This window comes from Vibrio sp. K4, assembly GCF_051122595.1.
In the GTDB taxonomy this organism is placed as follows: Bacteria; Pseudomonadota; Gammaproteobacteria; order Enterobacterales; family Vibrionaceae; genus Vibrio; species Vibrio owensii.
This window is the reverse complement of record NZ_CP178577.1, coordinates 3,113,338-3,344,023: the sequence shown is the minus strand read 5'-3', so window position 1 is coordinate 3,344,023 and position 230,686 is coordinate 3,113,338. Positions and strand designations below refer to the sequence as shown.

Below are 230,686 nucleotides of genomic sequence, written 5' to 3'. Positions count from 1 at the left end.
AGATTAGTAGAAACGTCATCACCGCTCGCTAGTGAAAAGCTGATCTCTGAAAAAGCTTTTACAACAACATCATGATCATTTTGAGCTTTAGTTGTATATTCAGCATTAAACTTAGGTGTCACCGAGCTATCAGTGAGCCTCTGAAAGTGTTCGATTATATTTTGATCTTGGCCCTGATCTTCCAATACCCATTTGGTAAATACATTTGGATGGATTTTTAACTTTCGATTTTCATCTCCCGCTAAGTCATTATCCCAATAGAACAAATCTTCAGTGAACGCGTTGTAGTAGAGGATATTCTTGTTAGATAGCTCTGATGCTTCTTTATCACCATCCCCCTCTGGCAGGATAGTTGTCACTGTTAAAAATTAACCAGTTAGGGCGTAAGTAGAATTCATTTGTCTCGTTATTCTCCAGAAAGAAAAGAAGCCATACTCAAGAAATTGTTGCCGCCATATCCTCGCTCCATTTCGGAAGTGGCAAAAGAAGAAGGCATCCCTGAAGCGACACTGTACAATTGGCGTAAAGCATTGAGAGAAAAAGGGGCCGCAGTGCCTAGTAAGAAAACATCGCCAGAACAATGGTCAGCACAAACGAAGCTCGCTGTCGTTGCTGAAACTTACACGATGACCGAGCATGAACTCAGTACGTACTGCCGTTCAAAGGGGCTCTACCCAGAGCAGATTCACACTTGGCGTGAAGAGTGTTTACACGGTTTTAGGTCATCGAAGGAAAAAGACGCTGAAGCGAAACAGCAGTCTCGAGCGGACAAACTGGAGATCAAAGCTCTGAAAAAAGAGCTTCGATACAAAGAGAAAGCCTTAGCCGAAACCAGTGCGCTATTAGTTCTGCGAAAAAAGCTGAGAGCCTTTTACGGGGAAGAGGACGAGGCCGATTAACGCCAACCAGTGAAAGGCAAGAACTGATAAGTCTTATACATGAAGCGGTCGACAACGGCAGTCGTCTGCCGAATGCATGCTTGGAAACGGAAATCGACCTAAGAACTTATCGAAGGTGGTATCGAGGCGGAGAAATCCAACAAGATCTGCGCCCACTGGTCGTTCGCCCAGAGCCGGCTAACAAGTTAACGGAGAAAGAAAGGTCAGCCATATTGGACGTATGCAACGCGCCTGAATACGCCGCCCTTCCTCCAACACAAATCGTCCCTACGTTACTTGATAAGGGAGTTTATTTAGGCTCAGAGTCTACGTTTTATCGAACCTTAAGACTGGCAGGTCAGGTTGAGCACCGAGGGCGTCAACGTGCTCGCAAGAAAGTGGCCAAGCCGAGCAGCTATACAGCGACGGCACCGAAACAGGTGCTGACGTGGGATATCACTTACTTGCCAGCAGCGGTTAGAGGCCAGCACTACTATCTGTACCTTATTGAAGACATCTACAGTCGAAAAATCGTGGGCTATGAAGTCTATGAGCAAGAGAGTGGTGAGAAAGCGTCTCAGCTCTTGCAGCGAACGCTCATGCGAGAGCAATGCTTTAATCAGGCGCTTGTGCTTCATTCGGATAACGGGAGTGCGATGAAGTCTTCAACAATGAAAGCCAAGATGGAAGAACTTGGTGTGACACCGTCTTACAGTCGCCCACGAGTAAGCGATGATAACCCCTATGTAGAATCGTTGTTCAGGACGTTAAAATACGTCCCGAACTGGCCGTCGAAAGGCTTTGCAAGCTTAGAAGAGAGCAGAGCTTGGGTAGACAGGTTCGTAGAGTGGTACAACAATGAGCATAAACATCGAGGCCTGAACTACGTGACGCCATCAGAAAGACATGCGGGTAAAGATAGTGAGATCTTACAAAAAAGAGCAGCAGTCCTAGAGGTACGCCGAGAGCAAAATCCTGAACGTTGGTCAGGAGAAATCAGGAACTGCAAACCAGTTGGTAACGTTCATCTAAATCCAGAAAAAGAGGTTGCTTAATTAACAAGCAACTAGTGACAACTATCTTGAAAAACGCCGCCATCGACTTCAGTGTTGATATCTGTTGCTAGTAGGTTTTTAAATTCTCTGGAAAGGCGAGTTTTGCCTGTACCATTGAAGGCATAGAGCAACTGTATTTTCTTGGTCGAAGCTTTGAGGTCTTGTGCTATCTCAGTTAATGATTTGCTCATACTACACTGCCTCTGTTATGTCTGGTTTTGGAAAGCTAAATAGCAAGTCACGGTAATACTCATGCTGTTTTCGGCGAAGTTCAATCTCTTTAGGAAGACCTCCTTTAATTGAAGTTGTCAATGTATCGAACTTATCTAAAATTGAAACTATTCTCTCCTGCTCAAATAGTGGGATAACAGGTATAGGGAATTTTATAAACATTGGTCTACGAAGAGATGTGACCGAAGAACTCACAGAAACTTTTTGGATATAGTCATAAAAGAATGCAGAGATATAATGGTATAAAAATCGTGGATGTAATGTTTCATCGGGTACTATACGATAAGCTCTTTGATGTAAAGCATACTTTCCTTGAGCATAGTGATACACTTTACCCACTCCAGCCCCATCTCCAGCGGTAATTATTGCTGTTTCATCAAAGTTAAAGGTATCTAGCTTTAATGGGACTTTACCTCTAGCATAAAATATATACTCACCGCCATCGATAGCATCTCTAGTATCGTGCTTACCAGTACCAATCACTGCGACATCACCTAACGTCTTCCACTCTACGTTCTCGTCACCAAAACTCAGCAATTTATCACGATAGTAGTTGTATTGTTTCTTACGAGCAGTAAGCTCGTTGGTAAGCGAGGTAAATGTATCTAAAATTCGTACAATCTCTGCTTGAATTTTCAGCGATTTTTCTGGATTGTCAGGACATGGAATTGGAAATTGAAATTTTTTAAAACCATCCATATCAACTGATGCAAAGCTAGATTTAGTTGTGTTTTTTTTACACCAATCTGCCAAAATATAGCAATAGTAAAAAATGAACTTATTATTCAATACGCCTTGATAATCAGGTTTTAAGCTTAAATTCGTAAACCTCTGATTCGCCAAGAAAGGGACATTAACTAAAGCGTGTTCTCCAATAGTGGCAGATGTTGCAATAATTATTGAGCCTGCGGGGAACAGTTTTCCCCCTTTAACTGCACTCTCTGATACTTTTTGCAGGGCCTCATTTAGAATATTTCCACGCTCTCGAATATCATCCATCCTAAACCAAGGTACAGTTCCACTCTCCCAAAACTCTTTCTTTGACTTAGACGGCGTATAACCATTTTTCAATTGAAAAATATCTGTTAATGATTTCCACTCAATGTCAACACCATCCAACAATTTTTCCATGAAACCTAAATTACTCATGCCTCAATCTCCGCAATAATCGCATCGATATTTGTGCGTAGCTGGTCGATTTTAGCTACAGTCACTGCTATCTCAGCGTTGAGTTCTGTTATGTTTACTTTCTCACGAGTATCTTTACCCGTCACATAACTGCTTACGGATAGGTTGTAATCGGCTTCAACGACCTTTTTAAAAGGCACCGACTGAGCTAAGTGCTCAATGTTCTCTTTGCTGTCAAACAACCGAATGATGTCTTTGATGTGTTCATCAGTAAGAACATTGTTGTTCGTTTGCTTTGTGAATAGACCGCTCGCATCAATAAATTGCGTATTGGTGTCTGTTTTACTTTTTGACAGAACCAAAATGTTTACCGCGATAGTGGTGCCGAAGAACAAATTTGGTGCCAGTGATATCACGGTTTCTACATAGTTGTTGTCAACAAGATATTTGCGGATTTTTTGCTCGGCCCCGCCACGGTAGAAAATACCAGGGAAGCAGACAATGGCAGCTCGCCCTTTGCTGGACAGATAATTGAGGGCGTGTAAGACAAATGCAAAATCCGCTTTTGATTTGGGAGCAAGAACCCCAGCTGGCGCAAAGCGTTCATCATTGATTAAAGTCGGATCTTCAGAGCCAATCCATTTCACTGAGTAAGGTGGATTTGAAACAATGGCATCAAATGGTTTGTCGTCACCAAAATGTGGATTGGTTAGCGTGTTACCCAACTGAATATTGAACTTGTCGTAGTTGATGTTATGCAAGAACATATTCATACGAGCCAAGTTGTAAGTGGTGTGGTTGATTTCTTGCCCCCAAAAGCCTTCTTCGATGATATGGGCATCAAAGTGTTTTTTCGCTTGAAGAAGCAGAGAGCCAGAGCCCGCCGCAGGGTCGTATATTTTGTTAACGCTGGTTTGCTTGTGCATCGCTAATTGTGCGATTAATTTAGATACGTGCTGAGGGGTAAAAAACTCACCACCAGATTTACCTGCGTTAGCCGCATAGTTAGAGATAAGGTATTCGTAGGCATCACCAAACAAATCAATTTGGCTGTCTTCAAAATCACCAAAATCTAGCTCTGCCACACCTTTAAGTACTGCTGCTAAACGAGAGTTTTTGTCTTTGACGGTATTGCCTAGACGGTTGCTGGTGGTGTCAAAGTCTGCAAATAGCCCTTTGATATCGTTTTCTGATGGGTAGTCACTAGCTGAGGACTCAATTGCTTTGAATATATCCGCCAAATCGGAATTTAAGTGTTCGTTAGTGTTTGCATCCGCCACGACGTTAGCAAAGAGCTCGCTTGGGTAGATGAAATAGCCTTTTGTTTTGATTGCGTCATCTTTGATTTCATTAGTAATCACATTGTCTGGTAATTTTGCATAATCAACGCTGTCATCTCCGCCTTCAATGTAATTCGCAAAATTTTCACTGATAAAGCGGTAAAATAGGGTGCCGAGTATGTATTGTTTAAAATCCCAGCCATCAACGGCTCCACGGACATCATTCGCAATTTGCCAGATTTGGCGTTGCAGAGCGGCACGTTGTTGGGTACTTGTCATGTTTATTCCTGTAAAATTCATTAATGGTGCAATTGATGGGTATTATAACTGCCTACCTAGCTTGAATCTAACGCTTGTTGAGGTTTGAGATGCTTGTTAGGATGTCCTCTGTAGAAAAGAACTAGAGCAACGTAAAACTCCAAGCAGTGTCTCCAATTTCTTCATGGTGAGTGCACTTTGCGTCAAGCTCAAAACCATATTGACCAGAATATTTTTCAACCATACTTTGAAGATCATTTTGGGAGGTGGTTGGATGAATACCTAGACACCACATACTTCGAAGGTCGTCTTCAGAGGACTTCATCAGCCATACCTTATCAACATCTTTGAACATATTGTGAATGCACTGAGTTGTATTGAGGTTTTGTTTTACTTCTAAAGCAATGTACTTGTCTTTGCTGGTGCGCTTGCGGCGAAATGCGAAATCAATTGCCATACATTGACGAGTCTTAGTGCGCCGTCTATCTACTGTGTATTGCCACTCTCGATACCATTCATCAATCTCCTCATGTTCATCAATAAAACAAGCAAACTCAACTTGGAACCAAATTTCCCATCCAGTAATGTTACGTTGGGTAATGAGTTGTAAGCGCTGCTGTATTTTAGGCTGCTTAAAGAAGTCTTGAACGAGATCAAGCGTAAATTGAAAATCAGTTTTTGTGGCCAAAGTTCGAACCTCGTGCTATTTCGGGTTTGTTAACCTTTTCATTATTCTGCGAGCTGGTGGACATGATTGTAATAGAGGCCAGCGACCTTGCTAGCCAAAATACGTCTTATGAAGTCTTCACACTGTTTGGACTGTACGCTTGCCGAGTACTAAGTGCGCTTCATCATCTTGGTAGAATCGTTGATGATGCTCTAGTGCGGATTTTTGATAATGCTGTAAACGTTGCAGATATTGAGAGTCATAATAATCAAAATAGACCTCAGGAAGACTCGGTGCCCACTGCATCGGGTCAAGCCTTTCTCTCAGACTTACCCATTGGTCCCCATTTTTGAATTTGAGTGCAGGGTTTAGCACATAGTGACCGCGTTTAATGCGGTAGAAGAGTTTTTTATTGTACTGACCTTCTTTTGTACACTCGTTGCTGGATAAGTAACGGCTGATGTAGGTTTGTTTTTTCTTCATTGGCGATAAGACATTGTCTGGAATTGTGTCCAGCATTTCTTTTAAATCCGCTGCCGTGAACGCGCTTGAGCGGTTGACTAAAAGGTTTGGTAGGTAGTCGTACCATAAGCTAATAAAAACATTGAGTAAAAAACCATACATGCTGTGCTCATCGAGTTTTTCTAATTTGCCGTCGACTTGGATAGAGACAGACGATGGAGCGAGGAGCGGGTGAAGCAGGCTGATTTCTTGGGGCGATGGTGTTTGTTGTTGCAAGTATGCCCCTAGATACATTTGCCAAGCGTTAAGACCATTGTTTGCCCATAGCGTATTATCTGCGCCCATTTCAGCTAGAGCGTGAATTTGTGGCAGATTAACCTTTGTGGTCACCATCATGAGGGGCGTAAAATTAAAGCGGGTTCGGTGATTGATACCATACTTGTTTATTTCGCGCTCTAACCCTTTTACATGCTTAAAGTCGTAAATGACGCCGTGCTTTTTATAGATGAGAGGCAGTGTCTTGGACGGCTGCTTCTGAGCTTGTGTTGCCGCTTTGAATCCAGCACTCGATAGCTGTTCAATTGTGGCGTGACACTGATTCATTACGCTATATTCCAGTAACAGAAGTTGCGCTTTCTTATTGCTTTCTTCCAGTGCTTGGTGGCGTAATGTACTTAAAGCCTCTCCTGTCAGTGGTGTCCATGGGACGGCTTGTTCACTTAAGATAGTGTGGCGAATATTTTGTGCTTGTTCTAATTTGCCTTGTTGCTCAAGTCTGACGGCTTCTTTTTGCCACTCCTCGACCGATGAGGCTTGTTTTTCTATCTCGATATCCCCACTGAATCGCTCTAAATCCAATAATGCTAGAAGAGGGTGGTGATGATTGCCTTCTACCACATAAAGGTTGGTGGTTGCTCGTGTGACGGCGACATAGAGAGCGTTGATGTAAAACTTATACGTCTCTAGCGACTTGTCTGACTTATCTTTTGCTCGTGAGTAAGCTAACGAGTCTACGTCTAAATCGCTTTGCTTGACGCCTTGGCTGATTTGTTTGAACGCACTACTTTCATCATTCACAAAGTTATAAAGGACAATATTCTCATACTCGAGTCCTTTGGCCTCATCAACCGAAAACACCAAAGGCGTAGCAAACAGACGTGAAGCTTGGGCTTTCTGCTCAGTATGCATGACCAAGACGGCAAATTTAGTTGACCTCGCCGTGCTTGCATTCAATGTTTCTTTGGTGATGTTGTCATCTTTGAGAAGCTGAATTTTACCCGTGTGCTCACCGACACAATCAACCAGAAAATTACTTTCTCTGTCAATACTGCCAAATCGTGCATGTTTCAGTTTCAAGATGCGGTTTGCCACGTTCGTCACAAGAGACGAATTTCGATAGTTCGCTTGAAGAATGTTTAACGCTTGCTGGCCTTCTTGGTATGAAGCTTCATTAAAGAAGAGGGATTTGAGCTTTGCCCATGAGAAGAAGTTTGGATGAACAATTTGATTGGCGTCTCCGCACAACAAAAAATCCGTTGGGCAATACAGTGATTTTAAAATCAGCATCAGTTGTGTGTTGGTCAAATCTTGTACTTCGTCAATAACGACGAAATCGTATTTAGGAGAGACTTTTTGCAAATACTGCTGGCTGATGATGTTGACATCAAACAGCTTAGATTCATGTAGAAAGCGTAAGTATTTTTCAAACAGGCTATAAACACGCTCTCGCTCTTGATGTTCAAATAAGGATTGTTTGATGCCAAGCTCAAGGTAATCAGCCTTATCTAGCCAAGGGTAATGTATCGAAGGACCAGTAAGGACGCCTTTAAATTCTTCATAGACTTTTTGAGCGATAAGTTTTTTATCCCCCACTCTTTGATACCAAGCTTGAAAGTCTTGACGAGTGACTTCTCTACCTTCTGGCATTTGGATGGTTTCTAGGTATTCAGTGAATGAAAGAAAGTCGACCTGCTCTTGTTGGTCGTTGTGGTAATTGTCACTGTAGTATTGTTCACGTGCATTTTGTACTAAGTAAGGCGAGTGACTGACGTACAGAACATGACCGACAGCCAGTTTCATTTTTTCAAGCAACAAGGCGGTCTTACCACTGCCAGCCGAGCCAACAATGACCAAAGGCGAAGGGGTGTCATAGATAGCCTGCTGATGTTCGTCAAATGACAGCGCTTTATTGAGATAATAGAACTGAGGGTGGTTGTGATTGATGTAAGTAATAGGCTCTGGCGAGATGTCTTGCTCAGAGGTTAATGTTGGTATTTTACTTTCATCAATTTGGCTGCCAGCCAGAAAACGTGACTTTTCATATTCATGGTTGGGTAGATATTCCAAGACTAAACAATAACGAGTGCCCTCGTATTGATAAAATGAGCAAATAAGCCGAGCGGCACGACCTAGCTTGGCACGATAAAGATTATTCCCAACCTTTTTGAACTCTGCTTGAGTGAAGTCTTCCTTTTCCATGGCTTGAGTGAATTTTGATAGCCCTGAAATAGTTTTGCCTGCTAAGTCATTGTAAATTACCACGTGCATTGTATTTGCCTGCTCTTACTTGTCCAAATGTCATGTTATCAGAAGGTGGAAGGTATTGTTGAGTGGATATTGAGCAAGAAAACTGCCCACTTCTTTTACAAAAGATGGGATGTCTTCCATCTTGCTTATGATGAGGCGGTAGATTGTTCTCATCATTTAAGACGTTGGGTGTAAATTTTCCGCAATGTGCCACGGTTAATGCCAAGCATTCGCGCTGCTTGCGCTTGGTTGCCGCGTGTGTGCAGCAAAAGCGTTTCTATAATGGTAAATTTTACTTCTGGCATTAACATGCTGAGGTCTGGTTTTGCCTGTTTCTTATCTGCAACCCCAGTCAGTTCGAGTTCTTGTTTCACGCACTGAACTACCTCATCACGAGTAAGTAAGGTTGTCATGTTTTGTTCCTCTTACTTTTTTCTTCTTGGTACACCGTATAGCGATGAGCGACTAAATGCCCTTGTTCGGACTTGTAGGACAAGCCTGAACTGCCAATGCCAATTCGCTTACGCCAACTTATCAAGGCTTCTAGTGAGTTAACCGCATTCACCTTTCGTTGTATTTTTTCAAAGTATCCTTCAAAGCTCATGAAATCGGCGTCGAGTATGAAAAATGAATAAGCTATGAGTCCGTATGCGCTGAAAAGTTCCCCAGAACTGTTGCTGGTAGGATAATTAAGCCATTATTCCTCAAGCGATTTCTTGTGCACTAACTCAGTGATTCAAGAATGGCGCCCATTTGATGGCCTCGATACTGCAAGTAGCGAACCATCTGTGCTTTTTCTTTTGCCTCTTTCGGTTTACTCGAACCAAATTTTTTTACTTTAGCCTTCAGGCAAAGCTCAAACCAGTCAACATCAAGGTCTTCAAGGGACTGTGCGATTAGCAAGCTATCGAGTCCTTTCTTTCTTAACTCTTGTTTTATACGAGCTTCACCATGAAGTTTCGCTAGCTGTTTTTGGATTTCTCGCTCAATAAGGCGCGTGTCATCAACGTAGTGGTGGGAGAGCAATCTTTCCATCACTGCATCCACATGATTATCATCGGATAGACGTGATAACTGATATTTCAAATCCCCTGACGAATAGTCGCGCTTTGATAATAAAGTTACCGCATATTCATAAAGCTCTTGTTCTGTCATGTTCCCCTCTTTGTGTTCAACAAAAGGCTATTATGAATGCAATTGGATCGACCGTAAATGTGGTAACCTTGTCTATTGAAACATCGGGAGCGTTATTCACATTGGTTGAGTGGGGGAGATGACGCAGTGCTATTGCCACTACCTAACAGCGAGTGCATAACCATTGGTCTGTCTGAGTTCAAGTGATTCAATATGCATTTGTAGGCCGAATTGAGTTGTTTTTGAGCAATCAAAAATGATTGTTTTTGGTCTATCACCAGTTCATCTTGTTTAGGCGCCACAATCAAAAAGGGCGCGTTGTGGTAATCATGTGCTGGCGATAACGACAACACTTGTTGCCAATGCTTCTGGATTTGGTGATTAAGTCGCTGGTGGCTCTCTGGGTGTGATTGCATCCAATCTAAGCTGACCAGTAACGCAAGCGTATAAACCTCAACCTTATCTGCCTGCTCTAGTTCCCACACCCCGTGTAATTGCCCTTCTTCATGAAACCCATCAGCAAAATCGTTAATGGATTGCTGTAATGTGTCCATTAATGCGTGCATCAAAGATTCACCATCGTCATTACAATAGGGATTGCAATGGGGCGGAATGACTAACTCGATAAGCAACACGGAGAGGCGTTTGTATCGCGATAGAGCAAGATTTAGAGTCTCTTGAATCCCCTTAGTTTTGGTTGAAAATTCAGTTTGACGAGAAGGATTTGGATTAGTGATATCGGTGTATTGAAATTGACTCATGTTCTGGCTCCTGAATCGTGGTGCCCACAGGAAAGAGGAGTTAAAGTCAAGCTCCTCTCCTTGTTGGAGCGATTTAACGCATTGCAGCAAAAACGGCTAATTCATCCGCTTTTTCATTTCCTTCAATGCCAGCGTGCGCTTTTACCTTTACAACTTGCACGTATTTCATGGCTCTCAATCTATCAACTTGTTGCCATAAGTCTCGGTTCATTACAGGTTTGTTGTTGGCTCTGCGCCACCCTCTGGCCTTCCAACTGTCTAACCATTCATTAAAGCCTTTCACGCAGTATTCGCTGTCGGAGTAAATGACATCACCATCGCTGGCGTATTCTAACCCTTCCACTAGAGCGATGAGTTCAAGCTCTGCATTGTCCGTCGCTCGGTTAATGGTGATGGCGTTTTGGTAAACAAGTTGGTCGTCAATATCATAGACTACAATGCCGACACCACCTTTCATGCAGCCTGCTTGGTTGTTGGGGGCAGCGCCGTCGATGTAGATAGCGCTTGGTGTTGTCATGTATTGAGCGTTCATAGTGAAAATATCCTGAGATAGAAGGCGTAAAGCCTGTTTTGAATGAATGGGTTGATGGTGGTCTTTGAAGTGACTACGTCTGTGAAAATTGATAGAGGGTTGTTTGCTATCGATTAAGCGTGGAGATTGCTTTTGCCCCAGCACCGTTGACCGGGTAATTTACCTTCCAGTTTTGCTAGGTAGCTAAGCATGTCGATAGTGTCTTCTTTGGCATTATCGTAATTTTTTCCAGCATAGGTGCAGATAGTTTTTACGTTGTTAAATTGAAACTTGCCCTTTACTTGCGCTTCATTTGAATCCATCGCGCTCATGTACGCTTCTTCAAGGCAGCGTCGAAAGCAAGGTCCCTGATACTCAAAGTTTCCCCATGAGTTGAAGTAATTACCATCGAGGAAAATAGCGAAGTGGTAATGTGGCATACGCGTTCCTTTGTCAATGTTCTGTTCTTTGCACCACAGGTAATCGAAGTCTGCAACGTGTCCATACAAGTGCTCTAACTTGGCTTTCAAAGAGCCTAGAAACTTTTTAGTAAACTCTGTGACTCGATATATCCTAGGGTTATCTTGGTCTATGTAAGGAAAGTGGACGTCAAAGCGAAACACCGCTACACGCTTGTGCTTGGCGATGGTGTAATCAACAATGTCGATAATGTCTTGAATGTGCTTGGGGTTGTAACGAGTACTTGAGTACGATTTAGGCATGATGAGTGTCCTTGCTATGAATGATTTTCATAACAAACACAACGATTGTATTTACTTAACAATCAGCGCCTAATGCACCGTTGTTACTCGCTTATCAAGGCAAAGCGATAATCCGCTAGAGCGCCCATAAGCCTCTCTCGTGAGTCGTTCTAACCAAGCGCCTAAGTTACCTGTCTTTATCTCTACAACCATCCTAGAACCAATAAGAAGGCGTCTGTCACACACGTTGCTGGTAATACGTATACCAATCTTTTACAGGATCAAACGGCATCAATCAGAATAAGGAGAAAGGTTTGTAAGCAGGTAAGCCATGATGACCAGATAACGGCATATAAGCCGCCCAAATGTCTGAACCAGTACGTTCCAAGTATTAACGGACGTCCAAATTATTTATAACGAATAACCATCTCGTTAGTGATGAAGAGAGAGACGAACTAACAACAGAGGGATCACTGCATTGTGCGTTCAATAGGAAGAGAACGGTGTCATTGACAGAACGAAGACATGACGGAAAAGCGACATCAAAGTTCGTGGTAAGTACCAAACATGATATTACCGACTCAAGAACTTATGTTCATTGACAACTCAATGTCACATCAAGCAGAAAGTGACACATCGTTACCAGTTGCCATGCTGTTGTGTCGAATAAGCAATAGTATGTCAGATAAACAATATTGAGATAGTTACCTTACCAACTAGATAGTTACTCTATTGAGTATGAATACCAATCTATAGGCATATGGAGTTACTCATTATTAGTAGTATGTAATGTATATTAGTAAGTGAGTATTATAGTGTTGATTAGGTATTGTAGTGTTGATGGATAGGTACTATTAATACATCCGAAGTCGCTCAGTAGATGAGGTATTTAGGTTCACGTGACAAAGCCTTACCCCACATTGCCTCTGCCGTGTTTTGCATTTGTCCATGAACGTAGAATCTACTCGGAAGTTAGCTTGATTATTTCTAATGGGAAAGGTGAGGCCGCTATCCCCAGAAGCAGCCATAAAGATCTTCTTTGATTGCATTGAAAGCCCATTCTAAATGCTCGTACTCGTCATATCTTTCCCACTTTCCGTTACCACGCATCCAATATAATCGCCAAACTTTTTGTGTGCGGATAAACGTAGCTTTAGCCACAGGGATGGAGAACGAGTGAGTTGGATCATCCCAACGCTGTCTTAACTCGCTTATTTCAATGCTCTGATTGAGCAGTTTTCCCTCAATCACTAGTTGGCTTTGGGCTGGCGGAAGGAAGTCTTCAATAAACTGATTCAGTATTTTGGTGTAACGTGCTTGCTCAAACTCAGAAAATGCCATAGATAATACCCGTGATAGATAAAAACGAGTGATACAGTAGATCACTCGTTTTGTATTAATGTCATGATTTCTTAAAGAATGCATATGGTTAATAGACTGCATTCTCATGATCGCTTGAGCTTCGTGTCATGGGAGTAGACGCAAATGACAATCAACGATATCGGTGCGCAAGAATGCGCGCTCCCATTGCTCGTATTCTGAATGTAGCTCTTTCTCAAATGGCAATAAGATCATTGAACGTCTTGGTGTGTTCAGTCCTTCAAATATCCGCTTGTTAAAGTCAAAGAGTCGTTGCACTTTGGGTGTATTGGTGTTGAGCCAATGCCATTGGCAAAGTCTTTCAATTTGCCACTGCTGCGCCTGCTGTTTTGTGAGAATGATGTCGGTAGCTTGATGTTGGCTTGTCCAAAATCGGATGGAGAGTTTTTCTGTGTGAGTTCGATATGGTTGAGTGGTCAACTGATAAAGCGTTTGAGTAAGCAACGATAATAGTGCGGGATTGAACGTTAAAGTGCTATTTGGTGGTACAACGAAAAGTGTCATGTGGAATGCCTTGCATTGAGCACGCCCGTATCACCTTATTAAATACCGCCCACGACAAAGCCCTCCGCAATCATTATGCAGAGTCAGTCTGTGAGCGTTTGAACTTAATCTAATAAGAGGTAATAAAATGAAACGAGCGAAATGGTTATACGAATTTTTTTTGGTGGTGCTGGTGGTCGTTGGTGCATTCAGCTTGGCGGGAATGCCTTTGTTTTAATCGTCCCGCAAATCTCTTTCTTGGATTTTTCCTGCTAGCCAACTCATCACGTCGTTATAATCCCAGCGATGCTCTCGGTGACTTAAAGCCTTTCCTTTTGGAAAGGTTTTTCTTTTTATCATCCGATTTAACGTATCTTTCTTAATGCCAAGAAGGTTAAGTACGTTTTGCCGGGTTAATAAGCGTGTGGAATCGATGAGTCTTGGTGAAAATGAATCCCCTTCTTTCCATGTTTGCTTTATCCAAGCGTGCACTTCTGGCAATAACCATGCGCTGGCATTCGTCGATATTTTTATTCGCTGAGGGAATCGTCCTTCCTGAATCATATTGTTGATTGAACTCTTATGGTAATTGATCATTTCGGTTAGCTCGTTCATTCGAATTAATCGAAGTGGAATGGTTTGCTTGATATTGTTCATTTTGATTACCTTGTAACTTCTGAGTCAAAGTAATCGACTATATTGTAGAAAAATATCATCTATGAAATTTGAATCGATACCTAAAATTGTAACCCCACATTTAGTAGTTACTATGGATTTAAAAACTTAATTAAATCTATAGTTTGTTATGGTATGATTTATGTTGGATGCAGTATGGGTGGATCGATAGGTTTGATATGAAATGCGACTTAAATTGTTGAAAATTGGTCGATTTATAATGTCTTATCTTAGCTTTTTTCTTGCTGTTTCCTGCCGTGTTTATTCGTTGGTATTAGCTTGTTTTTAACTAATTTGTATCTAAGGTTGGGTGTGATGGTTCGTGTACATAGGCCTATTTCTAATGATAGGCAAACGATATGCGATATAGTCGATGGTTTAAGTGATGTTGAATTACTTCGATTGGCTTATTTTTATGGTGTTGATGGCATTTTCAGGAGCTTTGGAAATGATGTTCAACTAAATAGACTTCGAGATAAGATTAAAGGACTTATCGATGCTGATGAATATAAATATAGGTCTTTGAAGAAAAAAGTTAATGAAAAAGACGATTCTCTTGAACGAATGAAAGGTGATTTATTATGGTTGAAAGGTGATATAAGAGCTAATGCATTTGTTTATTTTTATGTGCTATCGTTTTTAAACGGTTTCGTGGAACATTTCAGAATGAGAAACAATTCTTCGGTAAATGTTTACACTTATTTTTCTAGCGTACTAGATTCGAAGCCAATATCAGAAATAGAATATTGGCTATATTTACTATCGCATTTTTTATTTTTTGAAGCAAAGCAGTCTGAATTATCGACGCGAGACTTTCCATCTCCATTCTCATCCTGCGATAAGCTAATGACATACCTAGACCAGGCCAAACAATGCTATTCTCAAATTTATAAAAAATCCAATTATTCTTGGGTCGATGAAAGAAATAGTGAGCAATGTAAATGGTTTATTCAACATGTTATTAATAAATATGATGAGTATTCACTTGATATGCGACAGTTGCCAGAGCTGTATTTGAAAGAAGATGCAGCGATTGGTTGCTTTTATTGCATGTCTCGAATTGATGTGCATTATCAAAATCTAGATAAAGTCGAATTGATTCATAAAAAAATAAAAGAAAAATGGTCTTCACAAAAGAGTAAACTTAAAAAGAAGGAACGTAATTTAAAACCATATAACTACACAATGTCAGTTGATTTAGAGCCCAAGTTAAACCTACTGAAAAAGGAAACTGGTCTCGATAAGGAAGTTCTTGTTGAGCATGCAATTAATGCATTTTATGAGACTTATCAACAAAGGCGTAGCATTACCCTACCGCAAGGCAAAAAGTCTTACATGTATTCAATGTCGTATGGGTTTGATGGTTTACTCTCTGAAGTCCAAAATAAGTTAGGTTTTGAAGGAGACTTTGGAGAATTGATCGAAGCGGCAATTCGTTATTATGCAGAAAATTATCTTCCTGAAGTTCGCGGAATTATGGTAGGTCAAGTTAAATGATGAGTGTTCAATTGAACTTGTTGAATATTTCTGTTTCTAGCGTTTGACTTTGGGTACACGCATGGGTACACTGCTTGCAATTCGAAAGGGTATTAACCCCTAGCGAAGCCAAGTAAGGCAAAGTATTCAAGGTGTTCGGTTCGGATGACGTCCGCTCCGCCACTTATTCAGACAAAGCCCTAGCAGAAATGCTAGGGCTTTTTCGTTTGCGCTAGTATTTTGGTCTACGACCAACGAGTCCGATTGAATGCAAGCCCAGTCGTTCTGCCACTTATTCAGAAACCCAGCCTCCGGATTGGGTTTTGTCGTTTAAGAGCAAAGAGATTTTTACTTTTCAGGGAATGAGAGCCAGTTGTCCGCAAACCCGGACAACTAGGCTTCCTTACCATTCTGCTATTTATATAGAAACACAGCCTTTGGACTAGATTTTGTCGTTTCTGATATCGTCAGATCTCTGTGTCTGTTGCGGAGTTTTCTCTGTCAGATAAAGATCTTATTTCTCTTTTCTCGGTATTCATTTTCCAAATTTTCAAAATAATTAAAGGTAAGCACTTACTTAATCTGCTCGCTTTGCTAATGATGTCTTTGTTAAGTGAGTACTGACGCTAGTTCCTCTAAAGTGCAGTTCTATATTTTACCTTTGAGGTTTACCGTAAATAAAAAAAACCGTTACTTGTGTAACGGGCTTTTTATTTCATTTGAATGAGGCATGTCTACAGGGAGATATACTTACTTTCTGCGACTTCCCATAGGGCTTTCACTAATGGATTTTCTAGTTGGCTCTTGATGCAACAGACCCCGAGCTCGAATGGTTTTATAGGTAGAACCTTGAGTCTATTTATCTTCTCTCTTACAGGGCTGTTGTTGATTACCACATCCGGTGCGATACCTACGCCACAACCTAAAGCCACCATGCTGACAATGGCTTCGTGCCCTGCCACTTGTGCGTAGATGTTTGGTTTGATCTTCATTTGCTTAAACCAAACATTCGCTCTTTCTCTTGCTGTGCCTGCCTCTGGGAGAATAAAAGGGATCGTTGACCAATCTGGGGTTTCTTTCTGTAGCTCTTCAGCGAAGCTGCTGACTCCAACTGGAGCAATAACCGATAGAGGTATCTCGCTGATTGGTTCAAAAGCAACTTTAGCGGGTAGTTGGTCCGGCTTTGCAGAGATCGCGATATCTGCTTCATCCGCCAGAATCTTATCGATAGCTTGGGCGGGATCGCCAGTAGAGAGCTTAAATTCAATAAATGGATGCTGAATGCGGAATTCAGAAATAAGCTCTGGGAGGTGGCTGTAACTTGCCGTTACCGAGCAAAATAAACGTATCTCCCCTTTTAACTCGTCTTCCGTTCCTTTGACGTAGCTTTGGTATTGCTGCCATTCACCCAAGATCTTTAGTGCAACAGGCAACAGCTTCTTTCCTTGAACTGTTAATTCAACGCTTCGATTGTCACGCAAGAACAGTTGTTGGTGTGTTTCTTCTTCCAATTTCTGGATCTGTCGACTCAGTGCTGAAGGGCTGATATGCATTGCTGCCGCTGTCTTAGCGAAGCTTTTACTATCACATAGGTGAATGAATAGTTGCAGGCTTTTGATGTTCATTAAATCTTCACTTCCATGTTGCATTAATTGCAATAAGTAATTGTGAATATATCACTTTCAGCAACAGAATGTCTGTTTTAGTATGAACTCATTCGGTAACACAAATACCGACCTCTATGGAAGAATGTTAAGGAGCACCCAGATGGCTAACTATTTCAATACCCTAAACTTGCGTGAGCAATTGGACCAACTTGGTCGTTGTCGCTTTATGGACCGCGAAGAATTCGCATCAGAAGCAGATTACCTAAAAGGTAAGAAAGTGGTCATCGTAGGTTGTGGTGCTCAAGGCCTTAACCAAGGTCTGAACATGCGTGACTCTGGTCTAGATGTTGCTTACGCTCTACGCCAAGCTGCGATCGACGAGCAACGTCAATCGTTCAAAAACGCAAAAGATAATGGCTTTGAAGTAGGCAGCTACGAAACGCTAATCCCAGAAGCTGACCTAGTAATCAACCTAACACCAGACAAGCAACACACGAACGTTGTTGAAACGGTAATGCCGTTAATGAAAGAAGGCGCAGCACTGGGCTACTCACACGGTTTCAACGTTGTTGAAGAAGGCATGCAAATCCGTAAAGACCTAACGGTTGTGATGGTTGCGCCTAAGTGTCCAGGTACAGAAGTGCGCGAAGAGTACAAGCGTGGTTTCGGTGTACCAACACTAATCGCGGTTCACCCAGAGAATGATCCAAAAGGTGAAGGTTGGGATATCGCGAAAGCTTGGGCTGCAGGTACAGGTGGCCACCGCGCAGGTTGTCTAGAGTCTTCATTCGTAGCAGAAGTTAAATCTGACCTAATGGGTGAGCAAACTATCCTATGTGGCATGCTACAAGCTGGTTCTATCGTTTCTTACGAGAAGATGGTTGCTGACGGCATCGACCCAAGCTACGCAGGTAAACTTCTACAATATGGTTGGGAAACCATCACTGAAGCACTTAAGTTTGGTGGTATCACCCACATGATGGACCGTCTATCAAACCCAGCAAAAGTAAAAGCATTTGAGCTTTCTGAAGAGCTAAAAGAGCTAATGCGTCCGCTATACAACAAGCACATGGATGACATCATCACAGGTGAATTCTCAAGCACTATGATGGCGGACTGGGCAAACGACGATGCAAACCTACTAGGCTGGCGTGAAGAAACGGGCGAAACTGCTTTCGAAAACTACCCAGCAGGCGATATCGAAATCTCTGAGCAAGAGTACTTCGACAACGGCATTCTATTGGTAGCTATGGTTCGTGCCGGTGTTGAGCTAGCGTTCGAAGCAATGACAGCATCAGGCATCATCGATGAATCTGCATACTACGAGTCACTACACGAGCTACCGCTAATCGCAAACACAGTTGCCCGTAAGCGTCTATACGAAATGAACGTGGTAATTTCAGATACAGCGGAGTACGGTAACTACCTATTCGCTAACGTAGCAACACCGTTACTACGTGAGAAGTTCATGCCATCAGTAAGCACAGACGTAATCGGTAAAGGTCTAGGCGAGTCGTCTAACCAAGTAGATAACGCTACGCTAATCGCAGTAAACGAAGCGATTCGTAACCACCCAGTAGAGTACATCGGTGAAGAGCTACGTGGTTACATGACTGATATGAAGAACATCGCAGTAGGCGGCTAATTTCTATCTAAGTCAGTAAAGAACTCCAGATAGACTGGGGTCAATAAATACAACATAAAACACAACATCTAATTAAAAGGCTTGGTCGCCGTTGACCAAGCCTTTTTGTTTTTATGAAAATGGACTTTTTCCTTCGAACCGTGGGAGTGCTTCGCTGTTATAATCGGAAGTGTCCGTTGGGATAGAATTGAAAGAAGTTGAGGTGCAGTAAGTGTTGACGGACTTTGCCCTTAAGAAGACAAAATTGAGGCGAATCCCGAATCCCGAATCCCGAATCCCGAATCCCGAATCCCGAATCCCGAATCCCGAATCCCGAATCCCGAATCCCGAATCCCGAATCCCGAATCCCGAATCCCGAAAAACAAAAAGGGTTGACGTGCATACGCCAACCCTTAAATATTTTCTCGCTTCTCGCTTCTCGCTTCTCGCTTCTCGCTTCTCGCTTCTCGCTTCTCGCTTCTCGCTTCTCGCTTCTCGCTTCTCGCTTCTCGCTTCTCGCTTCTCGCTTCTCGCTTCTCGCTTCTCGCTTCTCGCTTATTTATCAGCTAGCTTTTCTTCAAGCTCAGCCAATTTCTTTTCCATCTCTGTCAGCTTTTGACGTGTACGCAGTAGAACTTGAGTTTGTACGTCGAATTCTTCACGGCTAACAACGTCTAGCTTGTTTAGCTGACCTTGGATTACTTGGCGAACTTTTTGATCAACATCCGCGCCTAGCTCTTTTACTGGCTGTGGCATTGATTCGTGAATTTGTTTAGCGATTTGCTCTAATTTCTTTGGGTCAAACATAGTGGCTAAAACTCCTTTTGATTTGCCCACATTCTATGTAAATGATACGGGAAAGTCGCCATTTAGATGGCAAAAAAGAGAGCAGCAATAAAAAAGGTCACCGAAGTGACCTTTTTCTTAGTGCTTTATGCTTACTTGTTATCTGCTAATTCGCGGTGAGCAGCTTTCGCTTCATCCACTCGAGCTAGCTTTTCCAAGTCTTTGTCTTCAACAAACACTGGCAGTGGCTTGTGTTTTTCAGCTAGGTAGCTGTAAATCACAGGCAGTACGAATAGCGTAAACAACGTACCGATCGCAAGACCAGCAACGATTACGATACCGATACTAAAGCGCTGTTCAGCACCTGCACCTGTTGCGTACATCAGTGGGATAAGACCTGCAATCATCGCTGCCGTCGTCATCAGGATTGGACGAAGACGAACTTTCGCCGCTTCCATTACTGCATCGATACGAGACAGTTTGTTATGTAACTGCTCTTCTTTCGCTACCTCACAGATCAAGATACCGTGTTTGGTAATCAGACCAACCAGGGTAATCAAACCAACCTGCGAGTAGATGTTCATCGATGCCGTACCCCACGCCAGAGCAATCAATGCACCACATACCGCTAGCGGTACCGATACCATGATTACAATTGGATCGCGGATAGATTCAAACTGAATCGCCAGTACTAGGAAGATGATCGCCAGTGCCAAACCGAATGTTGCGTATAGTGCGCTACCTTCCGTTACAAACTGACGTGCTTCACCCATGTAGTCGTGGTTGTAGCCTGATGGCAGTTTGTTTTGTGCCACGTCTTCAAACCAGTTGATTGCGTCACCCATTGCTACACCAGGTGCTGGTACTGCACCAACCGTAGCTGAGTTTAGCTGGTTGAAGTGAGGCAGTGAGCGAGGCTCTGCGACAACATCAATCGTGATCAAGCTGCCAAGTGGCACTGCTTTACCGTCAACTGAGCGTACGTAGTAGTTCTTCATCGACTCTGGGTTTAGACGCCACTTACGTTCTACTTGAGGGATAACCTCATATGAACGTCCATTTAGGTCGATACGGTTTACGTAACCATCCGCCATCATGGTACTTAGCGTTACACCAATGTCTTGCATGGTCACGCCGTATGCGCCTGCTTTGTCTTTGTCGATGCTGATCTTCATCGTTGCTGAATCGTAGTTCAGATCCAGATCCGAGTAGACGAACATTGGACTCTTCGATACGTCAGTCAAGATATCACTAGCGATAGTAAACAGGCTTTCGAAGCTGTTTGGTGTAGTGATAACGAACTGAATCGGTAGACCTGAACCTGCACCAGGAAGTTCTGGCATTTGGAACGCAGTTACTGACATACCAGGTACATGAGAAACAAGGTCACCTACACGTTTAGTGATGTCAGCTTGGCTTGCTTCACGCTCACTCCAAGGTTTCAGAGTTGCTAGACCGAATGCTTGGTTTGAGTTTGGTACACCGTTAAACACCTGAGCGTATTCTACTTCTGGTTGGTCAGATAGAATCTTGTTTACGTCGTTCATGGTGTTTTGGATGTAGTCCAAGTTCGCGTTTGACGGTGCTGTACCCATTAGTACAACTACACCTTTATCTTCCGAAGGTGCCAGTTCACTTGGAATGAACTTGAACAGAATCGGCAGACTTGCGAATACAATGATCGCAAACGCGATGATCACAGGACGGTGTGCCATCACTGATGTCAGCATTTTCTCGTAACGGTTGGTCATGCCATCCAATACGTGATGTACTTTCTGCTCAAATTTGCTTGGCTCTTCATTTGCCTTAAGCATCTTCGAACACATCATCGGTGATAGAGTCAATGCGATAATACCGGATACAAATACCGCACCCGCTAGGGTTAACGCGAACTCTTTAAATAGCGAGCCTGTAATACCACCCATCAACGCGATTGGCGCATATACCGCACCAAGGGTTAGGGTCATTGCAATTACTGGTACCGCAATTTCACGCGTACCGATGATGGCTGCGCGGAACGGGGATTCGCCTTCTTTAATGTGACGGTCGACGTTTTCAAGAACAACGATCGCGTCATCCACCACCAGACCGATGGCGAGTACCATTGCCAGAAGTGTCATCAAGTTCCACGAGAAGCCCATTGCCTGCATCACCATAGCTACACCAATCAGTGATAGCGGGATGGTAACGATAGGAATCACAACCGCACGGAATGAACCTAGGAATAGGGTGATAACCACAAGTACGATCACCGCTGCTTCAAGAATGGTTTTCACAACTTCGTGAATTGATTCGTTGATAGCGATGGTTGAGTCATACATCACGTTCATTTTGATGTTACTTGGCAAGTTGCGCTCTAACTGAGGCAATAGCGCAAGAACATCAGCTGCGATGTTAATTGGGTTAGCACTCGGTGCTGCGTTGATTGCTGCAACTACTGCTTCCTGACCGTTCGCACTCGCACGGTAGATATCGTGGCTCTTCTCTAGCGTTACTTTCGCTATATCGCCAAGACGAATCACATCACCGTCGCCAGTTTTAACAACCAGAGCTTCGAGCTCAGCAACGTTGGATACCTGAGTATCTGCGCTACCGTTGTAAAGAACGAATTCACCTGTTGCCTGACCAGTTGCAGATTGGTAGTTGTTGGCATTCAACACGCCCATCACATCTGTCGCTGTCAGCTTAAGTGCACCCATTTTTGCTGGATCTAGCCATACGCGCAGTGCGTATTTCATACCACCGTATAGGTCAACTTTCGATACACCGTTTACCGTAAATAGCTGCGGGTTGATTACACGCTCAAGGTAGTCGGTGATCTGGCTCGAAGACAGTTCGTCACTGGTGAAACCAATGTACAGTACCGCGGTTGTCGAACCAGTCGACATGGTTACTGTCGGGTCTTCTGCTTCTTTTGGAAGCTGTGAACGAACCGAGTTGGTTTTCGCCAGAATGTCAGACAGCGCCGCATTCGGGTCGGTGTTCAACTTCATGTTTACGGTAATGGTAGACGTACCTAGAACCGAGGATGAAGTCATATAGTCGATATTATCGGCCTGCGCGACGGCTTGCTCCAAAGGCTGAGTAATAAAGCCTTGGATCAAGTCAGCACTTGCACCGTAATAACTGGTGGTTACGGTAACCACCGTGTTTGTCATTTCAGGGTATTCTCGAACCTGCATCTTGAATACAGCTTGTAAACCAAGCAACGCAATCAAAAAGCTGATCGATACCGCTAAAACTGGACGTTTAATAAAAACATCAGTAAAGCGCATGATGCCTCCAATTAAAGCATTGGTGTTTCAGCAGGTGGTGTCAGTGCCGAATCTTCAACGATGGTCACTTTCGCGTGGTTACTTAGACGGATTTGACCCGACGTTACCACTACATCACCTGGTTTCACGCCTTCTAGAATATGCGCGATGTCTTTAGTACGCTCGCCCACTTTTACCACGTGTTGCTTAACGCGTTTTTCACCGTCTTCTTCAGTTACGATGTACACGTTGTCGCCATATAGGGTAAAGGTGATAGCTGTTTGTGGCAGTGTTACTTGGTTCTCTAACTTCGGTAGAATGATGTTTGCACGAGCGAACATACCGCTACGAAGTTTGCCATCGCTGTTTGGAATGTCAGCTTGAACTTGGATCAGACCACTTTGAACGTTAACCGCAGGCTCGATAGCAGAGATAGAACCTTTGAATGGCTTATCAGGGTAAGCATCAACAAAGATGTCTACTTCTTGGTCTAGCTTGATGCGAGAGATGTCTGTTTGAGGTACGGTGAAACGCAGGCGCATTACTGATGTGTCTTCAAGACGCACGATGTCAGTACCTGCTTGTAGGTATTGACCAAGATAAACGTTACGAATACCAACTACACCAGCGAAAGGCGCTTTGATTTCACGGCGGTCGATGGTCGCTTTAAGACTTTCGATATCCGCTTTCAGTGAGAAGTAGTTTGCTTCTGCTTCGTCATACGCTTCTTTAGAGATAGAACCTTTCTTGAAAAGGCCTTGGTAGCGTTTGTACTTAGCTTGAGCCGCTGGCAGTTTAGCTTGAGAACTCTTAAGGTTTGCGATTTCTACTTCAGAGTCTAGAAGAACCAAAGGCTGGCCCTCTTCAACTTGAGTACCAGAGTCGAAAGAAATCTTATCGATCACACCGCTGGTTTCGTTCGCAACAGTGACACCTTGGTTAGGCTCAATGAAGCCGATCGCCTCGATAACAGGAACCCAATCAACCGCTTGTACTTCTGTTACGGTTACTGGGAATTCTGGTTCTGGACGATTCGCCATGTATTCAGCAATTTTCTGTTGCTTGAATAAGTTGAAACCTATCACGCTTCCGAACAGAAGAATCGCGATAAGTAACATAAAGAAAGTCCACTTTTTCATTCTATTAAGAACTCCAAGTTAGTGTTTAATAATTGCATCCCAGCTGGCTTCAACGGCTGCTTCCAACGCGTCTTCATCCAACTGATAAAATCCCAAAGCATGTTTTCTAGCAAGCGCAACACTAGCTTCGAAACTTAACCCTGAAAGAATTTCGTTATCGAGAGGTTTAAATACCCCTTCCACTTTGCCTTGATTAAAAAGACGATCTACTTGGGCAAACATTTGCCTTTCAAGTTCCCGAGTACTTTTACGATTTCCACAAGGCAGTGATTCATATTGGACACGATTACTTAAGGTGTCTAAATTTGATCCAGCAAGGTGCCAAATATTGAGCCACATAGTGCGGTAACGCTCTTTCAGGGGCATATCGTCATGAACATCCGCTTGAACGGCCTCCGCGATACGTTTGGTAACGGTAAGGCGGACTTCTTCTAAAAGATGTTCTTTATCTGAGAAATATCGATAAATCGTGCCTGCTGCGACACCTGCTTCAGTTGCGAGTTTTTGCATGGATAGACCATGAAAACCCGATTCAGCAATTAAGCGTTCGGCAGCTGCGATGATTTGCTCGTATTTATCTCCAGTAGTGTTATAGGTCATAACCACACCACCCAATGAATGAACGTTCATTCATTATAGCGCAAAGACTGGTCAGTTATGCAACAAAATGTTGCAACTCTCTGTGTAAAAATTACGTGAAAATGACCGTAGCTTTCACACACTCACCCCTTTATCATAGGCGCCACTATTTCCACCCGCAGAGAATTTTTATGAAGCTGAACCCCAGACAAGACGAAGCCGTTAAGTACGTATCAGGCCCATGCTTGGTGCTAGCGGGCGCTGGTTCGGGTAAAACTCGTGTTATTACCAATAAAATCGCTTATTTGGTTCAGCAATGTGGCTACAAGGCACGTAATATTGCTGCGGTAACCTTTACCAACAAGGCGGCACGCGAGATGAAAGAGCGTGTTGGCCAAACGTTAGGTAAATCTGAATCGAAAGGCCTGATGGTCTCGACGTTTCACACGTTAGGGCTGAACATTATCAAGCGTGAGTACAAGCATCTTGGCTTGAAAGCGGGCTTCTCCTTGTTTGATGACCAAGACCAGCTTGCGCTACTCAAAGAGCTAACAGAGAAGCAGCTTGATGGTGACAAAGACTTGTTGCGCCAACTTTTGAGTTCAATCTCGAACTGGAAGAACGACATGCTGACACCGGAGCAAGCCAAGGCGCTGGCTCAAGGTGAGCAACAACAGCTGTTTGCGTTCTGCTTCGAGATGTACCAAAAGCAGATGAAGGCGTACAACGCGCTTGATTTTGACGACTTGATTTCCCTACCCGTGCAACTGCTGCGTAATAACGAAGAAGTGCGCCAACGCTGGCAAAACCGCATTCGTTACTTATTGGTGGATGAATATCAAGATACCAACACCAGCCAATACGATTTGGTGAAGCTCATCGTTGGCGAGCGCGGTCGTTTAACTGTTGTAGGCGACGATGACCAATCTATCTATTCATGGCGTGGCGCTAAACCGCAAAACTTGGTGTTGCTTGGTGAAGACTATCCAAATTTGCGCTTGATTAAGTTGGAGCAAAATTACCGTTCGACTAGCCGTATCCTGCGTGCAGCTAACATCTTGATTGCGAATAACCCACATGTGTATGAGAAATCGTTGTTCTCAGAAATTCCTGACGGTGAAAAGCTCAAAGTGTTACTGGCTAAAAATGAAGAGCACGAAGCGGAGCGCGTAACGGGTGAATTGATTGCGCACAAGTTCCTCAACCGCACCGAATATAAAGACTATGCGATTTTGTATCGTGGTAACCACCAATCACGTTTGATTGAAAAGTCACTAATGCAAAACCGTGTGCCATACAAACTGTCTGGCGGCACGTCTTTCTTCGCTCGAGCAGAGATCAAAGACATCATGGCTTACCTACGTGTATTGGTGAACCCAGATGATGACAACGCGTTCCTACGTATTGTGAATACGCCGCGTCGTGAAATTGGTCCCGTGACTCTAGAGAAGCTGGGTAGCTACGCCAACATGCGTGGTAAGAGCTTGTTTGAAGTCAGCTTTGAAATGGGATTGGAACAGCACCTAACCGGCCGTGGCCTAGAGAACCTACGCCGTTTCACGCAATGGTTGGTAGCTATTGCTGATCAAGCTGAGCGAGGCGATACGGTTGAAGCGGTGCGTTCACTTGTACGTGATATTCATTACGAAGATTGGCTATACGAAACGTCAGCAAGCCCGAAAGCGGCTGAAATGCGTATGAAGAACGTTTCTGACCTTTATTCTTGGATTGTGGCCGATCTAGAAGGCGACAACTACGACCAAGAAGAGAAGACGCTAAAAGAGGTGGTTCAACGTCTTACCCTACGCGACATGATGGAACGTGGTGAAGAAGATGAAGACAGCGATGCGGTTCAATTGATGACACTGCACGCTTCGAAAGGCCTCGAGTTCCCGTTCGTGTACTTGATTGGTTCGGAAGAGGGTATTCTGCCGCACCAAACCAGTATTGATGAAGACAACGTTGAAGAAGAACGCCGCCTAATGTACGTGGGTATTACCCGTGCGCAGCGCGAGCTGACTTTTACCATGTGTAAGGAACGTCGACAGTTTGGTGAATTGATCAAGCCGACGCAAAGCCGCTTCTTAGATGAGCTGCCATTTGATGACGTTGAATGGGAAGTAAACAAAAAGCCAGTATCGGCAGAAGAGCGTATGGCAAAAGGCCAAGCACACATCGCCAATATTCGAGCAATGTTTAAGAAGTAGTGCAGCGTTGTTACGACTAACTAAAAACAAAAAGGCTTGCCATATGGTAAGCCTTTTTCGTTGATGTCTTTATTATAGACCTTCAATCATGTGGTCGATGGCTGCGATGATTTCGTCATCAGAACAGTCCATACACGTACCTTTAGCAGGCATCGCGTTGAAGCCTTGGATTGCATGGTTAGTCAGCACGTCTTTGCCTTGTGCAATACGTGGTGCCCAATCTGCAGCATCACCAGTTTTCGGCGCGCCGTTCACGCCAGATGCGTGACAAGCAATACAGAAAGTACCGTAAACTGACGCACCATCACGTGGACCAGTTGGCTCTGCTTTTACTGGTTCTGCTCCTGCAAGATAAACATCACCGACAGGTTTGATGCGTTCTGCGATCGCATCGTATTCAGTTTGGCTGATGTCAGAAGCTAAAGCTGCCGTAGAGAAAGTTAAGGCAGCGAACAAAACGCTAATCATTCGTCGAGACATATCCATTAAACCCACTTCACATTCCCGAGGTAAGTGACTTACCTATTTATATAGTTAGAGTATTTAGAGCCGTTGGAGAAAGTTTTACGCGATTGCTTCTATAGTGAGCAGAAAACCTTATCTAACGGTCTAGAGTGATTAAACAACCAAGTTGCAGCTGTTAAATCAATGTAAATAATGGGTGATTATATCCCGATAACTTGTTGCAATAAACAACAAGTTATCCATGACAGGGCGTGAATCACATCAAAAATTCTCTTTAAAGGCAGATAACTGTCGAAAAAGAGACCAAACGAGAAAAAAAGTAAAAAAAGTACTAGACGGCATAGTGTGATATCCGTATTATTCCTCTCCGCCGATGGGGCATGCGCCCGTAGCTCAGTTGGATAGAGCGTTGGCCTCCGGAGCCAAAGGTCGAAGGTTCGAATCCTTTCGGGCGTGCCATTCCGGAATACAAATCAAAGGCACGAACATAGTGGTGGCTATAGCTCAGTTGGTAGAGCCCTGGATTGTGATTCCGGTGGTCGCGAGTTCGAATCTCGTTAGCCACCCCATTATTTCGGTAACTCATTAAGTTAATGAAGTTTCCAGTTTTGATTCAGATATCCCAAGAGTCGAAACAAAATTCGTCGGTGAATAGCGCAGCTTGGTAGCGCATCTGGTTTGGGACCAGAGGGTCGGGGGTTCGAATCCCTCTTCACCGACCACTATTTAGTTTATGGCTATAATAGAGCGGTAAACAGCAAAAATTGATGGTGGCTATAGCTCAGTTGGTAGAGCCCTGGATTGTGATTCCGGTGGTCGCGAGTTCGAATCTCGTTAGCCACCCCATTAATTAAGGTGACTTCTTAGTTGAAGTATCCTGTCTGATTTGAGAGAATCAGTAAATACAGTTCGGTGAATAGCGCAGCTTGGTAGCGCATCTGGTTTGGGACCAGAGGGTCGGGGGTTCGAATCCCTCTTCACCGACCACTATTAGAAAGCCTGCTTCTTAGCAGGCTTTCGTCGTTTTAGAGCTAGTGATATCGCTTGGACTAGATGAGTCGGCAATATTTCAATGGATTTGAACCCAAGAGGGGGTTCGCCTGAAGTTAGAATATGGCTCTTCACCGACCACCATTAGAAAGCCTGCTTTTTAGCAGGCTTTCGTCGTTTTAGAGCTTATGATCTTGCTTGGACTAGATGAGTCGGCAGTATTTTAATGGGTTTGAACCCAAGTGGGGTTCGCCTGAAGTTAGAATATGGCTCTTCAGCGACCATTAGTTGAAGCCTCAGTCGAAAGACTGGGGCTTTTTCCATTTCTTATTCTCAAAAATCTTCACTCTATTTTTAATTCTGCCAAAAATGTACAGCTCTGGGAGCTTTTGACCACCCATGATCCAAATGCTGTTCGAGCTGATAAAAGAAACCCCAGCACGATAGCTAGGGCTTTGTATTTCTTGAGTTGAGTGCTTTATTGAGCGAGCGTTTTTAGAATTTCATTCAGTTCAACCGTCTCCTTCACTTCATAGCTTGGTTTGATATCGGTTGGATTCGCTGCGCCTGCTTCGTTAACCCACACACTCAGAATACCCATGTTGTTGGCACCCGCAATATCGGCTGGTAGAGAATCACCAATATGAATCGCTTCTTCTGGTTTTGCGTCAACAAGGTTGAGTGCTTTATGGAAGATACTTGCAGCAGGCTTCTCTTCGGGCTCTTCGCCACCAACGATAATGTGATCAACCCATTCGCTCATTTGTGTTGCTTTGAGTTTTGGATGTTGGGAGAAGATAGGACCGTTAGTGATTACCACCAATTTGTAGTGTTGGCGTAGCTCAGTCAGCATTTCCTTCACGCCTGGGAAGAAGGTAAAAGCACCCATTCGAGCTGAATCGAAGAAGCTTTGTGCCTGCTGCGCTTGTTCTGCATCGATCTCGATACCTTGTTCTGCCAAGATGGTTTGGATTAAACCGCAGCGGAACGCATTTTCATCTGGCAGTAGAGCAATAAGCTGAGGGAATTCGTCGTTTAGCTTCTTATACACACCTTGTAAGTAGCGTTGCACGAAGGCTGTGGAGTCAGCGACCTGAGGGTAAGTTTGAGCAATCCAGTCGGCAAACTCTTGTCCTGCTACTTTATCGGCTTGAGATGTGCCACATAAAGTCTCGTCCATATCAAAAAATATCGCTTTAAGCACAGGGGCTCCTTCATTCACTACTCGACGTTAGAGTTTGATTATCTCTTATCTCACTCAAAATGACAGTGGAAAGCGCAAAACTGATGGCTGATCTTCTCTTTTCCCCCACCAAAGCCCCCAGTTCAAAGAGCGTTTTCAATCCATAGAAAATTAGCTTAATCACAAAATCGCATAACTGACGCATAACCTCGGTTAGGTGACAGATTTCATTTGTTTTGCAGATCTGCTCACGTTTTCACCTCTATGTGTGTAGGGGAATTTTGGCTTTTTATGTATGCAGACTATTTTGTTAGTAACATTTTATGTCGAAAAATCCCAATAAGAACGGAATATTGTTTGGCAAATGTTAATAATGACGTGTGAATAATAGGGATACTATCAATAGTGAGTTTATGCGTAAATTTAGAGCATTTTTCTGTTTTTATTGGTGCGTAACGCACAAAAATGGTGTGCTATGAAAATGGTTAAATACTTGTTAATGCATTTCTATTCGCTCATTGTGCGTGTAAATAATGTTTTTTAGGCGGAATATACTTTAATTGTTGCTTTTTTGTGTAATTTTTGCCAAATTGTCTCCGCATTAAGATTTCAGAGTATTATTCTGAATTTGAACGGATTCATTCAGGTGATGAATGGCGCTTTCATTGCGCGATTCGATACCACAGACAAGGCAGTAGAGGTCTGAAATGTCACTATTAGAGGTGAAAAACCTTCGTATTGAATATCCATCCCGTCACGGTGTCCATGCGGCCGTGAAATCGCTTTCTTTTCATATCGATCGTGGCGAAATTGTGGGTGTTGTTGGCGAATCAGGTGCGGGTAAATCCACCGTTGGTAACGCCGTTATTGATTTGCTTAGTCCTCCGGGTCGTGTTGCCAGCGGCGATGTGTACCTTGATGGGGAGAAAATTTCTGGTTTGACGCCAGAAGCGATGCGTAAGGTTCGCGGCTCTAAGATTGGCTTTATCTTTCAAGACCCAATGACCTCGCTTAACCCTCTATTTACGGTTGAGCAGCAATTGAAAGAGACCATCCACGCTAACATGAAGGTGTCGGATGAAGAGGCGTATCAACGCGCGCTTTCTCTTATGCAGCAGGTTGGCATCCCGCAACCTGAAAACCGTCTTAAACAGTACCCACACCAATTCTCTGGCGGTATGCGTCAGCGTGTGGTTATTGCTATCGCACTGGCTGGTGAGCCAGATCTGATCATTGCCGATGAGCCAACTACGGCACTCGACGTATCAATCCAAGACCAAATCCTAAACCTTATCCGTGAACTGTGTATCAAGAACAACGTAGGTTGTATGTTGGTGACGCACGACATGGGTGTGGTTTCAAACGTGACTGACCGCGTTGCGGTAATGTATCGTGGTGATTTGGTTGAATTTGGCCCAACCGCTAAGGTATTGGGCGATCCTGACCACCCATACACACGCAGCTTGATTTCTGCGGTTCCTCGTTCTGACATTAAACTCGATCGCTTCCCACTAGTGAGCTACATCGAAGAAGCAACAGAGCTACAAGAACTGGACATCAAGAACCACTGGCTAGGTCAAAGCCAAGACCAACGCGACTACGCCGGCCCTCTATTGGATGTGAAGAACGTAAACCTACGCTTCGTGACCAAAGATTCGTTGTTTGAAAGCCGCCGCGAATACGTGCAGGCCTCGAACAATGTCAGCTTTGAAGTACACGAAGGCGAGACGTTTGGCTTGGTGGGGGAATCTGGCTCAGGTAAATCGACCATCGCACGTGTGATTGCAGGTTTGTATGAACCAAACTCAGGCCAAGTAAGTTTTGAGGGCATTGACTTAACGGCACTGAAATCAGAAAAAGCGCGTCGTCCACTGCGTCGTCAAATGCAGATGGTCTTCCAAAACCCATACACTTCAATGAACCCGCGTATGAAGATTTTCGACATCATCGCGGAGCCAATTCGTTTCCATAAGCTCACTAAGAATGAAGCGGAAACGCGTCAGATTGTGAATGACCTGCTTGATCACGTAGGTTTGGGCAAAATGGCGGGCGTGAAATACCCTCATGAATTCTCCGGTGGTCAGCGTCAGCGTATTTCTATTGCGCGTGCACTGGCGACCCGTCCTCGACTACTGATTTGTGACGAACCGACATCAGCGTTGGATGTATCGGTACAGGCACAAATTCTGAACTTGCTAAAAGATCTGCAAAGTGAGCTCAACCTCACCATGCTGTTTATCAGCCACGACTTACCGGTTATTCGCCAAATGTGTGACCGAGTGGGCGTGATGCAGATGGGTACGCTACTGGAAGTGGCGCCAACTGAGCAGTTATTTACCGCTCCTCAGCACGAATACAGCAAGAAACTGATTTCTCTGATGCCTGAATTCACGGGTTTGAGAGAAGAAATCAAAACGGCATAAACCAAGTTTTTCGCTTGGCTGACTATCAAGGTCAACAAACCTTAGTCATAACAAAGACGCAAACACAACAAGGGATTCGAATTCCCGCATGAAGGAGTTATGCAAATGAAAACCATGAAAAGCAAATTAGCAGTGGCGCTAATGGCAGCGGGCCTAAGCTTTAACGCAATGGCAGCAGATATCAAAGTTGGCTACGCCGCTGACCCAGTATCGCTAGACCCGCATGAGCAGCTATCAGGTGGTACGCTGCAAATGTCACACATGGTATTTGATCCACTAGTTCGTTTCACACAAGACATGGACTTTGAACCTCGTCTAGCAGAAAGCTGGGAACGTGTGAACGATACAACGGTACGTTTCAAGCTACGCCAAGGTGTTAAGTTCCACTCAGGTAATGACATGACGGCGGACGACGTAGTATGGACTTTCGAACGTCTACAAAGCTCTCCAGATTTCAAAGCTATCTTCGACCCGTACGAAAAAATCGTGAAGGTTGACGACTACACAGTGGATCTAGTGACTAAAGGTCCTTACCCACTTGTGCTACAAACGGCGACTTACATCTTCCCAATGGACAGCAAGTTCTACTCTGGTAAGACAGAAGACGGCAAAGACAAGTCTGAGCTAGTGAAGCACGGTAACTCATTTGCATCGACTAACGTATCTGGCACGGGCCCATTCATTGTGACTTCTCGTGAGCAGGGCGTAAAAGTGGAATTCGAACGCTTTAAAGACTACTGGGACAAAGAGTCGAAAGGTAACGTTGATAAGCTAACGCTTGTACCAATTAAAGAAGACGCGACTCGCGTAGCAGCGCTACTTTCTGGCGGCGTTGACATGATTCACCCTGTTGCGCCAAACGATCACAAACGTGTGAAAGATGCAGACGGCATCGATCTAGTAACGCTACCTGGTACTCGTATCATCACGTTCCAACTAAACCAAAACAGCAACGAAGCACTGAAAGACGTTCGCGTTCGCCAAGCGATTGTTCACGCAATCAATAACGAAGGCATCGTGAAGAAAATCATGAAAGGCTTCGCAACGGCAGCTGGTCAGCAAAGCCCGGCAGGTTACGTAGGTCACGATGACAAACTGGTTCCTCGCTACGATCTGAAGAAAGCGAAAGAACTGATGAAAGAAGCGGGCTACGAAGATGGCCTAACGCTAACGATGATCGCGCCAAACAACCGTTACGTGAACGATGCGAAAGTCGCGCAAGCAGCGGCGGCAATGCTGTCTAAGATCGGCATCAAGGTTGATCTGAAGACGATGCCAAAAGCGCAATACTGGCCAGAGTTCGACAAGTGTGCGGCAGACATGCTGATGATCGGTTGGCACTCAGATACGGAAGATTCAGCGAACTTCAACGAGTTCCTAACCATGACTCGTAACGAAGAAACGGGCCGTGGTCAGTACAACTGTGGTTACTACTCAAACCCAGAAATGGACAAAGTGGTTGAAGCTGCGAACGTAGAAACGGATCCTGCGAAACGTGCAGAAATGCTGAAAGGTGTAGAAGCAACACTATACAACGACGCAGCATTCGTACCGCTACACTGGCAAAGTGAAGCGTGGGGTGCGAAGTCTAACGTGAAAGCGGCAGACATCGTTAACCCAATGGTAATGCCTTACTTCGGTGACCTAGTGGTTGAATAATCACGGTTAGTCGATTTTGAGGAGGGATGGATGTCCCTCCTCAACTTAAAGCACTCGACTCAGTTTTGTTTCAGTCGGACTGAGTTGGTTTTACAGACTGAATTTTCTCTCTGAATAGAGATCTATGGATAGTTAAGGGGCAAGGAATGTTTTCGTTTCTGGTCAAGCGCCTGTTTCAGGCACTGATAGTGATGTTTGTGATCAGTTTGGTGGCGTTTGCCATTCAGGATAACCTGGGTGACCCGCTGCGTGAGCTTGTAGGTCAGTCGGTTTCAGAAGCGGAGCGTCAAGCGCTACGTGACGAACTGGGCCTGAACGATCCCTTTATCACAAAGTACACTCGCTTTGTGGGCAATGCGCTACAAGGTGATTTAGGTACATCTTACTTCTTCAAGCGACCTGCGGTTGAGGTGATTCTCGATAAGCTGGTGGCAACGCTAGAGCTCGTGTTTGGTGCGACGCTCATCATTATTGTTTTCTCTATACCACTTGGGGTGTATTCCGCGATCCACCCGAAGAGTATCTTTACTAAATTCGTTATGGCGATGAGTAGTGTTGGTATCTCGATTCCGGTGTTCTTAACCGCAATCATGCTGATGTACGTCTTCTCCATAGAACTCGGTTGGCTCCCTTCCTACGGACGGGGCGAGACCGCTAATGTGCTCGGTTGGGAATCTGGCTTCTTTACCATTGATGGTATCAAGCACCTTATCCTGCCGTGTATTGCGCTAGCGTCTATCATGCTGCCGTTGTTCATCCGTCTGGTACGTTCAGAAATGCTGGAAGTACTGAGCTCGGAATACATTAAGTTCGCCAAAGCAAAAGGCCTGAACTTACAAAAGATTTATTACCAACATGCACTTAAGAACACCATGCTACCTGTATTGACGGTCGGTGGTGTGCAGATTGGTACTATGGTGGCTTACACCATTCTTACTGAAACCGTGTTCCAATGGCCGGGTACAGGCTTCCTTTTCCTAGAGGCAATCAACCGTGTAGATACACCGCTGATCACTGCCTACGTTATCTTTGTTGGTCTGATCTTCGTGGTAACCAATACCATCGTTGACTTGTTGTACGGCATCATCAACCCAACTGTGAACCTAACTGGAAAAGGAGCTTAATCATGAGCCAATCAAATGTAACACCAGCTCCTGCAGCCGCACCGTCAGCGTGGCAGCGTTTTAAAGAGTCAGATTTTCTGTATTACTTCAAGCGCGACAAAGTTGCGATGGCAAGTTTTACCGTCTTTATGATGTTCTTAGTGTTGGCATTGGCTGCACCAATTCTGGCTCCGACAGACCCGTACGATCTGACGTCCATCGACATCATGGATTCTGAGTTGCCACCGTCTTGGATGGAAGATGGCGATGAGCGCTTTGTGTTAGGTACCGATGAGCAAGGCCGCGATATTTTATCGACCATTCTTTACGGCTCTCGCTTGTCTCTGACTATCGGCTTTCTTGCGGTGGGTCTTCAGTTGGTTCTGGGCATCATCATTGGCTTGTCTGCAGGTTACTTCGGCGGTCGTATCGATAGCTTCTTGATGCGTTTTGCAGACGTACAGTTGTCGTTCTCTACCATGATGGTGGCGATCATCGTCTCGGCAATCTTCAAAGCCAGCTTTGGCAGTGATTTTTACAGTCAATATGCAGTGGTCATGCTAGTGGTGATTATCGGCGTGGCAGAATGGCCGCAATACGCGCGTACCATTCGCGCCTCGGTATTGGCAGAGAAGAAGAAAGAATACGTCGAGGCGGCGCGTGTGATGGGCTTTAAAGCACCTCGCATTATGTTCCGTCATATTCTGCCGAACTGTCTATCGCCAATCTTGGTTATCTCGACAGTACAGGTAGCGAACGCAATCATGTCGGAAGCGGCACTGTCATTCCTTGGTCTGGGTCTACCAGTCGACCAGCCGTCACTGGGTGCCTTGATCAGCATCGGCTTTAACTACATCTTCTCTGGTGCATGGTGGATTACTGCCTTCCCAGGTATCGTGCTAGTAACGCTGGTATTGGTTATCAACCTATTAGGTGACTGGTTACGTGACGTGTTCAACCCGAAAATCTACAAGGGTTAATCACTAAAATACGCACCTATACGTTGCCTATTTCATAAAATTCTTTCTAAACTGAGAGCCGGATGCAATTCCGGCTCTTTTTTTGCTTATCACTTTTTATTCATGTTTTATTGACGCTTTGTCGCGATAATTTCATCACCTACTGTTCAGAGTGAAGCGTATGGAAATGAAGAAGGCACAACACTCCTCTCGTATCGTCCAATCCGGCTTGAGCCTTGGATTGCTGTTGGCGTGCGCCCAATTTTCGACACCGGTATTCGCGGAGGATTTTCTTTGCCAAGCTTCTCAAGCGAGTAACAAAGAACTGCCAGTACTTGAGCAATCTTGTCCGATCGGGAAAGGGTTATGGGGAAAGAAAGTGCCGCAGGGAGGCAATGATTTCTTCTGGATCCAATGTGGTCTATTGCCAAAACCGATGTCTTTGGCCAAAGCCAAGCCGATTTACGGCAAAATCACCACGGATGTTTGGATGAAGCCGGAGCAAAAAAGCTACCGATGTCTTATTGGTCCTTATACTGAATTTGCCAAAGCCTCGCAGGACTTACAGCGAGTCAAAACCTTGTCGACATACAAAGAAGCCTTTATTCGTGTGGTTGGCAAAGGTACGACAGAGCCAGTGAAGCAAACTAAGCCGATGCCGAAACCTGCTGCGAAGGCAAAGCCTGTGACACCTGTTGCTCCAGTAGCCGCTACTCGTGCGAATACGGACGCATTTAAGACAAAAGAGGCACCTGCGAAAGTCGCGTCCAAGTCAAAGCAACCAGAACCAGTAGCCGCTAAGTCAGCTAAGATGACCAAGCCTGTTCAACCAACTATCAAGAACGACAACGTTGAAGTGCGTTTGAAAACGGTATTGAAGGGCAAGACATTTGTGGTGCCGTATTTAATCGAGAACAACAACCAGTTCTACATGGAACATGGAAAGCCTTGGAACCGCTTAAACTATGCGAGCTCGAAAAAGGTCTGTCAGCAACTGAGTATGGACTTGGCGAGTGTCTCGGACTTCAAAACACTGCGTGCATCAGGGGTGATGGAGAAAAACAATTGGCCGCTGCAGTTGCCTTACTGGGGTAAAGATAAGAAGGGCTTGTTTGCCGACCGAGAACCGAATCAGCTCACGGGTACATCCTTACTCAATGTGATTTGTGTGAAGTAATTAAACAGATACAAAAGAGCCCCGCTTGAGCGGGGCTTTTTTGCGGCCTCAAATAGAGGAGCTATTTGAGTTGGGTTTCCTTGTGGCAGTTAGCGCAACAGTATACTTCTTTGATGCCTTTGCACTTTTCCCAGAAGGTTCTGCGTCGGCGATGCAGATGAATCTGGCTACAACAAGGTTTCGATAGTATTTGTTTGTCTTTACTCATTAGTCTTCAATTAAAGGTAGTGATTCCATCACTTTTTCCATTGCTTCTTGAGAGTGTGAGTACAGACCGAACTCTGGGGCTGATACCCAACCGTTTTGTTCAACGCTTGAGTTGATGCCGATGTAGAAGTCACCAAACTCACGGTTCACGTTACGGTGGCGGGTCTTGTAATCAGAATCTGCCCCTGTTTCTTCTAGAATCAGAGTTTCACGATTTGTTTCGCTATCTAGAGAGATAGTCCAGTTACCTGGAGTGTAGAATCCTTCTGGTTTGATAGACTCGTACTCGTAAGCACCGTTTGCGTACTCAAACTTACCTGCTGCATAAAATAGCTCAGTCTCGTCTTGAGCAACGGTCTCGCTTTCTACCGTCATATCAAATTCAACCTTACCGTTCGCAACCTTTTCGCTCACTGGTAGTGCTTGTGCGAAAGGTGTATCGGTTGAATCAAACCAGAACAACTCATCACCATCGATTTTCACAAGGATTTGGTAGTCGCCTTGTGTGGTTTTGTTTTGGTATAGCATTTCATACTCAGAACCTTCATCGTCGTACAATTTGCCGTCTTTGATCTCTACGTCCCAACAATCTTTGTCTTGGTAAGCCGCGTAGTTTGGTAGCTTGTCCAGTTTTGCCAAAATCGCGTATGGGTCGTACTCTGATTCCCAAGAGTTGCTTAGGTTATCACTGATGTTTGCCGAGTATTCTTCGCCTTGCTCATCATCGTTTGAGCCCCAACACCATAGTAGGCCTTCGGCATCTTTCATAAGAATCGCATGGCCGATTTCGCCATCGTTGCGCGCGAAGCTGCCCATTTTTGCCGCTTTGCCGTTAAAGTGGTCGATAGTGAAGCCTAGAGTAGGTACGACTGGCGGCGGTGTAGCGCCTTCTTTCACTTCTGGCAGTTTAAAGGTGACGCGAGTTTTACCATCTTCGTTATCTTCTACGCCAACGGTAAAAGTTTGGCCTGCAGCGTAAGCTTTTTCTGGTGTGCCTTCGATTGTGATGATTGCGTTGTCGTCTTCATCGATAGACAAGCCAGCGATAGAGATCGATTCAGCAGAATATTCTTCTAGTTGGCCATCTTCGTCTTTGAAAAGACCTGAAATGTCTAGAGTTTGCTCAAAAGCTTCACCTTGCTGTAGTTGCCAGTCATCAATGATGCTTTGCAGACGTTTTTGTTCTGCTTCAATGATGGTCGGCGCTTGGTTCGCGGTTTCGATGTCCAGCTCAAATACTGTACTTACAGTAGCAAGTGTTTTGCCTGTAGAGTCTTTATCTTCAGCCGTTAGGATGATTTCAAACTCACCGGCTTTGGTGACTTCAGCCGCTGGTGAAAGAACCAATTGGTTGCCTTCGATGCGAGCTTCGATACCTGTACCAGCAAGGTTATGAGTCAATTTAGGTGTGACAAGGTTTTGGTCTTTGTCTTTGAATAGACCTTCAATGTTAAGCTCTACACCATCGAAACCTGCGCCTTTAACGATCTCAGGTAGGTTCTCTAGCTTATCTTCTGCCGCTTCTTCAACGTCTTCGTTAACCACAAGCTTGTTGTTGTATACCGGAACCGGAGACAGCTCGTTGCTGTTTGGCGTTGAGTCTTCAATCACTGGTTTGTTGTTCACATCCGTGATTTGCTCTTGCGTCATTTCGCCTACGATAGCATCCGCTTCTTTAGCGAATTCAGTTGCTTTCTTCTCGTAGTTTGCTGGGTTTTGCGCTTTTGATTCAGTCAGAATCTGAGCGGTTTTATGTAGCTCGGCGCTTTTATCTACACCCGAAACGAAGTCACTGTACAGATCGATAGGAGCTTCTTCTGTACCACCAAGTGCTTGGCTTACTTTTGCTGCCGCTTCTTCTTCTGTTAGCGAGCTGTTGTTTGCCATCTCAATCGCGACAAGGTCTGTGATTGGTGAGATAACGTTAGACGAGTTTGGTGCGCGGAAAACCAGTTCGTGAGCCATCGCTTGGCTTGGGTGATCCATATCTACAGTGTAAGTGCCTGCGTAAGTCGGATCTAAAGCGATAAGCTGTTTCTGTTTCACACCGTTCGGTGTGATGGTTTGTAGAGCCAGAGTTGTCTCTGGTTTTGCTTTGATTTTAAGCTGACCTTTCTCATCGGTTAGACCAAGGAATGTATCATTGGTGTCCCATTGGCCATTGTTGTTCAGATCTTCAAACACAACTGCATTTTTGAAGTAGCCATCAAAGCCTGTGATCACTACGCCAGCATTACCGCCGTTTGAGCCACCATCTGAACCACCACAACCTGTTAGCGCGATAGCCACTGACGCTGCTAGTAAACTCACCTTATTCATTGTTTTAATCCTTGTTTCGTTTCCGAATGAGAAAGTCGCTTTTTATTGTTTTATCTTCAAATCTCACTAGTGAGATTGGAAAAGCAGCGCATTTTGGATCGTTTTTGGAAGCAGCTTCAAGATACGAAAAACCGAAAAAAAACCGTAAAAAAACTTTGAATATTTTTTTGTTGATCAGATTAATTGTTTGAATTATCAATAAGAGTGCTGGTTATGGAATACAAAGACTTATTTTGAGTTTTTAGTTAATTTCTGAGTGGTTTTTGTCCCAATCGGATCGTGATAAATCATATTGATTTTAAACTCTTCAACTTCACTGGCGTATTGAGGTAGCGGGCGCAAAATGTAGCTATACGTTTCGCCGTGGAGAAATACATCATTGGGATGATAGTCATTATTAAATATGACGAATGCGTACGTAGACAGTTTAGGAGCCGTCTGACAATCGGCCTTATCGGAGTAGGAGATGATATCACTGAACATACCTTCTCCTGCGATGATAGAGACATCCCAAAATGGGCACATCTCATGACCAAATAGGTCGCTGTATGACGTCACTACGTTGAGATCCGAGTCAAAGCTGTCATACCACTCACCATCTTGAGCGAAGTTTCGGTCAAAAATGTAGTTGCTAGCGGTTGCAAGACGGTAACCTCCCGCAGTAGGGATAAGCAAATCAAATAGTGTGGTTTGATATAGCTTCTCCCCTGTATTGACGTTCAAACGTTCTTCCATTGAGCGTTTGTTCTTTTGCATGGTGTAGCTTTCGAAACGATTATCATCGAAAACGGTAATGAAATAGTTTTCGGTCTCTTTGTGCACGCGTGAGGTATAGACCTTTTTCGTGGTCCAAATTTGTTGTGAGCCGTTTGCTTGCACGATTAATGATTCATCGCTGATCTGATACTGGCCGACTTTTTTTAGTTCCTGCTCTTCAGGACAACGAGTTTTGTTGTTGGAAGCCGCATAAAAGACCTCTTCTTCGACAAATTTAAATGCCTCACAGTACACAACTTCATAGGCGTATTTCTTTCCACCAAGCAATGTTGTGGATTCAAGGCGATACACAATGCCATCGATCAGAGGGTGTTCAGTATCATTTTGTTCTTCGGTTACTGCTGGCAGTTCAAAGCGCGTGGTAACCCAAGCATGGTCTTCTGTACCATGATGGTCATCGCGCGCAGATACCGCTAAGTAAGTGGTTTGGTCGAACGCTTTTGGTGCGCCTTGCAACATGATTTGCCCTTGGTTGAGAACACTCAGTCCATTGGCGTTTTCCAACCAGATTCGGGTCGTGAGAAGGTCACCCTCGGGGTCTTCAAACAATTGCTCCAATCCCAATGAGTAGTTAATAGGGTTGTTTTGCGTCAGCTCCCAACCAAAAATGATGGTTTGTAATTGCTGCTCTACCGCAAGGTTAATGATCGGTTTGCCATTGTTAGTCGCATCATTGTTTACGTTGCTACTCACGTAGGTTTGAGTCAGGTCTCCGGAGTAATCGACCACCGATGATCCAAAAGCATCTTGAACCTGTTCAGGCTGATCTGACAAGGTCGATTCGAGTGCTTTTTCAAAGGCGAGATCGTTGTTTCTCTCTAGTACTGAGGAGGTTAAGGCTTGCTTCACTTCAATCAACGAAGTGCGTTCACCTTGGGATGTTTTTCTCTTATCTAGGCCATTTTGTGTTGGTTCTATATTGGCAGCCGCAGCGGCTGTTTGTTCATCTGAAAGCCAGTAGCTTGCCATTAAGCAGACACCCAGTGCGCCTGCAATCCAGTATTTTTTCGTCATGATGCTACGCGTGCGCCATTCTTGATTGCAGCCAACTGCGCGAGAACTTAAGGTCTTTTTCAATCAAACTGGCGCTGCATTCGAGCAGTTCACAGATCTCTTGGTTTTTCATGCCCATCAGGTACTTGAGCTTTAGTGCGTTGGATTGGCGCGGATAGCGCACACTAAAGTTGTCGAGCGCTTTGTCCATGATGATGAGTTGCTCGAAACGATCTTCTTCCTCCTTCATCAAGGTGATGTGTTGTCGCTTCTGCGCTTGATGGGCGCGTGCATTGTCAATCAGGATCTGGCGCATCACTTTGGCTGCCATTAAGAAGAAATCACGCTTGGTTTCAATCTCACTCATGTCGCAGCTAGACATTTTTAGATACGCATCATGAATGAGCGCCGTGGTGCTGTTTACGCTATCTGCCAGTACCTTGTTGTCGGTGCCGTATTTCTCTGCGTTGCGCTCACGTTCTTGCTGAGCAATCTTACGCAGTTGTAGGTAAGCGAATTGGTACAACTCACTTTCCGCTTTTTTATTGCCGGCTTGCCACTGCTGGATAATTTGCGTCAGGGTAGATTTAGAAGCCATGGCTATACGTCCTCACTTACTTTTACAAACTCAGAGATAGAATGGGTTTCAATGCGGTCAGACCCATCACGATTACGGCTGATGTCTTGTTGGTAGCGATACAAAATACCTTGCTCCCAGCTCTTGCCAGCAGGCAGATATTCCCACGTGGTGTAGTTGATCTCAGAAGGTTTTGACGACCAGCGCACCATCACGTTCATCTGTGCCAACTCAGCGCTCGCCTGATCATTGTTGACCCACCACATATCCAAATACTCGTTGGTGACATCTTGGGTGTATAGGCTGGTATCTGTCGGGCAGGTAACGGCATCAACTGGTAGGCGCAACACTTGGTTATGACGCATCAGTAGACACGATTGCTTCATCGAGTCTTGCAGGTATTGAGTTTGTTGCCACACGCCTTGGTAGGCAATTTGGCTATCGATGGAATCAGGGTAAGTGAACCACAACATTTCGGTGCGGTTGTGGTGCTTAACGTGCTCGTTTTGCCCCAAACCTTGCACTTTTTCCATCAAAAGCTGGGTACTAGGGTCGAAGTTGAGCGCGACAGAGCGATATTTCCAGTCGCCATCATCGTTGTAATCTTCTAATGAGAAGCCATTGAGATCATTACGAGTACAGCCTTTATACGCGCAGCCAACCAAGCTTTCCCATTCTGAAAACTTTTCAATCGGTTCGATAATGTCTTCTGTCACACTGTGATTGAGTGCTAAGAAGCAGCCTTGGAAGTAGTCGCCAATGCTTGGGTGCTGAATTAGGTTTTCTTCAGTAATGGTGAAATTGACCTCACCAATCGGTGGGCGGTAACGCGGGTGATGTTGGTAGCGAATATCGAACGCGCAGGCGCGACCTTGCCAGTCTTTTTTCTTGATGATGATGTTCTTAAAGCGCACGTCACGAGGCTCGAAAATGATTTCATCTGAGGCGAAGTTTTTTTCGATGTAGCGTTGGCTTTCATTTAGGTGTTCAACCGCTTCTTGTACCGAAACCCAATCCAAATTGAATTGGTGTTTAGCGTCATCTAAGAAGTTGAGGTCAAGACGTTTGAGTTGCGCTTGGAAGGCAGGGTCGGATAACACCTTATTAGCTAGCACGATTTCTTGGCGGTTTTCTGGTGTGCTGTCGAGAGAGAGCAACAAGCGGGTCATGTTGATGCTGCGGCTTGGCTTGGTGGTTGCCATAGTCGGAGTAAGCACTTCCTGGCTCGACATCGTCGTGAGCAAGTAGCCGTTATCGTCATTGCCTAGGAAGAAGCTGATGACATCACCAGGGCGATATTGAAATGCGCCTTTATCGGTGTGGCCAGATAGGTTGGAACTGGTTTTGTAATACAGACCAGTCACCGGTGAATCGATGAAGAAACCTTGCTTTATGGTAGGCGCTGTCGCTTCTGCCGACGGAGTCGTAGAAGTGGAGTTCGCCCATGCTGGTGCTATCGCTAAAGCCGATAGCCAGATCGCAACGGAACGTGTGTACATCTTAAATTTTAAGCCTTTTTCGTGTTTAGCCTTACTGTTGAGTGCGGTCCTTTGGTGCACAATTTGGCTGACAACTTATTGATTTTGTAAGGTGCTTCTCTGGCACCGGCGTCATCATCGCCAACAACATTTTCTGTTTTATGTGTTTGGGGATATCTGGGTTAGACAGAATCCGCCTACGTGTCAGCTCCATCATGGCACTGACGGACATATGCTCGACATTTTGCCCCTTGGCGTGAAAGACAAGGCGCGTGACTTCGTACATGATGTCTTCTGCAATCTTCTTCTCTTGTTGCAGTTGTATGTTCTTTTGAATCAGAGTGTTACCAAACAGCAAGCCAGATAACACTAAGATCGCGGACAACACCGATGGCAGCGGTCGACGTTGTACCAAACGAAGCGTACTGTACAGCGGCCAGTGCTTCTTTTGCTCGATTGGACGTCGTTCCAAAATACATTCAATATCTTGGCGTAGTGTTCGAACATTGAGGTAGCGTTGCTTTGCTTTCGCTCGTGTCGCGCGTCTCACCACCCAATAAATGTCTGACCACATTGGCTGTTCAGGAAACATCAACGCCAGAATCTTACCCAGTGAATACACATCACTTTGTTCGGTTAAAAACTGCCCAGCTTGTTGCTCTGGACTAGCGTATTTTTCACTGAAGGCAATCAATGCGGGAGACGAATCATCACCGCTTGATTGCACCTTTTGCGTCAGGTTGAAATCGAGCAGCTTTGGCCGTTTATTACGATCAATGAGGATGTTTTCTGGTTTGAGATCCGCATGCAGGACTTGATGCTGGTGGGCGTGTTCCATTGCCTGACAAATCTGCTTAAACAGCAATAACTTGTCATCGTCTTCCATTGGCGTGAGCAACAAATACGTGTCTAGAGTCTGACCAAAAACGCGTTCCATCACGATGTAAACCGAATCACCGTGCAAGCCGCCATCAAACACTTTGGCAATGTAAGGGTGGTTTAAGCGAGCCAGAAGCTGAGCTTCATCAAATAGGGCGCGTTTGCCTAATACATTACTGAGATTGGTTTGAATGAACTTGATCGCAAGGTCTTGCTCGAACGTCTCGTCAGCGCGCAGTGCCGCATACACGACCCCCATACCTCCACGCCCTAACTCATGGGTAAGGCGGTACTTGCTGACCACTTCGCCTGTTAGATCGACCTCTTGTGTTGTGGCCAAGCTAGCGCCGAAGCCGAGCAACTCTGTGAGGTGTTCTTCTTCGTTTTCACTGGCTAAAAGAGGGGCGACTTGGAGGTAAAGCTCAGGCTGACTCTGCTGCAATTCGTTAAGGTATTGCTGCTTCTGAGAGTCGTCCAGATCAAGCAGGTGATAGTAAATCTGGGTTTCGCTGGAGCCTAACTGCACGGTGCTTTATATCTTATTGTTTTAGGTACGCTATCTTATAAGAAACTCAATATTAATGTCATTTATTTATTCGGCTTTGAGTCACAATGTTTAGTTTGCATCTTGATGGTTATTTAAGCACTAAGGTTATGATTTTATTAATGATGTAGTGGATGGTTTTTACTAAGCTTGTCGGCGAGGAGTCTATTCGTCATAATGTTACTAGTAACATTACTGATAAATTAGATATTTATGGCTCAGCAGAATAAGAAAGCACGAACGACATTGCAGGATGTCGCAGACAAAGTTGGCGTAACAAAGATGACCGTCTCGCGTTACATGCGCAATCCAGACTCAGTGGCAGAAAAAACACGAGTGAAAATTGCCGCTGTAATTGAAGAGATGGGCTACATCGAAAACCGTGCTCCGGCGATGTTGTCGAAGTCTTCCAGTAAAGCGATTGGTATTTTACTGCCTTCACTGTCCAACCAAATTTTTGCGTCTTTTGTTCAGGGCATTGAAACGGTCACTAAAGCTAATGGCTATGAAACACTGCTTGCGCACTTTAGTTATGACGAGCTGGAAGAAGAACGCAAAATCGCGTCGCTGCTTTCTTACCAAGTTGACGGCTTAATCCTAACCGAAAGCCACCACACTCAACGCACTTTGCAGATGATCAAAAACGCAGGTGTTCCTGTGGTAGAGACCATGGAACTGCCAGAGCAGCCGATTGATATGGCGGTTGGTATGGATCACGAAGACGCTTCTTACAGCGTCGTAAAGCGCATGTTGGAGTCGGGCAAACGGACGATTGTTTACTTCGGTGCTCGCTTGGATACGCGTACTAAATTGCGTATGCAGGGTTACGATCGCGCGATGACAGAAGCAGGATTGGAGCCAAAGCACGTGCTAACGGGCGATCACTCTAGCTTTTCGTTGGCGCATGATTTATTGGAGCGCGCACTGGCAACCTACCCAGAACTTGATGGTGTATTTTGTACCAACGACGACATCGCGATTGGTACTTTGTTGAGTGCTCAACAACGCGGCATCAAAGTGCCAGATCAACTTGCGGTGGTGGGCTACAACGCATTAGATATCGGGCAAACTATTAGCCCGAAACTGACCAGTGTGGATACACCGCGTTTCGAGATTGGTGAGAAAAGTGCCGAGTTACTGATTGCACGCCTAAAGGGTGAAGAGCAAACAGAGACCAAAGTCGACATGGGCTATCAAATTACGGCAGGCGAAAGCGTCTAACTCACTCACGTTTATCTTTCATCATTCGTTTCTGATAGGGACACGGGCATGCCACATCAACTTGATGCGTTGGATCTGAATTTAATGCGCTTACTTAAAGCCGTGGTGGATAACCGCAGTATCAAGTTGGCGGCGATGCAACTTGGCATTTCGCAGCCCAGTGCTAGTCGTGGGGTGATGAAACTCAAAGACGTGTTTGATGATCCGCTGTTTGTGCGTAAAGCCCATGGGGTAGAGCCATCCCCAATGGCGATTCGCTTAGCGGCGGAGTTCGATAACATGCTGTCGCCGCTAGAAAAAGTAGTGCAGGAGTTTTCGGACTTTGACCCACTCGAATACCAAGGTCAGATTGCGATTGTGACTGACCCTTATTTGATGGACGAACAAGGTCAGCGTTTATTACGCGGTTGCCATCAAGCCTTTCCTCAAGCCTCGTTTGCTTTCTCAAGTTGGAACATTTATTCCCAAGACGAGATGCTAGAGGGCGAGCACGACTACTGTATTCTCGACCAAGAAACCGAGTTATCGAAAGACATCTACATGCGCCCGTTATTTGTTGAAAAGCGTGTGATTTTGGCGCGTAAAGACCATCCAACCTTGTCGCAAGTCAGTAATGACTGGGATACGGTGTCGGAATTGCCACTGGTCTCTTTGCCTGCACCAGCATCCTACAATCCGCTGTGTACGGTGGAATCGGAATATCGCCGAATGGGTTACGAGCCGGTCGTACTACTTAAATCCTACAACTTGCGCGTCGCTTGCCAAATGCTGCTTGAGACCGATGCCATCATGTATGCCAGCCAAAGTACTGCACATTTGATGCACGAGCTTGCCTCTTATCCAATGCCGATGGTCAACCGAGAGTTCAGCCAATTTGTTGTTTCTGGAGGTTATTTACAGACCTACCGTAACCACCCATTGCATCGCCATTTGCACCAAGTGGTGCAGCAAACCCTCAATACGCCATTAACGTGATCGGATAGGCAAACTGCCCTTTTAGATATTCAAAAATGAATATCTCAATTACCTGTCTGTTTTGCTGAAGAAGGGCTAATCTGACTACAAATAGTCAGGAGAAGCGGCTCTTTTTATCTTATCAATTCTTTGAATGTCTGATTCTTAAAGGACATTCACCATTCTCCGTTATGCAGTTTTTTAATTTCTTAGGAGGATGAATCATGCTCATTGCACGTCTATTTTTATTGCTCGCCATCGTTGCCGAAGTTGCCGGTACCAGTACGATGTCGTTTATTGGTGAAAGTAATGCGTGGGAAGGCTATCTGGTGATGTACGTACTGATCGCCATTTCCTATTACTTCTTGTCGAAAGCGGCAAAGAAAATCTCTATCGGTGTCGCGTACGCAACATGGGAAGGTTTGGGTATCGCCTTGATTACCCTAGTTTCTATCGTTTTATTTGATGCCAACTTAAGTACGCAGCAGTTGCTTGGTTTGGCGCTGGCAGTGGTCGGTATCGTGTGTGTGACGCTAGGCGAATCACACGGTCAGCCTCAACAAAAAGATGAGTTGCCAAACTCATCGAGTGCGAGGTGTTAATCATGAGCCAATTTTTTACTGTTTCATTTGGATTTGTTGTCATGGCGGCGTTGGTCGACATCATGGCGAACATGGCACTGACTCGCTCTAAAGGCTTTAAGCACAAAGGGTGGGGCATCACTGCGATTGTGTTGGTTATGGCGGCGTTTACCTTACTTGCTCAAGCGGTAAAAGAGATCGACCTTGCGATCGCCTATGCCTCTTGGGGCGCGATCGGTATCTTAGGTACCGCGATTGGTGGCGCTTTGCTGTTCAAACAAAAGCTTAAGCCGATTGGCTGGTTTGGTATCTTTGTGGTGATTGCCGCGGTTGTGGTGATGAAGACGGCTTGATGTTCTTTGCCTGAATCCTAGATATCGTCATTCTGAACAGCGAGGGACGAGCGTGATTCAGAATCTACCAACAAAAAGTGCTGTGGCAGAGGTGTTTCCTCTCGCTTCACAGCACTTTGATATTAGATTCCTGATCTCGCTTAGGCTCGTCGGAATGACGGGGTCTTTCTTCCCGTCCTAAACAATAAAGCTTGCGCCTTCTTCTGCGCTCGAAACGCTCTGACGAATCACGCTAAAGAAACCACGACCCCAAGTCTGTTGTTTCGCTTCAGTATCCATCTCTAACAATTCACGACCCGTAACATCGCTTAGGTTGTTTAGCTCGCCAGTTTGGCAATCAACGCGGATGATGTCGCCATTACGTACCAAGCCAATCGCGCCGCCACGAATTGCTTCTGGAGAAACGTGGATTGCTGATGGAATCTTACCCGATGCACCCGATAGTCGACCGTCCGTCACTAGCGCGACTTTAAAGCCCGCTTTCTGCACGTTGCCGAGAATTGGCATCAGTTTATGCAGCTCTGGCATGCCGTTCGCTGCAGGACCGTTGTGCGTCACGACCACGATGCAATCTTGGTTTAGCTCACCGCGTTTGTACGCCGCTTCCACTTCGTGTTGGCATTGGAATACGATCGCAGGCGCTTCGATGATGCGCTGATCTTCTTTCACCGCAGACACTTTCACTACCGCTTTACCCAAGTTTCCGTTGAGTACGCGAGTACCACCGGTGTTTTGGAAAGCTTGCGTTGGCGCAGCAATCACTTCGCCGTCTTGGCTGCCACCACATGGTGTCCAAGTCAGTTTGCTGTCGACTAGTGTAGGTAGCGTCATTTGGTCTTCGAATTCGCCGAATACCGGTTTCACGTCACGATGAAGCAAGCCTGACTCGTCCAAACGATGCAATAGCGCAGGTACGCCACCCGCTTCTTGGAACGCGTTCATGTCTGCTGGACCGTTCGGGTAAACGCGCGCTAATAGTGGCACGACTTCAGATAGGTCACTGATGTCTTGCCATGTCAGAATCAAACCTGCCGCACGCGCCACCGCCAACATGTGGATAGTGTGGTTGGTGCTGCCGCCCGATGCCAACAGCGCAATAATACCGTTGATCAGGCTCTTTTCTGTGACAACTTCAGATAATGGACGGAAGTTGGCTGAACCTGCATTCATTGCCGCAATTTTCAGAGCAGCGTGATCAGTCAATGCCTTGCGCAGCTCAGTATGTGGATGGATGAATGCCGAACCTGGCAGCATCAAACCCATGGCTTCAAACACAAGCTGGTTGGTGTTTGCTGTGCCGTAGAAAGTACATGTGCCCGCCGAGTGGTAAGCGCGACACTCCATATCAAGCAGTGCGTCTTTGCCAACTTCGCCCGCCGCGTATTTTTGGCGAACGTCGACTTTCTCTTCATTGCTGATGCCCGTTGCCATCAAACCTGCTGGCACAAATGCCGTTGGTAGGTGTGCGTAAGACAGCGCGCCCATCAATTGTCCCGGCGCGATCTTGTCGCAGATACCCAGAAGCAAGGTCGCATCGAATACGTTGTGGCTCAGTGAAAGCGCTGTTGATTGAGCAATTAAGTCACGAGAAAACAGTGACATGTCCATGCCCGCTTGACCTTGAGTCACGCCATCACACATTGCCGGAACACAACCAGCAACTTGCGCAGTGTGACCGTAACCAGACAGCACTTGTTTGATTTGATCAGGGTAGTGTTGGTAAGGCTGGTGGGCACTTAACATATCGTTGTAAGCACTGATCAGCGCTACATTCGAATGAGTGAAATCCAGAATGCTTTTCTTTTCTGAAGAACAAGATGCCGCAACAGCGTGAGCCAAGTTACCGCAAGACAGACCGATACGACCTTTACCTGCTTCTGCTTGGACTTCAGTGCGAGCAAGAAACGCCGCACGCGCCTCTTGGCTGCGCTCAACTAAGCGTTGGGTAACGTCTAAAATTACTTGATGAGTCATGCCATTGCCTCGTCTTGCACTAGGATTAACTCAGCGGCATTCGACACAACGTCTTCGATGGTTGCATCAATGCTGACGAAAATGGTGCGAGGCTCATCTTCTGGGCGTTCTAGAGCTTCGAACTGGCTGTTGACCATGTTCTCTTTCATAAAGTGACCTTGACGAGCACGCATACGCTCAAGGATCAGTTCTTTACTTCCGTCTAGGAAGAGGAAGGTCACGTTCTCGTTGCCTTCGCGGATTTGGTCACGATAAATCTTTTTTAGTGCCGAGCAGACAATAATGCCGTGCTCATTTTTGCTTTCTAAGCTATAAGCAGCGTCGCGGATACGTTCTAGCCAAGGTTTGCGGTCGTCGTCGTTCAGAGGTTGACCTGACGCCATCTTCTGAATGTTTGCTCGTGGGTGAAGATCATCACCATCAATGAATTTACGTCCTAGCTTTTTCGCCAAGTGCTCACCAATTGTGGTTTTGCCACTCGCACAAACGCCCATAACGACGACACTACTACCAGCCATAACTTATCCTCATAACAAATTTGCGCGTGATCTCAATTTTTGAATTCACTTTAAAATATGGGTTTATCTTATTCATGTTATCGGTAACATGTTACCGGTAACTCAAATAAATGTGAACCACAACACAAACAATAATTTTTAAAGGTGAACCCATGGAACAGCTAACCCAAGCTCCAGACCCTACGTTCCTATTAACGATTGCAGTCCTCGCGATTGCGGCGTTACTTGTATTGATTATTAAGCTAAAAGTGCACGCTTTCGCTTCCCTAACGATGGTGAGTTTAGGTACTGCGATTGCGACTGGCGTTTCTTCTGACCAAGTTGTCCCAACCATGATGAGTGGTTTCGGTGGCACGCTGGCTTCAGTTGCATTGCTGGTTGGTCTTGGCGCAATGATCGGTAAGATTTTGGAAGTAACTGGCGGTGCGCAAGTGCTGGCAGATACTTTGATTGGACGCTTCGGTAAAGAGCGCGCACCATTTGCGTTGGGTGTGGCTTCACTACTGTTCGGTTTCCCAATCTTCTTTGACGCTGGTCTAGTGGTAATGATGCCAATCATCCTAAGTGTGGCAGCACGCTTTGGTGGTTCGCCAATCAAATACGCACTACCAGCAGCGGGTGCGTTTGCAGTAATGCACGGCTTTGTTCCTCCGCACCCAGGTCCAGTTGCAGCAGCAGAATTTTTAGGCGCAAACATTGGTCTACTGCTTGTTGTTGGTATCCTAGTCGCTATCCCAACTTGGTACCTAGGCGCTTACCTATTTGGTCTGTACGCGGGCAAGAAATTCGATATCCCACTATCAAAAGCGTTCTTCAACGGTGAAACACAAGTTGACGAATCTAAACTGCCAAAATTTGGCACAGTAATGACCATCCTAGTGCTGCCTGTACTGCTAATCTGTTTAGACACAGTATTGAACACACTAGCGGTTGCGGGTGTGATTGATGGCAAAACAGCACTGGTTGAATTCCTACGTATGCTAGGTAAAACACCGGTAGCACTGCTGATTACCCTGCTAGTGTCTCTTGCGGTATTTGCGAAAGACTACGGCATGGCAAAACTTGAGAAGCTGTGTGGCGACTCATTGGCTCCGATCTGTGGCGTTATCCTAGTAACAGGTGCGGGCGGCATGTTTGGTGGCGTACTGCGTGCAAGTGGTATCGGTGATGCACTAGCAGACGTTCTGACTGACACAGGCATGCCAGTGATCGTAGCGGCGTTTGTTATCTCTACCTGTCTGCGCGTTGCTCAAGGCTCTGCAACCGTAGCGCTAACGACAACTGCAGCACTTATCGCACCAGTAGTGGCAGCATCAACTGGTTTGAGCGAGCTAGACCTATGTTTTATCGTTATCGCGATTGCAGGTGGTGCAACAGTGCTTTCTCACTTCAACGACTCTGGTTTCTGGCTTGTATCTCGTCTACTAGAGATGGATGAGAAAACAACGCTAAAAACTTGGACGGTAATGGAAACTTTACTTGGTGGTATCGCATTTATTATCGTAGCAACATTAAGCTTTATTCTTTAGAGGTTACCCATGACAACACTTGAACAACGATTAAGAGAAATCAAAATCGTCCCAGTTATCGCAATCAACGATGTAGCACACGCTCTGCCACTGGCAAAAGTGTTGGTAGAAAACGGTTTACCATGTGCGGAAGTAACATTCCGCACTGAAGCGGCGGCTGAGTCGATCCGCATCATGCGTGAAGCGTACCCAGAACTGCTGATCGGTGCTGGTACAGTCCTGACAACAGAGCAAGTGGACATCGCGATTGAAGCGGGTGTGGACTTTATCGTGAGCCCTGGTTTCAACCCAACGACAGTGAAATACTGTCAGCAACGCAACGTGACAATCGTACCGGGTGTGAACAACCCAAGCTTGGTTGAGCAAGCAATGGAAATGGGTCTACGTACCCTGAAGTTCTTCCCTGCTGAGCCTTCAGGCGGCGTAAACATGCTTAAAGCACTAACGGCAGTTTACCCAGTGGAATTCATGCCAACAGGTGGTGTAAGCCCATCTAACGTGGAAGATTACCTAGCGCTGAAATCGGTTGTAGCGTGTGGCGGTACTTGGATGGTTCCAACCGCTATGATGGACAACGGCGATTGGGAAGGTATTGCTGAATTGGTTCGCGCAGTTAAGTAAAACGCGTAAACGGCTCCGAAATACCCCCGAACGTTTTAAAACGTGAATAGAAAAAGGGTCATCAAGTAATTGATGACCCTTCTTGTTTATCTGCTTAAATCAGCAAAGTGATTCACGCGTGATTAACGCATCGTCACGAACTCTTCAGAGCCCGTTGGGTGGATAGCCACAACAGAGTCGAAGTCTGCTTTGGTTGCGCCCATCTTCATTGCTACGCCGAAGCCTTGAATCATTTCATCAACGGTGAAGCCGATGCCGTGAAGACCAACAACCGTTTCTTCTTCGCCAGCACATACTAGCTTCATCTTACATGGTTGACGGTGCTTAGTAACCGCTGTGTACATCGCAGTGAAGCCAGACGTGTAGACTTTGATGTTGTCTTTACCGTATTTCTCTTCTGCTTCTTGAGTCGTTAGACCGATAGTGCCGATTGGTGGGTGGCTAAATACCACGGTTGGTACCAAATCGTAGTCCATCTTCGCGTTTGGTTTGTTGTTGAACAGACGCTCAGAAAGTTGACGACCCGCTTTAACAGCCACTGGTGTTAGCTCGATACCACCTTCCATGATGTCACCTACACAGTAGATGCCTTTCACGTTCGTTTCTTGGTATTCGTCTACCTTGATGTAGCCACGATCGTTCGTTGCAACGCCAGTTGATGCTAGGTTGATAGCGTCAGTTGCTGGGTGACGACCGATTGCCCAGATTAGGGTATCAACGTTTTGGCTCTCACCGTTTTCTAGGTGCAGAGTTAGGCTGCCGTCTGCTTCTTTTACCACTTCTTTTGGAACAGAGTGGGTGTGCAGAGTCGGACCTTCTGCGTCCATCACTTCTACTAGCGTTTCGATGATCATTGGATCGAAGCTACGTAGAGGTGATTCTTTACGAACGAATAGGTGCGTTTCTGTGCCAAGTGCATGCAGTACGCCAGCGATTTCTACCGCGATGTAACCTGCACCGATCACTGCAACGCGTTTTGGTTGCTCAGCAAGCTCGAAGAAGCCGTTTGAATCGATGCCGTATTCTGCGCCTGGGATGTTTGGAATCGTTGGACGACCACCCACTGCGATCAGGATGTGATCTGCTGTGTAGTGTTCACCGTTTACTTCAACTGTTTTCTCGTCAACAAACTTAGCAAAGCCTTTAATCACGTTTACTTTGTTGTTGCCAAGAACGCGGTCGTAAGATTGGTGGATACGACCAATGTAAGCCTGACGACTCTCAACCAGTTTGCTCCAGTCGAAACCTTTTACATCTACATCGAAGCCGTAGTCTTCTGCGTACAGGTTCATTGCTTCTGCAACTTGCGCGCCGTGCCACATCACTTTCTTAGGCACACAACCAACGTTTACACAGGTACCGCCAAGGTCTTGAGCTTCGATAAGCGCTACTTTAGCACCGTACATTGCCGCACGGTTTGCTGATGCGATACCGCCGCTGCCGCCGCCGATACAGATATAATCAAAATGAGTCGCCATTACTTTCTCCAAGAGCTTATTAATTTTGTCTGACAATAATTACATTGGGGTGGTGGGTGATGAACTCAACAGCCCAACGGAATTGTTGTTAATTCCATGTCCCTATCATAAATCGAGTCTAGCAATTTCCTAAATGGGAAAAAGTGACATTGCTTATGACAAATAGCGATGAAAGGATAGCAAAGCGGAATAAGGCGCTATTCCGCTTGGTGTTTTAGGAGTACTTTCATCGTGTTTCGAATGCTTAGACATCACGTTTAGACATTGGAAAGAAATGTGTTCGAGAGATAAAAACGGTTAAAGACTTCCTCAAAATCTTCAGAAACTGTCTCCATTAACCAATCAAGTTTCATGATGTTCTCTTGCCAACGTTTAATGTTTGGAAAGCCACGGAACATATCGTGTCCGGTTGTTTTTTTCACCAACCATGCACGATGCAATATCGGCAACCAAGCTATATCCACTCGACTGAGTTCGTCACCAAAGAAAAACACACTTGAGCCCAATTGCTTTTCCATATTCATCAGTGCTTTTTCAAAGACTCCCCAGTGCTGTTTAAACTCTGCCTCATCAACACTACGCATGGTGCTGCACTGCGGTACATATTGTTTGGAACCGTAGTTTGCCCAAGCTTCTAATAAAGCGATGTCTTCTGCGGAGCGAGGTTGGAGTAAGCCTGAATATTGCTTATCCAAGTAGCTGACGATGGCATCAGCATCGAATAAGACGGTATTGTTTTCGGTGATCACAATGGGTGCTTTACCGTTTGGGGAAATGTCGAATAAGCAGTTATTGAAGTCGGCGTATTCGACTTCAAACGGAATGTGCTTTGCTTTAAGCATGGCGGTGACATATTGAAAAAAAGGACAAATTTTAAAACTGATGACTTTTAACATGGCAGAAACTCTAGATATTGAGAATGAATGGGGTGAGAGCTCACCCCATTGGTTTTTTACTTTCGGGCGTTGGCTTAGCCACAACAGCTTGTTGATCCACAACCGCCTTGAGCTTGAACGTCTTTGCCATCCGCAAGATAAGTGTTGGTGAGGTAGAAATCGCTAAACAGCTGCACGAAGTCTTCCGATACCGTCTTCTCTACTAATCCTGACTCTAGGATGTGCTTTTGCCATGCCTGCATTTTTGGCAGACCACAGAAGAAGTCGTAACCAGAATGCGCTTTGACGATGGCAGCGCGATGCAGAAGCGGCAGCCAAGCCATGTCTACATTACTTAGTTCATCGGATTTGAAGAACTTGGTTTCACCAGACAGCTGGTTTTCTGCTTTTTGGAACGCTTTGATCAGCTTCTCTGCTCGTTCTTCAAAGGTTGCTTGGTCTTTGCTGCTCATCGTGCCGCATTGTGCCAAGTAGTGTTTAGAACCTAGGTAGCTCCAAGCTCGGTCTAGTGCGCGTTGTTCGTTTGTCACGCCTTGCTCTAACGGACCGTATTCGTCTTCGATGTATTCGATGATTGCATCAGACTCAAATAGTGCCGTGCCAGACTCTGTCACCATCACGGGTACTTGACCGTTTGGTGAGATGTCTAGGAACCATTGTGGCTTGTCTTTTAGGTTGATGTATTCAATCTCGTAAGGGATCTGTTTTGCTTCTAGTGCCGCAGTTACGCGTTGAACAAATGGGCAAATTTTAAAACTGATAACTTTAAGCATGGTCATTTCTCTCTATGTTTTCGCTTGTTTACATCCTTAAGACGCAGGCAAAAAAGAAAAGACGAAGCGCAGGCGAAAATTTTTTAGAAAATAAATAAAAAAAAGCGCAACGAGGTCATCGTTGCGCTTTAAGTTTCTGAAATTCAGTGTTTTTTATTCTGGAACGATCCAGTCGACTTTCCAGTGACCCGTTGCTGGCGCGATCGCTTCTTGCAGGAATGGCAGAATTTCTTTCATCTGGCTTTCCAGTTTCCACGGTGGGTTAATCACGATCATGCCCGATGCCGTCATGCCGCGCTCGTTGGTGTCTGGAGATACGCCCAATTCAATTTGCAGAATTTTGCGAATGCCAAGCCCTTCCAAACCTTCAATCATGTCTTCGATGTCATGGCGGTTTACGACTGGGTACCAAATCGCGTAGATGCCCGTTGCCCAACGTTTGTGGCTTTGGTAAATCGCTTGCACGACGTCGCGATATTCTTTCGCTAGCTCGTATGGTGGGTCAATCAGCACTAAACCACGACGCTCTTGCGGTGGCAGACTGCCTTTCAGGCGCTTAAAGCCATCTTCTTTGTAGATGCTTACTTGACGATCGCGGTGGAACTCTTGCTCTAGTAGCGGGTGATCGGCTGGGTGCAGCTCAGTTAGAACCATGCGGTCTTGCGGGCGAATTTGCGCACGTGCAACACGCGGTGAACCTGGGTAGTAACGTAGATTCTCACCGTTGTTCAACGTTTTGATTGAGTCGATGTAGCTTGCGATCTCTTCAGGGATGTTTGAGTTATCCCAAATGCGCGCGATGCCTTGTTTGTATTCGCCCGTTTTCTCAGACCATTCGTGAGTCAGATCGTAACGTCCCACACCCGAGTGGGTATCGTGATAAACAAACGGCTTATCTTTCTGCTTTAGTGCATCAAGAATGAGGCTTTGAACGATGTGTTTTACCACGTCAGCATGGTTGCCAGCGTGGAAGCTGTGGCGGTAACTTAACAAATTAAACTCTCGAAACACTCTTTGACTGAGTGTGGTCTGTGATTTTCGCGATATGGCGGTATTATACTCAAGTAACTTGAAGAAGTAGAACTTCGATTCAAATCAGTATCACTGATAGGGATTCGCTATTGAAATTTCTTTAAGTCACCCATACTTAGTATGAGTAAACAAATTGAACCTAAGTGGGATTGTGCCGCTCCAATAGAGTGCCAAACCGAACTTAGGCATAACAAGACTCAAGGACAGAGTAAGCGCTCTTTGACCCATTCGGTCATTGCTGCATCGAGAAAGGGAACGGAAATCCCCCCATCCATGTTGTCGGCTTGCCTGTGCATTGAGTTCGCCTACTGTTTTGCAAATACCAATAGAGTCTTTGCAAATGCGAATAGGCAAATACAGAGCCAAAACACAAAAGGAATTATTCATGTCTAATCCACTTCTTACGTTTACGGATCTTCCTCCGTTTTCGCAAATCAAACCAGAACACATTAAACCTGCAGTGGAGCAGGCGATTGCGGATTGTCGTGCCAAGATTGACGAGGTACTAAAAGACAACGCAAACCCAAGCTGGACCAGTGTGATCGCGCCAATTGAAGAAGCGGATGACCGCTTGAGCCGCATTTGGTCACCAGTGGGTCACATGAACTCAGTAGTGAACAGCGAAGCGCTGCGTGAAGCTTACGAAAGCTGTCTGCCAATCCTGTCTGAGTACGGTACTTGGGTTGGTCAGCACAAAGGTCTTTACGAAGCGTACAAAGCGATCAAAGCCAGCGAAGAGTACGCGACACTGACGCGTGCACAGCAGAAGACCATTTCGGATTCACTACGCGACTTCGAGCTTTCGGGCATTGGTCTACCATCAGATGAGCAACATCGCTACGGCGAAATCAGCAAGCGCATGTCTGAGCTGAGCTCAAAATTCTCCAACAACGTGCTGGATGCAACCATGGGTTGGACTAAGCACGTTGTCGACGAAAAAGACCTAGCGGGTATGCCAGAATCTGCACTTGCAGCAGCAAAAGCGGCAGCAGAAGCCAAAGAGCTCGATGGCTACCTAATCACGCTAGATATCCCATCTTACCTACCAGTTATGACGTACTGTGATAACCAAGACCTACGTAAAGAAGTGTACGAAGCGTACGTAACGCGCGCCTCTGACCGTGGTCCAAATGCAGGCAAGTGGGACAACACAGAAATCATCACTGAGCAGCTAAAACTGCGTCATGAAATCTCTCGTATGTTGGGTTTCAACACTTACAGTGAGAAATCTCTGGCAACCAAAATGGCAGAGAACCCAGCGCAAGTTCTTGGCTTCTTGAACGATTTGGCAACCAAAGCGAAACCACAAGGTGAGCGCGAAATTGAAGAGCTACGCCAGTTTGCGAATACGGAATTTGGTGTTAGCGAGCTAAACGTGTGGGACATTGCGTACTACAGCGAAAAGCAAAAGCAGCACTTGTTCCAAATTTCGGATGAAGAACTGCGTCCTTACTTCCCTGAATCAAAAGCAGTAAGTGGTCTGTTTGAAGTACTAAACCGCGTGTTTGGTATGACAGTGACAGAGCGTGAAGGCGTGGATACTTGGCACGAATCAGTGCGTTTCTTCGATATCTTCGATGGCGAAGGCACACTGCGCGGCAGCTTCTACCTAGATCTATACGCACGCGAGCACAAACGTGGCGGTGCGTGGATGGATGATTGCCGTGGCCGTCGTGTGACGCTATCAGGCGAGCTACAAACACCGGTTGCTTACCTAACGTGTAACTTCAACCGTCCTGTGGGTGACAAGCCTGCACTGTTTACGCACGATGAAGTGGTGACTCTGTTCCACGAGTTTGGTCACGGTATCCACCACATGCTGACGCAAGTAGAAACAGGCGCGGTATCGGGCATCAACGGTGTACCTTGGGATGCGGTTGAGCTACCAAGTCAGTTCCTAGAAAACTGGTGTTGGGAAGAAGACGCGCTGGCGTTTATTTCTGGTCACTACGAGACAGGCGAACCACTACCAAAAGCGATGCTAGATAAAATGCTAGCAGCGAAGAACTTCCAGTCGGCGATGGGCATCCTACGTCAGCTAGAGTTCGGCTTGTTCGACTTCACTCTGCACACAGAATACGACCCAGAAGTGGGTGCTCGTGTGCTTGAAACCTTGGCAGAAGTGAAAGAGAAAGTGGCAGTTGTACCAGCGGTAGAGTGGGCGCGTTTCTCACACAGCTTTGGTCACATCTTCGCGGGTGGTTACAGCGCGGGTTACTACAGCTACCTATGGGCAGAAGTGCTGTCTTCAGACGCGTTCTCTCGCTTTGAAGAAGAAGGCATCTTCAACAAAGAAACCGGTCTGAGTTTCTTGAATAACATCCTAGAAATGGGTGGCAGTGAAGAACCAATGGAGCTATTTAAGCGCTTCCGTGGTCGTGAGCCAGAAATCGATGCGCTACTGCGCCATTCTGGTATCGCAGCGTAATCTCGATTGAGAATGAAAATGGGCAGCCAAGTGGCTGCCCATTTTTTTGTTCTTAGATTTAACTTTTAGTATCTGATTCAGAGCGTTATGGATTTACGCTGCGATTGATCGGGTTTTGCAGTGAAATCAGCGTCTCGGTGGATTGCACTTCATCGATTGCTTGAAGCTTATCAATTAATACAAATTGCAGCTCCTCAATCGACTTGCACATCAATTTGACGAATATGTTATACGCGCCAGTGGTGTAGTAAGCTTCTACCACTTCATCGAGGGCATTGAGCTTTTCTAGCGCTGAATGATAGTCGCGCGCGGCATTCAAGTTGATGCCGATAAAGCAACATACGTCATATCCTAGCTTTTTGGTATTGACGATTACCTCAGTACCTTCGATGATGTCTGCCGCTTTCATTTTCTCGATACGAACGTGGATGGTCGCTGGGCTGACATTAAACTGTTTTGCCATTTCCGCGTAAGGTTTACGCGCATCCGCCATCAGAGTTTTAAGAATCGCGCGATCGAGATCGTCGAGTTTAGGCAAGCTCGCATTCATACAATTATTTCCGTTGGGTATGAGGTTTAAAGTTCATTTTATACTCACAGCGGACAGGATCCACAAGGTTTACGCAGGGATAACCGCGAGGTAGCTCTGAAGTCATGGAGTTGATGTGCCATTTTTTCTGTTTTGCATAGCGATCATGTTCAGTGCTGTCGCTGCGGCGCAAGAGCAAAAAGTCCTCGTTGTTCACTCTTACCACCAAGGTTTCTTCTGGACGGATTCTATCCAGCGTGGCTTCGATCAGCAGCTTGAAGGGCATCAGCTCGATACGCGCGTTTTGTATCTCGATTCCAAGCGTAGCCAAAGCCAGCACTTCTTCAGTCAACTGGAGTCACTTTACCGTACCAAACTGAGCGAAGAGCATTTCGACGCGATCGTGGTCAGCGATAACAATGCACTTGCTTTGATGCAGCGTTTGTCTTCGGTTATCAAAGATACACCAGTGATTTTCAGTGGCATCAACAACTATCATCCTTCACTGCATCAAGGGCTGAACGCGACAGGCGTGATTGAAGACGTCGATCTGTCCGCCAACCTCGCCTTAATTGAGCGTTTACATCCGACCCACAAACAAATCCTTATTGTCAGTGACCATTCTGTTACTGGTGCCGCACTTCGTGCTCAGATCGAAGACTTTCTTGATGATAACCCAGCATATCGCGACAAAATCCTTCATTTAGTGCCGGAAACGGTCGATGACCTAAAACAACAAGTGTCGCAAATGAGCATCGACAAGGTGGTGCTGTTTTGGACTTACTACCGCGATATTCACGGTAATGTTGCGACCGATAAAGACTGGCGTGATATCAACCAAGCCTCTAACGCACCTCTGTTTATGGTGCACGATATTGGACTTGGGCACGGTGCGGTCGGTGGTGTGATTCAAACTGGCTATCGGCAAGGTTTTGAAGCTGCGAAGTTGTTGGCGCAAGTGTTGGATAACCCACAGCAACCTTTGCCTGCGATTGTACGTGCAGAATCGGACATCAAACTTGACTATCAATCGGTTGTGCGTTGGGGTTTAGGCGCAGAGCAAGAAGCCTCGTCGGTGTTCTTCAATAAGCCGGTGGAATTTACTGAGCGTTATGCCCGAGAAATTAAGCTGTTTGGCAGTGTGCTGGTGGCGATGACTATCGTGATTATGCTGCTTAGTTACTACTTGCATCGCATTCGTCGCAGCGAAAGTATTGCTCGCGAGAGCCAGACGATTTTAGAGTCGGTGTTTGACCAAAGCATGCAGTACATGGGCATTCTCGACCAACATGGTTTGCTTAAATCCGGTAACGATCGTCTGCAATCGTTACTCAATCATCAGGATATGCGTCTCGATCGTCCGCTTTGGCATCATAAAAACTGGAGCGAAGATGCACGCCAGTTACTTGCCAATTACTTCCAGTCCAGCCATCGCCAAGTCTCCACTTTTGAAACGGAGATCTGGAGTAAAGAACATGGCGCTATGGTGCTGGAAGTGTCGCTCAAACCGTTTTCTCAGCAAGTGGCAAACCAAGAGCAATACTTGTTTGAAGCGCGTGATATTACCAGCCGTAAAGCGATGGAAGATAAGCTCTACCAACGTGAATCGAGTTTGCGTAACTACTACGAGCAGCAACCGGTAATGATGGTGACGTTAGATAACAATAACCGCATTCAGGAAGTGAACCGTTTTGCCCAGCAGCTTTTGGGTTATCAACCGTTGGATATGTTGGGGCATCGCCTACGTGAGTTCTATTCAGACGAAAAAGCGCTGATCCCGCGCCAAGTGTTATTGCAACCTCAGCAAGTGATGCATGGCGTTTGGCGTCGCGAAATCGAATATCGTCATGCGGATGGTCATCGCGTTTGGGTACGTGAAAACATTCGCCCATTAAGAGATTCCGACCAACTGCTGATCGTCGGTGAAGACATCACTGAGACTAAGAAGCTCGCCAAACAGCTAGAGTATCAAGCACGTTACGATTTGCTCACTGACACCTACAACCGCAACTACTTCGAGTTAGAGCTACAAACCGCACTGCGAGAAGTAGAAAGCCACCGTCGCGTGCACGCAATGCTGTATCTCGATCTCGACCAGCTAAAAGTGCTTAACGATACCGTGGGTCACGATGCGGGTGATGCGGCTATTCAGTTCTGTGCCAGCATGTTGGAAGAGGTACTGCCATACAATGCAGTCTTGGCGCGCATGGGTGGCGATGAATTTGCTGTGTTGTTGAAAGATTGCGATGAGCACGGTGCGATTAATGTGGCGAAGCAGATTATCACGACTTTGAGTGAACAGCTTTTCCGTTGGGAAGACACGCAATTGTTTATGAGCTGCTCGGTGGGCATTCGTATTATCGACCACACCGCCGAAACGCCACAAATGGTCCACGCTCAAGCAGACTCCGCGTGTCACGTTGCCAAAGAGCAGGGACGCAATCGCTATAATCTATTCAGCTTAGATAACGAAGAGCTGCAACGTCGCCAGTTAGAAATGCAGAGCGTTAATCTGGTGCACGAGGCGCTATCGAGTAAGCGTCTTGAACTGTTTGCTCAGCGCATTGTTAACTTAAGCGGTGAAGGCTCACCATTGTGCTTTGAGATTCTGGTACGTATTCGTGATGCGCAGGGCAAATACTTGTCTCCTGGTGTTTTTATCCCAGCTTCTGAGCGCTACAACATTGCGCACTGGATTGATAAACAAGTGATTACCCAAACCCTAGAGTGGTTTGAAGCTCGCCCAGAGATTGTAGAAAAACTCGGACGCTGCGCGATCAACTTGTCCGGTCAGTCGATGGGGAATCAAGAGTTTATCGACTTCCTGTTAGAGCGTTTGCAGTCGTCTTCGATTCCTTGTGAGAAGATCTGTTTAGAAATTACTGAAACCGCAGCGATGAGCAACATCGACCAAGCACTCGGCTTCTTTACTCGCGTGCGCACGCTGGGCTGTTTGATTGCATTGGACGATTTTGGTTCTGGCTTGTCTTCTTTCGGCTACTTAAAGCAGCTTCCAGTCGATATCGTGAAAATTGATGGTCTTTTCGTGCGAGATATCAACGTAAACGAGATGGATCGCGTGATGGTGCGTTCAATCAACGACTTAGCCAAGCAGATGGGCAAAGTCACGGTGGCGGAATTTGTTGAGAATGACCAAGTCAGAGAGCTCCTGATCGAGCTTGGTGTCGACTATGGGCAAGGTTATGGCATTGGGCATCCCAAACCTTTGGCTGAGTTGGTCGACGAACTGCAGCAGCTTTAGCAATCAAGACGAGCGTCATCTAACTTCTCCCCAACCTAGCAATTAGAGGCGGGTTGGGTATACACTCAGCGCCAGTTAAACCGATTTTTACTGGAGCCTCCTTTTGCAACTGCAATTGATTTGTGAAGACCCATCTCAACAGTCTCACCTTGATGAACTCGCTGCGCGTTGGCAGCTTTCTCACACTGATGACAGTGACTTTGCCTTAGTCCTAACGACAGAGCGTTTAGAGCTGCGTAAAGTGGATGAGCCAAAGCTGGGTGCAATCTTTGTGGATTTGATTGGTGGTGCAGTAGGGCATCGTCGCAAGTTCGGTGGCGGTAAAGGTCAAGCAATCGCGAAAGCGGCGGGTTTGAACAAAGGCGCAACTCCAACCGTGCTTGATGGCACCGCGGGCTTAGGGCGTGATGCGTTCGTATTGGCATCGTTAGGCTGTAAAGTCCAAATGGTTGAGCGTCACCCAGTGGTCGCTGCATTGTTGGATGACGGTTTGGCTCGTGCGAAACACGATCCAGAGATCGGTACTTGGGTATCAGAGCGCATGTCTTTGATTCACGCTTCTAGCCATGATGCGTTGGAGCAATTGGCGCAAGATAAAGACTTCGTTCAGCCAGATGTGGTTTACCTCGACCCGATGTACCCACACCCTGAAAACAAAAAGAAATCGGCATTAGTGAAGAAAGAGATGCGCGTATTCCAATCTCTGGTTGGTGCAGATCTTGATGCAGATGGCTTGCTGGCTCCAGCTATGGCATTGGCGAGCAAGCGTGTGGTAGTCAAACGTCCTGATTACGCCAACTGGCTGGATGAGCAAAAGCCGAGCATGGCAATCGAAACCAAAAAGAACCGTTTCGATGTGTATGTGAAGGCATCAATGGCGTAATTCGACTAAACGTCTGACGACACAAAACTTCTTCTCACAGCGCCTAATTTGGCGCTGTGTTTGTATCTGGAGTTTGCTCTGCTTATTGATACTTTTCTCTTGCTAATTCGGCATACTGACTGTATATCTAACTAAGAATTATTATTATTTCACTTGTGTGATGCCGTAGAGTAAAACAGTCGAGAATTGGGAAGCTGGAGTAGTAGCATGGCGAAACGTTTATGTAAGATGAGCCGCAAACAGATTGCTGAGAGTTTGGGTGATATTCACCGCCTAGTGGTGGCACCTAAGTTTGTCTGTCGCTCTTGTGCCCGTTCTTCTGCATCGAAAAACACCTTGTGTAAGCCTGCCGCGATTCCACCTCAAAAGTGTCAAGACAAACCGCTGTCTGAGCAACAGGCTTGTGGTCTATTGGCGGAAGCACTGCCAACCCCATCTCTAACTCAAGATACCCCAATCATCATGGCACCAGAACAAAGCGTAGAGAAAGCCGCGATCGTTAAACGTGTTGTGGAACGAGTGAAAGAGAAGAAACTGGCAGCAAAAGTCGCAGCCGTAACCTCACCCACCAAGTTAGAGGCGCAAGCTATGTTTGATTTGTCAGATAAGAAAGCGCTGAAAAAGGCGAAGAAAGCGGTTAAGAAACATTACAAGCAGCAGAAGAAGTTGCTTAAGTTAGCCAAAAAGCAGCAAAAACTGCTCAAACGCCAGCGCAAGCTTGAAGCGCGAAATGCCAAACTAGAGGTGTTGCTGCCAACGCCACCAAACACGTTGATGAGCACAAGCTCGCAAGCCAAAGTGCATTAATCGAATCAAAAAAACGCTCTCCAGTTGGAGAGCGTTTTTTATTTTTAGGGACTGAATCTGGCTACTTGTTGGCGTAACTCATCTCTACGCGTTTTTTCACCCAAGTCTCGTTAATCCACAGTGATAACATGATAATCGCACCACCAATGGCAAGTCGCGTCACATCAACATCGCGGTTCCAAATCACGATATTCACAATCAAACCAGCAGGGACGAGTGCGTTGTTCATTACCGCAAGTGCACCCGCGTTGACCATGGTTGCGCCTTTGTTCCACGCAAAGTAACCAAAGCCTGATGCAATCAAACCAAGGTAAGTCAGAATGCCCCATTGCGTAGCTGTGGTTGGCATCTTGTCTAAGTTACCCATAAGAGCAAAGGCGACGGTCGCCACGCACAATGCACCCAAGTAGAAGTAACCAAATACCGTGTGCTGTGGCAGTTCAACCGATTCGGTTTCCATAATGTATTTATAACCGACCTGACCGATGGCAAAACACAGGTTCGCTCCTTGTACGACCAAAAAGCCCATCAAGAAGTTTTCATTGATGCCTGCAAACTTAATCCACGCCGCGCCCAGCACAGCAATTGCCGCCGTAACCAAATACCAAGGCGAGAATCGACCTTTCAAGAAATCATAAATCAAGGTGACGTAAATAGGGGTAAATACGGTGAACAGCAGTACTTCTGGTACAGAAAGGAGTAGGAAAGACTGGTAGTAGAAGCAATACATTAAGCCGAGTTGGAAGCCGCCCACGATCATCAATTTCGCGATCAGAGATTTGCTTACGCCACGGAATTTTAAGAAAGGAATGAAGACTAGGCTCGCCAGCGCAACGCGCATAAAAACAGAGAACCAAGAGTCAACCTGACCGGCAAGGTAAACGCCGATCAGGCTAAATGAGAATGCCCAAAGTAGGGTAACTGCGGATAGATAAGCCATGGATGAGAATCTTTATCAACAACAAATGTGCCCGCAGTCTAACCAAGTTTTGAGGTCACGCCAACGCAAATCAGTCTTTTAGCGGTACGACCAGCATATCGACAGGTGAGCAGTTAATAAGTTGACGCGTCGACGAAAGAATCTTGCTCCAGAAATCTTGGTGATGACCACAAACCACCAAATCAATGTTGTAGTCCTGAATGGTATCGCACAGCTCGTTACTCAAATCACCGCTACCGACTAACGTATGCGTGATTGGGTACTCTGCGTATTCTTCAAAATTCGCTAACTGTGTACGAGACGCTTCCATCGCTTGGTGTTGCGCCTCCGCCATGTTGATGTCGATAAGCCCGGTGTAAAGCTCGGCGTAATTCACATCGATATGAATGAAAGAGACTTTCGCATCCAGAGGTTTAGCCAGTGACACGGCTTTCTTAATCAACACTTTACTGTCGTCTGAGAGGTCGACTGCCACAAGTACGTGTTTGTAACTCATATTGCTATCTCCTTGATAAGGTCATAGTGTCAGATTAGCACTAAGTCTCAGATAATTTTGCTGAAGTGATCTCATATCAATATCGTAGGTACAAAGTGTTGCCACAGTAATCATGTTATAGTGGCGCAAAACGCATGCACATAAATAGGAGTTAACATGCTGTCTCAAACTATGGTTGAACAATTGAATGAGCAAATTAACCTAGAATTTTTCTCATCCAATCTATACTTACAAATGAGTGCTTGGTGTGAAGACAAAGGTTTTGAAGGTGCGGCTGAATTTTTACGCGCTCACGCCGTAGAAGAAATGGAGCACATGCAACGTCTTTTCACTTATGTAAGTGAAACTGGCTCAATGCCAATCCTAGGTGCGATTGAAGCACCTAAGCATGACTTTGCTAGCCTTGGCGATGTTTTCCGTGAAACCTACGAACATGAGCAAATGATCACGGAAAAGATCAACAAATTGGCGCATGTTGCATTTACAAGCCAAGACTACTCTACGTTTAACTTCCTACAGTGGTACGTGGCTGAACAGCACGAAGAAGAGAAGTTGTTTAAAGGGATTTTAGATAAGATCGAATTAGTTGGTGAAGACGGTAAAGCATTGTTCTTCATCGATAAAGATCTAGCACAAATGGCAAAAGAAGGTTCATCTTCAATTATGGGTGCTCCAGCTGCATAACGTGTTCCTGACGCGGTAAGCAGCGGGTTAAGGACGAAGCATTGGTCGTCTTTATCTCTTGAGCATCGTTGAAGATGTAGGGAGGAAAAGATGATCAGTGGAGACACAATCTTATTTGCGCTAATGGTAGTAACGGGAGTAAACATGGTCCGTTATCTCACCGCTCTTCGTTCTTTAATTTACATCATGCGTGAAGCGCATCCTTTGCTTTATCAGCAAGTGGATGGCAATGGATTTTTCACCACCCATGGTAACGTCACCAAACAGGTGCGGCTGTACCATTACATTAAGAGTAAAGAGTATCACCATCATCACGATGAGATCTTTACTGGCAAATGCGAAAGGGTGCGCGGGTTATTCATTTTATCGACCGCTTTACTTGGTGTGACCCTACTGGCTGCCTTCATTCTTTAAGCCAGCAAGCTGTGCTTGGAATTTAAGCGCTTTTCCCGCTCGACTTTTGTCGTTAGAATAGCGCCCGCAGAAAGCAAGGATGTGCATTACGCACATCCTTTTTTATTTTTGGATATACCAATCTAAATAAGTAATTGAGCGTTACCCATGAGTAAGAAATTTGATGTTGTTGTAATCGGCGCAGGTGCGGCGGGTTTGATGTGTGCAGCAGAAGCAGGCAAACGCGGACGCAGTGTGCTCGTGCTGGATCATGCGAAAAAGCCAGGACGTAAAATCCTTATCTCAGGTGGTGGTCGTTGTAACTTCACTAACTACGACGTCTCAGCGAGCAACTACTTATGCCAAAACCCACACTTTGTGAAATCGGCGTTGTCTCAGTACACCAACTGGGACTTTATCTCGATGGTCAGCAAGCATGGCATCGAGTTTGAAGAGCGCGATCACGGACAGTTGTTCTGTGTTGATGCGTTTACTGCAAAAGACATCGTTAAGATGCTACTAGCAGAATGCGATATGCCAAACATCCAACAACGCTACCAATGTGATGTACATTCGATCGAGAAAACCGATGCGGGCTTCCGTCTGCATGCTGGTACTGAAAATATCGAATGTGAATCTTTGGTGGTAGCAACGGGTGGTCTGTCGATGCCTAAACTGGGCGCGACGCCATTCGGCTACAAGATTGCTGAACAGTTCGAGATCCCGGTAATTACCACTACAGCAGGTCTGGTGCCGTTTACGCTGCACAAAGAAGACAAAGAAGATTTCGCTGAACTATCGGGCATCGCAATCCCGGCAGAAATCACCGCGCAAGACGGCACCATGTTCAAAGAAGCGTTGCTGTTTACTCACCGTGGCTTGTCGGGTCCGTCGGTACTGCAGATTTCGTCATTCTGGAAAGCGGGTCAGAAGGTGACGATTAACCTTGTACCAAACGACGACATCGCTGAACTACTAGAACGCAGCCGCGAGAAGCATCCGAACCAATCGTTGAAGAACACGCTAGCAAAAGTGCTACCAAAGCGTTTGGTTGAAGTGTTGATTGAACGTAAAGAATTAGCAGACAAACCTCTTAAGCAGTTCAACCAAAAAGAGATGGCAACTATCGTTGAGCGTCTAGAAAACTGGGCAGTTGCACCAAACGGTACGGAAGGTTACCGCACCGGGACATTCCTAACACACTAAGTTGTCAAAAAGTTAGTCAATACTACACTTTAGCTGTTGGTTTATATGCTTACTCCAACACTTTTATTTTGTTGGTTTTGATTAAATTAATGACAATAAGGTGTGATTGTGAAATATCATGTTAAAAATGGCAAACCTGGCTTTAACTACACTTGTGATCAAGGGGTAGGTCGATTTGCTTCCCTTTCAAAGTATCATCTTAACCTTCAAGACAGGGACGTGCTGTCTGGTTTATTTATTCTCTACTGTGAAGGCAAAAGGTCTAAGACTTTAGAGTCTTGGCTTAAGCGTATGAACAGTACATTATATGCAGCACTTGAATATTTATGCATAGATCATTTACCTACCGATACAAAGGGATGGCGTGAATTAGTCAAGACTGCATATTCAATTACCCTTGTATCTAATGCTAATAAAGCACTATCAACGCGTGTAGATGAGTGGAATAAGAACCTTAGACCTTTTTTAATTTTCATTAAGGAGCGTGATGTTATACCTCCAAATATCATCATTCCAAAAATGAAAAAAACTGGTGAAGTAACTAAAAACAGTAGCTTGAATGATACTTTGATAGGTGAAAAACAAGCGGTTGAAGTTGAGCACACTATTAACAATGTCCTAGTACCAGTCTCATTGTCTAGAAATGATGCTGAATATCTTGATGAGTTCGAATTTGATTTAAAGAGAACACGGGATGTATTGCATGATAGTTTGATGAAATATTGGAAGGCTATCAAAACACATTATGACTTTGCTCAATCTTTGATGGAAGACTTTCCTAAGAAACACCCTATATTGTTGGAACGCTATAAAAATGGTGATCGGTATGATTACTTTTATGACAAGAATGATCTAGGTAAAAATGGTAAACCAAAACCTCCGCGTAGAAGAAATATAGCCAATCCAACGTCATTATTTGGCTCAATGCTGTTTATGTATGTAGTTGGTTCTGAATGTAATGGCATTCTCAATATACATGATCTTCCCACAGTGAAGTTACCCAACAAGATATCTGATTCCGCAATCACAAGTGATGATGTTGTGTGTTTACCTGAGTTAGGTTTTGAATCTACCGATAATATAAGCCTATCTCACCGATTTGATTGGTGCTTCGGTTACCTGCGCAACGCAGACATTGGTTGCTTGATAGCGTTATTGATGATGCTTAATCCCAAGTTTACTTACATATCACTGCTGCAAGCTAAGGTAAAACATACAGATGGACAACCTTTACTGGAACTTGATGATTTAGGAGTATCTTTTTCTATTGAAAAATCACGTGCATCAGATATGAAAAAAGAACATCTTGATGACGTTAGCATAGATATATTTGAGTTTTTGCATGAAATTCGTGAGAAGCATCAACATCTGATAAAAAACAAGAAACAACATAACTTTCTGTTTTTGGCTTACTCCCAAAAGATAAAAGGGCTAGTAAATCCTAACTCTTGCAAGGTTAGTAAAATCATAACAGGAGTTGAAGATGCACGCTCAACTAAACGAGGGCATAGACGAATTCACCTATCAAGCCATTTTACTTCCTTACTTGATGTAGGGTTAGGCCCCGGTGCGCTAACTCACTCTAAAATTCGTGCAACTGAAGGTGTCTTAGAATGGTTTAGAACTGGTTCGATAACGTCAGCGTCTCGAGTTTTGGGAAACACTAAGAAAGTCGCACTTGAGCACTACATCCCAGCGCCTTTAATAGCCCAATACAATACAAGATTAGTTCGGCGATTTCAGAACTTGTTTATTCTCGCAGCTACATTTGAGGAGAAATACTGCCTTGAAGCTGTAGATTTTAATTCTTGGCAAGAAATCCATCGCTTCCTTATGACGACCCTTGAAGATGAAGATAATAAAAGCCCTCTTGTTGAGCATCTGCGTAAACTGTCTGTGGAAAGCATAGATGATGAGGTGAAAGGAAGTTTAGATGTTCCACTTTCTGAAAATACATTGACAGCACTTTACTTATATCGACTCGCAGCACTAAATAGTTCTGTAAGTTCAAAAGACTTGCTGAAGGTAGATGATGCTACGCAGTTATCACCACTTGCTTTTATTACACTTGCAAATCACCTCATAAATTCGCTTCCTGCGAATAAAGAGTCAAGTATAGCTGAAATGCATAAAAGAGCTACTAAGCAAGCTAGATTGTTACTTAGTAGAACAAACTGGGGTGATCTTTTTATATCAAAAGGGGAAGTGTTATGAAGCCTTTTAATTCTCTTATAGATTTAAATCGGGCACATTCAAGCGATGAAATTATAGATTTTCTTTCGGCGTTTGATGCTATAGATAGCTTTATTGAGACTGATTACAAGGCTAGGTGGTTGCTTTCGGATGTTCATGCTAAAAAGTGGATAATTCGAACACCAAAAACAGGAAAAAAGAATAAAGTAAAAAACCAACAGAGCTGTGAAAAATACAGCTATACCGTCAGCGTTAACTGGGCTAGGCAGTTACCAGATAGAACCTTTCTTACAGATGAAGTTAACCAATCGTTCTTGCACCAGTTACAAAAATGGTTCTTTCTAATAGTTGATGATCCTATAAATCAAGATACTATGGCATCAAAGTCTATCCAGGATGTGGGATCAAAAATATTAACATTTGTAAACTGGCTCTATCTTCACAAGGAAAGGTTTGAGCCCAATAAATACGGTCTTTCTAAGTTATCACAGTCAGATATAGGCTTTGTTGCGTAATTCAGACGAGAAACCAAACCTCCTAAAGTTGAGCGACTGTTATACAATATACTGAGTTTCAGGCATACCAAGCCCTGTAAGTTTGTTCAGTGCTTTGATCATGGCGTAAGTCTCGCCAACCTGAGCGTTGTAATTTCTTAGACTTAATTTCCCACCTAGCAACTGTTTTACTCGGTACATTGCGGTCTCTGACAGAGAGCGCTTATGATAGCCATACCGCTTTTTCCACTTCTTGTTGGAGCCGTAGAGCTTCTGGCAACCTACCGCTAAGTTACGAGGATGCCCTTGTTCCCAGAAGGCTGCTCCTTCTCTTGGCGGGATGAGCGGAACAGCTCGCTTGATCCGTATGGCATCATGGCAATTCCTTGTGTCATAAGCGCCATCGCCTGATATCTCAATGATTTTACGACGTGTTTGCTTGAGTAAGTTGGGGAGCACTTCGGCATCAGTTACGTTAGATAAGCTCAGCTCTGCTGCGACTATTTCGTGGGTGCTTGTATCTACCGCGATATGCAGCTTACGCCAGACTCTTCGCTTCCCATCAGTTCCATGCTTCTTGACCTTCCATTCACCTTCGCCATAAACCTTGAGGCCAGTGGCATCAATGGCCAGATGTTGTATTGCTCCTCTGGTTTTGGTTTTAAATGAAACTTCAACTTCCTTAGCTCGGCGGCTTATACAGGTGTAGTGCGGGCAAACAAGCGGGATGTTAGCCAGCTTAAATACGGAGTCTAGAAAACCTTGCAGCGCTCTCAAGGGCATAGAGAAAACGCGTTTCACCATCAGTGCGGTAGTAATGGCTAAGTCGCTGAATCGGCGAGGTCTACCACGCTTGCCTTGTTTGTTTTGCTTCCACTCAGCTATCGCTTCCTCATCAATCCAAAAGGTCAGAGAACCACGGTTGATTAAGGATTTATTGTACTGCTTCCAGTTAGTTGTTTTGTAACGAGGTTTAGGCATGAGGCTACGACGATTGATGGGCGTAGCCGCTCAGATCGTAGTTTCTTGATTTAGTTCCATCGAATTACGCAACAAAGCCGATCAAACCTGACGCCACTAGAGGAAGCTAAGCAACAAATAGACAACCTACGCCGTAATCAAGCGGTTTTGGTTAGAGCTTATAACGATCTTAATCGACTGACTCTTGATTTGATAGCTAATTCGAACGGTAATCAACTCGAATACAGCAAACATAAAAAGCTATATGCAGATTATTTTGGCTTGAAGATAAAGGTTGATAATGAAGAGTAAAAAGCAACTATACACTTTTATCCCTGATGTTGAGTTTCCTTCTGTACTTCGCTTTGATGGGAACACCGGTGAAGTTTTAACGAATAAAGATATATCTAAAGGTGTTTACTTGTTTCATTGGCCAGATGGTACAACTTGCTTTCCTATTGAAATGTATCTTGCGTATTTAGTTTCGGAAAGTGAAGTAACCATCACCAAAGAAGATGGAGGAACAGTTGGTACATATGCATCTTCACTATCTCATCTCGCTCGTTACTGTTACCAGCACAATGTTGAGTTTTGGGAATTAACAACCTCGCATATCGATGAATTGATTAGCGAATTGGTCGCTGAGAAAAAGTTTGATGGGTTAACCCGTGCTCGAAATAATGACACAATCACACGCATTATCCTTCCTAAGTGTGTCGCCTTTCTAAAGTGGTTTCAAACAGAACATTGCCCTGCTCAATATCTGATTGGCGTCGATGCGCCTAAAAAAAGATACCAAATTAAGCTTAAAGTCGTTCAAAAAAGAGGTAGAAATGGGCGGAACTTTGGGTCGTCAGAAGTGTTCCCTACGAGTTTGCCTACATCTGCAAATAAGCCCAAAGCACCAATTGCAGCTTCGGTTATTAAGAGGTTATGGGATACATTGAATGACACTCGAGAGGAAATGCAACTCAATAGTCGTTTGTCCCAGCTGTTTGATAAGGAGGATCAAAAGGAACACCTCAACTATATGTATCACAGAAGGCGCATTCAACTTGAGTTGCTTGAAGCTACAGGGCTAAGGCCAAAAGAACTGGTTCGTATTCCCTATAGTTCAAATGTAGCACACATTGAAAGTGCAAGGCTCGAAATTCCTACATACAAACGTGAAGAGGCACGATTTCGTATAATTCCCATAGAACGTAGTGTTGCGATGAGACTTGATTTATTTATGTCTGTCCATCGTGAAAATCTCATAAATAGACTGTTGAAGTACGATCTGATATCTAATGAATCTGAGGTAGATGATATCATCTATTTGGCCCCAGAAACTGGTAAGTCGGTAAAACAATCAGCAGCTTATATGGACTTTAAAAGGTTAAGTCAGCGTGCAAATATTGAGGTAAAAAACTGTCAAAGCATGTTTAGGCATCGCTTTGCTACCAATATGGTTAAGCTACACCTAATTTCTTTTATGGACAAGAATCCCTTAAAAAACCTACATAATTTTAATGACAAAGATTATGAAACAATTCTTAAAAAAGTAGCCACTTTCACGGATCACAAAGATCCTAAAAGCTTGAATGAATACATTGATTTGGCATGGGAAGAGCTTGATGTTTTTGAATATGCTTATGAAGTGAAAAATTTACATAGTCGTTTCAATGCCATTACCAAGCTAGTGAGTGACATGAGAAAGCAGATTAAACAACTAAAGTTGAATGAGGGTGTTTTAGAATCAACATTGTGTACGCTGGAGGCGATTGAACGAGAAGCTAACCTTTTCGTTGATAAAAATTAGTAAGAGCGTTATCAACCAAAACATCTTCGTATCTAGACAAGATAAATAAATTTGATTAAGAGAGTAACTCTCTAACAAACACGGTAGAATCCTTCTTTTAAATCTATCTTGAATTTACTGTGAGTGTGCAAAAAAGTCTATGGTACAGCATGATGTTATTGTGATTGGTGCAGGCGCTGCTGGTTTAATGTGTGCCTCTAGCGCAGGACAACGTGGGCGCTCTGTCCTTGTTCTTGACCATGGTAAACGTCCAGGTCGAAAAATTCTTATTGCCGGCGGTGGGCGTTGTAACTTTACTAATTATGATGTGACTGCCAAAAACTATCTAAGCCAAAACCCTCACTTTGTTAAATCAGCATTGGCTCAATATACTAATTGGGACTTCATTTCGATGATCTACAAGCATGGGATTGAGTTTGAAGAACGCGACCACGGTCAGTTATTCTGTGTTAATGAGCATGATTCGAAAGATATCGTAAAAATGTTAATTGATGAGTGTGATGAAACCGGTAATGTTAGTTACAAGTATCAGTGCGAAGTTACTAAAATTGAGCGTATAGTAGATAATTATTTTGTAGTTGAGACCACCAACGGAATCTTTAAGTGTAAGTCTTTAGTTGTTGCAACAGGTGGACTTTCAATGCCACGTTTAGGCGCGACTCCTTTTGGGTGGAAAGTCGCAGAGCAGTTTGGTTTGGGAGTAATAGCCCCACAACCGGCCTTGGTTCCATTTACTCTAGATGGCCGAGAAAAGGGTTTAACAGAGTTAACTGGAACAGCCCTACCAGTGCGTATTAGTTGTAATAACCACGAATTTTTAGAAGCTCTATTGTTCACCCACCGAGGTATTTCCGGTCCGTCAGTTTTACAAATATCTTCATATTGGAATCAAGGTGATATAGTTAAAGTTGACTGGTTGCCTAGCTTGAATATCCTTGACTTGCTTGAGAAAGCAGTAATAAATAATCCTGCTCAAGAGATTAAAACAACGCTGTCCAAAGTGTTACCTCGACGCTTAGTCGAGTACTTTATCGAGCTGAGTGTGTTTGAAAACAAACCACTTCGTCAGTTGAGCAGACGGGATATGGAGAGTATAAGTGCTGTTCTTCACTCTTGGGAAATAAAACCAAATGGGACAGAAGGTTATAGGACAGCTGAAGCAACCACTGGGGGGGTCGATACGGATTATTTATCCTCTAAAACAATGGAAGCGAAGAATGTTTCTGGGCTTTATTTTGTTGGAGAATGTGTTGATGTAACAGGCCACCTTGGAGGCTTTAACTTCCAATGGGCTTGGTCTTCTGGTTGGGTCGCAGGGCAAAACGTATAGAGCTTATTTCTTTTCAAAGTCTAGAAGGTTAGTATGTATCAGGTTGATAAGGTTTTGCTTATCAGCCTTACTCATCTTTGCAATTAAACAATCCAGCAGTGCTGGTATCCTCACAAAAAATAGTTTAAAGGCACATTAAGTTCATCTGCATTTTTCTTAATGTGCTTATATCAGGGGTGTGTCTTCCCTTCTCATACTGATTCATTCGCGCACTCGCCGAACTTTCATAAATATCAATACGTATCCTCAGCTCTTTCTGGGAGAACGTTGTTTTTTTGGTGATAATGTTACAGCAAATAAATATAGAAATTTCGAAGAGTTTGTACAATCACAATTTTCTGAGAATAGGGAGTTGTGTATATATCAGTCTCTTACGTTAAGTTTGTTGAGACTCACATATAAACCTGGCAGATTTGAAAGGAGATATCTTAGCTTTTCTAACATCCAGATACGACAAGAGCCACTAGAAGTGGCTCTATTAAGCGCTACCTGCGGTCAATACTCGATGAGAGGAAGAGAACAGGGCTATTTGAATTCATATATCTACGAGTGGAGCTGAAGCCGCGTTTCTCATAGTAAGCATCAGTAGTATATGCTTGTAACCTGTCGAGTTCAAATCTAGCTGAACATGCAGGCATTGCTCAAGCTTATGCCCCATTGTGTGCCAACGTCAATTGAGCCGTTCCATGTTGCTCTACCTCATGGCTTAGTTTTACTAATATGTTTGACGTGTCTAAATAAGAAAGATACTTCGCTGAGTAACAATCAAAGTACAATGACTTTGTTATTTGGTACGGGCTAACATCCAAATAATAATTAATCTTATCAGCGACAGGAGTTCACAATGAAAATTTATGGACAAAAAACGATAGAAGTCGTTGTTGAACGATATTGTGAGATCTGTGGTACTAGCGGCGATGGTCGATTCAAATGGCGTACAGTTAGAAGAGGCTAGTGAACTGACTGCTAACTGGGGATTTTGGTCAAAAATGGACGGTATTAGTCACCATCTTGATATGTGTGAAAGTTGTTTTCAAGTTGCATTATCTCCTCTAAAGGAGTATCGTCGAAGTGTTGTAATTTTCGATGATAATCAAGACCTTCCAGATGAAAAAATTGGTCAACAACCTGTTGGCTAAAATCAGACTCGATTGTTAGTGAAACAAGCCGTTTCCCAATTGTGCAGCAGCCTGTTGCACAAGTCAGTCAAAATCAAAAAATACCCCAACCCAAGCTTCAGTGCCTTCTAAGAACTATAAAAAAACTTATTCGATTACCAGCGAGGGGAGAGTTTTGATAAACTAGTCCCTTTCATCTTTCCGATCCAAAAATCTTTTATCCCGACTATGAGAACTATCTTAGGTGTTCCCCCTTTGAGGTGTGTTGACCATGATGACCTATCTTGTTGCGATGGTTGAGGGAAGTCCTCGGGGTGAGTATGCCACTCTCCGATATAATTAACCGTTCCCCCAGACAATTGGAAACAATTATCGACTTTCTGTTGATGGTGCTTGCCTCGCCTATCCACTAGGTTTCTCTGTCTAAGATCACCAAATCCGGGCTCAGACAGATCAGTAATAACTATATGCTGGCCTCTTTCTTCGCCAAGTAGCACACCTGCTGCTTCATTATCCTGCATTTCAGTTTGTTTATATTTTTCTAGAACGGCTAAAACATGTTCAGTAATTACGACGAGGTGTCCATTGCTATCTTGATACGTAAGCTCTCTGTCAAACTTCATTGCATACCACGCATTGCTTTTGAGGCAGCAGTACCTTTCTCTTTCCGGTGCGATGGCGAGGGTCTAAGATAAACTCACTGTAAGTCCAAGGCGTGCTTACATTAAGCGTATTTAATACAGCCTCCAACGCCATAGCAGCAGAAATCTGGCTTACTCCAGCGTCATAAACTGTATAAGTATTTCCACAGCTGACTTTTTTTTCTTTAGACAGATCTAGGTCTTTAAAGCGCATGTCGATATGGTCTTGATGGATGCTCTTATCAACCGTCATACACCCATAGCAACTCAGATTGTCATCAACTAAAACCTTAGCTGCTCTGCCATTACCATCATTGAACACATGAACGATAGTAGGCCGTTTGACGGACATCTGACGAACAACAAATGCTAGCCTCTTTGATACAGGGGGGCGACCAGTTGCATCAATAACAATATCGTACTTACTAAGCGTTCCTTCATTGATAGGAAAATTACTATCAAATCCAGAAATACTTTTAGCTAAGTGTGTTGAATTATTAAGCTTTTTAGCTAAAGCTGAGGCTTTATTGCTCCCAAAGTCTGATACAGAAAGTGTATGCCGGGAAAAGTTATGAGGCTTTAGAGTATCTCTATCGTAGAGATGTAAGCATTTCGCACCTAAGCCAGCTCCGTTTCGAACGAGCAACTCTGCTAAATATCCCCCTATTGTACCGCACCCAATTAGAGCAATGCTTTTTGAGCTTAATTCAAACTCCCTCTGTTGATTACGGCTTAATAAGGCGGATTTATCCGCTCTAGTAATTGATAACCGAGCGAACTTGGAGCAAAAACCTTTTCTAGACAAAATTCCGATCAGATTTTTGAAAGACGTTTGCTTCCTCTTTCTTCGGGTTTTCCGCGAACTAAACTGGCACTCAATACTATTTACATCTATCTCTAGATAAAGGGAAACCGGATCTTGCTTCTCAATATCAAGCACAACAATATTTCTTTTTGCTTTTGAGTTAGATAGGCATCGAACAAGATGATCTCTTGCGCTGAAATCAACTAGCTCAAGCCAAGATAGCACCTCTTTAAGATCTTGAGGCGGCCACTCTACACCGGATAACCGACTTGGACGAACCCAGACATAATGAGTTTTTATCGCGGGGCTCTCAGGACGAACCAACTCTAAGTCCCTTTGATTTAGCCAGCTTTGTAAGTACTGATTGGTCCGTAAGTCATGCTCTTTTTTGTCAACCTCTACGGTAATATACTCGCTTGACCGTAGCTTTTCTTTACCTGTCGCTCTTGCTAAAACGGATGTGTAAGTGGAGTGTCTTTGAAGTTCGCTGAGTGAATATAATTCGGCAGTGGAAGACCAGTAAGATACAAATTCATTATCAAGCTCCTCGTCTCCTTTGACTTCATTGTCCATAGCATTTACTGCAATATCCAATGTTGTCTTTATCTGAAGATCTACAGTTTTGTATAGTTCAACTAAGTTATTCGGATTCCAGTCAGCTTCCATTTGTTCGACGTAACAAAGGTAGCCTTCATGAGATATATGAGGGATTAGCCGCCCTTGGAGAGCTAGCGGCATATCAATTACAAAGACAGTTGGAAGCTCAATATGCGGGTCACTCGCTTGTATCATTGCAACTTCAAACGCACCATACTTTGTATCGTGTCTTTTTATATAAACCCCACCTAAAATGAAGTATCTCTGTAAAAAGGACTCTTTTTTTAAACGGTTTATAGGTCTGTAACTATAACCAAGCTTAAGTAGAGCCTGATGAGTAATACTCACTATGCTTATCCACTCACCATTGAAGAACTGATTTGTGTAGAAGAGTTTGCTTTGGTTGGTTCCTGACTAAATGCAGGAGCGGCAGCCTTATGCTTAATAAGTTCTGGGTCAAAAACTCGCTCTCCGAAAACTAAAGACAACTTAGATAGAGCATCACTTTTTGATTCAGCTCTTTCTGCTTCTCGTAGTTGTTCGGGTAATAACCTCAACTTGCCAACAATGTCCCGTTCTCTATTAGTATGCTGACTTTCTGGCGGAAACAATGGTCTTTCATCAGTGCTATCTGGACTTTCAACCCCTTTAAGAAACTCTTGGTATAAGTTGTCAGCAACAACCTTCATTGTCTCTCCCATATCTTGAGCGTCAACAAAGTGTTGCTGCAAGACTTCAACCGTTGCAGCCATCAAACTGATGGATGATGGACCACCTACTTGCCACTGTGCATCACGCCAAGCTTTCATATACCTACATACTTTTCGCAAATGTTTACCTATACGGCGACACTCGCCTTCAAACCAATCTTCAACAATCTTCGGGTCGCTATTCATCCACTTAGCGCTACCAGGTTCTCCATCTCTAAGAGCAAGGTTTACATTTTCAGAGTCTAGCTTTTCATACTCGAGATCATCTGCCGAATCTTGTATGGAGCCATATGCTTCCGTCCCTACTGACTCATACATTCCGCGACGATTAAAAGCCTTAAGTACAGCGGTTTCTTTTTCCAAGAACTGTTCTTTTGGGATGGCATACATTGGAACATCAATGTGTGTACGTTCTTGAGGGATTTTTATACGGGCACAAGTTCGTTTGCTATCGAACTCCCAGCCAACATTTTCTTCCACTAATGACATAAGGGACGCGTCAACTAGCAGAGTTAAAAGTTGGTGACCAATCTTTGGCTCTGACTCAAAGAAAGTCATTGGAAGGTAAGTTCCATCATCAATATCCATTTCTTGGCCTGGGTGAAAAGGGCGGTTTAAAGTTCTGTATTTGAAGCTACCCTGAGTCCAAAATCTAGGCTTTAAGGCGGAAAGTTCCTTTAAAGTATCTTTGTCCATTTGACTCAACAAACTACTTGCTTCAGTGATTTGTTGATTAGTAAGATATCGAAGCTTTGTGTTTTGTAGACGTAAGTACAGATATTCACTTTTTTGGCTAAATGCAGCCTGATCTTTGGCGACAGCCCCAATCTCCTCAAAGACATTTGTAATACGCTTCCGGATAGTATTACGAAGATACAAGAGCTTTTCATCATCTTCTTTACTGAGAAGAAGTTTACCCATTAAGCCGTCTGTTCGATTAGTGTAGTAGTGGTGTAGATTCCAATTCATGCTAAAGATCCCTTTTCATTGAGGTATCAGATGTCACTTTAGATTTAAATGGCTCTGCTGGTCTAGAAAAGATCAGCTTCAGTCGCTTATCTTTTGCAAACTCTTCATTTGCCAACTGCTGGCCTCTAGAAGCTAGGTTGTCTAGTGCTTCAATAGTAGAGTTATCAAGTGTAATATCTCCTGCAGCTTCATTTGGGACCCTACTATCTAAGTTAATATAGTTGCCGACGGCACCATGTACATTCAACTCTCTTTTTAGCATAAACTGATGTAAAATTTGATTAGCAGTCATAGTGGTAAGAACTAATCGCTCTCCTAATCCCCACATTCCTAGGTAGCCCTTTTTAGCTCTCAATACCTTCGGACTAAGTGCATAATCTTCCCCCATAGTCCCAACATTGAGAACATGAATATCTGAGTATGAAGCATCTGGAAAATCAGTTTTCATATCACCAAAAACCTCATGTAAACCTACAAAGCTAGGATTGTTCGCTACTAATCCTCCATCAGCAAAGTATGCTTTAAGGTCTTCGCAAAAATATGGTTCGAAATAAGTAGGTGCCGCAGATGTGGCTAGAGCAGCATCCACTAACTTCAAAGGCCCATCACGAGTGAAATTTGGGTTATGTGGCGTCTTAAAAAACTGAGGACGACCCGTTGATAAGTTGACAGTAGGGATCATCACTCGCCTATTAAGATCGTTAAATGTTGTGTTTTCACCAATCATTTCAATAATGGTTTCTTTTAATGGTTCCGTTTTATAAGTGGCACCAAATGCTTTCTTGATTTTTTTCAGTGAATTATTGAACCATTTATGCCGAGGGAATATCTTATCGCCCTTGCTATAAAAAACATCCTTTAGCTCTCGTGCAGATTTTCCCTCGGCCAATCCTAAAGCGAGAAGTCCTCCAATGGATGTACCTGTGATCAGATCAAAATAGTCACCAATCTTAATCGTCCTCTCGTTTGAAGACTCTTCAAGGATCCGCTCTAATTCAGCTAACACGCTAATAGTAAACAGGCCTCGGACGCCCCCGCCATTGAGGCTTAAGACTCGGATTGCATTTGAGGGAAGGAGGTTGTCGCTCATTTCTTTTCCTTAAATTTGATGTTACTGGAGCGCTTGATAAATGCAATCTGCATTTATAGTATTCATTCCATATATTGATGCCTAAATAGTAACTAAGCACAAGATATGGGTATATAAAGCATTTTTCAATAGCTTGAAAAGGATAAAATGAACGATAATTTCAAAGAGGGATCTTTCTTGTTAGTATCTGCTAACCCTAGGCCGTAGGAAATGCGTTCTGTTGATATATACAGTGAGCATATTTGTGCATTAATTATCTGGGAATAATTTTGTATTAAATTTATACAGGACGCAGATGGACCTCATGGATCATCAGGCTTGGTTAGAATTGTATAGACACGATTGTGTGCTTTTCGATACCAAAAGTTATCCGCACTGCTCTAATTTAGCAAATTCTCTAACACAAAGATGTTCGTGCGACGTGACGTCGCATGAAGCGCTGTTCACCGCGATAAGAGTGAACCGTTTGTATCACCAGACGACCCTAAGGCTCTGAATAAAGAAGCGAGCCTGACAATGTAACGAAGTTTGGCATAGTGCTAAACGGGAGCGAAACCGTGAGGGGATGCTCCTCCTGATAACCACGAATTGGGTGAGTGCTAGGGAATCAGTATGATGAACGAAAGTGAATCCATGTAAGGTGCGTTATGTGATGAAGCCGCGGAAGTGGTTAATACGCTGTGGCCAAACGGCGATGGGAGTAGGAAAGGGGTTGGACATTACTCTTTCGTGATCGACAGGCTCCCCGCACTATAGTGGGCATCTAACCTGATATTGCGTGACATGCGAAACACGGTAAGCCAGTATTGTTCCTTAGGGAAAGCTGTCTGTGAAGAGAGCCGATAGCGGTGCTGGTAAAGGATGTTGGAAAAAGCGAATGCTGCATTGTAATGATGCAGATACAGACGGATGTCTGACACGAAAGTGTGCCCACTTCCAACTGGTCTCCCATTGCAAGATGATTTGGAAAACTTTATTTAAGAAGGAGCGCAGATAATCTCTTCTCATGAAGTGAGTGCCCCTCTGGCAGCGCCCATTGGCAATCCATCGACTGGAAAGCGGTTGAGCGCCATGTGTTAAGGCTCCAGATGCGCATTGCAAAAGCAACCAGAGAAGGTTAACACGGTAAGGCGAAAGCACTACAGTGGATACTGACTCACTCGAAAGCAGCAAAACTTCTCGCTGTTCGTCGAGTATCACAAAACAAAGGCAGTCAAACGCCAGGAATTGACGGCGACATCTGGAACACCGATGCACGTCGAATGGCGGCAGTCAGTTTACTGAGCAGAAAAGGCTATCGAGCCAAACCGCTCAGAAGAATCTATATCCCAAAGAAAAACGGCAAGCTTAGACCATTAGGTATCCCGTGTATGATAGACCGAGCGCAACAAGCGTTACACCTTCTCGCACTAGAACCTATATCTGAAACAATTGCCGACCCTAACAGCTATGGGTTTAGACCCAATCGAAGCGCAGCCGATGCAATACAGCAGTACTTCAAATGCCTATGCAAAAAGGGGCAGCACAATGGGTTCTTGAGGGGGATATCAAAGCTTGTTTCGACAAGATAGGTCACCAATGGCTACTTGATAATATCCCGACAGACAAAAGGATGCTCAAGCAATGGCTGGGATGTGGCTATATAGACAAAGGGCTGTTCTACAAAACGGCAGAGGGAACACAACAAGGCGGGATAATTTCACCCACCCTGATGTTACTTACTCTTATCGAACTAGAAAAGTTAACTAAGTCTATCGCTCGCAAAACAGGCAGCAGAGTCAACTTTATAGGTTATGCTGACGACTTTGTTATCACTGGGTCTTCAAAGGAAGTTCTTGTGAATGACATTAAGCCGCAACTGATGACTTTCTTACAAGAAAGAGGTTTAACACTTTCTGAAGAGAAAACGCATGTTACTCATATCAATGATGGTTTTGACTTTCTTGGCTTTAACGCCAGGAAGTACAAAGGGAAACTGCTCATTAAACCGAGCAAGTCCAACGTATTATCATTCTTACGAAACATACGTGATCTCATTAGAAAACACGTAACAATTCCAGTAGCCGACCTCATCAAGATGATGAATCCAAAACTACGAGGATGGGCGAATTACTATTGCCATTGTGTTGCTAAACAAACCTTCGGCTATGTTGGCCATCAGATGTTTCTAGCGTTATGGCGATGGTCAGTCAGACGTCACCCAAATAAGGGGCGTAAATGGATCGCACACAAGTACTTTCTAAACTATCAAGGGCAATGGATTTTCCATGGCTGGTTTAAAAAGGATGGACTGTATGGCGTGATCCGACTGTTTCAAATCGGTCAGGTGCCAATTAAGCGACATGTAAAAATCATGAGTCAAGCGAACCCGTTCGATCCTTTTTGGGAAGGTTTTCTCAATGAGCGTAAGGTGAAAAACACAGGTCGTAACTCATGGTTTGACCCTGTCGCCACTGCTTTGTGAGTCGCTGGGTTACACTAACGCCTTAGTGGAGGCTTGAGCCGTATGCAGTGAAAGTTGCACGCACGGTTCTCAGGAGGGCGGCATCTGGTAACAGGTGTCGCCTATCCGACAAGAGTGTGCGGCGTTTTAATGGCAAACCTTGTCTTGATTCATTCTTCGAGCTAAAAAACTTATCACGCAGGTTGCGTGATGCAACTTGCGTGATGAGTTTGCTTTTATTTGTGGAAAAGACCAAGTAATAAATAAGTAAAGATATCGTTCCAATCAATCAGGTTTATATTGTCTTTTTCTCTATTAGGTGCTTCCTCTAGACTAAAGCGCCTCCAACACTTTAGGTGCTAACAGGTTCCTGCATGTACAAAATTGATACAAATTGTTGAAGGGATATTGCATCCTGAATTTTCTACATGCGATACCAAAACTTATGCATATTTTTGGTATATGTACTAAATTCAACGTTACTTTTGGTATTTGCGCTCAAATACACGACCAGAAAAGTGTGAAATACCAAAACTAGAGTTAAATTTTGGTATTGGTTTTAAACAGTAGTTCCTTTGGGAACACCTCAATTAAGATGTATGTACGCTAGACGTGTTGCCTCCTGGCGCTGATAATTAACACCATTAAAATTGATTCAAATATGTATTTGGACGTTAGACCACAAGGAGCGCCTCAATGCGTGACCCTAAACGAATAGAAACTACGCTTTTACTTTTGAAGGAGCTTTGGGGCAACAATGCTGACCTTCGGTTCAATCAGTTGATGTATAACCTTCAACGAGAGTTTTCACTCGAGAACGATGGTAAAGGGCAAATCACGGAAATCTCGCAAGAGGGTATTCAGCATGTTGGTTATGATCTGTTTTACATAGAAGATGACATTTTCATTCAATTTCTAGAGAGAAAGCTAACGCAACAACAGCGCTAGCTTTTGGTTAGATAACAAAACATCGTTGAAAGTTGTGAAAGAATTACTAGTGGTTGCTACTCTGCATGAACTGCCTTGGTAAATGCAACGCACATCTGTTGTATAACATTACGGTGGACTTTCTGGATATTGCGGGCACGACCCTCACTCACAATAACTCTACTCATCAAGCGAGTAACTGCTTCACGACGCTGTTGGTCGGAAAGGCGAATTCTTTTAGTTTGTTGTGTCATGTCGTATATCTTAGATGGCTAGCCGCGGATTTCATTCGGTAACGATTAGACATTAATATAGCTTTGACCTTGTATCGCGTCTACACTCACCTAAACAGGTTCAATAGATTGGGCTAATTCTTGCCCTTTTATCTGTAAGGGTATGAACCCCTGTTACCGTAAAGAGAGTTGCATCCTGAATGCTCTTATGAATATCTGTGTTAGAGGGCTCTTTAAAGGGGAGGTCTGGCAGTTCCACCGCAAATTTCCAGTACCAGTAAATGGCACACATATCAAACGTCCAATTAGGACGATATTTTCTAAGTCTCTTATCGCTGGTGACAATCAGCCTCTTTCCTAAAATAGGAACACAGTCGTTATAACTAGTCATACAGTGCCTTTGAAACTGTTCTCACCTTTTATTTTTGCGTAAAATATGCTCATAAAGTAAAAGGAATACCAAATGAAAAACAGATGGTTAGGTATGGCTTGTGTGCTTCCTTTATTGGTTGCGTGCAATAGCAAAAGTTCACCAATTAAGGTGTCTAGCGAGACCGTTTCACAAAAGCAAATCGATACGATTGTGTCGAACATCAATAAGTTCTACCCAGAGGCAACCCAAGAGCAAAAGCAGAAAGCGGCAGAAGTGGTGGTACGAGCTATCGAGAACATGGTGTTCGTCGAAGGCGGAAGCTTCGATATGGGTGATTTCAAGATGGATTGTGATTTCCCAACAAAAACTGAAAACCGCTTAGATTGGTCTCCAGACGCGCAGTGTTTTAACTTTGCTACTAATCTATCTGGAGCCCAACATTTACATAAAGTTACTCTCGATTCTTATTCGATTTCTAAATATGAAACTAGCTTTTTAGATATGGAATGGATGCGTCAAATAAATGGATTACCGGTAGCCCTCACTAACTTCATTAGTGTAATTCCTTTGAAGACAAAGCGTATGGAGCGGACAGATGAAAAATATAAGAAAGCTATTGAATACAATTTGAAAAACAATGAGGCTGCATATACAAAATCTTGGCAAGAGGCAAAGGATTACTGTCAGTGGTTGGGCAAAGTTTCCACTTTAGAATTTGATATTCCGACAGAAGCGCAATGGGAGTTTGCGGCAAGGAGTCGCGGACAGCATTACTACTATGCAACCAATGATGGTTATCGTTCCCTAACTGAAGGACAATATTTTGATCCAGATATGGGTAAATATATAGATATACTCCCTTCAGAAGTAAATAGTAGTACGAGTAGTGAAGAATATATTGGTCAATGGCCAGCAAATCCTCTGGGGATATATGGGATGAGTAATGGTATTCAGGAGTGGGTTAATGATTGGTATGCAAAAGAGTATTACCTAAACTCACCTGAACACAACCCGCAAGGACCGGAAAATGGTATTCAAAAGGTTGTTCGAGATGGTGGCGGAGTAAAAACCTTTGACCGTTTTGGTAAAGATCCTGTTCTTGACGCTTACTCCCCAACCCACAGCTTCCGTTGTACGATTCACGATTCAAAACCGATTTCCAAATAATATTGGCCCGAAAGGGCCAATATTTAAACGTATTGGTTAGGCGTAGACCCACCGTAGATTGATGCATATTGCTGATTTACATGAGCTAGCTTGCGTGCAAAGGCTTTACCTTTGTAAGGAGCAAATGGGGCATTTGCTACCTCTTTACTTAAGTTCTTCTCAGCTAGTGATGCCACCCACCTATTAAACTCTCGTTGTTGAGACCCATCAAGAATGGCATTTAGACGTTGGATGTTATCAAAAAGAGTATCCTCCCCACGTTCTTTTTCTCCCTTTTCATTCATTCTCGCTAAGATCTCTTCAAACTTGTGCCAACTGTAAGTACTTTGTGACAACAAAGTGCAAATAGCGTCTTCTTGCTTTTCTTCCCAATTTAGAAGAAACGTTCGAGTAAGAGTATCTAGCATTCTGCCTATTGCTTCCGGCGGAAGCTGATCAAACGGTACACCGCTACGTGTCGATGTGTTTAAAATTCTATCGGAAAGAACGGCCGCCTCTTTTTCTAGAGCTAGGTATTTTTTTCTCTCAGCCTTTATAAAATCAATACTAGCTTTCCCAGCAGTAACTGCCATTTTAAGGGCATCATCTGGCGATTTGATAATATCAGCGGCAGCAAATGCAAAATAAGCAGCATCAACCAAGTATTCATACGCTTGGTTATTGATGTTCTTCAGCATCCGGTAATCTACATACTGAAGTCCTTGCCAGATTACTTTCGCTAAATTCCAAATTTCTTGTGCATTGATAGCAACCGCAAAACCGCCGCCACCGCCTGCCCCCCAAACCAACTTCGCAGATAGTTTTAAAAAAAATTGCCCCCCACGAAGGTAAAGCTCGAAATCTGCGTTATAACCACCACCAACGGAAACATTACCTTCGGTCTGAATTTCAGCCAAAGAGTTAAAGTTTGTGATTTGATCTATTTCTGGCGCTTTCCATTGAACGCCACCTGCAAACTCACCACTTAACTGGCCACCACCAAAAACACTGGCCTTGATGCCTATTTGACCGCCTCCTGCGTTGCCCATGCTCACATGAGGGTCAAACAATATCCCTACATCATCACCAGTTTCCGGTCTTCTGTTACTGATACCTGCTTTTGCTTGAGCAACTACGCCCACAAAACAACCCACTTTCATTTTGGCATTAAAGCGAAAACTGCCAAAGGAGTGTAAGGCTGGCTGACCATTCGCATCGGTGTAATTTAGGCATGGCGTATAACCCGCATCGCTAGGTAAGAAGACTTCTGCCGTAATGGCCGCTTCAAAAGCAGAAAAGCCCGCAGAAGCACCTACACCTAAATCTACGTTTCCTTTCGCATTACCGTGCTCATCCTTCTCAAATGGGTTTAACTCAGCATCGACAGCCGCTTGCATGCCCCAGCGACCAAGTTGCGCCTCAGAACTCACCGCAAACATTGTATTGCCTTCATCGTCGCGTAAGAGTGTATCCGTCGATTTCCATTCAGCAATTTTTCCACCGGGCGCCTGCCACTTCGCAAGGTTAGCTTTAATATCAGGAGCAAGCTTTTTCTGCTCAAGGTCGCTGGTGATATCGTCAGCGATAGCTTTACCAAATTCTTTGATATTTCCCGTACGTAATGCTCGGTTTGCGTTGTTGGTATTAGAGGTGTTTCGCCAACTATTACGAACGGTAGTTTCCTCTTGAAAGAATGCTTCTCGAACATAGGTGTAAACGCCGCGATTAATCGAGTACAACTCTCTAACCCCAGTATTTGTTACAATGCCATCCAATGCTCTCTCTTTTACCGCCATTTTTTTAGCATCAACAGGCTTGCCAGAAGAGCTCTCTTTGGTTGGTGGGACTTTGGCCATCTTTTCCCACGTCGCAAGCTCTTTCTTAAGGTTTGGTACGACTGTCGCAGTCAAACGCTCTTTTAGCTCAATGGCTGAATCTTCGGAGCCAAACCAATTTGAGTATTCCTCAATGTAGCGGATACGCTTTTTCAACTCGGTTACTTTAGCGTTAGCCATTCGCTGGTTTTCTAAAGCTTTTTCTCTCTCAGCCTTTTCTTTTCGAGACTGTTCTGCTTTGACACTTGCTGGATTCTTACGGCTGGGATCTGGCAATATGCCTGCGTATATCAGGTCGGCGCATAGGGCTTCTCGCTTTTGCGTATGCTTTTCCAACTCAGCCCATGTTTCTTTGCCCGTTGGAGCTTGATGAACTAGGTCACTGTAGCATTGAAATAACTTCGTCGTTTCTTCGATTTCCTTATCAAGCTTTTCCACCGATTCTTTCGTTAGGCAATAGAATCGGTTCGCTGATTCACCCGTGGCAAAAATGATATCTTCAATTTCCTTTGGTTCACACAAAGGCGGCGCAACAATTGTCCCTTTCTCTTTTGGACACATTTTGGCGATTGGCTCTACCGGAAACTCGACAGGGATAGGCTCTTCCTCTTCCTGACTAGGAAGGATTAACGTATCGCCAACTTGGATTAAATCAGGATTTGGTTGGTACTTGGGGTTTAGTTCTAACAAGATGTTGAAGTTAACACTTTGCTCGATACCGATGCCAATAAGGGTGTCACCGGGTTTAATTACGTAGGTTTTGTTACTCATGAAACGCGTCCATTACCATTGCTGCGCAATGTTTTGCATTGTGCTCAGTTGTTCTTGCGAGAGTGTCCAAGGTTGAATTGACGTAGTAGCCTTATTAGCGTGGAATAAGTTAATACTTAGCCATTGTTTGCTATGCCAATGCAGAGATGAGAGTAAAGGAAACATTTGTCGTCGCTCCTCATCACTTAATGCTGCCATTAAAGGTACTAGAGTTCTGGGCTCATAAAATCGAAACAATGCTTCTCCTTGATTGCGCGATACAAAGAGACGCTGACGCAATGAGGTTGCGACCTCCGAAGAAGAGTAAGATGGCGAACTCCAAACCAAACAACCACAAGGGGTCTGGCTCATCTTAGCTACGCATGCCTGAAGAGCCTCTTCTGATGATCCGATAGAAACTAAGACAGGCCCCTCATTGAGGTGTGATAGACGAGTACCAGCCATCAACGGGATAACCTCGAATGACTCAAGATGCGCCTCCAATTTCTTTTTCCATTCAGGCCAAAGAAGAGGTTCGATAATCGCGTACGCTTGTTGATTCGTAATTAGGTTCGGTTGGGCATTACCTTGAATTCGCCAGTTTGGATTTAGCTGTGTATTTGACATGTTTTACCGCTCCCACAATCACACAGTTCTTGCATTAAGCCACCATCTTCAACAAACCCTTTATAAGCGGCCGGAGACATAACAGGTGGTGTTTTCTTCGCTATAGATAATCCTTTAGGACGCCTTGTAGAAACGCTGCTGTTGCCATTTGCCGCGCCGCCAGGATTGATGTCTACTTTTCCACCCGTTGCAGTAACGTTGCTCGCACCATCAATCGTAATGGAGGTGCCGTTTAAATGAATATTACCGCTGCTCTTTAGCACTAAGCTGGATGCGCCGACGAGGACCTTGATTTCATCCGCAGAGACCACCGCGGTTTCGCCATCAGAGCGGATAGAGGTGTTACCGTTCACTTCGACACTGAGGTTATTGCCGATGCTATGTGTGTCGTCAGCCCCTACATCAATAGAGCGCGATGCCATGATTACCGTGTTTTGGTCTTGCCCTACATCCAGAGAATCGTCTTTACCAATCAAAGTTTGACGATTTTCGTCGATGTACAAATCTCGGTTGTTGGCTATTTTCTCGGATTCATTCGCGTTGTAAGTAACGTGAACATCTTCCTCAACTTGCTCCATAAAGGTTTGCTTAGTGATGGAGGTTTTATGCCCATCAATCACTTCTTTACGGTCACCTAAGATATTATTTTCTTGATTGTTGCCGACTTTTAACTCTTCATCATTACCGATATCTCGATAACGGTTATTGAGCACTTTGGTCTTCATGTCTTTCTGAGCACGGAAATGCACCTCTTCTTGGTCACTCTCATCCTCAAAGTACATTTCATTGTAACCTTCGGCCTTGTGGCTTTGGGTTCTAAACACGGTACGCGTTTTGTTCTCTGGTAATGGGTATGGCGGCGTGTGTAAACCGTTGTACACTGCGCCCGTCACTAACGGGCGGTCTGGGTCACCCTCTAGGAAGGTCACAATCACTTCATGCCCAATACGAGGTAGATAGACAGCTCCCCAGTTCGGGGCTGCCATTGATTGACTAACACGTAGCCAGCATGAACTATGCTCATCACTTTGCGCATAGCGGTCCCAATGGAACTGAACTTTGATGCGTCCATATTCATCGGTGTAGATTTCTTCACCCGCAGGACCAACTACAACCGCGGTTTGAGGACCATCAACGACAGGTGACGCCATTTTAGGTGCACGGAATGTTACGTTTCGTGGTAAGCAGACAAACTGATTGTGATAAGTCGTAGGCTCATCGCTCGATTCTTCTTCGTGTACACGAGGGTTAAAGCCTGTGTGCATCACCGTCAACATGAGGTAATCACGGTTGATGTTGGAACGAGGATGTTGGCTGATATCGAAGCTGTAACCTGCGGTGAGACGCATGATATCGCTCGCGGCCTCAATCTGATGGCTATCCACCGTGTATTCGGACATCCACTCTGTTGCACGCTGCTGACCTAATTCTGGCGTTGTGTAACGACCAAGATAGTCGTAGCGCTGCAAATCAAAGTTTGGGCCTTCATCGGCGCTTTTTCCTTGCGGAATTTTTGGCGTGAGATAGTTGTAATCGCCGTAGCTCACTAACCCAGTACGAGTTCGATGGATTTGCTCAAGGTCGAAAATATGTTCTCGGTCTGGCGTACCACCACCTTGGGCATGATAAATCACAGGTCCTAGGTAAGAAGCATTAGTGGGTGAACTGATGAGCTCTGGTATCGCATCGTTGCTATCGACGATGACCATAGTATGCCCAGCGTCACTGTGTTCGAAATAATACCAAAGCCCATGCTCTGCCATTAATCGCTGCACAAAGTGTTGGTCATTCTCACGGTATTGGAGAACGTACTCTTTCGCTTCATATTGCGCTGACAGCTCAAAGCGGTAATCGCTCATGCCTGCATCATCAAAAACCTGACGAATGATGTCGGGAGCCGCTTGCATCTGGAAGATACGACAATCTTGACGCTGAGTGAGAAACCAAAGGTGTGGAGCCAAGGTAATATGATAGCGCGAGAAGCGGCGACCAGAACCTAAATAGCGAAGCTCAGAGATACTGCCGTTAAACTGACGAGCCGCTCCCACACCTTGACCAAACAAGCTTAGGACACCCATTTTTCGACTTAAGGCATCAAACGTGATGGCATCATCGTCAGACAATACCGTTAGATTCATTTCAAAGGGGGAAGAGACTGTCTCTGTTATTCGAAAGCTTTCGACTTTAAATGCACCGGAGAAACCAGAAACATTAAAGGTGAAGTTTACATCATTAACCATACCATTCGGCTCTTATGACAACGAGGAAATAAGCGGAAAAGGGTTCACCGCCATACGCTAAATAGTCGAACTGTATCAAGCTCTAGAGCACTCATCACCGTGGTGATTTGACGGAAAATGTGAGCATTCAATAGTGTATTCGATTGAGTAGGTAGAGAGATAGGATGTTCCAATCTGAAAGTTCACACTTTGTATAGTGATATGAGCGGATTAAGGCCATCTCTAACAGTTCAGTTTTGTGATATTGGTAAGCAAAAATATTTGAGAGTGACACGATACTTTAAAGAAGTTGCCCTAGAAGAAGATAAAAATTTGAGCTCGTAACGAATTGTTTTATGGATTAATACTCATCATGATTTGCCTGCCAGTCAAACTGTGATTAAATGCGCTTTGGTGCATATTTAAGGGAAGATTAATGGCAAGGAAAAGTGATGGCATCATCTGGCATTTGATGGATGCACCGTGGTGGTTAAGTGTGATTTTATCGATAGGTGTGTATGTCGCCCTTTCATACGTATTACCAGAGCTTGCTGCCAGCAGTAACAACTTTGTTTTTAATGCTGTCGCCCCAAATCTTTCCATGTTCGCACCGTATTTTGCGTTGTTGTTTTTCATTCCCGCGCCGATTGCTTTTTTTAAACAATTTCAGAGAAGGCAGAGGTATCGGGCGACCACCTCACATATTCGCTCGAAACAAGCAACCACGCCATTCCACCAATTAAGCTGGCTAGAGTTTGAATCCTATGTCGGCGAGTACTTTAAGCATCAAGGTTATACCGTGAAGCAGTCTTTTTCACAAAAGCCTGACGGCGGCATTGATATTTGGTTGACGAAAGATGGTGAATTGAGCCTAGTACAATGTAAACACTGGAAGGCCAAGAAAGTTGGCATTCAGGTACTTCGAGAAATGTACGGTGTCATGATAGAGCACCACGCAAGCAAAATGATTATCGTCACGTCAGGAGACTTTACTTCGGAAGCCATTGCTTACGCGCAAGATAAACGCCTGTGGTTGGTCAATGGCTCAGAGCTGGTTCATATGATTGAGGATGGACGGAGCTTTGAAAATAAACCACCAAAGCCAACGAGCGACGTGAAACCGGTATCGAAAGTGTGCCCAAACTGTCAGTCTGTCCTTGTAAAACGAGTGGCGAAACGAGGAGTAAATAAAGGGAAGGCATTTTATGGTTGCACTTCGTTTCCAACGTGTCGATACACGATTGATTATTCAAAGCCTAATTAGCGATGCTGCTCCTAAAAGGCGTCTGATTAATGAGCGGTAATTGGCGTGTTTTGCTCAAAAACAAAAAAGGATAAAGACAGGCTGTGGGCGGCTTTTCACATCCTTGTACGTCCCTATAGCTGTACTCAATGCTCTCACTTTAACCCACAGCTCGAAAAGCCGCATCGCTAGTTTAAGAGGCTTCTAAAGCACCAACAAGTGGGGATTGTCATCATACTTTGAAGTTATAGCGAGTCTCCCAAAATAGAGATAGGCTACTGATAATTCGAGGGATAACATTTGTTATCTTGGTTTGGCTATCTTGTTACTTTCGGTGGTTTGCCGCAATACATTGCCAAATGTCGGGTAAGCGGTGACCTAGCCTTTGTAACGTCATCACAATTTGAGATTGGTGATGTTCATCCGTTGGTGCGCCATGACCAAAGCGCAACTCTTTACAGCGTTGAGCTTGTGCTAGATGGTCAAAATCAGCCGTCAACTCTAACAAGGCTTTTTCTACTTGCCGGTAGTTAAAGCAACCTATCGACAAGGTTTGCGCGATGATGCTCAGCCCTAAGTGCATCGACATCATTTTTTGCAGCTCGCGCTGAATATCGGCACTATCATCAATGCGGTACTGCTCGTAGAAGGGCACTAAGAGCGGATATATGTGTGATGGCTTTAGGTTTGACATTAGACGCTGGCGCACGACTAAGGACGAGGCGTTAGGATGGCGTTCTAAAATATGTTCGATGCGACGCTGTAATTGTGCATCATTGAGTCTTCCCATCTCTTCTCAACGTTCAGCATTCAGATAACGTCATTTTGCCATATTGCGTCTCAAGCTTGACCAAGTATTTTGAGAGTTGTGTCGTATAATGGGAGCATTCATCGTCATAACACAGCAATACCATCATGCCTTGTAAACCTATTGATAATAAACTCTTTCTAGAGCACCTCAATGCGCTTCTTTCACACACTCGTGATAGTCGAACCGCTACGCCGGATGTGTCCGCTCTTTTGCCATTTGTTCGAGATGTTGTGCTTGAGGAAGTCGTCATCCACTGTCGAGGCAATCAAGCGAAAGCCTCAAGAATACTAGGATTGAATCGAGGTACGCTACGCACCCACGTGCGTCGAATAAACAAACAAAACAACTATGGCGCTCAATGACGGCGCTTGAGTACCTCTACTGACCGCAGAACTAAACCACTCTTTGATTTTGAATTGGAATGCTTTATTGGGCAAACGGCACAGCTATTTTTTTTCGCTCTCTCAGATACGACAAAGCCACAGGCAGGACCTGTGGCTTTGTATAACAGCGACAGAATGTTTTTCATTCAATTTGAAGAGGGAACGCATTCTGTGTGCAGCGCTGGGCGTTTTATCACCACAATAGGGAGGGAAAACACCTAAGCTTATCAGATGTCCTCGGTGGGCTGCTTTGCAATTATGCCAAGTTCAAATCGATACCATTACTTCTGGCCAGATAGTAAATAGTAACTCAAAGAAAAAGCAGGAATACCCGAGGCTCTCGAGCATAGTCTAAAATTGAGCGTTGAAAATCGCAAGTTTACCAGATGTCAAAATGAAGATAGTTGACGGTATTTTCCCTAAAAGAGTCCTGAAATGAACTTCTAGCAGCAAGTCATCATAAGAATAAATTGTCCAACAGGTTGTTGGACAAATTCTCGTTCCCAATTATGCAAGAGGCTCTTGCATAATTACGAAACAAGTTGTTTCGTAAGTCACTTTTGCCCCAAAGAATGTTAGCAAAGTTGAAAGTACGAGTACTTGTTAAATGTTATTTCAACACATGGGTAAATGGACAGGCAAATCACAGAGCAATCCTGTAGGTAAGAATAGAGCCCTCACGTGAGGGCTCTTCAGTTATTTTACACTATAAGATTTAGTGTAATTATCGACCAAATCTTGACCGCGCAGCTTATATGCAGTCAATTTATCTCGTATAGCAGCAATATTATTGAATTCATCATTTGATGATATCGACTCAAAGAAACTTCTTGCGTTATTTCGCAACTCTTCCAGTTTTTCTTCGTCGATGATCCTAATTTCTGGTTTTGGGGATGATGCATATTCGAATGATGTAGAAGGGTGGATCATTATTGGTGTATGTGTGCTTGTAAAATCATAATTATCAAGAAACCATTGTGAAGATCCATTTAGCTGGTTGCAGTACCCTTTACTTATGTTTTCAGAGGTCGCCTCGTTTTTGCATTCGATAACTAGGTAGTGTTGTCTACCAATAGACCATAGATTGTCAGGTCCTTTATTATAAGAGACCTCAGGTCTTTGACTATTGAAACCTAACATTTTTGCTAAATCATCTATTGCTGCTTCGAATCTGTTCGCAGAATTAGGTTTGAAATGTAGATCTTCAATTATGGCGTTCGCAGCAACAATCATCTTGCTTTTTATAAGGAATTTACTTTGAAGATAACTAGAACACTGCTCTGCTTGTTCATGTGTTAAATTGTTGACTTTCTTGTAATCTAGTCCTGCTAGCGGTTTCAACAGCCTTTGATTTAAAGCATTTGCTGAAAGGAGTATTCTTTGAGCTGCTGATTCATCGTGAATATTTGTATATTCTGCGAGTATTTGCTTCAGATATCCTTGTAGAGCTGAATCTGTACACCCGTTAGCTGCTTGCTCAATAGTCTCACAAGCTTTTAGGGTATTTCCTCGTACTGCGTATAAATATGCTTCATACAGTGATAATTTTATGCTTTTTACACCAACTCTTTCTTCGTATGTCAGTGAAGCAAGTTGCCCTTTGCTTACTCCGACCCAGCTTGAATTTTGCAAAAAGCAATAATCCATCAATTGTTCAAGCTCTGTTGCAGGCTTACCTTTAACTTGTTCGGCAATTTTCTCTGAAAGCTCCATTTGTGATCTTGTTGCCGGTGAAAAATTCTCTATAGCATTTTCTGTGTAAATTGTACTCGTTAATCGCTTTCCAGTAAGCATGACTACGCAGTAGTCGTCGTTTGAACGAACGCCTCGACCCATACCTTGTTCAATCCGCTGGATTTTCTCAACATTGTCATAATTGCTAGACATCAACGCAGATTGCTTTACACGATCAATCAAATGTCTTGCGTCAGGCAAACCGTCAATGACCAAAAGCCTACAAGCATTTTGAGGTAAATCTATACCATCATATCTATTTGTTAAGACAACTAGCCCTACGTGCTGAGTCTTTAGACGTGATACTCCTTCACTTATGTTGCTAGAAGTCAAAGTTAGATCTGCGATGTTAGACCACTGCTGTGCTCGATATATGGACGGAGTAATTACAACGACATTGTGTTTTTTCGATACGCGACTGCATAGGTCTTTAATATCTTGGTCAGTTATTTGAGGATTAATTACTTGAGGTAGCAAGATCATACGGTCACCGACATCACCAGCAATGTCAGGTGTAATCGGATTGGATAGCTCATTGGGCATCACTCCGAAATGTGTTGATAGGATACTGTCATCTGCTAGCGTTGCTGTCATAAAGATCTTTCTTGATGCCTTTTCTAATGCAGGTATCACGGAAATAGGTATAAAGTGAGGGGATATCTCTATTCGACTAGAACTAAATACGCAGTTTGATAACAATAGGTGACTCTTAAGGAGTGGGTAAGAGAATTCGATACTTCGATCACTTTTTCCTTTTACTAGTATTTCAGTCACAGCAGATTGGTGTTTTTGCCAGCTCCAAAAAGGGACTTGCAAGAATGCACTTGGGTCGCCATTTATTATTTCATTGTACTTTGCTGTATTTTGGGAACTCAATGCACTAGCAAATGTACTTAGTAACTCGGTATAAATAGGAGATGATTGTGGTATAGACATCGTAAATTGTTGATCTACCGTGTCTAAGCATGCATGAGCATCATCTATGATGATACTTCCAATAGGTATTTTGATACCGTCGTCATCCACTCCAAAGACAGAACGCCCATTTACTAACTTGTGGATGTTAACTATAAGTATACTTTTTCCTGAAAGGTACCTCGGATCGTGTGGGTCTTCTGTTATTTCAATTCCTATTTCTCTGGCTTCTGAAACAACTTGTGCAACGAGGTAGTTATCAGGAACGACGTAAACAGCAGGCCCCTTTTTTTCGTTTAAACAACTTTTTAAAATGAGAAGCCCTACTGCCGTTTTTCCACCACCAGTATTCATTTTGACTACTAAATTATTAGTATCCTTCCTCTCGTACCATTTAGCCCAAACTTGACTCTGAACATCTCTTGGGTATTGGAATTTGCCGCTAATCTTAGGCAAGGCTTGGAAGATTTCTCTTGGAATGTAGGAGCTATCGACAGGGTTAGTGCCCCCTAATTGGCTAAAATCTAACATGTTATGTCCTTAGTATTATTCAATCTGTGATTAAGCAACATAATACATAACGGTTCTCTTTTTTTCTTGCCCTAGTTCACGAGGGGCGGTAATTTGTGTTATAGAATTCCAATAAGTTAGGCATGTGAGCGTTCTTATCCAACGGAAAGTAGTTGTCTTACGTTATCACTGTTCTAATGGATTATATGTTTGACAATTTTTGGACTGTGTTAGGAATACTGCAGAAGTGACCCTAGGCGGCGTAGATACCGATCACTTGTCTTCAAAAACCATGGAATGTAAGAACATCAAAGGCTTGTACTTCATCGGTGAAGTGATGGACGTAACCGGCTGGTTAGGTGGCTATAACTTCCAATGGTGCTGGTCGAGCGGCTTTGTTGCAGGTCAGTGGGTGTAACTTGCTAAGTAAAAGAATTGAAAAAGACCGAGCCAGTGCTCGGTCTTTTTTTATTTAAATAACTTCTCGGCGCGAACTGGGGCGCTAAAGCGGAAGCCTTGTCCGTAGATACAGCCGCGCTCGAATAGGTATTGAGCTTGCTCGTCGGTTTCGATGCCTTCGGCAACTACTTTCAATGACAGGGTTTGTCCCATGGCTATGATGGCGTTCACGATCGCATTGCTGTCGGTGTTGCTTGGAACATCGCTGACGAAAGAGCGGTCGATCTTCAACTTATTGATTGGCAGACCTTTGAGGTAAGACAGTGACGAGTAGCCGGTACCAAAGTCATCAAGGGAAATCTCAATGCCGAGCTCGCGCAGCAAGTTGAGTGATGCGATGGCTTGTTGTGGGTCGATCAGTAGGAAGCTTTCGGTGATTTCCAGCTCTAGACGGTGCGCCGGGAATCCGGTCTCTTTGAGAATCACCCCAAGTTTGCTGATGAAGTCCGATTGTTGTAGCTGAAGAGCCGATACGTTCACCGCGAGCTTGCCAAATTCAATGCCGTTATCCAGCCATGCGCGACCTTGCAAGCAAGCTTGCTCCAAGACCCATTTACCAATGCTTTGAATCAAGCCAGTTTTCTCTGCAATCGGGATAAAGTCCGCTGGAGAAATTATTCCAAGATCAGGGTGTTGCCAGCGTAGCAGGGCTTCTACGCCCACCAGTTCATTGGCGTTTAAGTTGTATTGCGGTTGGTAAGCTAAATGAAGTTGGTTCTTCTCAATCGCTTCATGCAGAGCAGACTGCATACGCACGTGAGACACGGATTTATCGGTCAAATCCGGTGAGTAGAACGCATAGCCGTTGCGACCATTTTTCTTCGCCAAGTACATGGCAGTATCGGCATTCTTGAGCAGGGTTTCGCTGTCTTGTCCGTCTTGAGGATAGCGTGCCACGCCCACGCTGGTGGAAATACGTAAAGATTCGTTCTTGCTGACTTCAAAAGGACGGTTGAACAGGCTGAGTATGTCTTCAATGGTGTCGATTAGCTGCGAATCCGATTCGATATTCGGCAATATGATGACAAACTCATCGCCGCCAATGCGTGCCACATGAGCACGTAAATGCAACACATCTTGCAGACGTTCAGCGAGTTTAGTCAGCAGTTGGTCACCACAGAAGTGTCCCATGCTGTCGTTGATGTGCTTGAAGTGGTCGATATCGAGGAACAGAGTCGCAAACGCGTGTTGATGCTTCTGACCGTTCTCAATGTGCTGTTCTAGCAAGCTGATCAAATGAGTACGGTTAGGAAGGTTGGTCAATGGATCGTAAAACGCCATGCGTTGCAGCTTTTCTTCGTGCGCTTTACGTACCGAGATGTCTTCGAACACACAGATGTAGTTGATCAGGTGGTTCTTATCGTCCATTACCGCACTGATGGTGGCGAGCTGCGGGTAAATGCTGCCATCTTTTTTGCGGTTGATGAATTCGCCTTTCCACTGACCTTTGCTTTCTAGCTGACGCCACAACTGCTGATAAAACTCGTGGTCGTGATGCCCAGAACGCAAGATATTTGGGTTCTTACCGATCACTTCTTCTGCTGCGTAACCAGTGATGTGGGTGAAGGCGCTGTTTACGTCAAGAATGTTGGCTTTGCGGTCGGTGATCACCATCCCTTCATGGGAGTTATCGAAGATTTTGGACGCCAATGACAACTGAGTCTCCACCATTTTTCGGCGAGTGACGTTGCGTGTCATACCCAAAATACCAATCAGCTCTCCGGTTTGATTGCGGATTGGCGATTTGATGGTTTCCAGCCAAGTCGGATTGTTGTTGTCATCAATGAGAGTGCACTCTTCAACCGTATTTTGGCTGCCCGTAGCGATTACCAACTGGTCGGTATCAATGAACTTCTTCGCTCGACGGCTGCTGAATAACTCGAAATCATTCTTGCCGACAATTTCACTGCCCGTCATTTGCCAAGAGTCTTCAACGCTGCGGTTGGTCATCGCGTAGCGACCATCGGTGCTTTTTATCCACGTGTGGTCTTCTAAGCAATCAATGAATTCTTGCAGGGATGGCAGTAAGTCGGGCAATTGAACATCGTGACGCTGCTGCTCTTTATGGTAAGTCTGAGCAACATCAAAGCCGACGCGTCCTGCCAACGCGCTTAACCATCCAGAAATGACAGTATCTTGCTCGGTTGGATGAACCAATGCGAATGCAGCAAACAGCTCACCGCTCGGCAACCATATCGGGCAGTAACTCAAGGTTTGGTTTTGAAAGGGCGTTTGTTCAACAACAAGCTGAGGGTAGATAAAGTGTTCAGTGGCGGGTTCGAGAATCGCGACGACTTCACGATGATGTTGCGGCGATGTCGCCACCTCACTCAAGCGCCATTGGCGAGTGTAGCTGAAAGTATAAAGCTGACCGTGCGCCTGTGTGGCATCACAGCATTGTTGAAGAGCCTGTTTCCAGTCTGTCATCAATGCAGGGGAGATAGCGAAGCGAAACATAATTAATAAAGCATCCTGAAACGCCCTTGGAATAGTATGGTGAACATCTGACTCAGCGTTCATATCGGGCTTTGGCTATATCGTATCCAAAGCCCGAACAAATCCAAGCAAGGAACACTTCATTAATCGAGTAAACTGTTAGCTAGCTCTCTTTTTTATAAATCGTGTCTCATTTTTGCAATAGTTTCGGACATTATTATTGAGCGGTATTCGTCTGTTTTTGTTTTTTGCCGAACTTCACTTGTTGAATCACCAAGCCGCTGATGATCAGCACTAAGCCAATCAAAGTGGATGGGTGAATCTCTTCACCAATGATGGTCGCAAGCAGCATGAGGGAGATGAATGGTGAAGCGAAAATCAGGTTGCTGATGCGTGCGGTGTTCTCGGTGAGTTTGAGTGCCGTTAGCCACAACACGAAGGTTACGCCCATCTCAAACAGGCCAACATAAGTCACTGCCGCCCAACCTTTCACGGTGATTTGGCTCCAGTCTGCGCCTTCATAAATGCTTAGGCCAATCGCAAACGGAATCGCAACCAGAAAGCCCAATAGCACGCCCACCACAGGATCGGCTTTGTTTTTGGTGTTGAGAATCCAGTAGCTTGCCCAAAGTAATGTTGAAAGTAGTGCTAATCCCACACCAAGCGGACTTTCGAATTCCATTCCTAACACGTTACCTTTGGTGGCAATCACGATGACGCCCAAATAACTAAAACCACAAGCAATCCAGTCTTTATTGCGGATCTTCTGACCCAAGAAAACAGCCGCCATCAAGGTGAGCGTGATCGCCCAACTGTAGTTGATCGCCTGCGCTTGGGAGGCCGGCAATAAGTCGTATGCTTTAAACAAGATGAGGTAGTACGCCAGTGGGTTAATCAATCCGAGCAGCAAGTAGTACCAAGGATTGGCAAGAAACGTTGAGCTGAGCTGATTCAGCTTGCCCTGCACGCCACATACCACGATAAGTGCTATGGCCGAGACAATACTCGCCATGGTCAGCATCTGAATCGGTGAGAATTCCGCCAAAGTCAATTTAAATGCGGTCGCTACTGTTGACCAAAGTAATACCGCTGATAGCCCAAATCCTAGGGCGCGACGCTCGTTCATGATGCCTCTGTGTGATGATGTACCGCTCATCGCTGTTGGTTTGAGCAGGTGTGAGTATGTTGTACGGAGCGCCTAGTGTATGCGAGGATTTTTCATCCAACAAACTGGACATTTATCCAGTATGTAAATACCATTATTAAAGATAAAAAACACAGGCTAACTCGCTATTATGCAATGGATTCTTGAGCATCAATCTCTCATTCTGTCTTCTCTTTTTACCGCGACCATCAGCGGTGTTGCAGTGGGTTGGTGGGTTAAACAATGCTTTGCCACGCAAACTCAATTGCTCGAACAACAGCTCTCCTCTGAAAAACAGCTTCATCAACAACAACTTGAACAAGTTAAGCAAAGCCTCGCCGAAGCACGGCAAGAATTGGATGAGCTTGATGACGAGCGCGATAAAGCGGCATTCGAGGTGCGCCAAACTCACGGTAAATTGATGGCGGCGATGGAAAAACTGCGCTATTTCGAAGCAGTGAAGCAAGAGCGTCAGCAGTATTTTGATGAGCTAGGGCAGATGCGAGAGCACAAATCGCGTCTTGAAACCCAACTTGGTGAGCAACAAGCACGCCACGAGCAAATCAATCAAGCTAATGCCGAAAAGCTGCAAATTCTTGAGCAAGCAGAAGTGCGTTTGAAGCAGCAATTTGAACACCTAGCGAATCAATTGTTTGAAGAGAAAACCGCCAAAGTCGATATGCAAAACCGTCAGAGCTTGGAAGGTTTGCTGTCTCCACTTAAAGAGCAGCTGGAAGGGTTCAAAAAACAAGTTAACGACAGTTTTAGCCAAGAAGCCAAAGAGCGTCACACCTTGGTGCATGAGTTGAAGAACCTGCAACGCTTGAACGAGCACATGACCCGAGAAGCGGTCAATCTGACTCAAGCTTTGAAAGGTGACAACAAGCAACAGGGCAACTGGGGTGAAGTGGTGCTGGCTCGTGTATTGGCAGAATCTGGTTTGCGTGAAGGGCACGAGTACCAAACTCAGGTGAGCTTGCAAAACGAAGCGGGCAAACGCTATCAACCTGATGTGATTGTTCACTTACCGCAAAACAAGCAAGTGGTGGTCGATTCGAAAATGGCGCTGGTGGCTTACGAGCGCTACTTCAACGCAGAGAACGACATTCAACGAGAGCAGGCGCTGAGCGATCACCTAGCCGCGCTGCGCGCCCACATCAAAGGCTTGAGCCTTAAGGATTACCACCAGTTAAAAGGCATCCAGAGCTTAGATTATGTGTTGATGTTTATTCCGGTGGAGCCTGCATTCCAAGTTGCGATTCAAGCCGACCCAAGCTTGGTTAAAGATGCGATGGAACAAAACATTATTTTGGTCAGCCCTACCACTTTGCTGGTGGCGCTACGTACGATAGATAATTTGTGGCGTAACGAGCGTCAAAACGAAAACGCCCAATTGATCGCGGAACGTGCGGCGAAGCTGTACGACAAACTACGCTTGTTCATTGATGACATGGAAGGGCTGGGCGGCGCATTAGATAAAGCCAACCAAACGTACCAAGGGGCGATGAATAAACTGGCAACAGGGCGTGGCAACGTGATTCGTCAGGCGGAAAGCTTCAAGCAACTAGGAGTGGAAGTAAAACGTCCAATCTCGCCAGATCTCGCCCAGTTGGCGCAGACAGAGTCATTTTCGGAAAATGCTTCTTTAGTAGAAAGACATCCGGCTGAGGATAAAGTAAACTAATCGCCCGCAGTACAGTGGGCGACCCTATTTGTTATCAACCGCCCCGTAGTGAGAAAGTGCTGCCCAAGAGGAATCAGAATGACGGACACAAGTGTGCAATCAAATACAGCGTTAGATAACGACACTACCCACTTTGGTTTTACCACAGTGGCAAAAGACGAAAAAGTGACCAAAGTTGCCGAAGTTTTCCACTCAGTGGCAGCAAAATACGACATCATGAATGACTTGATGTCAGGTGGCGTTCATCGCCTTTGGAAGCGTTTTACTATTGATTGCAGTGGCGCTCGTCCGGGACAACGTGTTCTTGACCTAGGTGGTGGTACTGGCGACCTGACGGCGAAGTTTTCGCGCATTGTTGGCGACCAAGGTCACGTGATCCTAGCGGACATCAACAACTCAATGCTAAATGTCGGTCGTGACAAACTGCGCGACAACGGCATTGTGGGTAACGTGCATTACGTTCAAGCGAACGCAGAAGAACTGCCATTCCCAGATGATTACTTCGACGTGATCACGATTAGCTTCTGTCTACGTAACGTCACCGATAAAGACAAAGCGCTGCGCTCTATGTTCCGCGTATTGAAGCCAGGTGGTCGTTTGTTGGTGCTTGAGTTCTCAAAACCAATCCTAGACCCACTATCAAGAGTGTACGACGCGTACTCATTCCACCTATTGCCAAAAATGGGTGAACTAGTGGCGAATGACGCAGACAGCTACCGTTACCTAGCAGAATCTATCCGCATGCACCCAGATCAAGACACGCTGGAAGGCATGATGAAAGAAGCGGGCTTCGAAAACACCAAATACTACAACCTAACGGGCGGTATTGTGGCGCTGCACCGCGGCTACAAATTCTAAGGATAAGCGGTATGCCATTTGAACCTCTTATCACTGCCGTTATTGAAACGACACTAAATACGCTGATTAAAGACGATCCTGAATTGGGTCGTCGTTTGTCACGTCTTAAAGGTCAGGTGATTCAAATTCATCTGAAAGAAATCAATAAGACACTGACGTTCATCTTCAGCCAGCAAATCGATGTTTTGGGCAACTACGAAGGTCAGCCAGATTGTTATCTGTCACTGAATCTAAGCGTCCTGCCTGAGTTGCGCGATCAAGCCAACATCACTCGCCTTATCAAGCAAGACAAACTTGAGCTTGAAGGTGACATTCAATTGGCACAGAAATTCTCTCAATTGATGGTGGATTGCAAACCTGATATCGAAGAGTGGCTGTCTCGCGTGACGGGTGATGTTGTGGCACATACTTTTGTGCAAGGCACCAAAAACGTCGGCGGTTTCTTTGCTTCTCAAGCAGAAAAACACCAGCGCCATCTTGCTCAAGTGGTAACAGAAGAGTGGAAACTGGCGCCAGCACCGCTAGAAATTGCCCACTTCTGTGACCAAGTGGATGACGTTCGTAGCCAAGCCTCTCGCGTTGAAGCGCGCCTAAACGCATTACTAAACAAATTCGACTCGGATAAGCCTGCGCTGGAGAACTCATGACGCCAGCAGAAATAAAGCGCTTATACCACATCATTAAAGTTCAGCTGGAATACGGCTTGGATGAGTTGTTGCCCGATCATCAACTGACCAAAGCGCCGCTTTTGATGCGCAAAAGCCTATTCTGGATGAAGAACAAGCACCCAGAAAAACCGCTGGGTGAACGCCTTCGTCTCGCTCTACAAGAACTTGGTCCAGTTTGGATTAAGTTCGGTCAGATGATGTCGACTCGCCGTGACCTTTTCCCACCGCATATCGCTGATCCTCTTGCACTTTTGCAAGACCAAGTTGCGCCATTTGATGGGCAGTTAGCGAAAGAACAAATGGAACTCGCTCTGGGCGGTCCATTAGAAAACTGGTTTACTGAATTTGATATCAAACCGTTAGCGTCTGCGTCGATTGCTCAGGTGCATACGGCGCGATTAAAAGACACTAACCAAGAAGTGGTATTAAAGGTCATCCGTCCAGATATTCGTCCGGTCATTGATTCAGATCTAAAACTGATGCACCGAATGGCGCGTATAGTCGCCGGAGCGATGCCTGAAGCACGTCGTTTGAAACCAGTTGAAGTAGTTCGCGAGTACGAAAAAACCTTACTTGATGAACTCGATTTGCGTCGTGAAGCGGCGAATGCGATTCAACTGCGTCGCAACTTCGAAGGCAGTGAAGAGCTTTACGTACCAGAAGTTTTTCCTGACTTTAGTAATGAAACTGTCATGGTTTCTGAGCGAATATATGGCATCCAAGTCTCTGATATTGAAGGCTTGGAAGCGAATGGCACCAATATGAAATTGCTCGCGGAACGCGGTGTGAGTGTGTTCTTCACTCAGGTGTTCCGAGACAGCTTTTTCCATGCCGACATGCACCCGGGCAACGTGTTCGTTAAACCGGAGCATCCAGAGAATCCGATGTGGATTGGGCTGGATTGCGGGATCGTTGGTACACTTAATAGTGAAGACAAACGCTATCTGGCGGAAAACTTCCTCGCTTTCTTCAATCGTGACTACCGCCGCGTAGCGGAATTGCACGTTGATTCGGGGTGGGTACCTGCCGATACCAATGTCGATGAATTTGAATTTGCGATTCGCATTGTGTGTGAGCCAATCTTTGCTAAACCACTGTGTGAAATCTCTTTTGGCCACGTATTGTTGAACCTGTTCAACACTGCGCGTCGATTCAATATGGAAGTGCAGCCGCAGCTTGTATTGCTACAAAAAACGCTGTTGTACGTCGAAGGACTGGGTCGCCAGTTGTACCCGCAACTTGATTTGTGGGAGACCGCGAAACCGTTCCTTGAAGAATGGATGATGAACCAAGTCGGTCCACAAGCTTTAGTGAATGCCATTAAAGACCGTGCGCCGTTTTGGGCAGAGAAGTTACCGGAACTGCCGGAGCTGCTTTACGATAGCCTTAAACAAGGTAAAGCCATGAATCAACGCATGGATCAGCTTTATCAAGGTTACCGTCACAGCAAGCGTCAGCAGGCGACAGGAAAGTTTTTATTTGGCGTTGGAGCCACTTTAGTCGTATGCTCGGCAATATTGGTGGATAACGCTTATGAGCAGCTATCGATCGCTAGCGGTATCGCAGGGGTCACATTTTGGTTGCTTAGTTGGCGAGCTTATCGTCGATAGACGTTAAACTCTTGAAATAATTTTGTTTAAAGACCCGAGGTAAAAAGAATGGGTGGTATCAGTGTTTGGCAACTTCTAATCATTGCTGTAATTGTTGTATTGCTATTCGGAACTAAGAAACTACGCGGTATCGGTGGCGATCTGGGTGGTGCCGTTAAGGGCTTCAAAAAAGCAATGAGCGAAGATGAGCCTGCGAAGAAAGACGACAAAGACGCAGACTTCGAGCCAAAAAGCCTAGAAGAGCAGCAAAAGAAAGAAGCAGCTCCTGAATCGAAAAAAGACAAAGAGCAGGCGTAAAACGTGTTTGATATCGGTTTTTGGGAACTGGTATTAATATCTGTTGTTGGTCTGGTTGTTCTTGGTCCAGAGCGTTTGCCACATGCCATCCGCAGTGTCTCTCGTTTTGTCGGAGCAGCGAAGAGTATGGCAAATAGCGTCAAAGACGAGTTGTCACACGAGCTGAAAGTTCAAGAACTGCAAGAAAACTTGCGCAAAGCTGAGCAAATGGGGATGGATGATCTGTCTCCTGAGCTGAAGTCTTCGGTCGAAGAGTTGAAGAAAGCGGCGCAATCTGTAAACCGCCCTTACGCGGAACCAACCAAATCAGAAGCGGAGCCTAAACAAGAGGCACCTGCGACTGAAACCGTTGAGAAAGCGGAAGAGATTAAGGTTACAGCGGCAGATAAGAAAGCCGAATAGTCTCATTAGGAGGAGCTACTAGTGATTGGTAGCTCCTTTTTGATCAGGTTTTAAAAAAGAGGTTTGCCATGTCTACCGTCGAGCAGACACAACCTTTAATTAGTCATTTATTAGAACTTCGCAACCGACTGCTTAAAGCCATTGCTGCAGTATTGGTGGTGTTTGTTGGACTAATTTACTTCTCTAACCACATTTATGAGTTTGTTTCAGCGCCTTTGGTAGAACGCCTACCTGAAGGTGCAACGATGATCGCAACTGATGTGGCTTCACCGTTTTTCACGCCTTTGAAGCTAACCTTGATTGCTTCGGTGTTTATTGCGGTGCCGTTTATCTTGTACCAAGTATGGGCCTTTGTAGCGCCAGGTTTGTATAAGCATGAACGTCGATTGATCATGCCATTGCTGTTCTCTAGCTCATTGTTGTTCTACTGCGGTGTGGCGTTTGCTTACTTCGTGGTATTCCCACTGGTGTTTGGCTTCTTTACCGCTATCTCTCTTGGTGGGGTAGAGTTCGCAACCGACATCTCAAGTTACCTCGACTTTGTACTGGCGCTGTTTATGGCGTTTGGTATTGCGTTTGAAGTACCTGTGGCGATCATCTTGCTATGTTGGACCGGCGCGACCACACCACAAGATCTGAAAGAGAAGCGTCCATACATCATCGTGTGTGCGTTTATTGTCGGTATGTTACTCACGCCGCCGGATATGATCTCGCAAACTCTACTGGCAATCCCGATGTGTTTGCTGTTTGAGGTGGGTTTGTTCTTCGCTCGTTTCTACACACGTAAAGATGAAGAAGAAGAGACGGAAGCTGAAGAGTAACCTTTGCTTCGTACTATAGAAAAGCGGCTTTGTTGTAGCCGCTTTTTTTGTATTTTCAAAACCTAGCCAAGTTATCTCACGCGCTTTATGTATCCGCATCGTGAGCAAACATACACCTCTTTAATCCTCAATAATTTCTCCCAAAGCCTGCGTTGACGACGTTGTAAGTAACCCCCATGTTTGCACATACATATCCCTATTTTTATTGTTGTTTATTTGGGAAACTTTATGTGATGTTAGTTCCAATGTTAAATGGGGCTTCTATATGCGATTCAGTAGGTTATCTACCAAATCAATACGGTCACATTTAACAGAATAAAGTTCCAATTAGTTGGGGTGGAAGTGTGGTGCACGTTTTAAACGAGTTTAAAGGTTGTTAGGTGGAGTGAGTTTGACTGTGTAACGACTTGTAATTATTGAAGGTGTGAGATAGCGGGAAAGGCGACCCATGAAGAGCCGCCTTATTGCGGTTGGATTGGACTGAGCCAATTATCTCAGCTTAAGGACATGCCCACATTTAGAGCAGACATATACTTCCTTAATGCCTAAGATTTTTTCTAGAAAAGTTCGTTGCCGACGTTTTAGGTAGATTCCATGTTCACACATTATATGACTTCCATATTCATTTTTATGAGTATGCGTGAGCAAGTATAGGTAAAGATTTTGTCTTGTTTACGAGACTGAGGAATTTGTTAAGACTCTCTCTTAACGTATGCGATATTCATTATATTTTTGTGTAAGTGTCTTGTTTGTCACTAATTTACATAACAATTCTGAACCATTGTCTCGTTGTTACTTCACTTTAATGATATATCCGCATTTAGTGCACACGTAGAGCTCTTTGATGCCCATAAGCTTTTGCAGTAGGGTGCGTTTTTGACGTTTTAAGTAAATACCATGTTGGCAAGTATTCATTGATTGCCCACCTTGTCGAATGTGTGGGCAATATTTTAAGAAGGGCAGGAGTTACATCTCAATAGCACGTTATTTATACTTTCAAATATAATGCTATGAAATATAAGAGAATGTTTGATTGTAACTTATATAAGTGCAGATCTTAGTCTAAGTTAAACAGCGCTTCTGCGTTTTTGGTCGTCAGAGCGTCAATCGCTTCAAGGCTTTCCTCGCGCAGTTCGGCCACTCGCGCCGCCACTAGAGAAGTGTAAGCTGGTTCGTTACGTTTCCCACGATGCGGTACTGGCGCAAGGTAAGGGCAATCTGTTTCTAGAATCACCCAATTCATGTCCAGATGTGGGATAACCTTATCCATACCACCATTTTTAAATGTTGATACGCCGCCTAGGCCTAAGTGGAAGCCTAGCTCATTGATTGCTTGTGCTTCTTCTACGCTGCCACCAAAACAGTGGAATACACCACGCAAGTTGCCGTCTTGTTCTTGACGAAGTAAAGTCAGCGTTTCTTCAATTGAGTCACGTGTGTGGATAACGACAGGTAAATTCATCTCTTTCGCCCAGTTTAACTGAGTCACAAACGCCATCTCTTGTTCTGCGCGGAAAGTTTTATCCCAGTACAGATCGATACCGATTTCACCCACTGCAATGAAGTTATGCTTTTCAAACCAGCCGCGGATGATTTCCAGTGTTTGCTCGACATTGCCATCGACATAACACGGATGCAGACCCATCATCGAACGACAAACCTCAGGATAAGCCGCCTCGGTTTTTAGCATCGGCTCAATAGACTCAAGAGCGATGTTCGGCAGCAGGATTCTATCAATGCCTTGTTCTAAAGCGCGCTTCACTACCTCGTCGCGGTCATTATCAAATTCGCTAGCGTAAATATGAGCGTGAGTATCGATCATGGTTGGTCTCTATGGTTCATCGGTGTATGGAATTAGTGAGAAGTATACTTGAGTGTGAGTGCGGGGTCATTTTCGGTTTTTTTCATGCCGTTTTTCCATATTGCTGCTCGCAAGGTGCATCAAGAGTGATATGATTTTGCCACCAGATGATTTGATCATCGTAACCTTCCAGACAAGGAGAAAGTGGTGTCTGTATCAATTCAAGGTCCATTCCCTGCACGCCGTATGCGTCGTATGCGTAAGCACGATTTTAGTCGTCGTCTGATGGCTGAAAACCAAGTTTCAGTAAACGATTTGATTTACCCAATGTTCATTCTGATGGGTAAAGATCGTCGTGAAAGTGTTGAATCGATGCCGGGTGTAGAACGTTTGTCGATTGATTTAATGCTAGAAGAAGCACAATACCTAGCAAACCTAGGCGTACCAGCAATCGCGCTTTTCCCTGTCGTAAACCAAGACGCTAAAAGCTTATGTGCTGCTGAAGCATACAACCCAGAAGGTTTGGTTCAGCGCGCAGTGCGTGCATTAAAAGAGCACGTGCCTCAAATCGGTGTGATCACAGATGTGGCACTCGACCCGTTCACTACTCACGGCCAAGACGGCATCATCGATGAAGATGGCTACGTGATGAATGATGAGACAACCGAAGTTCTCGTAAAACAAGCGCTTTCTCACGCAGAAGCAGGCGCTGACGTGGTTGCACCATCAGACATGATGGATGGTCGTATCGGTAAAATCCGTGAAGCACTAGAAGAAGCGGGTCACATCCATACTCAAATCATGGCTTACTCTGCGAAGTACGCATCAAACTACTACGGTCCATTCCGTGATGCAGTTGGTTCATCAGCGAACCTAAAAGGTGGCAACAAGAAAAACTACCAAATGGACCCTGCGAACACGGATGAAGCGCTACATGAAGTGGCTCTTGATATCAATGAAGGCGCGGACATGGTGATGGTTAAACCAGGTATGCCTTACCTTGATGTGGTTCGCCGTGTTAAGACTGAGCTTCAAGTTCCAACGTTCGCTTACCAAGTTTCTGGTGAGTACGCGATGCATAAAGCAGCCATCATGAATGGTTGGCTAAAAGAGCGCGAGACCGTGATGGAATCTCTGCTTTGCTTCAAACGTGCAGGCGCGGATGGCATCCTGACTTACTTCGCGAAAGATGTCGCAGAGTGGTTAGCGGAAGAAAACGCACAAGCTGCAGAGCACCTAGTAAAGACTCAAGAAGCGACAGACGAGTAATTATCGCTTAATGAGAAAAGCCAGACCGACAATTGTTGTCGGTCTGAATATACCCAAGTAACCTCAAGACGGAATACACACGGCTTGAAGTTACTTGGGTATATTTATTTCTGGAGAGTAAGACAATGACAATGCTGATTCGTGAAGGCACGCTGGAAGAAGCGATCCAAGTGGTGGCTCGTGTTACTGAGTTTGCACGTGGTGAGACGGTTGAATCGATGGCGGAGCGCCTTGGAGAGAATAAGAGTCTAATCTTAGTGGCTGAGAAAGCTGGGGCGATCCTTGGTTTTAAAATTGGCTACGAATTAGATGATTACACCTTCTACAGCTGGTTTGGTGGCGTGGCCCCAGAAGCGCGCAATGAAGGTGTGGCGCAGATGTTATTGGAAGCACAAGAAGATTGGGTCGCTGAGCAAGGCTACAAAACGTTAAAAGTGAAATCTCGTAACCAATTTCCAGCCATGCTTCGCTTGTTGCTAAGAAATGAGTACATCATTGAAAAATTTGAAGAAAAACCGAACCTACGTGAGTCTCGTGTGCACTTCATTAAGGCACTATAAAAAATAAATGAGATTTTTTCTCATTTAGGTGTTGACTGTTAAATGAGAATCATTATTATTAAACCCGTCTTAGGGAATGAGGAAAGTTCACAAGGACGTTGAATTGCTAATTAACTGCGGTTTATTAACTGAGTGTTGAGAAGGTAATGAAACATTTTCCCCAGAACTTGCACGAATTCTTTTTGACACGACATTGCTCACATTGCTTCCAGTGTAATTTATAGCTTCTTGGTAAAGCTGCCATACAAATGGAAATAGCTTCACCACTTCTGCTAGGCGACCCAATTGGGTCGCTTTTTTCTTTTCTGAGATTTCTAATTGACGCCTCTCTTGGCAACTTTTCCACATGTCATGATCATTTCAGGATCGTTGATCTTCTCACCTGTTGGTATTTATTTTCTTTAGTAACAGTATCTTATGTTTGTTGTTTGAAGGTTTTATTTCCGTTGGATAACCAGTGGATAATTTCTATAAACAGAGTTATCCACAAGAAGGTAAAAATTTCGTGAATAACATCGGAAAATTTCCGCGACCTCGATCGAGCGAACAAGATAGATTCGGATCAGCAGTCATGGCATTCTAAGCAGATCTATTAAGTACTGATTTGGATACAGACAATTATGGCAAGTATTCCTGAAAATCCGTTGATTCTGATCGACGGCTCTTCTTACCTATATCGCGCTTTTCACGCTTACCCAGGCACGATGAGTAACGGTGAAATTCCAACTAACGCAGTTTACGGTGTAGTGAACATGTTACGCAGCATGATGCGTCAGTTTGCTTCTGATCGTATCGCAGTGGTTTTCGATGCGAAGGGTAAAACCTTCCGTGACGATATGTACCCGGAATACAAAGCGAATCGTCCACCAATGCCGGACGATCTTCGTTGCCAGATTGAACCTCTGCATAACGTTATTCGTGCGATGGGTCTGCCATTGATCTGTATTCCAGGCGTAGAAGCTGATGACGTGATTGGTACTCTGGCTTATCAAGCATCGCAACAAGGCATGCCTGTTTTGATCAGTACTGGCGATAAAGATATGGCGCAGTTGGTGGATGATAACGTTACGTTGATCAACACCATGACCAACGTCGTGATGGATCGTGAAGGTGTGGTTGAGAAGTTTGGTATCCCACCAGAATTGATCATCGACTACCTAGCGTTGATGGGCGATAAAGTCGATAACATTCCTGGCGTTCCGGGTGTGGGTGATAAAACGGCAACGGCTTTGCTACAAGGCATTGGCGGCCTGACAAAGCTGTATGAAAACCTCGACGATATCGCAGCGCTTGGCTTCCGTGGTTCAAAAACCATGGCTAAGAAGCTAGTCGACAACAAAGACAACGCAATGCTGTCTTACGAGCTAGCGACCATCAAGCTGGATGTGGAACTGGAAGAGACGCCAGAGTCATTGCTAAAAGCAGAACCAAGCACAGATGAGCTGATCAAACTGTACGGTCAGTTGACGTTTAAGTCTTGGTTGAACGAGCTATTAGAAGGCGGCACAGGTGTAGTTGAAGCGGATGAATCAACTGGCGCAGCGCGTGGAGGTTCTGCTTCATCTAAAGCAGATATGGACACCTCAGCAGTAAAAATCGACCGTAGCCAATACGAAACCATCCTAGATGAAACTTCATTTAATGCTTGGTTAGACAAACTAAAAGCGTCTGAATTATTTGCGTTTGATACCGAAACTGACAGCCTAGATTACATGGTGGCAAACTTGGTTGGTTTGTCATTTGCAACTGATGAAGGCATTGCGGCGTATGTACCAGTGGCTCATGACTACCTAGATGCGCCTCAGCAGCTGGATCGTGATTGGGTGCTAGAACAGCTTAAACCGATTCTTGAAGATGATGCTCAGGCTAAAGTCGGTCAAAACCTAAAATACGATGCGTCTGTGCTGGCTCGCTACGGTATCGAGATGAAAGGCATCAAGCACGACACCATGTTAGCGTCTTACGTGTACAACAGTGTAGGCGGCAAGCACGATATGGACAGCTTGGCACTGCGCTTCCTACAGCACAGCTGCATTTCATTCGAGCAAATCGCAGGTAAAGGTAAAAACCAACTGACCTTCAACCAAATCGAACTGGATGAAGCTTCACCATATGCTGCAGAAGATGCAGACGTGACACTTCGTCTACATAACCGTTTGTTTGCCAACATCGAACAAGATGAAAAGCTAAAAACTGTATATGAAGAAATCGAAATGCCACTTGTGCCAGTGCTGTCTCGCATTGAACGTACTGGTGTATTGATTGATGACATGAAGCTTAGCGCACAATCGGTAGAGATTGCCGCACGTCTGGACGAGCTTGAGCAGAAAGCCTATGAGATTGCAGAACAAGAGTTCAACATGAACTCACCGAAGCAACTGCAAGCGCTTCTGTTTGAAAAAATGGGTCTACCAGTTATCAAGAAGACGCCATCAGGCACACCTTCTACTAATGAAGAAGTGCTGCAAGAGCTGGCTCTGGATTACCCACTACCAAAACTGATTTTGGAATACCGTGGCCTGGCGAAGCTAAAATCAACGTACACCGACAAACTACCTAAGATGATCAACCCATCAACGGGTCGTGTGCATACTTCTTACCACCAAGCGGTGACCGCAACGGGTCGTTTATCTTCAACCGATCCTAACTTGCAGAACATCCCAATTCGTAATGAAGAAGGTCGTCGTATTCGTCAGGCATTCGTTGCCCCTACGGGTTACAAGATTCTGGCAGTCGACTACTCTCAAATTGAATTACGTATTATGGCACACCTATCAGGTGACCAAGCGCTGCTTGATGCGTTCAGAGACGGCAAAGATATCCACGCGGCAACCGCAGCAGAAATCATGGGCGTTTCTATCGAAGACGTTTCAAGTGAGCAACGTCGACGTGCGAAAGCGGTTAACTTCGGTCTAATCTACGGCATGAGTGCGTTTGGTTTGGCGAAGCAACTGGGTATTCCTCGTGGTGAAGCACAAGCCTACATGGACAAGTACTTCGAGCGCTACCCTGGCGTGATGCAGTACATGGAAGACACGCGCAGTGCGGCTTCAGAGCAAGGCTTCGTCGAGACTATCTTTGGTCGTCGTCTACATCTTCCTGAAATTCAATCTCGTAACGGCATGCGTCGTAAAGCGGCAGAGCGTGCAGCGATCAACGCACCGATGCAAGGCACCGCTGCGGACATCATCAAGAAAGCGATGTTGTTAGTTGATCAGTGGATTCAAGAAGAAGGCAACGGTCGAGTGAAACTTCTGATGCAAGTACACGATGAACTGGTGTTTGAAGTTGAAGAGTCGTCTTTATCCGAAATTGAAAGTAAAGTACAGAATTTGATGGAATCTGCAGCAGAACTGAAAGTGCCTCTAGTGGCGGAAGCGGGTCACGGTGACAACTGGGATCAAGCACACTAGTCATTTTTAAGCCAATTTAGCCTATTTAGTATGAGCCAGCGCACAAACGCTGGCTTTTTTGTGTCATTAAAAAAGCAAATCACATCTGAGATTTAATGTAGCTTAATAAAACTTTCATGAAAAAAAACTACAAAAGTTCTTTGCAAATCTGACCAATTGTTGTACATTATCTCTCGTAGGGTACAGAGGTAAGATGTTCTATCTTTCAGACCTTTTGTTTCACGTTATTGGATTAGGCTGATTCAGCCGCCCCAGTCAGTTTTTGACTGGGGCGTTTTTTATTGGGCGAAAGAAAATTTTTCTTTTGGATCAGTAAGTTAAACTAAACCCTCAAAAATCTTCTCTTTTGACCTCTCTAAGTCACTGCAAAATCTCGATTTTTCCTTCAAATTTATTGCGTTATTCATCCTGTAAATTTACGCCAGTCACACTATTATTTTTTCTTGAAAGAAACTAAGTTACTTCTTTTTGATGCCTTATTTAACTTAACTATCTGAATATTAAAACTATTGAGAGATGTGGGAGTAACTATTTGTCGGCGGGCAGGAAATAAGATTGCTTTTTAACCTATTGAAATCGAATCTCAGTTCAGTAATGCTTCGCCACATAACAATAATTACCAATTTTTCTCTCCCGTTATCCCTGCCAGGAAGGTGGGGATTTTTATTGCCTGAAATTCACGGTTTTGGATGACGAATAAACAAAAGCCCCACCAAAAGGCAGGGCTGTGTCGAAAAAATTTAACAAATTTTGTTAATTATTCTTCGCCGCTCTCGTGAGCATCTTGCTCGTCTTCTTCAAGCAAGTGCGCAAATGCTGGTGCAAACCACGTGTCGAGTTTGGCACGTAGCTGATCTACGCCTAGGCCTTTTAGTGAAGAGAACACATCAACCGATACGTCACCACCAAAAGTTTCTACTTGTTTGCGGATTTTCAGTAGCGTTTGTTTGCGAGCACCGCTTTTCAGTTTGTCTGCTTTAGTCAGAAGAACTTGAACAGGGATGCGGCTGTCGATCGCCCAGAAAATCATTTGCTGGTCGAGATCTTTCATTGGGTGACGGATATCCATCAGAACCACCAAGCCTTTTAAGCACTCGCGTTTCTGTAGGTATTCACCTAATGATTTTTGCCATTTGTTCTTCATCTCAATCGGTACTTGAGCGAAGCCGTATCCTGGCAAATCGACAATGTGACAACCTTCTTCCACTTTGAAAAGGTTGATCAATTGAGTGCGACCAGGGGTCTTTGATGTCTTCGCTAAGCTTTTTTGGTTAGTAAGACGGTTAAGTGCACTCGATTTACCAGCGTTTGAGCGTCCTGCAAACGCAATTTCGACACCTTCGTCCTCAGGTAAGTGACGAATATCGGGTGCGCTGGTGATGAAATGCGTGTTTTGGTAATGAATTTTTACGCTCACTGTTAACTCCATCTCGACTTTGTGTAGTCGATTGATTACTTTTTTGTGAAATTGTGTAAAATAACCGTGCTCGGCATAAGGTCGCCTATTGTACCATGAGTGTACGCGGTATGTTCACATTCCGTGGTACTGGAAGCTTGATAATTATAATGGAATGTCATGAAGAAATTAGCGCTAATTTTGAGTCTTTTAGCCAGTTGCTCAGTATGGGCCCAAGGTAATATTGAAGCTGGTAAAGCAAAATCACAAACTTGTGTCGCCTGTCACGGAGCGGACGGTAACAGTGCAATCGCAATGTACCCGAAACTTGCAGGCCAACACGCTAAGTATCTTGAGAAGCAGTTAAAAGATCTAAAACTAGGTATGACTAGTGGTGGTAAACAAGGTCGTTACGACCCTGTAATGAGTGGTATGGCAATGCCACTGAGCGATGAAGATATCGCTGATCTGTCTGCATACTACGCCTCTCTACCAATCTCAGAGAGCTCAACACCAGAAGACGTTGTTGAGAAAGGTAAAGTACTGTACACCGCTGGTGATGCAGAGCGCGGTCTAACCGCATGTATCGCATGTCACGGTCCTCGTGGTAACGGCACAGAGCTTTCAGGTTTCCCTAAAATTTCTGGTCAGCACTCTGACTACATCAAAGCTCAGCTAGAGAAGTTCCGTGATGGTAACCGTGGTAACGACATGAATGCCATGATGCGTGACATCGCGAAGAAAATGACAGACGAAGACATCGAAGTTCTGTCGAAATACGTTGGCGGTCTGCACTAAACCCCTACAAAGCTCGAGCACAGTTACACAACGATGCCCTAGCGTTTTCGCTAGGGCATTTTTGTTAGTGACCTTACTTAATCACGGTCTTGTTTTCTTAATACCTGTTTATTAGTGATATCAATCACACATGGTTTTTGGGTATGAAGAGATAGTTAGCTCGGTGCTTTGTGAGACATTTGCCATACTTGGTCGATACTATTTCTCTCTTTTGTTTTTAAGTTATTGATAAAAATAGTTAATTATTTTTGGAGAAAAAATCCTATCAATAATTTCTTTCAATGACTTGTTGGTTTTTATCCAATCCGTAAAGTAGAAGCTGTTCACAAGGAGTGAATCACAGGAATTTAGACCATGGATATAAGGTCTCCAAGGACGCAAACGAAGGACGTTTGGTAGTCGGAAAAGGGACTTAGATAGGCAAGGAGCCTATCAGATATGGATGGTCATCTAGTCTAACGGTTAAGACAGCGAAACGGATCAGGCTTCAGGAAGTAGCTCAGTAAACAGGAAGTGAAAGGATAGCCAAAACTCATCAGGACGATGAAGAACAACACTTTTTGGCAGGGAAAGCTCGAAAAACAAAAGGATTCTTGGTGCACCAGATGTGTGCAACACAGTTTCGCCACTTATTGGTGGCATTCAGAAAGCGACAGTCTCACTGTCGCTTTTTTTATATTCATTTTTGCCAATCAAAGTTTTTTAACAAAAACTGCTGAAAAAGTATCCAACAACACTCCAATCTGTGTTCACTTTCTGGTATGTTTCGCATCCCTGTTTGAGGAAGTCAGCATGCACACCTGTCCTTTATGCCAGAATCAGCGCACTCACCACTTTTATGAAGACAAGCGACGCGAGTATCTTCAGTGTGAGCAGTGCAGTTTGGTATTCGTCAATCCAGACCAACGTTTGGATGCGGAAACTGAAAAAGCTCACTATGATCTGCATGAGAACAATCCCGAAGATGTGGGATATCGACATTTTTTGTCGCGGATTGCTGACCCAATCGCAGAGCGAATTTCACCACAATCGAACGGAATCGACTTTGGTTGTGGTCCAGGCCCAACGCTTTCATTAATGTTAGAAGAGGCGGGGCACAACATGGCGTTGTATGATCTTTACTATCACCCTGATACATCGGTGCTAGAAAGGCAGTATGACTTCATGACAGCAACAGAGGTGATCGAACACCTCTACCACCCTGATATGGTGTGGAAGCAATGGTTGAATTTAGTTAAGCCAGGTGGCTGGATAGGCCTGATGACGAAAATGGTCATCGATGTTGAAGCCTTTCAATCATGGCACTACAAGAACGATCCAACTCATGTGGTGTTCTTTAGCCGTGAAACGTTCCAGTTCCTAGCTGAGCGGGATAAGCTCGAACTCGAATTTATTGGTAATGATGTAATTTTACTGAGGAAAGCCCAGTAATGAGCCGTAGTAAAAAATCTAGAAAGCCAGGTGCCGCTGGCGCACCTGAGTTTGTTGTAACTCGTAACCGTACAGAATCTGACGTTCAAGGCCGTCTGCGCAAGCGCGCTAAAAAGCGTAAAGGCTTGAAGACCGGTAACCGTAACTCAGAAGTAAACGAACAGAAGAAGCAATCTGCTGCACAAAATCGCGATCCGCGTTTGGGTAGTAAGAAGAAGATTCCTCTGATCGTTGAGCCTGTGAAGAAGCAAACGAAGCAAGAGCGTCGTCTATCAGCTGCACAAGAGCTAGAGATGCTAGAAAACGATGCGCAATTGAACGTGTTGTTGGATCGCATTGAAGCGGGTGAGAACCTAGGCACAGGTCTACAAAAATACGTAGATGAGAAGCTAGATCGTATCGAAAAACTGATGGACCAACTGGGTCTGCTTGAGCCTGAAGAAGAGGAAGACTTTACCGCTCTTGCTGCTAAAGGTACTCGTAACGACGATGACCTGCTAGCAGACTTCGATGACATCAACTTCGACGATTACAAAGGATAAGTAACTCATGAACGTAACCTTATTAGCGATTGCAGGTGCAGTGATCATTATCGCGCTGGCTTCTTATGCAGGTTACCTTCTGCTTCAATTGAAAAAGCAAAAGGAATTGCAGCTGAAGCACAAAAAATTGGCGATCGATAAACGTAACGCCAACATTTTTGAGAACGTGCATACCTTATGTCAGGCAGGTATCCAAGGTCAGTGTGATTTGTCTGAAATCAGTATCCGTGTTTACAACATCATGGACTATGTTCAGGGTGAAGACCGTGTTGATTTTGATAAAACATACCCTGCGATTTCTGAGCTGTATCATGTTGTGAAAGATATGGCGCGCGGTGAAGACCGTCAGAACCTTGCTAAGAAAGAGCGTATGCAACAAAACTTAGATCGCCATAAAGCGGAGCAGCGCTTGACGGATTCGATCATAGAAGAACTCAAAGTGTTGCAAAAAAACGTCCAGCCACTGAATAACCAAATCAATATTCAGATGATCTAATTCGTACCCCTGATGGTTTCCTTATCACCATTGGGGGTATCGTGATCACGCTAGCACTTCTTTGGTTTTATACTTAAAAAGCCGCCAACGGCTACCGTAGTTGCCATCGTCGTATGGCAAAATAGCGGTTTCTGAATATCGGGTGGCGATATACGTCTCCCTAGCATTTAACGGAAAGTACCACCATGTCGAATCAACATACTGAATCGAAACAGCAAATCGTCTGGGATCAAGCGGTGTTGGATAAGTACAACTACTCTGGTCCGCGCTACACGTCGTACCCGACTGCGCTGGAATTTCATGAAGCGTTTACCATCTCGGACTACGATATGGCATGCACTCATTACCCAGAACGCCCGCTATCTCTGTACGTTCACATTCCGTTCTGTCATAAGCTTTGCTACTACTGTGGCTGTAATAAAGTCATTACTCGCCATTCGCACAAAGCAGACGAATACCTAGATGTGCTTGAGCACGAGATTCGCCAACGCGCTTCGTTGTTGGGTGAGCGCACCGTGACTCAATTGCATTTTGGTGGTGGTACACCAACTTTCCTATCTGAAAAACAAATCACACGAGTGATGGACTTGCTACGCCAAGAGTTCACCTTTAGTGCGGATGCGGAAATCAGTATTGAAGTTGACCCTCGAGAAATCGAGCTCACTATGCTGGATCACCTTCGTGGTGAAGGCTTCAACCGTCTGAGCATTGGTGTGCAGGACTTCAACAAAGAAGTTCAGCAGCTTGTGAACCGTGAGCAAGATGAAGAATTTATCTTTGCCATGGTAGCTCGTGCGAAAGAGCTTGGCTTCCGCTCGACTAACCTTGATTTGATTTACGGCTTACCGAAACAAACTAAGGCGTCTTTTGCGAAAACATTAGAACAAGTGCTAGAAATGCAACCGGGTCGTTTGTCTGTTTTTAACTACGCACACATGCCGCAATTGTTCGCTGCGCAGCGTAAGATTAAAGACGATGATTTGCCAAAAGCGGAAGAGAAGATGGCGATTCTGCAAGACACCATCGCAACGCTAACAGGCGCTGGTTACCAGTTCATCGGTATGGACCACTTTGCGATGCCAGATGATGAGCTTGCTGTGGCTCAGCGTGAAGGTATTTTGCATCGCAACTTCCAAGGTTACACGACGCAAGGTGAATGTGACTTGGTTGGTTTTGGTGTCTCTGCGATTTCAATGATTGGTGATGCGTACGCGCAAAACCAAAAAGAGTTGAAGAAGTACTACGCGCAAGTGAATGAATCTCGCCATGCATTGTGGAAAGGCGTATCACTGGATGCGGATGACCTATTGCGTCGCGAAGTGATCAAACAGCTTATCTGTAACTTCAAGTTGGACAAGAAGGCCATTGAGTCTGAGTTTAGCGTGCAGTTCGATCAATACTTCAAAGAAGACTTAGGTCTACTGCAAACCTTCATCAATGATCAGTTGGTAGAAGTGGATGACAGCGAAATTCGCGTTACCCTGCGTGGCCGCCTTCTGATTCGCAACATATGTATGTGCTTCGATAAGTACCTACGTGCGAAAGCGCGTCAGCAGCAATTTTCTCGCGTTATCTAATCTCTAAACAGATTTCGAATACAAAAAATGCCAGCAGATGCTGGCATTTTTTTATGTCTTTCGCAGCAATTAAATGCGATCTTTCACTTTTTCTTTCAGCTCAGTTTTCTCTGCATCTGATAGGAAAGCGATATCTAGACCGTTGATTTGCGCTTGGCGAATCTGTTCTTGAGTAAGGCCTGCTGCTGGTGCAGCTACTTCGTATTCGTAAGGCAGTTCAATACCTTCCACTGCTGGATCGTCCGTGTTCAGACACGCAAGTACACCGTGATCTAGGAACAGCTTCAGTGGGTGGTTTGCCAATGACTCAACCGTGCTGGTTTGGAAGTTAGACGTTAGGCACGATTCAATACCAATGCGATTTTCTGCAAGGTAGTCCATCAGTTTAGGGTCGTGAATTGCTTTCACGCCGTGACCGATACGCGTCGCACCTAGCTCTTGAATCGCTTGCCACATGCTTTCTGCACCCGCAGCTTCACCTGCGTGGACAGTCACATTCAGACCTGCGTCGCGCACTTGCTTGAAGTGAGAAACAAAACGATCACCCGGTTGGCCAAGCTCATCACCAGCTAGGTCAACAGCGACTATGTGGTCTTTTTGGCTAAGGATTGCATCCAGCTCTTGTTGGCAAGCATCAGTACCGAAAGTACGGCTCATGATACCGATTAGGTTTGCTTTGATACCGAAGTCGCGCATACCCGCTTGCACGCCATCAACCACGGCTTCCACAACGCCAGCCACCGGCAGTTTATGTTTCATTGCCATGTAGTAAGGAGAGAAGCGAAGTTCGGCGTAGTCGATTTGCGCGTTCAGTGCGTCTTCTACGTTTTCGTAAGCAACGCGGCGACATGCGTCTAGATCGCCCAGTACCGCCACACCCCAATCAAGCTTAGAAAGGAAGGCTACAAGAGATGGCTCAGCTTCAACAATTTGAACGTGTGGTGTTAGCGATTCGATATCGTAAGCAGGCAGAGCAATACCAAATTGCTGACCAAGCTCAAGAATAGTCTTGGTACGAATGTTACCGTCAAGGTGACGGTGCAAATCAGTTAGGGGAAGATTCTTAGTTATCATTATGTCGATCCGGGTTGTTTGTTGTGAACAGGAACTCAGCCCAAACATTATCAATGACAATACATGGGGAAGATTTGCAGTTAAGTATAAATAACAGTTAGGTAGATTGTCAGTAGAGGATGACTAGGAATTCAACGATTTCCGTTGTTTTCTACTTCATGTTAACCAAATGTGTTGGCCACTCTTCCATCGGCATAGGGCGGCTGTAATAGAAGCCTTGCACTTGATCACATCCAAGCGAGCTGAGCAATTGTGCTTGCGCAGCGGTTTCTACCCCTTCTGCCACAACATTGGTTTTCATGCCCTTGGTAATGTTGATGATCGCAGCAACCACAGAGCTGTCTAGATTCTCTTTGGTCAGGCGATTAATAAAGGTGCGATCTATCTTCAAGCAGGTAAACGGCAACGCATGTAAGTAAGCTAACGACGAGTAACCTGTGCCGAAGTCATCAATTGCAATGCCCAGCCCCATCTCTCTTAGCTTGAGAAGGTTATCCAACGTTGTTGGTGCACTGTCGATGATGCGCGACTCGGTGATCTCTAACGTCACGTTGTTCGCTGCAAGGCCAGTTGTGTGCAGAACTTTCGCAACGGACTCGACGAAGTTAGGGCTCGACAATTGATGAACGGACACATTGACGTGCAGTTGGAAGTCATGCGGCCATTGCTTATTGTCGATGGCTTTACGAGTGTCACTACAAGCTTGGAAAAGGATTTGCTGACCAATGGTTTTGATCATGCCGCTTTCTTCTGCGATAGGGATGAAGTCGAGTGGTGAAATCATGCCAGATTCACTGTGCCAGCGAGCCAATGCCTCCGCGCCACAAATGTTACCCGTTGCAAGGTCAATGATCGGCTGATAAAAAGGCACAAACTCTCGGTTATCAATACCCGTCTGGATTTTCGCCAGCATCTGAGTTCTGAATTTAGAAGCACTCGCCATCTCAGGACTGTAATGGCAAACGCTGGTACGGGAATCCTGTTTGGCATAGCTGAGCGCAATACTGGCGTTACGCAGCCATAGCGACATAGTTTGCTCTGGTTGTGTGCGAACGACACCAACAGAAATTTTGACGACAACGGTTTCACCATCAAGCATAAATGGCGCTGCCAGCAGCTGTTGTAGGCGTCGCTCCATCAAACTGATGTCTTCATCTGAGTGTGTCGTTGGCATGAATACCGCAAATTCATCACCACCAATTCGAGCGAGTGTCGCTTCATCATGAAGTTGCTGTTTGAGTCGCTCTGCAATATGAATCAGCAGCTGATCGCCATTGTGATGGCCGATACTGTCGTTGATATCCCTAAATTTGTTGATCCCAATAAGATACAAGCTACCTTGGCTCGAATGAGTCAACGTTTCGCTCACTTCTATCAACCCTTGGCGACTGTATAAGCGGGTAAGAGAATCAAATTCAAGCTGTTCACGTAGTGCTTTAAATGAGGCTTTTAGATTTCCCTTCATTTCATTAAAGGCTTGTACCAGGACGGTAGTTTCGTACACGTAGCCCGGCTTAGGCATGGTGCTATCCCAATCCCCTTTGGCTAAATGCTGTGCGGCTGTTGCGGTGGCATTGATCGGGCGAGTAACCCGATTAAATATCAGCATGCTAATAACGATGCCAAACAAACTGACTAAAAAGCCGACTATCCAACTCTTTTGTTGGCTTTTCGGAAGCGTACCGAGTAGCTCTGTTTCTGAGATTGAAGTGCCAATAAACCAAGTTAAGCCATTGGCATCGTAGTACGGTGTGATGCGGCTAAAGGTACGTTGGCCATTAAAATCGAATTCGAATGTATAGGGTTGGTCGCTGTAAGCGAGTGATTGTCCACTTACACGTGCAGCGCTCATTTGAATAATCGGATCGATGCTTTCTTCTGCTAGTAGGCGCTGCCCTTTGTCTGAAAACTTTGTTCCCCATGAGATCACGCTGCCTTGCCCTGAATGAGCGACTAAGCGATGTGCTTGGTCCATGATGTAAACAGAGGCGTTGGTCTCTTGTTTAAGCTCTTGCAGGAACTGGTTGAAGGTATTAATGCGCACATCGGTTACCAACACACCTGCAAATTTACCCTGCTCAAAAACCGGGGTCATGGCAGATAGCGTAATGTCTTGGCGCTCATCAGCATTGGCGTAAATCGGTGACCAATGTGGCTTTTTATCTTGAGCAACAGGCTGATACCAAGGGCGAGTGCGTGGGTCATACGACGCAATAACCGTGCGAATGTCGTCACTGATTTCTTCACTGCCGTAAATCACTAAACTGCCATCGGTTCGGTGGTCTTGCACCATTAGGGTATAGGCGTCAGCTGACTCACGTCGAAAGCCGGTAAAGTCACCCGTTTCTGAGCCAAAGGCAATCACATCCAGTTGTGGCATCGAGTGGTACAGGTCTTTGAAGGCACTGAGCAGATAAGCTTGAACGTCTTTGGTGTCGTTTGGGTGGTAAAGGTTGTGATAACTGACATTATGCCCTAGAGCATTAACGGCAGTGAAAGGCTTGCGCAGGTAGTCATTGAGGTGGTCGTGAACACTCTCTGTGAGGACAGAAAGCTGTTTGTCACTGATGTCGGTGACGACTTCTTCGTAGCTCTGTTTTTGGACGTAGACAATCACACCGATAGCCAGCAAAAAAATCATCACAAATGGGATGAGAACAGCAGTGCGTAGTGTAATTTGAGTCGTCGCGTTTGACATTGCCTAGTCACATAAGGGGTGTCGTACCATAATTGTACTGACACTTAGGTTATCAAGCGAGCGAAAAAGTGTGCGCTTGATAACCATTTGTCAAACTCGTAACCATTCGAGATCAGTACAATTCTTTTAATTTCCGGGTTAGGGTATTGCGTCCCCATCCAAGTACTTTAGCGGCATCTTGCTTGTGACCTTTAGTGTGTTCTAACGCCGCTTCCAATAAAATGCGTTCAAATTCTGGCAAAGCGTAGGAAAGTAGTTCTTTATCCCCAGCTTCCAGCGCATGGCGTGCCCAATCCGCTAATTGTTCTTGCCAACTGCCGCTGGTGGCTTCGGTGACGATTTTCTTCTCTTCCAGCAGCTCTGCAGGCAAGTCACTTGGCAAGACTTCGCTACCGCTTGCCATCACAGTCAGCCAACGACAGATGTTTTCTAACTGACGTACGTTACCCGGCCAATCGAGACGGTTAAGAATTTCGACCGAAGAAGGGTGCAGTGTTTTGGTTTCGACACCGAGCTCATCAGCTGCACGAACCAAGAAGTGCTGTGTCAGCTTTTCGATGTCTTGCTTACGTTCTCTCAGTGCTGGGATCTGTACACGAATGACGTTTAAACGGTGGAATAAATCCTCACGGAAATCGCCTTCGTGAACCAGCTTTTCTAGGTTTTGGTGGGTTGCCGCCACGATGCGAACATCCACGCGAATTGGCGAGTGGCCGCCGACTCGATAGAACTGACCGTCCGCCAAAACACGCAATAAACGCGTTTGGATATCCAGCGGCATGTCACCAATTTCATCCAAAAACAGGGTGCCGCCATTGGCTTGCTCAAAACGACCTTGGCGAACGCTATTTGCACCAGTAAACGCGCCTTTCTCGTGACCAAACAGTTCCGATTCAATCAAATCTTTTGGGATCGCGGCCATATTGAGGGCAATAAAAGGTTTGTTGGCGCGCGGGCTGTGGCGGTGTAGGGCATGAGCAACCAGTTCTTTACCAGTACCGGACTCACCGTTGATCAGAACAGAGATCGAAGAACGCGATAAACGACCGATGGCGCGAAACACTTCCTGCATCGCAGGGGCTTCACCGATAATTTCAGGTGTGTCGGTTGGAATATCATCTGGTAGAAGTTGCTCGCGTTTGTTCTCTTGGCTATGGGCTATCGCACGCTCAACAAGCGTTAGCGTCTCATCAATATCAAATGGCTTTGGTAGGTATTCGAAAGCGCCTTTTTGATAAGCGTTCACCGCCGCATCCAAATCGGAATGCGCGGTCATGATGATTACGGGGAGATCGGGGTAATCACGCTGAACTTGCTTTAGCAGCTCCAAGCCATCGATACCGGGCATGCGAATGTCTGAGACCAAAACGTCTGGTACTTCACGCTCTAGCGCCATTAACACGCTTTCTCCGTCCGCATAGGTTTCGCATTTTATGTTGGCAGAGGAGAGGGTTTTCTCCATTACCCAGCGAATCGAACTGTCGTCATCTACGACCCAAACATATCCTTTACTCATGTAATAAATCCTTGCAGCAAAAGCCTAAAAACTGACGAATCGAAAAGCCATTTAATCAAGTCAGATTGGCAAATAAATTGTAAAAGTGGTGTGACCTGGCCAGCTCTCGACATCAATTTTGCCGTTGTGCTGGTCGATCAAATTTTGTGAAATAGACAAGCCAAGTCCCGTTCCGCCCTCACGGCCACTGACCATCGGGTAGAAAAGCGTGTCTTGTAGTTCTGGCGGGATACCCGGACCGTTGTCGGTGATCTCAACACGCGCCGCGAGTTTGCAACGCTGACCATGAATATTGGCTTGATGCACCGTTCTGGTGCGTATGGTTATTTTGCCATGCTCTTGGTGAGAGAGGATTTGCGCCGCATTGCTAACAATGTTGAGCATCGCCTGTTCGATTTGGTCTGCATCCATCAAAATCTCTGGCAAGCTCGGGTCATAATCGCGCTCAATCACAATCGAATGCTGAGACTCTAACTCAACCAATTGACGCACTTTTTCAAGCACTTGGTGTAGGTTCTCTTGGGTCTTTTTGCCCGGTTTTTGAGGCCCTAGCAAGCGATCGACTAATGCTCTCAAGCGGTCGGCTTGTTCAATGATGATGTGGGTGTATTCCGTCAAAGAAGGATCGGGCAGCATTTTCTCCAGTAGCTGTGCTGCACCGCGTAAACCGCCAAGTGGGTTTTTGATTTCATGTGCCAAACCACGCACCAAAAGCTTCGCCGCCTGCTGCTGAGCATGCTGATTGAGCTCTTGAGTGAGGCGGCGTTGTTGGTCAATCTTACGCATCTCAACCAACAGCATTAACTGCTTCTGCCATGTGATCGGGCTGACAGTCACTTCTAGCATCAAAGGGCGACCATCAACCACAAAGGTCACGTCACTGTCTGTGATGCTTTGTCCGCTCTGTAGAGGTTGCGTAAGTAGCGCGAGATCCAATGACGCATGCTGAATCAGCTGAGACAACGACTGCTCAACAATGCGCTTAGCACTTTGCGAGAACAAGAGTTCAGCCGCTGGGTTGGCGTAGCGCACGGCTAATCCATCATCGAGAATCAGCGTCGCTGTCACCATGTTATTGAGAATGGCACTGGAGAGACTAGTATCCACATTACGTCCTTGTTTGCGTTGTGATTGTGCGCTGCACTATATTGGTGCAATAGAACGTAAGTATGGCGAATAAACCTCAGAAGAAAAAGTGAAAAGCGCCATCAGAGTGCGGTTTTTTTCACTTAATATTCTACTTTGCCCCTTTAATGGTCGGCTTGATACTCGCTCTATGTAAATGCACCGTTATAGGGCTAGTAGATGCAATAAGCTTGCCGCTTCTTTTGGCTTGTACTGCAAGGGTGTGAGTTCCACGGTCGATGTTATTCAATTGCCATGTTAATCGGCTTTGTGGCGCCCCATATGGCTTGCCATCAAGAAAGAGTTGCAGTTGTTCACCAATGCCTAGCTTGCGGTTGGCTTCGAGTTGGATATTGATAGCGCCAGGGTTGCTGCGAATGGTTTCGTCATGCTGCGGTGTCAGCATGGATAAGGAGAGCGGAAGAGGCTTGTCTGCTTTTGGTTTCTCATCGGTTTGAGGTTCTGATGTGTTTTTGGCTTGAGGGGCGAGAGACTCGGTACTTTCTACTTTTGGTGCAGGCGCACTGGATTCTAGATTAGGTAGTGAGATGGCTTTTGCGCCTTGGTTTGGAGTATCGCTAAAATGCACCACGCCGTCTTTGTCGACCCAAGTATAAGCGACCTGAGCAGAGGCTGTTGTGGCGATCAGTAAGCCACTTAAGGCGCATAGCGATGGTAAAAGCTGAACTTTCATTGCTCACCTTCTTTTGATAGATGATTTCACGTTTGGATTGCTTAGCTCTTTGACCAATAAGGAAAAAGAGTTTGAGCGTATTTTAATTATCCCTCCATGTTAAACGCCCATATAGGGCGAGCGAATACAAAAAAGGCCCGCCTGCGAGGCGAGCCTAATATTTTGTTTCTGTGTTTACATTTTACACAGTTGAAACCTTATACAGAGTAGTAAAGTTCGAACTCAAGTGGGTGAGTTGTCATGTTTACTTTCTCTACGTCTTGAGCTTTAAGACCGATGTAAGAATCGATGAAGTCGTCAGAGAATACACCGCCTGCTGTTAGGAACTCACGGTCAGCATCTAGTTCATCTAGTGCGTCTTTCAGTGAGTATGCAACAGTTGGGATTTCTGCTGCTTCTTCAGCTGGTAGGTCGTAAAGGTCTTTATCCATCGCTTCGCCTGGGTGGATCTTGTTCTTAATACCGTCAAGACCAGCCATTAGCATTGCTGCGAAACATAGGTATGGGTTAGCCGCTGGGTCACCGAAACGAACTTCGATACGACGCGCTTTAGGGCTTGGTACCACTGGGATACGGATAGAAGCAGAACGGTTACGTGCTGAGTAAGCTAGCATTACTGGTGCTTCGAAGCCTGGTACAAGACGCTTGTACGAGTTAGTTGCTGGGTTAGCAAATGCGTTGATTGCGCGAGCGTGCTTGATGATACCGCCGATGTAGTAAAGTGCAGTTTCAGATAGGCCGCCGTACTTGTCACCAGCAAATAGGTTTACACCGTCTTTTGCTAGAGATTGGTGAACGTGCATACCGCTACCGTTGTCACCAACTAGTGGCTTAGGCATGAATGTCGCAGTCTTACCAAACGCGTGAGCAACGTTGTGTACAACGTACTTGTAGATTTGGATTTCGTCAGCTTTCGTTGTTAGCGTGTTGAAGCGAGTTGCGATTTCGTTTTGACCCGCAGTTGCTACTTCGTGGTGGTGCGCTTCAACAACTAGGCCCATCTCTTCCATTACTAGACACATAGCAGAACGGATGTCTTGAGATGAATCTACTGGAGCTACTGGGAAGTAACCACCTTTAACGCCTGGACGGTGACCTTTGTTACCTTCTTCGTAATCAGAACCTGTGTTCCACGCTGCTTCTACGTCGTCAATCTTGAAGAAAGAACCAGACATGTCAGTCGCGAACTTAACGTCGTCAAATAGGAAGAACTCTGGCTCAGGACCGATAAGTACAGTGTCTGCAATACCAGTAGAACGCATGAAGTCTTCAGCGCGTTTAGCGATAGAGCGAGGGTCACGGTCGTAGCCTTGCATTGTTGCAGGCTCAAGGATGTCACAACGGATGTTTAGCGTTGCATCTTCAGTGAATGGGTCAAGCACTGCAGAAGATGCGTCTGGCATCATAACCATGTCTGATTCGTTAATGCCTTTCCAGCCAGCAACTGATGAACCATCGAACATTTTACCTTCTTCGAAGAAGTCTGCGTCGATTTGGTGAGCAGGGATAGAGATGTGCTGCTCTTTACCTTTTGTATCAGTGAAGCGTAGGTCAACAAACTTAACTTCGTTTTCTTGGATCAGTGATAAAACGTTTTCTACTGACATCTTGGATAACCTCCAGTGTTAATAAAGCGGTAAGCTCGATTTATGAAAATTTGATTAAATCCAGCATTGATTAATCTGTTTGACATTTTATTAATCGATGCTGGTTTCTCTAAAGCCAAAACCGTGCCAAAAAAATTATTCCATTAATTTCAAGGAATTAAGTTTTTAGATACTAGTTTGGTGCAAACGTTTGCACCAAAATGATCTCTGAATGCACCATATTGGTGCTAATTTAAATTATTGCACCACAATGTGACAATCACGTTGCTTATCTAGCCCAGATTTTGAGCAAGAGTCAATTTGTAATAAGCAACGATTGGAATAAAATTGCGTTGAATCAATTCGAGTAACGGAAGAAAGTGGGCGCTAAGCGTAAAATTGATAGAAAAGCTAAGGAGTAGATCACATATTTCTAGGCTTTTTGCTAAAATCTGGTACATTATGGCCGTTTTTTTAATCAGCAAATGTCGCCAGAGAGCACCCGTTCTCGGCATGGGGGCATTTCATCTATCTAAGTGAATCAATATCCATGGCTACTCCACAGATTGATAAATTAAGAAATATCGCGATTATCGCGCACGTTGACCACGGTAAAACAACGTTGGTTGACAAGCTGCTACAACAATCAGGCACGCTAGAGTCTCGCGGTGAAGCTGAAGAGCGAGTCATGGACTCGAACGACATTGAGAAAGAGCGTGGCATTACCATTCTTGCTAAAAACACAGCAATTAACTGGAATGACTACCGCATCAACATCGTAGATACTCCGGGACACGCGGACTTCGGTGGTGAAGTAGAACGTATCATGTCGATGGTAGATTCAGTACTACTTATCGTTGACGCAGTTGACGGCCCAATGCCGCAAACGCGTTTCGTAACTCAAAAAGCATTCGCTCACGGTCTTAAGCCAATCGTTGTAATCAACAAGATTGACCGTCCTGGTGCTCGTCCTGATTGGGTTATGGACCAAGTATTCGACCTATTCGACAACCTAGGTGCAACTGACGAACAGCTAGACTTTAAAGTAGTTTACGCTTCAGCACTTAACGGTTGGGCTGCACTAGAAGAAGGCGAAACTGGCGAGAACATGGAACCACTGTTCCAAACTATCGTTGAAGAAGTAACTGCACCTCAAGTTGACCTAGACGGTCCTCTACAGATGCAAGTTTCTCAGCTAGATTACAGCTCTTACGTTGGTGTTATCGGTGTTGCTCGTGTAACTCGTGGTAGCGTTAAGCCAAACCAACAAGTAACAGTTATCGGTGCTGACGGTAAAACTCGCAACGGTAAAGTGGGCACAGTAATGGGCTACCTAGGCCTAGACCGTCACGAAGTTGAGCAAGCGAACGCGGGTGATATCGTTGCAATCACTGGCCTTGGTGAGCTAAAAATCTCTGACACTATCTGTGCACAAAACGCAGTAGAAGCACTACCTGCGCTTTCTGTTGATGAACCAACAGTAACGATGACGTTCCAAGTAAACACGTCTCCATTCGCTGGTAAAGAAGGTAAGTTCGTGACTTCACGTAACATCCTTGAGCGTCTAGAGAAAGAATTGGTACACAACGTTGCACTACGTGTTGAGCAAACAGACGATCCAGATAAATTCCGCGTATCAGGTCGTGGTGAACTTCACCTTTCTATCCTGATCGAAAACATGCGTCGTGAAGGCTTCGAGCTTGCTGTATCTCGTCCAGAAGTAATCATCAAAGAAGAAGATGGTCAGCTAATGGAACCGTTCGAGACTGTAACCATCGACGTTATGGAAGAGCACCAAGGCGGCATCATGGAGAACATCGGCCTACGTAAAGGTGAGCTGAAAGACATGTCTCCAGATGGTAAAGGCCGTGTACGTATGGACTTCGAAATGCCATCACGTGGTCTTATCGGCTTCCAAACTGAGTTCATGACACTGACTTCAGGTTCTGGTCTTCTATACCATACATTTGACCACTACGGCCCACACAAAGGCGGTAACATCGGTCAACGTGTTAACGGTGTACTAATCGCGAACGCGATGGGTAAAGCGCTAACAAACGCACTGTTTAACCTACAAGAGCGTGGTCGTCTATTCATCGGTCACGGTGTTGAAGTTTACGAAGGCATGGTTATCGGTATTCACAGCCGCGACAACGACCTAACAGTAAACGCACTGAAAGGTAAGCAGCTAACTAACGTTCGTGCATCTGGTACAGATGACGCACAGGTTCTTACTCCGCCAATCAAGATGACTCTTGAGCAAGCACTAGAGTTCATCGATGATGACGAACTAGTAGAAGTAACGCCTGAAAGCATCCGTATCCGTAAGAAATTCCTAACGGAAAGCGATCGTAAGCGTGCTTCACGTTCAGCAAAATAATCTGCTATAACGGATTCTATTAAGAAAAAACCCGAGTTTCGCTCGGGTTTTTTTGTATCTAAAGGAATGAGGTTATGAAGCCAATTGTTATTACGGGTGGTCCCGGAGCGGGCAAAACTACCTTATTGGATGCGTTGGGAGAGTTGGGTTACGCCACCTTTGCTGAGGGCTCTCGCACCCTGATCGAGCAGCAAAGTCAGTTGGACAACGGCGTCTTGCCTTGGACCAACCTACCTGAGTTTGCCAACTTATGCCTTGAGTTAATGGGCAAGCAAAAGCAAGAAGCGCTGAATCATCCGGTCGCTTTCGTTGACCGTGCTATCCCAGACATCGTGGCATACCTACAAGTAGGCGGTTGTCCTGTTGAGCAGGCATTCTTGACTGAGAGTGCTGGGTACCAGAGTAAGGTGCTTACTTGTCGGCCTGAGGCATCAATCTATGTTCAAGATGATGTGCGCCCACATAGCTTTGAAGAGGCGCTACAAATCCATCAAACCCTAGTCGATACCTATGTGGAACTGGGTTACGAAGTAGTCGAAGTACCATGGGGAAGTGTGGAAGAACGAGTGGCGTTTGTTCGACAAGTAATGGGCTTAGTGGTCGAGGTAGAAGGTGAGGAAGGTGATTAGAGCTCGGTAGGTATTCAGCTCACCGAGCGAAGAATTGAGTTTGGTCGCTAGATAGTAAAACCTCCTCACGAGGAGGAGGCTTTATCGAATTACTTTTGATTCAGCTGTTGTAAGAACTTATCTGACTCAGCAATCGCGGCATTCATTTGTTTGATTGCGTATTGGATGTCTTTCTCTAGGCTAGAGAATTCGCCTTTCAATGAGCCAATCGCACTCGCGTTCAAGTTATGCTTTAGATAAAGCGTGTTGTCACGCAATGTGTTCAATACTGGCGTCATCTTGTCTTCTGCACGCTTCATCGCGCTAAGCATGGTTTTGTAAGATGCTTTTGTCTCACGCAGTTTCTGTTCGCTAGAGCGACGCAGTTTCGCACTGGTGTACAGGTCTAATTCGCCTTGCCATTCCTCAAACAGAGCATCCGATACATCTTCAATTGCAGCAATGCGGTCACGCACATCTTGCGCCGCTTTTTCGCTGTCTTCGTATTTATCGTTAATGTTGTTGTAGACGCTTTCTAGCTCACCGCCGTCAAAGTTGGTCAAAGCAGAAAGGGCTTCTAGCGCGCTAGTGAACTCTTCTTGTGCGTCTTGTTGCGATTCTTTGGCGTCTTCTACGCGATCAACCATAATGTCACGTTTGTGGTAACCCACTTGTTCCATTGCTGAATAATATGCGGACTGACATCCTGTCAAAGTGAAAATTGATAGTACAATTGCTAATAAATAAGGCATTCTTATGTCCTCGACGCTAATTTATGGGATGAACTATGAACCAGTTATCAGAGAGTTACAAGGTGAGATTGAGCAAGCTCGTGCCGGGGAGCGTCGCGTTTTTCAAATATTTGCTCAAGCGTATGACGCACGATCGCGTTAACGTTAATGCAGGCTATCTAGCTTACATCACTTTGTTGTCTATTGTGCCAATGTTGACGGTACTTTTATCGATATTGTCGAAGTTTCCGGTGTTTGAGAATGTGGGTGAAACTTTGCAAGGTTACATTATTGACAACTTTGTCCCAGCTTCTGGAGATGCAGTAAGAACTGCGCTACAAGAGTTCGTCTCAAACACAGGCAAAATGACCGCCGTGGGTGGTGCTTTCTTGTTTGTTGCTGCTTTGATGCTGATTTCTAATATCGACAAAAACTTAAACTACATTTGGCGAGTGAAAGACAAACGTCGTCCTGTGTTCTCTTTCTCTATGTATTGGATGGTGTTGACGCTTGGCCCTATCTTAGTGGGTGCGAGTATTGCTGCAACATCCTATGTGACATCGCTAAAGCTGATTGAAAACGAAACCTTATCGGGCGCGTATAACCTGTTTTTACGTTGGTTACCTTTACTGCTGTCCTTCTTTGCGTTCATGGGGCTGTACTTCTTAGTGCCAAATAAAAAGGTTTATCTATCCCATGGCGCGGTTGGTGCTGCGATTGCCGCTGTGCTGTTTGAATTGAGCAAGAAAGGCTTTGCCTTCTACATTACCCAATTTCCGTCTTACCAGTTGATTTACGGTGCGCTCGCTGCGATTCCGATCCTGTTTGTGTGGGTGTATTTGTGTTGGCTGATCGTATTGATTGGCGCGGAAGTCACTGCTGCTCTAGGCGAAAGAGAGCACTGGAGTGACGACCTAGAAATGATACACTCGACCGCTGAATTGCAATTAACAGATGAAGGAAGCGAGAGTCGTGATAGCGCTAATTCAACGAGTCAGTGAAGCCGCCGTTCGTGTAGACGGTGAAGTTGTCGGTGAAATCGACCAAGGTCTACTTGTTCTACTTGGTGTAGAAAAGGACGATGATGAAGCAAAAGCAAAACGTTTGATGGAGCGCGTAACCACCTATCGTGTGTTTGAAGACGATGAAGGCAAAATGAACCTTAACGTCAAACAAGTGAACGGTAAGGTTTTGGTGGTGTCTCAATTTACGTTACCAGCGGATACCAAAAAAGGCACTCGCGCAGGCTTCTCTCGAGGCGCGCACCCTGCGGATGCAGAACGTCTGTATGACTACTTCTCTGACTTGTGTGAGCAAGAACTGCCAACACAACGCGGCCGCTTCGCAGCGGATATGAAAGTGTCATTAATTAATGACGGTCCAGTGACTTTTTGGCTACAGGTCTAATCTGGCAACCACAACATCATGGTCTAAGCTTTAAGCCCAAGTAAATTGAATTTGCTTGGGTATTTTCCTCTAAGGCTTTCATTTGATTTGTACTTTCAAAGGATTGATATGTTCAAACTCATAACTCCAAAAACAGAAAATCAGCTCAACAAGTACTATCAATTTCGTTGGCAGTTGCTGCGCGAACCTTGGCGTATGCCAGTAGGCTCCGAGCGTGATGAGTACGATGGCATGAGCCATCACCGCATGATTACCGACAGTCGTGGTCGTCCGATGGCGATTGGTCGTTTATACATTACCCCAGATAATGATGGTCAGATCCGCTATATGGCGGTGAAGAACAATCGTCGTAGCAAAGGCATGGGCTCATTAGTGCTGGTGGCGCTTGAATCGTTAGCTCGTCAGGAAGGGGCGAAGCGTCTGGTATGTAATGCCCGTGAAGACGCGATTGCTTTCTATGAAAAGAATGGCTTTGAGCGTCGCGGTGAACTGACCGACGAGCGTGGCCCCGTGCGCCACCAACAAATGGTCAAGCAGCTTGATCCAATGGCCGATGTATTGCGTCGCCCAGATTGGTGCACTGAGCTGCAGCAACGTTGGGAGGCTCAGATCCCGATTGCAGACAAAATGGGCATCAAAATTAACCAGTACACTGGTTATCAGTTTGAATGCAGCGCGCAGCTCAACCCTAACCTGAACCCGCATAACACCATGTTTGCTGGCTCTGCGTTTACCTTAGCAACGCTAACTGGTTGGGGCATGACGTGGTTGCTGATGAAAGAACGTGGCTTACACGGTGATATTGTATTGGCGGATAGTTCGATTCGTTATCGCCATCCTGTTGAAGAGAACCCCGTCGCGAGCACGTCATTAGATGGTATCAGTGGTGACTTGGATAGGCTCGCTTCAGGTCGTAAAGCGCGTATCGTTATCCACGTGGTGATTTACAGTGGAGATGTGCCTGCAGTGGATTTTGTCGGTACGTACATGCTGCTGCCAAATTACTCTAAGTTACTCAGCTGTTAGATTCTCAGACTTTGGTATTTCTTGCGGCGCATCTTGGTTTTCAGATGCGCCTTGTTCTGGCTTGGTTTCATCGATAGCTGAGCTCTCGCTTTCTTTCGGTGAATGTTCTACGAGGTCTGAGTCTTTTTGTTCTGTGATAAGTTGCTCTTCAGAGTGCGCAGCTGTGGTCGACTCTTTTTCTTCTGTCACTTCCTCACTTAACTCTTCTTCAGGTTGTTCGATGTTGATTGCGTCGATGTTTGTCACGCTGCCTGCTTCGGGAGCGCTCTGTTCTGGCTCCACTGGCTTTGTCTTATTTGGTTTGTTTAGGCACTCATTTGTTTCAACTTCGCCACTAAGTACATCACCTTTGAGCATCCCACACGATTCTTTAAGTTGATAGCTCACACCGCTCAATGGGTTGTTCGCCATATCAAACTCTCCAGATAGCTTACCCGAGATAGCTTTGCCGGAAATGGTCACGGGTTCTAGCTTCACTTCGCCGCGCTGAGCCTTTAAGCGCAATGGGCTGAAGGTGATTGCCTTATGCGAGTCATCTGCTTGTGACTTCAAGGTGGTATCGCGCAGGTTAGCTTCTACTTCTCCCGACAAGCTGTAAGCAAGCATGTTTTGATCGCCTGCTAAGCCTTTTAAATCAAGACTTAAGTCTGAGAAGCCATTGACCGCAAGTGCCGTTGGTAAGTATGGATGAAGTAATTGCAGTGGAATACCATCCGCATTGAGATTAAGTGCCCAAGGTTGGCTGGTGGTGCTGAGATCGATTTGACCCAAGCCTTCGATATAGCCTTGCTCTAACGGGGCAAATAAGCGTGTCAGTTGCCAGAAGCCGTTTTCACTCTGTGTTGTAATTGCTGCGTGTGAGGTGATGACTTGGTCGTAACTCGCGTTGACGACGCTGGCATCAAGCTTGCCGCTCCAAATACCCCAATGACCGTTGCTGTGTTTCACTTCGAGCTGCTCACCTTCCAAATTCAAGCCAGAAAGCTGCCAGTAAGGTTGTTTGGATAACTGGATGACTTGGCTGCGTTCTATCTCTAACTGCTTCACATCGACTTGCTGGAGCTTCTCTGTGGCTTTTTGCCACCAGTCAGTCTTGTCATCTGGTTGGATAGCCCACTTTAAGCCGCTGATGGTCGCATTGTTGATTTTCCAATGGTCAGGTTCGAAGTCACCAGATACCTGAACGCTGCCTTGCTGCCAATCTAAGCTCAGTTCTTGCAATTTGATAGACCCTGGCTTGAGTTGGGCGTTTAAACGAGGCTCAACCGCGGTTTGGTCTTGGAAACTGACACTGTCAGCTTGCAGAGAAATCTGCGCCGTTGTGCTCCACAATGACAGCGGGAGCGAAGCGTTTTCTACCGATAACTCAAGGTTTTGCCAATGCCAGTCTCCGTATTCGATATCCGCATTGAGCAGATCGAGGCTGTTGATATGGTTGATATTAACGGGCAACGCCTGCCATGGTTTGGCGAGTAAGGATTGCAGTTGTAGATTGTCGATTTTCAGCTTATCAACGGTCACGTTAATCAACGACCAACCTTGTGGGTATTGTTCGCCTTGACCAGATATTTCACTGCCACGCCATTTAAATGAGGCGCCATAAAGTGTGCTGTCTTGCGCTTTATAGTCCACATCGACAAGCAGCTTATTGAAAGATTCACCATTCCAATACAATTGTTCGGCAGAGAGCTGAACCTCACCATAAGGCATTTGCTGCGTGTCACTTGACCAAGTAGGGTCTTGGATTTGGACGTTCAAACCATTAATGCTGAATGCATCATCGGCATAATCGATGTTCTTCAAGGCGATTTGATGGAAGTAGACATTGTTGAGCTTTGGCATTGTTGGCATACCTTGCTGCAGGCTCAGTCCATCAATCAACAGGCTATCGACAATCCATTTTCCATCGCGACGAACATCAGGGTTTAGCCATAGATCGACTTGCTCGATGAAGGGTAATTGGTCTTGTTTGGTCGCTATCCCACTAAGGGTTAGGTGGTAGGGAAACTCGTATTGAACGTTGTCTGCTTGCAATGGCAAGTCGACTAAATCAGAAAACAGGTTCCACGTTTGACGAGAATAAGAGGTGGTCAGCATGCCCACAAAGACGGCTGGAATCGCGATCGCCAGTATGACGATAAGAAGTAGAATTCGACCTGCTGTTTTCATCCCTGCCAAAACCTGTCTGTAAATTGGAGTAAGTGAGTATCGACTTACTTAGATAGGCTTAAGCTTGTATCAATCTCAGGTTGGATTCAATAAAAAGCCCCTCAAAAGAGGGGCTTGAAGATTATTTTTGTAGCTAAGTCACGAAGGCTTAGCGAGTGGCTTAGTCTAGCTGAGGGCCAGCTGCCACTAGTGATTTACCTTCTGCGTTGTCAGTGTACTTATCGAAGTTGTTGATGAAGCGCTCTGCTAGATCTTTCGCTTTGCTTTCCCATTGTAGTGGGTCAACGTAGGTATCACGTGGGTCAAGGATGCTTGGGTCCACACCTGGTAGCGAAGTTGGCACTTCTAGGTTGAAGATTGGAATGTGCTTAGTTTTCGCTTCTTCAATCGAGCCATCAAGGATCGCATCAATGATGCCGCGTGTATCTTGGATAGAGATACGTTTACCGCTGCCGTTCCAGCCTGTGTTGACTAGGTAAGCTTCTGCGCCCGCTGCTTCCATACGTTTCACTAGCACTTCTGCGTACTTAGTTGGGTGTAGAGTTAGGAACGCTGCACCAAAACATGCTGAGAACGTTGGTGTTGGTTCAGTGATGCCACGCTCAGTACCTGCTAGCTTAGCGGTAAAGCCAGACAAGAAGTGGTACTTAGTTTGCTCAGGAGTCAGTTTAGAAACCGGAGGAAGTACGCCGAACGCATCAGCCGATAGGAAGATCACTTTGTTTGCGTGACCACCTTTCGATACTGGCTTAACGATGTTGTCGATGTGATGCAGTGGGTAAGACACACGAGTGTTCTCAGTCTTAGAACCATCATCAAAGTCGATAGAACCATCGCTACGAACTGTTACGTTCTCTAGTAGTGCATCACGGCGGATGGCGTTGTAGATATCAGGCTCGGCTTCTTTCGATAGCTTGATGGTTTTCGCGTAACAGCCGCCTTCGAAGTTGAACACGCCGTCGTCATCCCAACCGTGCTCGTCATCACCAATCAGTGCACGTTTAGGATCGGTAGACAGGGTAGTTTTACCTGTGCCAGAGAGACCGAAGAAGATCGCAACATCGCCTTCTTCACCCATGTTTGCACTACAGTGCATTGATGCGATGTCTTTTAGCGGAAGGAAGTAGTTCATCATTGCGAACATGCCTTTCTTCATTTCGCCGCCGTACCAAGTACCACCGATCAACTGAGTGCGCTCTGTTAGGTTGAACACAGTGAAGTTTTCAGAGTTCAGACCATGCTCTTCCCACTTCTCGTTGGTGCACTTCGCACCGTTCATTACTACAAAATCAGGTTCAAACGTTGCCAACTCTTCTTCTGTTGGACGGATGAACATGTTTTTCACGAAGTGCGCTTGCCACGCTACTTCTGTGATCACTCGAATGCTCAAACGAGTGTCTGGGTTTGCACCACAATAACCGTCAATCACAAATAGACGCTTGCCTGAAAGCTGGTTGGTCACTAGCTCTTTTAGGTCGTCCCATACTTCTTTGTTGATTGGTTTGTTGTCGTTTTTCACTGCATCAGAAGTCCACCACATGTGCTCTTCTGTTGTTGCATCTTTAACAATGTACTTATCTTTTGGTGAGCGACCAGTAAAGATACCAGTGTCTACGGCAACCGCGCCGAGTTCTGTAACCACACCACGTTCATAACCTGTTAGGTCAGCACGGGTCTCTTCCTCAAACAGCATTTCGTAGCTTGGGTTGCGAACAACCTCTTTAACGTTATGCAGTCCGTGTTTGGTTAGATCAAGTGTTGCAGCCTTTGTATGTTCCATAACGGTCATAGGTGCTCCTTATAAGGATTTTTGTAGGGATTTTGTAAGAATGTTTTAATTTTTATCTGCTCACCATGCTAGCAACGGGGCGGGGAGAAAACAGGGATATAGTTCAAAAATTATCCATGATTTCAGTGTGGTTTTAGGTAACCCGTCACATATTGGTGCGAATAGTTTATCGTGGCCGCAAACCTTTGCGCTAGGGCAAAAGAATTATTAATTATTTAAAATTAAGCGGTTGCTTTATTACGTGGGAGGCTAAGGTATACGAGGGTTTGATCACAAAAAGGCCAGCGTGATGCTGGCCTTTTGATAGGTAAATTACATGCTTGTTAAGCTATGAAAATTAATGCACGGTTTTATTGCCGGAAGTTGCTTGCGTATACAGTTCGGTAATTTCAGGTTCGTCGAACGTGTATGACGTGCCGCAGTAATCGCAATGTAAAGAAATTGTGCCTTCTTCCGCCAAAATGTCATAAATTTCAGTTTTATCAACTGTGATGATCGCCGCGCCACTGCGCTCGCGAGAACAACCACAGTGGAATTCCACAGGTTGTGGCTCGTATAGGCGAACAGAGTCTTGGTTGTATAGACGGTAAAGCAGTTCGTTTGCTGGTAGCGTGAACAGCTCTTCGTTCTTAACCGTTGCTGTTAGTTGCTCTAGGTGTTCAAAGTCTTCAGGTGTACCCGTACCGTCTGGCATTACCTGAATCATCATACCTGCCGCATGCTTTTTGCCTTCGTGCTCACCAGTGCGGATCCACAAACGCGTTTTTAGCTGCTCTGAGTTTGCGAAGTAGCCTTCGATAACGTCAGCCAGTGTTTCACCTTCTAGGCCAACCACGCCTTGGTAGCGTTCGCCTTTTTTCGGTTCGATGGTGATCACTAGGTAACCTTTACCCATCATTTCGTGCAGCGTTGCGTCATCAGCAATGTCGCCTTCCCAACGAGCTACGCCACGGATCTTCTGATCGTGGTCGCCGTTGATGACTGCCAAAGATACAGGGCCATCACCTTGTAGTTGGATAGTGATTGAGCCTTCGAACTTCAAAGTTGCAGTTAAAAGTGTGGTTGAAACGAGTAGCTCACCCAACAGTTTTTGCAGTGCTGCCGGATATTCCTTGCTGGAGATAATACGTTGGTATGCTTCATCCAATTGAACCAACTCGCCACGTACAGAAAGATCTTCAAATAGGTAGCGGTTTAAAACATTATTTGCCATGGAGTGCTTTCCTCGTCGGTAATTCCGGCTTTTATTGGTGTTTGAACTTAATGATGTCGCGGCGCTGCTTTTTGTCTGGGCGGCGTTCCGGACTAGGGTTGTGGGCGTTGAGTTTACGCTGTTTCGCGAACTCTTCGCGTTGGCTGACGCTTTCGTCAGTTTCGCGATAGAGCGTTTGAGCGATTGGTGCGCCCATTCGACGATCAGAGATTTTCTCGATGATCACCGTCTTCTCTTCATTGCCTTGACGAAGACGAATCTCAGCGCCCAACTCAACGATTTTGCTTGGTTTGCTTCGTTGCCCATTATAGTGGACTTTACCGCCATCGACCATATTGCGTGCGATGGAACGGGTCTTATAAAATCTGGCAGCCCATAGCCATTTATCTAGCCTTACGGCTTCATTTGTGGAACTCATACGACTCTACACTATCTAATCACTGCAAGAATGATGCAGTGACTGGTGGATTATTCACCTACAGATGGAGCCAAGGCTGTTTTTTTTCAAGGGAGTTGGCAAAAACTGCATAAGAAAAAGGTATGAAAAGGAACTTGTGATATAGTTCACTGCTCTTTGTTGAGTAGTAATTTTATTGCAATTTTAGCAAGATAGAGTCGACACGCTTTCATTCATAGTGAAAGTCGACGGACGTAAGAATAAAGGAATCAATTCAGTGAAGCGTTTAGAGCTAAGTGCAGGATTATCAAGCAGCCCGCTACTGGCTCAGATTAAGTCCAACAATCACGTCATTCAAGCGAAACTAAGTTTGCTCTTAACTTGTCTATTTATAGCAATGACAGGTTGGATACTTGGTAAAGTGGTGTGGTTAGCAATGCCTCAAACCTCTGGTGTGACTCAATGGAAGCCATCAGCAAACGCTGTTGCGTCAACCAATAAAAAAGACGCGATTGATTTTAATGCCCTCCAAAATGCCAACTTGTTCGGAAAGTACACCGAGCAAAAGCCGGTCGTAGTAGAACAACCTGTCGTGCAAGATGCGCCTAAAACCCGCCTAAACCTAACACTTGTTGGTGCTGTTGCGAGCAGCAACGCAAAAACGAGCTTAGCGGTGATTGCAAACCGAGGTAAGCAGGCAACTTACGGCATTGGTGAAGAAATTGACGGCACGCGTGCAGAATTAAAAGCGGTTTTGGTTGATCGAGTGATCATTGATAACCAAGGTCGTGATGAAACCCTTATGTTGGAAGGCATCGAGTACAGCAAGTTGTCTGAGAGTCGTCCGGCAACTCGACCAAAAGCAGCGAAAGCGGATAACTCATCCGCAGTGAGTGAAAAGGTCGACCAAATTCGTGCGGAAATTGCTAAAGATCCGCAAAGCGTATTCAAGTACATCAACATTTCTCCGGTTAAGAAAGACGGAGGAATCATCGGCTATCGCGTCTCACCAGGTCGTGATGCGGCGTTGTTTAATGATGTCGGTCTAAAACCTGGTGATATTGCGGTGCAATTAAACGGGATCGATTTAAGTGATCCTTCATCTTCAGTAGAACTGATGCAAGTGATGAACGATCCGCAAGAACTGAATTTGACTGTTGAGCGCGACGGCCAGCAGTACGACATCTATATCCAATTGTAATACTTAGGCAAGCTGCGTAAGTTCAGGGAGACATACGTGAAACATTGGTTTAGCAAAAGTGCTTGGTTACTTGCAGGGACACTACTCTGCGCTCCGGGTGCGATGGCGAACGAGTTTAGTGCAAGTTTCAAAGGCACTGACATTCAAGAATTCATCAACATTGTAGGTCGTAACTTAGAGAAGACCATCATTGTTGACCCGTCTGTACGCGGCAAGATCGACGTGCGCAGCTATGACGTTTTAAACGAAGAGCAATACTACAGCTTCTTTTTAAACGTGCTAGAAGTGTACGGTTACGCTGTTGTTGAAATGGATAACGGTGTACTAAAAGTCATCAAATCGAAAGATTCAAAAACCTCTGCAATTCCTGTTTTGGGTGATGACAGCGCAAAAGGCGACAGCGTGATTACACGTGTGGTTGCGGTGCGTAACGTATCGGTTCGTGAACTTTCTCCGCTATTGCGTCAGCTGATCGATAACGCTGGTGCGGGTAACGTGGTGCACTACGATCCAGCCAACATCATCCTGATCACTGGCCGTGCAGCGGTTGTAAATCGTTTGGCTGAAATCATCAAACGTGTTGACCAAGCGGGTGATAAAGAAATTGAAGTCGTAGAGCTGAGAAATGCTTCTGCGTCTGAAATGGTGCGTATTGTTGACGCTCTGAACAAAACGACCAATCAAAAGAGCACGCCTGAATTCCTAGAGCCAAAAATCGTTGCGGATGAGCGTACTAACTCAATTCTGATTTCTGGCGACCCTAAAGTGCGCGCGCGCTTGAAACGTTTGATTCGCCAACTTGACGTAGAAATGGCGACCAAAGGCAATAACCGCGTGGTTTACCTGAAGTATGCGAAAGCAGAAGACCTAGTTGATGTACTAAAAGGTGTATCTGACAACCTACAAGCTGAGAAGCAAGCGGGTCAAAAAGGCGCATCAAACGCGCAACGTGGAGAAGTGGTGATTGCTGCTCACGAAGCGACTAACTCGTTAGTTTTGACTGCGCCGCCAGATATCATGATGGCGCTGCAAGATGTGATTTCTCAACTGGATATCCGTCGTGCGCAGGTTCTGATTGAAGCGCTTATCGTTGAAATGTCTGAAGGCGACGGCATCAACCTTGGTGTTCAATGGGGTAACCTAGAGACAGGTGCAGTAATCCAATACGGCAACACTGGTGCGCAAATTGGTAACGTAATGGTTGGTCTTGAAGAAGCAAAAGACCAAACTCGTACGGAGTACTATACCAACAGTGATGGTGAGCGAACGCCTTATGATGTTACTGAGTCAGGTGATTACTCTACTCTGGCGGCAGCACTTGGTGGTGTTAACGGTGCTGCTATGAGCATCATGATGGGTGACTGGACAGCATTGATTACTGCTGTGTCATCGGATTCAAATTCAAACATTCTGTCTTCTCCAAGCATTACAGTGATGGATAACGGTGAAGCGTCGTTCATCGTTGGTGAAGAAGTGCCGGTAATTACAGGCTCGACTGCAGGCTCGAACAACGATAACCCATTCCAAACGGTTGACCGTAAAGAAGTTGGTATCAAGCTGAAAGTGGTACCTCAAATCAACGAAGGTGATTCTGTTCAGCTAAACATTGAGCAAGAAGTGTCTAACGTTCTGGGTGCAAATGGCGCGGTTGACGTGCGTTTTGCTAAGCGCCAGCTAAACACCTCTGTGATGATCCAAGATGGTCAAATGCTAGTGCTTGGTGGTTTGGTTGATGAGCGTGCACTGGAAAGTGAATCTAAAGTACCGCTATTGGGTGATATCCCAGTGATCGGCCAACTGTTCAAATCAACCAGCACGCAAACTGAAAAGCGTAACCTGATGGTATTCATTAAGCCAACCATCATCCGCGATGGTATGACGGCAGATGGTATTACTCAGCGTAAATACAACTTCATTCGTGCAGAACAGTTATACAAAGCACAAGAAGGCTTGAAGTTGATGGATGATTCAAACATTCCAGTGATGCCTGAATTTGGTCAGGAGCGTAAGCACCCTACTGAAATCCAAGCGTTCATTGATCAAATGGTAAAGAATAATGGTTGATATGTTAGACACAGCGCCAAGTATGCGCCGTCTGCCATTCAGTTTTGCCAATCGCTTTAAACTGGTTTTGGAGACGGAGCACCCTGAGCGCCCTCCAATTCTGTATTACGTAGAGCCGCTTAACCCTGCGGCTCTTGTTGAAGTACGCCGAGTACTGAAACAAAACTTTATTCCTCAAGTGATGGACAAAGAAGCGTTCGATAAAAAGCTCACTGAAGCGTATCAACGTGACTCTTCTGAGGCTCGTCAGTTGATGGAAGACATTGGCGCAGACAGCGATGACTTCTTCTCGTTAGCAGAAGAACTGCCTCATGATGAGGATTTGCTGGAATCGGAAGATGATGCGCCAATCATCAAATTGATCAACGCCATGTTAGGTGAAGCGATCAAAGAAGGGGCGTCGGATATCCATATCGAGACGTTCGAGAAAACCCTTTCGATTCGTTTCCGCGTCGATGGTGTATTGCGTGAAGTTCTAACCCCAAGCCGCAAACTAGCACCTTTGCTGGTTTCTCGTGTGAAGGTTATGGCTAAACTCGATATTGCTGAAAAACGCGTACCTCAAGATGGTCGTATTTCTCTGCGTATCGGTGGTCGTGCGGTGGACGTTCGTGTATCTACCATGCCTTCGTCGCATGGTGAGCGCGTGGTAATGCGTCTACTGGATAAGAACGCCACTCGTCTTGATTTGCATAGTTTGGGTATGACGCCTTCAGTGCATGACAACTTCCGTCACTTGATTGGTCGCCCTCACGGCATCATCTTGGTGACCGGTCCGACAGGTTCGGGTAAGTCGACGACGTTGTACGCGGGCTTGCAAGAGATCAACAGCAACGAACGCAACATTCTAACGGTTGAAGACCCTATCGAATTCGATATTGATGGCATCGGCCAAACGCAGGTAAACCCGAAAGTTGATATGACTTTTGCGCGTGGTCTGCGTGCGATTCTTCGTCAAGACCCGGATGTAGTGATGGTCGGTGAGATCCGTGACTTAGAGACCGCACAGATTGCGGTGCAAGCCTCTTTGACTGGTCACTTGGTTATGTCGACACTGCACACCAACACGGCTGTGGGTGCGATTACTCGTCTGCGCGACATGGGTATTGAGCCATTCCTGATTTCTTCTTCATTACTGGGCGTGCTTGCACAGCGTCTTGTTCGTACACTTTGTTCTGACTGTAAAGAACCATACGAAGCGGACAAAGAGCAGAAGAAACTGTTTGGTTTGGAAGAGCATGAATCGCTCATTTTGCATCGAGCGAAAGGCTGTGAAGTATGTAACCACAAAGGGTACCGAGGCCGTACTGGTATTCACGAACTCTTGATGGTGGATGAAAAAGTCCAAGAGCTGATCCACAGCGAAGCGGGTGAGCAAGAGATTGAGAAAACCGTTCGTCAGCATACGCCAAGTATTCGTAGCGACGGCCTGAGTAAAGTCAGTCGTGGTATCACTTCTCTTGAAGAAGTCATGCGAGTGACCAAGGAAGCGTAATGGCAGCATTTGAATACAAAGCGCTGGACGCTAAAGGCAAACAGAAGAAAGGCACCATCGAGGGGGATAACGCTCGTCAGGTGCGCCAACGCCTAAAAGAGCAGGGTATGATTCCTGTCGAGGTGATGGAAGCCAAAGCGAAAGCCGCTAAGTCTTCAGGCGGGTCAGTTGGGTTCAAACGAGGCATCAAAACCGCAGAGCTTGCGTTGATTACGCGTCAGCTTTCGACCTTGGTTCAATCGGGGATGCCACTTGAAGAATGTTTGAAGGCCGTTTCAGAGCAAGCAGAAAAACCACGTATTCGTTCGATGATTGCCGCGGTGCGCTCAAAAGTCACCGAGGGTTATCCTCTGGCCGACAGTTTGGGTGATTACCCGCATGTTTTCGATGAGCTTTACCTTTCGATGGTGGCAGCGGGTGAAAAATCTGGTCACTTGGATACAGTGCTAGAACGCTTGGCTGATTATGTAGAAAACCGCCAAAAGATGCGTTCTAAGTTGCTGCAAGCCATGATTTACCCTGTGGTATTGGTGGTGTTTGCTGTTGGTATCGTCTCTCTGTTGCTGTCTTCTGTTGTACCTAAAATCATTGAACCAATTATTCAAATGGGACAAGAGTTGCCTCAATCAACGCAATTCCTGTTGTCTGCAAGTGAGTTTGTCCAAGAATGGGGGTTTATCATCTTTGTTGTTGTTGTTGTGCTCTTCTATGGCCTTAAACTCGCATTACAGAAACCAAATTTTCGCTTGGCTTGGGACCAAAAAATTCTCAGCCTGCCGTTGATTGGTAAGATTTCTCGCGGTCTGAATACCTCACGATTTGCTCGCACCTTGTCGATTTGTACCTCAAGTGCGATTCCTATTCTTGAAGGGATGCGAGTCGCGGTCGACGTTATGTCGAACCGTTATGTAAAACAACAGGTCTTAGTTGCGGCAGACAACGTACGAGAAGGTGCAAGTCTGCGCAAAGCCCTTGATCAAACTCGCTTGTTCCCACCAATGATGCTACACATGATTTCAAGTGGTGAGCAAAGTGGTGAGCTTGAAAGCATGTTGACGCGAGCGGCGGACAACCAAGACCAAAACTTTGAATCGACGGTCAACATTGCACTTGGCATTTTTACTCCAGTATTGATTGCCCTGATGGCGGGCTTGGTACTTTTCATCGTAATGGCGACATTGATGCCAATGTTGGAAATGAATAACTTAATGAGCGGATAGAATTCGAGTTAAGACGTGTCTATTGAAGGCATTGCTTGAATCTAACTTTCGGAGAAAATAATGAAATTTAAACGCAGTAAGCAACAAGGCTTTACACTTCTAGAAGTGATGGTTGTTGTGGTTATCCTAGGTATTTTGGCGAGTGTTGTTGTTCCTAACTTGCTAGGTAACAAAGAAAAAGCAGACCAACAGAAAGCGATCACAGACATCGTGGCATTGGAAAACGCGTTGGACATGTACAAGTTGGATAACAGCGTTTACCCAACGACTGACCAAGGTCTAGACGCATTGGTGAACAAACCTTCTAACCCAGAACCGCGCAACTACCGTGACGGTGGTTACATCAAGCGTCTTCCATCTGATCCATGGGGCAACGAGTACCAATACCTAAGCCCTGGCGACAATGGCACGATTGATATCTTTACTCTGGGCGCTGACGGCCAAGAGGGCGGTGAAGGTCCAGCTGCAGATATCGGCAACTGGAACATGCAAGATTTCCAATAAGCGCTAGCTGAAACCAGCACTAATGAAGCAAATGCAAAAACATCTCGGTTTTACATTGATAGAAATTCTATTGGTGCTGGTTTTGTTATCTCTTACCGCCGTGGCGGTGATCGCTACCTTGCCTACGAGTCAGAAAGACCTTTCCAAACAATACGCGCACAGTTTTTTTCAACGCTTACAACTGCTTAATGAAGAAGCAGTGTTAAGTGGCAAAGACTTTGGTCTGCGCGTTGATGATGTTAAATCCACCTACACCTTGTTGAGTTTGAGCCAAGATGGTTGGCAGCCACTTGAGTTAAAGCAAATCCCAAGTGAGACAAAACTCGAAGGGGATATTTCATTGCAATTGGATTTAGGCGGTGGTGCTTGGGATAAAGACGATCGATTGTTCGAACCTGGCTCTCTGTTTGATGAAGACATGTTTGCTGAGGAAGAGGACAAAGAGAAGAAGAAAGTGAAACCACCTCAAGTGTTCATCTTCTCAAGTGCTGAAATTACGCCATTCTCCCTATCTTTCTTTCCTGAAGAGGGGGATGCATTCAACGATGGTTGGCGAATCATTGGTAAAGAAACAGGCGAAATCAAATTGTTAGCGCCTGGGGAAGAAGCGGAAGACGATGACAATTCGATATTCTAAGCCAAGCCGTATTGGCTCGTCGCACCGCAACACACGAGGTATGACATTACTTGAAGTGCTGGTCGCCCTAGCGATCTTCGCAACGGCAGCGATCAGTGTGATTCGCTCAGTGAGTCAGCACATCAATACTGTCAGTTATTTAGAAGAAAAAATGTTTGCAGCCATGGTTGTGGATAACCAAATGGCCAATGTGATGCTCTCGACGGAAAAGCTTAAAGCGAAAAACGGTACAGAAGAATTAGCAGGGCGCACTTGGTATTGGAAAGTCACACCGGTAGCCACTGCGCAGCCATTGCTGAAAGCATTTGATGTCAGTGTCGCGACAGATAAAAAAGCGAGCCCAGTTGTCACGGTGAGAAGTTATGTTGCTGAATAACAAGCGATATAAAGCTCGCAACTCAAGGTCCAATCGAGGTTTTACCTTGATTGAAGTGCTGGTTTCGATTGCGATTTTTGCCAGCATGAGTGTCGCCGCTTACCAAGTGGTATCGCAAGTGCAGCGCAGTAATGTGTTGTCTCAAGAGCGAACTCAACGTCTCAATGAGCTACAGCGCGCGATGGTCATGATGGATAACGATTTCCGTCAAATGGCAATGCGCCAAATGCGTACTAACGGTGAAGAGCCTTCAAGCCAACTGCTGTTTTGGTCGGATTACTTGCTCGATTCAGATGCGAAAGGTGTGATGTTTGCGCGTTTGGGCTGGCATAACCCACAGCAGCAATTTCCACGCGGTGAAGTGACTAAGGTTGGCTATCGCATCAAAGATGAAGTCTTGCAGCGTGTGTGGTGGCGATACCCTGATACACCAACAGGACAAGAAGGTGTGATTACCCCGCTGCTAACACAGGTCGAAGAATTTGATATGCGCTTCTTTGACGGAAAATCGTGGAAGAAAACGTGGGAAAACGGCCGTGAACTGCCAAAAGCCGTTTCTGTGATATTGAAGCTGAAAGATTATGGTGAGATTACTCGCACTTACCTGACGCCGGATGGCAAGCTCAATCCGGGTGGAGAAGATGATTCTTCGGGCAATGACTCATCAGGGGGCAGCAATGATGGCTAATCGTCAGCGCGGTGTTGCGCTCCTCATTGTCTTGATGCTGCTTGCGATTATGACAACAGTGGCTGCGAGCATGTCAGAGCGATTGTTTTTGCAGTTTCAGCGTGGTTCGAATCAAATTAATTACCAACAAGCTTACTGGTATAGCTTGGGGGTAGAAGCGTTAGCTGAGATTGGTATCGAACAAAGTTATGAAGACGACGATACCATTAACTTAAGCCAGCCTTGGGCAATCAAAGAGCAAGTTTATCCGCTTGATTACGGACAGGCTTTAGGTCGCATTGTTGATAAGCAAGCCTGCTTCAATATGAATGTCCTCGCGAGCGTACAGCCAACGGGTGAACAAACGACGCGTCCATACTTAGTGCAAGTGTTCCAACGTTTGATGGAAGAAATGGACGTGGAGCCTTACCAAGCTGAAGTGATCGCCGATTCGACGTGGGAATACGTTGATAGTGACAGTACCGTGCGTTCAACCGCGGGTGTGGAAGACAGTACTTACGAAGCGATGAAGCCGCAGTATTTGCCACCCAACGGTTGGATGGCGGATGCCAGTGAACTGCGCGCGGTGTACCAAGTTAGTGGGGACATCTACCAAAAAATTGCTCCGATGATTTGTGCGCTTCCGAGCGACGATTGGCGCTTAAACGTCAACACCATAGAAGTCGAGCAAGCGCCTATTTTGGTTGCCATGTTTACCCCAGGCTTGAGCAGCAGCGATGCTGTTCAGCTGATAGAAAAGCGTCCTTTCGATGGATGGGAAAGTGTCGATGAATTTTTGTCAGAGTCAGAATTAGCTGGCCTGAGCGATGATGTAAAGAAAAATGCCCGAGGCTACTTAGGAGTCGATAGCTCCTTTTTTGAATTGGATGCACAAGTGCTGGTGGATGAATCCCGTGTACGTATCCGAAGCCTTTTGCAAAGTACAGATAGAGAAACGGTGACTGTCGTTCGCCGTCGTTTTGGAGGAATCAGTGAGCGAGTTTCTAACCGTTCGGCTGAGTAGCGAACAACAAAGTACCATTCCATGGTTGGTGTGGTCGACACAACAGCAAGAAGTGATTGCCAGTGGTGAGATTGCCGGGTGGGAACATCTGGATGAACTGGTCGCGTATGCCGATCAGCGACAAATTATCGCGCTATTAGCAAGCCATGATGTTGTGTTAACAGAAGTGGATATCCCACCGGGTGCTGCACGTCAGTTTGACAGTATGCTGCCTTACTTGGTGGAAGATGAAGTCGCGCAAGACGTGGACAACCTGCATTTCACCGTTTTAGATAAGCAAGCAGAAAGCGCACAAGTGTGTGCCGTGGAGCGAGCTTGGATTCAAACCATTTTGCAGCGTTTTGCCAGCCAAGGTCTTGTAATAAAGCGAATGCTACCTGACGTATTAGCTATGCCAGTGGACGCAGAAGCGAGCTCTGCAGCACTGTTGGGTGAGCAATGGCTGATTCGCCACTCTCAAACTCAAGGTGCAGCGGTTGATGCTTCATGGCTAGACCTTTACTTATCTGCCTACTTACAAAGTCACGAAGGTTGGAAGCTGGACTGTTACAGTTCGCTGCCTGAATCAAGCGTTCCAGACATTTGGGTATCAAAGCCTGAAGAAATGACCATGGCATTGTTGGCAAAGGGCACAACGGAAAGCAAGGTTAACCTACTTTCTGGCGCGTTTAAGCCGAAATCGTCTTGGGGCAAGTACGTTAAGGTTTGGCAGAAAGCCGCAATAGCCGCTGGTGTGTTGCTGGTTGTTTTGGTTGGCCAGCAGCTGTTAATGGTGCATAAATACGAAGCGCAAGCCCAAGCTTATCGTGAAGAGAGTGAGCGCATCTTCCGTCAAATCTTCCCAGACAAACGACGCATTCCAACAGTTAGCTACTTGAAGCGACAAATGACGGACGAAGAACGTCGTCTGTCTGGTGGATCAAGTGATGTGGCGATGTTGTCTTGGATCGCGGCTTTGCCAGCAACATTGGGACAGGTTAATGACCTACAAATCACCAGTTTCAAATACGACGGTCAACGTGGTGAGGTTCGCATTCAAGCGAGCAGTTCTGACTTCCAGCCATTCGAGCAAGCTCGAGTCAAATTGGCGGAGAAGTTTAACGTTGAACAAGGCCAACTGAACCGCAACGGCAATGTTGTGATGGGCAGTTTTGTGTTGAAGCGTCAGTGAGGTGATGATGAAGAATTTAATCGCACAAGCTCAGACTTGGTGGAGCAGCATCTCACAACGTGAGCAACGTTTGGTGATGGGGGGTGGCATTATTGCCATTATCGGGATGATTTATTGGGGGGTATTACAACCAATGAATCAACGTGCAGAGCTAGCTCAATCCCGAATCCAAAGTGAAAAACAATTGCTGACTTGGGTACAAGATAAAGCCGATGATATCAGCGCATTGCGTAAAAGTGGTGGTGTAAGCTTTTCTAATCAGCCATTGAACCAAGTGGTGTCTTCATCCGCTCGTCGTTACAAGGTGGAGTTGATCCGTGTACAACCACGTAATGACAGTGTTCAAGTATGGATTAAGCCTTTGGCATTCAACCAAATGGTCGATTGGCTGCGTTATCTAAAAGAACAACAAGGGATTGAGGTGGAATTCCTAGACATCGACCGTACCGATCAAGCGGGTATGATTGACGTAAACCGCCTGCAATTTAAGCGAGGTTAAGGTGAAGAAAGCCGTTCTTTATGTGGTGATTTTTATTGCCTTTTTCTCAACCAGTTTGATTGCTGGTTTGCCAATTTCTTGGGTGCTACAACAAGTGCCAAGCGTGAGAGGTCTCGACATTCAAGGTGCGCAAGGCACAGTTTGGCAAGGTCGTGCATCAAACGTACGTTGGCAGCGTCAGAACTTAGGTGAAGTGAACTGGGATTTCCAACTTTCCAGTCTGTTTACCGGTAAAGCGGAATTCGCCGTCCGTTTCGGTCGCGGGAGCGATATGGACGTACGTGGTCGTGGTTTGGTTGGCTACAGCTTAACTGGCGGCCCATACGCGGAAAACTTAGTCGCGTCGATTCCTGCGGCAAAAGTGGTGGAGCAAGCACGTCTTCCTGTACCGGTTGGTGTTGAAGGTCAGCTTGAGTTGAACATCCGTCATGCGACTTACGCAGCGCCTTGGTGTAAAACAGCAGAAGGTACGTTAGTTTGGAGTGCGAGTGGCATTCAAAGCCCACTTGGTAGTCTTGAACTTGGTCCTGTCATTGCTGATTTAAACTGTAAAGACAGCGTGCTATCGGCATCGGGTGAGCAAAAGAGCAAGCAAGTTTCAGCGGCGTTTTCTGCTGAGCTAATGCCAAATCAACGTTACTCCACCAAAGCGTGGTTTAAGCCGGGGGCAGAGTTCCCATCAGGCATGAGCGATCAACTTAAATGGCTGGGCAATCCAAACGCTCAAGGTCAATACGAGTTTGATTACAAAGGGCGTTTTTAGCCACACTCAGAAACCACAACATCTTTAAAGAGCAGCCAATGTGCAGCTCTTTTTGTTTTTGGATCATGGTAGGCCAAACCCTCTATTTGCTGTACAAGAAATCCAAGGATTATTTACTTTGAACATAACTTTATGATTTTCATTGAATAATTAAAATCCGTACAGTTATGAGAGTATTTAGATCATAGTAGGCCAAATGCTCCTAACGCTGTACAAGAAGAAAAAAGAAAGGCCACGAATTCGATTCGTGGCCTTTTTAAAATCTAGTAATGCAGATTGGATTAGGGTCAGTCTTTGCGCTGTAGAATCTCATCCCAAGGCAAATCCGCATCGCCCAGTACGATGAAGTTTGGATTCTCCAACGTCTCGCGCTCATTGTAAGAAAGCGGCTCAAGTTGCGTGCTGAGAATGCGTCCGCCCGCCTCTTCAACAATGCATTGTGTAGCTGCGGTATCCCACTCGCCAGTTGGACCTAGACGTAAGTAACAGTCCACAGCACCTTCAGCGACAAGACAGGCTTTGAGTGCGGCAGAGCCAAGAGGAATCAAGTCATAGTTCCAAGCGTTACTCATGCGGCTCGTGATGCGGTTAATGTCTTGGCGACGGCTGATTGCGATGGCGATGTTTTGTCCAGGCTGCTCATGTTTGTGAGTGTGGATTTTCACGCTCTCTGACATGTCTGGAATCTTCCAAGCGCCTTTGCCGCTGTATGCGTAGTAAGTCACGCCAGAAACCGGGCCATAAACTACACCCATAGTTGGTTTGTTGTTGTCGATTAGCGCAATAATCGTCGCGAAGTCACCACTGCGTGCGATGAACTCTTGGGTGCCATCTAGCGGGTCGACAAGCCAGTAACGCTCCCATTGCCCACGCTGCTCTAGGCTGATATCCGCCGCTTCTTCAGAGAGTACAGGGATATCTGGGGTGAGTTCGCTCAAGCGTTCAGTAATCAGTTTATGCGCCGCGATATCAGCGCTGGTGACAGGGGTCTCGTCGCTTTTGGTGTAGGCTTCGTACTGCTTTTTCTCGTAGATATCGAGAATCAATTGACCTGCACTGCGCGCAATTTCGATGACTTGCGGGAGCAGGTGAGATAAATCTTTTGTCATTGGCATGGGTAATGGTCCTTCCTCACTATTATGAATCAGCTCTTCGGCTGTTATTGGTTGTGAGTGGTGTTTTGTAAGTGTCTTAGTGCCAACATCAACGCTGTGATGCTTCTTGCTTCACAAAAATCCAAGTGTGTTAAAAGCTCTTCTGCTTGAGCGAGTGGCCAACGAACAATGTCTAGTGGCTCAGGCTCATCGCCTTCTTGTTTTTCTGGATAAAGGTTCTGCCCCAAAAACAGTGTCATTTTGCTCGAGAAATAAGAAGGAGCAAGAATCACCTGTTTGAGTGGTGTCAGGTCATTAGAACCAAAACCGATCTCTTCTTTTAACTCTCGGTCAGCCGCTTGTTGTGGTGTTTCACCTGGGTCGATCAAGCCTTTTGGAAAGCCGAGTTCGTAGCGTTCTGTACCTGCAGCGTATTCACGAACCAAGAGTAAGTCGCCTTGCTCAGTCACAGGAACAACCATCACGGCATCACGCCCACTCGGTTTCATGCGTTCATAAGTACGTAGTTCGCCATTAGAGAAGCGAAGGTCGAGGGCTTCCACAGTAAACAGTTTAGATTGTGCGACCGTCTGACAAGAGAGGATCTCTGGTGGGGTCCTTTTCGACATAACGCTGGCTCCTTAGTATCGTTAACTCATCGAGGAAATGAGATTTCTTAATATATGAGAAGAAAGCTCGAGTTTCTAGCGTGATGATTCAGCATAACGCAATTGAAAACAAAAATGGGAGGCAAGTGCCTCCCATTTCTCGTCGATATGCATTGCTAGTAAGTCATCAGCGACTTAGTAGTAAGAGTGATCACCACGGTCGTGCTCGGTAGCATCACGAACAGCAGTTAGCTCACCAACGAATTGGTTCAAAAGCTCTTTCTCGATGCCTTCTTTTAGAGTCACATCAACCATTGAACAACCGTTACAACCACCACCGAATGCAACGATAGCGATGCCGTCGTCTGTGATTTCAACTAGGTTTACGTGACCACCGTGACCTGCAAGTTGCGGGTTCACTTGAGTTTGGATTACGTACTCAACACGTTCTACAAGTGGAGCGTCATCCGCGACTTTACGCATTTTTGCGTTTGGCGCTTTTAGCGTTAGTTGAGAACCCATTTTGTCAGTAACAAAATCGATTTCAGCATCTTCAAGGAAAGGAAGGCTTAGCTCATCAATGAATGCAGAGAAACCGCTGTAAGGGATTTCAGTGTCAGTGCCTTCAACCGCTTCTGGTGGGCAGTAAGACACGCCACACTCTGCGTTTTGTGTTCCTGGGTTAACAACGAAAACTCGAATGTTAGTGCCTTCAGGCTGTTGGCCTAAAAGGTTGGCGAAATGCGTTTGCGCAGTTTCTGTAATAGTAATATTTGACACGACGAATACCTGAGTAAATTTGTAGGCTATTGCTGCTATTCTACTCCTGTTGACGGCTCGGTCTAGTCTTTTTGATGCTAAGACATGGCGAAGCGATCTAGAGTGAGCCCGGGGCAGGAGTTCTGCAGATGCAGTAAATATCGATGCTTTCTACGCCAACTTCAAGTAGTAAATGACATAATTGTCGGACCGTACTACCTGTTGTAACCACATCATCCACAATCGCGACGTGGGAAAAGTTCACCTCACCTTGTAGGGTAAACGCCCCTTTTAAATTCTGTTCACGACTGGCTTTTTTGTTTCCTCGTTGGGATTGGACGCTTTTAACGCGTTTAAATACCTTATCTTCATATCGCACGTCTAAATGATGGGCGAGGTGTTTGGCTAGGAAATGGCTTTGGTTAAATCCTCGTTTTAAATAACGTTGCCAATGTATTGGTACACAAGTAATCACTGGAGCTGGCTGTTCAATTCGTTTGGCCAGCAATTGAGTGAGTGCGCCGACATGCCATGCCTCGCCATGATCTTTAAAGCGTTGTACTTGGTTAGATAGTGGGAAATCATAATCCCCCAACGTATACAAACGTTGCCAAGGTGGTGGCTCTTTCAGGCACTTACCGCACTCTGTTGAGGTATGTGATTCCTCTTCTATCATTTTTAAACCACAACGAGTGCAGCGTTTGATGGGCGTGAGGTGTTCAAAACAACGGTCACACCAGCGCATTGGGTTTGGTTTCTGTTCAGCGGAGATCGGAAATCGACACAAACCACATTGGCTGCCAAGTACGCGGTGCATGATGTTTTGCCATTGATGAGATAACATACAATCTATCCAAGGTGAGCGAGTCATCAGAGTAAAGCTTGGATTGCGTGGTAAGGAATAAGATAAGTGGGAGAGAACGAGAGCATGAGCACGAATTTACACTGGCAGTCATTTGGTCAAGGACCGGATTTGGTGTTGCTTCATGGTTGGGGCATGAATGGTGCGGTATGGCAGCAGACGGTCGAGTCTCTTCAACCTTATTTCCGAGTTCATGTGGTCGACCTTCCGGGGTACGGGCATAGCGCAGAATCTCACGCTGAAGACTTAGCAAAAATCGCTGACCTTGTTCTGCAAGATGCACCAGAAAAAGCCGTCTGGCTTGGCTGGTCATTAGGTGGTTTGGTGGCAACCCACATTGCACTTAATGCTCCGCAGCGTGTGAGCAAGTTAATCACGGTAGCCAGTTCACCAAAATTTGCTGCTGAACGTCCTTGGCGTGGCATTCAACCTAACGTGTTAACCGCATTCACCGATCAATTGCTGGAAGACTTCTCTGTCACTATTGAGCGTTTTATGGCGCTGCAAGCGATGGGCAGTCCGTCTGCACGCAAAGACGTTAAACAACTCAAACAAGCGGTACTATCACGTCCGCAGCCGAATCCTGATTCATTGTTGGTTGGTTTGAATATTCTTGCCGATGTGGATCTGCGCGATGCGTTGGCCTCTCTTTCGATGCCGATGCTGCGCCTTTATGGTCGACTTGATGGTTTAGTGCCAATCAAAGTGGCAAGTGACTTGAGTGAGCAGTTGCCAACTACTCAGCAGTTTGTTTTCAACCAATCTTCTCATGCGCCGTTCATGACCGAACATGAAGCGTTTTGTCTCCAAGTGCGAGAATTTGCTGCTTAATTAGCGAGCCTACAAATCTAAGCGAATAAAACCCTAAAGCTGCTTAAAAATTGGTCGATATAAGTTTTAGCGAACTCTTCTTGTGGGAGGAGTTTGCTGTATTGACGAGTTGGGCGACTCTGAGGAGGGTTCGCAATGATTGTGTCACCGGCTAACGTAAGCGTGCCACTGATCGCCCCATCCGTTAATGTGCAGACGGAACAAGCTGCTCGTGACAATAAAGTCCGAGAACCTGTGACGCCAACAGTCGCACTGGCGAAAACCAATGCGGAGCGCAAAGTAAAAAGTGATGAGAAGCGGCGACGCCAATCTTCGTGGGACCCATCGGAGCATCCAGACTACGAAGTGGAACCCGAGGTGGATACCCGTTATCACGAAGAATCGGAAGACACGCTAGAACGTCTCTTTGGTTTGCTTGCGCTCAAGAGTTACAGCGAAGATCAGGGTAAGGGCTACGCGATACGCTTTCGATTACCTAAGCGCATTTTGGATGCTGCGGTCAAAGAGGGATTGATGGAAAAGCGCAGGAAGGTGATTAAGTTTCATTATGGTCACTCGGTCGCGCCCCATACACCGTCAGAAGTGATAGCAGTATTATGACGACTCAATATCCTACTCAAATAAAAACGCTCCAAGCAGATTGACTGATTGGAGCGTTTTCTTTTTAGCTATGAAAGCTCGTTAGCGGTGAAGCCTAGGCGAGATTACTTTTTCGCTTTAGCAAACGCTGCTGCAAAAGCACCGCCCATTGCGCTGTTAGATGACGAGTCATCACGGCGAGGCTGACGACGTTGCGGTTGGTCATTACGACGCGGCGCTGCTGATGAGCGTTGGCTACGGTTGTCTTGACCCGGCTCGTCGCTCATACGCATCGATAGGCCAATACGCTTACGCTGCACGTCCACTTCCATCACTTTCACTTTAACGATGTCGCCCGCTTTCACCACTTCACGTGGATCCGACACATAGCGATCTGTCAGTGCAGAAATATGCACAAGACCATCTTGGTGAACGCCGATATCAACGAAGGCACCGAAGTTGGCTACGTTAGACACCACGCCTTCTAGAATCATGCCCGGTTCCAAGTCAGAAACTGAGTTTACGCCTTCTGCGAACGTTGCCGTTTTGAATTCTGGACGCGGGTCACGACCCGGCTTATCTAGCTCTTTGATGATGTCTGTAATGGTTGGCACACCGAAGTTATCGTCGGTGTAGTCGACTGCATGCAGACCTTTTAGGAAGCTTGAATCACCAATCAGTGCTTTGATGTCTTTGTTGTTCTTCTCAGAAATCGCTTTTACCACTGGGTATGCTTCTGGGTGAACGGCAGACGCATCAAGAGGGTTCTTACCATCCATAATACGTAGGAAACCCGCACACTGCTCGAATGCCTTAGGACCTAAGCGAGGTACTTTCTTCAAGGTCGTACGTGCTTCGAAACGACCGTTTTCATCACGGAAGTCGACAATGTTCTGCGCGATAGTGCTCGACAAGCCCGCTACGCGCGTCAGTAGCGCTGCAGAAGCGGTGTTCACGTCAACACCGACCGCGTTTACACAGTCTTCCACAATTGCATCAAGGCGTTTTGCTAGCATTGATTGACTAACATCGTGCTGGTACTGACCCACACCGATCGACTTAGGATCGATTTTCACTAGCTCAGCCAGTGGGTCTTGCAGACGACGAGCAATCGACACCGCACCACGCAAAGATACGTCCATATTCGGGAATTCTTTCGCTGCAAGCTCGGATGCTGAGTAAACCGATGCACCCGCTTCACTCACAATGATCTTCTGAACTTTCAGGTTGCCACGTTTGATGACGTCTGCGACAAAACTGTCGGTTTCACGTGAAGCCGTACCGTTACCGATCGCAATCAAATCCACGTTGTACTTGCGGACCAACTGATCAACGATTTGCGCTGATTTGTCGTATTGCTTTTGTGGTGGGTGAGGGTAGATGGTTTCGGTTGCAAGCACTTTACCAGTCGGATCGACAATAGCGATTTTAGAGCCCGTGCGCAGACCCGGATCGAGACCAAGTGTTGCACGAGGACCTGCCGGTGCTGCCATCAACAAGTCTTTTAAGTTAGTGGCAAACACTTCAATCGCTTCGATTTCTGCGCGCTCTTTCATGGCGCCCATTAGCTCGGTTTCCATGTGCATCGATACTTTAATGCGCCATGCCCAGCTGATCACTTGCTTACGCCATGTATCTGCAGGTGCGCTGCTAAGTGTCACGCCGTAATGGTCAGCGATAATCGTTTCGCAGTAAGACTGACGAGCGCCTTCTTCCTGTTCTGGATCAGCATTCATTGCTAATGTCAGGAAGCCTTCGTTACGACCACGTAGCATCGCCAGTGCGCGGTGCGATGGTACTTTGCTTAATGGCTCGTTGTGGTTGAAGTAATCTTTAAACTTCTCACCTTCTTGCTCTTTGCCTTCAACGACGCGAGCACCCATTTCCGCATTGCGGTTTAGGTGACCACGAATTTTTTCTAGCAGGTTTGCGTCTTCCGCGATGCGTTCCATGATGATCGCGCGAGCGCCATCCAGTGCGGCTTTGGTGTCTGCCACGCCTTTGTCTGCATCAAGGTATTTGCTTGCTTCGCTTTCTGGCTCAGTTTGCGGATGATTCCAAAGCTGGTCTGCGAGCGGCTCAAGACCGGCTTCAATCGCGATCTGACCTTTGGTGCGACGCTTTGGTTTGTAAGGTAGGTACAAGTCTTCAAGACGAGTCTTGCTGTCTGCCTGAGTGATCTCTTGTTCTAGCTCTGGCGTAAGTTTGCCTTGCTCTTGGATCGATTTCAGGATGGTCTGACGGCGATCGTCCAGTTCACGAAGGTAAGACAGACGGCTGTCTAGAGTACGCAGTTGGGTGTCATCAAGGCCGCCCGTCACCTCTTTACGGTAACGTGCAATAAATGGGACCGTGTTACCGTCATCAATAAGGGTTACAGCAGCGTTGACTTGCTCAGGGCGAACATTCAGCTCTTGAGCAATCATGCGACAGATAGCTTGGCTCATCCGTGTATTCTCTTTAATTCTGTTTGGGTATTGGTTGTGTATAGAACATTGGGGTCATTCATGGAATTTGCAATGTTTTAAACTAGTAACTCAAAAATTTACCGAGCGCTGGTGGACATCAGTCAGATTTGTGTCAAAACTGTAATTAAATTGAGAACTTATACATTTGGTTATCGACTAACCCCTGTACCTTAGCTCATACGGAAAACAATGATGAAGAAAATGTCTTTGGCTTTGGCGCTCTCTAGTGCCTTATTAGCGACGCCGTTCGCTTGGTCGCAACCCCTTTCTGCGACCACTCAAGATCCTATCTATCAACTTGATGACAAACTGGTTTTAGGTCGTGTAGAAAGTGTTTACTACAGCGACATTCCTGAGCTAAGCGATGTGCCATTTATCGGTAAGATTGATACTGGTGCCGATACCACATCAATGCACGCTGAAAACATCCACGTGAGCAGTAGCAACCCTGAATACAAAAGTCTGAAAGACGATAAATTGATGTGGGCGATCATCGATGACCTTGGTGGGACGAAAGCCAAGTGGGATTCAGACAGCTTCAAATCTTATCAAGTTACCGTGAGCTTTACGATTCATCATCCGTATACGGGGAAAGAAATTAAGATCACCGATGATCTTGAGCGCATCAGTGCGATCCGTAGTCGTACTAGTGAAAAACCAATTCTGCGTCCGACGGTAAAAATGCCGATGACCATTGCAGGACACACCGTCGATACGGTAGTGAACCTAACCAAGCGTACTCAATTTTCAGCGCCGATTTTGATTGGTAAAACTTACCTCGATAACAACGCGTGGGTGTTTGCTGGTTATGATTACCTGCAAGAACAACCAAACGCACAAATGATTGGTAAGAAAGAAACGGTGAATGTTGAAGGCGTGCCATATCGCATCAGTATTTCTACTACCAGTCGCTACACCAACGTGCATGCGCTGAACATCAAGGTCGATAAGAAGAAAAAACAAGTCTCTTTCACCCTTGAAGGCGAAAACGGTAAGCGTCACCCAATGACACTGCCACTTGTCCGTATGCTGAAAACCAGCAAGAGTGAACGTCCTTTGGTGTACCTACCAGTGCAAGTGAGTGAAACTGAGACTCAGCAATGGTTGGTCTATCTGCGTGATCGCAGCGGCTTTAGTTCGCAAATCCGTTTGGGCAAAGATGTGGCAAGTCAGCACTTCGTGATTGATACCGATAAAGAGAACTTGTTAGGCGGGGTCGAGAAATCATTCAAGAGCGCGCTTAAATCGAAGCCTTTGGTTATCTCTCCTGAAGAGACAGTGAATATCGATGGTCACGTGTTACCTGCTTATCCAACTTTTGCGGTGAAGACTCCGCTGCTGCGTGTGGATGGTTTTGAACTGACCGAGAAAGACAAAAAAGAAGTCGTGACTTTCTACCTGCCAAGCTCGAAAGGCAAGGAAGAGAAAATTACCAAACGCGTACTGAAGAAGCTTAAAGTCGGTGATTCGGTTCGCCCAGTTGTTGAGGGGGAATTCCTGTTTGGTGACGAAGAGAAGACCATCGACTTCGCGATTGATGTTTTAGAGAAAGACGACCAAGAGCAGCCGTTCTTTGTCTTCGGCCACAACATGGCCAAAGGCGGAGTGCTGCTGAATACACGCGCAGACCATTTACTCGATGCGCGTCCACTGTTTAAAGCTGGTCACATTGAAGTGGCAGAAGTGGAAGGTATGTCTTTCCCTGTGAAATTGGATACGGGCGCGGATGTGAGCTCAATTAATGCCAAGAACATCAAACAGTTCAAGAGAGATGGCAAAGACATGGTGAGCTTCACTTACGAGAACGATAGCGGTATGAAGAAAGAGTTTACCAAGCCCGTTGTCGACGTGATGCGCATTAAAGCCAAGAAAGGTGAGAAAGCCAACGTGCGCCCTGTAGTGGAGATGCACGTTAAGCTTGGCGAATTAGAGAAGAAGATTCGAGTTAATTTGCAAGACCGTAGCCGCTTCCATTACAGCATGATTCTGGGTAAGAACTTCTTGAAGCACGGTGCGATCGTTGCCAGCGATACCAACTACATTGTGACCGAGAAGCCTGACTACGAAGAGTAACCTTTAAGGTTGATATTCAAAACGCAAAAGCCGCACTAAAGAGTGCGGCTTTCTTCTTATCGGGTCATTCAATCAATTTTCTTCGGCTTGGTAACGAATACTATTGATAAACCATTCTTTGTAGCCTTCCGGCGTTCTTACTGTGAATTCGTCATCGACTTCTTTTTTTAGTAGCGCACGAGCCATTGGGGAATCAATCGAGATATAACCTTTTGCATCACCGTAGATTTCATCGGGACCAACGATACGGAAATTCTTCACATCGCCCGCTTCATTCTCAATTTCCACCCAAGCACCAAAGAACACTTTGCCTTCTTGCTGAGGTGAGTAATCCACCACTTTGACTTGCTCTAGACGCTTACGTAAGTATCTGACACGGCGGTCAATTTCACGCAGACGTTTTTTATTGTACTGATAATCAGCGTTTTCACTTCGGTCGCCCAAGCTTGCTGCCCAAGTGACTTTCTTGGTGACTTCTGGGCGTTCTTCTCGCCATAAAAAATCGAGTTCTGTTTTTAGGCGATTGTAGCCTTCACGGGTAATTAAATTGGTTTTCATTAGAAGTAAATCAGCCGTTATTGGATTCTGCCAATCATATTAGCCTTGATTTTGTCTGACTGTAAATTGTTGTGATGAGGAGAAAAATAATGCGAAACATCGAAATAATTCATCAAAACCGTGGCTAAGATAAAAAGAGTAACAATTTGAACAAGCACGTTTGAAAAAACAGTGATACATTTTTGACTATAGATGCCTCTGAAAGGATGTTTCAATGCAGGAAAATCATAAAATATTAGTGGTTGATGACGATGCTCGTTTGCGTGCTCTGTTGGAGCGTTACCTTTCTGAGCAAGGTTTTCAAGTGAGAAGTGTCGCTAACGGCGAGCAGATGGACCGTCTTCTGACCCGTGAAAACTTCCACCTTATGGTGTTGGATTTAATGTTGCCGGGCGAAGATGGCCTATCGATTTGTCGTCGTCTACGTCATGCCAACAACATGCTACCTATTCTGATGCTGACAGCGAAAGGCGATGAAGTCGATCGTATCGTTGGCCTTGAAGTGGGTGCAGACGATTACCTACCAAAACCGTTCAACCCGCGTGAACTGCTGGCTCGAATTAAAGCAGTACTTCGCCGCCAAACGGTTGAACTGCCAGGTGCGCCAAGCACGGAAGAGAAAGTGGTTGAGTTCGGAGACTTCCGTCTGAACCTAGGTACGCGTGAAATGTTCCGTGGTGACGAAGCGATGCCACTGACTTCGGGTGAATTCGCAGTGCTGAAAGCGCTAGTAACCAACGCTCGTGAGCCGATGTCGCGTGATAAGCTGATGAACATGGCTCGTGGTCGTGAATACTCAGCGATGGAGCGTTCTATCGACGTTCAAATCTCACGTCTACGCCGCATGCTAGAAGACGATCCAAGCAAGCCACGCTACATCCAAACGGTATGGGGCTTGGGTTACGTGTTCGTCCCAGACGGCAAAGAAGCGTAATACCTTCTAAGGCCTGCCGATAATACTCGGCTGCTCATATTCCACCCTCAAGCCTCCTTCCTGTTTGAGGGCTGGAAGCTCGCAATTAATGTTGTTCACTAGGAACAGTCCATTAGGGATCCTCCATGCGAATCCGAAGTTCATTTACACAATCCATTCTGCTGTTCATCTCTTTGCTTCTCGCTAGCCAAGTCTTTTCTTACTACGCCGTTTTTAACTACGCGTTGATGCCAAGTTTGCAGCAGTTCAACAAAATTCTCGCCCACGAGTTGAATCTAGTACTCGATGAAGATGGTCTACTCAAAGCTGATGCTCCGCTGCGCCACCAACTGCTGGAAAACTTGGGTGTGACGGTACACAGCGTTGATAGCGAGATGATGAATGAGTTCAATCATGCGATGTCGATTGATTTGATGTCGGAAGAGATGACGCAAGAGCTCGGCTCACCAACAGAAGTGCGTTTGCTGCTTGGCAGTGAAAGCTACATTCTGTGGATGCGCATCGATCAGTTACCTAACTCCATCATCCGTATTCCGCTTTCTGAACTGCAAGAAGAAGATTTTGCTCCGCTGTTCCGTAACAGCTTGATCATGGCGCTTCTTATTATTGCTGGTGGCTGGTTGTTTATCCGTTTGCAAAACCGACCTTTGATTGCGCTAGAAAAAGCCGCGAAAGGAGTAGGTCGAGGCGAAATTCCACCGCCGTTGCCGGAGAAAGGTGCTTCAGAAATCCGCTCTGTCACTCGCGCATTCAACCAGATGTCGAAAGGTATTCAAGAACTGGAAGAAGATCGTGCGCTACTGATGGCAGGCATCAGTCACGACTTGCGTACGCCACTGACGCGTATTCGCCTCGCGACAGAAATGATGTCACCTGAAGACAGTTACCTAGCCGAAGGCATCATCAGTGATACCGAAGAGTGTAACGAGATCATCAGTCAGTTTATGGACTACCTCAAGCCAGTAAATAAAGAGTCGTTTGAGCAGGTTGACATAAATACCATTACCAGCGATGTCGCAACGTCGGAAGGGGGTTATGAAGTCGAAATTGAAACGGACCTCAACCCAACGATGCCAACCGCAAAAGGCAGCCCAATCGCGATCAAACGTGCGGTGAGTAACCTCGTGGTCAATGCTCTGCGTTATGGTAATGGCTGGGTGAAAATCAGTACGGGCGTCACTGCCGACAAACAGTTGGTGTGGGTGTGCGTTGAAGACAACGGCCCGGGCATCGAGCAGTCGCAAATCGCCAAGCTGTTTGAACCTTTTACTCGTGGTGACACGGCGCGAGGCAGTGAAGGAACCGGATTAGGTTTAGCCATTGTGAAGCGTATCGTTAGCCAACATTCTGGTTCGGTAGTGGTACGTAACCGCAGTGAAGGCGGGTTAAGCGCGCAAATCAGCTTCCCAACCAAGTAAGCGTTCTTCGCTCAATCGATTCCAATAAAAAAGCCCAGCCAAAGTTTGGTTGGGCTTTCCGATCATCCTAGTGCAAGATTATACCAATTCCATCAATTATCTGCTCATTCTTGCTGGTTAAAATCACTTATAACGGTGTTAAAGATTTTGTAGGTAGAGTAACTAGCTAGCTGCAATCTTTGCCTTGTTCTAAGTGATTTTACCGACGCAATTTTTTGAACATCTAATTAACGGAGTTGGTATTAGGATTCTTTTACCTCTTGAGCAACCGGCTCATCTTCCTCTTCCAATTTCTCTGGAAGCAGTAGGTTCAATATGATAGCGGTGATGCCGCCTGCTGCCACGCCCGTGGAAAAAATGCTCTTAATAAACTCAGGCATAAATTGCAGAATTTCTGGTTTTTGTGCAATGCCCAAACCCATTGAGAACGACAGCGCCATAATTAGGATTGCGCGGCGATCGAGGTCGACTCGAGAGATGATGCGCACGCCCGCTGCGGCAATGGTACCGAACATCACGATAGTCGCGCCGCCCAGAACTGGCTCAGGAATCAGCTGAACAAAGCTCGCTACACCCGGAAAAAGACCCAGAATCACCAACATGCCTGAGATGAAGTAACCCACGTAACGGCTTGCTACACCTGTGAGCATGATGATGCCGTTGTTTTGGCTGAAGGTAGAGTTCGGGAAGCTGTTGAATACTGCTGCAATCGCTGAGTTCAGACCGTCAGCTAATACGCCGCCTTTGATGCGCTTCATGTAAATCGGGCCTTTCACTGGCTCACCAGAAACTTCAGACGTTGCGGTAATGTCACCAATTGCTTCTAGTGCTGTGATGAAGAAAATCAGAACCAGTGGAATAAATAGCGACCAGTCGAAGCTTAAGCCGTATTGCATTGGGATCGGCAGTGCGACGAGGTCAGTTTCGCCCAGTGTTGAGGTGTCAACCATGCCCATGAAGTAGGCCATGACATAGCCAACCAGCATTGCAATCACGATAGAAGCTACGCGCAGGTAAGGGTTCTTTGAACGGTTAAGAATTACGATCAAGCCAAGTACTGTGCCAGCGAGAGCTAACTTGTCTAGGCTACCGAAAGAGCCATCGCTCATTGCCGCGTAGCCACCGCCCATTGATACTAAGCCCACTTGGATAAGTGTCAGACCGATAAGCGTCACGACAATGCCAGATACTAATGGAGTAATAATGCGGCGTGCGTGTTCTAGGACGCGAGATAGCAGGATTTCAGCAAAAGAAGCCACCAAGATAGTACCGAAAATCGCTGCCATCATGGTGCTAAGATCAGCGCCACCTGCTTTAAGAGAAAGACCAGCACCAATGATTGGACCTAAGAAGTTAAAGCTGGTGCCTTGCACTGAAAGCAAGCCAGAGCCGATAGGGCCAAAGGTACGAATTTGAATAAAGGAAGACACGCCAGATGCAAACAGTGACATGCTGATGATGGTGTTGGTTTGGTCAGCAGGCACACCCAAAGACTGACAAATGATCAGAGAAGGAGTGATAACGGCTACGAACATCGCCAATAAGTGCTGAAGTGCAGCAAAAATGGTCTGAGGTAGTGGTGGACGATCGTTTAACTGATAGACCAGTTCCGAAGTTCGGTTTGAAGTTGTCATGTTTGTCTCGCTAGTCGCAATAATTCTTGCCCCAGAGCTCGCTGAATGGGAGTGCTGGGTGGAGTTGACGTTATGACCTGTGATTGCTGTTAATCAGTGTCAACTCAGGTTGGTTTGATGTGACAAGGCGCACACCATAAATTTTGAGCGCGATTATAGAGGGATTTATCCAAAAAGCAAACGTTTGCTTTAGGCTAAAAAGAAAAGGCGATAACGGAATGGTTATCGCCTTTAAGGTTTTACTTTGGGAGTTTAGTTTTTTAAGTGTTTATCGAAGAAGCTCAACACATGAGCGTAATATTTAGCTCGGTGTTCATCTTTGTAAAAGCCATGTCCTTCATCGTCTAACACAAAAGATTCGTATGGGTAGTTGAGTTTGTCGAGTGCTTTAGCCATTGCCTCATAATGTTCAATAGGCGCACGTTGATCTTTTCCCCCATGTACGAGAAGAATAGAAGCTTTTAACTTGTCAGCATTATGAGTTGGAGACATGGCTTTCCAGACTTTAGGGTCGGTTCCCAGTACTTCTTTCAAAAAGCTTAATCCCATGCGGCTATCGGGCACATCACCTTCGGTGAACATCAACTCAAGATCATAAACACCGGCACTGCCCACGGCGCACTGAAACAACTCAGGTGCAAGGGTGGCTGATTGTAATGCACTGTATCCACCAAAGCTTCCGCCAGAAATACAGATGCGTTCTTTATCTGCGATGCCTTCTGCGACAATGTGTTTGGTGGCGTCGATGATGTCATATTGAATGTTCGTTCCCCATTTACGATAGCCAGCCTCTTCAAACTGCTTACCGAAACCACCACTGCCACGGAAGTTTACTTGCATCACAGCATAACCATTGTTCGCGAGAAACTGATTCTCCTCGGTAAAACGCCACCAATCTCGTGGACCATGAGGACCGCCATGCGGATTGACGATCAGAGGGAGGTTTTTTGCTTCAGTATTTGGTGGCAATGTCAGATAACCTGAGATGGTTTTCCCGTCTCGACTGGTGAACTCAAAAGGCTTCACTTCAGCCATTTTCTCTGGGTCTAACCACTCTCGTGCCGAGAACAGATAACGAATTTCTTTTGGCTCGGTGGTAAATAAGTAGTAATCCCCAGGGTTTCTATCGTTAAAGGCCATAATGACGTAAGCATCACCAGCTTCAGTTTCACTGACTAGGCGAACTTGATGACCAGGTAGAGAAGTGAGGATTTGCTTTAAGTATTCGCTGCGTTTGTTTTTTGGATCAACAAAGGCATAAGTAGGGTAATCACTTTCAAACTCGACGGCGTAAAGCTGTTTTGAGTCTGGATCTAACCAATACTCCTTCGGATCGACGGTATCATCCGAGGCAACTTTTGTACTTTTACCGGTTTTTAAGTTGAGGTGATGGATTGCTCTTGGTTCTCCTGACTGACTTATCGCGGCATAAACGGAATCTTGATTCTCTGCAAAAGAGATAGGATAGAATTCTTCGAAGTTTTTTAAAGCCGCCAATTTATCGGAGCTTTTCCATTGATCGTTGACGCGATAATAAAGCTCGACTTTGTTATTGATATTCAAGCCTGAAACAAAGCGAACTTCACCATCATGGTCGGTGAGAAACTGACTAAACGGGATGGGTGCTGTCGTTATCTTTGAGCGTCTACCGGTGTATACGTTAACGCGGTACACCTCTCTTGGCGCTTCCAAGTTGAAACTGTATTCACCGAAAGGAAGAGCAGAAACTAAGATATGGCGGTCGTCTTCAGGCAGAATATCTAAGACATCACCGTAAGCTCTCACGATAGAAGATGCTCGTACTAGGCGGCTAGTTTGAGGAGGGTTATAACCAAATATATAAGCGTATTTGTTTCCATCCACATTAGCCGAGACGAGTTCGCCATAGTAGCGAGGAGCGGTAGACCAACTCTTTAAATATTCTTTGGATGCGACAACACGTTCATTATTGACCCAGTAATAATCACCCACTTGCTCGTTACCTGAGAAGCGCAGCACACTGCTCGGCTGCATGGTTTTACTGTCGAGTATAACCAAAGCATCTTTACCATCGATGCTGGATTCAAAGGCTAGGTGCTTGCCATCTGGTGATATTTTGGGATTAAAGTAAGCCGAACTTTTGGCAAAAAGCTCTGCCGACTGAAGAATCGCGCTTTGTTTATCTTGCGCTGCTATGGGGGCGGAGTGTACAGAGCCAACTAATGCTGCTGTGACCGCAAGCAAGGTACGTTTTTTCATGCATCTATCCTTGATGACATTGTGTATTTATGACGTTTTTTATATCCGCTTGGAGTATTAACTTTATGTAGAGTTTACTTGCTCTAACTTGTCGTAATTATTGAATAAAGTCGAGTTGGCTTTTATTAAATGAGAGATCCATTGGTGCAATGAATGTATGCAAAACCAACCTTACAGAACAGTGTCTGTAAGGAGGTTTATTGATGGAGCGAGGGTAGGTGAGAAAAGAAGCGCTTACGCCTTAGAGTAAATGTCACGCTCACCTAACCAACGGTCAATAATTGCTGTCGCATTCGTTGGGTAGTTGTCATGAATGTAACGCGCGATGCGTTGAACTTCCGGAATTAAGCGCTGATCTCGCACTAAGTCGGCAATTTTAAAATCTGCCAAGCCAGTTTGTTTGGTACCAAGAAGCTCACCCGGTCCACGAATCTCTAAGTCTTTCTGTGCAATCACGAAGCCGTCGTTGCTTTCACGTAATACGCCCAAACGTTTTTGGGCGGTTTTTGATAGTGGTGAGTGATATAGCAACACACAATGGCTCGCCACTGAACCTCGACCAACACGACCTCTCAACTGGTGCAACTGAGCTAAACCTAAACGCTCTGGGTTCTCGATGATCATCAAACTGGAATTGGGCACGTCCACGCCCACTTCAATCACCGTCGTTGCGACTAGCAAATGCAGCTTGTTGTCTTTGAAATCTTGCATCACCGCTTGTTTCTCTGCGGGCTTCATTCGTCCGTGCACTAGACCAATTTTTACGTCAGGCAGTTTACGTTGCAGCTCTTCTGCAGTATCGGCGGCGGCTTGAGCCTCCAAGACTTCAGACTCATCAATTAAGGTACATACCCAATAAGCTTGTTTGCCTTCGTTTAAGCAGGCATTGCGCACACGTTCGACGATATCATCGCGTTTGGTGTCTGGAATTGCGACCGTCTGGATTGGTGTTCGACCTGGTGGTAATTCATCAATCACCGACGTTTCTAAGTCAGCATAAGCTGTCATGGCTAATGTTCGCGGAATTGGCGTTGCTGTCATGATGAGCTGGTGTGGATAAGCGCCTTGTTTTGCGCCTTTCTCGCGTAGCTCTAAGCGCTGGTGGACACCAAAGCGGTGCTGTTCATCAATAATGACCAAAGCAAGATGATGGAACTCAACATGTTCTTGGAAGAGAGCATGAGTACCCACGACCATTTGCGCTTCACCACTGGCAATACGCGCCAATTCGGCTTCTTTGGCTTTACCTTTTAATTTTCCTGCAAGCCAACCGACCTGAATACCCATTTTCTCAAACCAATTAGCGAAGTTGATCGCGTGCTGTTCGGCGAGCAGCTCGGTCGGTGCCATTAAAGCGACTTGATAGCCGTGTTCAATGGCTCTGACGGCAGCAAGCGCAGCAACTAAAGTTTTCCCCGAGCCTACGTCACCTTGAACAAGGCGCATCATTGGGTGCGTTTTTTCTAAGTCAGCTTCAATTTCTTTAACGACTCGTGCTTGGGCATTGGTCGGTGAGAAAGGTAATTGAGCCAGTAGCTGCTTTTTCAATGAGTCACACGACGCCAAAGGCAATGCAACGTCTTGTTGCCCTTTGCTGCGCACTGCCAACATAGAGAGGTTCTGCGCCAGTAACTCTTCCATGATCAACCGAATTTGAGCAGGGTGTTTACCTTCATCAAACTCATCCAAATTAATGGTTGGAGGCGGTCGATGAATCGTATGCAGCGCTTGCGACATGGTGATCTGGTGATCGTACAAACCAGAAGGCAGCAACTCTTGTACTGCGGCTTTATCGAGGAGTGATAAGGCTTGTTCCGTCAGGTTACGCAAAGTGATTTGGCGTAACCCATCGGTGGTTGGATAAACCGGGGTTAAGCTCTGTTCCACATCCGGTTTTTGTTCACTTACATAAAACTTGTAGTCAGGGTGAACAATTTCTAAGCCCATACCGCCACGCTTAATTTCACCGTAAGCGTGTACTAACTTACCATTCGAGAAATTGTTCTTCATCGCGGCAGTAAAGTTAAAAAAGCGTAGAGTAATGGTGCCATTGCCGTCGCTGATTTTTACTGTCAGCATTTTGCGTTTGCCGAAAGTAGTATCGACAGCCATGACTTTGCCCTGTACCGCCGCCCAAAGCCCGGCATGCAGTTTGGCGATTGGGTAAATACGAGTGCGATCTTCGTAACGAAGAGGAAGGTGGAACAGCAAATCTTGAACGCTATGCAAGCCAACTTTGGCGAGTTTTTCTGCGACTTTGGCGCCAACTCCAGACAGAGAGGTTAAAGGAGCAGCAGATAACATTTGGGCAGACATAGTGGGCTCAAGAAAATAGTTAACATAGCAGTATGTTAACCACTAAGCTGTGTTTTTGTACAGGATTAAGTTAGAGAAAGGGATATGGGAACGCTTACGCTCTGAGATTCGAGAACGCGGAAACAAACTTAACCAGTGAGGCGAGAAAGAGCCATATCGATTGACGATATGAGGTTATCTCGAAGCAAAGCGTTCTCGCCTCTCGAGTCTATTTATTTCTTCTGCATCTCTTTCCACCACGATTCGTCAGCCACAATTTGGCCTTCGTCATCAAGTTGTGGATATTCTAGCCCTTTGCGTTTCGCTACTTTTGCTAAGACTGGGTGTCCTCGTTCAAACAGAATGCGGTTGATGGTCTCTTTTGGTAGAGCGCTCTCTTCACGTTCGTACATACCAGCGGCTTCACGCTGACGCTGTGCTTCATAAAGAATCACAGCACTGGCGACTGAGACATTCAAAGACTGAACCATACCGATCATTGGAATAATGATGTCTTGGTCTGCGAGTTTCTTTGCTTGTTCTGAAGCGCCAATTTTTTCGCTACCAAGAATGATCGCCGTTGGCTTGGTGTAGTCGATTTCACGAAAGTCGACCGCGGTGTCCGAAAGGTTAGTGACCAGAACTTGCATGCCTTGCGCTTTGAGCTCAGTAATCGCAGTTTCAATCGAATCGTGGGTATCCACTTCAACCCAGTTGCGTGCCCCTGCTGAGGTGTGGGTCAGTGTGCGCATTTTGTCGGGCCAAATCGCATGAACTTTGTGTAAGCCTGTTGCGTCTGCTGTGCGGATCACGGCAGAAACGTTGTTTGGCTTATGAACTTCTTCAAGGCACAGAGTGAGGTCGGTTTGGCGTGCTTTTAGCACCTGATGGATGCGGTTGTAACGTTCTAAATTCATAATAAATAGGGATATAAAAAAATCGCCACCCAGAGTGTGGGTGGCGATAGAGTTTAGTTCTTTCTTCGTCTGACTCGAGTCGCCTGTGGCATGGTCTTAATCTTACGCATGATGCCAGCAAGGTGAACACGATCTTTGGTGGTTAGCAGAACGGTAACGGTGTATAAGCGACCGTCGCGTTCTTCGGTTGAAAGACCGTGAATGTTCGAACCGGTTTTCGAAATCACATTGGTCAATTCCGCTAATGCACCTTGGTTGTTGAGCATATCGACTTTCAGTTCAGCAATGAACTCTTTGTCGTACTCTTCAGACCAAGCGACTGCCATGTATTTGTCCGGCTCTTTCTGGTATCCGCGTACGTTTGGACACGTTTCACGGTGAACCACAAGACCACGACCTGGCGATACGTGAGCAATGATGTGGTCATCCGGGATAGGGTGACAACAATTTGCGAAAGTCAGTAGCAGACCTTCTGCACCACGGATTGGCAGTTTCTTGTTAGATTCGTTTGGAATCGAGCTTGTGGTGGTCAATTCATCAGTGTCACCTAGTAAGCGACGTGCGATGACGATACTCATCAATTCACCCAAACCAATGGCTGCTAGCAGATCATCGACGCTTTCTAGGCGCAGATCAGTCAGTACTTCTTGGATGTTTTCTGGGTAGATTGAATCAATCGAATGACGACCCAAAGCGTGGTTCAGTAGACGACGACCTAAGGTAATCGACTCTTCACGGCGCATGGTCTTCAATACTTGACGAATCTTAGTGCGAGCGCGAGAAGTCACGACATAGTTTAACCAAGCCGCGTTTGGACGCGCACCAGGTGCACTGATGATTTCTACTGTCTGACCGTTCTTCAGTGCCTTACTTAGTGGGTAAGGGTTACGGTCAACACGAGCACCGACACAAGAGTTACCGACATCAGTATGTACGGCGTAAGCAAAGTCGACAGCCGTTGCGCCTAATGGCAATTCAACGATACGGCCTTTTGGTGTGAAGACGTAAATCTCATCTGGGAAAAGATCCGATTTTACGTTTTCAATGAATTCGAATGAGTTACCAGCGCTTTGTTGTAGCTCAAGCAGGCTTTGCATCCAACGCTGAGCTTTCACCTGCGCTGTGGTGCCAGACTTGTCGCCCTTGTCTTTGTATGACCAGTGCGCAGCGACACCTTTGTCCGCCATTTGATCCATATCTTCGGTACGGATCTGAACTTCAACTGGCACGCCATGTGGGCCAACCATAGAAGTATGCAGCGATTGGTAGCCGTTCGCTTTTGGTACCGCAATGTAATCTTTCATACGACCAGGACGCGGCTTATACAAGCTGTGTACTTGGCCTAGAACGCGATAACAAGTATCGGCAGTATCAACAACCACTCGGAAAGCGTAGATATCCATGATGGTGTGGAAACGCTGTTCTTTGGTTTTCATCTTGTTATAGATGGAGAACAGGTTCTTTTCACGACCTAACACGCGCGCATTCAAGCCAACATCTTCGAGTCGACCTTCAATTTCGCTGTGAATACGTTGGATCATCTCTTTACGATTACCACGTGCCGCTCTTACCACTTCTTTTAGAACGCGGTAGCGGTTCGGGTAAAGCGCTTCGAAGCCAAGCTCCTCAAGTTCCGTTTTGATATTGTGAATACCAAGACGGTGAGCCAGTGGTGCGTAGATTTCCAGTGTTTCGCGAGCAATACGGCGTTTTTTGTCGGGGCGCAGGGCACCTAACGTGCGCATGTTGTGCGTACGGTCAGCCAGTTTGATCAGGATAACGCGGATGTCTTGCACCATCGCCAGAACCATCTTACGGAAGTTCTCGGCTTGAGCCTCTTTCCTATCGCGGAATTTGAGTTTGTCCAGTTTAGATACACCATCAACCAGCTCAGCGACGGTATTGCCGAATTTCTCTTCGAGATCTTCTTTTGTAACGTCACAGTCTTCGATGACGTCATGCAGCAAAGCAGCTTGGAGGGTTTCGATATCGAGGCGCATTTCGGCCAAGATTCGAGCCACAGCGACTGGGTGGATGATGTATGGTTCACCGCTTGAGCGGGTTTGCCCTTCATGGGCATCTCTTGCTACCACATAAGATTGACGCAGAGCCTCAATTTGAGGCTCTGTTAGGTATTCTTGGGCAACGTCTTTGAGGCTATCGAATAGATACAAATTATAGGCCCGGGAGGTTGTTGAATTCTAAAGTCAGAATTAACGGTTGTGAGCGATGCTGCTTACTGCCGCTAGCTCTGCCGCTTCTTGCTCTTGCTGTTCTTGACGTTCACGAGCGTCTAGAACTTCTTTAGTAATTAAACCTTCTTCGATTTCGCGTAGAGCGATAACCGTTGGCTTATCGTTCTCTTCTGGCACTAGTGCATCTTTACCGCCAGTTTGCATTTGACGAGCGCGGCGAGCCGCAATCAGTACTAGGTCGAAACGGTTGCCAACTTTTTCAACAGCGTCTTGAACAGTTACGCGTGCCATGAGGACTCCAAATAGTTAACTAAATTTTGAATGACGAGAAAGTATACAGTCTCAGCGTAATATTTACTAGCGATAAGACGTGCAACAACAATGACTTTCTATATAAGCAATATAAGCTTCCTTACCGTAATAAAGAAGCGAAAATTTGTGTTTCTGCGCAGAATTACTCTGCTAGAAGTGCATCAAGCATACCTTTATATTTAGCAGCTTGCTTTTCTTCCTTCAATCTTTCCGCACGTAGGATGGCTTTAAAGTCCATCAATGCTGTATCGAAATCGTCGTTTACGATCACATAATCGTACTCGTTGTAATGCGAGATTTCTGACTTTGCTTCTGCCATGCGTTTTGCGATAACGTCATCGCTGTCTTGACCACGAGTGGTTAGGCGGCGCTCAAGTTCGCCATTTGATGGCGGCAAGATAAAGATGCTTTTCGCTTCTGACATTTGCTCGCGGATTTGACGCGCGCCTTGCCAGTCGATGTCTAGGAAAACGTCGATGCCTTTGTTTAGCGTTTCTTCAATCCATACACGTGATGTGCCGTAGTAGTTACCAAACACTTCCGCGTATTCTAGGAAGTCGCCTTGTGCAATCAGAGCTTCGAACTCTTCTTTTGCGACGAAATGGTAGTGGATACCGTTTTCTTCGCCAGGGCGCATGCCACGAGTAGTATGAGACACAGACACTTTCATTGCGTATGTTGGGTTACGTTCCAACATTGCTGAGATCAAGCTAGATTTACCTGCGCCGCTAGGTGCAGATACGATATAGAGAGTACCTTTGCCCATTGTACTGTTCCACTTTTGGTTGGATTGAGTGAATGCCGAAAAGAAGTCTCGACCTTGTAGTTATGCCAATGATGCTTATCAGCGAGATTGGTATAACGATAGCACTGACGTTGATGATTTCTCCACCAAACCACTCAGGATTGGTGATAAACCCGCCAGAAAAATGGAGGCGAAGAGTATCATGAACTCCCTGTGGTTGCTAGCCGATCTTTTTGATCTTTGACGTGTGGGATGACTTCTCCCTCTATATATAGAGGCGAAAAAAGGGGAAGCTTTCACTTCCCCAGGCGTGCGACTGACTCACACTTAATCTTCGGAGCAACTTTAGCGTTGCACGTTACTGCTTTTCAGGGACTAGCCTTGTGACTCTAAGAAGTTTATCCAAGGGCTAGCTACTGCTTTCATGTCAGGTGATTGCGCTGCACTCTTCATTGCTTTAAGTGCATTACTTGGCTGGTTGAGCTCAAAATAAGCCATGCCTCGAATATAGTTCAGTTCACCTTTATCATCGCGTTTGGCGTCTGGAGCTGCATTCTTCGCAAACTTGGTTGCTGCAGAGTACTGCTTATCCAAGATCATCAAACGAGCAATCTTGATCTGCGTTTTGGCTTTTGGTGCTAATTGGTAAGCCGCTACATAGGTCTCAATCGACTTATCCAGTTCCTGAGCCTGTTGCCAGAAAGACGCCAGCTTCTCTAAGTTTTCAGCATTACGCGCAACATGACCTTCTTCCATCGACGTTTGCATTGTTTTAGCCGCACGGAAAGGTACACCTTGATAAGCTTGGAAGTTCACTAAACGTAGATACTCTTTCTCTCCTTCTAAGAGACCCATTTTATGAGCCATTTCTAAAGTCGAGAGGGCATTACGCTCTTGTTTGAGTTCCATGTAAATACCAGACAATTGAGTCCAGTAACGCTTATTTTGCGGGTACTTCGTAGTCAAGATTTTTAGCACGCCAGCAACACTTTTGAATTGCTTTAATTCATAGTGAGCAGACATCAACAGTTGATACCAAGATTCACTAGGATTCTTCGTCATTGCAATTGCCTTTTTGGTTGGCGGAATTGCGTTGCGGTAGTCTTCTAGTTGAATGTAAGCACTTGCCAATGTGATGTAAGCATGTGCTTGAGGTTTTTCCTCTGTTGTTTCAGCAATCTTGAACCACTCGTTCATTGTATTAACGGATTGCTTAAATTTGCCTTCTGCTAGATAAAGCTGTGCAAGGCTATAACGAACCTGTTGAGCTACGGGTACTGGTAAAGCATCTAACTTGAGTGCTTCAGCAAAGTATTTCGCTGCTTTTGGGTAATCGTCCTTTAAAGAATACAGAAAGCCCATCTGTTGCAATAACACGGCGCGGTCGTATTTCTTTTTCTTGGTACTTCCCAAGGCAGAGTTCAGTTTAGAGATTGCATCCGAGTATTTTTCAGTTGCAATCAGTTCCTGAACTTTGTTCACAGTTCGGAATGTTCTGTCAGACAACTCAGGAGTATTGGCAAAAGCAGGCGCGCCATACGCGCCTGAGATAAACACCAGAGAAGCCAACAACTTAGTATATGCTTTCATATTGCGACTCCTTAGTTCGTAGAGAACTCGATTTCCTGAGAAAGACGAGAGCTAACCGCTTGGCCATCAACCATTTTTGGTTTGAAAGTCCACTTTGATACAGTTTTCTTCGCCGCTTTACCCAAGCCCAACTTACGTGGAGATTCTTTTAAGACTTTGACGTCTTGTACGCCACCACGTTCGTTAACCGTAAACTCTACGAGTACGATACCTTTTTCTAATCCCGATCTCGCTGCTTTACGAGGCATTTGAGGCTGGAAAGTCGCAAGAGGAACTGGGCCTCCGCTACCTGCCAACTTAGCACCACCACCTTGGGTGTAGTGTCCAAGTACTGAACCACCGGTTACGTTAACTGGAAGATCAAGTTTTGGCATGTCCATTGGGATTTGATCCATCACCGGTTTTACTGTTGCCGTTACCTTCATTTCTGGAGGTGGTGGCGGACGCTTCGGTGGTGGCGGTTTCGGAAGTTCGCGTTTTTTCTCCTGTATTTTTTCGTCCGGTTTAATGCGAATGAATTCAACCATACGTAGGTCATCATTCGACACTAGCTCGTGGCGCTCTTTGTTTACTAGCTTGTCCATCCCCCAGAACAATCCGAGGGAGACAATGAGCGCCAGTGCAATTGAGGCCAGATACCGCATAGGCTTAATCCTTATTGGTTGCGGCAATGGAGATGCTTTCTACACCTGCCATCTTAATCTGGTCCATAACCTTCACGACTACGCCAGCGTTAGCTTCTGTATCCGCTTGGATAACAACCGCGCCATCTGGGCTTTCTGCACGTAGACGTTCGATGTTGGCACGTACGGCGTCAACTTCAATACGACGTTTATCAACCCAAACATCACCCGCAGCACCGATGGCAACCATGATGTTACCTTTCTTAACGGTTTGCGCTGAGCTCGCCGTCGGACGATTTACTTCAAGACCTGCTTCTTTAACAAACGATGTTGTTACGATAAAGAAGATCAACATGATGAACACGATGTCTAGCATCGGGGTCATATCGATAGCAGCTTCGTCGCTGCTGTCATTGCTATAGCGTCTCTTCATGACCTATACCTCTAATTCCGTTTACTCAGGCAATGTGCTTTAGCTTGTCTTCAAGCTTCTGCGTGGTGACTTTGGCTAAATGATCAAGACGTGTACTAAAGAAAAGTCCTGATAGTGAAGCCACCATTCCCGCTAGTGTTGGGATTGTTGCCTTTGAGATCCCCGAGGCCATTGCTCGAGGGCTTCCTGTTCCTGTTACCGCTAAGATGTCGAATACTTGAATCATGCCGACAACGGTGCCGAGCAAGCCAAGTAGGGGGCAAAGTGCAATCAATACTTTGACGACTGGCAGTCCCTTTTTATTCTCAATATCCTGACGAGAAACCATTTCTTGTCGGATCATCTTTGCGTTCCAGCTTTTATGTTCTGGACGCTCTTCCCAAAAGCTAACGGCTTTTTTCATTGCTTTTGGAGCGACGGCAGCGAAGTAAAACCAACGTTCTAGTAAGACTGCCCATAACATGAAGCTGAGGATAAAGATGGCGACAAGTACATCACCACCCATTCCCAAGAAGCGTCTGATTGATTCAAGTTCTCCAACTAACCACCACATAACGCCTCCTTAGCTTTCGGCTTTATGTAGTTTTTCCTGATAGCGAGCGATGAAGCCTGCACTCTGTTCTTCAAGAGTTTGAACCAAACGACGACCTTTACTGTGTACGATTGTGTACAGGAACAGCAGAGGAATTGCGACAACCAGACCAAGCATCGTAGTAACAAGTGCTTCTGAGATACCGCCAGCCATTAGCTTCGGATCACCTGTACCAAATAGTGTGATTGCTTGGAACGTACCGATCATACCCATAACCGTACCTAGTAGACCTAGAAGAGGTGCTACAGAAGCGAACAGTTTGATTGAGCTGATAAAGCGTTCAATGCTCGGTGCGTTACGTAGGATGATTTCGTCCAGCTTCGCTTCAAGATCTTCAAGGTTGTCACCTTTATGTTCTTGGTAAGCTTGGATAACTTCACCCAATGGGTTGCCAGGGATAACAGTGTCAGATTTCGCTTGTTTGCGCATTTTGCCACCGATAACTAATAGGCGTAGGTAACAAACTAGAGCGATAAGTGCACCAATTGCACCCATACCTAGGATGACGTAACCAACGATACCACCTTGGTCAATACGCTCCTGAACAGTAGGGCTTTGTACTAATAGAGACAGAATCACACCACGAGATGGGTCAATAAACAGTGGTTCGTATGTGCCGTCTGCTGATTCAAAACCACCCACTAGACGAGTGATGTTTTTGCTTGGTTGACGTGATAGCTCTTCGAACTTACCTGTTTGAGGTACGTAAGTTACGTATTTGCCATCTGCGATTGCGTTAAACTCACCCACTAGGGTTACGTCACGGACCGCTTCTTTACCTTCACCGTATACAACGGTTGCTGGTGCTGTTGTTGTATCGCCTGAAGCTACGACTTGTTGTAGGATCGTGTGCCAAAATGCTTCAAGTTCTTGCGTTGATGGCAGTTCTTTACTTTCTGCTAGTTTAGACAGTAGAGCATCACGCTCAGGGAAAAGAACGGCGTTTTGCGAAGCGGCAAATAGACCTTTAAATTCTCCAGCATACTGGCGAACCACACCAAACATCTCACCTAAAGTACCTGAACGAACGCGAAGTGTTTCTGTCAGTTCGGTTAGCTGTTTGTCGTTTTCGTCAAACGTGGCTTTTAGTTCATCACCAAGTGCTTGTTGCGCTGCAAGTTCTGCACGAGCTTTTTCAAGAAGTGCAGCTTGTTGGTCACGGTTGTTTTTGAACTCAGCTTCACGAGCTTTGTTCTCTTTTGATTCAACGATACTTTCTGATTTTACGTTTTTCAGTAGCTCAGATAGGTTCTGAGGTGCTTCAGCTTGCGCACCAGAAATCATGAATAAGCTCGCTAGCAAACCAGCGGCTAGAGTTTTGAATCCTTTCATTTCTTATTCCTCCCCAGCAAATACAGGCAGTTTGATCAGCGCTGGTGGCGCTTGTTTCTTAGCGATACGAAGGCCTTGCTGTACAGCGATACGGTAGTTTTCAGGTAGTGATTCCCATTGACGAGTTTGTTGGTTCCACATGCCTGTTTCACCGCCATCCGGAGATTGGAATAGAAGCGCAGTACGACCAATACGTAGGAAGTCGTAAGTCACGGTTTCACCGTTGCGCTCTAGGCTAGCTTTGTAAGATTCAATTGAGCGAGAGAAGCCTTCTTCGATTTGGTAGGCTTCCATCACTTTACGGAATTTCTCTGAAGTTGTTACGTCTGCACGATCCATTAGGTCACGTAACTCAACAACACGTTTAGTACGCTCTTCTTTTTGGAATGGTAGATCCAGAGTAACGAATTCATCTAGGGCATCGATCATTTTTAGCGTAAGAGGCACAACCTCTGTTGCTGTTTGGTCGATTTGAGCAATCTGGCTGTTCAATGAATCCAGCTCTCCCTGCTGAGATTGAACCATGCGGTTGATTTGCTCATTGTAGACTTTCATGCTGTCGATCTGACGCAGTAGGCCTTTGTATTCAGCCAACATGCCTTCAGTGCTTTCAGCATAGGTGTCGATTTTTTGTTGTGAAGCCTGAGAAGACTTCGTTGTCTTTGCTTGGTTAGCGACAACGGTACCAGAGTCCGCAGCAACAGCTGCTCCACTTACCGTTAGTATCGCGGCAGTAACTGCACTTACGCCAAATTCCTTTAACGTCATAGTTGCATCCTTGTCAGTGTATAAAAGTCAGTCGAGAGGGGCGCAGGAAAAGCTCCTGCGCCAAAGGTTTTAATTAAAAGTTTTGAGAGTATTTCACGAAGTAAACGCGGCCTTGAATGCTGTATAGGTCAGCATCGTAAGTCACACCATCAGACTCAAACGCTGGGTCTTCATCGGTAAGGTTACGTACACCTGCAGTGAACTTCGCATCCCATGGAGCTAGGTAGTTGTATGCTACGTTCCAGATTGTTTGCGATGGGATGTTACCTGTCTTGTTGTAGTTCTCATCAACGTCTTGTGCTTGTGACGCGATGTAGTCTGCTGATAGGTAAACATCGTGCTCTTCTAGGAAGTTAAGACCAACACCCGTGTTGAAACGGTACTCAGGTAGACCATTACGGCCAACTTGGTTGTTCACTGGACCATTCACGTATTCAGGTGCGCTGTAGTCAAGAACATAGCTACCCATGAAGTCGTAACGTAGAACGGCTGAGTCGAAGTCGTAACGGTAGCCAACTTTCAGGTCAAGACCAGAAGTATCTAGAGTACCTAAGTTTTCTAGGCCTGCTGTTGCGTGTGTAATACGTCCTGTTGCATCACGGTCGATGTTCGGGTTAGCAACACCACTGCTACGCTCTTGGTCGATCATGCTTTGTAGAGAGTTAAGCGTGATTACGTCATCGATACTGATGTTGTAGTAATCAAGTGTCAGATCTAGATCTTCGATTGGTGAGTAACTTACACCGAAGTTAAATGACACAGATGTTTCAGCATCTAGATCTTCGTTTGATGTACGAGTTACGTCGTACTGAGTTTCTGGACAGTCTGCGTCAGAGATGCCGTTTGCTTGACAGTAAACGTAATCTTTTGCGCTATCTGCAGAGAAGCTATCCGCACCGTAAAGGTTTGCTAATGTTGGCGCACGGAAGCCCATACCCGCACCTGTACGGAACATTAGGTTATCAAGAGGTTGGTAACGGAATGATGCTTTTGGTGAAATCTCACTACCAAAGTCACTGTAGTGGTCGTAACGTGCCGCAATGTTCATCTCTAGCTCGTCGGTAAACGCGATCAGAGACTCTGCGTAAAGCGCGTAAGTTTCACGGTCACCACCTGCTGAGTTACCAGAACTACCGATGATGTTACCTGCTTCACTTTGTGGATCGTATTTGTCAAAGTAATCGTAAGTTGTGAACTCTGCACCAACATACACAGGGATGGTAACGTCACCGATTTCTGCTAGGTCAAACTGAAGACCACCGTAGAAGTTGTGCATTTCCATTTGTGTTTCGCGGCTTGTTCCGGCTGATAGGTCGCTCGTTGCATCAGCACTGAACTCGCCGTTTACAAACTCGCCTGAGTTCGCTAGCTGTTCAGCCGGTGAGCGGAACACGTAACCTGTACCAATTTCGTTACTGTTCGAGAAGTTAAGCTGGTAACCCGTTTCCCAAACCACATCACCGAAGCTATCTGTGTAAAGTGTGCCGTCTAGGCCTGCCTTCAAATCAGCTTGGAAGTCAGTTACGTTATTGTCACGTGTACCTACGTTGTTGAAACGGTAGTAAACACGAGCTGGGCCTGCTGCTGGATCTAGACCATTCTCTGTGAAGAAATCAGAACCACCAGATGTTGTTGGGTCAACTTCAAACCAACCTGCTGCAGGAGCGTAACGACCGAAGCTTTCGTTGCGGTTCAAAAGCACTTGTGCATTGAACGTTGTGTCGTCATTTAGGAAAATATTACCGTTAACAAAAACAGTATTACGCTCTAGTGAAGCAGTTTGTGCCGCTTCTGCCGTGTAGTCGTAACCACAGATATCACCCAGACCAGGGTAGTTAGTTAGACCAACAAAGCCTTTTGATGAATCACAAGTTGCGTCTGTGTCGTAACCTTTCAGCGCCTTCAGCTCACCGTTATGGTAAACGTTTCGGCCGTAGATACTTACACCAGACATATCAAAGTAGTTGTCTGCACCAGTATTGGTTGAGCTTAGGTAGTCACGATCACGTTGGTAGATTTCGTCTTTACTATCATGCTCAAACGAGAACATGATGTTGCCTTTCTCGCCACTTGTACCCATCACGAAAGCAACATTCTGCTCATCGCCGCCTTCTTGGCTAGGGATACCTGAGCCAACCGTAACGTTGATGCCGTCGAACTCATCTTTCAAGATGATGTTCACTACACCTGCAACAGCATCTGAACCGTATACAGCAGAACCGCCGTCGGCCATTACTTCAACACGTTCTACGATTGCAGAAGGGATTACGTTGATGTTGGCAGCACCGCCACCCATAGCTGCTGAGCCAGGAAGACGTTTGCCGTTAATTAGAACTAGAGTACGTTCAGAACCTAGACCTCGTAGAGAGATGGTTGCTTGGCTTTGTGCCGAGCTGCCTGAACGTTCGCTGTGTGAACCAAAAGAGTTAAATGAAGATTTACGTAGTACATCAGCGATAGATACATCACCAGCTCGTTCAATTTCTGCACGGCCGATAACAGCTACTGGGGTGCTTCCTTCCATAGACGCTCGCGTTAGACGCGAACCAGTAACTTTCATTTTTTGTAGTTTTTCAACTTGCTGCTCTTCTGCCTGCGCTGCTAGAGGGGCCACTGCTGCCGTCCCCAGTGCAAGGCTGATCGCAACAGATAAAGCGGTTGTGTTTTTATACATCCTTGTTGCTCCGATTATTATTATTCCTATGTCTGGCCATAACGGCCAATTATGACGTTAATATTTCGTTAACGTTCCGGACATGTATACCTGAGATGAAAAAAGGAAGTCAAACCAGTGGTAAACAGAGATAAAGAAATGTAAAAAAGATGTAAAAAACCAAAAGTGACATAAATCACAGAATAATTTACTGCATGACGTTTATAAATTGAGATTAAATTTTAATAAAACACCGTATTTTGTGTTTCTTGTAAAGTCTAATGACTTATATCGCCTATGCTTTTTATGTGGGCGATTGGCACTGAATTTAAACGTTAATCTAGATGATTGTTCTGCTTGAGGGTTTTTATGGAATGCTGGGCATGTTAACTCGATCGCACAAGGTGGTATCAGAATATGATACCCACCGTTGTAAAAGGGCTCACTCGTATTTTGAGGTCAAATGGTAGTGGGGGTGTTTTGTCTAATTATTCTGCATATATGCATGTTTATATAGGGTTTTGGCTCTAAAGTGCCTAGATTGATATTCTGTATGAATTGGTTTTGTGGTTTTTTATAATTATTTACAAAAACATTTCTGTTTTTGGACATCGGAGGAAGTTTGTCATGTTTTGGATTCAAACACTTGAAGCTTACTTGGATTCAAGATAAATATGACGCTGAAATTATTGCAGTAGTGGAAAAAACTAGCTTTTGAAACTCAGGGAGTGTGTTTCAACAGCTTTAGTTACTACGGGATAGAGATGCACCATTTTGGGCCGGAATTCTCCTCTCCAAACCCGCCTAATAATGGACAGTAGACAAGGAGCAAGTTGTATATGCTGTCGTACTTTTTACGCCGTTTAGCGTTGGTTATTCCAACGTTTCTCGGGATTACCATTCTTATCTTTGCTATCACTCGATTCGTGCCTGGTGGCCCGGTAGAGCGCATGCTCTCACAAATGCAGGCGCAAGGTGATGGTGCCGCGTCTATGACATCAGCTGGTGGTAACACCGCCTTATCTGATGACCAAATTGCAGAGCTAAACGCTTTTTACGGATTGGATAAACCCGTGATGGAAGCCTACGTAGAATGGTTAAGCCGTTTGGTGACGTTAGATTTAGGTGAATCGACTCGATACTACGAGCCTGTATCTGACATGATTGCAGAGCGCTTACCGGTGTCTTTGTTTTATGGCGGAATGACCTTCTTTATCAGTTACTTTATTTCGATTCCGCTCGGCTACTATAAAGCGCTCAAACACGGCTCCGTATTTGATTCCGCTTCTTCTATCCTCATCTTTGTTGGGTACGCACTGCCCGGATACGTAGTTGGTGTTCTACTGATTACCTTGTTCAGTTATCACCTAGAATGGTTCCCAATGGGGGGCTTTGTCGGAGACGACTTTGATGACTATGAAACCTTCTTTGAGCGCGCAAAAGACATCATGTGGCACGCAGTATTGCCTTTGATCTGTTACCTCATTGGTGACTTTGCAACGCTAACGATGACAATGAAAAATAACTTAATGGAAAACCTGTCATCCGATTACATCCGTACCGCGATTGCTAAAGGTCTGCCATTTAAGAAAGCAGTGCGTAAACATGCTCTGCGTAACAGCTTGATTCCGATTGCTTCTCACTTTGGTAACTCGCTGTTGTTCTTCATGACGGGCGCTTTTCTTATTGAAGTAATTTTTAACATTGATGGTATCGGTCTGCTTGGCTATGAATCTATCATGGAGCGTGATTACCCAGTGGTAATGGGTATCGTGGCTATCAATGCGGTATTGCTACTTATCGGTAATATCATTTCAGATATCTGTGTTGCTTTAGTCGACCCACGTGTGAAGTTTGGAGCGTAATATGATTAAAGTTAGCCCGTTAACTCAAAAGAAAATCCGTCACTTTAAAGAAATCAAACGTGGTTACTGGTCGTTTTTGATCTTATCAACCATGTTGATCTTGTCTCTCTTTGCTGAACTGTTGATCAACAGTAAAGCTTTGGTCGTTAAATACGATGGCAGCTATTACTTTCCGGTCGTAAGCGATGTGCGTTTGGGGAGCGAGTTTGGTCAAGCGTCTTCAAGTGAAGCGGATTACCGAGAGCTGCAGAAAGTATTTGAAGCGGAAGGTGGCGATAACTTCGTTATTCTACCGATTGTTCCTTGGAACCCATACGAGCAAGACTTTAGCGGTGATTTCCCACCGACAGCGCCAAGCGCCGAAGATAAGCACTACCTAGGCACTGATGTAATTGGTCGAGACATCTTAGCTCGATTGGTTTACGGCTTCCGTACTGCGATGGGATTTGCGCTACTTACCATGGCGATCTCGTACGCGATTGGTACGGCCGTTGGCTGTGCGATGGGTTTCTGGGGCGGCAAGTTCGACTTGTTTGTTCAACGCTTGATCGAGGTCTGGTCAATGGTGCCTTTCTTATACGTCATCATGATCCTCGTCTCGATAGTGCAACCAACCTTTACTCTGTTCGTCGGTATTAACGTACTCTTTGGGTGGATGGGGATGACCTGGTACATGCGAACCATGACCTACAAGGAGTCGGCGCGTGAATACGTAATGGCAGCGCGTGCATTAGGTGCATCAACTGGGCGTATCTTGTTTAACCACATCCTGCCAAACACCATGGTAATGATCGTGACACTCGCACCGTTTACCATTGCAGCCAACATCACCGCTCTGACCGCTCTTGATTACCTAGGTCTTGGTTTGATGCCACCAACGCCAAGTTGGGGTGAGTTACTACAACAAGGTAAGTCAAACTTAGACTCGCCATGGATTGTTTCTTCAGTAGTCAGCTCTATCGTACTGGTATTGGTGATGGTGACCTTCATCGGTGAAGCGATCCGAGCGGCATTCGACCCGAAAAAATTCACACGCTATGTTTAAGCAAGCATTGTGAGCAAAACATAAAAAAGGGAAGTTTTATGAAAAAATTATTACTAGCGTCAACGCTGAGCGCCCTGAGTTTTGGTGCGATGTCAGCAACGCTTCCGACTGACTTAAACTGGCAAACAAACTGGGATGAGCCTCAATACGGCTCTCCTGAAGCAAAACGTGGTGGTACTTTCCGAGCGTACATGTCGAGCTTTCCGCAGACTTTGCGCAGCGTTGGTCCTGATGCCAACTCTGGTTTGCGTTCTTATATCTTGGATGAAACTCCGGGTTTGGTGGTACGTCACCCAGATACTCTAGAATTCATCCCAGAGTTAGCGAATGAGTGGGCGTTAGCGGGTGATAACAAAACCGTTTATTTCAAACTGAATCCAGAAGCAAAATGGTCGGATGGTAAACCTGTTACTGCCGACGACTTTGTCTTTATGTTGAAGTTCTATCGCTCGAAAGACATTCTCGAGCCTTGGTACAACGATTACTACAACAAGACTGTTGAAGATGTAATTAAGTTCGATGACCTAACATTTGCGGTGAAAGCAGCGAAAGAACTTAACCCTGAAGAACTGTTATTAAGAATGGGGGCGCTGCGTCCTCGTCCTGCTCACTTCTATGCCAATCCTAAGAAAGATGAAAACGGCGATGGTATTCATGATGACTTCGTTCGTTACTACAACTTCAAAAGTGAGCCAACCACGAGCGCTTACTATCTAGCTGATATCAAAAAAGGTAAGAGTGTTACCTTTAAGCACGTTGGCGAAGATTGGTGGGGGTACACCAATAAGTACTATGAAAATCGTTATAACGTCGACAAGATTCGTATCACGGTTATTCGTGACAACGACATTGCTAAGAAGCACTTTGAAAAAGGTAGCCTAGATTCCTTTGGCTTGGTTTTACCTAACCTTTGGCACGACAAGTCTGATACTGCGCCTTACCAAAAGGGCTACATTCAGAAGTTTTGGGGCTACAACCAATACCCTGTAGGCGCTGGCGGCGTTTGGATGAATACCGCCATGCCATTATTGGATGACTTAAACATTCGTAAAGGCATCACTTACGCGATCGATTTTGATGGCATGATCGAAAACATCATGCGTGGTGACTACAGTCGTAAACCTAACCCAACAGGCTACGGGCATGGTAAGTACACCCTGCCAGATGCGAAAGCACCAAAGTTTGATCCAGAAAAAGCGGCAGAAGCGTTTGCTGCTGCTGGTTTCGATAAGATTGGTTCCGACGGTATCCGTGTTAACGACAAAGGCCAGCGTTTAAGCTTCGAGCTGACCTACGCAACGCCAGTGCACACGCCTCGTATCGCATTTGTGCGTGAACAAGCGAAGTTGGCCGGTTTGGACATCGAACTTAAGCTGATCGATGGCTCATCAATGTTTAAATACGTACGTGAGAAAAAGCACGATTTAGCGTTCCTTGATATGGGCACTTCTGAGATCCCAACGTATTGGGAATACTTCCACTCAGTGAATGCCAATAAGCCACAAACTAACTCTTTCACGAACTACAGCACACCAGAGCTTGATGAGAAAATCATTGAGTACCGTTTCAACATGGACATGGAGAAGAAGATCCAACTAGGTCATGAAATCCAACGTGACATCATTGATGCACATGTGATTGTTCCGGGCTACATGGTGCCTTATGTTCGTTACGGCCATTGGCGTTGGTTGAAATTGCCAGAGAAACCAATGAACCGTATGACCGAAGCGCTATTTAGTGGCGGCATTATTGGTGATGGTACTTACTGGATTGATAAAGACATCAAGAAAGAAACCCAAAAGGCAATGAAGTCGGGTAAGACTTTTGAACCGGTTGTTGTCGTTGATGACACGTACAAGTTGTAAGGATGTGTTATGGAAAACGATGTAATCCTGAGTGTTAAAGATCTAGAAGTTGAGTTCACTACTGATGACGGCCCTGTGAAAGTACTGCATGGCGTGAACTTTGATGTTCGCGCTGGGCGTACCCTTGGTCTTGTGGGCGAATCCGGTAGTGGCAAGAGTGTAACCTCCATGTCCATCATGGGTTTGTTGCCGAAACCTTACGGTAATATCGTCAATGGTGAGATTGATTACCGCGGCACGAACTTGGTCACGCTACCAGCAGAAGAAATGTACGCCATGCGCGGTGACCGCATTTCAATTATCTTCCAGGACCCAATGACGGCGCTGAACCCAGTGCATTCTATTGGTCGTCAGCTTTGCGAAGTGCTTGAGCTGCACCGTCCTGAGTTGGATAAAAAAGCGCGCGAATCTTACGCCGTTGAAATGTTGGCGAAAGTGAAAATTCCGATGCCGGAAAAACGCTTGAACGAGTACCCGCATAATCTATCCGGCGGCATGCGCCAGCGTGTGATGATTGCGATGGCACTGGCGTGTAAACCCGACATTCTAATCTGTGATGAGCCAACCACTGCACTGGATGTAACGGTTCAGGCGTCTATTCTTGAACTAATGAACGAGCTTCAAGAAGAAACGGGCATGGCGATGATCTTCATCACTCACGATCTTGGTGTGGTTGCTGAAGTGTGTGATGACGTAGCCGTGATGTATGGCGGTCGTATTGTTGAAAAGGCCGAGATTTTCGAGCTTTTTGATAACCCACAGCACCCATATACAGAGCGTTTAATGGGCTTGATGCCAAGCTTAGATAATGAGCCTAAGCAGATGATCGACATTAAACCGATCGATGCCAGTATGTTTGCTAGCTAACTGGTGCAAAGTGAACAAGTCATAAAAGAGGATGTTATGGCAAAAGAAGTATTAAGAATTGAAGATCTTAAGCAGCACTTTGTATCTGGTAAGGGACTGTTTAAGAAAGGCTACACCATCAAAGCCGTTGATGGTGTGTCGCTATCAGTAGGTGAAGGTGAGACCCTTGGCCTAGTAGGTGAATCAGGCTGTGGTAAAAGTACCCTAGGCCGTACTATTTTGAAATTGTACGAGCCAACAGAGGGTAAGATTTTCTTTGAAGGCAAAGACATCACCAAATTGTCTGTGAAGCAAATGCGCTCATTGCGTAAGGACATGCAGATTGTCTTCCAAGACCCAATGGAATCGCTAAACCAACGCCATACGATTGGCATGATTCTCGAAGAGCCGTATGTGATTCACAACATCGGTACGTCTGCAGAGCGCAAACAGTGGGTGAAAGAGCTACTGGTTAAAGTTGGCTTGCCAGAAACCGCGGTAAACCGCTATCCGCATGAGTTCTCCGGTGGTCAGCGCCAACGTATTGGTATTGCTCGTGCGATTGCCCTTAAGCCTAAATTGCTGATTTGTGATGAGTCGGTATCCGCGTTGGACGTATCGGTTCAAGCGCAAATACTAAACCTGCTGTTGCAACTGCAGCAAGAGATGAACCTTGCGATTATCTTTATCTCGCATGACCTGTCTGTTGTGAAGCATGTATCTGATAAGGTTGCGGTGATGTACTTTGGCAAAGTCGTGGAAGCGGGTAACGCGAAAGAAATTTACGCGAACCCTCAGAACGATTACACCAAGAAGCTGTTGTCGGCGATTCCAATCACGCATCCTAAGTATCGTAAGAAAAAGCGCTTGGCAGAAAAAAAGCAGCAAGTGGCGTAACGCCACCATCCAAATAAAACGAACTAATAAGATAAAAGCGCTCCACTTGGTTGGAGTGTTTTTATTTCCGATGATTTTCTGTCTTCAGCTTATTTAAAATAGCGTGCTACACTGCAAACTTATTCCTTTGATTTGTTTGGATAGTTGGCCATGCCGTCGCATTTACCTAAATCATTCAGTCGTCCCTTTCTGAAAGTCTTTCATCTGCTCGAAGCTGTGCTTTTGGTCGCCATTACTCTGGCAACTGTGTGGGCGATGGTGGAAGAGTTTGTCCATATTTACGTCCAGAAGCGTGTTGCACTCGATGACATCCTATTAATGTTCATCTATCTGGAAGTGCTCGCGATGGTTGGGCAATTCGTAATGAACGGTAAGATACCGGTTCGATACCCGATCTACATTGCTATGATGGCGATTGCTCGCTATATCACGCTTGGTATGAAAGAGCTCGACTCCGTGATGATAGTATGGCTCTCGTTAGCCGCGTTTATCTTGGCGGCGGCAACCTTGGTTATTCGAGTAGGCCATCATTATTGGCCGTATATAGATAATCAAACCGCTGAAAAAGACGAATAACGTGAAGCCTCGCTCAATGCGAGGCTTTGTTTTTGTGTGAAGGGAAATCACACCTTGATGGCGTGGGGGTAAAAAAGTGTAAAGTCATCTCAAGCCATCTTGTTTCTTGCCTTGTTGATGAGTATCTTCACGCTAACCTTTTCTAACTGCTTTGATGAGAGATTGTGATGCTAGCGAAATGCACATCGACAATGTATTTTCTGCTGAGTGTCTTGATTGCATTTGCGCTTTCAAGCGGTATTGCTCGTGCAGAAGTGCCATCAATCGCAGCAAATCACATGACATCAGCAACAGAGTCTTTGCATATCAGTTATTGTGATTTGACCTTTAGCTCGGCAGAAAAGAGTGAGCCGGGGTGTTGTGAGCCGGGCGGAACATGCTTTGAGAAGCAGTGTTGTTCCCATGGTCACGCATCGGGTACGGCTGTTGTCGAAACTCAGCCAAGATCTTATGAAACTCCATTCCGAGATGAGTTGGCGGTAAGCAAAGCCGCGCTCTACACCAGTGCAGACATGCACTCTCACTATCGCCCTCCGATAGCTTAATTCCTATCTCGCAGCGTTTCGCTGCCAACAATGTTACTGCACGAATTGTCGTGTGAATTTGTTATGTGTGTGAATAGCTTTCTATTTGCACCATCCTGTGATGGGAATGAAAAATGAAAACCAATCTAATTGCTCGTACTGAGCACCTTGCTGCGTACCTACCAAACCTTGTTATCAACCGACAAGCGGGAGGTCGCCATGACGTATAAGCATTTACCAATTATCTTGTTTGTGTCTGTGTGCTTGATTTGGGGCACCACTTGGTTTGCGATGGAAGTGGCAGTGCAAACTATTCCACCCATCTTTGCTACCGGTCTGCGCTTTCTGATTGCAGCGCCGTTATTAATCATGTTGGCGAAACACCTCAAACAACCTCTGTTCTTCCCGAAAGGCAAAGTGTTCTGGATGTTTGTGGTCGCGATTTTCTATTTCGCGATTCCGTTTACCTTGATGATTTTTGGTGAACAATACATTTCATCGGGTCTTGCTTCGATCATCTTCGCCAACATGCCGATTGCGGTGATGATGACATCGAGCCTGTTCCTTGGGCTTAGGTTGCGTAAATCTCAGATTGCTGGTCTTTTAGTCGCGGTGTTGAGCTTAGTTTTGATTCTAGCGAAAGAGATGAGTTTAGGTGGCGAGGATTACCTACTGGGCTTTCTCGCTTTAGGTGGGGCGGTCGCGATTCATTCGGTGATGTACGTGTTTGTTGAAAAGTTCTGTAAAGGCATTCCAGTGCTGACTTACAACGCCTTTCCAAGCTTTGTTGCCTCAGCGTTGCTCTTCATTACCTCATTGATCGTCGAGCAGCCGGATCTTTCTCAGTTCTCGATGGATTCGATTACCGCTGTGATTTATCTCGGTATGTTTGCCAGCGTTGGTGGCATTGTGGCGTACTTTAAGCTTGGACAAGTGTCGACGCCGTTTACCGCCTCTATCTGTTTTCTGTTTTTCCCGTTGATTGCGCTTAGCCTTTCAACATGGATTGCGGGTAACAGTTTGTCGTTGGTTTCTGTCGCTCTACTGCTGCCATTATTGGGCGGTATTTTTGTGACTAAAGCTGAGCCTACTTTCTGGCAGCGTTTTCGCCTCAAGTCTGCAGATCAAAAGCCTGTGCTATGTGAGCATTGTATGAAGAACATCAACGCTTAACACCGACTAAACACCATGAAAAAGCCCCATTTGATTGGGGCTTTTGACGTAATGCTATTTACCTTGCTCGTTACGCAGATACATGATGGCAACCATGCTAAAGCCAATAAATTGCCATAGATATTGTCCATCACTTGCACCTGTAATGGTTTGGGTGAAAGCCATACAACCCGTTACGAACAGAGATGCAAAAGCCGCATAAAGTAGCCACGGACGTTCTTTACCAACCATAAACTCGCCTGCCAGCACCGAGCGAATCACCAATAAAAACGGTAAGCACTGCAAAGCAATGAGAATCGGGAACATAAAGTCAAACGTTGGGCTCAGCAGTGCATGACCGACTTGGCTTTTATCCCACGTTCCAACGATATAACCTTTCCAGCCAGCCCAAGTATCACCTGCATAGGCGGTATCAGGCGTTATGATGCCAAGCAGCACGCCCATCACTTTATCGATAAAGCCATTTTTGAACCAAAAGACGAACAGAAAGATCTGGATTGGAATGATCTGAAAAGCAAACTTCTTCAACATGTGTGTATCCCAAGAAATGAATGATTTGGTTTACAAGTATGTGGAAGGTGCGTTTGTTACGCTTGATGCAAGGCAAGCGAGTTGAACTCCAAACAAAAATCAAACATCCAGAATACCCATCAGCATTGGGGAGGCTGACTTAACAATAGGCGAGAGCTGCGATTTTTCACTCCGCTTTATTTGAGACTATTTTGCTGTTTGGAATAGGTTTGCTTTTTGTGAAGATTCAATAAGATCAAATAGTTGCCCGTTATGTTCTTTTTTCATCTCAGTATAGCGTTGGTAATTGTATTGCGAGCCTTTCGGGTTATCTGCGAGTTTGTCAGCCACACTGAGTAAGTAAAAACTGATTGGGCTTGGTGTGCTTTCTGCTGCGTAAAACAAGTACGGGAAGGCTTGATTCGGGTGCTGGTTGATAAGCAAAGCGAGCCCCAAAGTGAGGTTGGCAATATCACAGCGTGGGTTCAGTTCGAACGCCTGCTTAGCTGAGTGAAGTGCCTGTTCTCGGTCTTCTTGTTTGTGCTCGCGTAAGTAAGCTAAAGATTCAGAGTAAGACAACAAAGCGCTGACCAAATAGCTGTCTCGCCCTTGCTGTTGAATCGCATTAAGCTGCTGAGCAATATCCGAAAAAGCGGGACCTCCCTTACCTTGGTAGAAAAGAGAAATCCCTTCAGAGATCACTTTCCAATCGTTATAGTTACTGATGGACGTCACGCGGTGGCTAGCCACTTCGTAATCGGAACTCATTGGTGCAATGATGGCTTTGATTTCTAAAATCACATCACCGATAGCATCGAAGAAGTTATCTTGGTTAAACGTCTTCTCTACCTTTTGGCTCTGGTTGGGTTGATGGTTGTTTTGCACCAAGACGCTAAGCACATAATTGCCATCTACTTTCTTCATCCAGCTTTTGAGCTCAACACCATGGTTGGCAAGAGACTGCTTACTTTGTTGGGATAACTGAGAATAGTGATAACCGGATAGGTTTTTGGCTGAATTTAGCCCATAGAAGAGATAGTTATATACGCTTTCTGCCATTTCAAAGTTGCTGGTGGAATCAAGCGTAATATCATGAATATAAACGGGCACTACGTCACTTTGTTGTGCTGTGATTACCGTTGTGTCATCAGTGGTGTCACCATTTTGTAATGCCCAAGCCACAATAAGCCCAGCCGTTAGGATAGCCGCTACAGCTAAACCCATACGTTTGTTTTTAGGCTTGGCGGTACGAGTAAGAGGAGTAGATTCTTCAGGGATCGGAGTGCGCGTTATGTTTTGCTCAGTCACTTCTATATCAAATAAGTAACCTTGCTTAGGAATGGTTTGAATGATGCGATACGGACGCGTTTTGTCTTGAAGCTGACTGCGCAGTAAGCTAATGACTTGTCTCACCAAGTTGTCGGAAACTTGCGTCCTTTGCCAGACATCATTGGCTATTTGCTGGGTACTCAGCACTTTCCCACGGTTCTCGATAAAGTAGCTCAGCAGTCTTGCTTGTAACGGCTCTAAATGAATCTCCTCACCATCAAGTATCAACTGATTTTTATCAGGATAGAAAGAAATAGGGGAGTCATGTTGCAGGACGAAGCAATGCGGACGAGTCATAGCGATTCAATGGTTTAGAAGTAACCACACAAGACTATTGGTTTTATATATAGGAAGCAAGGGAAGCATTAGCAAATAAAAAGCCCCGCAGTGCGAGGCTCTTTAGATATCTCATCGAGGTCTTTTATTATTCGATGTTCTGGATCTGTTCACGCATTTGCTCAATCAGAACTTTCAGTTCAACACCTGATGCGGTGATGTCTGTGCTGATTGATTTTGACGCTAGCGTGTTCGATTCACGGTTGAACTCTTGCATCATGAAATCTAGACGACGACCGACTGCGCCACCTTTCTTCAGGATGTTTGTGGTTTCTTTCACGTGAGAATCAAGACGATCTAGCTCTTCTGCTACGTCGGATTTCTGTGCCAGAAGGATAAGCTCTTGTTCAACGCGAGATGGGTCTAGCTCTACTTTAGCATCTTCAAACTTCGAGAACAGACGCTCACGTTGCCATTCTAGGATTTCTGGCATGCGTGCGCGCACTTTCACAACTTCTGATGTGATCGCTTCTAGGCGCTGTTCGATAAGCGCTTTCATGTTGTCGCCTTCACGGCCACGCGCTTCGATGAACTCGCTGATTGCTTCGTCAAAAGCAGCAAGCAGTTCTTTGTTAACTTCATCCATGTTTTGCTCTGGCGTTTCCATCACACCAGGCCATTGCATTACTTGGAATGGGTTGATGCGGCTCAGCTCGCCAGTCATGTGCATCACTTGCTCAGCGGCTTTGATCACTTGGTTTGCCAGTGTTTCATTGATGCTTAGTTCAGCTTTTGCTGCTGGGTTCGCTTCAAAACGCAGGCTACATTCTACTTTGCCGCGTGCTAGGCGCTTACGAAAACGCTCACGCAGTACTGGTTCAAGAGCGCGGAACTGCTCTGGCATACGGAAGTAAGTTTCTAGGTAGCGTTGGTTTACACTGCGGATTTCCCACACTGCGCTACCCCAATCGCCTTTCACTTCTTTACGCGCGTACGCTGTCATACTGTAAATCATTGAATTTTCCTGTCTTCTAATTTGCTGAAAATTACCCCGCAATAGTAGCACAGCAAGATGGCAGTGGCTTTGCTATTCTGAGTCGAGATTGTCCAGATAGCTTTATTTAAACGATTCCGTTATAATCTGCGCCCAACCAAATCGTCTTCTCCTCATTACTTAAGGTAGATGCCCATGCGTCCAAACGATCGCAAGGCGGATCAAGTTCGCCCAATCAAAATTACTCGTAACTACACAGCTTACGCTGAAGGCTCAGTGTTAGTTGAATTTGGTAACACCAAAGTGTTGTGTAATGCGACCGTTGAAGAATCTGTGCCTCGTTGGCTTAAAGGTCAAGGTAAAGGCTGGGTAACGGCTGAATACGGCATGCTACCTCGTGCGACTCACTCGCGTACTCGTCGTGAAGCAGCGAACGGTAAGCAAGGCGGTCGTACTATGGAAATCCAACGCTTGATCGCACGCAGCCTACGCGCTGTGGTTGATCTACAAGCAATGGGTGAGTTCATGATCACAGTTGACTGTGATGTTATCCAAGCAGACGGCGGCACTCGTACAGCATCTATCAGCGGCGCAAGCGTTGCAATGGCAGATGCGTTCCAACACCTAGTCGATAGCGGAAAGCTAAAAGCAAACCCAATGAAAGGACACGTAGCGGCAGTTTCAGTTGGTTTGCTAGGTGATGATGTTCTGTGTGACCTTGAGTACGTTGAAGATTCAGCGGCAGACACAGACATGAACGTTGTGATGACAGAAGAAGGCAAGATGATTGAAATTCAGGGCACCGCAGAAGGTGAACCGTTCAGTCATGAGCAGCTGATGGCTCTGCTAGAGTCGGCGAAAGTCGGCATTACAGAAATTGTCGCAGCGCAGAAGGCGGCGTTAGCCAATTGATTTAGATAGCTCCCATTATGGGGGCTATTTTTTTATCTCCGTCGTATATGAATCTACAGCGTTGTTCGCTGCGCTTTTCTACCCTAATTACATAGAAGACTATGCTCATAGGGATAGAAAAACTTGCTGCCTAGCTGTAAATCCATCTACTTAGGAGATAACGCATTAGTGTTTATTAACTGCTTGGGGATATGGATACCAAGCCTGTATTTAGAGAGAAAATAATGAAAGCATACCAGCGTGAATTTATTGAGTTTGCACTTGAGAAAGAAGTTCTTAAGTTTGGTGAGTTTACTTTGAAATCTGGCCGTAAAAGCCCGTACTTCTTTAACGCTGGTCTTTTCAATACTGGTCGTGACCTAGCGCGTCTTGGTCGTTTTTACGCTGCAGCGCTTGCGGATTCAGGCATTGAGTTTGATGTACTGTTTGGCCCTGCGTACAAAGGTATCCCAATCGCGACGACAACAGCAGTAGCGCTAGCGGATCACCACGACATCGACACGCCTTACTGCTTCAACCGTAAAGAAGCAAAAGACCACGGCGAAGGCGGTAACCTTGTAGGCTCGGCGCTTGAAGGTCGTATCATGTTAGTAGATGACGTAATCACAGCAGGTACCGCGATTCGCGAATCAATGGAAATCATCCAAGCAAACGGTGCGGACCTAGCAGGTGTGTTGGTTGCGATTGACCGTCAAGAAAAAGGCAAAGGTGAGTTGTCTGCGATTCAAGAAGTAGAGCGTGACTTTGGTTGTGCAATTATCTCAATCGTAAGCCTGACTGACCTTGTGACTTTCCTTGAAGAGAAAGGTACAGACAAAGAGCACCTAGAAGCAGTAAAAGCGTACCGCGCAGAATACGGCATTTAATTGTTCTTTCATCATTAAAGAAAAAGGGGCTGGTGGATATCCATCAGCCCCTTTCTTTTGTCTTTATCATTTACTTGTAGCGAATGCCTTTTGGCGCAGTTTCATCAGCCATTGTTTTGTAGCGTTTGTGCAGCCACATCCACTGCTCAGGTGCGCGAAGAATCACTTCTTCCACAAAAGTGTTCATGTAGGCCGCTGCTGCAACTTCGTCTTTTTTCGGGTAGTCGGCCTCAATGCACTTATCAGCGATGATTTCATACTTGCCATCTTCATTACGGAAACCAGAACCCGGAATAATCGAGCACTTAGACGTGTAAGCCAGAATGCTGGTGCCAGTTGTAGTACAAGCGTCTTCAACTGCGAAGAAAGGCACGAATACTGACTTGTTACGACCGTAATCGTGGTCCGGTAAGTAGAACAAACGCTCACCGCTACGTAGAACACGAATCATCTGTTTAACGTCTTTACGATCAATCAGCTTGTTGCCGTTGTGTGTGCGCCCCCAGTACTGAATGAAGTTGTACGCAGGGTTGTTGTGCGGACGAAATGCGCCGTAACCCGCCACGCCAAGTACTGCAAAGGCACGCGCCGTGATTTCAAGATTAAGTGCGTGTACGCAGCACAGCAGTACGCCTTTGCCTTCTGCATTTTTCTCATGCAGAGCGCCTAGGTCTTTCTCGACAATCAGAGTTTTGAAACGCCACGTTGGCCAGAACCAAGTGATGCCGGTCTCGATCAGCGCCATACCGGTATTCTTGAAGTTCTCTTCAACGATGTGTTGGATCTCTTCAGGCGTTTTATCTGGGAAAGCCAACTCAAGGTTACGTGTCGCAACATGGACACGACCTTTGCCGTAACGCATACCAAGGTGACCAAGCGTGCGACCTAACGACAGCAACATGCGGTATGGAAGGATATTGACCACGATAGCCAAAAAGCCAAAGCCGAGCCAAACACCCCAGTTACGAGGGTGGAGAAGGGAAAGAGAAAACTCCGGCTTAGTGAATTTGTCTTTACTCATAATCTCTACTTAATTTGTGCGCTAAGAAGTGCCCAATACTCGTCAAAGTTCGCGGTTGGTTGGTATTTGAAATCACTACGAACAAAGCGGTTCAAGCTGCCTTCAACTTGTCCTAGGATTTGAGCCGCCAAAATGCGCTCTTCCACTGGGAACGATTTGCCTTCACGGATCTTGCGTTCACGAAGGATCTGACGAAGCTGTGTTTCAATGCGTTCAAACAGTTGGTTGATGCGATCGCGTAGGCGCTCATTTTCAAACATTAGAGCATGACCAGAAAGAATGCGTGTCAAACCTGGGTTACGTTCGGAGAATGCCAGAATAAGGTGCATTACCATGCGAATGCGCTCTAGTGTGTCTTTCTCATCATCCAAAATACGGTTGATGCGTGTCATCAGTGCTTCTTCAATGAACTCAATCAAGCCTTCAAACATGCGAGCTTTACTTGGGAAGTGGCGGTAAAGTGCCGCTTCTGAAACACCGACCTGCTTCGCTAATTTTGCCGTAGTAATGCGTGAAGCGCCTTCTGTAGATTCAAGCATCTGCGCGAGAGCTTGCAAGATTTCTTCACGACGATTGGATTTTTTACTGCCGGCCATTTAGTTACTTCCTTTCAAAATACAAAGTTGAGCGGAGGGGATTATAAGACGCTCTTTGGCATCAAACTAGACCAGTGAGGAGGTAATGGGAGCTTTAACACCCTCACTTGTCATGTTTGTACCAAATTTGTGCCAGTTTTCTATGAAAAGCGAATGGCAATTACATCAATTCGTGCATTTTTTCCAAAATTCTGAAACTTAGCGCTTCTTTGGATTCTAGTGCCAACGCCTGCTCGCCTTCTGGCCAGAATAAAGTGATGGCGTTGTCGTTACTGTTAAAACCTTGGCCTTCAACAGAAACATCGTTCGCACAAATCATATCGAGGTTTTTCTTTACCAGTTTACCGCGAGCGTAGGTTTCTACGTCATTGGTCTCTGCTGCAAAACCAACTGTGAATGGACGTTGCTCAGTCATATTGGCGACGGTCGCTACGATATCAGGATTCTTGACCATGTTGATGGTCATCTGATCGTTGTTTTCGGTCTTTTTCAACTTTTGAGACGCCACGTTTTCTGGACGGTAATCGGCTACGGCGGCGCAGCTAATGAAAGCATCGTGGCTAGGCGCGTGAGCCATTACTGCATCATGCATCTCTTGTGCACTTGCAACATTGATACGCTCAACACCCGCTGGCGTATTCAAGCTGACAGGTCCACTGACTAGCGTGACTTTCGCACCTAGTTGTGCTGCTGCATTTGCTAGTGCAAAGCCCATCTTTCCTGAGCTGTGGTTAGAAATGTAACGCACTGGGTCAATCGCTTCACGAGTTGGACCTGCGGTGATCAATACTGATTTTCCTGCCAATAGTTTCGGTTGGAAGAACTGCTCACACAGATGCACTAACTGCATTGGCTCTAGCATTCGACCAGGGCCAACATCGCCACATGCTTGCTCACCGGCCGCAGGGCCCCAGATGTGCATACCACGGCGTACCAGTGTCGCGATGTTTTCTTGAGTTGCGACATTGCGGTACATCTGTTGATTCATTGCTGGAGATACCGCTACTGGTGAATCTGTCGCAAGCACTAACGTGGTGAGCAAATCATTACCCATGCCTGCTGACATACGTGCAATCAAATCTGCGGTTGCAGGAGCAAGAAGAACCAAATCTGCCCATTTTGCCAGTTCAATGTGACCCATTGACGCTTCTGCTGCTGGGTCTAACAAGCTATCCGACACTGGACGCCCTGAGACTGCTTGCATGGTTAAGGGAGTAATGAACTCCTTCGCCGCTTTGGTCATCACTACTTGAACTTGCGCGCCTCTTTCTATTAGGCGACGGGTTAGCTCCGCACATTTATACGCGGCAATACCGCCACTGATGCCGAGTAGAATTTTCTTTCCTGCTAGTGTTTGCATGTGAGATCTCCAATTTTTCTGGCGACGAGTTTAGCACAACTGAATCTCTCATCGCCCAAGCAAATCTGATGAGAAGCTAATCCATATCAAACTACAGAATATTAATTGCTGAGCCTTATATAAAACTTTTGCTTACTTCACAGACAATCTTTGTCCGCTCTGCAAGATAGAGGGGGAAAAATAACAATAATGAGGTAGTGGAATAAGATGGTGCTGAAAAGTCGAAGTAAATTGCTGCTGGTGACTCTGATCCCTTTGTTGTTGATCACCACATTGATCTCGGTGGTCTATTACATCAACGGCAGTAATAGCTTAGAAGCAGAATTGGCTCGGGATAGACAAGAGTTAATTGATACACGCAAGAAAGAGCTGCAAGCCTACATGATGATGGGGGTTACAGCGATAAAGCCGCTTTACGATACGGACGTAAACGGCAATAACAAACAAGCGGCAAAAGAAATTCTCAAAGCGATGCGTTTTGAAAGTGACGGTTATTTCTTTGCTTATGATTCGAAAGGAGTTAACACGCTGCATGCGATTAAGCCGTCCCTAGAAGGTAAAAACCTTATCGGTTTGAAAGATGAAAATGGCGTAGCAGTGATTGGCGGGCTGATTGATGCATCTAAGAACGGCGATGGCTTCCTTTATTTCTCTTGGCATAAACCAACCATCGATGCGCAAGCACCAAAATTAGGTTATGCCGAATACCTGTCTAAGTGGGACTGGGTGCTTGGTACGGGCATCTATATTGATGATATTGATCAGCAAGTGGCGATGCAGCGTGAACTGCGCACACAAGAGTTGAATGAACATACGCTCTCTGCGGTAACCATCTCGGTCATTGGTCTTATTATCACTAGCGTGCTTACCAGTATTATCGTGTCTAAAGGCATTCAACCACTACAGCACATTGCCGCTTCTTTACAAGATGTGGCTGCGGGGGGCGGTGATCTGACGGCTCGTTTGAAAATCGAAAGTAAAGATGAAGTCGGTGAGGTGGCCTCGGCATTTAATGAGTTCATGGATAAGCTGCATCCGCTTATGCAGGACATCCAACGTTCTGCCAATACAGTCCAAAGCGTCTCTGGACAATTGGATCAGCAAACCTCTCAAGCCAGTGCTCAAATGCAAAACCATTGTCTAGAAACCGATAAGGTGGTGACGGCCGTAACACAAATGAGCATGACGGCAAAAGAAGTCGCGAGTAATACCAATGCTACGGCGCAGGCGATTGATGATGCGAACGGACAAGTTACTGAAGCGCAGCGCGAAGTCGATCAAGCGATTGATGGCATTAGCAAGTTAGTCGATGAAGTGAACAGTACCTCTGAGGCGATTGCAGAACTGAGTCAACAGACCGAGCAAATTACCAAGGTGCTCGATGTGATTGGAGAAATTGCCGAGCAGACCAACTTACTCGCATTGAATGCAGCGATAGAAGCTGCGCGTGCCGGTGAACAAGGTCGAGGTTTTGCCGTGGTGGCTGATGAGGTTCGCTCGCTAGCAAGCCGAACGCAGAACAGTACTCATGAGATTGGCGATATGCTCAAGCAGCTACAAACAGGCGTATCAAGAGCTGTCACTACCATGGCGGCGAGCCAAGAGCGTGGAGCTAAGACGGTCGAAGAGTCCTCTATGATTCAGCAATCGCTGTCTGGCGTGCATCATTCTATCGGAACTATTCGAGATATGGGTATTCAAACCGCTTCTGCAGCAGAAGAGCAGAGTGCGGTCGCTGAGGACATCAACCAGAATCTAGTGGCGATTCAGCAAATCGTGAATCGCATTAATGACACGCTTCAGCATGCGCAAGGCATCAGTACTCAGTTGTCGCAGTCAGGATCTGAAATTCACGATCTGGTTGGAAACTTCAAGCTTTGATGGATCGCTCTATTACATAGAAAAGCAGTGGTTAACGAAAAAAGCGAAAGTCAGGTTCGACTTTCGCTTTTTATTTTGTGCAATAGGCGCTCACATATAGAGAGAACCGCCTAATGACACTGAAAACCTTGCCCAACGAGTCCATGCCCAGAGAGAAATTACTTAAACGCGGACCACAAGCGTTGTCGGATGCTGAATTACTGGCTATTTTTCTGCGTACTGGCACGCAAGGTATGAACGTCATCGAATTAGCGGACTTTCTGCTCCAAGACTTTGGATCGCTTCGCCAGTTGTTTTCTGCTTCAGAGAAAGAGTTTTGCCAACATAAAGGGTTAGGGCAAGCGAAATACGTGCAGTTACAAGCCGTTTTGGAAATGACGCAACGCTATTTAGCCGAGACATTAAAGCGTGGTGATGCGTTAACCAGCCCAGAACAAACCAAACTTTATCTTTCTTCTATATTAAGAGACCGACAAAGAGAGGCTTTTTACATTCTTTTCTTAGATAACCAACATCGGGTGATAAAAGATGAGATTTTATTCGAAGGAACACTCGATGCTGCATCGGTTTATCCGAGAGAAGTCGTCAAACGCGCCTTGCACCACAACGCCGCTGCATTGATTTTGGCTCACAATCACCCGTCAGGTGTGGCGGAACCTAGCCAAGCAGATAGAAGGATTACCAGACGTTTAATCGACGCTTTAGCGCTGGTGGATATTCGAATTTTGGACCATTTCGTTATCGGAGATGGGGAAAGCGTCTCTTTTGCCGAAAGAGGTTGGATATAACTGTGCGTTTTTTAGGTTGTTAGTTGCTAAAAATCTGCTATCATCCTCGCCACTAAATTTTTAACTGAATTCAGCTTGGACTGCTAGAAAAAACCTGCTGTCTAAAAAAAGATCACGAAAACCTGTAAAAAGGATCTGTTCGGGTCTTGAGCAATGCATATCAAGTTAGTATAATGCGCGACCTTTGATAGCCTTGTATGGATTTTCCATAGCGGTTCTTAACCTCTAACTTCTTTCCAAGAAATAGAGAGGTTCGGCCACCAAGGTTGATATCGAGCTGAAACGATTTTGGAGAAGACATTCATGTCACGAGTATGCCAAGTAACTGGTAAGCGTCCAGTAACGGGTAACAACCGTTCACACGCACGAAATGCTACTAAGCGTCGTTTTCTGCCGAACCTACAAACTCATCGTTTCTGGGTAGAGAGCGAAAAACGTTTTGTTAAACTACGCCTATCTGCAAAAGGTATGCGTATCATCGACAAGAAGGGTATTGATACTGTTCTTGCTGATATGCGTGCACGTGGCGAAAACGTTTAAGAGGAAATAGGCAATGGCAAAGAAAGGCGTTCGTGAGAAAATCCGTCTAGTATCTTCAGCAGGTACAGGCCACTTCTACACAACTGATAAGAACAAGCGTAACATGCCAGGCAAATTTGAGATCAAGAAATTTGATCCAGTTGTACGCCAGCACGTTATGTACAAAGAAGCTAAAATCAAATAATTGGTTTTATCTCTTTGATGATTTGAAAAACCCAGCTTTCGAGTTGGGTTTTTTATTGCCTAAAATTCCTCCATCTCCTCTTCATTTCTATCCTCACCACGTTTGAATACAGATGTTCTAGTCAAGATTGATGAGCTTTGATAGTTTGTCTCTAACTACTTGAGATTAGGAACCGCTATGCGTGTAAGTCCGGCTCGCCGCCGTCGTTGGAATAACATTCTTATTCTAGGCATCATCGTATTTATGCTGATCCTCAATGCACCAACATGGATCAAATCTTACCTTATTGAAGAACCAGCGGATCCTTATCCAAACTTGCTGCGCTCCGATCATGACGTCAGTGCTATCTACTATGCCGGTTGGGAACTAGATAAGCAGAATGGCCAATGGCAATCGAACATTAAAGCCAATATTCCCGTACAAGAGCTTGTGACTCGTTGGCAGTCATTGGAAGGTACTGAGCTGACACCAGAGCAATACGAGCAGTTAAAGCCGCGTTTATCATCACCGGAAAGCATCGAAATTTGGTATCAAGGGCTTGAGGAGCCACAACGAGTGACCTTCTATCGCCTTGACGATTTTTGGTTGTTTAAAAACTGGCAAGGGAAATGGATTGCGATTTCTGTCGATGGCAACTACATCATGCCCAAGTAACTTAATAGCTAACTAGCTTGATCCCAAGTAACGCTATTGCCAATAACCCTTTGCGTCACCAGTATTTGTCTTAGCTTTTTTCGATTATGCTAACCAACCAATATCAAAGTTCTTAGCGTTGTAAGGAGAATCAAATGCCTGAATTACCTGAAGTTGAAGTAAGCCGAATGGGCATCAGTCCACATATGATTGGCCAAACGATCAAAGCATTTGTATTCAGAACTCCGAAGCTGCGTTGGGACATTCCTCAAGAGCTGAAAAAGCTAGAAGGGCAAGTGATTCGTAATATCAATCGCCGCGCTAAGTATCTGTTGATAGAAACGGACGAAGGCACCGCGATTGTTCACTTAGGCATGTCGGGGTCACTGCGTGTGCTTGATGCAGATTTTCCTCCAGCGAAGCACGATCATGTGGATCTCAAACTGAGCAATGGCAAAGTGCTGCGCTACAACGATCCCCGCCGCTTTGGCGCATGGCTGTGGAGTGCGCCCAATGAGCCACACGCAGTTTTAGGTCATATGGGACCAGAGCCTTTAACTGAAGAGTTCTACGCGGACTACGTAGCAGAGAAAGCCAAAGGTAAGCGTGTTGCGGTTAAACAGTTCATCATGGACAACAAAGTCGTCGTCGGAGTCGGAAACATCTACGCCAACGAATCATTGTTTAAATCACGCATTCATCCCACTCGCCCTGCAGGTAAGCTAACCAAGAAGGAGTGGCAATTGCTGGTGGAGAACATCAAAGCCACGCTAGAGATCGCCATCCAACAAGGCGGAACCACACTGAAAGACTTCGCCCAAGCAGATGGCAAACCAGGTTACTTCGCACAAGAGTTATTAGTTTACGGAAAAGCCGGAGAGCCATGCCCAGAATGCGGCGAAGCTCTCCAAGAACAAAAGATAGGCCAACGCAATACCTTCTTCTGCGGGGAATGTCAGAGGTAGGGCTTTGTGTCTTCTTAAAGTTTTTACTAGAGCACTTTAAACGAGGATATAGAGCCAAGTGAAAACTGCGAGAGCAAGGCTCACCATAACTGCGGCGGAGCCAATGTCTTTAGCTTTGCCGCTAAGTTCGTGATGCTCAGTGCCTATGCGATCGACAACGGCTTCTATCGCTGAGTTGACCAATTCAAACAAAAATACCAGCACTAGAGAGGCAATCATTAAGATTTGCTCAACTTTGCTTATATCTAGGTAAAGAGCAATCGGGATAAATAGTGCAAGAAGTACTAACTCTTGCCGTATTGCAGCTTCGCTCTTGAATGCTGATTTCAAGCCTTTAACAGAGTACCCTGTTGCTTTCAGGATACGTGTTAATCCTGTGTTTTGAGGTTTGCCTTTTTGGCTAGTCATTAGATTGCTTCTGTCCTGATTGTTCAAAGTACTTATCAGCAACCATTAATGAGATTAAGTGTTCCTGTTTAGCGTTTTTGAATTGAGATACCCACTGGTTAGCATTGTGAATAATATCTAACGCCTCTTTAGTGTGGTTATTATAGTATTCCATTTTTTCAATTAGATCGGAGAAGTCATCTTTTACCTCCACATAGTGAAAGCCTGGAATCAATTTTCCTTCCATAAACCAAGTTTCATAACGCAGTTTTGGTGTAAAGCATAATGAGTTAGAAGACATGATCCATTTCAAGTTAGTTGCAACGTCTTTCCCTTCGAGACTAATGATGTATCGGTACTCGAGTTGCTCATCAATAGTCATGGAGTCAGTTAAGTAATCGCGTTGTTTTCCTTCGGCAATATGATGATCAACTCGCCCAACATTGCACAATGGATGATGAAAATATTTCTCAAGCAAAAGTTTTCGATTGGGTCTGAACCCAGCTCCACGCCATACCGCCATCTGCTTCTTGTTTAAGAATGGTATTTTGTCTTCAACAAAATTATAGTGGCGGATTGCGTTTAGCTTAAGCAAAATAGAGTTACTGTTTTTGCCATTGATAGGGCGACTTTTTACGAAGCTAGGCTCATCTGGAACATCAATAACATCGCCATTGACGTATTTGAATTGAAAACGCTTAGGGAAGTGTTTTACTACTCTTAGTAGGTCGTAATAATAGGTTCGTCCACCCGTCTTCTTAAAGTCACTAACTCTTGTTGTTCCATCGGCTGTCAATTGAAAATTTGATTGGGATTTGCAGTAGTAATCCCTTCTTTCCTTCAAGTAGCCCTTGTTATATTGACTCTTGCTATTCAATATCTTTTTTAGAGAGTAACGATAAAAAAAGGAAGGTAAAATCCCCAGCAAGCTATTAATAAAGTAATACTTAATCTTTCTCATTGTGATTTTATTTTATTGATGATTGCAAGGTTGACTGCTTCAGGAACAAATTGAGCCACACTACCTTTATGAATTGCGACTTCTCTTACAATGGTTGAGGATAAGAAGGCAAATTCCTCTGAAGGGGTAAGGAAGATACTTTCGAGGTCTGGAAGTAGTTTCCGATACATACTCGTCAAGCCAAACTCATATTCGAAGTCCATAGTTGTGCGTAATCCTCGAATTAAAACGTTAGCTTCCTGTTGTTTTGCGAAGTCGACTAATAATCCACTAAAACCAACCGCAGATACATTAGGCAAGTGGCTACAGGATTGTTCAACCAATTTAACTCTTTCTTCTAGGCTGAACATTGTTTTCTTAGATGGGCTAGCTGCAACGCCTATGACAACGGTATCAAACATACCAGCGGTGCGTTCAATAAGGTCTAGGTGCCCATTCGTTAGCGGATCAAAGGTTCCAGGGTAGATGACTTTTTTATTCACAGGTATAGTTACTTTTTTTCGTGGAATCGGATCATTATATGCCATCACCTCTGATAGTACATATCAATTTGGCCTCAGCTTTTGGAGGCGGAGAGGTTCAAACTCTTAACTTGATCAAAAACCTGCCAAGCGATCGACAGATAGTAATTGGCAAGAAAAACTGCCCTTTTCTTGAGAGGTTGAGTGAAGAATTACCTAACATTCAAGTGATGGGAACTATAAAGGCTATCGTCGAGTGCCGAAAGAACTCAACAAATACTGTTATTCATGCTCATGACGGGCGGGGAGCGCATTTGGCTCGAATCATCTCAATGATGTCTGGTTGCCCATACTTGATTACCCGCAGGGTCAATAAGTTGTTGAAAGGTAAACTCTCAGAGTCCACTTATCGCAAGGCCGATTATGTTGTCGGTATCAGTAAAAAAGTAGCGAGTAATCTTTCAGGATTAAACTCGAATGTGTCAATTATTTACGATAGCTACTCTAATTTACCGTCAAATGAAGATGAAGAGTTGGTGCTGCAAGCATATTCAAACAAGTTTGTTGTTACTCAAATAGGAAGCTTGATTGATATAAAAAATGTCCCATATACCATAGAGCTTGCAAGGCTGGTAGAGAGACAATACCCAGATATTCATTTTCTCATTGTAGGTGAGGGAAAGTTAGAAGAAGAATTAAAGTCACAAGCACAAGACCTGTCTAACGTAACATTTTTAGGCTTTACTCCTTACATATCATCTGTACTGTCAATCACTAATCTATTAATCATGCCTTCTAAAAATGAAGGTTTAGGTTCTTCGATTTTAGAAGCTTATCAACATAATGTTCCTGTCATTGGATCTAATGTCGGCGGAATACCAGAAATCGTTGAGGTTGGTCAGTCTGGATTTTTAGTGGGTTTAGACAACGGACCTGAAGAGGCGGTGGTCCATTTAGAACATATGCTTACGGACAAATCGAATTATGCAGCTTTAAGGGAAGGGGTTAAGGCGATTAAGAGAAAATATAGCCCTGAAACAATGGTTCAGAGCTATCAATCTATTTATAACCAACTGGTTACCAAACCTTAGAAAAATCCTCGTTTTCTAATACCTTTGGATCTCTTTGGAATTCCAACAAACGAGCGTACTTTAGGTAGCTACTCATTGTTGCGCTTAAAGCAACAGTGAGCCCATCACTTCCTCCGAGGAAGCCGCGTTTGATAATATATGCGCGGAAAAAGGCAGACAGGCCGTGAGTGAATGGAGAAAATGCATTCGCTCGCTTTCCTTTTTGATACATGATCTTGGCTGCTCTACCGCTAAAGTCGCGCCCTGGTTTTGAAAATAACTGCCCTAGATTCTCAAAAGAGTAATGAATCAAGTCTGAGTTGAGACGCTTAGGATTTTTAGCTTGCACAGAAGCATGCTGTTTTACTTCTGCAAAGCGAGTTTTCTGCTTGTTATAAAGCCTAATACAGTAGTCAGGGTACCAGCCACATTGCTTAATCCACCTTGAGCCAATGTAGTTTCGACGTCGAAAGGCAAATGCATCGTGTGAGGTGTTAGTTAGGTCAAGGCTCTTAATTTCGGCGACAGCTTCTTCTGTCAAGCGTTCATCTGCATCAATACTGAGTATCCAGTCATTGCTCGAGAAGTCTAAGCCGACGTTTTTTTGAAATCCATCACCGAGGTATGGTTGATGGATCACTTTCGCGCCAAGTTTGGTTGCTAATTCCACCGTGTTGTCTGAACTGTCAGAGTCGACGACGATGACTTCGTTACAAACTTGCTGTAGGGATAGAATACACTCTTGTACATTCTTGGCTTCATTTAAGGTGATCACTACACCTGTAATCATAATATTCTGACCTCTAATTAAGCTTGTGGGTAAGTGTAGTTGCTTTGTAGTTTGAAGTCGCCAACCAGTTTATTAAACATAGTAATCACGTCTTTTGATTGGATTCTATGCATCGCGTTCTCATCATGTACACGCTTGCGCCAACTTAATTCTTGGCTACTCTTACCTGTCTCGGACAATATTGCTTCTTCATAAACGGAAACGACATACTCTAAGTAGTGATATGGACCGACACGTAGAGGATTGTGATGAGCATAAAGTCCTATAACCGGTGTTTGCATTGCACTTGCAATGTGCGTAGGGCCAGTGTCAGGTGCGATAACCATATCCACCATATCGATTAGAGCTAGCATTTGCATGATAGAGCTTTTGCCTACTAAGTTTAAACAAGGTTCAGATAACTGTGCTTGAACTTCACTTGCTAGAACGATTTCAACTTTTGCTGGGCTGCCCGCTAAAATAATATTCCAACCCAAATTTCGAGCATGGTTGATGACATCAACATAGCCTTCTGCATGCCAGTTTTTATAGGCTTTACTCGCACCAGGAACAAGAAGCAAGTTAGGTTTGTTCGTTTGTAGATGTGACTGAGCCCAAGACTTATCTTGTTCTGAATATGACAAAGACCATTGCAGATCTGATTGAGGGACGCCAATTTTGTGAGCAAATGCCATTAAGCCGTCAGCAACATGAAGAGAGGAAGGGGATGTGACTTTGGTGTTTGTAAACAAAGTCTGAAAGTCTTGACTTCGATCTGCAGAAAAGCCAAGTTTGTATTTTGCTTTAATTCCAAGTGTTGCAAAACTTGCTCTTAACGCATATTGCATATGCAACAATGCATCAAACTCACGGCCCTTTAATTGCTTCCAAAGGGCCTTATAGCCTTCTATACCACTCTTCTTATCAAAGGTTAAGATCTCGATTCCTTCGATAGCCATCAGTAGTTGAGCTTCAAGTTTACCTGTAATCCAGGTGATTTTCGTTTGTGGCCAGTGTTTTTGAATCGCTTGGACAGTGGCGATGGTATTACAAACATCACCAATTGCAGATAATCTTAAAATACACAGTGATTTTGGTGCTGATTCAAACAAAGGCATAGGGTAGTGCTCTAGCAAATTGATTAATAAGAATTATGCAGTTGGGCTGAGGGAATGTAAAATAAAACAGAGCAAATAGGTAGGTAGGTGGGATGCAAACGCTTAAGTTTGATAATCAACTGATTTGGTTTGATGAATCTGTCATTTCTCAAGAGCAAGTAAAGTTTGCTTTTGATGCAAGCTACTGGCAGAAACAAGGTAGAGTTATAGGCAGTGCGGTTGGTCGAGGCACTACTTGGTTTGTTGAACTTGACTCTATTCAAGCGGCGTTGCGTCACTATCGCCGTGGTGGTTTGCTAGGCAAGTTAGTTGAAGATAGCTATGTGTATCTTGGCAGTGAGAATTCTCGGAGCTATCAAGAACTAGAGCTTCTTCGTAAGCTAAGAGGTGCTGGTGTTAACGTACCCCGTCCGATTGCTGCTCGAATGGTTAAACATACCTTTACTTATAAAGCGGACTTAATAAGTGAAAAAATACATAACGCAAAGGATTTATCTGAAATTTTAAAGTCTAACTGTATTGATAGTGACTTATATTCTGCGATAGGTAGACAGATCGCAATAATGCACAATGAAAATGTTAACCATACAGATCTAAATATTCACAATATACTTATTGATGGGGATGATACTGTATGGCTGATTGATTTTGATAAGTGCTATATACAGAGTGGCGAAAAGTGGAAAGAAAGGAATTTAAACAGGCTTTTGCGCTCTTTTCGTAAAGAATTAGAAAAAAGTTCTATTCACTGGGAAGAGAGACATTTTGACTATATAGTTTCTGGGTATCAAGAAACTATAGACTTTTAATATCTGGACGATGTAGATGATAGTTTACTTTGACTAGGGTGATATAGGTGTAGTGGTGAAGATTAGTAAAGAGCAAGTCTCAGAAAAAATAGATTCAAGGTTTCATAATAAACTTAGTAGTTCTCAATATGAAATTAAAACAATTCCAGCAAGAGAATTGCTTTCTCATAGACGTGTGGATATCTATGTCAAAATGAAACTTGCTGAGGCTTGGCTTAACTCTGATAGCGAACGTGAGAAATACTATCAGAATTTGTATTTGGAAACTATTAAGATCTTCACTAGAAACTCTTTTGTTGAACCTGGTGACAGCAATAAATCGAGTGCCCAAGATTTCGTAGATAGTTTTAAAGCGTTATTCTGTGAACTGCAGGAAAACTATGATGAAGATTTACATTATATCCCCATCTCTGGGAACAACACCCCGTTAGATGGCGCTCATCGTATTGCGATTCTAGCTTTGTTAAATCGAAACGTTAAGGCAGTGGTTGTCAATGAGGTAGAGGCTGAATATGGCCTAAAACACTTTGAGAAGCACGGGGCTAATATAGACGTGATTCAGAAGTTGGCAACAATCGCTTTAGATTTTGATTCAACTCTGCGAGTCGCGGTGGTGTGGCCAAACGGAGTGCACAAGTACAAAGATATTATAAAGGAATACGGCGATGCTCTCGTGTACACATACTCGCTGAATTTGAGTAAAAATGGCATCAATACTCTATGTGCGATCGCGTATAAAAATGAAGAATGGACAGGGAAGAGTGGAGAGGCTTGGCAAGGCGCAAGGCGAAAAGGAAAACATTGCTTTAAATTTGGTCAACCTACAAAGTTCATGATCTTTGAAACGCGAGGAGAGGCGAGAGATATAGAATTAAAAGAAAGTATTCGGAAAATATGTGGTGGTGGCAAGCATTCGATTCATTCAACAGATAATGTTGAAGAAACAAAAGATATAGTCAAAATCACTCTGATGCCCTTTGCAAAAGTTATTTTGAACAAACTGAGATTAAAAACAGTCGCTAAATGCATTAACTCACTTGATATTGATTACAAAAACCAGAGTGTCTTTACCGGCAGCATAGCTCTAGAGCTTTTTTCAATGCGAGAAGCAAACGATATTGACGTTATAAGTATCGACGCCAACGTTAAACACTCAGAAGAAGTTGGGTTACACAATGATTATATGCACTGGTACCCAAGCGATTTGATTTTATACTTCGAAGACCCATCATTAACTTATAATATAATGGGCTATAGGTTTATATCGTTGAACGAGGTTCTAGGATTTAAAACCAATCGCGATGAAAACAAAGATAAGCGAGATATCCGAGCAATAAACTATTTTAAAGCTAAAAATGGAATAGTAAGTGAAGATTACAAAATGAAGTTTAAAGATAAGCTTTACTTCTTTAAACTGTCGATTAAAAAGAGAAGAAAAGAGCTGAAGAAGAAAATAAAATCAGCTTTTAAAAGTAACTAAATATAGTTTATTGTTCCTAGAGCTAACTCTAAGGCCCCTTTGTGTACAACACAAAGGGGCCTTAATCATTAGATATCATCAAAGCAACTTCTACTTACGCTTAGGAGTTAGGTACTTTTTTAACAACCTAGTAGGAGAAACAAACTTCTTAAATGCTTTCCACTCGTTAGTCTGTGTGTCAAAGTTATAATTGTTTGGATGTCCAGTAGGTTTGACACTAAATGACAAGGTTTGATGGTAAGGAAGTTGATGAAATTCATTTAGTAATGAAGGTGTACACAAATCTCGGTCACTGAACTTAATTAGTAGATTTTCCCATTTTATTCGTTTTAGTCTTCTCTCCCACTTCTTCTGTGCTTCATATTGATCGGCATAGTGCAAGAAATGAATCTCGACCTTCCCTCCGAGAAGACCTATAGGGTATTTGTTGTACTCACCATTTTTGACCACTTCTTCTTTGTATTTAGATTCATCATGAGAGATAAACGTAAGATCTGCTTGAGATAAGTAGTATTTTAGATCACGTAGCAAGACCAGGTAGTCAGGAGAAAAGATAAAGAGTCCAACAAACGGACTTTTATATGGGATCCCTAAGTGCTGGTGCATAAAGCCACCCCAGCAGTTATCACTGATAATTGAAAACTCTTCAGTTTCCAAATATGCTCTTCGTAGTTTTTTCTTTAATTTATCTATCGACTTTTTCACTATGAAAACACTCCGATAAGCTTCGTGGTGAGTTTGGTGAGCTTGCTGTCTTTTAGGTTATACTTGTTTGAAACATGAGCTTCATATTTTCCAAAAGGTGCTTGCTTAGCTTTTAGTTGATGTAAGTACTTGATTGCGCACTTTCTAAAGGCGAAGTTAAGGTCTTTATGTTTAGCTCTTTCTTGGAAAGCAGCATCAATAATAGTGATGTAGTTTTCTTGATACTGCTCGTCTCTGCGTTTGTTACTCATGATCGAATTGCTGCGCTTTCGATAGAAGATAATATCTTGAGGAATTGCAAACACATCTCGATAGTACGGCATGGTACGCCAATAAAAGTCCTCATCTTCATGGATCAGTTTTGGTGTGAAGCGCCGGCCCTCAAAGACACTCTTGTGGTAAAGTTTATTCCATGCCATGACCTCGACGCTAAAGAAGTTTGTACCAGACAAAGTTAGTGCACCTGTCTTTCGATTCTTTTTGTATGGCGCTTCTACTTTTGTATCATGTTCAAATGAAATGATCCCACCAGTTACGATATGTTTGCTGTGTTTTAAAGAGGCATCTATTAGATTTTCTAGCGCATCATCGACAAGCCAGTCATCCGAATCGAGCAAGAAAATATAGTCACCTTTAGCAACATCGATCCCTGTGTTGCGAGCGCCTGAAAGGCCTTGGTTTTCCTGTAGGATGACGTTAAGTCTTGAGTCGGAGGCAGCATACTTTTCAGCAATGGTCTGCGAGTTGTCCTTCGAGCCATCAATCACACATAAAACTTCAATGTTCTTATAGGTCTGTCGAATAACCGATTTTAAGCACTCCGCTAAATACTCTTCCACGTTATAAATGGGAATAATGACGGAAATTAACGGGTTATTGTGAGTCATAGGGCGAGCTCTTCTAATGTCTTTTGAATAGCGCCGCTGTTTTGATCTACAAACAGCTTTGCCTGCTTAGCTAATTGCGTACGTTGTTCGTCTTTTTCAAGCAAAGACTGAAGGGTGAGGGCTAGCTCATCTGAGGTATCAACTATCTCAATTCCACCTAGTTCTTTTAAATTATTAACGATCTCTAGGAAGTTAAAGAAACTAGGACCTGTGATCGTAGGTACACCTAAAGCGGCAGGCTCAAGCATATTATGTCCACCAACTTTGTTGCCAATTAAGCTGCCTGCCATAAAACATACATCAGATGCACCAATGAGTGTCAGCATTTGCCCCATAACATCACCGATATACACTGAAGTCTCTGGGCTAACGCTCGGAGCTTTGTGGGAGTGCTTTTCTGTCTGAAACCCCGTATTCATGCAAAGTTGGAATACGGATTCAAAACGTTCAGGATGACGAGGGACTATGACGAGTAAAGCATCTGGGTAAGTCTCGAGTAGACACTTATGAGCGTGAATAATTTGCTCATCCTCCCCCTTATGTGTACTGGCTGCGATCCAAACTGGGCGGTTATTTCCCAATCGTTCTCTTAGCGACTTACCCTGATCAAGGATGTTTTGGTCTACATGGATATCAAACTTCACTGAACCTGTTGTTGTTAGCTTTTCGGGACTGACCCCAAGTTTTTTAAACCTTTTGGCATCTTCTGAGCTTTGACAGCAAATCTGAGTAATACTGTTTGCAAGTAAATTAAACAGCCATTGGACCTTGCGGTAATTCTGAAATGACTTCTCAGAAAGTCGTGCGTTTAACACATGAATAGGCACTTTAGCTTTGGAAACAGCATGTAATGTATTTGGCCAAAGCTCAGTTTCCATTATCAACATCTTTTGAGGCTTCACGACTTTAAGGAAGCGCTTTATTGCAAAAGAGAAGTCGATCGGCATATAGCGATGTTCGACCAGATCGCCTAATTTCGCGACTTGCTCTGCCCCGGTACTTGTCGTTGTTGTCACAATAATCGGCAAGCTCGGGTCTTTCTTTTTCATCTCTTTTATCAGAGGAATCGCAGCCATTGTTTCGCCAACAGACACTGCATGAATCCAAATCGGACTAGATTGTGCACTTAACGTTGGGGTAATGCCAAAGTGCTCTTTCCATCGGTTACCAAATGAAGGTTTGCCGGGCTTCTTTCTGTAAAGCCCAAACAATAAAAGCGGAGAGGCGAGTGCAAGCACGAGCGTATAGATAATGCGAATAAGCATTCTTATGTAAACTCTTTCAGGTAGTTATCTACAATAGTTTTTCCGTCAAAACGTTTTAAGGTGTCTTGTACAAAGTGACTAAACGCGTCACTTTCTTTGAAGTTCAGAGCCTCGTTTATTGTTGTACCCAGCGAATCTGGTGTTTCTTTGGCCAAGAACGGTTCAAGCTCTCCGTTCATTATTTGTCTAACGCCGCCATGACTGTCTGTTGAGACAACTTTTGTTCCGCAAGCTAGTGATTCAATGAGCACCATACCCAATCCTTCATGCTTCGAGCTTAAAACGTAAAGATCTGCTTGTTGATACCAAGGGAAAGGGTTGGTTTGTGAACCTTTGAAATGAACTCTATCATTCAGGCCGAGTCGAGTGACTTCATTTTCGACCGTTGCACGATCATTGCCATCGCCAACGAGTACTAAATCTTGTTGGATACCAAAGTTTTTAATTGCATAGTCATACGCTTGGACAAGCAATGAGAAATTTTTTTGGGGAACGATACGACCTAGTCCAAGGATATATGGTTTCTCGTGTAATGGCTTAGTCTCTAAAGTGGCTTGCTGCTGAATATGTAGAAAATCATTCGGGTTATTCAACATGACAGATTTTCGAGGTGTAATACCGTGTTGCTTTGTCATATCTCGAAAGCTATTTAGTGCGCCATCTGATACGCAAGTGACATTACGTCCATTAAATAGCTTGCTGAATACCCAGCGAGATAAAGGGCCATACATATCAGCTTTTTGAACATTTTCGCATACATACACAAATCTGGCGTCTTGTAATGGCCAGAGGTGCTCAAAAGTGCCTTGTCCACGAAAAATGATGAGGTCAAATTTGCTCCCGTTCTTTTTCTCCAATGCTCGCAAGTGTTTTTTAAAGGCAAGCGCTTCCGCGTAAGCAAACCAGATTGGGAATGTTTTTCTTGATAGCAAATTCAACAGCTTACAAATAATAAACCAGACAATCCCAATACCTGTGGAGAAGACGCTTTTCTTCAAATTGAATAAATGGATGGGTAACGCTTTGTTCTTCGGTGAGAGCTCACACGTGCGATTCTTTAAATATATGAGATCGGTCTTATGCCCTGCATCTAGAAAGGAGTCAGCCAAGTTGACAGCAACCCTTTCCATTCCACCAATTTTTAAACTATTAACAATGATAGCTACTTGCATTGCACCTTACTCAGTATCGGGAATCTTGCTGATTACTTTTAGAGGAGACAGCTGGTTCAGGCAATTTAAATGCCCCAGTGGACACTCACGCTTAAAGCACGGACGGCAGTCAATGTCGGTGTGAACAATCTCTACCTTTTCCGCAAGCGGTGGAGTGTACTTTGGAGATGTTGAACCATAGACCGCAACGACGTTACAACCAACGGCAGCTGCCACGTGCATAAGCCCCGAGTCATTTGCTACTACAGTCTGACATGCCGCCAGCAGATCAACTGCCTCAATCAGGCTAGTTTGTCCTGCCAAAACATGAATCTGGTGCTGATGTTCTTGAGGTACTAATTGTTTGATGTTGTTACAGGTTTCTAGGTCTTTTTGAGAACCAAATAGCCACACTTGCTTTCCTGCATTCGCCATAGCTGATGCAACTTCTGCGTAATGTGTCTCTGGCCATTTTTTCGCAGGGCCAAACTCTGCACCTGGGCACAGGCCAACAACAGGCGCCTCTTGATTGAGCTTAAACTTAGCAATAGCTTCAGCTTGCTCTTTTTTATCAATAAACAGGCTAGGGCGAGGTAGGGTATCTAAACCACCTAGAGAAGAAGAGTCGATCATCTCTTCTTGTGGGTAAGCTAATGCCACATAGCGTTCGACCATGAACTGGAAAGACTTCATGTTTGGTCGCAAATCAGTAAGTAAACCGTAACGCATTTCGCCTTTCCAACCTGTGCGAAGCGGGATGTTTGCGAACCAAGGAATAAGAGCTGATTTTGCAGACTTCGGCAGGATGTAGGCGTGGTCGTACTGTTTTTCTCGGAGTGATTTACCGATTTCGCGACGACCGAGTAAGTTGAATTCACCATGACCAATAGGCATTTCAATAGCTTGATGGATTTCTGGCATGCGCTCAAGAATTGGTTTACACCAACCAGGTGCGATTACATCAATTTGGCTTTCTGGATGGAGTTGCTTTAAGACAATATAAAGAGACTGCGACATCACCATATCGCCAACCCAAGAAGGGCCAATAATTAAGATTTTTTTCATTTGCTTATTTGCCAGTCAGTGTTGTATCTCGGTTTAAATAGGTTGTAATAGTTATTGCCGTCTTCTTGAGAGTGCAGAAGTTGTAGCACCCACATGTATTGTTCTGGTTTATTTGCAACAAAGTACTCGATTGCTTGATTACAAGTGCGAGCGTCTTGTTCTTCGCCTTTATCTAGCTCAAACGCCGGTAAGATTTCGATATCAAACGTACCATCTTCTGTGTTCATAGAAGCAAACATAGGTAACACTTTAGCGCGTGATAGTTTGGCAATTTTACCTAAGCCTGGAAGCGTTGCTTTTCTGGTCGCAAAGAAATCGACAAAAACGCTGTGTTCAGGACCATGATCCTGATCGGGTAAGTAATAACCAATGTAACCGTCGCGAACTGATTTCAAAAACGGCTTAACACCACCAGAGCGTTCATAAACGCGACCGCCATATTGCACACGTTGTTCGTGCATTAGCCAATCTGCCACTTCATTTTTCTGCTTTTTTGCCATCGCAGAGACGGGCATTCCCATCGAAGCAAGCAACACCGCGGGAATATCAATTGCCCATGAGTGTGGAACCATCAAAATGACTTTCTCATCATTGTCGATGTGTTTTTGAAGGATGTCTAAACCGCGGATCTGGCAACGCTGCTGTAACCATTTCGATGAACGTAAGCTAAGTAAGCTGAAACGGAAAAAGAACAATGCTGCGGTATAAAGCGCTTTTTCAATCAGTGCTTCGCGCTCTTCAAATGATTTCTCTGGGAAGCACAGCTCAAAGTTGACTCGAGCTCGGTGAGCCGGACCTTTGTGCGATTTAGCTAGTTTCTTCGCGATAGTTTTTGCTAGCCATTTCTGAACCCCTAAAGGTAATAAAGCAAGCGGCAAAGAAAGGACAACGCCTATCCATGTACCCCAATACTTCGGTGCTAAAAAGTGGCGCTCAAATTCAGGGTTATAAGCTTTAGGATCGAAATCATCACGTTGATTAGTCATGAAGTTTTAAGTACCTATATTTTTGGAGAGAGGCGAGTGGAGGTATGTAGAAATGATACTAGTAATAATACCAGAGTAAAGGTGGTAGAGGTTAACTACCACCTTTGCGGAGAATTAACGGTTTTGAATCGCTAGGTATTCAGCAACACCTTCTGCTACCGTTTTGAATTCTACATCACAGCCGGCAGCACGAAGCTTAGTTAGGTCGGCTTGAGTAAATTTTTGGTACGCGCCTTTTAGGTGATCAGGGAACGGAATGGTTTGGATTTCACCCTTGTTGTGGTGTTTGACCACTGCTTTTGCCACTTCTTCAAAAGATTCAGCACGACCAGTACCGCAGTTGAAGATGCCAGAAACACCATTTTCTAGGAACCAAAGGTTTACTTTGCAGACATCACCAACGTAGACAAAGTCGCGTTTGAATGATTCGCTTCCTGCAAACAATTTAGGGTTTTCACCAGCATTGATCTGGTTATTTAGGTGGAAGGCTACTGACGCCATGCTGCCTTTGTGATCTTCGCGTGGGCCATATACATTGAAGTAACGGAAACCAGTGATTTGAGAAAGTTGCTCGCCATGCTCCTCTGCGTCTTTCCATAGGCGACGAACGTAGTTATCAAATTGCTGTTTCGAGTAGCCGTATACATTGAGTGCGCCTTCGTATTCACGCTCTTCGACAAACGTTTCTGTTTCACCGTACGTCGCAGCTGATGATGCGTATAGGAATGGAATTTCACGATCTAGACAGTAATGAAGCAACTCTTTTGAGTACTCATAGTTGTTTAGCATCATGTACTTGCCGTCCCACTCAGTTGTTGCAGAACAAGCACCTTCATGGAAGATGGCTTCGATAGGGCCGAAGTCGTCACCTGCCATGACTTGAGTAAGGAAGTCATCACGGTCCATGTAATCAGTGATATCAAGATCAACTAAGTTATTAAACTTCTTGCCATTTTTTAGGTTGTCGACAACCAGAATATCGTTAATACCTGCTTCGTTCAGAGCTTTAACAATGTTGCTGCCGATCATGCCAGCACCACCAGTTACGATGATCATAAGACTTCCACCATAGATTAAAATTTTCTCAGGAAGTTTAGCAGAGTTAAGCCTTTAGGTGCTAGTACTAGGGGAAGTGGTTGTCATTAGGCAAACAAAAAGGAAGCCGAAGCTTCCTTTGTACTAGTTGAATAGTTTAGTCAGAGCTAGATTATTTTTCGTCTGACGTATTTGGGCGTTGATACCATGGGTTACGAGCATCTGTTAATTCAATTAGGCTGTATTTACGACCTAGCTTCTGACCACCATCTCGAGTCAACGGCTGCCAGCTAAAGTTCGCACGGTTGTTGCTTGGCTTAACTGTCATGATGTCGAACGGAATCGAAATGTAGAAGCCCTTGGTAAAGCTACCTTCACCGAACTCTTCAGATGAAAGGTCACTGAAAGACGCGTATGCTCCTGCAATTACACCACTCTTGAATTGTTTAGATACATTCAACTGAGTACCAACATCACCAGCTAAGAACTGGCCCACATCGACTTGAATCATCAAGTCTTGTAGGAATTCCCATTGCGGGTAGTAGTAGCCGGATACAAAACCAGTAAAGCCTTTGTCAATTACTCGGAATGGGCGGCCATATTCCGGAATATTTTGCCATTCTTCATCATAAACGCCGAAGTAGCTTTGAGGGTCGCGCTGAGTAATCAAGTTAACATCTGCACCTATCGCCCAGTTAGCGCCATTCGGTCGATATAGGAACTCTGTACCAACACCAGCAAACATGCTCTCCAAGTAACCAGCATAGAATTGCTGATCCATAGAGTCTGAGTAGTTTTGGAACCATGTTAACTGCAAGTTTGACATAGTAACGGCATGCTCATTGTTATAGGCGCGGAACATGGTTCTTACACGAGGCACATCCGTACCATCTGGTGGCGTTACGTAAATGTACTTATCGTAGTTGTTGTACCAGTCCCAGTATAATGAACCACCTATTTCTAGATTGTCTGTAAGCCAGTAAGAAGCACTACCACTCAAACCTACACTAAACAGGTAAAAATCTTCTGCACTACCCAAGGTTTGAGCTAGTTTTGGTGCAAAGCCCCAATCAAAGCGGTTAAATCCATCGTAGGTTGGTATACCTCCGGGTTTCGTTGAGTAACCAGTGATGGCGTCATCAATTTTCGGGTCGATATAATTGACCTGAGCGACATCCCTATATTTATCTGCAGAGATATCAACAGGTGTGGTACCTAATCCTTTATTACGCTCACTAATAGAGTAAGTGTCGATGGTTTTCGGAAGTTGATTGTAGAGAACAGCTGAAGCTTTTTCATAAGCTTCATCACGATCTCTATACTTCTTCTGCTCACCAACAACAGAGACTTTGTTGTCTGTTATATAAATTTGGTTTGTTTCGTAACCAGCAATTTTATCAAGTTCTTCACTAACTCTTTCCCAATCGACGTCAGAGATTTGTTCTGGTTGATTATCTTTTGGTTCTGGAGTTGGCGTATCACGCCAGAATGAAGGCATGTTGTTGAAGTTTGTATACAGGCTCATGCCTGCGACGAGGGTATCACCACGTTCGTAGCTAAGCTTTAAATCAGCCATATTGCCTAAACGGTATAAAACGCCAAAATTCCAAGGTGTATGTGGTGTCATATCGACATCTGCACCTACCACTGGATAATCGGTACTGTAGTCATTGCTGTCATATTCGACTTTAAAGCGCAGTGGGGCGTGTAATGTTTGAAATTCTACGCCACCAAACAAAGCTGCTGGTCCTTTAAATGCTCTGTTAAAGTTAGTTGTCCCTCCTGAATCTAAGAATTCTTCAGAGCGGTCACAAAATTTATCAGAGGCTTTACAGAAGGGGTTAGTAATATTGTCTCGAGTGCCCAAGTAGCCCCACCCCATACCTAAAGTAAAATCAAAAGTACCAAGGTTTGGGTTAGAGTAGCGTTTAGTGGCTGCAATGTACTCGGCATCAAATAAACCTGTACCTGCAAAATCTCTAACGCCCAGAGCAATTTCTGGAACGTACTGAGATTCTTCCCAAAGTCTAAATTTAAAATCAATACCTTTGTCGGTGTAGGCATTATCTACGCCAGGTAAGGTAGATGAGTAAGGTAGATCTTGGACTCGGGTATACCGTATTGTAGTTTCTAGCCATGGAAGAACTTGAAGCGTCACATTATAGAATAAGTATTCGTCGCTCCCAGTAACAGAGAAATTGAACTCTCCTTCCTCTGACATTCTACCCGAGGGCATCTGCATTAAGCCTACACCACCAAAATCGGATTGGGAAGGAGTTAAGCTTGGAGCTTCGAAAGGTACGTCTTGAGCCCAAACCAACGCAGGGCCCATTAAAGAAAGAGATAAACTGGTTCTTATCAGGTTCATGTTTAATTCTTCGATGAAGTTGGTTTACGCTGTGATAGCAGTTTGACGATGTTTTGGTCCATTGGCGATTGCTCAAAGTCGTCAAATGGGACGTAGACCATGGTCAAGGGCGGTAAATAATATTGTTTGGTTAACCAGTTGCCATGATGAGGGGTAACGACTTCACCGTTTGGATAAATCAAAATAGGCGGTTGAGCCAGTTTACCAACTTCACTGCTTTTCAGGTTGTCGACTTGTTGATGGAGAGGGATACCTGCTAGACTTTTGATCGCATAAACCTTGTCCACATTACCCACATACAGCACTTTTTCTGTTCGCTGAGGTGCACTCAAGACAAACTGACCTTTTAAAAGCGGATTATCAAATTTGTCTAAGCGAATCTGATCAATATCGACGGCGGAAAGAACGCGAGGCGCAAACTGACTTTGCTGAATAAATTTGTAAAATGGATGGCCAACGAGGTTGTATTGAATCATTTGGTTCAGCACTGCATTTTTTAAAGCCAGACTTTTTTGTTGTGCCTGTTCTGAATCATCAAACAAAATAATCGCGAGAGGATATTGCAAGATAATGTTCTGCTCTTGTGCGAGTTTCAGAACGTTGTCTAAACGAGCCGGTTGTTCGAATTGTAAGGCTTTTCCAGTACCCGCTAACTCAACTTGTAGCGTAGGTAAATTTTGGTTCTGAGCCATAGCCGGTAGGGCCGTAATACTGACAACGCCTACTAAGCCTAGTAAAGAAAGTAGTCGCTTACTCATGATTTGCTATACCCTTTCAAAATTGTCAATTCAATAGGCACCATGTTTGGGCCTAGGTGCTGACGTGTTTTTATTACTTGCCCGTTCTTGTCGACCCAATATGTGTTCTCTACACTTTCTTCTAGACTGGGGAAGGTCACGATTTCTTTGTAAGCATCGGTTTCTGTCGATGAGATGGGTGTGATTACCATGTCTTTACCTAGATGTGATCGTTTGACCTCAGCCGGAAAATTATAACGGTATTCTTCAGACCAATCGTAAGAAAGGGAGAACTTTTCTGGCAAGTGTGAGTAAGGTGGGACCTCACCATATACGCCGGCTAAATTAATAGTTTGAAGTCCGATAGTTTTAACGATATGTCCGTTTTCAGTTACTACCATTGCTTTATCTGCACTAACCCATTTTAGTTGTGTTTTTTCTGTTAATGGATTTAGTTCTGCAAACGCGAGAACAACAAAGACTTGCTTTTGATTACCGATTTTCAGATAAGCGCTTGCATAAGGAACCGCTTCAATTTCATTCGGAGTTAGTTCTACATCAATGTAGTTGCTATAAGCTTCCTGAACGGTAGCCGAAACGTCGTTGAATTTTTGAGTGCAACCAAAGGATAGGCCTAGTAGGGGTAAGGAAACGAGCAAGCGTGTCCATTTTTGAGATAAAAAAGTAGTCATCATTCCCTCATACAAATAAAATCGCCCTGAAAACTCAGGGCGATTATTACTACTACTTAGACTTGATTACTGAGCTGTTGAAGCAGAAGCAGAAGCAGAAGTAGAAGTAGAAGACGAGTCGCTGTCTGATGCCGCAACTGCTACTACTGTAACTGCTGCTGCTGCACCTACTGCTACTGCAGTTGTGCCAGTTGCAGATGCAGATGCTGCACCAGCAGAACCTGCTTCTTCAGCTGCAAATGCAGTTGATGCGCTTAGAGCCATAAGAATAGCTAGAGCTGTGTTCTTCATTATTAATCCTTGTATTTCAGATTTTAAAACATCGATGTTTGGTTTGTTTAGAACATACCATCTGTCATTTTAGTTAAAAAACAATCAGCATGTAAATAGTTTCCTATGGAATTTTACCAAGTTCTAAAGAAAGCGTCTCATTGAAAAGACAATTGACTTGCAGGTGGTTTTAGTTCGTTTAACTGGAAAGTCTAGGCTTAATGACCGAAAATTCAACGTTAGTGAACGCCAAATTGTCAACATTGAGATGGGTTTAACCTTTCGCTTTAGAACATTTAAGTGGATGATGCCCAGTGTGTCCTTGATCTCAAAAACAAAAAAAGCCCTTTCTCAAACCTTAGAGTGAGTCCCCTTGCCGTTCTGCGCTAATCCATGCATAATTTGCCAGCTTTTATGCTCTGCTTTTCAAGTATTAGTTTTTTATTTGTTTGTCACAAAAGCAGCACTCAAAGAGAGTACTTGTACCAATAAACCGAGCTGCTCGGTAATCAGCGAACAGTGGCTAACGCGCAATGCCGCAGGGCGGTAGCGTGAAAACGCACGAGCAAAACAGACAACCAGTTAACAGACATTCACTGCGTGCGTCATTCATGTGCAGCGGTCAGTCAATACCCAAGGAACACTTACGTGATGAACAAACGACCATGGCTAGGGGCGTTGAGTGCAATCAGCTTAGGCTTGTGCTCATTTACGGCCTCTGCAGATTTTTATGCAGGTGCGTTAGTGAGCTACTCTAATGCCGAATACCACCACTCTTCTACTTCTTCCGTAGCTGAAGGCAATCCATTCCTTCTTCAAGCTCAAGCAGGCTATTTCTTTAATGATTATGTCGCTCTAGAGGCACGTTACGGTACATCTGTGCAGCGTGAAAGCGGGCTCGCGGTCGACAGTTTGGCGAGTGGGTTTGTTAAGTTGAACATGCCGGTTTCTGAACGTTTCGCTCTTTATGGGCTAGCGGGTTACTCCAGTGTTCAGATCGATCAACAGAACGTCGGTTCGAACAGAGACCAAGGTTTTAGTTTTGGCTTAGGTATGCATTATGCCTTAGACAAGCACAATGCGGTTGTTTTCGAGTTTGTTAACAGTACATCAGAAGACCAAGTTCGCCTGAATGCCCTGACACTCGGCTTCCAGCACCGATTTTAATTAAAAGACCTAGTGCCTAGTTTAGTGACTGGGATTTTTAACCTCTTGATTTAAGTAGCGAATTATCATGTTTAAAGGATATGTCTCGATTGCCGCTTGTTTATTGGCAAGTGTCTTTGCACCATTCAGTCATGCGCAGACCCCAACCCCGGAACAAATGCAAATGTTTCAAAGCCTACCTGCTGACCAACAACAAGCGCTAGCAAGTAAGTATGGTGTCTCTCTCCCTTCTGGCTCTTCTTCGCAGCCTAGTAGCTACCAAAACCCTCAAGTGATTGATCCTCGACCAGAAGTAAGCAACGCTAATCAAACGAATCAAGCGGATGTAATGAAAGAAGATGAAGAGCTAAAGCGCTTCGGCTTGGATCTGTTTGCGGGTTCACCGACGACGTTTGCTCCTGTGAACGATGTGCCAGTCCCTGCTGATTATACAGTCGGCGCTGGTGATGAAATTGTTATTCAGCTATTTGGCAAAGAGAATACGACGCACCGTTTGCGAGTAAATCGCGCGGGTACTATCAACTTCCCTTCACTTGGTCCAGTTCAAGTGGCAGGGATGAGCTTTTCTGACGTTCGTGATTCACTAAACCAACGTGTAAAAGAGCAAATGATTGGCGTGCGTAGCGACATCTCACTGGGGGAGATGCGCACCATGCAAGTGTTTGTTATGGGTGATGCGTACAAGCCAGGTGCTTACACAGTTAGTGCGTTAACTACCATTTCTCAAGCCATTTATTACAGTGGTGGTTTTGGTGAGAGCGGTGCATTGCGTAACGTGCAGTTAAAGCGCAACGGTCAAGTTATTCGCAAGCTTGATATGTATGACCTATTGCTAAAAGGCGACGCGCGCAACGATGTTCGACTATTACCTGGTGATGTGGTCTTTATTGGTGCTGTTGGCAATACCATCAGTATTGATGGTGAGGTAAACCGTCCTGCAATCTATGAAGTGAAATCAGGTGAAACCTACAAGCAAGCCATTCAAATGGCAGGTGGTTTTACTGCTAACGCTTACAGTGACCAAATTGAAGTCAAACGTTATGCAGCGAAAGGTGCGCGTGACGCATTAACCCTTAACTTTAGCCAGTCACATGATCAACAAATCAAAGTCAAAGATGGTGATGCGGTTAATGTACTCAAGAAGAGCGAAGAACTAACCCGTTACGTGCAAATTGAAGGTGATGTTCGTCATCCGGGCTTTATCGAATGGAAAAGCGGTCTACGTGTCGCTGATTTATTCCAGTCGGTAGATACGTCATTTAACTCTACTGCTGATGTTAACTATGCTGTTGTTGTCCGTGAGATTAATCCACAGCGTGATATTGAGGTTTATCAAATAAATCTTGCTAACGCGATTCTTTCGCCGAGCAGCAAAGATAACCTAAAGTTAAATTCACGTGACCGATTGCTGGTATTTAACCGCTTCAATAATGAGGATCTGGATACTCTAGCGGATCAAGATACAGTGACTAAAGCGAAAACGCTTGAGCAAGCACAATTTAAAGCCGAACTGGACCAACAAAAAGAGCAAGAAGTAATGAGCTCTTCTGTCGCTATTTCTTCAGCGACAGACAATATGTCGTTCGGGCAATCTTCAACTGAAGAATTAGAACAGCCAAAAATCATATTCCGTGGCAAAGAAATTACGAAAGAAGATTTCGATGCGTTAAAACAAAACACTCGTCGAACTTTACTTGCTCCGGTACTTTTGCAGCTCCAGCAGCAATCTCGTTTAGGTTTAGCACCACAAATCGCCGAAGTATTCGGTGAGGTTAAACACCCAGGTCGTTATCCATTAACGCCTCGCATGTCGGTGTCTACTTTAATCGAAGCAGCAGGCGGTTTAACTTACAACGCATTTACTATTAATGCTGAACTGGCTCGCACCGTGATCAGCAGTAAGGATGAACGTGCTTCTATCGACGTAGAACGTATTGACTTACGTAAAGCGATTCAAGGAAGCGCCGAAAATGATGCCATCCTTGTTGGCCGTGATCGCCTGAACATTCTCGAAAAGCCTAACGTTAAACTGCAAAGCACAGTTACCTTACAAGGTGAAGTTCGTTTCCCTGGAACATATACAGTTCGTCAAGGTGAGACACTAGGTGAGTTGCTTGAACGTGCAGGTGGCTTAACTGAATTCGCTCACCCACAAGGTGCAATTTTCACGCGTGAAGCGCTTCGTTTACAAGAGCAAAAACTACTCAACCAATACGCCGCAGATATGCGTGCAGAAACAGCGAAGAAAACCTTCCGTGCGGACAGTAATATGAGCTCGGTAATTTCAGACCCAGACAAAACTCTGAAGTTTGTTGAAGAAGCAAGTAAGAGTAAAGCGCTTGGTCGTATGGTTGTTCAGCTCAATAGAATTATCAAAGACGAGCGCTCTGCTGACTTTATGTTGGAAGATGGCGACTTCTTGTTTATACCAACCTTCCGCAATACGGTTTCAATCATGGGTGAAGTACAAGTTCCAATTACATACTTATTGGATAACAAGCTAGATGTGGATGACTACCTGAACAAAGCGGGTGGTGCCAAGAAGCAAGCGGACGAAGACCGTATTTTTGTAGTACGTGCAGACGGCTCGGTTTACAAGCCAACATCGGGCTACTGGTTCGGTAACGATAAAGAGGACCTAAAAGCTGGCGATACGATCGTAGTACCGATTGATACAGATTACCGTGATGCACTAAGTACTTGGACTGCTGCAACGCAAATTCTGTACCAAACTGGTGTAGCAATTAATGCACTAAAGTAACGCATTAATCGTTTGATATACAAAATTAATAGTAGAGTTGTAGTTCTATTCCTCAAAATAATAGTGGCAAGATTGGAACTACAACTTTTACCTTAATAAAGTGCCCTTGCCGCCAAGCTCAGTCATTGGCAAAGGGAGCTTAGCTTAAGAACCAAGGACTCTATAAATCCAATGGAATCAACTAAAGAAGTGTACAAAGATAACACATCTCAACCATTACAAACCTCTCAGGTTAATGATGACGAAATCGACCTACGAGATCTAATTAAGGTAATATGGAAAGGAAAGTGGCTAATTATTTCCATCACTCTTCTTTTTGCTATTGGATCTGTGATATATGCTTTAAGTCTCCCTAATATATATAAAGCTGATGCACTATTAGCTCCAACAGAAAGCGTTAGCGGGGGGGGGTTGTCAAAAATGGCAGGTCAATTCGGCGGGTTAGCGGCACTAGCTGGTGTAAATTTAGGTGGAGCTGAATCATCTCAAGTAGACTTGGCTGTACAGGTAATGCAGTCACGTCAATTTATAGAACGATTCATTAATAAGCATGAATTGCTTATACCAATAATGGCGACGAAAGGTTGGGACTTAACTCAGAATGAGTTGATTATTGACAAAGATGTTTATGATCCAACATCGAGAGAATGGCTGCGTGATCCAAAGGGGCTTCGTGGAGCTAAGCCTAGCGCTCAAGAAGCATTTGAAGTATTTTACAAAGAAATCCTGACTATAAAGTCAGACAAAGAAAGTGGTTTGTATAGTCTCTCTATTAACTACTACTCCCCCTATCTCGCCCAGCAATGGGTTGAATGGCTTGTCGAGGATATTAACAAGGTGATGCGTGAGCGTACAATTAAAGAGAGTTCTCAGAATCTTGCTTACCTCAATACACAGCTTCAAAAGACTGCAGTTGCAGATATGCAGAGTACGTTTTATAAACTTATAGAAGAACAAACTAAAAGCTTAATGCTTGCGGAAGTTCAAGAAGAGTTTGTCTTTAAGATTGTTGATCCAGCAGTAGTACCCGAGATTAAGGCTAAACCCAATCGTGCTTTAATTTGTATACTAGGTACATTTTTGGGCGCTCTGTTATCAGTGATCTTGGTCGTTTTTTACTATATAAAGAAGACTTTTTTTGAGGTTTAAGATGGATGTAACATTTCTTATTTCAACGATGAATAAAAGATTAATGAATGTTACTTTGGAAGATGGCATTCGTTATGTGATAGTTCATCAAATAACAGATGGAAATGAGGCTCATTATCTAGAGTTTGCACGACGTAACTACTCGGAAAACATAGTCTACGAGCAAATGTTCGATACTGGTTTGTCAAAAAGCAGAAATAAAGCCATAGAGTTGTGCCAAAGTAAATTTGGATTTGTTCTCGATGATGATGTAAAAATTGACCGTAAAGAATTGGACTGCTTTTTAGTAGAGTCAAACAACATCGTCAGTGAGTATGGTGAAGGTGTTTATTTTTCTTGCTCTCATGTTCTTGGTACTAAAAAAAAATTAGTTGCTAAGCAAAGCAAATTTCTTAATATATTTACTTGTGCAAAAATAGCGTCTATTGATATGTGCTTGAACGTAAAGCATATGAAAGAAAATAAAATAAAGTTTGATGAGAAATTTGGTCTTGGAACTAATTTGCCGTCTGGAGAGGAGTATATATTACTGACTGATGTGATACATAGTGGTGGGAAGATATACTATTGCAATAATTACGTATGTGTACATCCATTAATTGTATCTGGTAACGACTTCTTTTCGAATGAGGATAAAATAAGAGCCAAGAGAGAAATGTTCAATAGACTGAAAAGTAGATGTAGATATATTTTTAAAGTTCTATTCTATATAAAAAAAATACCGATACTGATCAAAAATAGTAAACTTATAGATTTCACAAAGACGTATTGGAACGTTAAAGTATGAAGTTTATTGAGCGAAGCTTGGCTGTGATCTATGCGCTCTTTGCATTCAACTCTCTTTATCCAAGCTATCTCTGGGAAAATGCATATATATATAAGCTAAATTTTATAGCGCTTTTTTTATTATCAGCGGTATATTTTTTGTCAAATAAATCAGTTGGCAGGAATAATATTATAGCGTTTATGGTTTTATCTTTATGGATCATCTATGGCTATTTCCCAAGAGGAGATGATATCGCTTTGATTTCCTCTGGTATTATAGGGATTTTGATATTTTCACTATTGCCTAGCCACGTAAGGTTATCATCATTTAATATATTTCTTCTGTTAGTAGTTGTTATATTATTACTGTCAATTATTCAATACCCATTTATAGTTTTTGGTTTTGTTGATGCTATAGGGCATATTGAGCCAACAAATTACATCAAGGCAAGTAGAGGTCAGTTTTATATTAATTATGGCTTGAACGCTGTATTAAATGATCAGCACCTAAGTGTTTTTGGTTATCAGCTTTTCAGATTTTCTTCCATATTTGACGAACCTGGAATGGTTGGAACGATTACCGCAATATTAACTACATTCATTTTGAATAAAAAAAGCCCAAATAATAATTTTAAAATATCAGTTTTAGTAGTGTCTAATATACTTTCTTTTTCTTTAGGTGGATATATTTTACTTTTAGTTGGTGTGTGCTCTAGATATTTACTCTCTCTGAAATCTATATCATTCAAACTGATTATAAATACATCTTTGATTTTTGTTTTGCTGTTGACAGTTCTTGCAACGGATGGTGGTAAAAGGTATATATTAGATCGTGTTTGGGACGGTGAAAAAATTACAATCAAAGATAATCGTGTAGATGATAAGTTTGAAAAACAATATTTAATGGCTTTAAATGATAGTAAAACGCTTTTAATTGGCGAAGGAAAAGATGCTCATGTTAGGACAGGTTATGACGTATCTTCATATAAAGGTGTTATATTTAATTACGGCTTGTTAGGTTTTGCTTTTTCTATTATTCTAGTCTTTTACATGTCCTTATTTGTTAGATGTGAACGTTTTTATTTGTCGGAAGTTTCATTTGTATTAGTAATCCTATTAAATATGTTTCAGCGTCCTTATGATTATAACTTTTATTATTACTATATCATGTTGGCGTATGGTTCATATATTAGAAATGAGTCGGTGACATAATAGTATGTTATTGAATGCCCTAGCGATTAGTTCCAAATTACTGGCGTCATTTGGAGTGCTTAAGTTAATCTCCATAACATTCTCCCATTCTGATCTGAGTGACTACTATTTAATCCAGAATCAGGTTTCGGTACTTCAGTTCATATTTTCATTTGGGCTAATAAACGGTTTTCTAAATGAATCAGTAAAGAACAACTGCGATAATGATATTTATTTATTGTTAAAAATATCGACTGTTGTACTCTTAGTGATGTTACCTTTAGCTTATCTATTTAGTGGTGGGTTAGGTTGTACAATAGTATTCTCCTCTTTTGTAATTGCTATTAAGTCTACGTTGTATTCTATATTGAATGGTCAACGAAAGAAAAAAGATTATACATTATTTGTTTTTTTTGAAATGCTGCTTATATTGTCAGTGATAAAAATTGTTTATGATTCCTACGGGATTCAGTTAGTTATATTATCTCAAGGCATTATAAGCGCATTTGTTGTATTTCTGGTGTTATATCGATTAAATAAGCTAGATTGCAGAAGTTTTTTATTCGTTGAAAATTCCGGTACTATTAAATCTTTTGTATGCAAATATCTCCCATACTTCAAGATGGCAGTTGTA

Annotated in this window: 195 protein-coding genes, 5 tRNA genes and 3 pseudogenes (2 of these 203 running past the window's edge); 101 read left to right on the top strand and 102 right to left on the bottom strand. The window is 44.9% G+C overall.

Going from position 1 to position 230,686, the window contains the following annotated elements; all coding sequences use genetic code 11:
• Nucleotides 1-359: the 5' portion of an AAA family ATPase gene (locus tag ACLIIY_RS15025; protein ID WP_434527849.1), read on the bottom strand. The gene continues 730 nt to the left of window position 1, outside the view; 359 of the gene's 1,089 nt are visible here — the first part of the coding sequence; it begins with the start codon at nt 357-359; its stop codon lies off the left edge, out of view.
• 39 nt (nt 360-398) lie between these two features.
• Here ACLIIY_RS15025 and ACLIIY_RS15020 point away from each other — a divergent pair.
• Nucleotides 399-1,933 (top strand): IS3 family transposase gene (locus ACLIIY_RS15020; protein ID WP_373036963.1). Its coding sequence is split into 2 segments (ribosomal slippage): nt 399-852 and nt 852-1,933, totalling 1,536 coding nucleotides; the frame shifts between segments, so codons are not numbered across the junction.
• Nucleotides 1,934-1,944: 11 nt separating this feature from the next.
• Here ACLIIY_RS15020 and ACLIIY_RS15015 read toward each other — a convergent pair.
• The 13 genes from ACLIIY_RS15015 to ACLIIY_RS14955 all read right to left on the bottom strand — a co-directional run bounded on the left by ACLIIY_RS15015 (nt 1,945) and on the right by ACLIIY_RS14955 (nt 14,112).
• Entirely contained in the window at nt 1,945-2,124 is a 180-nt protein-coding gene (locus ACLIIY_RS15015) for a hypothetical protein (RefSeq protein ID WP_434527848.1), read from the bottom strand.
• A gap of 1 nt (nt 2,125) precedes the next feature.
• Entirely contained in the window at nt 2,126-3,313 is a 1,188-nt protein-coding gene (locus ACLIIY_RS15010; protein WP_434527847.1) for a restriction endonuclease subunit S, read from the bottom strand.
• Nucleotides 3,310-4,851 carry a type I restriction-modification system subunit M gene (locus tag ACLIIY_RS15005; RefSeq protein ID WP_434527846.1) on the bottom strand — a complete coding sequence of 514 codons (1,542 nt, stop codon included), beginning with the start codon at nt 4,849-4,851 and terminating at the stop codon, nt 3,310-3,312. Before ACLIIY_RS15005 ends, ACLIIY_RS15010 begins: the two co-directional genes overlap by 4 nt.
• Before the next feature lie 121 nt (nt 4,852-4,972).
• A complete protein-coding gene (locus ACLIIY_RS15000; RefSeq protein ID WP_434527845.1) occupies nt 4,973-5,518 on the bottom strand; it encodes a hypothetical protein in 546 nt (181 codons plus the stop codon).
• Nucleotides 5,519-5,635: 117 nt separating this feature from the next.
• Entirely contained in the window at nt 5,636-8,506 is a 2,871-nt protein-coding gene (locus ACLIIY_RS14995) for a UvrD-helicase domain-containing protein (RefSeq protein ID WP_434527844.1), read from the bottom strand.
• A gap of 152 nt (nt 8,507-8,658) precedes the next feature.
• A complete protein-coding gene (locus tag ACLIIY_RS14990) occupies nt 8,659-8,898 on the bottom strand; it encodes a helix-turn-helix domain-containing protein (protein ID WP_434527843.1) in 240 nt (79 codons plus the stop codon).
• A gap of 310 nt (nt 8,899-9,208) precedes the next feature.
• Nucleotides 9,209-9,640, bottom strand: coding sequence for a regulatory protein RecX (locus tag ACLIIY_RS14985; RefSeq protein ID WP_434527842.1), 432 nt, complete (start codon nt 9,638-9,640; stop codon nt 9,209-9,211).
• 92 nt (nt 9,641-9,732) lie between these two features.
• The gene (locus ACLIIY_RS14980) at nt 9,733-10,380 is read right to left on the bottom strand and encodes a hypothetical protein (protein ID WP_434527841.1); all 648 of its coding nucleotides are present in this window, start codon (nt 10,378-10,380) and stop codon (nt 9,733-9,735) included.
• A 73-nt stretch (nt 10,381-10,453) separates the two neighbouring features.
• Nucleotides 10,454-10,912, bottom strand: coding sequence for a ribonuclease HI (locus tag ACLIIY_RS14975; protein ID WP_434527840.1), 459 nt, complete (start codon nt 10,910-10,912; stop codon nt 10,454-10,456).
• A 113-nt stretch (nt 10,913-11,025) separates the two neighbouring features.
• Entirely contained in the window at nt 11,026-11,613 is a 588-nt protein-coding gene (locus ACLIIY_RS14970) for a YagK/YfjJ domain-containing protein (protein ID WP_434527839.1), read from the bottom strand.
• A 987-nt stretch (nt 11,614-12,600) separates the two neighbouring features.
• On the bottom strand, nt 12,601-12,933 hold the full coding sequence (locus ACLIIY_RS14965) for a DUF3024 domain-containing protein (protein ID WP_267419026.1): 333 nt from the start codon (nt 12,931-12,933) through the stop codon (nt 12,601-12,603).
• Nucleotides 12,934-13,059: 126 nt separating this feature from the next.
• Nucleotides 13,060-13,476 (bottom strand): hypothetical protein, encoded by a 417-nt coding sequence (locus tag ACLIIY_RS14960; protein WP_267419027.1) that lies wholly within the window; start codon nt 13,474-13,476, stop codon nt 13,060-13,062.
• Nucleotides 13,477-13,689: 213 nt separating this feature from the next.
• Entirely contained in the window at nt 13,690-14,112 is a 423-nt protein-coding gene (locus ACLIIY_RS14955) for a helix-turn-helix transcriptional regulator (protein ID WP_434527838.1), read from the bottom strand.
• Nucleotides 14,113-14,445: 333 nt separating this feature from the next.
• Here ACLIIY_RS14955 and ACLIIY_RS14950 point away from each other — a divergent pair, with 333 nt between their 5' ends.
• Nucleotides 14,446-15,627 carry a hypothetical protein gene (locus ACLIIY_RS14950; RefSeq protein WP_434527837.1) on the top strand — a complete coding sequence of 394 codons (1,182 nt, stop codon included), beginning with the start codon at nt 14,446-14,448 and terminating at the stop codon, nt 15,625-15,627.
• Nucleotides 15,628-16,340: 713 nt separating this feature from the next.
• Here ACLIIY_RS14950 and ilvY read toward each other — a convergent pair.
• Nucleotides 16,341-17,231, bottom strand: a complete 891-nt coding sequence (gene ilvY / locus ACLIIY_RS14945) for an HTH-type transcriptional activator IlvY (protein ID WP_039989713.1) — start codon at nt 17,229-17,231, stop codon at nt 16,341-16,343.
• 142 nt (nt 17,232-17,373) lie between these two features.
• Between ilvY and ilvC the strand changes: the two genes are divergently transcribed.
• Nucleotides 17,374-18,858: a ketol-acid reductoisomerase gene (gene ilvC, locus ACLIIY_RS14940; protein WP_005434660.1), complete on the top strand. Its 1,485-nt coding sequence runs from the start codon at nt 17,374-17,376 to the stop codon at nt 18,856-18,858.
• A gap of 534 nt (nt 18,859-19,392) precedes the next feature.
• Here ilvC and ubiK read toward each other — a convergent pair.
• The 4 genes from ubiK to ACLIIY_RS14920 form a co-directional block, all read right to left on the bottom strand.
• Nucleotides 19,393-19,644 carry a ubiquinone biosynthesis accessory factor UbiK gene (gene ubiK / locus ACLIIY_RS14935; RefSeq protein ID WP_005427244.1) on the bottom strand — a complete coding sequence of 84 codons (252 nt, stop codon included), beginning with the start codon at nt 19,642-19,644 and terminating at the stop codon, nt 19,393-19,395.
• Between the two features lie 131 nt (nt 19,645-19,775).
• A complete protein-coding gene (vmeD, locus tag ACLIIY_RS14930; RefSeq protein WP_005434659.1) occupies nt 19,776-22,898 on the bottom strand; it encodes a multidrug efflux RND transporter permease subunit VmeD in 3,123 nt (1,040 codons plus the stop codon).
• Nucleotides 22,899-22,909: 11 nt separating this feature from the next.
• On the bottom strand, nt 22,910-24,016 hold the full coding sequence (gene vmeC, locus ACLIIY_RS14925) for a multidrug efflux RND transporter periplasmic adaptor subunit VmeC (RefSeq protein WP_199459587.1): 1,107 nt from the start codon (nt 24,014-24,016) through the stop codon (nt 22,910-22,912).
• Between the two features lie 18 nt (nt 24,017-24,034).
• Entirely contained in the window at nt 24,035-24,616 is a 582-nt protein-coding gene (locus tag ACLIIY_RS14920) for a TetR/AcrR family transcriptional regulator (RefSeq protein WP_009705429.1), read from the bottom strand.
• Between the two features lie 170 nt (nt 24,617-24,786).
• Between ACLIIY_RS14920 and rep the strand changes: the two genes are divergently transcribed.
• Nucleotides 24,787-26,802: a DNA helicase Rep gene (rep, locus tag ACLIIY_RS14915; RefSeq protein ID WP_009705430.1), complete on the top strand. Its 2,016-nt coding sequence runs from the start codon at nt 24,787-24,789 to the stop codon at nt 26,800-26,802.
• A gap of 72 nt (nt 26,803-26,874) precedes the next feature.
• On the opposite strand, the gene ACLIIY_RS14910 is transcribed toward rep, so the two are convergent.
• Complete coding sequence (locus ACLIIY_RS14910; protein ID WP_005434644.1) at nt 26,875-27,288, bottom strand: c-type cytochrome; 414 nt, start codon at nt 27,286-27,288, stop codon at nt 26,875-26,877.
• A 361-nt stretch (nt 27,289-27,649) separates the two neighbouring features.
• On the opposite strand from ACLIIY_RS14910, the gene ACLIIY_RS14905 reads away from it, so the two are divergent.
• The 5 genes from ACLIIY_RS14905 to ACLIIY_RS14885 all read left to right on the top strand — a co-directional run bounded on the left by ACLIIY_RS14905 (nt 27,650) and on the right by ACLIIY_RS14885 (nt 28,254).
• Nucleotides 27,650-27,726 (top strand) — tRNA-Arg (locus tag ACLIIY_RS14905).
• Between the two features lie 34 nt (nt 27,727-27,760).
• A tRNA-His gene (locus tag ACLIIY_RS14900) sits at nt 27,761-27,836 on the top strand.
• A gap of 76 nt (nt 27,837-27,912) precedes the next feature.
• Nucleotides 27,913-27,989: transfer RNA gene (locus tag ACLIIY_RS14895), tRNA-Pro, on the top strand.
• A 48-nt stretch (nt 27,990-28,037) separates the two neighbouring features.
• Nucleotides 28,038-28,113, top strand: a tRNA-His gene (locus tag ACLIIY_RS14890).
• 64 nt (nt 28,114-28,177) lie between these two features.
• Nucleotides 28,178-28,254, top strand: a tRNA-Pro gene (locus tag ACLIIY_RS14885).
• 481 nt (nt 28,255-28,735) lie between these two features.
• Here the strand turns inward: ACLIIY_RS14885 and ACLIIY_RS14880 are convergent.
• Nucleotides 28,736-29,461 carry an HAD family hydrolase gene (locus ACLIIY_RS14880; protein ID WP_434527836.1) on the bottom strand — a complete coding sequence of 242 codons (726 nt, stop codon included), beginning with the start codon at nt 29,459-29,461 and terminating at the stop codon, nt 28,736-28,738.
• A gap of 686 nt (nt 29,462-30,147) precedes the next feature.
• Between ACLIIY_RS14880 and ACLIIY_RS14875 the strand changes: the two genes are divergently transcribed.
• The 5 genes from ACLIIY_RS14875 (at nt 30,148) to ACLIIY_RS14855 (ending at nt 36,761) form a co-directional block, all read left to right on the top strand.
• Nucleotides 30,148-31,863, top strand: coding sequence for an ABC transporter ATP-binding protein (locus ACLIIY_RS14875; RefSeq protein WP_039841159.1), 1,716 nt, complete (start codon nt 30,148-30,150; stop codon nt 31,861-31,863).
• 105 nt (nt 31,864-31,968) lie between these two features.
• The gene (locus ACLIIY_RS14870) at nt 31,969-33,522 is read left to right on the top strand and encodes an ABC transporter substrate-binding protein (RefSeq protein ID WP_009705433.1); all 1,554 of its coding nucleotides are present in this window, start codon (nt 31,969-31,971) and stop codon (nt 33,520-33,522) included.
• 146 nt (nt 33,523-33,668) lie between these two features.
• Nucleotides 33,669-34,646, top strand: a complete 978-nt coding sequence (locus tag ACLIIY_RS14865) for an ABC transporter permease (protein ID WP_020196664.1) — start codon at nt 33,669-33,671, stop codon at nt 34,644-34,646.
• 2 nt (nt 34,647-34,648) lie between these two features.
• Nucleotides 34,649-35,605 carry an ABC transporter permease gene (locus tag ACLIIY_RS14860; protein ID WP_005533496.1) on the top strand — a complete coding sequence of 319 codons (957 nt, stop codon included), beginning with the start codon at nt 34,649-34,651 and terminating at the stop codon, nt 35,603-35,605.
• A 160-nt stretch (nt 35,606-35,765) separates the two neighbouring features.
• Nucleotides 35,766-36,761, top strand: a complete 996-nt coding sequence (locus tag ACLIIY_RS14855; protein ID WP_434527835.1) for an SPOR domain-containing protein — start codon at nt 35,766-35,768, stop codon at nt 36,759-36,761.
• A 207-nt stretch (nt 36,762-36,968) separates the two neighbouring features.
• Here ACLIIY_RS14855 and ACLIIY_RS14850 read toward each other — a convergent pair whose 3' ends face one another.
• The 5 genes from ACLIIY_RS14850 to ACLIIY_RS14830 form a co-directional block, all read right to left on the bottom strand.
• On the bottom strand, nt 36,969-39,287 hold the full coding sequence (locus ACLIIY_RS14850; RefSeq protein ID WP_434527834.1) for an acid phosphatase: 2,319 nt from the start codon (nt 39,285-39,287) through the stop codon (nt 36,969-36,971).
• Nucleotides 39,288-39,515: 228 nt separating this feature from the next.
• Nucleotides 39,516-41,078, bottom strand: coding sequence for a hypothetical protein (locus ACLIIY_RS14845; protein ID WP_434527833.1), 1,563 nt, complete (start codon nt 41,076-41,078; stop codon nt 39,516-39,518).
• A gap of 4 nt (nt 41,079-41,082) precedes the next feature.
• Nucleotides 41,083-41,655, bottom strand: coding sequence for a sigma-70 family RNA polymerase sigma factor (locus tag ACLIIY_RS14840; RefSeq protein WP_434527832.1), 573 nt, complete (start codon nt 41,653-41,655; stop codon nt 41,083-41,085).
• Between the two features lie 2 nt (nt 41,656-41,657).
• Nucleotides 41,658-43,133 (bottom strand): chromosome partitioning protein ParA, encoded by a 1,476-nt coding sequence (locus ACLIIY_RS14835; RefSeq protein WP_434527831.1) that lies wholly within the window; start codon nt 43,131-43,133, stop codon nt 41,658-41,660.
• 31 nt (nt 43,134-43,164) lie between these two features.
• Nucleotides 43,165-44,517: a serine/threonine-protein kinase gene (locus tag ACLIIY_RS14830; protein ID WP_434527830.1), complete on the bottom strand. Its 1,353-nt coding sequence runs from the start codon at nt 44,515-44,517 to the stop codon at nt 43,165-43,167.
• Nucleotides 44,518-44,748: 231 nt separating this feature from the next.
• Between ACLIIY_RS14830 and ACLIIY_RS14825 the strand changes: the two genes are divergently transcribed.
• The 4 genes from ACLIIY_RS14825 to ACLIIY_RS14810 all read left to right on the top strand — a co-directional run bounded on the left by ACLIIY_RS14825 (nt 44,749) and on the right by ACLIIY_RS14810 (nt 47,644).
• Nucleotides 44,749-45,756, top strand: a complete 1,008-nt coding sequence (locus ACLIIY_RS14825; protein WP_045413957.1) for a LacI family DNA-binding transcriptional regulator — start codon at nt 44,749-44,751, stop codon at nt 45,754-45,756.
• Between the two features lie 48 nt (nt 45,757-45,804).
• Entirely contained in the window at nt 45,805-46,731 is a 927-nt protein-coding gene (locus ACLIIY_RS14820; protein WP_020196672.1) for a LysR family transcriptional regulator, read from the top strand.
• 203 nt (nt 46,732-46,934) lie between these two features.
• Nucleotides 46,935-47,312 carry an SMR family transporter gene (locus ACLIIY_RS14815; protein ID WP_050936336.1) on the top strand — a complete coding sequence of 126 codons (378 nt, stop codon included), beginning with the start codon at nt 46,935-46,937 and terminating at the stop codon, nt 47,310-47,312.
• Nucleotides 47,313-47,314: 2 nt separating this feature from the next.
• A complete protein-coding gene (locus tag ACLIIY_RS14810) occupies nt 47,315-47,644 on the top strand; it encodes an SMR family transporter (protein ID WP_005429986.1) in 330 nt (109 codons plus the stop codon).
• A gap of 177 nt (nt 47,645-47,821) precedes the next feature.
• Here the strand turns inward: ACLIIY_RS14810 and edd are convergent, their stop codons facing one another.
• Both edd and ACLIIY_RS14800 read right to left on the bottom strand, forming a co-directional pair.
• Nucleotides 47,822-49,618 (bottom strand): phosphogluconate dehydratase, encoded by a 1,797-nt coding sequence (gene edd, locus ACLIIY_RS14805; protein ID WP_434527829.1) that lies wholly within the window; start codon nt 49,616-49,618, stop codon nt 47,822-47,824.
• Entirely contained in the window at nt 49,615-50,136 is a 522-nt protein-coding gene (locus ACLIIY_RS14800; protein ID WP_005449047.1) for a gluconokinase, read from the bottom strand. Before ACLIIY_RS14800 ends, edd begins: the two co-directional genes overlap by 4 nt.
• A gap of 152 nt (nt 50,137-50,288) precedes the next feature.
• Here ACLIIY_RS14800 and ACLIIY_RS14795 point away from each other — a divergent pair, with 152 nt between their 5' ends.
• Together ACLIIY_RS14795 and ACLIIY_RS14790 are read left to right on the top strand one after the other, a co-directional pair.
• Complete coding sequence (locus ACLIIY_RS14795) at nt 50,289-51,665, top strand: GntP family permease (RefSeq protein ID WP_005434597.1); 1,377 nt, start codon at nt 50,289-50,291, stop codon at nt 51,663-51,665.
• 9 nt (nt 51,666-51,674) lie between these two features.
• Complete coding sequence (locus tag ACLIIY_RS14790; protein WP_005430025.1) at nt 51,675-52,286, top strand: bifunctional 4-hydroxy-2-oxoglutarate aldolase/2-dehydro-3-deoxy-phosphogluconate aldolase; 612 nt, start codon at nt 51,675-51,677, stop codon at nt 52,284-52,286.
• Between the two features lie 122 nt (nt 52,287-52,408).
• Here the strand turns inward: ACLIIY_RS14790 and gorA are convergent, their stop codons facing one another.
• The 4 genes from gorA to ACLIIY_RS14770 form a co-directional block, all read right to left on the bottom strand.
• On the bottom strand, nt 52,409-53,764 hold the full coding sequence (gorA, locus tag ACLIIY_RS14785) for a glutathione-disulfide reductase (protein ID WP_005429991.1): 1,356 nt from the start codon (nt 53,762-53,764) through the stop codon (nt 52,409-52,411).
• A 257-nt stretch (nt 53,765-54,021) separates the two neighbouring features.
• Nucleotides 54,022-54,660, bottom strand: coding sequence for a glutathione S-transferase family protein (locus tag ACLIIY_RS14780; protein ID WP_434527828.1), 639 nt, complete (start codon nt 54,658-54,660; stop codon nt 54,022-54,024).
• Between the two features lie 74 nt (nt 54,661-54,734).
• Nucleotides 54,735-55,439: a glutathione S-transferase family protein gene (locus ACLIIY_RS14775; protein WP_172580298.1), complete on the bottom strand. Its 705-nt coding sequence runs from the start codon at nt 55,437-55,439 to the stop codon at nt 54,735-54,737.
• Between the two features lie 147 nt (nt 55,440-55,586).
• Nucleotides 55,587-56,426: a 23S rRNA (adenine(2030)-N(6))-methyltransferase RlmJ gene (locus ACLIIY_RS14770; RefSeq protein ID WP_005434590.1), complete on the bottom strand. Its 840-nt coding sequence runs from the start codon at nt 56,424-56,426 to the stop codon at nt 55,587-55,589.
• 424 nt (nt 56,427-56,850) lie between these two features.
• Between ACLIIY_RS14770 and prlC the strand changes: the two genes are divergently transcribed.
• Complete coding sequence (prlC, locus tag ACLIIY_RS14765) at nt 56,851-58,893, top strand: oligopeptidase A (RefSeq protein ID WP_434527827.1); 2,043 nt, start codon at nt 56,851-56,853, stop codon at nt 58,891-58,893.
• An 85-nt stretch (nt 58,894-58,978) separates the two neighbouring features.
• Here prlC and asnC read toward each other — a convergent pair whose 3' ends face one another.
• A complete protein-coding gene (asnC, locus tag ACLIIY_RS14760; RefSeq protein ID WP_005430014.1) occupies nt 58,979-59,443 on the bottom strand; it encodes a transcriptional regulator AsnC in 465 nt (154 codons plus the stop codon).
• Between the two features lie 115 nt (nt 59,444-59,558).
• Between asnC and ACLIIY_RS14755 the strand changes: the two genes are divergently transcribed.
• From ACLIIY_RS14755 to ACLIIY_RS14745, 3 genes are all read left to right on the top strand, one after another.
• A complete protein-coding gene (locus ACLIIY_RS14755) occupies nt 59,559-62,684 on the top strand; it encodes an EAL domain-containing protein (protein WP_434527826.1) in 3,126 nt (1,041 codons plus the stop codon).
• A 103-nt stretch (nt 62,685-62,787) separates the two neighbouring features.
• Nucleotides 62,788-63,567 carry a class I SAM-dependent methyltransferase gene (locus ACLIIY_RS14750; protein WP_009705451.1) on the top strand — a complete coding sequence of 260 codons (780 nt, stop codon included), beginning with the start codon at nt 62,788-62,790 and terminating at the stop codon, nt 63,565-63,567.
• 207 nt (nt 63,568-63,774) lie between these two features.
• Nucleotides 63,775-64,374 (top strand): hypothetical protein, encoded by a 600-nt coding sequence (locus ACLIIY_RS14745; RefSeq protein ID WP_239969631.1) that lies wholly within the window; start codon nt 63,775-63,777, stop codon nt 64,372-64,374.
• Between the two features lie 61 nt (nt 64,375-64,435).
• Here the strand turns inward: ACLIIY_RS14745 and ACLIIY_RS14740 are convergent, their stop codons facing one another.
• Nucleotides 64,436-65,314 (bottom strand): carboxylate/amino acid/amine transporter, encoded by an 879-nt coding sequence (locus tag ACLIIY_RS14740; protein WP_005434580.1) that lies wholly within the window; start codon nt 65,312-65,314, stop codon nt 64,436-64,438.
• A 70-nt stretch (nt 65,315-65,384) separates the two neighbouring features.
• Entirely contained in the window at nt 65,385-65,810 is a 426-nt protein-coding gene (gene uspA / locus ACLIIY_RS14735; RefSeq protein WP_005434578.1) for a universal stress protein UspA, read from the bottom strand.
• Between the two features lie 156 nt (nt 65,811-65,966).
• Here uspA and ftnA point away from each other — a divergent pair, with 156 nt between their 5' ends.
• From ftnA to ACLIIY_RS14710, 5 genes and pseudogenes are all read left to right on the top strand, one after another.
• Complete coding sequence (ftnA, locus tag ACLIIY_RS14730; protein ID WP_005434576.1) at nt 65,967-66,494, top strand: non-heme ferritin; 528 nt, start codon at nt 65,967-65,969, stop codon at nt 66,492-66,494.
• A 90-nt stretch (nt 66,495-66,584) separates the two neighbouring features.
• Nucleotides 66,585-66,908 (top strand): universal stress protein UspB, encoded by a 324-nt coding sequence (gene uspB / locus ACLIIY_RS14725; RefSeq protein ID WP_005448571.1) that lies wholly within the window; start codon nt 66,585-66,587, stop codon nt 66,906-66,908.
• A 147-nt stretch (nt 66,909-67,055) separates the two neighbouring features.
• Nucleotides 67,056-68,072 (top strand): annotated as a pseudogene (locus ACLIIY_RS14720) (NAD(P)/FAD-dependent oxidoreductase); the annotation flags it as partial.
• Between the two features lie 129 nt (nt 68,073-68,201).
• A complete protein-coding gene (locus ACLIIY_RS14715; protein ID WP_434527825.1) occupies nt 68,202-70,307 on the top strand; it encodes a hypothetical protein in 2,106 nt (701 codons plus the stop codon).
• Nucleotides 70,304-70,801, top strand: a complete 498-nt coding sequence (locus ACLIIY_RS14710) for a hypothetical protein (RefSeq protein ID WP_434527824.1) — start codon at nt 70,304-70,306, stop codon at nt 70,799-70,801. Before ACLIIY_RS14715 ends, ACLIIY_RS14710 begins: the two co-directional genes overlap by 4 nt.
• Before the next feature lie 39 nt (nt 70,802-70,840).
• Here the strand turns inward: ACLIIY_RS14710 and ACLIIY_RS14705 are convergent, their stop codons facing one another.
• Nucleotides 70,841-71,761 (bottom strand): IS5-like element ISVa2 family transposase, encoded by a 921-nt coding sequence (locus ACLIIY_RS14705; RefSeq protein ID WP_010446562.1) that lies wholly within the window; start codon nt 71,759-71,761, stop codon nt 70,841-70,843.
• Nucleotides 71,762-72,041: 280 nt separating this feature from the next.
• Here ACLIIY_RS14705 and ACLIIY_RS14700 point away from each other — a divergent pair, with 280 nt between their 5' ends.
• From ACLIIY_RS14700 to ACLIIY_RS14690, 3 genes are all read left to right on the top strand, one after another.
• Nucleotides 72,042-73,541 (top strand): tyrosine-type recombinase/integrase, encoded by a 1,500-nt coding sequence (locus ACLIIY_RS14700; RefSeq protein WP_065645808.1) that lies wholly within the window; start codon nt 72,042-72,044, stop codon nt 73,539-73,541.
• 139 nt (nt 73,542-73,680) lie between these two features.
• Nucleotides 73,681-74,871 (top strand): NAD(P)/FAD-dependent oxidoreductase, encoded by a 1,191-nt coding sequence (locus ACLIIY_RS14695; RefSeq protein ID WP_434527823.1) that lies wholly within the window; start codon nt 73,681-73,683, stop codon nt 74,869-74,871.
• A gap of 881 nt (nt 74,872-75,752) precedes the next feature.
• Nucleotides 75,753-76,010, top strand: a complete 258-nt coding sequence (locus ACLIIY_RS14690; RefSeq protein ID WP_434527822.1) for a hypothetical protein — start codon at nt 75,753-75,755, stop codon at nt 76,008-76,010.
• A gap of 134 nt (nt 76,011-76,144) precedes the next feature.
• Here the strand turns inward: ACLIIY_RS14690 and cap3 are convergent, their stop codons facing one another.
• Genes cap3 through ACLIIY_RS14670 form a run of 4 tightly spaced genes read right to left on the bottom strand, consistent with a single transcriptional unit; the run spans nt 76,145 to nt 80,801 of the window.
• Complete coding sequence (gene cap3, locus ACLIIY_RS14685; RefSeq protein ID WP_434527821.1) at nt 76,145-76,612, bottom strand: CBASS system CD-NTase/cGAS isopeptidase Cap3; 468 nt, start codon at nt 76,610-76,612, stop codon at nt 76,145-76,147.
• Complete coding sequence (locus ACLIIY_RS14680) at nt 76,602-78,380, bottom strand: ThiF family adenylyltransferase (RefSeq protein WP_082244881.1); 1,779 nt, start codon at nt 78,378-78,380, stop codon at nt 76,602-76,604. The genes cap3 and ACLIIY_RS14680 overlap by 11 nt, the downstream gene beginning before the upstream one ends.
• A 5-nt stretch (nt 78,381-78,385) precedes the next feature.
• Complete coding sequence (locus ACLIIY_RS14675) at nt 78,386-79,711, bottom strand: CBASS cGAMP synthase (RefSeq protein WP_239933165.1); 1,326 nt, start codon at nt 79,709-79,711, stop codon at nt 78,386-78,388.
• Nucleotide 79,712: 1 nt separating this feature from the next.
• Nucleotides 79,713-80,801 carry a CBASS cGAMP-activated phospholipase gene (locus tag ACLIIY_RS14670; RefSeq protein ID WP_065645812.1) on the bottom strand — a complete coding sequence of 363 codons (1,089 nt, stop codon included), beginning with the start codon at nt 80,799-80,801 and terminating at the stop codon, nt 79,713-79,715.
• Between the two features lie 1,088 nt (nt 80,802-81,889).
• Here ACLIIY_RS14670 and ACLIIY_RS14665 point away from each other — a divergent pair.
• The 4 genes and pseudogenes from ACLIIY_RS14665 to ACLIIY_RS14650 form a co-directional block, all read left to right on the top strand.
• Nucleotides 81,890-82,695: pseudogene (locus ACLIIY_RS14665) on the top strand (reverse transcriptase domain-containing protein); the annotation flags it as partial.
• Between the two features lie 27 nt (nt 82,696-82,722).
• Nucleotides 82,723-83,265, top strand: coding sequence for a group II intron maturase-specific domain-containing protein (locus ACLIIY_RS14660; protein ID WP_434528558.1), 543 nt, complete (start codon nt 82,723-82,725; stop codon nt 83,263-83,265).
• A gap of 675 nt (nt 83,266-83,940) precedes the next feature.
• Complete coding sequence (locus ACLIIY_RS14655) at nt 83,941-84,192, top strand: hypothetical protein (protein WP_065645813.1); 252 nt, start codon at nt 83,941-83,943, stop codon at nt 84,190-84,192.
• 675 nt (nt 84,193-84,867) lie between these two features.
• Nucleotides 84,868-85,944, top strand: a complete 1,077-nt coding sequence (locus tag ACLIIY_RS14650) for a formylglycine-generating enzyme family protein (RefSeq protein WP_434527820.1) — start codon at nt 84,868-84,870, stop codon at nt 85,942-85,944.
• Nucleotides 85,945-85,967: 23 nt separating this feature from the next.
• Here the strand turns inward: ACLIIY_RS14650 and ACLIIY_RS14645 are convergent, their stop codons facing one another.
• From ACLIIY_RS14645 to tssI, 3 genes are read right to left on the bottom strand one after another with little or no spacing between them, the layout of a single operon-like run.
• Nucleotides 85,968-88,529 carry a LysM peptidoglycan-binding domain-containing protein gene (locus ACLIIY_RS14645; RefSeq protein ID WP_203526142.1) on the bottom strand — a complete coding sequence of 854 codons (2,562 nt, stop codon included), beginning with the start codon at nt 88,527-88,529 and terminating at the stop codon, nt 85,968-85,970.
• Between the two features lie 12 nt (nt 88,530-88,541).
• A complete protein-coding gene (locus ACLIIY_RS14640) occupies nt 88,542-89,135 on the bottom strand; it encodes a DUF4123 domain-containing protein (protein WP_065645817.1) in 594 nt (197 codons plus the stop codon).
• On the bottom strand, nt 89,117-91,375 hold the full coding sequence (gene tssI, locus ACLIIY_RS14635; RefSeq protein ID WP_434527819.1) for a type VI secretion system tip protein TssI/VgrG: 2,259 nt from the start codon (nt 91,373-91,375) through the stop codon (nt 89,117-89,119). Before tssI ends, ACLIIY_RS14640 begins: the two co-directional genes overlap by 19 nt.
• 415 nt (nt 91,376-91,790) lie before the next feature.
• Here tssI and ACLIIY_RS14630 point away from each other — a divergent pair, with 415 nt between their 5' ends.
• On the top strand, nt 91,791-92,618 hold the full coding sequence (locus ACLIIY_RS14630; protein WP_230732005.1) for a restriction endonuclease: 828 nt from the start codon (nt 91,791-91,793) through the stop codon (nt 92,616-92,618).
• Between the two features lie 304 nt (nt 92,619-92,922).
• Here ACLIIY_RS14630 and ACLIIY_RS14625 read toward each other — a convergent pair whose 3' ends face one another.
• On the bottom strand, nt 92,923-93,387 hold the full coding sequence (locus tag ACLIIY_RS14625) for a hypothetical protein (protein WP_285339200.1): 465 nt from the start codon (nt 93,385-93,387) through the stop codon (nt 92,923-92,925).
• A gap of 125 nt (nt 93,388-93,512) precedes the next feature.
• On the opposite strand from ACLIIY_RS14625, the gene ACLIIY_RS14620 reads away from it, so the two are divergent.
• Complete coding sequence (locus ACLIIY_RS14620) at nt 93,513-93,770, top strand: helix-turn-helix domain-containing protein (RefSeq protein ID WP_065645821.1); 258 nt, start codon at nt 93,513-93,515, stop codon at nt 93,768-93,770.
• A 717-nt stretch (nt 93,771-94,487) separates the two neighbouring features.
• On the opposite strand, the gene ACLIIY_RS14615 is transcribed toward ACLIIY_RS14620, so the two are convergent.
• On the bottom strand, nt 94,488-96,971 hold the full coding sequence (locus tag ACLIIY_RS14615) for a DEAD/DEAH box helicase (protein ID WP_065645822.1): 2,484 nt from the start codon (nt 96,969-96,971) through the stop codon (nt 94,488-94,490).
• 217 nt (nt 96,972-97,188) lie between these two features.
• On the opposite strand from ACLIIY_RS14615, the pseudogene ACLIIY_RS14610 reads away from it, so the two are divergent.
• Nucleotides 97,189-97,368 (top strand): annotated as a pseudogene (locus ACLIIY_RS14610) (NAD(P)/FAD-dependent oxidoreductase); the annotation flags it as partial.
• A gap of 50 nt (nt 97,369-97,418) precedes the next feature.
• On the opposite strand, the gene ACLIIY_RS14605 reads toward ACLIIY_RS14610, so the two are convergent.
• On the bottom strand, nt 97,419-99,866 hold the full coding sequence (locus ACLIIY_RS14605; protein ID WP_434527818.1) for a sensor domain-containing protein: 2,448 nt from the start codon (nt 99,864-99,866) through the stop codon (nt 97,419-97,421).
• A 196-nt stretch (nt 99,867-100,062) separates the two neighbouring features.
• Nucleotides 100,063-100,971 carry a DMT family transporter gene (locus ACLIIY_RS14600; protein WP_409378834.1) on the bottom strand — a complete coding sequence of 303 codons (909 nt, stop codon included), beginning with the start codon at nt 100,969-100,971 and terminating at the stop codon, nt 100,063-100,065.
• Between the two features lie 169 nt (nt 100,972-101,140).
• Here ACLIIY_RS14600 and rmuC point away from each other — a divergent pair, with 169 nt between their 5' ends.
• From rmuC to tatC, 7 genes are all read left to right on the top strand, one after another.
• On the top strand, nt 101,141-102,673 hold the full coding sequence (rmuC, locus tag ACLIIY_RS14595) for a DNA recombination protein RmuC (protein WP_434527817.1): 1,533 nt from the start codon (nt 101,141-101,143) through the stop codon (nt 102,671-102,673).
• A gap of 78 nt (nt 102,674-102,751) precedes the next feature.
• Entirely contained in the window at nt 102,752-103,531 is a 780-nt protein-coding gene (gene ubiE / locus ACLIIY_RS14590; protein ID WP_434527816.1) for a bifunctional demethylmenaquinone methyltransferase/2-methoxy-6-polyprenyl-1,4-benzoquinol methylase UbiE, read from the top strand.
• 11 nt (nt 103,532-103,542) lie between these two features.
• Complete coding sequence (locus ACLIIY_RS14585; protein WP_005448553.1) at nt 103,543-104,178, top strand: ubiquinone biosynthesis accessory factor UbiJ; 636 nt, start codon at nt 103,543-103,545, stop codon at nt 104,176-104,178.
• Nucleotides 104,175-105,809: a ubiquinone biosynthesis regulatory protein kinase UbiB gene (ubiB, locus tag ACLIIY_RS14580; protein WP_005434553.1), complete on the top strand. Its 1,635-nt coding sequence runs from the start codon at nt 104,175-104,177 to the stop codon at nt 105,807-105,809. The genes ACLIIY_RS14585 and ubiB overlap by 4 nt, the downstream gene beginning before the upstream one ends.
• A 48-nt stretch (nt 105,810-105,857) precedes the next feature.
• Nucleotides 105,858-106,106, top strand: a complete 249-nt coding sequence (tatA, locus tag ACLIIY_RS14575) for a Sec-independent protein translocase subunit TatA (RefSeq protein WP_005429959.1) — start codon at nt 105,858-105,860, stop codon at nt 106,104-106,106.
• A gap of 3 nt (nt 106,107-106,109) precedes the next feature.
• Complete coding sequence (gene tatB / locus ACLIIY_RS14570; protein WP_005430029.1) at nt 106,110-106,508, top strand: Sec-independent protein translocase protein TatB; 399 nt, start codon at nt 106,110-106,112, stop codon at nt 106,506-106,508.
• A gap of 68 nt (nt 106,509-106,576) precedes the next feature.
• A complete protein-coding gene (gene tatC / locus ACLIIY_RS14565) occupies nt 106,577-107,329 on the top strand; it encodes a twin-arginine translocase subunit TatC (RefSeq protein ID WP_208446197.1) in 753 nt (250 codons plus the stop codon).
• Between the two features lie 1,057 nt (nt 107,330-108,386).
• On the opposite strand, the gene ACLIIY_RS14560 is transcribed toward tatC, so the two are convergent.
• Nucleotides 108,387-109,151 (bottom strand): TatD family hydrolase, encoded by a 765-nt coding sequence (locus ACLIIY_RS14560; RefSeq protein WP_434527815.1) that lies wholly within the window; start codon nt 109,149-109,151, stop codon nt 108,387-108,389.
• Between the two features lie 186 nt (nt 109,152-109,337).
• Between ACLIIY_RS14560 and hemB the strand changes: the two genes are divergently transcribed.
• From hemB to polA, 3 genes are all read left to right on the top strand, one after another.
• Nucleotides 109,338-110,399, top strand: coding sequence for a porphobilinogen synthase (hemB, locus tag ACLIIY_RS14555; RefSeq protein WP_005448548.1), 1,062 nt, complete (start codon nt 109,338-109,340; stop codon nt 110,397-110,399).
• A gap of 125 nt (nt 110,400-110,524) precedes the next feature.
• On the top strand, nt 110,525-110,959 hold the full coding sequence (locus ACLIIY_RS14550; protein ID WP_020195457.1) for a GNAT family N-acetyltransferase: 435 nt from the start codon (nt 110,525-110,527) through the stop codon (nt 110,957-110,959).
• Nucleotides 110,960-111,579: 620 nt separating this feature from the next.
• Nucleotides 111,580-114,372 (top strand): DNA polymerase I, encoded by a 2,793-nt coding sequence (gene polA, locus ACLIIY_RS14545; RefSeq protein ID WP_434527814.1) that lies wholly within the window; start codon nt 111,580-111,582, stop codon nt 114,370-114,372.
• Between the two features lie 757 nt (nt 114,373-115,129).
• Here polA and yihA read toward each other — a convergent pair.
• On the bottom strand, nt 115,130-115,789 hold the full coding sequence (yihA, locus tag ACLIIY_RS14540) for a ribosome biogenesis GTP-binding protein YihA/YsxC (RefSeq protein WP_009707987.1): 660 nt from the start codon (nt 115,787-115,789) through the stop codon (nt 115,130-115,132).
• A gap of 159 nt (nt 115,790-115,948) precedes the next feature.
• Here yihA and ACLIIY_RS14535 point away from each other — a divergent pair, with 159 nt between their 5' ends.
• The 5 genes from ACLIIY_RS14535 (at nt 115,949) to hemN (ending at nt 120,612) form a co-directional block, all read left to right on the top strand.
• Complete coding sequence (locus ACLIIY_RS14535) at nt 115,949-116,566, top strand: c-type cytochrome (protein ID WP_005430024.1); 618 nt, start codon at nt 115,949-115,951, stop codon at nt 116,564-116,566.
• Between the two features lie 792 nt (nt 116,567-117,358).
• Nucleotides 117,359-117,997, top strand: coding sequence for a class I SAM-dependent methyltransferase (locus tag ACLIIY_RS14530; RefSeq protein WP_434527813.1), 639 nt, complete (start codon nt 117,359-117,361; stop codon nt 117,995-117,997).
• On the top strand, nt 117,997-118,539 hold the full coding sequence (gene yihI / locus ACLIIY_RS14525; protein WP_434527812.1) for a Der GTPase-activating protein YihI: 543 nt from the start codon (nt 117,997-117,999) through the stop codon (nt 118,537-118,539). Before ACLIIY_RS14530 ends, yihI begins: the two co-directional genes overlap by 1 nt.
• 7 nt (nt 118,540-118,546) lie before the next feature.
• Nucleotides 118,547-119,035: a DUF2489 domain-containing protein gene (locus ACLIIY_RS14520; protein ID WP_434527811.1), complete on the top strand. Its 489-nt coding sequence runs from the start codon at nt 118,547-118,549 to the stop codon at nt 119,033-119,035.
• Between the two features lie 185 nt (nt 119,036-119,220).
• The gene (gene hemN / locus ACLIIY_RS14515; RefSeq protein WP_039985596.1) at nt 119,221-120,612 is read left to right on the top strand and encodes an oxygen-independent coproporphyrinogen III oxidase; all 1,392 of its coding nucleotides are present in this window, start codon (nt 119,221-119,223) and stop codon (nt 120,610-120,612) included.
• 69 nt (nt 120,613-120,681) lie between these two features.
• Here hemN and add read toward each other — a convergent pair whose 3' ends face one another.
• The 6 genes from add to glnA form a co-directional block, all read right to left on the bottom strand.
• Nucleotides 120,682-121,686, bottom strand: coding sequence for an adenosine deaminase (gene add, locus ACLIIY_RS14510; protein ID WP_434527810.1), 1,005 nt, complete (start codon nt 121,684-121,686; stop codon nt 120,682-120,684).
• Between the two features lie 151 nt (nt 121,687-121,837).
• On the bottom strand, nt 121,838-124,384 hold the full coding sequence (locus tag ACLIIY_RS14505; protein ID WP_434527809.1) for an EAL domain-containing protein: 2,547 nt from the start codon (nt 124,382-124,384) through the stop codon (nt 121,838-121,840).
• 112 nt (nt 124,385-124,496) lie between these two features.
• Nucleotides 124,497-125,900: a nitrogen regulation protein NR(I) gene (gene glnG, locus ACLIIY_RS14500; RefSeq protein WP_009707980.1), complete on the bottom strand. Its 1,404-nt coding sequence runs from the start codon at nt 125,898-125,900 to the stop codon at nt 124,497-124,499.
• Between the two features lie 60 nt (nt 125,901-125,960).
• Entirely contained in the window at nt 125,961-127,007 is a 1,047-nt protein-coding gene (gene glnL / locus ACLIIY_RS14495) for a nitrogen regulation protein NR(II) (protein WP_434527808.1), read from the bottom strand.
• Nucleotides 127,008-127,137: 130 nt separating this feature from the next.
• The gene (locus ACLIIY_RS14490; protein ID WP_434527807.1) at nt 127,138-127,719 is read right to left on the bottom strand and encodes a DUF4124 domain-containing protein; all 582 of its coding nucleotides are present in this window, start codon (nt 127,717-127,719) and stop codon (nt 127,138-127,140) included.
• Between the two features lie 197 nt (nt 127,720-127,916).
• Complete coding sequence (glnA, locus tag ACLIIY_RS14485; protein ID WP_005434524.1) at nt 127,917-129,326, bottom strand: glutamate--ammonia ligase; 1,410 nt, start codon at nt 129,324-129,326, stop codon at nt 127,917-127,919.
• A gap of 529 nt (nt 129,327-129,855) precedes the next feature.
• Between glnA and typA the strand changes: the two genes are divergently transcribed.
• Together typA and ACLIIY_RS14475 are read left to right on the top strand one after the other, a co-directional pair.
• Complete coding sequence (gene typA, locus ACLIIY_RS14480; RefSeq protein WP_005434522.1) at nt 129,856-131,685, top strand: translational GTPase TypA; 1,830 nt, start codon at nt 129,856-129,858, stop codon at nt 131,683-131,685.
• A gap of 74 nt (nt 131,686-131,759) precedes the next feature.
• Nucleotides 131,760-132,314, top strand: coding sequence for an AAA family ATPase (locus ACLIIY_RS14475; RefSeq protein WP_434527806.1), 555 nt, complete (start codon nt 131,760-131,762; stop codon nt 132,312-132,314).
• An 89-nt stretch (nt 132,315-132,403) separates the two neighbouring features.
• Here ACLIIY_RS14475 and ACLIIY_RS14470 read toward each other — a convergent pair whose 3' ends face one another.
• A complete protein-coding gene (locus tag ACLIIY_RS14470; protein WP_038893771.1) occupies nt 132,404-133,045 on the bottom strand; it encodes a DUF2959 domain-containing protein in 642 nt (213 codons plus the stop codon).
• A 35-nt stretch (nt 133,046-133,080) separates the two neighbouring features.
• On the opposite strand from ACLIIY_RS14470, the gene ACLIIY_RS14465 reads away from it, so the two are divergent.
• The 3 genes from ACLIIY_RS14465 to ACLIIY_RS14455 all read left to right on the top strand — a co-directional run bounded on the left by ACLIIY_RS14465 (nt 133,081) and on the right by ACLIIY_RS14455 (nt 135,457).
• Entirely contained in the window at nt 133,081-134,025 is a 945-nt protein-coding gene (locus ACLIIY_RS14465) for a virulence factor BrkB family protein (RefSeq protein WP_005434515.1), read from the top strand.
• Nucleotides 133,997-134,431 carry a D-aminoacyl-tRNA deacylase gene (gene dtd, locus ACLIIY_RS14460; RefSeq protein ID WP_005434513.1) on the top strand — a complete coding sequence of 145 codons (435 nt, stop codon included), beginning with the start codon at nt 133,997-133,999 and terminating at the stop codon, nt 134,429-134,431. Before ACLIIY_RS14465 ends, dtd begins: the two co-directional genes overlap by 29 nt.
• Nucleotides 134,432-134,539: 108 nt before the next feature.
• Nucleotides 134,540-135,457, top strand: coding sequence for a bifunctional GNAT family N-acetyltransferase/hotdog fold thioesterase (locus tag ACLIIY_RS14455; RefSeq protein WP_005448516.1), 918 nt, complete (start codon nt 134,540-134,542; stop codon nt 135,455-135,457).
• On the opposite strand, the gene ACLIIY_RS14450 is transcribed toward ACLIIY_RS14455, so the two are convergent.
• The 4 genes from ACLIIY_RS14450 to hslR form a co-directional block, all read right to left on the bottom strand.
• Nucleotides 135,443-137,626: an AsmA family protein gene (locus ACLIIY_RS14450; RefSeq protein WP_434527805.1), complete on the bottom strand. Its 2,184-nt coding sequence runs from the start codon at nt 137,624-137,626 to the stop codon at nt 135,443-135,445. The two genes, ACLIIY_RS14455 and ACLIIY_RS14450, sit on opposite strands and share 15 nt — an antisense overlap.
• 160 nt (nt 137,627-137,786) lie before the next feature.
• Nucleotides 137,787-139,415: a phosphoenolpyruvate carboxykinase (ATP) gene (pckA, locus tag ACLIIY_RS14445; protein ID WP_005434507.1), complete on the bottom strand. Its 1,629-nt coding sequence runs from the start codon at nt 139,413-139,415 to the stop codon at nt 137,787-137,789.
• 337 nt (nt 139,416-139,752) lie between these two features.
• Nucleotides 139,753-140,628 (bottom strand): Hsp33 family molecular chaperone HslO, encoded by an 876-nt coding sequence (hslO, locus tag ACLIIY_RS14440; protein ID WP_005434505.1) that lies wholly within the window; start codon nt 140,626-140,628, stop codon nt 139,753-139,755.
• Nucleotides 140,629-140,659: 31 nt separating this feature from the next.
• On the bottom strand, nt 140,660-141,046 hold the full coding sequence (gene hslR, locus ACLIIY_RS14435; protein ID WP_027726637.1) for a ribosome-associated heat shock protein Hsp15: 387 nt from the start codon (nt 141,044-141,046) through the stop codon (nt 140,660-140,662).
• Between the two features lie 256 nt (nt 141,047-141,302).
• Between hslR and gspC the strand changes: the two genes are divergently transcribed.
• From gspC to ACLIIY_RS14375, 12 genes are read left to right on the top strand one after another with little or no spacing between them, the layout of a single operon-like run.
• Nucleotides 141,303-142,226, top strand: a complete 924-nt coding sequence (gene gspC / locus ACLIIY_RS14430; RefSeq protein WP_045482813.1) for a type II secretion system protein GspC — start codon at nt 141,303-141,305, stop codon at nt 142,224-142,226.
• A 36-nt stretch (nt 142,227-142,262) separates the two neighbouring features.
• Nucleotides 142,263-144,290 carry a type II secretion system secretin GspD gene (gspD, locus tag ACLIIY_RS14425; protein WP_039841127.1) on the top strand — a complete coding sequence of 676 codons (2,028 nt, stop codon included), beginning with the start codon at nt 142,263-142,265 and terminating at the stop codon, nt 144,288-144,290.
• Nucleotides 144,283-145,785, top strand: coding sequence for a type II secretion system ATPase GspE (gene gspE, locus ACLIIY_RS14420; RefSeq protein WP_005434497.1), 1,503 nt, complete (start codon nt 144,283-144,285; stop codon nt 145,783-145,785). Before gspD ends, gspE begins: the two co-directional genes overlap by 8 nt.
• Complete coding sequence (gspF, locus tag ACLIIY_RS14415) at nt 145,785-147,005, top strand: type II secretion system inner membrane protein GspF (protein WP_434527804.1); 1,221 nt, start codon at nt 145,785-145,787, stop codon at nt 147,003-147,005. Before gspE ends, gspF begins: the two co-directional genes overlap by 1 nt.
• A 60-nt stretch (nt 147,006-147,065) precedes the next feature.
• Nucleotides 147,066-147,509, top strand: coding sequence for a type II secretion system major pseudopilin GspG (gene gspG / locus ACLIIY_RS14410; protein WP_005434493.1), 444 nt, complete (start codon nt 147,066-147,068; stop codon nt 147,507-147,509).
• A 22-nt stretch (nt 147,510-147,531) separates the two neighbouring features.
• Complete coding sequence (locus ACLIIY_RS14405) at nt 147,532-148,146, top strand: prepilin-type N-terminal cleavage/methylation domain-containing protein (RefSeq protein ID WP_182023809.1); 615 nt, start codon at nt 147,532-147,534, stop codon at nt 148,144-148,146.
• The gene (gene gspI, locus ACLIIY_RS14400; RefSeq protein ID WP_020195437.1) at nt 148,127-148,522 is read left to right on the top strand and encodes a type II secretion system minor pseudopilin GspI; all 396 of its coding nucleotides are present in this window, start codon (nt 148,127-148,129) and stop codon (nt 148,520-148,522) included. The genes ACLIIY_RS14405 and gspI overlap by 20 nt, the downstream gene beginning before the upstream one ends.
• Nucleotides 148,509-149,210, top strand: coding sequence for a type II secretion system minor pseudopilin GspJ (gene gspJ / locus ACLIIY_RS14395; protein WP_434527803.1), 702 nt, complete (start codon nt 148,509-148,511; stop codon nt 149,208-149,210). The genes gspI and gspJ overlap by 14 nt, the downstream gene beginning before the upstream one ends.
• On the top strand, nt 149,203-150,213 hold the full coding sequence (gene gspK, locus ACLIIY_RS14390; RefSeq protein ID WP_434528557.1) for a type II secretion system minor pseudopilin GspK: 1,011 nt from the start codon (nt 149,203-149,205) through the stop codon (nt 150,211-150,213). Before gspJ ends, gspK begins: the two co-directional genes overlap by 8 nt.
• Nucleotides 150,182-151,384: a type II secretion system protein GspL gene (gene gspL / locus ACLIIY_RS14385; protein WP_078607972.1), complete on the top strand. Its 1,203-nt coding sequence runs from the start codon at nt 150,182-150,184 to the stop codon at nt 151,382-151,384. Before gspK ends, gspL begins: the two co-directional genes overlap by 32 nt.
• A 7-nt stretch (nt 151,385-151,391) precedes the next feature.
• Nucleotides 151,392-151,883 (top strand): type II secretion system protein M, encoded by a 492-nt coding sequence (locus ACLIIY_RS14380; RefSeq protein WP_009707965.1) that lies wholly within the window; start codon nt 151,392-151,394, stop codon nt 151,881-151,883.
• Between the two features lies 1 nt (nt 151,884).
• Nucleotides 151,885-152,646, top strand: coding sequence for a type II secretion system protein N (locus ACLIIY_RS14375; protein ID WP_425669195.1), 762 nt, complete (start codon nt 151,885-151,887; stop codon nt 152,644-152,646).
• 287 nt (nt 152,647-152,933) lie between these two features.
• Here ACLIIY_RS14375 and cysQ read toward each other — a convergent pair whose 3' ends face one another.
• From cysQ to ACLIIY_RS14355, 4 genes are all read right to left on the bottom strand, one after another.
• Nucleotides 152,934-153,761, bottom strand: coding sequence for a 3'(2'),5'-bisphosphate nucleotidase CysQ (gene cysQ, locus ACLIIY_RS14370; RefSeq protein WP_434527802.1), 828 nt, complete (start codon nt 153,759-153,761; stop codon nt 152,934-152,936).
• A gap of 44 nt (nt 153,762-153,805) precedes the next feature.
• A complete protein-coding gene (gene nudE / locus ACLIIY_RS14365; RefSeq protein WP_005434477.1) occupies nt 153,806-154,369 on the bottom strand; it encodes an ADP compounds hydrolase NudE in 564 nt (187 codons plus the stop codon).
• Nucleotides 154,370-154,543: 174 nt separating this feature from the next.
• Nucleotides 154,544-155,128, bottom strand: a complete 585-nt coding sequence (nfuA, locus tag ACLIIY_RS14360) for a Fe-S biogenesis protein NfuA (RefSeq protein ID WP_005434470.1) — start codon at nt 155,126-155,128, stop codon at nt 154,544-154,546.
• 97 nt (nt 155,129-155,225) lie between these two features.
• On the bottom strand, nt 155,226-155,951 hold the full coding sequence (locus tag ACLIIY_RS14355) for a phosphoribosyltransferase family protein (protein WP_434527801.1): 726 nt from the start codon (nt 155,949-155,951) through the stop codon (nt 155,226-155,228).
• 84 nt (nt 155,952-156,035) lie between these two features.
• Here ACLIIY_RS14355 and bioH point away from each other — a divergent pair, with 84 nt between their 5' ends.
• Together bioH and ACLIIY_RS14345 are read left to right on the top strand one after the other, a co-directional pair.
• The gene (gene bioH, locus ACLIIY_RS14350; protein ID WP_165935460.1) at nt 156,036-156,800 is read left to right on the top strand and encodes a pimeloyl-ACP methyl ester esterase BioH; all 765 of its coding nucleotides are present in this window, start codon (nt 156,036-156,038) and stop codon (nt 156,798-156,800) included.
• 135 nt (nt 156,801-156,935) lie between these two features.
• Complete coding sequence (locus ACLIIY_RS14345; RefSeq protein WP_053303403.1) at nt 156,936-157,400, top strand: hypothetical protein; 465 nt, start codon at nt 156,936-156,938, stop codon at nt 157,398-157,400.
• A 104-nt stretch (nt 157,401-157,504) separates the two neighbouring features.
• On the opposite strand, the gene ACLIIY_RS14340 is transcribed toward ACLIIY_RS14345, so the two are convergent.
• Complete coding sequence (locus ACLIIY_RS14340) at nt 157,505-159,826, bottom strand: Tex family protein (RefSeq protein WP_434527800.1); 2,322 nt, start codon at nt 159,824-159,826, stop codon at nt 157,505-157,507.
• Between the two features lie 210 nt (nt 159,827-160,036).
• On the opposite strand from ACLIIY_RS14340, the gene ACLIIY_RS14335 reads away from it, so the two are divergent.
• Nucleotides 160,037-161,920, top strand: coding sequence for an ATP-dependent zinc protease family protein (locus tag ACLIIY_RS14335; protein WP_434527799.1), 1,884 nt, complete (start codon nt 160,037-160,039; stop codon nt 161,918-161,920).
• A gap of 72 nt (nt 161,921-161,992) precedes the next feature.
• On the opposite strand, the gene greB is transcribed toward ACLIIY_RS14335, so the two are convergent.
• Entirely contained in the window at nt 161,993-162,478 is a 486-nt protein-coding gene (gene greB / locus ACLIIY_RS14330; RefSeq protein WP_285377221.1) for a transcription elongation factor GreB, read from the bottom strand.
• Nucleotides 162,479-162,692: 214 nt separating this feature from the next.
• On the opposite strand from greB, the gene ompR reads away from it, so the two are divergent.
• Both ompR and envZ read left to right on the top strand, forming a co-directional pair.
• Entirely contained in the window at nt 162,693-163,412 is a 720-nt protein-coding gene (gene ompR / locus ACLIIY_RS14325; protein WP_005430151.1) for an osmolarity response regulator transcription factor OmpR, read from the top strand.
• Nucleotides 163,413-163,537: 125 nt separating this feature from the next.
• Complete coding sequence (gene envZ / locus ACLIIY_RS14320; RefSeq protein ID WP_005430094.1) at nt 163,538-164,830, top strand: two-component system sensor histidine kinase EnvZ; 1,293 nt, start codon at nt 163,538-163,540, stop codon at nt 164,828-164,830.
• A 242-nt stretch (nt 164,831-165,072) separates the two neighbouring features.
• On the opposite strand, the gene ACLIIY_RS14315 is transcribed toward envZ, so the two are convergent.
• The 14 genes from ACLIIY_RS14315 to ACLIIY_RS14250 form a co-directional block, all read right to left on the bottom strand.
• Nucleotides 165,073-166,464 carry a uracil-xanthine permease family protein gene (locus ACLIIY_RS14315; protein WP_434527798.1) on the bottom strand — a complete coding sequence of 464 codons (1,392 nt, stop codon included), beginning with the start codon at nt 166,462-166,464 and terminating at the stop codon, nt 165,073-165,075.
• Nucleotides 166,465-166,716: 252 nt separating this feature from the next.
• Nucleotides 166,717-168,702 (bottom strand): prolyl oligopeptidase family serine peptidase, encoded by a 1,986-nt coding sequence (locus ACLIIY_RS14310; RefSeq protein ID WP_434527797.1) that lies wholly within the window; start codon nt 168,700-168,702, stop codon nt 166,717-166,719.
• A 234-nt stretch (nt 168,703-168,936) separates the two neighbouring features.
• Nucleotides 168,937-171,018: an ATP-dependent DNA helicase RecG gene (gene recG / locus ACLIIY_RS14305; RefSeq protein WP_434527796.1), complete on the bottom strand. Its 2,082-nt coding sequence runs from the start codon at nt 171,016-171,018 to the stop codon at nt 168,937-168,939.
• Nucleotides 171,019-171,230: 212 nt separating this feature from the next.
• Nucleotides 171,231-171,914, bottom strand: coding sequence for a tRNA (guanosine(18)-2'-O)-methyltransferase TrmH (gene trmH, locus ACLIIY_RS14300; RefSeq protein ID WP_005430068.1), 684 nt, complete (start codon nt 171,912-171,914; stop codon nt 171,231-171,233).
• Between the two features lie 53 nt (nt 171,915-171,967).
• Nucleotides 171,968-174,088: a bifunctional GTP diphosphokinase/guanosine-3',5'-bis pyrophosphate 3'-pyrophosphohydrolase gene (spoT, locus tag ACLIIY_RS14295; protein WP_005434453.1), complete on the bottom strand. Its 2,121-nt coding sequence runs from the start codon at nt 174,086-174,088 to the stop codon at nt 171,968-171,970.
• A 39-nt stretch (nt 174,089-174,127) separates the two neighbouring features.
• Nucleotides 174,128-174,400, bottom strand: a complete 273-nt coding sequence (rpoZ, locus tag ACLIIY_RS14290) for a DNA-directed RNA polymerase subunit omega (protein WP_005379346.1) — start codon at nt 174,398-174,400, stop codon at nt 174,128-174,130.
• Between the two features lie 163 nt (nt 174,401-174,563).
• Nucleotides 174,564-175,187, bottom strand: a complete 624-nt coding sequence (gene gmk / locus ACLIIY_RS14285) for a guanylate kinase (protein ID WP_009707953.1) — start codon at nt 175,185-175,187, stop codon at nt 174,564-174,566.
• A 354-nt stretch (nt 175,188-175,541) separates the two neighbouring features.
• Nucleotides 175,542-176,756, bottom strand: coding sequence for a tetratricopeptide repeat protein (locus ACLIIY_RS14280; RefSeq protein ID WP_005434449.1), 1,215 nt, complete (start codon nt 176,754-176,756; stop codon nt 175,542-175,544).
• Nucleotides 176,757-176,767: 11 nt separating this feature from the next.
• Complete coding sequence (locus ACLIIY_RS14275; RefSeq protein WP_005394943.1) at nt 176,768-177,400, bottom strand: energy transducer TonB; 633 nt, start codon at nt 177,398-177,400, stop codon at nt 176,768-176,770.
• A 4-nt stretch (nt 177,401-177,404) separates the two neighbouring features.
• Nucleotides 177,405-177,812, bottom strand: coding sequence for an ExbD/TolR family protein (locus tag ACLIIY_RS14270; RefSeq protein ID WP_005430119.1), 408 nt, complete (start codon nt 177,810-177,812; stop codon nt 177,405-177,407).
• A gap of 25 nt (nt 177,813-177,837) precedes the next feature.
• Nucleotides 177,838-178,365, bottom strand: a complete 528-nt coding sequence (locus ACLIIY_RS14265; protein ID WP_434527795.1) for a MotA/TolQ/ExbB proton channel family protein — start codon at nt 178,363-178,365, stop codon at nt 177,838-177,840.
• Between the two features lie 9 nt (nt 178,366-178,374).
• The gene (locus ACLIIY_RS14260; protein ID WP_005434439.1) at nt 178,375-179,736 is read right to left on the bottom strand and encodes a MotA/TolQ/ExbB proton channel family protein; all 1,362 of its coding nucleotides are present in this window, start codon (nt 179,734-179,736) and stop codon (nt 178,375-178,377) included.
• A 3-nt stretch (nt 179,737-179,739) separates the two neighbouring features.
• Nucleotides 179,740-180,504, bottom strand: coding sequence for a DUF3450 domain-containing protein (locus ACLIIY_RS14255; protein WP_005434436.1), 765 nt, complete (start codon nt 180,502-180,504; stop codon nt 179,740-179,742).
• Between the two features lie 73 nt (nt 180,505-180,577).
• Nucleotides 180,578-183,178, bottom strand: a complete 2,601-nt coding sequence (locus tag ACLIIY_RS14250) for a TonB-dependent receptor plug domain-containing protein (protein WP_054823132.1) — start codon at nt 183,176-183,178, stop codon at nt 180,578-180,580.
• Between the two features lie 818 nt (nt 183,179-183,996).
• Between ACLIIY_RS14250 and ACLIIY_RS14245 the strand changes: the two genes are divergently transcribed.
• The 8 genes from ACLIIY_RS14245 (at nt 183,997) to ACLIIY_RS14210 (ending at nt 191,948) form a co-directional block, all read left to right on the top strand.
• Nucleotides 183,997-185,022 (top strand): ABC transporter permease subunit, encoded by a 1,026-nt coding sequence (locus ACLIIY_RS14245; RefSeq protein ID WP_005434432.1) that lies wholly within the window; start codon nt 183,997-183,999, stop codon nt 185,020-185,022.
• A gap of 1 nt (nt 185,023) precedes the next feature.
• Nucleotides 185,024-186,067 (top strand): ABC transporter permease, encoded by a 1,044-nt coding sequence (locus ACLIIY_RS14240; RefSeq protein WP_005434430.1) that lies wholly within the window; start codon nt 185,024-185,026, stop codon nt 186,065-186,067.
• A 38-nt stretch (nt 186,068-186,105) separates the two neighbouring features.
• The gene (locus ACLIIY_RS14235; RefSeq protein WP_434527794.1) at nt 186,106-187,932 is read left to right on the top strand and encodes an extracellular solute-binding protein; all 1,827 of its coding nucleotides are present in this window, start codon (nt 186,106-186,108) and stop codon (nt 187,930-187,932) included.
• 9 nt (nt 187,933-187,941) lie between these two features.
• Nucleotides 187,942-188,799 (top strand): ABC transporter ATP-binding protein, encoded by an 858-nt coding sequence (locus tag ACLIIY_RS14230; protein ID WP_009707949.1) that lies wholly within the window; start codon nt 187,942-187,944, stop codon nt 188,797-188,799.
• 36 nt (nt 188,800-188,835) lie between these two features.
• On the top strand, nt 188,836-189,675 hold the full coding sequence (locus ACLIIY_RS14225; protein ID WP_009707948.1) for an ABC transporter ATP-binding protein: 840 nt from the start codon (nt 188,836-188,838) through the stop codon (nt 189,673-189,675).
• 150 nt (nt 189,676-189,825) lie between these two features.
• The gene (locus ACLIIY_RS14220) at nt 189,826-190,251 is read left to right on the top strand and encodes a phosphate-starvation-inducible protein PsiE (protein WP_010650185.1); all 426 of its coding nucleotides are present in this window, start codon (nt 189,826-189,828) and stop codon (nt 190,249-190,251) included.
• A 167-nt stretch (nt 190,252-190,418) separates the two neighbouring features.
• Nucleotides 190,419-190,796, top strand: coding sequence for a hypothetical protein (locus ACLIIY_RS14215; protein ID WP_434527793.1), 378 nt, complete (start codon nt 190,419-190,421; stop codon nt 190,794-190,796).
• Between the two features lie 198 nt (nt 190,797-190,994).
• Nucleotides 190,995-191,948, top strand: coding sequence for a DMT family transporter (locus ACLIIY_RS14210; protein ID WP_434527792.1), 954 nt, complete (start codon nt 190,995-190,997; stop codon nt 191,946-191,948).
• Nucleotides 191,949-192,002: 54 nt separating this feature from the next.
• On the opposite strand, the gene ACLIIY_RS14205 is transcribed toward ACLIIY_RS14210, so the two are convergent.
• From ACLIIY_RS14205 to ACLIIY_RS14195, 3 genes are all read right to left on the bottom strand, one after another.
• A complete protein-coding gene (locus ACLIIY_RS14205; RefSeq protein WP_199449585.1) occupies nt 192,003-192,479 on the bottom strand; it encodes a hypothetical protein in 477 nt (158 codons plus the stop codon).
• A 186-nt stretch (nt 192,480-192,665) separates the two neighbouring features.
• Nucleotides 192,666-194,084, bottom strand: coding sequence for a winged helix-turn-helix domain-containing protein (locus ACLIIY_RS14200; protein ID WP_434527791.1), 1,419 nt, complete (start codon nt 194,082-194,084; stop codon nt 192,666-192,668).
• A gap of 127 nt (nt 194,085-194,211) precedes the next feature.
• Entirely contained in the window at nt 194,212-195,078 is an 867-nt protein-coding gene (locus ACLIIY_RS14195) for a YicC/YloC family endoribonuclease (protein ID WP_039841297.1), read from the bottom strand.
• Between the two features lie 174 nt (nt 195,079-195,252).
• Between ACLIIY_RS14195 and rph the strand changes: the two genes are divergently transcribed.
• Together rph and pyrE are read left to right on the top strand one after the other, a co-directional pair.
• Nucleotides 195,253-195,969: a ribonuclease PH gene (gene rph, locus ACLIIY_RS14190; RefSeq protein ID WP_005430192.1), complete on the top strand. Its 717-nt coding sequence runs from the start codon at nt 195,253-195,255 to the stop codon at nt 195,967-195,969.
• A gap of 224 nt (nt 195,970-196,193) precedes the next feature.
• Complete coding sequence (gene pyrE, locus ACLIIY_RS14185; protein ID WP_005379384.1) at nt 196,194-196,835, top strand: orotate phosphoribosyltransferase; 642 nt, start codon at nt 196,194-196,196, stop codon at nt 196,833-196,835.
• A gap of 70 nt (nt 196,836-196,905) precedes the next feature.
• On the opposite strand, the gene ACLIIY_RS14180 is transcribed toward pyrE, so the two are convergent.
• The 3 genes from ACLIIY_RS14180 to coaBC form a co-directional block, all read right to left on the bottom strand.
• The gene (locus ACLIIY_RS14180; protein WP_005430198.1) at nt 196,906-197,856 is read right to left on the bottom strand and encodes a Kdo(2)-lipid IV(A) acyltransferase; all 951 of its coding nucleotides are present in this window, start codon (nt 197,854-197,856) and stop codon (nt 196,906-196,908) included.
• A 5-nt stretch (nt 197,857-197,861) separates the two neighbouring features.
• Complete coding sequence (gene slmA / locus ACLIIY_RS14175) at nt 197,862-198,452, bottom strand: nucleoid occlusion factor SlmA (protein WP_005434407.1); 591 nt, start codon at nt 198,450-198,452, stop codon at nt 197,862-197,864.
• Nucleotides 198,453-198,612: 160 nt separating this feature from the next.
• Nucleotides 198,613-199,812: a bifunctional phosphopantothenoylcysteine decarboxylase/phosphopantothenate--cysteine ligase CoaBC gene (gene coaBC / locus ACLIIY_RS14170; protein ID WP_434527790.1), complete on the bottom strand. Its 1,200-nt coding sequence runs from the start codon at nt 199,810-199,812 to the stop codon at nt 198,613-198,615.
• 207 nt (nt 199,813-200,019) lie between these two features.
• Between coaBC and ACLIIY_RS14165 the strand changes: the two genes are divergently transcribed.
• The 6 genes from ACLIIY_RS14165 to mutM all read left to right on the top strand — a co-directional run bounded on the left by ACLIIY_RS14165 (nt 200,020) and on the right by mutM (nt 204,803).
• Complete coding sequence (locus tag ACLIIY_RS14165; RefSeq protein WP_334422631.1) at nt 200,020-201,693, top strand: methyl-accepting chemotaxis protein; 1,674 nt, start codon at nt 200,020-200,022, stop codon at nt 201,691-201,693.
• 113 nt (nt 201,694-201,806) lie between these two features.
• On the top strand, nt 201,807-202,481 hold the full coding sequence (radC, locus tag ACLIIY_RS14160; RefSeq protein WP_038893810.1) for a RadC family protein: 675 nt from the start codon (nt 201,807-201,809) through the stop codon (nt 202,479-202,481).
• A 303-nt stretch (nt 202,482-202,784) separates the two neighbouring features.
• A complete protein-coding gene (gene rpmB / locus ACLIIY_RS14155) occupies nt 202,785-203,021 on the top strand; it encodes a 50S ribosomal protein L28 (protein ID WP_005384783.1) in 237 nt (78 codons plus the stop codon).
• Nucleotides 203,022-203,034: 13 nt separating this feature from the next.
• Entirely contained in the window at nt 203,035-203,205 is a 171-nt protein-coding gene (rpmG, locus tag ACLIIY_RS14150; RefSeq protein WP_004410866.1) for a 50S ribosomal protein L33, read from the top strand.
• Between the two features lie 177 nt (nt 203,206-203,382).
• Entirely contained in the window at nt 203,383-203,859 is a 477-nt protein-coding gene (locus ACLIIY_RS14145; RefSeq protein WP_005434400.1) for a hypothetical protein, read from the top strand.
• Nucleotides 203,860-203,993: 134 nt separating this feature from the next.
• Nucleotides 203,994-204,803, top strand: a complete 810-nt coding sequence (gene mutM, locus ACLIIY_RS14140) for a bifunctional DNA-formamidopyrimidine glycosylase/DNA-(apurinic or apyrimidinic site) lyase (RefSeq protein ID WP_434527789.1) — start codon at nt 203,994-203,996, stop codon at nt 204,801-204,803.
• 36 nt (nt 204,804-204,839) lie between these two features.
• On the opposite strand, the gene ACLIIY_RS14135 is transcribed toward mutM, so the two are convergent.
• The 3 genes from ACLIIY_RS14135 to coaD are packed head-to-tail and all read right to left on the bottom strand — an operon-like array spanning nt 204,840 to nt 206,678.
• The gene (locus ACLIIY_RS14135) at nt 204,840-205,211 is read right to left on the bottom strand and encodes a diacylglycerol kinase (RefSeq protein WP_045379261.1); all 372 of its coding nucleotides are present in this window, start codon (nt 205,209-205,211) and stop codon (nt 204,840-204,842) included.
• Nucleotides 205,204-206,151: a glycosyl transferase family 90 gene (locus ACLIIY_RS14130; RefSeq protein ID WP_434527788.1), complete on the bottom strand. Its 948-nt coding sequence runs from the start codon at nt 206,149-206,151 to the stop codon at nt 205,204-205,206. The genes ACLIIY_RS14135 and ACLIIY_RS14130 overlap by 8 nt, the downstream gene beginning before the upstream one ends.
• Entirely contained in the window at nt 206,148-206,678 is a 531-nt protein-coding gene (coaD, locus tag ACLIIY_RS14125) for a pantetheine-phosphate adenylyltransferase (RefSeq protein ID WP_206771020.1), read from the bottom strand. The genes ACLIIY_RS14130 and coaD overlap by 4 nt, the downstream gene beginning before the upstream one ends.
• Here coaD and ACLIIY_RS14120 point away from each other — a divergent pair.
• On the top strand, nt 206,672-207,703 hold the full coding sequence (locus ACLIIY_RS14120) for a glycosyltransferase family 4 protein (protein WP_434527787.1): 1,032 nt from the start codon (nt 206,672-206,674) through the stop codon (nt 207,701-207,703). The genes coaD and ACLIIY_RS14120 overlap by 7 nt on opposite strands.
• Here the strand turns inward: ACLIIY_RS14120 and ACLIIY_RS14115 are convergent.
• Nucleotides 207,690-208,472 carry a glycosyltransferase family 2 protein gene (locus ACLIIY_RS14115; RefSeq protein ID WP_045379271.1) on the bottom strand — a complete coding sequence of 261 codons (783 nt, stop codon included), beginning with the start codon at nt 208,470-208,472 and terminating at the stop codon, nt 207,690-207,692. The two genes, ACLIIY_RS14120 and ACLIIY_RS14115, sit on opposite strands and share 14 nt — an antisense overlap.
• Before the next feature lie 17 nt (nt 208,473-208,489).
• The gene (locus ACLIIY_RS14110) at nt 208,490-209,563 is read right to left on the bottom strand and encodes a glycosyltransferase family 9 protein (protein WP_434528556.1); all 1,074 of its coding nucleotides are present in this window, start codon (nt 209,561-209,563) and stop codon (nt 208,490-208,492) included.
• Nucleotides 209,564-209,661: 98 nt separating this feature from the next.
• On the opposite strand from ACLIIY_RS14110, the gene ACLIIY_RS14105 reads away from it, so the two are divergent.
• Both ACLIIY_RS14105 and ACLIIY_RS14100 read left to right on the top strand, forming a co-directional pair.
• A complete protein-coding gene (locus ACLIIY_RS14105; protein ID WP_199438242.1) occupies nt 209,662-210,378 on the top strand; it encodes a 3-deoxy-D-manno-octulosonic acid kinase in 717 nt (238 codons plus the stop codon).
• A gap of 55 nt (nt 210,379-210,433) precedes the next feature.
• Nucleotides 210,434-211,858: a hypothetical protein gene (locus ACLIIY_RS14100; RefSeq protein ID WP_434527786.1), complete on the top strand. Its 1,425-nt coding sequence runs from the start codon at nt 210,434-210,436 to the stop codon at nt 211,856-211,858.
• A 90-nt stretch (nt 211,859-211,948) separates the two neighbouring features.
• Here the strand turns inward: ACLIIY_RS14100 and ACLIIY_RS14095 are convergent, their stop codons facing one another.
• From ACLIIY_RS14095 to ACLIIY_RS14045, 11 genes are all read right to left on the bottom strand, one after another.
• A complete protein-coding gene (locus ACLIIY_RS14095) occupies nt 211,949-212,563 on the bottom strand; it encodes a DUF1919 domain-containing protein (protein ID WP_434527785.1) in 615 nt (204 codons plus the stop codon).
• Entirely contained in the window at nt 212,563-213,450 is an 888-nt protein-coding gene (locus tag ACLIIY_RS14090) for a glycosyltransferase family 2 protein (protein ID WP_171371333.1), read from the bottom strand. The genes ACLIIY_RS14095 and ACLIIY_RS14090 overlap by 1 nt, the downstream gene beginning before the upstream one ends.
• Complete coding sequence (gene waaA, locus ACLIIY_RS14085) at nt 213,447-214,715, bottom strand: lipid IV(A) 3-deoxy-D-manno-octulosonic acid transferase (protein WP_171371332.1); 1,269 nt, start codon at nt 214,713-214,715, stop codon at nt 213,447-213,449. The genes ACLIIY_RS14090 and waaA overlap by 4 nt, the downstream gene beginning before the upstream one ends.
• A 2-nt stretch (nt 214,716-214,717) precedes the next feature.
• On the bottom strand, nt 214,718-215,887 hold the full coding sequence (locus ACLIIY_RS14080; RefSeq protein ID WP_434527784.1) for a glycosyltransferase: 1,170 nt from the start codon (nt 215,885-215,887) through the stop codon (nt 214,718-214,720).
• 6 nt (nt 215,888-215,893) lie between these two features.
• Nucleotides 215,894-216,931, bottom strand: coding sequence for a lipopolysaccharide heptosyltransferase II (gene waaF, locus ACLIIY_RS14075; RefSeq protein WP_434527783.1), 1,038 nt, complete (start codon nt 216,929-216,931; stop codon nt 215,894-215,896).
• Nucleotides 216,928-217,917, bottom strand: coding sequence for a lauroyl-Kdo(2)-lipid IV(A) myristoyltransferase (lpxM, locus tag ACLIIY_RS14070; protein ID WP_434527782.1), 990 nt, complete (start codon nt 217,915-217,917; stop codon nt 216,928-216,930). Before lpxM ends, waaF begins: the two co-directional genes overlap by 4 nt.
• Nucleotides 217,918-218,031: 114 nt before the next feature.
• Complete coding sequence (gene rfaD, locus ACLIIY_RS14065) at nt 218,032-218,973, bottom strand: ADP-glyceromanno-heptose 6-epimerase (protein WP_434527781.1); 942 nt, start codon at nt 218,971-218,973, stop codon at nt 218,032-218,034.
• 151 nt (nt 218,974-219,124) lie between these two features.
• Entirely contained in the window at nt 219,125-221,320 is a 2,196-nt protein-coding gene (locus ACLIIY_RS14060) for a YjbH domain-containing protein (RefSeq protein WP_434527780.1), read from the bottom strand.
• A 2-nt stretch (nt 221,321-221,322) separates the two neighbouring features.
• Entirely contained in the window at nt 221,323-222,078 is a 756-nt protein-coding gene (locus ACLIIY_RS14055) for a capsule biosynthesis GfcC family protein (RefSeq protein ID WP_434527779.1), read from the bottom strand.
• Nucleotides 222,075-222,749: a YjbF family lipoprotein gene (locus ACLIIY_RS14050; protein ID WP_434527778.1), complete on the bottom strand. Its 675-nt coding sequence runs from the start codon at nt 222,747-222,749 to the stop codon at nt 222,075-222,077. Before ACLIIY_RS14050 ends, ACLIIY_RS14055 begins: the two co-directional genes overlap by 4 nt.
• A gap of 66 nt (nt 222,750-222,815) precedes the next feature.
• Nucleotides 222,816-223,040, bottom strand: coding sequence for a hypothetical protein (locus ACLIIY_RS14045; protein ID WP_434527777.1), 225 nt, complete (start codon nt 223,038-223,040; stop codon nt 222,816-222,818).
• A 630-nt stretch (nt 223,041-223,670) separates the two neighbouring features.
• Between ACLIIY_RS14045 and ACLIIY_RS14040 the strand changes: the two genes are divergently transcribed.
• The 6 genes from ACLIIY_RS14040 to ACLIIY_RS14015 all read left to right on the top strand — a co-directional run.
• Complete coding sequence (locus tag ACLIIY_RS14040) at nt 223,671-224,186, top strand: porin family protein (RefSeq protein WP_434528555.1); 516 nt, start codon at nt 223,671-223,673, stop codon at nt 224,184-224,186.
• A 67-nt stretch (nt 224,187-224,253) separates the two neighbouring features.
• Entirely contained in the window at nt 224,254-226,947 is a 2,694-nt protein-coding gene (locus tag ACLIIY_RS14035; RefSeq protein WP_434527776.1) for an SLBB domain-containing protein, read from the top strand.
• 171 nt (nt 226,948-227,118) lie between these two features.
• Nucleotides 227,119-228,096, top strand: a complete 978-nt coding sequence (locus ACLIIY_RS14030) for a Wzz/FepE/Etk N-terminal domain-containing protein (protein ID WP_434527775.1) — start codon at nt 227,119-227,121, stop codon at nt 228,094-228,096.
• A gap of 1 nt (nt 228,097) precedes the next feature.
• Entirely contained in the window at nt 228,098-228,883 is a 786-nt protein-coding gene (locus tag ACLIIY_RS14025; RefSeq protein ID WP_434527774.1) for a hypothetical protein, read from the top strand.
• Nucleotides 228,880-230,073, top strand: coding sequence for a hypothetical protein (locus ACLIIY_RS14020; RefSeq protein ID WP_434527773.1), 1,194 nt, complete (start codon nt 228,880-228,882; stop codon nt 230,071-230,073). The genes ACLIIY_RS14025 and ACLIIY_RS14020 overlap by 4 nt, the downstream gene beginning before the upstream one ends.
• 247 nt (nt 230,074-230,320) lie before the next feature.
• Nucleotides 230,321-230,686, top strand: the start of a protein-coding gene (locus ACLIIY_RS14015) for a hypothetical protein (protein ID WP_434527772.1). The gene runs 576 nt beyond the window's last position; the window shows 366 of its 942 coding nt (coding positions 1-366); its start codon is at nt 230,321-230,323; its stop codon lies beyond the right edge, outside the window.

What these genes read in the sequence shown, in the direction of transcription:
- ACLIIY_RS15015 (WP_434527848.1), bottom strand. Translation starts at nt 2,124, where the DNA reads ATGAGCAAATCATTAACTGAGATAGCACAAGACCTCAAAGCTTCGACC.
- ACLIIY_RS15010 (WP_434527847.1), bottom strand. Translation starts at nt 3,313, where the DNA reads ATGAGTAATTTAGGTTTCATGGAAAAATTGTTGGATGGTGTTGACATT.
- ACLIIY_RS15005 (WP_434527846.1), bottom strand. Translation starts at nt 4,851, where the DNA reads ATGACAAGTACCCAACAACGTGCCGCTCTGCAACGCCAAATCTGGCAA.
- ACLIIY_RS14995 (WP_434527844.1), bottom strand. Translation starts at nt 8,506, where the DNA reads ATGCACGTGGTAATTTACAATGACTTAGCAGGCAAAACTATTTCAGGG.
- ACLIIY_RS14990 (WP_434527843.1), bottom strand. Translation starts at nt 8,898, where the DNA reads ATGACAACCTTACTTACTCGTGATGAGGTAGTTCAGTGCGTGAAACAA.
- ACLIIY_RS14985 (WP_434527842.1), bottom strand. Translation starts at nt 9,640, where the DNA reads ATGACAGAACAAGAGCTTTATGAATATGCGGTAACTTTATTATCAAAG.
- ACLIIY_RS14980 (WP_434527841.1), bottom strand. Translation starts at nt 10,380, where the DNA reads ATGAGTCAATTTCAATACACCGATATCACTAATCCAAATCCTTCTCGT.
- ACLIIY_RS14975 (WP_434527840.1), bottom strand. Translation starts at nt 10,912, where the DNA reads ATGAACGCTCAATACATGACAACACCAAGCGCTATCTACATCGACGGC.
- ACLIIY_RS14970 (WP_434527839.1), bottom strand. Translation starts at nt 11,613, where the DNA reads ATGCCTAAATCGTACTCAAGTACTCGTTACAACCCCAAGCACATTCAA.
- ACLIIY_RS14965 (WP_267419026.1), bottom strand. Translation starts at nt 12,933, where the DNA reads ATGGCATTTTCTGAGTTTGAGCAAGCACGTTACACCAAAATACTGAAT.
- ACLIIY_RS14960 (WP_267419027.1), bottom strand. Translation starts at nt 13,476, where the DNA reads ATGACACTTTTCGTTGTACCACCAAATAGCACTTTAACGTTCAATCCC.
- ACLIIY_RS14955 (WP_434527838.1), bottom strand. Translation starts at nt 14,112, where the DNA reads ATGAACAATATCAAGCAAACCATTCCACTTCGATTAATTCGAATGAAC.
- ACLIIY_RS14950 (WP_434527837.1), top strand. Translation starts at nt 14,446, where the DNA reads ATGGTTCGTGTACATAGGCCTATTTCTAATGATAGGCAAACGATATGC.
- ilvY (WP_039989713.1), bottom strand. Translation starts at nt 17,231, where the DNA reads ATGAACATCAAAAGCCTGCAACTATTCATTCACCTATGTGATAGTAAA.
- ilvC (WP_005434660.1), top strand. Translation starts at nt 17,374, where the DNA reads ATGGCTAACTATTTCAATACCCTAAACTTGCGTGAGCAATTGGACCAA.
- ubiK (WP_005427244.1), bottom strand. Translation starts at nt 19,644, where the DNA reads ATGTTTGACCCAAAGAAATTAGAGCAAATCGCTAAACAAATTCACGAA.
- vmeD (WP_005434659.1), bottom strand. Translation starts at nt 22,898, where the DNA reads ATGCGCTTTACTGATGTTTTTATTAAACGTCCAGTTTTAGCGGTATCG.
- vmeC (WP_199459587.1), bottom strand. Translation starts at nt 24,016, where the DNA reads ATGAAAAAGTGGACTTTCTTTATGTTACTTATCGCGATTCTTCTGTTC.
- ACLIIY_RS14920 (WP_009705429.1), bottom strand. Translation starts at nt 24,616, where the DNA reads ATGACCTATAACACTACTGGAGATAAATACGAGCAAATCATCGCAGCT.
- rep (WP_009705430.1), top strand. Translation starts at nt 24,787, where the DNA reads ATGAAGCTGAACCCCAGACAAGACGAAGCCGTTAAGTACGTATCAGGC.
- ACLIIY_RS14910 (WP_005434644.1), bottom strand. Translation starts at nt 27,288, where the DNA reads ATGGATATGTCTCGACGAATGATTAGCGTTTTGTTCGCTGCCTTAACT.
- ACLIIY_RS14875 (WP_039841159.1), top strand. Translation starts at nt 30,148, where the DNA reads ATGTCACTATTAGAGGTGAAAAACCTTCGTATTGAATATCCATCCCGT.
- ACLIIY_RS14870 (WP_009705433.1), top strand. Translation starts at nt 31,969, where the DNA reads ATGAAAACCATGAAAAGCAAATTAGCAGTGGCGCTAATGGCAGCGGGC.
- ACLIIY_RS14865 (WP_020196664.1), top strand. Translation starts at nt 33,669, where the DNA reads ATGTTTTCGTTTCTGGTCAAGCGCCTGTTTCAGGCACTGATAGTGATG.
- ACLIIY_RS14860 (WP_005533496.1), top strand. Translation starts at nt 34,649, where the DNA reads ATGAGCCAATCAAATGTAACACCAGCTCCTGCAGCCGCACCGTCAGCG.
- ACLIIY_RS14855 (WP_434527835.1), top strand. Translation starts at nt 35,766, where the DNA reads ATGGAAATGAAGAAGGCACAACACTCCTCTCGTATCGTCCAATCCGGC.
- ACLIIY_RS14850 (WP_434527834.1), bottom strand. Translation starts at nt 39,287, where the DNA reads ATGAATAAGGTGAGTTTACTAGCAGCGTCAGTGGCTATCGCGCTAACA.
- ACLIIY_RS14845 (WP_434527833.1), bottom strand. Translation starts at nt 41,078, where the DNA reads ATGACGAAAAAATACTGGATTGCAGGCGCACTGGGTGTCTGCTTAATG.
- ACLIIY_RS14840 (WP_434527832.1), bottom strand. Translation starts at nt 41,655, where the DNA reads ATGGCTTCTAAATCTACCCTGACGCAAATTATCCAGCAGTGGCAAGCC.
- ACLIIY_RS14835 (WP_434527831.1), bottom strand. Translation starts at nt 43,133, where the DNA reads ATGTACACACGTTCCGTTGCGATCTGGCTATCGGCTTTAGCGATAGCA.
- ACLIIY_RS14825 (WP_045413957.1), top strand. Translation starts at nt 44,749, where the DNA reads ATGGCTCAGCAGAATAAGAAAGCACGAACGACATTGCAGGATGTCGCA.
- ACLIIY_RS14820 (WP_020196672.1), top strand. Translation starts at nt 45,805, where the DNA reads ATGCCACATCAACTTGATGCGTTGGATCTGAATTTAATGCGCTTACTT.
- ACLIIY_RS14815 (WP_050936336.1), top strand. Translation starts at nt 46,935, where the DNA reads ATGCTCATTGCACGTCTATTTTTATTGCTCGCCATCGTTGCCGAAGTT.
- ACLIIY_RS14810 (WP_005429986.1), top strand. Translation starts at nt 47,315, where the DNA reads ATGAGCCAATTTTTTACTGTTTCATTTGGATTTGTTGTCATGGCGGCG.
- edd (WP_434527829.1), bottom strand. Translation starts at nt 49,618, where the DNA reads ATGACTCATCAAGTAATTTTAGACGTTACCCAACGCTTAGTTGAGCGC.
- ACLIIY_RS14800 (WP_005449047.1), bottom strand. Translation starts at nt 50,136, where the DNA reads ATGGCTGGTAGTAGTGTCGTCGTTATGGGCGTTTGTGCGAGTGGCAAA.
- ACLIIY_RS14795 (WP_005434597.1), top strand. Translation starts at nt 50,289, where the DNA reads ATGGAACAGCTAACCCAAGCTCCAGACCCTACGTTCCTATTAACGATT.
- ACLIIY_RS14790 (WP_005430025.1), top strand. Translation starts at nt 51,675, where the DNA reads ATGACAACACTTGAACAACGATTAAGAGAAATCAAAATCGTCCCAGTT.
- gorA (WP_005429991.1), bottom strand. Translation starts at nt 53,764, where the DNA reads ATGGCGACTCATTTTGATTATATCTGTATCGGCGGCGGCAGCGGCGGT.
- ACLIIY_RS14780 (WP_434527828.1), bottom strand. Translation starts at nt 54,660, where the DNA reads ATGTTAAAAGTCATCAGTTTTAAAATTTGTCCTTTTTTTCAATATGTC.
- ACLIIY_RS14775 (WP_172580298.1), bottom strand. Translation starts at nt 55,439, where the DNA reads ATGACCATGCTTAAAGTTATCAGTTTTAAAATTTGCCCATTTGTTCAA.
- prlC (WP_434527827.1), top strand. Translation starts at nt 56,851, where the DNA reads ATGTCTAATCCACTTCTTACGTTTACGGATCTTCCTCCGTTTTCGCAA.
- asnC (WP_005430014.1), bottom strand. Translation starts at nt 59,443, where the DNA reads ATGAATGCGAGCTTGCCTAAACTCGACGATCTCGATCGCGCGATTCTT.
- ACLIIY_RS14745 (WP_239969631.1), top strand. Translation starts at nt 63,775, where the DNA reads ATGGCGAAACGTTTATGTAAGATGAGCCGCAAACAGATTGCTGAGAGT.
- ACLIIY_RS14740 (WP_005434580.1), bottom strand. Translation starts at nt 65,314, where the DNA reads ATGGCTTATCTATCCGCAGTTACCCTACTTTGGGCATTCTCATTTAGC.
- uspA (WP_005434578.1), bottom strand. Translation starts at nt 65,810, where the DNA reads ATGAGTTACAAACACGTACTTGTGGCAGTCGACCTCTCAGACGACAGT.
- ftnA (WP_005434576.1), top strand. Translation starts at nt 65,967, where the DNA reads ATGCTGTCTCAAACTATGGTTGAACAATTGAATGAGCAAATTAACCTA.
- uspB (WP_005448571.1), top strand. Translation starts at nt 66,585, where the DNA reads ATGATCAGTGGAGACACAATCTTATTTGCGCTAATGGTAGTAACGGGA.
- ACLIIY_RS14710 (WP_434527824.1), top strand. Translation starts at nt 70,304, where the DNA reads ATGAAGCCTTTTAATTCTCTTATAGATTTAAATCGGGCACATTCAAGC.
- ACLIIY_RS14705 (WP_010446562.1), bottom strand. Translation starts at nt 71,761, where the DNA reads ATGCCTAAACCTCGTTACAAAACAACTAACTGGAAGCAGTACAATAAA.
- ACLIIY_RS14700 (WP_065645808.1), top strand. Translation starts at nt 72,042, where the DNA reads ATGAAGAGTAAAAAGCAACTATACACTTTTATCCCTGATGTTGAGTTT.
- ACLIIY_RS14695 (WP_434527823.1), top strand. Translation starts at nt 73,681, where the DNA reads ATGGTACAGCATGATGTTATTGTGATTGGTGCAGGCGCTGCTGGTTTA.
- cap3 (WP_434527821.1), bottom strand. Translation starts at nt 76,612, where the DNA reads ATGAAGTTTGACAGAGAGCTTACGTATCAAGATAGCAATGGACACCTC.
- ACLIIY_RS14675 (WP_239933165.1), bottom strand. Translation starts at nt 79,711, where the DNA reads ATGAATTGGAATCTACACCACTACTACACTAATCGAACAGACGGCTTA.
- ACLIIY_RS14670 (WP_065645812.1), bottom strand. Translation starts at nt 80,801, where the DNA reads ATGAGCGACAACCTCCTTCCCTCAAATGCAATCCGAGTCTTAAGCCTC.
- ACLIIY_RS14655 (WP_065645813.1), top strand. Translation starts at nt 83,941, where the DNA reads ATGCGTGACCCTAAACGAATAGAAACTACGCTTTTACTTTTGAAGGAG.
- ACLIIY_RS14650 (WP_434527820.1), top strand. Translation starts at nt 84,868, where the DNA reads ATGAAAAACAGATGGTTAGGTATGGCTTGTGTGCTTCCTTTATTGGTT.
- ACLIIY_RS14645 (WP_203526142.1), bottom strand. Translation starts at nt 88,529, where the DNA reads ATGAGTAACAAAACCTACGTAATTAAACCCGGTGACACCCTTATTGGC.
- ACLIIY_RS14640 (WP_065645817.1), bottom strand. Translation starts at nt 89,135, where the DNA reads ATGTCAAATACACAGCTAAATCCAAACTGGCGAATTCAAGGTAATGCC.
- tssI (WP_434527819.1), bottom strand. Translation starts at nt 91,375, where the DNA reads ATGGTTAATGATGTAAACTTCACCTTTAATGTTTCTGGTTTCTCCGGT.
- ACLIIY_RS14630 (WP_230732005.1), top strand. Translation starts at nt 91,791, where the DNA reads ATGGCAAGGAAAAGTGATGGCATCATCTGGCATTTGATGGATGCACCG.
- ACLIIY_RS14625 (WP_285339200.1), bottom strand. Translation starts at nt 93,387, where the DNA reads ATGGGAAGACTCAATGATGCACAATTACAGCGTCGCATCGAACATATT.
- ACLIIY_RS14620 (WP_065645821.1), top strand. Translation starts at nt 93,513, where the DNA reads ATGCCTTGTAAACCTATTGATAATAAACTCTTTCTAGAGCACCTCAAT.
- ACLIIY_RS14615 (WP_065645822.1), bottom strand. Translation starts at nt 96,971, where the DNA reads ATGTTAGATTTTAGCCAATTAGGGGGCACTAACCCTGTCGATAGCTCC.
- ACLIIY_RS14605 (WP_434527818.1), bottom strand. Translation starts at nt 99,866, where the DNA reads ATGTTTCGCTTCGCTATCTCCCCTGCATTGATGACAGACTGGAAACAG.
- ACLIIY_RS14600 (WP_409378834.1), bottom strand. Translation starts at nt 100,971, where the DNA reads ATGAACGAGCGTCGCGCCCTAGGATTTGGGCTATCAGCGGTATTACTT.
- rmuC (WP_434527817.1), top strand. Translation starts at nt 101,141, where the DNA reads ATGCAATGGATTCTTGAGCATCAATCTCTCATTCTGTCTTCTCTTTTT.
- ubiE (WP_434527816.1), top strand. Translation starts at nt 102,752, where the DNA reads ATGACGGACACAAGTGTGCAATCAAATACAGCGTTAGATAACGACACT.
- ACLIIY_RS14585 (WP_005448553.1), top strand. Translation starts at nt 103,543, where the DNA reads ATGCCATTTGAACCTCTTATCACTGCCGTTATTGAAACGACACTAAAT.
- ubiB (WP_005434553.1), top strand. Translation starts at nt 104,175, where the DNA reads ATGACGCCAGCAGAAATAAAGCGCTTATACCACATCATTAAAGTTCAG.
- tatA (WP_005429959.1), top strand. Translation starts at nt 105,858, where the DNA reads ATGGGTGGTATCAGTGTTTGGCAACTTCTAATCATTGCTGTAATTGTT.
- tatC (WP_208446197.1), top strand. Translation starts at nt 106,577, where the DNA reads ATGTCTACCGTCGAGCAGACACAACCTTTAATTAGTCATTTATTAGAA.
- ACLIIY_RS14560 (WP_434527815.1), bottom strand. Translation starts at nt 109,151, where the DNA reads ATGATCGATACTCACGCTCATATTTACGCTAGCGAATTTGATAATGAC.
- ACLIIY_RS14550 (WP_020195457.1), top strand. Translation starts at nt 110,525, where the DNA reads ATGACAATGCTGATTCGTGAAGGCACGCTGGAAGAAGCGATCCAAGTG.
- polA (WP_434527814.1), top strand. Translation starts at nt 111,580, where the DNA reads ATGGCAAGTATTCCTGAAAATCCGTTGATTCTGATCGACGGCTCTTCT.
- ACLIIY_RS14535 (WP_005430024.1), top strand. Translation starts at nt 115,949, where the DNA reads ATGAAGAAATTAGCGCTAATTTTGAGTCTTTTAGCCAGTTGCTCAGTA.
- ACLIIY_RS14530 (WP_434527813.1), top strand. Translation starts at nt 117,359, where the DNA reads ATGCACACCTGTCCTTTATGCCAGAATCAGCGCACTCACCACTTTTAT.
- yihI (WP_434527812.1), top strand. Translation starts at nt 117,997, where the DNA reads ATGAGCCGTAGTAAAAAATCTAGAAAGCCAGGTGCCGCTGGCGCACCT.
- ACLIIY_RS14520 (WP_434527811.1), top strand. Translation starts at nt 118,547, where the DNA reads ATGAACGTAACCTTATTAGCGATTGCAGGTGCAGTGATCATTATCGCG.
- hemN (WP_039985596.1), top strand. Translation starts at nt 119,221, where the DNA reads ATGTCGAATCAACATACTGAATCGAAACAGCAAATCGTCTGGGATCAA.
- add (WP_434527810.1), bottom strand. Translation starts at nt 121,686, where the DNA reads ATGATAACTAAGAATCTTCCCCTAACTGATTTGCACCGTCACCTTGAC.
- ACLIIY_RS14505 (WP_434527809.1), bottom strand. Translation starts at nt 124,384, where the DNA reads ATGTCAAACGCGACGACTCAAATTACACTACGCACTGCTGTTCTCATC.
- glnG (WP_009707980.1), bottom strand. Translation starts at nt 125,900, where the DNA reads ATGAGTAAAGGATATGTTTGGGTCGTAGATGACGACAGTTCGATTCGC.
- ACLIIY_RS14490 (WP_434527807.1), bottom strand. Translation starts at nt 127,719, where the DNA reads ATGAAAGTTCAGCTTTTACCATCGCTATGCGCCTTAAGTGGCTTACTG.
- glnA (WP_005434524.1), bottom strand. Translation starts at nt 129,326, where the DNA reads ATGTCAGTAGAAAACGTTTTATCACTGATCCAAGAAAACGAAGTTAAG.
- typA (WP_005434522.1), top strand. Translation starts at nt 129,856, where the DNA reads ATGGCTACTCCACAGATTGATAAATTAAGAAATATCGCGATTATCGCG.
- ACLIIY_RS14475 (WP_434527806.1), top strand. Translation starts at nt 131,760, where the DNA reads ATGAAGCCAATTGTTATTACGGGTGGTCCCGGAGCGGGCAAAACTACC.
- ACLIIY_RS14470 (WP_038893771.1), bottom strand. Translation starts at nt 133,045, where the DNA reads ATGCCTTATTTATTAGCAATTGTACTATCAATTTTCACTTTGACAGGA.
- ACLIIY_RS14465 (WP_005434515.1), top strand. Translation starts at nt 133,081, where the DNA reads ATGAACCAGTTATCAGAGAGTTACAAGGTGAGATTGAGCAAGCTCGTG.
- ACLIIY_RS14455 (WP_005448516.1), top strand. Translation starts at nt 134,540, where the DNA reads ATGTTCAAACTCATAACTCCAAAAACAGAAAATCAGCTCAACAAGTAC.
- ACLIIY_RS14450 (WP_434527805.1), bottom strand. Translation starts at nt 137,626, where the DNA reads ATGAAAACAGCAGGTCGAATTCTACTTCTTATCGTCATACTGGCGATC.
- pckA (WP_005434507.1), bottom strand. Translation starts at nt 139,415, where the DNA reads ATGACCGTTATGGAACATACAAAGGCTGCAACACTTGATCTAACCAAA.
- hslO (WP_005434505.1), bottom strand. Translation starts at nt 140,628, where the DNA reads ATGGCAAATAATGTTTTAAACCGCTACCTATTTGAAGATCTTTCTGTA.
- hslR (WP_027726637.1), bottom strand. Translation starts at nt 141,046, where the DNA reads ATGAGTTCCACAAATGAAGCCGTAAGGCTAGATAAATGGCTATGGGCT.
- gspE (WP_005434497.1), top strand. Translation starts at nt 144,283, where the DNA reads ATGGTTGATATGTTAGACACAGCGCCAAGTATGCGCCGTCTGCCATTC.
- gspF (WP_434527804.1), top strand. Translation starts at nt 145,785, where the DNA reads ATGGCAGCATTTGAATACAAAGCGCTGGACGCTAAAGGCAAACAGAAG.
- gspG (WP_005434493.1), top strand. Translation starts at nt 147,066, where the DNA reads ATGAAATTTAAACGCAGTAAGCAACAAGGCTTTACACTTCTAGAAGTG.
- ACLIIY_RS14405 (WP_182023809.1), top strand. Translation starts at nt 147,532, where the DNA reads ATGAAGCAAATGCAAAAACATCTCGGTTTTACATTGATAGAAATTCTA.
- gspI (WP_020195437.1), top strand. Translation starts at nt 148,127, where the DNA reads ATGACAATTCGATATTCTAAGCCAAGCCGTATTGGCTCGTCGCACCGC.
- gspJ (WP_434527803.1), top strand. Translation starts at nt 148,509, where the DNA reads ATGTTGCTGAATAACAAGCGATATAAAGCTCGCAACTCAAGGTCCAAT.
- gspK (WP_434528557.1), top strand. Translation starts at nt 149,203, where the DNA reads ATGGCTAATCGTCAGCGCGGTGTTGCGCTCCTCATTGTCTTGATGCTG.
- ACLIIY_RS14380 (WP_009707965.1), top strand. Translation starts at nt 151,392, where the DNA reads ATGAAGAATTTAATCGCACAAGCTCAGACTTGGTGGAGCAGCATCTCA.
- cysQ (WP_434527802.1), bottom strand. Translation starts at nt 153,761, where the DNA reads ATGCCAATGACAAAAGATTTATCTCACCTGCTCCCGCAAGTCATCGAA.
- nudE (WP_005434477.1), bottom strand. Translation starts at nt 154,369, where the DNA reads ATGTCGAAAAGGACCCCACCAGAGATCCTCTCTTGTCAGACGGTCGCA.
- ACLIIY_RS14355 (WP_434527801.1), bottom strand. Translation starts at nt 155,951, where the DNA reads ATGTTATCTCATCAATGGCAAAACATCATGCACCGCGTACTTGGCAGC.
- bioH (WP_165935460.1), top strand. Translation starts at nt 156,036, where the DNA reads ATGAGCACGAATTTACACTGGCAGTCATTTGGTCAAGGACCGGATTTG.
- ACLIIY_RS14345 (WP_053303403.1), top strand. Translation starts at nt 156,936, where the DNA reads ATGATTGTGTCACCGGCTAACGTAAGCGTGCCACTGATCGCCCCATCC.
- ACLIIY_RS14340 (WP_434527800.1), bottom strand. Translation starts at nt 159,826, where the DNA reads ATGAGCCAAGCTATCTGTCGCATGATTGCTCAAGAGCTGAATGTTCGC.
- ACLIIY_RS14335 (WP_434527799.1), top strand. Translation starts at nt 160,037, where the DNA reads ATGATGAAGAAAATGTCTTTGGCTTTGGCGCTCTCTAGTGCCTTATTA.
- greB (WP_285377221.1), bottom strand. Translation starts at nt 162,478, where the DNA reads ATGAAAACCAATTTAATTACCCGTGAAGGCTACAATCGCCTAAAAACA.
- ompR (WP_005430151.1), top strand. Translation starts at nt 162,693, where the DNA reads ATGCAGGAAAATCATAAAATATTAGTGGTTGATGACGATGCTCGTTTG.
- envZ (WP_005430094.1), top strand. Translation starts at nt 163,538, where the DNA reads ATGCGAATCCGAAGTTCATTTACACAATCCATTCTGCTGTTCATCTCT.
- ACLIIY_RS14315 (WP_434527798.1), bottom strand. Translation starts at nt 166,464, where the DNA reads ATGACAACTTCAAACCGAACTTCGGAACTGGTCTATCAGTTAAACGAT.
- ACLIIY_RS14310 (WP_434527797.1), bottom strand. Translation starts at nt 168,702, where the DNA reads ATGAAAAAACGTACCTTGCTTGCGGTCACAGCAGCATTAGTTGGCTCT.
- recG (WP_434527796.1), bottom strand. Translation starts at nt 171,018, where the DNA reads ATGTCTGCCCAAATGTTATCTGCTGCTCCTTTAACCTCTCTGTCTGGA.
- trmH (WP_005430068.1), bottom strand. Translation starts at nt 171,914, where the DNA reads ATGAATTTAGAACGTTACAACCGCATCCATCAGGTGCTAAAAGCACGC.
- rpoZ (WP_005379346.1), bottom strand. Translation starts at nt 174,400, where the DNA reads ATGGCACGCGTAACTGTTCAAGACGCTGTTGAAAAAGTTGGCAACCGT.
- gmk (WP_009707953.1), bottom strand. Translation starts at nt 175,187, where the DNA reads ATGGGCAAAGGTACTCTCTATATCGTATCTGCACCTAGCGGCGCAGGT.
- ACLIIY_RS14280 (WP_005434449.1), bottom strand. Translation starts at nt 176,756, where the DNA reads ATGAAAGCATATACTAAGTTGTTGGCTTCTCTGGTGTTTATCTCAGGC.
- ACLIIY_RS14275 (WP_005394943.1), bottom strand. Translation starts at nt 177,400, where the DNA reads ATGCGGTATCTGGCCTCAATTGCACTGGCGCTCATTGTCTCCCTCGGA.
- ACLIIY_RS14270 (WP_005430119.1), bottom strand. Translation starts at nt 177,812, where the DNA reads ATGAAGAGACGCTATAGCAATGACAGCAGCGACGAAGCTGCTATCGAT.
- ACLIIY_RS14265 (WP_434527795.1), bottom strand. Translation starts at nt 178,365, where the DNA reads ATGTGGTGGTTAGTTGGAGAACTTGAATCAATCAGACGCTTCTTGGGA.
- ACLIIY_RS14260 (WP_005434439.1), bottom strand. Translation starts at nt 179,736, where the DNA reads ATGAAAGGATTCAAAACTCTAGCCGCTGGTTTGCTAGCGAGCTTATTC.
- ACLIIY_RS14255 (WP_005434436.1), bottom strand. Translation starts at nt 180,504, where the DNA reads ATGACGTTAAAGGAATTTGGCGTAAGTGCAGTTACTGCCGCGATACTA.
- ACLIIY_RS14250 (WP_054823132.1), bottom strand. Translation starts at nt 183,178, where the DNA reads ATGTATAAAAACACAACCGCTTTATCTGTTGCGATCAGCCTTGCACTG.
- ACLIIY_RS14245 (WP_005434432.1), top strand. Translation starts at nt 183,997, where the DNA reads ATGCTGTCGTACTTTTTACGCCGTTTAGCGTTGGTTATTCCAACGTTT.
- ACLIIY_RS14240 (WP_005434430.1), top strand. Translation starts at nt 185,024, where the DNA reads ATGATTAAAGTTAGCCCGTTAACTCAAAAGAAAATCCGTCACTTTAAA.
- ACLIIY_RS14235 (WP_434527794.1), top strand. Translation starts at nt 186,106, where the DNA reads ATGAAAAAATTATTACTAGCGTCAACGCTGAGCGCCCTGAGTTTTGGT.
- ACLIIY_RS14230 (WP_009707949.1), top strand. Translation starts at nt 187,942, where the DNA reads ATGGAAAACGATGTAATCCTGAGTGTTAAAGATCTAGAAGTTGAGTTC.
- ACLIIY_RS14225 (WP_009707948.1), top strand. Translation starts at nt 188,836, where the DNA reads ATGGCAAAAGAAGTATTAAGAATTGAAGATCTTAAGCAGCACTTTGTA.
- ACLIIY_RS14220 (WP_010650185.1), top strand. Translation starts at nt 189,826, where the DNA reads ATGCCGTCGCATTTACCTAAATCATTCAGTCGTCCCTTTCTGAAAGTC.
- ACLIIY_RS14215 (WP_434527793.1), top strand. Translation starts at nt 190,419, where the DNA reads ATGCTAGCGAAATGCACATCGACAATGTATTTTCTGCTGAGTGTCTTG.
- ACLIIY_RS14210 (WP_434527792.1), top strand. Translation starts at nt 190,995, where the DNA reads ATGACGTATAAGCATTTACCAATTATCTTGTTTGTGTCTGTGTGCTTG.
- ACLIIY_RS14205 (WP_199449585.1), bottom strand. Translation starts at nt 192,479, where the DNA reads ATGTTGAAGAAGTTTGCTTTTCAGATCATTCCAATCCAGATCTTTCTG.
- ACLIIY_RS14200 (WP_434527791.1), bottom strand. Translation starts at nt 194,084, where the DNA reads ATGACTCGTCCGCATTGCTTCGTCCTGCAACATGACTCCCCTATTTCT.
- ACLIIY_RS14195 (WP_039841297.1), bottom strand. Translation starts at nt 195,078, where the DNA reads ATGATTTACAGTATGACAGCGTACGCGCGTAAAGAAGTGAAAGGCGAT.
- rph (WP_005430192.1), top strand. Translation starts at nt 195,253, where the DNA reads ATGCGTCCAAACGATCGCAAGGCGGATCAAGTTCGCCCAATCAAAATT.
- pyrE (WP_005379384.1), top strand. Translation starts at nt 196,194, where the DNA reads ATGAAAGCATACCAGCGTGAATTTATTGAGTTTGCACTTGAGAAAGAA.
- ACLIIY_RS14180 (WP_005430198.1), bottom strand. Translation starts at nt 197,856, where the DNA reads ATGAGTAAAGACAAATTCACTAAGCCGGAGTTTTCTCTTTCCCTTCTC.
- slmA (WP_005434407.1), bottom strand. Translation starts at nt 198,452, where the DNA reads ATGGCCGGCAGTAAAAAATCCAATCGTCGTGAAGAAATCTTGCAAGCT.
- coaBC (WP_434527790.1), bottom strand. Translation starts at nt 199,812, where the DNA reads ATGCAAACACTAGCAGGAAAGAAAATTCTACTCGGCATCAGTGGCGGT.
- ACLIIY_RS14165 (WP_334422631.1), top strand. Translation starts at nt 200,020, where the DNA reads ATGGTGCTGAAAAGTCGAAGTAAATTGCTGCTGGTGACTCTGATCCCT.
- radC (WP_038893810.1), top strand. Translation starts at nt 201,807, where the DNA reads ATGACACTGAAAACCTTGCCCAACGAGTCCATGCCCAGAGAGAAATTA.
- rpmB (WP_005384783.1), top strand. Translation starts at nt 202,785, where the DNA reads ATGTCACGAGTATGCCAAGTAACTGGTAAGCGTCCAGTAACGGGTAAC.
- rpmG (WP_004410866.1), top strand. Translation starts at nt 203,035, where the DNA reads ATGGCAAAGAAAGGCGTTCGTGAGAAAATCCGTCTAGTATCTTCAGCA.
- ACLIIY_RS14145 (WP_005434400.1), top strand. Translation starts at nt 203,383, where the DNA reads ATGCGTGTAAGTCCGGCTCGCCGCCGTCGTTGGAATAACATTCTTATT.
- mutM (WP_434527789.1), top strand. Translation starts at nt 203,994, where the DNA reads ATGCCTGAATTACCTGAAGTTGAAGTAAGCCGAATGGGCATCAGTCCA.
- ACLIIY_RS14135 (WP_045379261.1), bottom strand. Translation starts at nt 205,211, where the DNA reads ATGACTAGCCAAAAAGGCAAACCTCAAAACACAGGATTAACACGTATC.
- ACLIIY_RS14130 (WP_434527788.1), bottom strand. Translation starts at nt 206,151, where the DNA reads ATGAGAAAGATTAAGTATTACTTTATTAATAGCTTGCTGGGGATTTTA.
- ACLIIY_RS14120 (WP_434527787.1), top strand. Translation starts at nt 206,672, where the DNA reads ATGCCATCACCTCTGATAGTACATATCAATTTGGCCTCAGCTTTTGGA.
- coaD (WP_206771020.1), bottom strand. Translation starts at nt 206,678, where the DNA reads ATGGCATATAATGATCCGATTCCACGAAAAAAAGTAACTATACCTGTG.
- ACLIIY_RS14115 (WP_045379271.1), bottom strand. Translation starts at nt 208,472, where the DNA reads ATGATTACAGGTGTAGTGATCACCTTAAATGAAGCCAAGAATGTACAA.
- ACLIIY_RS14105 (WP_199438242.1), top strand. Translation starts at nt 209,662, where the DNA reads ATGCAAACGCTTAAGTTTGATAATCAACTGATTTGGTTTGATGAATCT.
- ACLIIY_RS14090 (WP_171371333.1), bottom strand. Translation starts at nt 213,450, where the DNA reads ATGACTCACAATAACCCGTTAATTTCCGTCATTATTCCCATTTATAAC.
- waaA (WP_171371332.1), bottom strand. Translation starts at nt 214,715, where the DNA reads ATGCTTATTCGCATTATCTATACGCTCGTGCTTGCACTCGCCTCTCCG.
- ACLIIY_RS14080 (WP_434527784.1), bottom strand. Translation starts at nt 215,887, where the DNA reads ATGCAAGTAGCTATCATTGTTAATAGTTTAAAAATTGGTGGAATGGAA.
- waaF (WP_434527783.1), bottom strand. Translation starts at nt 216,931, where the DNA reads ATGAAAAAAATCTTAATTATTGGCCCTTCTTGGGTTGGCGATATGGTG.
- lpxM (WP_434527782.1), bottom strand. Translation starts at nt 217,917, where the DNA reads ATGACTAATCAACGTGATGATTTCGATCCTAAAGCTTATAACCCTGAA.
- rfaD (WP_434527781.1), bottom strand. Translation starts at nt 218,973, where the DNA reads ATGATCATCGTAACTGGTGGTGCTGGCATGATCGGCAGCAACATTGTT.
- ACLIIY_RS14060 (WP_434527780.1), bottom strand. Translation starts at nt 221,320, where the DNA reads ATGAACCTGATAAGAACCAGTTTATCTCTTTCTTTAATGGGCCCTGCG.
- ACLIIY_RS14055 (WP_434527779.1), bottom strand. Translation starts at nt 222,078, where the DNA reads ATGAGTAAGCGACTACTTTCTTTACTAGGCTTAGTAGGCGTTGTCAGT.
- ACLIIY_RS14050 (WP_434527778.1), bottom strand. Translation starts at nt 222,749, where the DNA reads ATGACTACTTTTTTATCTCAAAAATGGACACGCTTGCTCGTTTCCTTA.
- ACLIIY_RS14045 (WP_434527777.1), bottom strand. Translation starts at nt 223,040, where the DNA reads ATGAAGAACACAGCTCTAGCTATTCTTATGGCTCTAAGCGCATCAACT.
- ACLIIY_RS14040 (WP_434528555.1), top strand. Translation starts at nt 223,671, where the DNA reads ATGAACAAACGACCATGGCTAGGGGCGTTGAGTGCAATCAGCTTAGGC.
- ACLIIY_RS14035 (WP_434527776.1), top strand. Translation starts at nt 224,254, where the DNA reads ATGTTTAAAGGATATGTCTCGATTGCCGCTTGTTTATTGGCAAGTGTC.
- ACLIIY_RS14030 (WP_434527775.1), top strand. Translation starts at nt 227,119, where the DNA reads ATGGAATCAACTAAAGAAGTGTACAAAGATAACACATCTCAACCATTA.
- ACLIIY_RS14025 (WP_434527774.1), top strand. Translation starts at nt 228,098, where the DNA reads ATGGATGTAACATTTCTTATTTCAACGATGAATAAAAGATTAATGAAT.
- ACLIIY_RS14020 (WP_434527773.1), top strand. Translation starts at nt 228,880, where the DNA reads ATGAAGTTTATTGAGCGAAGCTTGGCTGTGATCTATGCGCTCTTTGCA.